Origin of the sequence: Paraburkholderia sp. BCC1884, from assembly GCF_900996225.1 — a bacterium.
Classification (GTDB): Bacteria; Pseudomonadota; Gammaproteobacteria; order Burkholderiales; family Burkholderiaceae; genus Paraburkholderia.
Window position 1 is genome coordinate 57672 of the sequence record NZ_CAAJGL010000112.1, and the last position, 230686, is coordinate 288357.

Sequence of the window (230686 nt, forward strand, 5' to 3'; positions counted from 1 at the left end):
GTTCCCATGTCATGCCGATGCCGCCGTGCAACTGGATGCATTCCTGCGCGACCAGCGCACCGATTCGCCCGATGCTGTATTTGGCCGCCGACACCGCACGCTCGCGTACCTGGCGTTCTGCGCCGAGCGCCGCCGCCGCATTGATCACCGACGAGCGCGCCTGCTCGATCTCCAGCAGCAGATCGGCCATGCGGTGCTGCAAAGCCTGGAAGCTGCCGATCGGCACGCCGAACTGCTTGCGCGTACGCAGATAGTCGAGCGTGTAATCTTTGGCGACGTCCATCGCGCCGACGGCTTCCGCGCATAGCGCGAGCACGCCGCAGGCAATCGCGTATTCGAGCGTGGCGAAGCTTTCGCGTGTCGAACCGAGAAGGGCGTCGTCGGCGAGCGTGACGTTGTCGAACGAGACTTCGGCGGCGCGGCCGCCGTCGATCGTGGGATAGCCTTGCACGCTCACGCCCGCTGCATCGCGCGGCACGAGGAACAGGGCGATGCCGTCAGATGCGTCGTCGTTGCCGTGCGTGCGTGCCGAGACAAGAAAGACCGAGGCGTGCTCACCGTGCTGAACGACGGCTTTCGCGCCGCTCAATTGCCATGTTTCGCCGCTGCGTTCTGCGCGCGTCGTCACGTGCGTCAACTCGTAGTGGCCGTCCGGTTCGCCATGGGCGAGCGCCACGATCCGCGAGCCGTCGATCAACCCGGCCAGCGTCGCCTTCTGTGCGTCGTCGCCGCTCCGTGCGATGGCTTGCCCGACGATCAGCGTATCGAGAAACGGTTCGATCACGAGGCCACGGCCGAGGCTCTCGAAGACCACGGCGATGTCGAAGCCAGCGCCGCCGAACCCGCCGTGCGCTTCATCGAACAATGCGCCGACGATGCCGAGTTCCGCAAAACGTCCCCACAACTCACTACTGAAACCCTGCGCCGAGCGCGCGATCCGCTCGCGTGTCCCGAAGCCGTACTGCTCGCTGATAAACCGGTTGAGCGTGTCCGCCAGCATGCGGCGGTCTTCGGTGTGCTGGAAATTCATGACGTGCGCCCCTTACAGTCCCAGGATCATTTTGGAAATGATGTTCTTCTGGATTTCGTTCGAGCCGCCGAAGATCGACAGCTTGCGGTTATTGAAGTAGAGCGACGCGGCGCTCGCGGCTTCGTCGGGGCCGACGGGCGTGCCCTCGAAACCGTCGTGCAAGGCTGCTTCGACGAAGGGCCGTGCATACGGACCCATCGCGCGGCGCGCCAGCGAGGAGATCTCCTGACGGATCTCGGTGCCGCGAATCTTCAGCATCGAGCTTTCGGCGCCGGGCACGCCGCCGCCTGCCACCGCTGCGATCACGCGCAGGTTGGTGGTCTTCATGTTTTCCAGATCGATCTCGACGCGTGCCATGCGTGCGGCGAACGACGGGTCTTCCGCCAACGGCCGACCATTGCGTTGCTGCTTCGCGGCGATCTTGCGCAAGCGGTTGAATGCCGCCACCGAAAACCCGACGCCCGCGATATTGGTGCGCTCGTACGTGAGCAGATACTTCGCGTAGGTCCAGCCCTTGTTCTCTTCGCCGACTAGGTTCTCGAGCGGCACGCGCACGTCGGTGAAAAACACTTCGTTGACTTCATGCTCGCCGTCGAGCGTGATGATGGGGCGCACTTCGACGCCGGGCGTACTCATGTCGATCAGCAGGAAGCTGATGCCTTCCTGTTTGCGCACGTCGGTGGCGGTGCGCACGAGACAGAAGATCATGTTCGCGTAGTGGCCGAGCGTGGTCCATGTCTTCTGCCCATTCACGAGGTAGTGCTCGCCTTGCGCATCCGTGCCGCGTACCGCCGTGGTGTTGACCGAGGCGAGATCGGAGCCTGCACCGGGTTCCGAGTAGCCTTGGCACCACCAGTCCGAGCCGTCGAGAATGCGCGGCAACCAGTGGCGTTTCTGCGCCTCGTTGCCGTATTTGATCATCACCGGACCGAGCATGTTGACGCCGAACGGCACCACGCGCGGCGCGCCCGCCAAAGCGCATTCGTTCTCGAAGATGAATTTCTGCACCGGCGTCCAGCCGGGGCCGCCGTATTCCTTCGGCCAGTGATTCGCGAGCCAGCCTTGCGCGTGGAGAATCGCGTGCCATTGCGCCATGTCGTCGCGCGTGAGGCGGCGGCCGCCGTGCACCTTGTCGGCGAGACGTTGCGGGAGCCGATCGCGCAGAAAGGCCAGCACGTCGGCGCGAAAAGCTTCTTCTTCAGGCGTGAAGTTCAGATCCATGGCTGTGCCCTGGTAGGGAGTGAGCGGACCGGCGCGCCGATTGCGTCAAGCCGGTCCTGATGCATCGAAGAGTAGACCGTTTCAGGCCGACTGATTCAGGCTCGCGAAATCCGCGCCGCGTTCCACCAGTTCGATCAGAAGCGGCGACGCTTGCCAGAACAGCGGGTCTTGTTTGGCGAACTCGCGGATGTCGGCCAGAATCACCGGCAGGCCGACCGTGTCCGCGTATTTCATCGGGCCGCCGCGATAGCGCGGAAAGCCGTAGCCGTAGAGGAAGGTGACGTCCACATCCAGCGGACGCAGCGCGATGCGTTCATGCACGACGTTCGCGCCTTCGTTGATCATCGCGGCCATGTAGCGGCGCATGATTTCTTCGTCGGTAAAAGTGCGTGGCGCGATGCCGGCGCGCTCGCGCTCCGCGTCGATGATGCTGTCGACTTCCGGATCGGGCGCGCCGCTGCGCGAGCCTTGTGCGTAGAGATAGAAGCCGCGTCCGGTCTTCTGGCCGAACCAGCCGCGCTCGCACAGACGGTCGGCGATCTGCACGTAGCGCGCTGCAGCGTTGCGCGTGGGCGCGCGGCGCTTCCTTGCCGCCCAGCCGATGTCGCCGCCCGCGAGGTCGACCACCTGGAACGGTCCCATCGGAAAGCCGAACGCGCGCACGGCTGCGTCGATCTGATAGGGCGAGGCGCCGTCTTCCATCATCGCGTCCGCAGCGGCGCGATACACGGCGAGTATGCGGTTGCCGATGAAACCGTCGCACACGCCCGCGCGCACCGGCGTCTTGCGCAGCTTTCTGGCGAGGTCGAAGGCGGTTGCGACCACATCGGCGCTGACCTGCTTCGGCACCACTACCTCCAGCAGCTTCATGATGTTGGCGGGCGAGAAGAAGTGCAGGCCGATCACGTCGGCCGGACGCGAAATGCTGGACGCAATCGCGTCGATGTCGAGATACGAGGTATTGGTGGCAAGCACCGCGCCTGCTTTGCAGACGCGATCGAGTTCGGCGAATACGGCCTGTTTCACGGCGATATCTTCGAACACGGCTTCGATCACCAGATCGGCGTCGGCCAATGCGTCGTAAGAGGTGCTGCCGCTCCAGCGCGTCATGATGTCGGCTTTCTTCTCCGCGCTCATCCGGCCTTTGGCAATCAGGCCGTCGTAGACCTTGTCGATGTGCGCGCGTCCACGCGCGAGCGAGTCGTCGTCGCGTTCGATCATGGTCACCGGCAAGCCGGCGTCGAGTACGGCGAGCGCGATGCCCGCGCCCATCGTGCCGCCGCCGATCACGCCAATCGAGTTCAGCGCGCGTGGCTTGGCCTCGCGCGTTTCGGGCGCTTTCAGCACTTCACGCTCGGCAAAGAATGCGTGAATCAGGCCGGCACGTTGCGGGCTGTCGAGGCATTCGAGGAACAGTTTGCGTTCGAGGCGCAAGCCCTCGTCGAACGGCTGCTCGATGGCGGCTTCGACCGCATCGACGATCTTCAGCGGCGAGAACAGGCCACGCGACTTCTTCGCGGTTTCCGCACGCGCCGCGGCGACGGCGGCGAGATTCGCGGCGCGGTCGGCCAGTGCGGCGGCGTCGCGCGTGCGGCGCACCGGCGCGTGGTTCGCCAGCAGTTCGTGCACGTAGGCGAGGCCTTCGGCAAGGATGTCGTCGCTGCTGCCGAGCCGGTCGACGAGACCCAGCGCGAGCGCTTCCTTCGCGCTCGCATGGCGGCCGCTGAGGATCAGATCGAGCGCGGCCTGCGCGCCGATCAGACGCGGCGTGCGTTGTGTACCGCCCGCGCCCGGCAGTAGGCCAAGCTGCACCTCGGGCAAGCCGAGTTTCGCGCCGTCGACGGCCAGCCGGTAGTGCGCCGCGAGTGCCACCTCGAGGCCGCCGCCTAGTGCCGCGCCGTGAATCGCGGCCACCACCGGCTTGGTGCAGCCTTCGATGCGGTTGCACACGTCCGGCAGCAGGGGCGACACCGGCGGTTTGCCGAACTCACGAATATCCGCGCCGGCAATGAAGTTGCGCCCGGCACCGACGATCAGCACGGCGTGCACGTCCGGATCGGCCTGGGCCGCTTCGATGGCGGCGAGCAGGCCGCGCCGTACATCGGCGCAAAGGGCGTTGACCGGCGGGTGGTCGAGGGTCACGAGCAGCACCTTGCCGCGCAATTCGCACGTGACAACGTCGGCGGATGGGTTGAGGGTCATGTGAAGTCGTCTCCTGACTTGTTGTCGGATGGCCAGGGCGGGGCATGCCGGCTCCGGCGAAGTGTCTGATTGTGGGTCGGTCAAGGTTTATTGACAATCACATGGACGGTTGACAGACTGTCAAAATTATTTTGACAAAGGCGGTCTCGTGGACGTCAATTCCCTGACCCTGCTGGTCGACATCCTCGACGCGGGCAACCTGAGCGAGGCGGCGCGGCGCCTGAAGATGAGCCGCGCCAACGTGAGTTATCACCTCAATCAGCTGGAGCGCTCGATCGGCCTGCAACTGGTGAGGCGCACCACGCGCCGGGTCGAGCCGACTGAAATCGGCCTGCAACTCTACGAGCACGGCCGCACCATCCAGAACGCGCTGCTGGCGGCGCGCGAGTCGGTTGCAACGCTTGGGCAGAGCTTGCAGGGGCGCGTGCGGCTCAGCGTGCCGAGCGGCTATGGCCAACTGGTGATGTCGGACTGGCTGATCGCCTTCAAGCGCCTCTACCCCGGCATCGTGCTCGACGTGATGTTCGAGAACCGCGTGGAAGACCTGATGCGCGACGAAGTGGACATCGCCGTGCGGGTGATGTCCGAGCCGCCGCAGAATCTCGTGGCGCGCGACATGGGGCCGGTCAGTTACGTGGCGTGCGCGTCGCCGGCTTTTGCGCAACAGCACGGCATGCCTGCGAAACTCGACGATCTGCGCACCGCCCCGTTAATCACGGCGGCGGTAGTCGGCAGACAGCTGCGCGTGGCCGCGTACCTGCGCGACGAGCGCCATGAGGTGCTGCTTGAGCCGGCCATCATCTCCGAGAACTTTCTGTTCCTGCGCCAGGCGGTGCTGGCCGGGCTAGGCGTCGGACTCGTGCCGGATTACGTGGTGCAAGACGATCTGAAACGAGGCGACGTGGTGAGCGCGCTCGACGAATGGCGCCTGAGCATCTTCGGCACGCACATGTACATGCTTTACATGCCGAACCGGCATCACACGCGCGCGGCGTCGACGTTTATCGATTTCATCCTGGAGCAGGCGCAGGGCAGCGGCCGGGGCGCGCCTTCATGAGCGAACGATGCGAGGCGTCGACAGCATGCTTTGGGCGCGGTTATGCTGTGGCAGCGTGATCGCGGAGACCTGAAAATGAAATGGATCGTCGGACTACTTGCCGTGCTTGCAGTTGCCGTCGCTGTCCTGTTGACCGCCCGCTTGCCCGGCGAAGATGCGATTCGTTTTGCCGGCTATGCGGGGACCGCCGCTTGTGCCGCGCTGGTCAGTCTGGGACTGCGCTGGCGGGCCACTCGGGCGCAGCGTAACAAGCGAGCCGGCTAGGCTGTCAAGCCGCACCGTTTCTTCATGACGCGGCCGTCGCCTCGAAGCGCTTCACAGCGCCGACGATATCGTTGCGCAACTGCTGCAACGCCGCCTGTTGCGCATCGGGCGGGACGAGCCCTTGCCACAGCAGGTTGCTGAGCGACACGGCGGTCGCCTCGATGTCGACGGCTTTCTCTTTGCGCACCGCATCCCACAACACGTGTTCCATCGGTCCATAGACGGCCGAGCGCAGCAGGCCGAGCGGCATGTCGTCGCGCACGTCGCCGCTCGCGACGCCTTGCGCGAGCACGCTCATCATCGGCGCCGTATAGCGGCGTTGAAGCTCGACGACGACGTCGCCGAACTTGTCGTCCTTCTCGCGTCCTTCGGACAGAATCAGCGCGCACAAACCGGTGCCGTCGACGGTAAGCCGGAACAGGTGCGTGCGCACCAGATACGCAAACCTGTTGCGCGTGCCGTCGATCAAGGGCAGTTCGCCCTCTACCTGCGCGATGATTTCATCGTACCAATTGCCGAGTACTCTCACGCACAGATCGCGCTTGCTGGCGAAGTACGTGAAGATGGTCGCCTCCGATACGCCGACGCGCCGCGCGATCTCGGTCATGGTGGCCGATGCGTAGCCGACCTCCGAGAACACCAGCCGCGCCGCTTCCAGAATCGTCCTGAGGCGCTGTTCGGAACGCGCCTGCACGGGCACGCGACGCGAGACTGAGGAGACGTTCATCGGCATAAAGAGGCTGAGGTGAATTTATTTGAGTCTAGCTCAAAGCGATTGCCGATCATAGCGGCGTGAATTGAAGAATAAAAATGCCGCGTCTAGCTGCTCCACGTTTTAACTTGAGCTACACTCAATAAAATGAAAACGTAGTTCATGAAGGAGACAATCGCATGCCCGCAGCTTCGCCGAATACGTCGCCCCCATTGAGCGGCTATCGCTCGGTTTTCCGCGAAGGCCTCTTCGCCGGCAAGGTCGTCATCGTCACGGGGGCGGGCAGTGGGCTCGGTCGCTGCACGGCCCATGAACTCGCATCGTTGGGCGCAACCGTGGCGCTGATCGGGCGCAGTGAAGACAAACTCACAACCGTGCAGGCCGAACTCGCCGAAGATCATTCAGGCGCGGCCAGCGGCCATAAACACTATTCGTGCGACATCCGCAACGAGCAGCAGGTGCGCGAGACGATTGCAGCGGTCATCGGCGAACTGGGCCGGATCGACGGCCTGTTCAATTGCGCCGGTGGGCAATTCCCGGCGAAGCTCGAAAACATTTCGCTGAACGGCTGGGACGCCGTGGTCCGCAACAACCTGCATGGCACGTTCCTGATGTCGCGCGAGTGCTTCACGCAGTGGATGCAGCATCACGGCGGCGCGATCGTCAACATGCTCGCCGACATCTGGGGCGGCATGCCGGGCATGGGCCACTCCGGCGCGGCGCGAGCCGGTGTCTGGAACTTCACGGAAACGGCGGCCTGCGAATGGGGCCACGCCGGTGTCAGAGTGAACGCCGTTGCGCCGGGCTGGATTGCCTCGGCCGGCATGGACAGTTACAACGACGAATATCAAGCCTTGCTTCGCACGCTGAAGCACAAGGTCCCGCTGCAACGCTTCGGCACCGAGTCCGAGCTGGCCAGCGCCGCGGTGTTCCTGTTGTCCGAAGCGTCCGCTTTCATCAACGGTACGGTGATCCGTGTCGACGGCGGCGTGCCGAACGCGCGTCATTCGTGGCCGCTGCCCGAAGCGCAGCGTACGATCGAATACAACGGTTTCCCGCGTTACCAACCGCCGATGGGCTTGCAGGAGCAGACACGATGAATCTCGACGGCCAGACTTACGCATCGCTCGCGGCCAATTTCAGCTGGGACATTCCGGCGCGCTACAACATCGGCGTGGATGTCTGCGACAAGTGGGCCGACGGCTCGGGGCGCCTCGCGCTGATCTACGAAGACGCCGAAGGCCAGGCCACCCGCTACACGTTCGATCAGCTGAAGGCACTGTCCGACCGCTTCGCCAACGCGCTGCTGGCGTCGGGCGCACAACGCGGCGACCGGATCGGCATCTTCCTGTCGCAGTCGATCGAAACGGCCATCGCGCACCTCGCCGCCTACAAGGCGGGGATGGTGGCCGTGCCGCTGTTCGCGCTGTTCGGCGTCGATGCGATCGAACACCGGCTCGGCGATAGCGGCGCGGTGGCGCTGATCACCGACGCGGCGGGAGTGCGGAAAATCGGGGAAATCCGCGCCGGGTTGCCGGCGCTGCGCCACGTCTTCAACGTCGATATCGAGCAGGACGACGTGAACCCGCAAGCGCCGGTGCACGCGTTCTGGCCCGCGCTGAACGAGGCCTCCGCCGACTTCACGCCGGCCGATACCAGCGCCGACGATCCGGCGGTCATCATCTACACGTCGGGCACCACGGGCAAACCGAAGGGCGCCTTGCATGGACATCGCGTACTGCCGGGTCATTTGCCCGGCGTCGAGATGTCGCAGGAAGGTTTCCCCGCGCACGCCACACTGATGTGGACACCCGCCGACTGGGCGTGGATCGGCGGCCTGTTCGACGTGCTGCTGCCGTCGTGGCATCACGGTGTCGCCGTGCTGGCGCGTCGCTTTGCCAAATTCGACGGCCAGGCCGCTTTCGATCTGATGGCGCGCCATGCGGTCTCGCACACCTTCCTGCCGCCCACCGCGTTGAAGATGATGCGCGGCGTCGAGCGCCCCGAGCGCTGGCATCTCGCGCTGCGTTCGGTGGCGAGCGGCGGCGAATCGCTCGGCGAAGAATTGATCGGCTGGGGACGCAAGGCGCTGGGCGTCACCATCAACGAGTTCTATGGGCAAACCGAGTGCAACGTGGTGGTGTCGTCGTGTGCGGCGCTGTTCGAGCCGAGCTTTGGCGCGATTGGCCGCGCGGTGCCGGGTCATCATGTGGCGATCGTGGATTTTGACGGCAACGAACTGCCGCCTGGCGCGATCGGCGATATCGCGGTGGCCGCGCCGGACCCGGTGATGTTCCTGGGCTACTGGGGTAACGAGGCCGCCACGCGCGAAAAATTTCGCGGCAAGTTTCTCGTCACCGGCGACCTCGGCACGTGCGACGCGCAGGGCTTCATCCGTTTCGTCGGCCGTGGCGACGATGTAATCACGAGCGCGGGCTACCGGATCGGACCCGCTTCGATCGAAGACTCCCTGCTGCGTCATCCGGCGGTGTCGATGGCCGCCGTGATCGGCGCGCCGGATCGCGAGCGCACGGAGATCGTCATGGCGTTCATCGTGCTGAATGCCGGGTTCGTCGGCGACGAGGCGCTGGTGCGCGAGATTCAGCAGCATGTCAAAACGCGTCTTGCCGCGCATGAATATCCGCGCGAGATTCGCTTTGTCGAGAGCCTGCCGTTGACGGCGACCGGCAAGGTGATCCGCAAAGCCTTGCGCGAAGGGCTCGGGCAGGATGCGGATTCCGCTGCCGCAAGGAAAAGCTGAGGCGCGATGAGTACCAGCCCCCGTTCTCCTTCGAGCCGAGCCGGCAAGTCGCTCAAAACGGCTGGCGCGCAACCGGCCGCCGTCGCCGTACTCGACGACACAGACCGCAAACTGTTGGCCCTGCTGGCCGAAGACGCCACCCGCACGTACGCGGAACTCGGCAAGCTGCTGTTTCTATCCGCGCCGGCGGTTCACGAACGCGCGCGACGCCTGAAGAAAGACGGCGTGATCAAGGCGACGGTTGCCTCGCTCGACGCCGCGCGACTGAATCGCCCGTTGCTGGCATTCGTGCATGTCGATACGACGAGTTGGGCGGTCACGCGGCAACTGCTGGCGCTCAAAGAACTCTCGGATGTCGAGGAGATTCATACCGTGACCGGCGAGAGCGCGATGCTGCTCAAAGTGCGCACGCGCGACACGCAAACGCTCGAGCAACTGCTGGCGCGTATTCATGCCATCGAGGGCTTTACCGGTACACGCAGCTATATCGCGTTGACCACCTATCTCGAACGCGGACCGAGCCCGGAGTTGTAAAGCCGCCGGGCGCGCCATACCGCTGCGCTGCTGCGCCGCTGCGTCACCCGGCCGGTTTGCTCAGGCGTGCAGCGACAAACCCTTGATCGCCTTGTCGACCGCCTTCCTGGGCCCGCGCACCGCGAGCCCGACGAGATCGGGCGTGTCTGCGGGTTCGGCGCGAAACACCTCGCGATTGGCCTGATCGTGGCCAGTCGAAAACATCGCGCGCACGTAGACGGCACGCGTCAATTCCCTTTCGATGCCTTGACGGAACGCGCGCAGCAAACCCGCGCTGTCGGCCTGATACACCATCATCGGTTGACCGAGCAGGCGCGCATGACGACGGCCGGCAGCGTCCTCGTAGGGTTCGCCTAAAGCTTCGGGCGCGGCGCCCGCGATGCCCGTCGCCAGAAACGCCGTGACATTGAGTTTTTGCCACACGGCCAGATCGTCCAGCACGATGATCGCGACCTTCGTATCGAATTCCATATTGCACTGCACTCCGCATAGGCTGAATGAATAGAGAAGAGAGCTACTGCCGAATGTTAGGGAAAGTACGGCGCTCGCGCACGGCCTCGCGGTAAAAACGAATAGGCTTCAATGAACGTGCCTGTGCGCCGCGCCCTCACGGGGTTTTGCCTAATGCCATTCGGTCCATTCGGTCCAGTCGGCACAGTTGGACTTGTCGTGTTGCATTGCAACCTGGGCAGCCATCTCGTGCAGCGCCGCTCGAGTCGCAGATGCGCTGTTGCCAACCCATCGCCGTCAACGCGCACGCAATCGATGCGCATGCAACTTAGGGCAAGTCCCTGGCGCGATTTAGCCGTGCATTACCACTCGCCCAAGCGCGCTCCTAAACTGGCTCAAACAGAAGGGGACACCGATGGCCAAACTCATCCACACGATGATCCGCGTGCACGATCTGCCGGCATCGCTGCAGTTCTATCAAAAGGCTTTCAATTTCGATGTGTCGCACCGGCTCGACTTCCCCGACTTCACGCTCGTCTATCTGCGCAATGAAGAGGCCGACGCCGAAATCGAACTGACCTGGAACAAAGGCCGCGCCGAACCGTACTCGCATGGCGACGGTTACGGTCACGTCGCTTTCTGCGTGGACGATGCGACAAGCGAACGCCGGCGGCTGATCGATCTCGGCATGAGCCCGAACGATCTGCGTGAATTCCATCACAACGACGGTGCCTTGCTCGCGCGTTACTTTTTCATTCAGGACCCGGACGGCTACAAGATCGAAGTGTTGGAACGCTACGGCCACTATCAATAGCAAAAAAGCAGTTAAGGCGGCCGCCGCGCGTCGTTGCATTGCCCCACAAGGAGACAGACATGAAGACAACGGTCATCCCGATCGTCGCGTCGGAAGACGCACGTCATTCCCCACGTCATGCGCATCATCACGAGCACGAGCATTCTCACGAACACGGCGACGGGCATCGCGCGGCGCAGGCGGCCGCCGCAGCGATGCGAATACCCCTGACGCGGCGCGAGCTATTGCGCGGCACGGGCGTACTGATGGGCACGCTGGCGTTCTCTTCGGTGCTGTCCACGCTCGCCCCGAGCCGCGCCTGGGCTCTCGAACTGCAAGGGCTGGACACGCACCAGGGCGAAGTGATTCTCGCCTTCACGCGTCAGCTCTATCCGCACGCGACGCTCGACAACGCGGTCTACGCGCTGGTGGTGAAAGACCTCGATACGAAAGCGAAAGCCGATCCGGCAGTGCGTCAGCAACTCGCCGACGGCGTCAAACAGCTCGACGCGCAAGCCGGTTCCGACTGGCTCAAACGGTCCGCGGCGGCGCAGGCGCAAGACGTCGCGGCGCTCGCGGGCACGCCGTTCTTCAACACGATACGCAGCACCGCCGTGGTCTCGCTGTACGCCAACACCATGGCGTACGCGCATTTCGGCTACGGCGCGTCGGAGGGCGACGGCGGGTACCTGTACAAGGGTTTCAACAGCCTCTCGTGGCTGCCCAATCCGCCGGCGGGTGCCAGCGGCCCGATTCCCACGGATAGCTAAGCAGCCCGACTAGCGGAGGCAGGACATGGATCAGGACAGCAACAAGGTGCGGTTTTCGCACAATGACGACAAGGTCGTCGTGATCATCGGGTCGGGCGCGGGCGGCGGCACGCTCGCCAACGAACTGGCGCAGAAGGGCATCAACGTGGTGGTGCTGGAAGCGGGCAAGACGCACACGCAAGGCGATTTCACCACCGACGAATGGGGCGCTTTCCAGATGCTCTCATGGCTCGATAAACGCACGACATCGGGCACGTGGCGCATCGCCAAAGACTTTCCGACTCTGCCCGCGTGGATCTGCAAGACCACGGGCGGCACGACCACGCACTGGGCCGGCGCGAGCCTGCGCATCCAGCCGCACGAGTTCAAGGCGAAGACCACGTACGGCGATATCAAGGACGCCAATCTGCTCGACTGGCCGCTCACGCGCGCGGAACTCGATCCGTATTACGATCGCGCGCAACAGAAAATGGGCGTGACGCGCACCAACGGTCTGCCGGGTTTGCCGGGCAACAACAACTTCAAGGTGATGTCGGCCGGTGCGATGAAAGTGGGCTACAAGGAATGCAATACCGGGCACATGGCGATCAATAGCGTGGTGCGCGACGATCGCGCGCATTGCTTCCAGCGCGGCTTTTGCTTCCAGGGCTGCCGCACCGGGGCGAAGTGGTCGACGCTCTATACGGAATTGCCGCGCGCTCAGGCCACCGGTCATATGGAATTGCGCACGCAGGCGCATGTCGTGCAGATCGAAACCGACGCGCGCGGCAAGGCGAGCCAGGTGATCTACTACGACAGCAACGGCAAATTACAGCGGCAGAAAGCGCGCATCGTGGCGGTGGCGGGCAATTCGATCGAAACGCCGCGTCTGTTGCTGAATTCGCATTCGAGCAAATTCCCGCAAGGGCTGGCGAACGGCTCGGGCCAGGTGGGCCGCAATTACATGCGCCATACAACGGGCTCGGTGTACGCGGTGTTCAACGACAAGGTGGAGATGTTCAAGGGCACCACGATGGCCGGCATCATCGAAGACGAAGCGGTGTTCAATCCGCAGCGCGGTTTTGCGGGCGGCTACCACCTGGAAACCGTATCGCTCGGCTTGCCGTTCTACGCGGCCTTTCTCAACCCGGGCGCATGGGGTCCAACCTTCAGTCAGGCGATGGATCAGTATGCGTACACCGCGGGCATGTGGATCGTCGGCGAGGATATGCCGCGCGAGAGCAATCGCGTGACCTTGAACAGCGACGTGAAAGACCAGTACGGCCAGCCGGTTGCCAATGTACATTTCGACGATCATCCGAACGACGAAGCGATGCGTGAACACGCCTTCAAACAGGGCACGGCGGTGTACGAGGCAGCGGGCGCGAAGACGGTTTATCGCGTGCCGCCGTATCCGTCCACGCATAACCTGGGGACGGCGCGCATGAGCGCGCGTGCCGAAGACGGCGTATGCAACAGCTTTGGTCAGACGCACGAAGTGTCGAACCTGTTCATCTCCGACGGCAGCCAGTTCACCACCGGCGCGGCGGAAAACCCGACCATGACGATCGTGACGCTGGCAATCCGCCAGGCCGATCACATCGCGGCGCAGATGAACAAACGGACGGTGTGAGGCAGCGCGAAAAGTGGGGGCCGGTATGCGGGTTCGAGGCGATTGTCGAGCCGCGCATGCCGGCGTATGTTGGCCTATGTCGGTGAAGCCGGCTTGGCGTGAGCGCGCCTCGCGCGGTGCGGCAATTTGCCTGAAATCAGGGAGTGAATGCCATGTGTGGGGTTTACATCAACGCGGATCCGATTCTGTATGAATCGCGCACCCGCTCCTTGCGGATTCACGGCGTGATCACCACGGTCCGGTTGGAAAATCTGTTCTGGGACGTGCTGCACGAAATCGCCGCGCGTGAAAGCATGACGACCAGCCAGTTCGCCGTGAAGCTCTACGATGAACTGATCGCGTTGCGTGGCGAGATGCCGACCAACTTCGCCTCGTTTCTGAGGGTGTGCTGTTTGCGCTATCTATCGATGCGCACGGAGAAGGGCGTGACGGTGCCCAATGCCGTCTCCAGTGCGGCTCCGGAGATGGCCGCTGCGCTCAACGAAGCACGCCCGCGGATTCTGAAGACCGTTTGACGCGTGGCGCGTCGCAGTCTGGTTGCGCCGAAGTTAAAACGAGGCGGATAGACAACAGATGTGGGCATTCGCGCATGCTACGATGTTTCGCTCAATGCGAAGTCCATCGGAGACCTTGATGCGTCCAGAGAGTGCCGCCCGTTTCGATGCGGAGTTTGCGCCGCGCATCGCCGAGGCTATCGCCGCGTGCTTCGCCACCACCGTGCATACCGAAGTGCTGCCTTACGGCGGTCACGGGCATCCCACGCGTGTGCGTATTCACGCCGCCCCGCTCGAAGAGCTGGGCCACTATCCGCACGCGTTGAATCTGTATCTGACCTGGGACAGCGACGAGATCGAGCGGCTCATGGGTCCGCTCGGGGAGGCGCGCTTCGCCGGCTATCTGGCGGCGCTGCCACGCAAACTCACCGCGTGGAATCATGCGCGCGAACTGGACTTTCTCTCGCACACGCAGGCCGAGCCCGTGGCATTGATCGGCGGGCTCGACTTCGAATCGTAAGTCGCTAGAGGCACAGGCACAGGCACAGGCACAGGCACAGGCACAGGCACAGGCACAGGCACAGGCACAGGCACAGGCACAGGCACCGGCACCGGCACCGGCACCGGCACCGGCACCGGCACCGGCACCGGCGCTGGGCGCCCGGCGCCCGATGCTTCAGGCCGTCGCCGCCACTCTGAAGAACTTCACGCTTTGCACCAGCCCCGATGCCTTGTTCTGCACCGCGTCGGCAGCGGCGGCCGCCTGTTCGACGAGCGCCGCGTTGCTTTGCGTCACCTGGTCCATCTGCGTGACCGCGTCGTTGACTTCCGCGATGCCCGCGGCCTGCTCGACGCTCGCCGTCGCAATCGCCTCGACGATGCGTGTCACGCTGCCCGCGCTTTGCACCACACCGTCCATCGTATTGCTCGCGTGATTGATGAGTTGCGTGCCGGCGTCGATCGTGGCGACCGTCTCGCGAATCAGTGCCTTGATTTCGTGGGCTGCATCGGCCGAGCGTTGGGCGAGGCTGCGCACCTCGCTCGCCACTACCGCGAAGCCGCGCCCTTGCGTGCCGGCGCGCGCCGCTTCCACCGCGGCGTTGAGCGCGAGAATATTGGTCTGCGCCGCGATTGCCTCGACCACCGCGATGATGTCGACGATGCGCTTGGACGCCGCGTCGATCTGCCCCATCGTGCGCACCGCGTCGGTCATGACGGCACCGCCATCGCGCGCGGCCTGGGCAGCCGTTTGCGCAAGCGCGGTCGCTTCGCGCGCGTTAGTGGCGTTGCGCTGAACCGAATCGGTGAAGTGCTGCATCGACGCGGCGGTTTCTTCGAGCGAGGCGGCCTGCTGTTCGGTGCGCGCGGACAGGTCCAGGTTGCCCGCGGCGATTTGCTGCGTCGCCGACGAAATGGTGGTCGCGCCTTCGCGAATTTCGCCGACGATCTGCCGCAGGCGCTGGTTCATGTCGTTGAGCGCGACGAGCAACTGGCCCGTTTCATCGCGACTCGACACCGCTACGTCGGCGCGCAGATCGCCGGCTGCGACCGCTTGCGCGACACCCACCGCCTGCCGCACCGGCAGGGTGATGCTGCGGCTGAGGAACCAGACCGCGAAGCCGCCTACGCCGAGCGAGCCGAGCGCCACTGACAGCAGCAGGACGGACGCCACCGTATAGGCCTGCTCCGAGGCCGTACTCGTACGCACGCTGGAATCCTGCGCCTGCTGCATCACCGACGCGACGATGTCGTCGATCGCGGCAGTCGGCGCGCGGTCGATGCCTTTGACGAGACCGTCGACCACGTGCGCCGTATTCGGATCGGCGGCATTGTATTGCTTGAGTGCCGAGAGATAGCTCTCCTGCAACGACGCATGTGTGTCGAGCGCCTTGTCGACGCCATCCACGTTGGCGCCCAATGCGCTCAACTGTTCCTTCAACCGCTGCAAGGCGGCGTGCGTCGTGCCGCTTTCGTTGCTGAACGCGTCACGGTATCTGGCGAACGCGGCCGGGTCTGCGCCACGCAGCAACAGGTCCTTCCATTCCTGCACCTGCTTCTTGAATTCGACCTGCGCGACGCGTGCCGTGTCGGCGGCCTGCGCATACTGGTTGAGCGTCTGCGCCGATTGGATCTGCAACGCGTGCGTGTTCGACAACGCATGCCAGCCTTCCAGGCCCACGATCATCGTGGCCGCGAGCAGGACAGCGCCAAGCAGCGCCAATTTGACGGCGATCTTCAGATTTCTATAGAACGTCACTGCGATTTTCCTCGGACTTGCGTTAATTCAGTTTGATCTGCGTGGCTGCGCTCGAAGCGATCGGGATCGCAACGATGGCGACGCACGGCACGACGATGCACGCGCGAATGGAGGAGGACATGTCGGGAGTCTTTCGGAATAAGCGGTGAGCCATGGTCGGTGAGGCGGGCGCCTCATCCGCGTATACGGCTTGCGCAGCGAGGACTTGAGCAGGTTTTGATTTCAGTTTCTAACAATTCCCGGCAAAGCCGCTCGTGGCGGCGCGGCGCGATGCTACACAATTTTTCTGCATGCTGCGGCGTTTTCACAGGGTGCCGGAGCAGCCTGCGAGAGCCCGGCATTCGGGCGCTGTCACGCGCTGTATTCATCTGACGATAGCGCGGTGTTGCCGGCGACGCTCACATCACCGGCGAATGCAGATGATGAGGATGCTCGAGTGTCTCGGCGACCACGCGCAATGCCTCGCCGCATTCGTCGCGTGTCTTCGAACCGCCGAGGCACAGGCGCATGGCGTTAGGCGGGTTGCCGTCCGTCGAGAAGGCGGCGCCCGCGACGGCGGCGATGCCCTGATTGCGCAATTGCAAGGCTAGTTCGGAGGCGCTCCAACCGCTCGCCACCGGCACGGGCAACCACAAATGAAAGCCATCCGGCTGCGCGTCGTAACGCCATGCTTCGAGCATGCGCGAGGCGATCGCCTGGCGCGCACGCGATTCGCTGCGAATCGCGTTGAGCATGTCGTGCGCAGTGCCGTCGACGATCCATTGGGTCGCGAGGGTCACGGTAAACGGACTCGCCATCACGGTGGTCGCGCGTAACGCACCGGCGAGGCGCTGCGTCTGCTTCGGGGTCGGCGCATGCAGATGCGCGACACGCAAGCCGGCGCCGAAGCTCTTCGACATGCCGGTCACGTAGTAGGTCAATTCGGGCGCGAAACTGGCGAGCGCATCCGGCGCGCTTTGCGGCAGCATCGCGTAGGCGTCGTCTTCGATGATCGGCACGCTGTAGCGCAACGCGACATCGGCAAGCGCTTCGCGGCGTTTGTGGGTGAGCGTCAATGTGCTGGGATTCTGCAAGGTGGGGTTGCAGTAGAACGCGCTCGGCTTGTCGGTCTTGCAGAGCGCTTCGAAGGCGTGCGCGAGTGGACCTTCATCGTCGCGCGGCAGCGCTTGCAGACGCACGCCGAGTTGCGCGGCGATCGCCTTGATGCCCGGATAGGCGAGCGTGTCGAGGCAGATCGTGCCGCCCGGCCGAGCCAGTTGCGAGACGAGGGCCACGAGCGCGCTATGGATGCCGGGGCAGACCAGCACGTTCTGCGCATCCGCCTGCGGCACGCGGCGTTTCAGCCACTGCGCGCCGGCATCCCTGTCGGCGGCCGAGCCGCCGAAGTCCTGATAGCGCAACAACTGGTACGGATCGCTGTCGGCCATCTGACGCGCCGCGGATTCGCGCAAACGGATCGCGAAATCCGGCGGCTCGGGCGGCGTGTTCATCGACATCTCGATGCTGCTGCCGCCCGCAAGCGGCAGCGTGGCCGTGCGCCCGCGCACGAAGGTGCCGCTGCCGGCGCGCGAATCGAGCAAGCCCCGCTTGCGGGCCTCCGCATAGGCGCGCGCCACGGTCGTGTAGTTCAGTGCGAGTTCTTCGGCGAGATCGCGCAGTCCGGGCAAGCGGTCGCGCGGACGCAGGCGGCCCGTGGCGAGGTCCTCTTCGATCAGATCGGGAATCGCGAGATAGGCCGGCTTGCGGATATCGGCGAGACGTTTGATCCAGTGATGCGTCGGGCTGTTCATTGAGTTCGGCTTCCGTGCGAGGTGAAACACGCTGATCGGATTTTCATGCGATCAATGATCGGATTGATCGACTGTGGTGAATGACTGCACCACGCCGACACGGCCACGCCGTCGAATCGCACCCGGCTGGTGCGATATCGCGGCGCCCGAAGCGATGGCGCGGGACGCTGCGGTTCCACGCAAGCTTCGGACCTAAAAATTTTTTGTGTCGCACTTCGAATCGAGGCGGAATTGATTGCGGATTGATCGCATTCTCGTGGCCGATCAATGGCACGGGCGTTGCATTGAGAGAAGCACGCACAGGATCACCGTGCGCTCACTTTTACTTAGCAAACCTGATCGGAGAGTGTCATGCCAGCCGTCAACAAACCGCTGCATCAGAAAGGCGATTACCTGGTGGACTATGAAGAGAAAGTCTTCGAAGACGTCAAGGCCGAACCCGGCGAGAAGGCACTCGTCACGTTTCATACGGTCGCGTTCGAAGGATCGATCGGCTTCGTCAATCTGCTGCAGGCCACGCGGTTGCAACGCAAGGGCTTCGAGACGTCGGTGCTTCTCTATGGGCCCGGTGTCACGCTCGGTCTGCAACGCGGCTTTCCCACGCTCGGCGATGAAGCATTTCCCGGCCACCTGAACTTCAACAAGCAACTGATGAAGTTCATGGAAGAGGGCGGCAAGGTCTACGCCTGCCGCTTCGCACTGCAGGCGCTCTATGGACACGGCGAAGCCTCGCTGATCGAAGGCATTCGCCCGATCAGCCCGCTCGACGTGCTCGATATCCAGCTGCTGCATCGCAAGGACAATGCGCTGATCATCCACACGTGGACGGTTTGACGCGAGACGGGTGACCACTATGTCCGACAAACGCATCGTGCGCGCCGCGGCAGTCCAGATCGCACCGGACTTCGAACGAAGCGGCGGCACGCTCGAAAAGGTCTGCGAGGCGATCGCGAAGGCGGCGCGCGAAGGCGTGCAACTGATCGTATTTCCTGAGACCTTCGTGCCGTATTACCCGTATTTTTCGTTTGTGCGTCCGCCGGTCGCTTCCGGCGCCGATCACATGAAGCTGTACGAGGAAGCGGTCATCGTGCCCGGTCCCGTCACGCAGGCGGTGGCCGAGCAGGCGCGTTTGCACCGGATGGTGGTCGTGCTCGGCGTCAACGAGCGCGATCACGGCAGCCTCTACAACACGCAACTGATCTTCGACGTGGACGGCCAATTACTGCTCAAACGCCGCAAGATCACGCCGACTTTTCACGAACGGATGATCTGGGGGCAAGGCGACGCCGCCGGTCTGAAGGTCGCGAATACGGCGGTGGGACGTGTCGGCGCGCTCGCGTGCTGGGAGCACTACAACCCGCTCGCCCGTTATGCATTGATGACGCAGCACGAAGAGATTCACTGCAGCCAGTTTCCAGGCTCGCTGGTGGGGCCGATTTTCGCCGAGCAGATCGAGGTGACGATCCGTCATCACGCGCTGGAAGCGGGTTGCTTCGTGGTCAATGCAACCGGTTGGCTGAGCGAGGCGCAGATTGCCTCGGTCACCTCGGATACGAATCTGCAGAGGGCGCTGCGCGGCGGCTGTAACACCGCGATCATTTCGCCGGAAGGCCAGCATCTGGCGCCGCCGCTGCGCGAAGGCGAAGGCATGGTGATCGCCGATCTCGACATGGCGCTGATCACCAAGCGCAAACGCATGATGGATTCTGTCGGTCATTACGCGCGGCCCGAACTGCTGAGCCTCGCGATCAACCGGCGCCCCGCGGAAACCGTGGCGCCGATGCCGGCGTGGTCCACCGGTCCGTTCGACGAATACAACTCAACCGAAGGAGGGTGCGATGAACGCCAGCGAGACGCTGTCGGCAGAGAGCCGGCAATTGATGACTGAATTGCAGTCGGCCGGCTTGCGGCTCGTTTCGCCGGATGCGGGCGCGGCGAGCCGGCGAGGTGGCGCGGGACCGTCGGACCATAAGGCGGTCACGGTGGATGGCGTGACCATCATGGTGCCGGTGCATACCAGTAGCGCGTGGCACTCGCCCTTCGTCGCGCAGACGCCGGATGCAAGCGGCTCGAGCGCGCTGTTGCGCGGCACGATTCCCATCGCCAACATCAGCTTTCCGCGCGCGCCGCGTTTTTACGGCATGCAGACGCTCGATGGCGTGCCGTATTCGCACATCGCCGCACTGCACAGCGCGGATGTGCTTGCGACCACGGTGCTGCAAACCTGCATTCGTTACGAGAGTCGCCGCAAGAGTTGCAAGTTCTGCGCGATCGGTCAATCGCTCGCGGCGGGGCGCACGATCGCGCGCAAGACGCCCGAGCAACTGGCGGAGGTGGCGCGCGCGGCGGTGCTGCTCGACGGCGTCAAGCATATGGTGCTGACGACCGGTACACCGCCCACGCCCGATCGCGGCGCGCAGATTTTGTGCGAGAGCGCCTTCGCGATCAAGGCCGCCGTCGATCTGCCGATCCAGGCGCAGTGCGAGCCGCCCGACGACGATCGCTGGTTCGCGCGCATGAAAGCGAGCGGCATCGACACGCTCGGCATGCATCTCGAAGTGGTGACGCCGGCATTGCGCGAACGCATCATGCCGGGCAAGGCGAGCGTGCCGCTTGCCCGTTACATGGCAGCCTTCAAAGCGGCAGTGGCCGTGTTCGGACGAGGCCAGGTCAGCACATACATACTCGCGGGCCTCGGTGACAGCGCCGAAGCGATCCTCGCGATGTCGCGTGAATTGATCGAACTCGGCGTTTATCCATTCGTGGTGCCGTTCGTGCCGATCAGTGGCACACCGCTCGAAGATCATCCCGCGCCTACGCCTGAGTTCATGAAGTCGGTGCTGCAACCGCTCGGCGGCATGCTCAGCGCCGCTGCGATGCGGTCGAGCGATATCAAGGCGGGCTGCGGCAAATGCGGCGCGTGTTCGTCGCTGTCTTCGTACGAGGTGTGATCATGTTCGGTGAAGCGATTGCAGGCGAGGCGCTGGAAGGCGAGGTGGCTTTCGCGCCTTATGTACCGAGCGAATTCCGCATCAAGTGGACGACGCTGGATTGGGAGGCCGAGGAAGCCTTCAAATTGCGGCGCGCGGTGTTCTGCATCGAGCAGGGCATTTTCGTCGGTGACGATCGCGATGAGATCGATCGGCACGCCCAGCAACTGGTGGCGGTGAGTTGCGTCGCCGGGATGGCGGAGCAGGTGGTGGGCACGGTGCGAATCCATCGCGATCACGACAACGTATGGTTCGGTTCACGTTTGGCCGTGCATGCCGCGTTCCGCCGCTACGGCAAGATCGGTGCGACCCTGATTCGTCTCGCGGTGAGCAGCGCGCATGCGCTCGGTTGCGAAACCTTCCTCGCACACGTGCAAAGCCAGAATGTGCCGCTTTTTCGCGCGATGCATTGGGATGTGCTCGCGGAGGAAACCTTGCTGGGTCGCCCGCATCATTTGATGCAGGCGCAACTGGATTGCTATGCGCCGTGTGCTACGCCGCGCGGCGGTTTCGTTACCCAGGCACGCGCGCAGGGTGAAGCGCCGAGACGCCGCGGGTCAGAACGGAGCGCGGCATGAGCCTGGCCGATCTCGTCGCCGGCTTGCGCGAGAGCCGTGGCTTCCGGCACAAGACCGATATCGTCGACGTGGTCGGCGCGCTCGCGCGGCGTTTGCCCGGCGGCACGCGCGATCTCGCGCAAGCGGTCGCGCTGGGCGACGATTGCGCTGCGCTCGCGGATGGCGACGGCTATTTGCTGTTTGCAATCGAAGGGATGGTCAGCGATTTCGTCAGCGCGATGCCGTGGTTCGCGGGTTACAGCAGCGTGATGGCCAACATCAGCGATATCTACGCCATGGGCGGGCGACCACTGGCGGTCGTGGATGCGCTGTGGAGTCCCGGCATCGATGCGGCCGACCAGGTGTTGGCGGGGATGGCGGCGGCGTCGGTGGCGTATGGCGTGCCGATCGTCGGCGGTCATACGAACACGCGCAGCGACGCCGCGCAACTGGCGGTGTCGATCGTCGGTCGTGCCAAGGCCTTGCTGTCGAGCTTCAATGCGAGAGCAGGCGACAAGCTGATGATGGCGGTCGATCTGCGCGGCCGTTTCGAAGAACCGTACCCGTTCTGGAACGCCTCAGTCGATGCGCCGTCGGTGCGTCTGCGCGGCGATCTGGAGCTATTGCCGCAACTCGCGGAAAGCGGCCTATGCGACGCGGCGAAGGACATCAGCATGGCGGGCACGCTCGGCACCGCGCTGATGTTGCTGGAGTGCTCCCAGGTGGGCGCGCGCATCGATCTCGCACGTATTCCGAAGCCTGCGGATGTGCCGCTGGCGCGTTGGGTGACCGCCTTCCCGAGTTTCGGTTATCTGCTTTCCGTGCGGCCCGAACAGGTGGAAGCCGTGCAGGCGCAATTCGACCAGCGCTCGCTGGCCTGCGCCGTGATCGGTTCGGTGGATGCGTCTCGCAAGGTGGTCGTGCAAAGCCAGCAGGAAGCGGAGGTTTTGTGGGACTTCGAACGTGAGCCATTCATTGTCGCGCGAGGCGGTGTGCAATGAGCGCGCTGCGAATCGCGCTACTCGCGCATTCGGTCAATCCGCGTGGCGGCGTCGTGCATACGCTGGAACTCGCCGCCGCGTTATCGACGCGCGGGCATGAGGTGACTGTCATCGTGCCCGCTGCGCCCGGCGAAACGCTATTCCGCCTGCCGCCTTGCCGGGTCGTCTACGCGCCGATCGTCCTGTCTCAAGCGAATACCGTCGCGATGGTCGAGGCTCGCATCGATGCCTTCAAACACGCGCTGGCTGAACACGACGCCGCGGCGTTCGATGTGCTGCATGCACAGGACAGTATTAGCGGCAACGCGCTTGCTGAGATGAAGGCAGAAGGACAGATCCGCGGCTTCGTACGCACGGTGCATCACCTCGACCATTTCGACGACCCACGTCTGGCAGCGTGGCAACGTCGAGCGTATGAGGAGGCGGATCAGGTGCTGTGCGTTAGCGAGACGTGGACGCGCGAAATGCAAAGGGCTTATGGCATTCGTGCGAGCACGGTGCCGAACGGCGTGGACGTTACGCGCTTTTCGTCTTTGGCGCGTGCGGACGACGCAAACCTGCGCGAGCGCTTAGGCATCGGTCGCGGCCCGATCGTACTCGCGGTAGGCGGCATTGAAGCGCGCAAGAACACTTTGACCTTGCTCGATGCGTTTTCCGACGTGCATCGCGTATTGCCGCAGGCGCAACTGGTGCTCGCTGGTGGTGCGAGCCTGCTCGACCACGATGCTTATACGCGCCGGTTCCTGCAACGGGCGGCCGATCTGAACCTGTCGATCGGTCCGCATGAAAGCGTGGTGATAACCGGCCCGCTCGACGATGCGGCGATGCCCGCGCTGTTTCGCAGCGCGCATGTCCTGTCGATGGTGTCCTTGCGCGAAGGGTTCGGCCTCGTCGTGCTGGAGGCGCTCGCCAGCGGCGCACCGGTGGTGGCGTCCGCCATCGCGCCATTCACGGAGTATCTCGACGACGCCACCTGCTGTTGGGCGGACCCCGCCGACGTCGCCTCGGTTGCCGCTGCTTTATTGCGCGCGCTGAGCGGAAACACGATCGATTTCAAGCACGCAGTGCCCGCTTTGCTGACGCGATTCAGCTGGGCAGCGAGCGCACGCCGTCACGTCGAGGCATACCGGCAGTTGCTCGCCAGGCGTGACACGATTTTCAACTGATTGAGGATTAGCCATGCCCGTCATGCATTTCCGTATTCAATGGCCCGACGGCGGCGAGGCGAACTGCTATTCGCCCTCGCTCGTCATTCGCGACTTCTTCACACCGGGTGAGGCCTACGCGCTGGACGATTTCGTCGCACGTTCGCGTCAGGCGCTCGGCATCGCTTCCGAGCGCGTGCGCGAGAAATATGGCTTTGCCTGTTCGGCGGCGATGGATCAACTCGCGCAGATCGAGCGCGAGGCGGCGCGTTTTCGTGACCGGCCGAATGCGGCGGTCAAGGTAATCGAGTTCAGCTAGGCGCTGATTTTTTTCAGAGGATGCATCATGTCGAATCCAGCACATCTCCCGCGCGCCGAAGGGCACTATAGCGTGCTCGTCGTAGGCGGCGGCCAGGCGGGACTGTCGGTGAGCCATTACCTCAAGGAGGCCGGCCTCGACCATCTCGTCATTGAAAAGAATACGGTGACGCACACCTGGCGCGAGCAGCGCTGGGACGCGTTCTGTCTCGTGACGCCGAACTGGCAATGCGCTCTGCCGGGTTACCCGTATCGCGGCGACGATCCGCACGGCTTCATGAAGAAGGACGAGATCGTTGCGTACCTCGACGGTTTCATCGCGCAGGTCGAAGCGCCGGTGCTCGAGCGGACCGAAGTCAAACGCGTCAAGCGGCGCGACGATGGCGTTTATTCAGTCGTGACCACACAAGGCGAGTTCACCGCGGATCAGGTCGTAGTGGCCTCGGGTGGCTATCACACACCGATCGTGCCGCGGCTCGCCGAACGTTTGCCCGCGCGGGTCGTGCAGATTCAGTCGTCCGCGTATCGCAATCCGCAATCGCTGCCCGAGGGCGCGGTGATGGTGGTCGGCACCGGACAATCCGGCGCGCAGATTGCCGAGGATCTGCATCTGGCGGGGCGCAAGGTCGTGCTCGCGGTCGGCGAAGCGCCACGCTGCGCGCGCTTCTATCGCGGTCGCGACGTGGTCGACTGGCTGGCCGATATGCAGTATTACGACATGCCGGTCGAGAAGCATCCGCTGCGTGAAGGCGTACGCGACAACACCAATCACTACGTGACGGGCCGCGACGGCGGGCGCGATATCGACCTGCGCCGGTTTGCAGCGGAAGGCATGGAGTTATACGGTCGACTCGACGACCTGCGCGACGGCCAATTTCATTTCTCGCCGACGCTCGGCGCCAATCTCGACGCAGCGGACGATACCTACAACCGGATCAATGCGAGTATCGACGGCTTCATTGAAAAGCACGCTATCGATGCGCCCGCTGGCGGTGCCTATGAACCCGTGTGGCGTCCAGCGGAAGAGCGGGCTACGCTCGATCTGGAAACGAGCGGGATCGCAGCGATTGTGTGGTGTATCGGCTTCACGCCTGATTTCAGCTGGCTCGATGCACCGGTGTTCAATGGCCGAGGCTATCCGGCGCATACGCGCGGCATCACGCCGATCGACGGTCTGTATTTCGTCGGCTTGCCATGGTTGCATACGTGGGGATCGGGACGCTTCTCCGGCGTCGCGCGCGACGCGGAGTTCATCGTCCAGACAATTCGCGAGAATGCGCGCGAGCGGGCTTCGTTGACGGCGGCGGTGGCGGCCTGAACCGGAGCGCGAATCGAAAAGGCCACTGCGTTTTTCGACGCAGCGGCCATTCACGCTTTAGCTACCCAGTGCCGGATCGCTCATGCTGCTCTTGCCCGTCTCCACGTGACCAGCAAAACGGCGTACGAACGAAGCGTCGGTGTCGACCGTAATCGCGAGGTCGTACCAGCCATGCGCATTGCGCAGATCGAGATATAGCTGCTCCGTATCGCCGCCACGCACGGCGTGCTTGATTACGTTGCCGGTGTCATAGGCGTTGACGATCGTGAACTGGCAACGCGCACTGCCCACGTTTTCCAGTCGCAATTGCAGATTGCCGTTCGAGACGTCGTAGCCTTCGGCCACTTCCGGTCGCGCGGTATCCGCGCCATTCCACCAGTTGCGGGCAACCGGCTTGCCAGCGAAGCGTCGCAGAAAACCGTTCGGACCGTACACGGTGAAATCGTAGGTACCGTCGGCATTCAGCGGCAATTGATCCTGCAGGCGCTTGCCGGCTTCGACCGTATAGGTGCGCGGCGCGTCGAGGCTGTTGGCGGCATAGACCAGAAATACCGCGCCGGTACGGCCCGTGTTGACGAAGCGCATCGTGAGCTGGTTGCCGTTGCTTTCGCCATGCACGCGCACGAACAGTTCGTACGGCAGCGCGCGTGCCGGGCGCACGCCGGACTCCTGCTTCGGGACGGCTTGCACCAGCGGCGGCACTGGCACGTAATCCGCGTGACGGTTCTGATCGGGCGGCACGTAGCCGGTCGTGCCCGGCAGGGCCGGGAGCGCGTCGTTCGGATTGGTGAAGTTGAAGGCCGACATCAGATCGCCGCACACGGCACGGCGCCACGGCGTGATATTCGATTCGCCGAGGTTGTGGTCATGGCCAAAACGCTTTTCGATGAAGCGGATTACCGACGTATGGTCGAACAGTTCCGAGCACACGTAGCCGCCTTTCGACCACGGCGAGACCACCAGCATCGGCACGCGCGGACCGAGCCCGTACGGACCCGATGAAGTCTGCGTAGTGCCGGCGTAGATTTCGTTGCTGGTGTCGACCGTAGACAGACCGTTCGCGCTCGAAGCCGGGGCGAACGGCGGCGACATATGATCGAAGAAGCCGTCGTTCTCGTCGTAGTTGATCAGCAGGACCGTCTTGCTCCACACCTCGGGGTTCGACGTGAGAATCTGCAGCACCTGATCGATGTACCACGCGCCATAGTTCGACGGCCAGTTCGGATGCTCGGAATACGCTTCGGGCGCGACGATCCACGAAACTTGCGGCAGCGAGTTGTTCTGCACGTCGCGCTTCAGAATGTCGAAGTAGCCGTCGCCTTGTGCGGCGTTGGTGCCGGTGCGCGCGTTGTCGTAGAGCGGATTGCCCGGCTGCGCGTTACGGTATTGATTGAAGTACAGCAGCGAGTTGTCGCCGTAATTGCCGATGTACGGATTCTGCGTCCAGCCCCACGAGCCGCTTGCGTTGAGTCCGGTGCCCATGTCCTGATAGATCTTCCACGTGATGCCCGCGTTCTGCAGCACTTCGGGATACGTCGACCAGCCGTAGCCGAGTTCGGAATTGTCGATCACCGGACCGCCGCCGCTGCCGTCGTTGCCGACCCAGCCGCTCCACATGTAGTAACGGTTCGGATCGGTCGGGCCCATCAGCGAGCAGTGGTACGCGTCGCAGATCGTGAAGGCGTCGGCGAGCTGATAGTGAAACGGAATGTCGTCGCGCGTGAGGTAGGCCATCGTCGTGGTGCCTTTCGACGGTACCCACTGATCGTAGCGGCCGCCGTTCCATGCGGCGTGCGTGCTGTTCCAGTCGTGCGCGAGGTCTTGCAGGAATTGCAGGCCGAGGTTCGGCGCGGTAGGGTGGAACGGCAACACGTAGCCGGCGTCGGCGGCAAGCGGCTGATACCAAACCGGCTTGCCGTTCGGCAGGTTGATCGCGCGCGTGTCGCCAAAACCGCGTACGCCCTTGAGCGTGCCGAAGTAGTGATCGAACGAACGGTTTTCCTGCATCAGCACGACGATGTGCTCGACGTCGCGAATCGAACCGGTCTGGTTGTTGGCCGGAATGGCGAGCGCGTTGCGAATGCCCAGCGGCAACATGCTCAACGCGGTCGCGGAACCGGCGGCGTGGGCAGCGGAGCGCAGAAAATCACGGCGATTTTTTGAAGTCATGGTATTGGCTTTCGATCTTCGGTGGAGGAACGATGCACAAGGCGCGCGAGCTTGAGCCGCGCGTCGCGTGGGGGCGCGGAACTCAGTCCACGGTGTGGATCACGGGCGGGGCGAGCGGCGTCGGCGCGGCCGAGGACAATGCCGGGTCGGCGCTTGAAGCAGGTAGTGCAGGGGTTTGAATCGTGAATGCTGCGGGTGCGGGGGCGACGGATGCGGGATTTGCCGGGAGTACGGTGGTGCTGCCGTTGTCGTCGGTAGCGGGACTGCCGGTCGAACTGGTGGTGCTCGCGTCGGGCGTCCTCTCGTCGTCACTGCAGGCTGCGCTCAGCATGCATAGCGACACGACGATCAACGCCCTCGTCAAACGTTTGCGACGCGAAGCGGCAGTCGGCTGCGACAGAACGGACATGGCATGTCTCCGGCACGGGGAGGGAGTGCCAGGGCGTTAGCGATGCCCCGGTCAGCGATGCCGAAGGATAGTCGCTGACCTGTGTAACTTTTGTGAAGAAATGGTGAGTTGGGGAAAGTTGGGGAATTGATTCCCCGTCAGTCCGCGATCGCGACGATCGCCTCGATCTCGACGGTAATATTGCCCGGCAGCGAACCCACGCCGACCGCCGAGCGCGAATGGCGACCGGCTTCGCCGAATATATCGACGAACAGATCGGAGCAGCCGTTGATGACGCGAGGGTGCTCGGTGAAGTCCGGCGCGGCATTGACCATGCCGAGCAGCTTGACCACGCTCTTCACGCGTCGCAGATCGCCCAGTTCGTTATGCAGCACCGCGAGCAGATTGAGGCCGACCATTTGCGCGTGCCGGTAGGCTTCGTCTGCGGTGACCGTGGCGCCGACCTTGCCGGTCATCAAGCGGCCGGTTTCGTCGAGCGGTCCCTGGCCGGATAGATACAGCAGGTTGCCCTCGCGCGTGCAGTGCCTGAAATTGCCGATCGGCGTCGGCACTTGCGGAAGCTTGAGGCCGCGCGTGTGCAGCCGGTCGTAGCAGTTCATCGATAGGAAATGAGGACGAATGGTGTGAATGAGTGAGTGCGAAGGCGTGCTACGCGGCCGGTTCCTGATCGTGATGGCGCCAGCCGAGGCGCGCTTCGATGCGCGCAGCCACCGACTGCACGGCCTGCGCGAAACGCTCGGTGCCGAGTTCGGCTTTCGCCTCCGGCATCACGATCGAGATGGTGAAGACGCACGCCCCCGTGTTGTCGAGCACGGGCGCCGCGAGGCAGGCCACCGACGCATCCGACTCGCCGATCTGAATCGACAGCCGCGCCTGCAACGCTTCGCGAGCGATTGCCGCGAGCACCTCGGGCCGCGTTTCGGCGCGGCCGGTGGGCGAGCTTTGCGCATGCTGCGCGAAAAAAGCGATCCGTTCGGCGTCGGGCAGATGGCCCACCAGCAGCCGGCCCGACGCCGTCCAGTTGAGCGGCACGCGACTGCCGACGCGCGAGGTCACGCGGAAATGTCCGGGGCCTTCGGCCATTTGCTGCACGACCATCATGCCGTCTTCGAGTCCGCAGACCTGCACGGTCTCTTCGACTTCCGCCGAGAGACGTTGCATTTCTTCGTGCGCGACGGCGAGATAGTCGAGCGAGCTGGCGTAAGTCAGGCCGTATCCATATAGACGCGAGCCGAGCCAGATGCCGCCGTCCAGGCGCCGCGCGAGCAGGTTCTTCTCGACCATGTCGTTGATGATCGAATACACCGTAGACAACGGCGCGCCGACCATGCGCGCGACTTCGTACGCGGTGGCGGGGCGGTTGGCCTGCTGAAGCGCGTCGACAATCTGCACGGCGCGGTCGAGCGCGCTGGTGCGCGTGCGCGGCGCCGCTGTTTCAGCGGCCGCCGGTGCCTCGGCGGATCGGGTCGATTCTGCTGCCGCATCGGCTGTTGCGGACTGCTGCGGTCGGGACGTGCGAGCCATCTTGCTCCTCTGTCTCTGTATGTTTTTGTCCAGTTGACGCAGGGGGATTGTATGCTAGACTGATCCTCAATTACAACATATATTCCATAATTAAGAAATACCGGCTGGAGGCGCTTTAATGGACACTCGCTCTCGTTTTGGCTTACGCCCTGTCATCAATGTTTCGGGCACGATGACGAGTCTGGGCGCGTCCATTGTCAGCGCCCCGGTAATCGAGGCAGTGGCGCATGTGCTGCCGCAATTCGTCGAGATCGACGATCTGCAGCGCAAGGCCTCGGCGGCAATCGCCGAAGCATGCGGCAGCGAGGCCGGTTACGTGACCGCCTCGTGCTCGGCGGCTATTACGCTCACCATCGCCGCCGCCATGACAGGCGACGATCACGGCCTGATCGAGCGTCTGCCGGATACTGGCGGCATGCCGGGCATGCGCAACGAAGTCGTGATCCAGACCGGCCACCTCGTCAATTATGGCGCACCGATCGATCAGGCGATCCGTCTGTCGGGCGCGCGCGTCGTAGCAGTGGGCGCGGCGACTGAAGCGCATGGTTATCAGCTTGGCACCGCCATCACCGAACGCACCGCTGCGGCACTCTACGTCGTTTCGCACCACACGGTGCAGTTCGGTCTGATCCCGCTCGAAGAATTCATCGCGCTCGCGCATGCGAAAGGCGTGCCGGTGATCGTCGACGCTGCCTCGGAATACGATCTCAAACGCTTCATCTCGGCCGGTGCGGACCTGGTGCTGTATTCGGCGCACAAGTTTCTTGGCGGTCTGACGGCCGGTATCGTCGCGGGCAGGAAAGCGCTGGTACGTGCCGCTTATTTCCAGAACGGCGGCATCGGCCGTGGCATGAAGGTCGGCAAGGAAGGTATCGTCGGCGCCATTGCCGCGCTCGAACAGTGGCAGCAGCGCGATCATGTCGCGGTTCGCGCCCGCGAGCGGGGCTACCTCACGTTGTGGCGCGAAAGCCTGAACCGTTGCGAAGGCGTATGGGCCGAGATCGACGCCGATCCGACCGGCAATCCGCTGGACCGTCTGAAGCTGCATATCGATCCGAAACAGACGCGCATTACCGCCTGGGATCTCGCGGATGCGCTCGCGCGTCCGTCGGCGGGAGAGGCGCCGGTAATCGTGCGCGACCACGAGGCGGAGTTGCACTTCTTCTTTCTCGACCCGTGCAATCTGCATCCGGGCGAAGAGCGAGTCGTGCTGGAAAGACTGACTAGCGAACTGGAGCGAGCCCAAAGATCGCCCGAACCTATCGTCACGCCGTTCTATCTGCGCGACGCACGCCGTATTGCAGCACGCCGTAACTGGCCCGATTGATTCTCTCGCGCTAGCGACCGATTCATCGACAACCCTGGTTTGACTGTAGCACCGGACTTCGTTCCGGTGCCGTTTTGACTCGCCTGTTCAGTACTACTTATATCGTCGGAACACTAGGGTGTCACCGGCGTTTGTTTTTCTTTCGACTTGAGGAAACCATGAAGCACACGCAGATTCTCCGTACCGCCGCCGCCCTCGCTGTCGCCGGACTCGCCACGCAAGCCGCTCACGCGCAAAGCAGCGTGACGCTGTACGGCATCGTCGACGCAGGCTTTACCTTCACGAACAACCAGAAGGGCGAGAAGGCCTATCAGGCGACTCAGGGCAACGTGCAGGGTTCGCGCTGGGGCCTGCTGGGCACGGAAGATCTGGGCGGCGGCAACAAAGTGCTCTTCAAACTCGAAAACGGCTTCAGCCTGGAGTCGGGCGCATCGGGCCAGGGTGGGCGCATGTTCGGCCGCAGCGCGTGGGTGGCCTTGCAGAACAACAAGGCCGGCACGATCACACTCGGCCGTCAGTACAACAGCGTGCAGGACTATCTGTCGAACGTGCAGATCAACGGCGTCGGCGCGATGAGCCAGTACGGCAACGCAATCTACGATAACGACGACATCAACAACACCTATCGTACCGACAACGCGGTCAAGTACACGACGCCGACTATCGCCGGCTTCACCGCGAACGCGATGTACGCGTTCTCGAATACCGCCGGCGAATTCGCCAACAATCGCGCATGGAGTGTCGGCGCGGACTACGCGAACGGCCCGCTGCGTCTGGATGCGGCGTACTCGCTGGTCGACCAGCCGGCCAGCAACACCGCCGGCGCAGCGCCTTCGGATAACTACTACGGCACGGGCTCGTCGATCATCAGCGGTGTGAAGCGCAATCAGGTGTGGGGTGCGGGCGGTGCGTACGCATTCGGCCCGGCGACCGTCGCGCTGCTTTACACGAACTCGCAATTCCAGTTGCTCAACGGCGGCAGCCTGCGCTTCGCCAACTACGAGGCGAGCCTGAAGTATCAGTTCACGCCGGCTGCACTGCTCGCGCTCGGCTACATCTACACGACGCAAAACACCAGCGGCACGACGGCCGCCAACGCGCACTACAACCAGTTGAGCGTGGGCGGCGAGTACTTCCTGTCGAAGACGACCGACCTGTACCTGAACGGTATCTATCAGCGCGCGTCGGGTTCGCACGCATGGGTCGAAGGCATTTCGAATCCGTCGAGCAACAACGGCCAGTTCGTCACCGTCGCCGGCATTCGCCACAAGTTCTAAGTACGCGGCCCGCGTCGCCGCACACCGACACAAGATCCCGCGTGCCTCGACACGCGGGAAGCGGCGGTGCGGCTCTTTCCCTTCAGGAGCACTCATGGCGACCGTTCAAGGAAGTCTGTTACTCGTCTATGCATTGATCGCCATCATCGCGCTGGTCGTGTTGATCGCGCGCTTCAAGATGAATCCGTTTATCACCTTGATGATGGTGTCGGTGGCGCTGGCACTTGCTGTCGGCATGCCGGCGACGTCGATTCTCAAGTCGTTTGAAACCGGTGTGGGCGGCACGCTCGGCCACATTGCGATCGTGGTCGGTCTCGGCACGATGCTCGGCAAGATGATGGCCGAATCGGGCGGCGCCGAGCGTATCGCGCGCACCTTGATCGACCTGTTCGGGCCGAAGAACGTGCATTGGGCGATGATGTGCATCGCCTTCCTCGTCGGCTTGCCGGTGTTCTTCGAAGTCGGCTTCGTGCTGCTGATTCCAATCGCGTTCAACGTCGCGCAGCGTACCGGCACGTCGATGATTCGGGTCGGCATTCCGATGGTGGCGGGTCTGTCGGTCGTGCACGGCCTGATTCCTCCACACCCGGCGGCGTTGCTTGCCGTGACTGCCTACAACGCGGATATCGGTCACACGATTTTCTACGCGCTGATCGTCGGCATTCCGACCGCGGCGCTGGCGGGTCCGTTGTTCTCGAAGCTGATCGCGCGCTTCGTCGTGCTCGACGGCATCAACCCGATGGCGCAGCAGTTCATCGAACAGGACGCCAGGCGCTCGCACCAGGAATTGCCGGGCTTCGGCATCACGTTGTTGACGGTGCTGTTACCGGTACTGCTGATGTTGCTCGGCAGCTGGGCCGATGCGATCGTGCCGGCGAAGTCGGCGGCGAATAATGCCCTGCGTCTGATCGGTCACCCGGACATGGCGTTGTTGCTCGCCGTGTTGCTGAGCTTCATCACGTTCGGCAAGGCGCGCGGTTTCAACCGTGAGCAGATCCTCAAGTTCACCAACGAATGTCTCGCACCGACCGCGAGCATCACGCTGGTGGTGGGAGCGGGCGCGGGCTTCGGGCGCATTCTGATCGACAGCGGCGCGTCGAAAGCGATCGTCGATGTCGCGACCGGCGCGCACGTGCCGCTGCTGATTCTCGCGTGGCTGGTGGCGGCGCTGATTCGCGTCGCGACCGGTTCGGCGACGGTGGCGATGGCGACCGCGGCCGGCATCATCGCGCCGATCGCGGCGGCGGCAGCCGGCACGGTGGGCGGGGTGCGTCCCGAGTTGCTGGTGCTGGCGACCGGCGCGGGTTCGCTGATCCTCTCGCACGTGAACGACGGCGGTTTCTGGCTGGTGAAGGAGTATTTCGGCATGACCGTGCCGCAGACCTTCAAGACGTGGACGGTTTGCGAAACGATTATTTCGGTGACGGCGTTGTTGTTGACGCTGGGCTTGTCGACGGTCATCTGACCAGCGGGTAGCGAAAGCCGATAGCGCGGCGCGTGAGGGTGAGGCGCGCCGCGATACGCCATGTCATTCCAGCGACAAAGCGGCTAACGCTGTTGCGCAACGAAGGCGGCGATCGCCTCGTTCAGCGCATCCGGCGCATCGCGATGCGGCGAGTGTCCGCAAGCGTCGAGTTTGATGAGTTGCGCGTGCGGCACACGGTCGGCGATCGCATCGATCTGGTCCATCGTTCCGTAGTTGTCGTCGTGGCCTTGCACCGCGAGTAGCGGCTTGCGGATCGCGGCGAGTTGATGCGTCATCGACCACTGTCTGAACGCCGGATTCAACCAGACGTCGTTCCAGCCATAGAAAGCCGAATCGACGTCGGCGTGATAGCGACTGAGTTTCGCGCGAAGATCGGTGCTTTCGTAGAGCTGTTTAGTCTGCGCGATGCTCGCCACCGAGAGGTCTTCGACGAAGACATGCGGGGCAATCGCCACCGCGCCCGCCAACGCTGCGGGATGCAACGCGGCATACAGCAACGCAATCGAACCGCCGTCGCTATGGCCGATCAGCCACATACGCTGCCGTTCCCGCATGTCGATATCGAGCGCGTCGAGCAATGCGGGCAGAACGTGCTGCGCTTGACCGGTCATGAAATCGGCTGGCCATTTCACGTGATGTGCACGCGGTGTCGACCAGCCGTAGCCGGGTCGTGAATACACGAGTCCACGCATACCGAGTCGTTCGCATAGCGACTGCGGCCAGTCGCGCCACATCGCCACGGAGCCGAGGCCTTCATGCAGGAAGACGGCGATCGGCGCATCACCCGCGGCGGGATTGACCCAGCGGTACTCGATGCGCAACGGACCATACGTCTCACCGGCGGCCAAATCAGCAAAGTTGCTAGCCGTTGTTTCCTGCATAACTCACCCTATGACTGTTCGCGCAGTTTGAAGCGTTGAATCTTGCCGGTCGCGGTTTTCGGCAAGTCGCCGACGAACACGATATCGCGCGGATACTTATGCGGCGCGAGCCGGTCCTTGACGAAGCCCTTTAACTCATCCGCGAGTATCTCAGAGGGCGCGAATTCACGCTTCAACACCACGAATGCGCGCGTCTTGACGAGGCCGCCATGATCGACACCGACGACTGCGGCCTCGAGCACCGCATCGTGCTGCACCAATACCATCTCCACTTCCACCGGTGACACATACTGCCCGCTGACCTTGAGCATGTCGTCGCTGCGCCCTGCGTATACATAGCAGCCGTTCGGCAGGCGACAGTATTTATCGCCGCTGCGAATCCATTCGCCGAGAAAGGTCGCGCGGGACTTCTCACGGTTGTTCCAGTACATGACCGCCGCACTCGGCCCCTTGATGTACAGATCGCCGACTTCGCCATCGGGCACCGCTTGGCCGTGGTCGTCGCGCAATTCGATTTCATAGCCTGGTACGGGGCGGCCGGTGGTGCCGTACTCGACCTCACCGGCGCGATTGGACAGAAAGATATGCAGCATTTCCGTCGAGCCGATGCCGTCGAGAATCTCGCAACCGAAGTGCGCCGTAAAGCGCTCGCCGATTTCACGTGGCAGCGCTTCACCCGCCGACGTGCACACGCGCATCGCGACATCGCTGCGCGCCGGCAGATTGGCCGATACCAGCATGTTCGCGTAGAGCGTGGGCACGCCATAGAACACCGTCGGGCGATGCTTGACGAGGCGCGCGAAAATCGCGTCGGCGGTGGGCCGTTCCGCCATCAGGATCGCCGTGGCGCCGACCGACAGTGGGAACGTCAGTCCATTGCCGAGACCGTAGGCGAAGAACAGCTTGGCCGCCGAGAACACCACGTCGCTTTCGACGATGCCGAGAATCGGCTTCGCATACAGTTCGGCGGTCCAGTACAGATTGGCATGCGTGTGGACCGTGCCCTTCGGCTTGCCGGTCGAACCCGACGAGTAAAGCCAGAAGGCGATGTCGTCGCCGCCGGTCGCGGCCGCTCTGGCGGCCGGCGCGGCGGCGTCGATCAGGGCTTCGAGCACCGGCGCGAGGAGCGGCTCGCCGGTGTCCGGTTGCGAGACGATCAACTGGCAGCCGTCGTGTTCGGCGGACTCCAGCGCTTGTGTCACGCTCGGCAATAGCGGGCCCGACGCGATGACGGCGCGTGCGTGGCTGTGGGTGAGCATGTACACATAATCGGCGGATGTAAGCAGCGTGTTGGCGACGACCGGAACCACGCCTGCGTAGAGCGCGCCGAGAAATGCAACCGGTAGCGCCACGCTATCGAGCATCACGAGGAGGACGCGCTCTTCGGGATGCACGCCGAGCGTGCGCAACGCGCCGGCGAAGCGGCGCGCGCGGTTCTCGAGTTCGGCGTAAGTGGTGACGCATGTGTCGTCGATATAGGCGGTCTTGCCGGCGCGCGGTTCATTCAGTGCGAACAGATAGGCCGCGAAATTGAATAGCGCGGGCGGCGGCTCGATCGGCGCAACGGGCCGGTTTGCAGTCGTTTCCAGCAGGGCTTCCATATGTCTCCTCCATCCGGTGGGGGCGGTCCGGCTGTTTTGCGCTCGTGATCCGCTCGATGCTTGTGCGTTTGCGTTTCCCTGCTCGACGGGTGGTACGTAAAGGTTGCTATGCGCCCGGCAGATGGGTCGCTTGCGTGAGCGTGCCGATCGCCGCGCTGGCCGCCTGGATCGCCGAGCGCCGGTGATAGAACCCGAGCGCACGCACGCCACCCAGTTCTTCGCCGCCGCCTGCACGACCGGGACCGCCATGCAGCGACATCGGCATCACGTTGCCATGTCCGGTCTGGCTTTGCTGAACGGATGGCGAGATGGCGTGCACCCGTCCGTGCGAATCGGCGAGCTCCAGCGCGAGGCGGCCGAGATGCGCTTCGTCGTTCGAATAGATCGACGCGACGAGCGAGCCCTGGCCGCGTCGCGCGAGCGCGACGGCATGCGCTTCGGGTAAGCTGTCAGGGCCGGTGGCGACGCGATAGGGCGCCACGCTCGCCACCGGCCCGAATACTTCGACGTCGTGCAGCAAGGCGGCGCTATCGGGATCGTTCACGACGAACAGATGCGGCGCCACGCACGCCGCAATGCTTGCATCCGCATCGATCAATGCGGCAGCCGAGCCGTCGTATGCCAGCACGGCTTCCTCGCGCAGCGCGGCGATCCCGGCCAGCACGTTCTCGTATTGCTCGCGGCTCACGAGTGAGCCCATCCGCACCGCGTCGTTGCGCGGATTGCCGACGGTGATCGTCGCGAGCTTCGTTTTGAGCGCATCCAGCACCGCTTCGAGCACGGACTCCGGCACGAACGCGCGGCGTATCGCCGTGCATTTTTGCCCGGATTTCACGGTGATTTCGCGTACGACTTCCTTGATGAAGAGGTCGAAGGCGGGCGTGTCCGGCGTCGCGTCGGCGCAAAGAATCGCGCTGTTCAGGCTGTCGGCTTCCACGTTCAGACGCGCGCCGCGTTGCACAAAGGCGGCGTGCGCACGCAAGGTCGCGGCGGTGTCGGCCGAGCCGGTGAAGGACACGACATCGAAGGCCTGTACCTGGTCGAGCAGGCCTGCGGAACTGCCGCAGATCACGGACAAGGCACCCGCCGGCAGAAGGCCTGCGTCGACCACGTCGGCGACCATGCGTTGCGTGAGCCAGGCCGTTGCAGTAGCGGGTTTGACGATGACAGGCACGCCGGATAGCAACGCAGGCGCCGCCTTCTCCCACAAGCCCCACGATGGGAAATTGAAGGCGTTGATCAAGAGCGCCACGCCGCGCGTCGGTGTGAGCACGTGCTGGACGCTGAACGATTGATCCTTGCTCAACGAGACCGCCTCGCCGTCGCGCAAGGCGTGCACGTCGCCGAGCGACGCACCGAGTTTCGCGTAATACGACAAGGTGAAAATGCCGCCGTCGATATCGACTGCCGAATCGTTGCGCGTGGTGCCCGAGTTCGCGGTGGCGATCGCGTAGTAGTCGTCGCGCTTCGACTGCAGCAGCTTGACGATATCGGCGAGGCGGGCGGCACGTTGTGCGTAACTCAGCGCGCGCCACGCCGCGCCGCCTTTGTCACGCGCGAAATCGAAGGCCTGCGCGAGATCGAGGCCTTCGCTCGACACGCGCACGAGCGCTTCGCCTGTCACCGGATCGGTGAGCGTCACGCCGTCGCCGCGGCCCGCGACCCATTGGCCGCCCACGTAGTTCTTCAATAGTTCGGTCATGGCGGCTCTCAGGCAGGAGTGAATTCGATTGCGCCTTGCGGCAGCAGGTACAGCACCAGCGCGTCGCCGTTTGCAACAGTCGGTCGATGCGCGGAGCCAGGGCCGTACACGCACCAGCCGGCCGGGTGGCCGTCGAAAGTGGCGGCGTCGGTGAGCGGCATGATCAGATCGATCTCGCCGTTTGGATGAACGTGATGGGGACCGGCAATGTTTTTCATCTCGACCACGTCGACGGAAAAACCGTGTGTCTCGGGCAGTGCCTTGAAAATCCGGCCGTAGCGGATGCCGCCGCCTTCGCGATTGCACAGCCAGCCTTCGGCCACGCCCGCGCGGCACGCCGCGGCGAGATCGCGAAACGTCTCGCCGCCGGCGGGATAGGTGCCGTTGAGCCACGCCGCGAGATCGCCGTCGAGCGCCCGGTCGGCCAGTTGCGCGGTCACGCCCGCGATCAGGCGCTGGAATTCTTGTGGGGACATGTGAGCCTCCAGATCGGCGCGCACGCACCTTAATGCATGCGTGATGTCGCGTCGTCTCCGTCACGCTGTCGAAAAAGCTCGACAGCGTTTGTTATTGGATCAATATTTGGCGAAAATTAAACCGTTCACCGGGTGTGTGTCAAGCACTATAGTACATGTATCGTATTCGATAGGCAGTGAAACATGAACCAAAATTACTCTCCAGCGCCACTAGACGATTCGTCCGATGAGGACGCAGGCCGCGCGGAGCGGGCCGACCGCGGCGGCGAGCGCGAAGAGCGCGATCCCTTTCTGACCGCGATGGGTGAACGCGTGCGTTTGCTGCGCGCGCGTCGCGGCATGACCCGCAAGACGCTGGCGACCGAGACCGGTTTGTCGGAGCGACATCTGGCCAATCTGGAGTCGGGGGTAGGCAACGCGTCGGTGCTGGTGTTGCGGCAGATCGCGGCCACCTTGAACTGCCCGCTCGCCGAGGTGATCGGCGACGAAACCACCGCGTCCGCGGAATGGCTGTTGATCCGTGAATTGCTGCAAGGGCGCGACCAGGCGGCGCTGCAGCGCGCCCGCGTGGCGCTTGCCGAGATGTTCGCCCAGGCGCCGCGCGACCCGCATCGCAAGGACCGGATCGCCCTGATCGGTCTGCGCGGCGCGGGTAAATCGACCTTCGGGCGGATGCTCGCGCAGGAGCGCAAAGTGCCGTTCGTCGAGCTGACTCGCGTGATCGAGCAACTGGCCGGTTGCCCGCCCTCCGAGATTCATTCGCTCTATGGCGCGGCGGCTTACCGGCGTTATGAACACCGCGCGCTCGAGGCGGTGATTCAGGAACACGAGCGCGCGGTGATCGCGTCGCCGGGTGGCCTGGTGTCGGAGGCGGGGACTTTCAATGCGCTGCTCTCGCACTGCTACACCGTCTGGCTGCAGGCCACGCCGGAGGAGCACATGCGGCGCGTGGTGGCGCAAGGCGATTTGCGCCCGATGTCGGGCAACAAGGAGGCAATGGACGATCTCAAGCGCATTCTGGCGGGGCGCAGCGAACTTTACGGTCGTGCCGACATGACTTTCGACACCAGCGAGAAAACCTTGGCCGACGCCTATCTGCAACTGCGCGATCGTCTCGCCGCGAGGCTCGCCGCCGAATCGCCCGATGAGGCAGGCCCAGGCTGACATGCAGCGAGACGTCGGGGTTTACTAGCAAACATGCACTAAAATGCTTTACATGGGTGTGATGATGCACTATTGTTCAAAAAACAGAGTTTGCATCGTCCAGTCAGGAGACGCCCCATGTCCACAGCAGAAACCGCCGTTGCGCCGGTCGACTACCGCACCGATCCCTCGCAGTACAAGCATTGGAAGCTGACCTTCAGCGGCCCGGTTGCAACGCTCGGCATCGATATCGCCGAGGAAGGCGGCATCCGCGACGGCTACAAGCTGAAGCTGAATTCCTACGACCTCGGCGTCGATATCGAATTGCACGATGCAATACAGCGCATCCGCTTCGAGCATCCGGAAGTCAAAACGGTGGTGCTCACCAGCCTGAAGGACCGCGTGTTCTGCTCGGGCGCCAACATTTTCATGCTCGGTTTGTCCTCGCATGCGTGGAAGGTGAATTTCTGCAAGTTCACCAACGAAACGCGTAACGGTCTCGAAGACTCGTCGCGCTACTCGGGGCTGAAGTTTCTCGCGGCGGTGAACGGCGCATGCGCCGGCGGCGGGTATGAGCTCGCGCTGGCTTGCGACGAAATCTATCTGGTGGACGACCGCTCGTCGTCGGTGTCGCTGCCGGAAGTGCCGCTGCTGGGCGTGCTGCCGGGCACGGGCGGTTTGACGCGTGTCACCGACAAACGCAAGGTGCGCCACGATCGCGCCGACATCTTCTGCACGGTGGTCGAAGGCATTCGCGGCGAGCGCGCGAAAGCATGGCGTCTGGTGGATGAAGTCGTGAAGCCGAATCAGTTCGATCAGGCGATCCAGGCGCGCGCGCTCGAACTCGCCGCACAAAGCGATCGTCCTGCCGATGCGCAAGGCGTTGTGCTCACTCGTATCGAACGCACCGATCGCGAGGACGGCCTCACTTACAGGACCCTCGACATCACGATCGATCGCGCCAAACGAATTGCCACCTTCACGGCGAAAGCACCCGCGACGGAACAGCCCAGCGATATCGAAGCGATCGTTGCGGCCGGCGTGAACTGGTGGCCGCTGCAATTCGCCCGCGAACTGGACGATGCGATCCTGTCGATGCGCACCAACGAGTTGCAGGTCGGCACGTGGGTCTTCAGAACCGAAGGCGAAGCGCGCAATCTGCTCGCCGTGGATGCCACGCTGATGCAGCACAAGGACCATTGGTTCGTGCGCGAAACGATTGGCCTCTTGCGTCGTACGCTGGCACGCATCGACGTGTCTTCACGTTCGCTGTTCACGCTGATCGAGCCGGGCTCCTGCTTCGTGGGCACCTTCGCCGAACTCGCGTTCGCAGCAGACCGCACCTACATGGCCGCGCTGCCGTCCAACGAAGACGAGGAGCCGGCGATCACGCTCTCCGAAGTCAACTTCGGTCTTTATCCGATGGTCACGCATCAATCGCGTCTTGCGCGCCGTTTCTATGAAGAGGCCGGCCCGCTCGACGCTGTGCGCTCGCTGATCGGTCAGCCGATCAAGCCGGTGGAAGCCGAACGGCTCGGTCTCGTGACCGCGTCGCCCGACGATATCGACTGGGCCGACGAAATCCGCATCGCGCTGGAAGAACGCGCGGCGATGTCACCGGATGCGTTGACCGGCCTCGAAGCCAATCTGCGCTTCAACGGACCGGAAACGATGGAGACGCGCATTTTCGGCCGTCTCACTGCCTGGCAGAACTGGATCTTCAACCGGCCGAATGCAGTGGGCGAGAAGGGCGCGCTCAAGGTGTACGGCAAGGGCAGCAAGGCGCAATTCGACGTCTCGCGCGTTTGACCCTGACTCGCCTCTCACCGTCTGCACTGCAGTTTCCGAACAAGGAACCGACCATGTCAACGATCAACTACAGCGAAAAGATTCCGAACAACGTCAACCTCGCCGACGACCGCGCGCTCCAACGCGCGCTCGAACAGTGGCAGCCTAATTTTCTGTCCTGGTGGGGCGATATGGGCCCGGAAGGCTCGCATGGCTATGACGTCTATCTGCGCACGGCGGTGAGCGTCGATGCGGGCGGCTGGGCGCACTTCGATCACGTGAAGATGCCGGATTATCGCTGGGGCATTTTTCTCACACCGGGCGAACAGGATCGCAAGATCCACTTCGGCGAGCACAAAGGCGAGGCGGCCTGGCAGGACGTGCCCGGCGAGCATCGCGCCAATCTGCGCCGGATTATCGTCACGCAAGGCGATACGGAGCCGGCGTCGGTCGAGCAGCAGCGGCACCTGGGGTTGACCGCACCTTCCATGTACGACTTGCGCAACCTGTTCCAGGTCAACGTGGAAGAAGGCCGTCATTTGTGGGCGATGGTGTATCTGCTGCATCGCTATTTCGGCCGCGACGGCCGCGAGGAAGCCGAGGCACTGCTGGGTCGCCGTTCCGGCGATGAGGACAACCCGCGCATTCTCGGTGCATTCAACGAGAAGACGCCGGATTGGCTCGCGTTCTATATGTTCACGTATTTCACCGACCGCGACGGCAAATTCCAGTTGTCGGCACTGGCCGAGTCGGGCTTCGATCCGCTCGCGCGCACGACGAAATTCATGTTGACCGAAGAAGCGCACCATATGTTCGTCGGCGAATCGGGCGTGTCACGCGTGATCCAGCGCACGGCGCAGGTGATGAACGAACTGGGCACCGACGACGTCGCGAAGATTCGCGCGGCTGGTGTGATCGATCTGCCGACCATTCAGCGCTATCTGAACTTCCACTACTCGGTGACGATCGATCTGTTCGGCGCGGATCATTCGTCGAATGCCGCGACCTTCTATAGCTCGGGTTTGAAAGGCCGCTATGAAGAGAACAAGCGCGACGACGATCATCAATTGAACGGGCAGAGCTACAAGCTGCTCGACGTGCAGGAAGGCAAGCTGGTCGAGCGCGAAGTGCCGATGCTCAACGCGATGAATGAAGTGCTGCGCGACGACTACATCAAGGATTCGGTGGCGGGCGTGGGCCGCTGGAATAAGGTGCTCGAAAAAGCCGGGATCGATTTTCGCATGACCGTGCCGCATAAAGCGTTCAACCGGCAGATCGGCACTTTTGCGAACACGCGTGTGTCGCCCGACGGCCGCGTGGTCAGCGAAACCGAATGGGCCGCCAACGAGGCGAAGTGGCTCGCCACGCCGGAAGATCGCGCCTACGTAGCGTCGCTGATGGGTCGTGTCACGGACCCCGGCAAGTTCGCCAACTGGATCGCGCCGCCGGCCATGGGCGTGAACCGTCAGCCGGTGGATTTCGAATACGTGCGCTTTAACTGAGTATCTGTCCGACGTACCTGGTGGAGGAAGTCATGAACGGCCCAGTATCGATCGAAGTTCTCAGGCAGCATCTGATCGATCCGGAGATCTGCATTCGCTGCAACACGTGCGAAGAGACTTGCCCGGTCGATGCGATCACGCACGACGACAGTAACTATGTGGTCAAGGCGGAAATCTGCAACGGCTGCATGGCGTGCGTGCCGCCTTGTCCGACGGGCGCGATCGACAACTGGCGCACCGTGTTGCGAGCCGACGCGTATCCGGTCGACGAGCAGTTCAAGTGGGACGTGCTGCCGGAACAGACCACGATGGCCGTTGCGGCGGTGGATGAAACGTCGAACGTGGATGCGTCGGACGAGGCGAGCGGGATCGAAGTGGACACCGTGCGCGGTTCGGTCGTGCCGCCGTGGTCGGCCGCTAAGCCGTACGTGAATCTCTATACGCACAAGACGCCGACCACTGCGACCGTGGTCGGCAACTACCGGCTCACGGATGCGTCGACCGATAGCGATATTCATCATATCGTGCTCGATTTCGGCACGATGCCGTTTCCCGTACTGGAAGGTCAGTCGATCGGTATTTTGCCGCCGGGTGCGAGCGGCGATGGCCGCGCGCATCACGCGCGTCAATATTCGATCGCGAGTCCGCGCGACGGCGAGAGGGCCGGTTATAACAACGTCTCGCTGACTGTCAAACGCGTTTCGCAGCAACACGGCGACACGATCGACGGCGTCTGCTCGAACTATTTGTGCGATTTGAAGAAGGGCGATGTCGTCAGTGTGATCGGACCGTTCGGCGGCACCTTCCTGATGCCGAACCATCCAGATTCGCATTTGTTGATGATCTGCACGGGCACGGGGTCGGCGCCGATGCGCGCGATGACCGAGTATCGCCGGCGGCGGCGTTTAAAGGGCGCCACGGGCAAGCTGATGCTGTTTTTCGGCGCGCGGACCAAGGAGGAGTTGCCGTACTTCGGGCCGCTCACCAATCTGCCGAAAGATTTCATCGACACCAATCTGGCGTTTTCGCGCACACCGGGTCAACCGAAGCGTTATGTGCAGGACGCGATGCGCGAGCGGGCGGTGGATGTGGCGCAGATGTTGAAGGACGACAACACGCATATTTACGTGTGCGGGTTGAAGGGAATGGAGGACGGCGTGCTACAGGCGCTCAAGGAGATCGGCGAGCGGCATCAGCTGGATTGGGAGGTGCTGTGGGCGAGGTTGAAGCGGGAGGGGCGGTTGCATCTGGAGACGTATTGAGCAAGGATTCAGCGCCCTTGTGGTGCTCCGCGGCGTGGGCCCGCAAGGTGCCTTCACCAGATGGTTTTAACGTGACGGTACGCGCGGATCTTTTCGTCTTTCGTGACGAGCGGAGCGGCCAGTTTGCGGGCTGTCGCGACGATCATCCGGTCGGCGGGGTCCTTATGGAACTCGCCAGGCAGCTCGACGGATTTGATTGAGATTTCTACATCGACAGGAACGAAGCGTACCGCTTCGATCGACGATACTGCAGCAAGCCAACTGCTCACGTCCATCGAGAGATCAAGTCTTTCCCGCTCTACCAGCATGGCAATTTCCCAGGCGGAGATGGCCGAGACGACGATGTCACCACCAGCCAACTCCTGAGTAATCGCCGATTTTGCTTTCCTGCTCAAGCTCGCATCGCCGTTGACCCACCAGATCAAGGTATGGGTGTCCAGCACGATCACTGCGCAGCCTCCCAGTCGTCCTCCGCCACGGGCGCCGTGGGATTGTCATAGCGCAGGACCGTTCCGCGCAGCACATCGAGGGCGCTGCGTTCGACGCCGCGATAGGGGCGCACTTCGACTGCTGGTTTGCCATGGTCAGTAACGATCACACTTTCCCCCGAAGATTCCACCTGCCGGAAGTATTCCAGCGCTTTGGCTTTGAATTCAGATTTGGATACGAGTTGTCCTGCCATGATTATACCTATGGTCAGATGTCTATAGTCATAATTGCGAGATGAGACCGGATTATACCTAGTCCGTGGACTATCGCGAGGATCGCGTGTCTGTCGGCGACACCGCCCCACACGCCCGAATCACCAACTGCACCACCTCTTCCGTGGTCGCCTCGAACGCCTTTTGCGTCAACGCACGCTTGCCTTTGAGCGCGCGAATCTGCGCGTCGAAGTCGGCGTAATGCTGGGTGGTTGCCCAGATCATGTACATCAGCGTTTGCGCATTCACCGGCGCGAGCAGGCCGCGCGCAATCCAGTCGTCGATCACCTTCACGCGACTCTCGAGCCAGGGCTTCACGCGTCCGGTGAGAATGTCCTCCATGTGCTCGGCGCCGTGAATGATCTCGCTCGCCCATACCTTCGAGCCGAGTGGACGACGGCGCGACAATTCCATTTTCGCGCGCACGTAGCCGCCGATCGCTTCGACCGGATCGTCGCTGCATTCGAACGTATCCGCCGCGCGATGCCAGTCTTCGAACAGATCTTCCAGCACGCGCCGATACAACGCGAGCTTCGTCGGGAAGTAGTAATGCACGTTGGCTTTCGGTAAGCCTGCGCGCTCCGCGATCATCGCGGTGCTGGCGCCGTCGAGTCCCCGCTCGGCGAAAACCGCTTCGGCGCACTGCAGCAGATGCGCTTCATTCGACTCGCGAATATGTGCCTTGCGCCGCCGCAAAGGCAAGCGGGTTTGCTCGTTTTCAGTGATGTCGGCGGCCACGTCGTCGTCTCTCATGTTTGCCTTCGGCGGCATGCGTGCCGCGTCGCGCTTCATTCTAGTCGCTCGACGCGACACGCACACGCGCATTCATCGCGCGCGACAAAGCGCTGCTGCGCTGCAATGGCACGCTTCTCGCTATGTTTTCCACCGTACGAAAGGCATTGATTTGGCGGGCTTAATCAGCTACAACCTGTCCAACTGGACAGGATTGGAAGAGCGGGCGATGCCCCAGGGTTTGCCCTCTGAACAAGAGGCGTCAACACGCATCGAGTGTGCACCGCTGCCGTGCGGGCACGCCCCAAAACCCGCCGTCGATGCACCAGTTTCATGTCGGTTCACCGAAAGGAGCGAGACGAATGAATGCGGTATCCGAAGCATTGAGGCAAGCAGAACCCGCCACGTCGATCAGGATCGACGGCAAGCGGCTGTGGGACAGCCTGATGACGATGGCGAAGATCGGCGCCACGCCGAAAGGCGGTGTCTGCCGCCTGGCGCTCACCGACCTCGACAAGGAAGGGCGCGATCTGATCGTGAGCTGGGCCAGGGACGCCGGCTGCACGATCAGCGTCGATCAGATGGGCAACGTGTTCATGCGCCGCGCCGGCCGCAATCCCGATGCGCTGCCGGTAATGACCGGCTCGCACGCGGACTCGCAACCCACCGGTGGCCGTTTCGACGGCATTTACGGCGTGCTGGGCGGTCTCGAAGTGATTCGCAGTCTGAACGATCACGGCATCGAGACCGAGCATCCGGTCGAGGTGGTGATCTGGACCAACGAAGAAGGCTCGCGTTTCGCTCCCGCCATGGTCGCCTCAGGCGTGTTCGCCGGCGTGTTCACGCTCGACTACGGCCTCTCGCGCAAGGACGTGGACGGCAAGACCATCGGTGAAGAATTGAAACGCATCGGCTATGCGGGCGATTTGCCGTGCGGCGGACGTCCCTTGCATGCGGCCTTTGAATTGCACATCGAACAGGGGCCGATTCTCGAAGCCGAGCACAAGACCATCGGCGTGGTGACCGACGCGCAAGGTCAACGCTGGTACGAAATCACCCTGACCGGGCAGGAGGCGCATGCGGGTCCGACGCCTATGCCGCGGCGGCGCGATGCCTTGCTTGGCGCCGCGCGCGTGGTCGATCTGGTCAATCGCATCGGCCTCGACAACGCACCGTTCGGTTGCGCGACGGTCGGCATGATGCAGGTCTATCCGAACTCGCGCAACGTGATTCCCGGGCGGGTGTTCTTCACGGTCGATTTCCGTCATCCCGACGATGCCGTGCTGGCGAAAATGGATGCCGCCTTGCGTGAAGGTGTGGCGAAGATCGCGAGCGCTATCGGCCTTGAAACCGAACTCGACCAGATCTTTTATTACGCGCCCGTCGCCTTCGACGAAGCCTGCGTGAAGTCGGTGCGCGCGGCGGCGGAACGCTTCGGTTATCCGCATCGCAACATGGTGTCCGGTGCGGGACACGATGCCTGTTATCTGTCGCAAGTCGCGCCGACGTCGATGGTGTTCGTGCCGTGCGTCGACGGTATCAGTCACAACGAAATCGAGGACGCCACGCTCGAATGGATCGAGGCGGGCGCCAACGTGTTGCTGCACGCGATGCTGGAGCGCGCATGCGAGCCGGTTTCATGATCCATCGGTAGTTTTTTGCGGTTGCGGTGGTTTCATCCGCTTCACCGTCGTGCCCATAAAAGATGCCGCCCCGGCTGCGCTTCAGCGCAGCCGGCGGGACCGGCTACGTCCTCACATCGAAGAAGGAACGTGTATGGCTATCAAGCAAACCGGCGACATTGCCGCGCAGCGGCTATCGCCCGAGCAGCTTTCGTGCGAGTTCTCCGACATCGCGCCTTTGCTCGACGCAAGCGCGGCGGCCGCCGCGGCGAGTCGCTGCCACTACTGCTACGACGCGCCGTGCGTAAACGCGTGCCCCACGCAGATCGACATTCCCAGTTTCATTCGCAAGATCGGCAACGGCAATCTGAAAGGCGCGGCGGTCGATATTCTCTCGGCCAATCCGATGGGCGGCATGTGCGCGCGCGTTTGCCCGACCGAAATTCTTTGCGAAGGCGCATGCGTTCGTAATCATCAGGATGCGAAGCCGGTTGCAATCGGCGCGCTGCAACGTCATGCAACCGATTGGGCCATGGCGCGTGGTGAGCCACTGTTCACGCGGGCCGCACCGACTGGCCGGCAGGTGGCGGTGGTCGGCGCGGGGCCGGCGGGACTCGCTTGCGCGCATCGGCTTGCGCTGGCCGGCCACGACGTCACGATTTACGACGCTCGCGAAAAAGCGGGCGGCCTCAATGAATACGGCATCGCTGCCTATAAGACCGTCGACGATTTTGCGCAGCGGGAAGTCGAGTGGTTGTGCTCGGTCGGCGGTATCGAGATCAAACACGGCGTCTCGCTGGGTCAAGACCTCGACCTCGATACGCTGCGCAAGCAACACGATGCCGTGTTTCTCGCGATCGGTCTGACGGGCGTGCGCGCGCTGGCGATGGAAGGCGAAGACTTGAGCGGCGTGATGAACGCCGTGGATTTCATCGAACAGGTACGCGCCGCGAGCGACGTCGGCACGGTGCCGGTCGGCCGCCGGGTCGTCGTGATCGGCGGCGGCAATACGGCAGTGGATGCCGCCGTGCAAAGCCATAAGCTCGGTGCGACCACGGTGACGATGGTGTATCGACGCGGCGTCGAATCGATGAGCGCCACCTGGGCCGAACGCGACTTCGCGCAGACCAGCGGCGTAACGCTCATTACGCACGCAAGGCCGATGCGTCTGATTGGCGAAGACGGCGTGGTCACGGGTGTCGAATTCGAGCGCACGTCGAGCGGGGGCACTCAGGAGCGTTTCGTTGTCGAAGCGGACATGGTGCTCAAGGCAATCGGTCAAACCTTGGTGCCGGTCGGCGTCGCGCGCGAACTGTTGACGCTCGACGGCAGCCGCATCGCAGTGGATGCGAGTGGGCAGACCACGCTTGCCGGCGTGTGGGCAGGTGGCGATTGCGCGGCGACCGGTGGCATCGATCTCACGGTGCAGGCGGTGCAGGACGGCAAGGTCGCGGCCGCCGGCATCGACGCCGACTTCGCCCGCACGGCCGTGAAAGCCGCGTAGACGGGTCGAGCCGCCCACATCACACACCTGATACAGACAAAAACAGCTGTCCCCAAGGAGCCGAACATGGCCGATCTGCGCTGTACGATTGCCGGCATCACTTCGCCGAATCCTTTCTGGCTCGCCTCCGCGCCGCCGACCGACAAAGCCTATAACGTGAACCGCGCGTTCGAAGCGGGCTGGGGCGGCGTGGTGTGGAAGACGCTGGGCCTCGACCCACACGTGGTGAACGTCAGCTCGCGCTATGGCGCGGTGCAATGGAACGGCCAGCGCATGGCGGGCCTGAACAACATCGAGCTGATCACCGACCGTCCGCTCGATATCAATCTCAAGGAAATCGCGCAGGTCAAACGCGACTGGCCGGATCGCGCGATGATCGTCTCGCTGATGGTGCCGTGCAACGAACGTGACTGGAAATGGATTTTGCCGCTGGTGGAGGACACCGGAGCGGACGCGGTCGAACTCAATTTCGGCTGCCCGCACGGCATGAGCGAACGCGGCATGGGCGCGGCGGTCGGCCAGGTGCCGGAGTACATCGAGATGGTCACGCGCTGGGTCAAGGAAGGCACCCGACTGCCGTGTCTCGTGAAGCTCACACCGAATATCAGTGACATTCGCCTCGGTTCGCGAGCGGCTTATCAAGGTGGCGCGGACGGCGTGTCGCTCATCAACACGATCAACTCGATCGTGGCGGTCGATCTCGATGCGATGGCGCCGTTGCCGATGGTCGATGGCAAGGGCACGCACGGCGGCTACTGCGGGCCGGCCGTCAAGCCGATTGCGTTGAACATGGTCGCCGAAATCGCGCGTGATCCGGAGACGCCGAATCTGCCGATCTCCGGCATCGGCGGGATCTCGACCTGGCGCGACGCCGCCGAATTCATGGTGCTCGGCGCGGGCAGCGTGCAGGTCTGCACGGCGGCGATGCATTACGGCTTTCGCATCGTCTCCGATCTCGCCGACGGCCTCTCGAACTGGATGGACGAAAAAGGCTATGCGACGCTCGACGATATTCGCGGCCGCGCCGTGCCCAACGTCACCGACTGGAAGTACCTGAACCTCAAATACGACATCAAGGCGCGCATCGATCAGGACAAGTGCATTCAGTGCGGCCTGTGCCACATCGCCTGTGAGGACACGGCGCATCAGGCGATCATGAAAGAAAAAGATGGCGTCCGGCATTTTGAAGTGATGGACTCCGAATGTGTCGGCTGCAATCTGTGCATGCACGTCTGCCCGGTCGAGCAATGCATCACGATGGAACGCGTGGATAACGGCGAGTACGCGAACTGGACCACGCATCCGAATAACCCGGCGCGCGTGGGCGTTCCGGAAACGGCCGGCGCGGATGCCGGGCAGAGCGTCGAAGCGACGGCGCACGCACACGCGGCAAAGGCAGCCTGACCATATTCACCTCATAGCCCGACGCGCCACCAGACGCCGCGCGGGTCCCAACGATCCAGTGGAGATCTTTCGATGAAGCAGACAGCGCAATCCGTCGATCCGCAGCTAGCGGCCGGCGCGCAGGGCAGCAGTCTTTACAACGACGACCTCGCGCCGACCGGCGTCGCGCAACGCACCTGGCGGTGGTATCACTTCGCCGCGTTGTGGGTGGGGATGGTGATGAACATCGCGTCGTACATGCTCGCCGCGGGCTTGACGGAAGAGGGCATGTCGCCGTGGCAGGCCGTGGCGACCGTGTTGCTCGGCAATCTGATCGTGCTGGTGCCGATGCTGTTGATCGGCCATGCAGGCGCCAAGCATGGCATTCCGTACGCCGTGCTGGTGCGCTCCTCGTTCGGCACGCAAGGCGCCAAGCTGCCGGCCATGCTGCGCGCGATCGTCGCGTGTGGCTGGTACGGGATTCAGACCTGGCTCGGCGGTAGCGCGATCTACACGCTGCTGAACATTCTTACCGGCAACGCACTGCATGGCGCGGCCTTGCCGTTTCTCGACATTTCGCTCGCGCAGCTCGCCTGTTTTCTCGCGTTCTGGGCCTTGCAGATCTACTTCATCGTGCATGGCACCGACTCGATCCGCTGGCTCGAAAGCTGGTCCGCACCGATCAAGATCGTGATGTGCATCGCGCTCGTATGGTGGGCGACGTCGAAGGCGGGCGGTCTCGGCTCGATGCTGTCGGCGCCGTCGCAATTCGTCGCGGGCGGCAAGAAAGAGGGGATGTTCTGGGCGACCTTCTGGCCCGGCCTCACCGCGATGGTCGGTTTCTGGGCGACGCTCGCGCTGAACATCCCCGACTTCACGCGCTTCGCCCGAACGCAGCGCGACCAGATCATCGGCCAGTCGGTCGGCTTGCCGGTGCCGATGGCCTTGCTCTCGGTGATCTCGGTGGTGGTGACCTCGGCCACCGTAGTGATCTACGGCAAGGCGATCTGGGACCCGATCGACCTGACGAGCCGCATGACGGGCATCGGCGTGGGACTCGCGCTCATCATCCTGACGCTCGACACGATGTGCTGCAATCTGGCGGCCAACCTCGTCGGTCCGGCTTACGATTTTTCGAGCCTGTGGCCGAAGGGGATTTCGTATCGCGTCGGCGGCATGATTACCGCGACCATCGCGATCGTGATGATGCCGTGGAAGATCCTCGCGACCACGCAAGGCTATATCTTCACGTGGCTGGTCGGTTATTCGGCTCTGCTCGGTCCGGTCGCGGGCATTCTGATGGTCGACTACTTCCTGATTCGCGGCACGCGGCTCGATGCGCGCGAACTGTTCGACGAGCATGGCGAATACAGTTACACGGGCGGCTGGAATATCGGCGCGGTGGTCGCGCTGCTGGTCGGCGTGTTGCCGAATCTGCCGGGTTTCCTGCACACCGCATTTCCGGCTTCGTTCCCGAACGTGCCGGCGATCTTCAACACGCTCTACACGTATGCATGGTTTGTCGGACTCGCGTTGGCGTCGATCGTATACAGCGCCTGGATGAAATTGAGCAAGGGGCCGAGCGCGCGCGTGGCGAGCGCATGAGCCTGCAGTACGAAGTAGGACCGAAACCAGCAGTTCATAAGGAGGCGGCAACATGACGACCCTGATTCGCGGCGGCACGATTATCGACGCGGAGAACACCTATCGTGCGGATGTATTGTGTGCGGACCCGCAGGACGGCGGCACGATCCTGCAGATCGGCGCCGACCTCGAAGCGCCCGCGGGCGCCACGATCGTCGATGCGGGCGGGCAGTACGTCATGCCCGGCGGCATCGATCCACATACGCATATGGAATTGCCCTTCATGGGCACGACCGCGAGCGACGATTTCTACACGGGCACGGCGGCGGGTTTATCGGGCGGCACGACCAGCATTATCGATTTCGTGATTCCGAGCCCGAAGCAGTCGCTGATGGAAGCCTTCAGGGAATGGCGCGGCTGGGCCGAGAAAGCTTCGTCCGATTACGGCTTTCACGTCGCGGTCACGTGGTGGGACGACTCGGTCTATCGCGACATGGGCACGCTCGTGCATGAACACGGCGTGTCGAGTTTCAAGCACTTCATGGCCTACAAGAACGCAATCATGGCCGACGACGAAGTGCTGGTGAACAGCTTCTCGCGTTCGCTCGAACTCGGCGCATTGCCCACCGTGCATGCGGAGAATGGCGAACTCGTGTTCCAGTTGCAGCGACAGTTGCTGGCCAAAGGCTTCACGGGACCGGAGGCGCATCCGCTGTCGCGGCCGCCGGAAGTGGAAGGCGAGGCGGCCAATCGCGCGATTCGCATCGCACAGGTACTCGGCGTGCCGGTGTATATCGTGCATGTCTCCGCGAAAGATGCGGTCGACGCCATCGCGCGTGCCCGTAGCGAAGGGCTGCGCGTGTTCGGCGAAGTGCTGCCGGGTCATCTGGTAATCGACGAAGCGGTGTATCGCGATCCCGACTGGACGCGCGCGGCGGCGCACGTGATGAGCCCGCCGTTTCGCTCGGCCGAACATCGCGAGGCATTGTGGCGCGGTTTGCAGGCGGGTCAGCTGCACACCACGGCGACCGATCACTGCGTGTTCTGTGCGTCGCAGAAAGCCATGGGCCGCGAGGACTTCACCAAGATCCCAAACGGCTGCGGCGGCGTCGAGGACCGCATGGCGGTGCTCTGGCATCACGGTGTGAATTCGGGGCGTCTCACGCCGAACGAGTTCGTGCGCGTCACGTCGACCAATGCGGCGCAAATCTTCAATCTCTACCCGCGCAAAGGCGCGGTCCAGGTCGGCGCGGATGCCGATCTCGTCGTGTGGGATCCCAACGCGAGCAGGACCATTTCGGTGAAGACGCATCACCAGAAGGTCGACTTCAACGTGTTCGAAGGCATGACGGTGCAGGGCGTGGCGATGCACACGCTCACGCGCGGCGCACTCGCCTGGACCGACGGCGAATTGCGTGCGGTGCGGGGCGCGGGACGTTATCTGAAGCGTCCGCCGAATCCGGCTTACTTCGACGCGATTCGCGTGGCCAACAAGCGTAAGGAGCCGCATCCGGTGGAGCGTTGAGCCCGTGCAATCGAACAGGCGGTGCAGGCCGACGGGCCCGCACCGCTTTTTTTCGGACCGTGCTTTCGTCGCGGCCGCCCGCTTCCCGCGTTTTCCCCGATGGCGCCCGGACCCGGTTCCATGGTGCGATGCATGCCGCAATCGGCCATCTGTTGTAGAGTCGCATTTCATGCCATGACAGAGGTGGCGGCTGTCCGCTTAGCACGAATGCGCATATTGATCGGAAAGCTGATCCTTTGTAAAAACGCAGGCCGTTTGCTACAGTCCGCCCACTCCGCCGGGCGCTAGCACTGGCGGGAAACGACAGACACAAAACCTGGCCACCGACGCAGCAAACCTGACGGAGCTCCCCCGATGAAGTCGATTCGTTCCATTCTGCTGATCGCCCTGTTTCAGGCGGTCACCCTGAGCCCGGCATTCGCCGCCGATGAACTCGCGCAGATCAAATCCGCGGGTGTGTTGAAGATCGGCACCGAGGGCACCTATGCCCCGTTCACGTTCCATGACGAATCCGGCAAGCTGACGGGCTTCGACGTGGAGATCGGCACCGCGATCGCGCAGCGCCTGGGCGTCAAGCCGCAATTCGTCGAAGGCAAATGGGACGGTCTGATCGCCGGTCTCGACGTGAACCGCTACGACGCGGTGATCAACGAGGTCGCCGTGACCGACGCGCGCAAGGTGAAATACGATTTCTCCGACCCGTACATCACCTCGCACGCAGCGCTGATCGTGCAGTCGAACAACACGACGATCAAGAACTTCGACGACCTGAAGGGCAAGAAGTCGGCCAATACGCTCACCAGCAACTTCGGCAAGATCGCGGCGGCGCACGGCGCGGACGTGATCCCGGTGCAGGGCTTCAATGAGTCGATCGATCTGCTGACCTCGGGCCGGGTGGATGCGACCGTCAACGATTCGCTGTCGTTCCTCGACTTCAAGAAGCACAAGCCCGATGCCAAGGTGAAGATCGTCGCGCTCGATACGTCGGCCGACAGCAGCGACAAATCCGCGGTGTTGATCCGCAAGGGCAGCCCCGATTTGCAGGCCGCGATCAACAAGGCGCTCGCCGACATGAAGAAAGACGGCACTTACGCGAAGATCTCGCAGAAGTATTTCGGCAAAGACGTCTCCCAGTAAAAGCAAACGTCACCCGCGAGTCTGAATATGCCGGCATGGTTGCATCTGATGGCGCAGTCGCTGTGGCCCCTGCTGTATGCGGGGCTCGTGTTCACTGTGCCGCTCACTCTGGCGTCGTTCGCAATCGGGCTGACGCTGGCGTTCGTGGTGGCGCTCGTGCGGCTGTTCGGGCCGAAGTGGGCGGTGGTGATCGTGCGCTTCTATGTCTGGCTGTTTCGCGGCTCGCCGTTGCTCGTGCAGCTATTCGTGATCTTTTACGGCTTGCCCAACGTGGGCATCGTGCTCGATCCGCTAACGGCGGCGATCATCGGCTTCTCGCTGAACGTCGGCGCGTATAACTCCGAGGTGATCCGCGGCGTAATCGAGTCGATTCCGAAAGGGCAGTGGGAAGCCGCGTATTCAATGGGGATGACGCGCGAGCAGGCCTTGCGGCGCGCGATTCTCCCGCAGGCGGCGCGCGTCGCGCTGCCGCCGTTGTCGAATGCCTTTATCGCGCTGGTGAAAGACACGTCGCTGGCCGCCGTGCTGACCGTGCCGGAAGTGTTCCAGGCGGCGCAACGCATTGCGTCGGTCACGTACGAGCCGCTGATCCTCTATACGGAGGCCGCGCTCGTTTATCTGGTGTTCAGTTCGGTGCTGTCGTCGGCGCAGGTCAGGCTCGAGCGCAAGTTCGGACGTCACGCACTTTTTCAGGCGGGCAACTGATGATCCGACTGGAAAAAATCGACAAATCCTTTGGCGAGCAACGGGTGCTGAATTCGGTCGACCTGCACCTTGCCACGGGTAACGTCACCGCGTTGATCGGTCCATCGGGCAGCGGTAAAAGCACGCTGCTGCGCTGCGTGAATCTGCTTGAAATTCCCGAGTCCGGCTCGCTCGCACTCGGCGACCTGCGGCTGGAATTCAGTCGCGATCGTAAGCCTTCGCGCGACGCGGTGCTGGCGATACGGCGTCGCACCGGCATGGTGTTCCAGAACTTCCAGCTGTTCCCGCATCTCACCGTGCGGCAGAACGTGATGGAGGGTTTGCTGACCGTGCAGAAGTGGGACAAGGAGCGAGCCCGCGTGCGCGCCGATGAACTGCTCGAGAAAGTGGGCATCGCGCACAAGGCGGATGCCTGGCCGTCCACGCTATCCGGCGGGCAGCAGCAGCGCGTCGCGATTGCGCGGGCTCTCGCGCCGTCGCCGGAAGTGTTGTTGTGCGACGAGCCGACCTCGGCGCTCGATCCCGGGCTCGCGGCCGAAGTGGTGGAGGTGCTCAAGCAACTCGCCAACGAAGGCATGACGATGCTGATGGCTACGCACGACCTGCGTCTCGCGGCGACGATTGCGCGTGACGTGGTGTTTCTGAATAACGGCGTCGTGGTGGAGGCGGGGCCGTCGCGTGAGATTTTCATGCAGCCACGTCAGCCGGAAACCGCGCGCTTCGTGTCGACGCTCACCCATAGCTTGCCGGACGAGTGGACCGAGGCAGGCAACTCACGCTGAGCGGCAAGCTTCAGAACGCAAAAGGGGGCGCCGAAGCGCCCCCTTTTTCATGCTACGTCCTCACACTTGGACGTTAAACCTTAGACGCCCACATTCTCCGTGACGTCGTTCAACGCGGTGTCGAAAAACGACGCTTTCGCCTGCTCGCTAGCGCGTGCGTAAGCGCGGTTCACGCCGCTGATGACCGCGCGGATCGAGGCGGTCACCAGGTTGGCATCGACACCCACGCCAAACGCGCTGCCGGCGATATCGGCGCCCGCCATTTCGGCGACGGCTACCGCGCGTGCATCGGCGCCCTGCGTCAAGGCGCGTTCTTCATAGTGCTGGATACGGACCGGTGCGCCGATGGCGTGCATCAAGGCGTCGAGCGGACCATTGCCGGCGCCGTTCAACACGCGCGGCGTGCCGTTGATCTCGACGGTGAGCTTGATATGCTCGCGGCCTTCGCGCTCGGACAGGCTGTGGCCAATGTAGCGAATCGGCTCGATGTTCTGCACATATTCCTGCTGGAACAGTTCCCAGATCTGCGTGGGCGTGACTTCGTGGCCGCTGTTGTCGGTATAACGCTGCACGGCCGAGCTGAAGTCCACCTGCAAACGACGCGGCAACACCACGCCGTAACCCTGTTCGAGCAGGTAGGCGATGCCGCCTTTACCCGACTGGCTGTTCACGCGAATCACCGAGTCATACGTACGGCCGAGATCGCTCGGATCGATCGGCATATACGGCACTTCCCAGATCGCGTCCGGCTTCTGCACCGCCAAGCCCTTCTTGATCGCGTCCTGGTGCGAACCGGAAAACGCCGTGAAGACCAGATCGCCGACATACGGATGACGCGGATGTACCGGCAACTGCGTGCATTCCTCGGCGGTACGCGCGACTTCATTGATGTTCGAGAAGTCGAGTTCCGGGTCGACGCCTTGCGTGTACAGATTCAAGGCGAGCGTGACGAGGTCGACGTTACCCGTGCGTTCGCCGTTGCCAAACAGACATCCTTCGACGCGGTCCGCGCCTGCCATCACCGCGAGTTCTGCGGCGGCGACAGCCGTGCCGCGGTCGTTATGCGGATGCACGGACACGATCAACGAATCGCGGCGCGCGAGGTGGCGGTGCATCCATTCGATCTGGTCGGCGTAGATGTTCGGCGTGGCCATTTCGACGGTGGCCGGCAGGTTGACGATCGCCTTGTGGTCGGGCGTCGGTTCCCAGATGTCGAACACGGCGTCGCACACTTCCTTGGCGAATTCGAGTTCGGTGCCGCTGAACACTTCGGGGCTGTATTGCAGCGTGAAGTGTGTGGCCGGCGTGGCGTCGGCGAGGCGCTTCATCGTGCGGGCGGCTTTTTGCGCCAGTTCTTTCACGCCATTCCTGTCGAGGCCGAAGACGATCTTGCGGAAGTCCGGCGCGGTCGCGTTGTACAGATGGACGATGGCGCGCGGCGCGCCACGCAAGGACTCGAACGTGCGCTCGATGAGGTCGTCGCGCGCTTGCGTGAGGACTTCGATCGTGACGTCGTCGGGAATGTGGCCGCCTTCGATCAGCTCGCGCACGAAATTGAAGTCGGTCTGCGAGGCAGACGGAAAAGCGACTTCGATTTCCTTGAAGCCGATCTGCACCAGCGCCTTGAACATGCGCATCTTGCGCTCCGCGTTCATCGGCTCGAACAGCGCCTGGTTGCCGTCGCGCAGGTCGGTGCTCATCCAGATCGGCGCACGCGTGATGGTGCGTGAGGGCCACTGGCGATCCGTCAAGTCGATGGGCTTGAACGAGCGGTATTTGGTAGCAGGGTTCTTCAACATTTTCATCATCCGAGGGTTAGACCAGGAAGCTGGTTTGTCGACCGGACGACGAAAAGACATAACAGGGCCGCCGGTCGGAAACCGGAGCTGGGTCAGTTACTGGGGAATTGTGCGGTGCTTCGAGTGAATCAGATGGCAGCGCGCAGCAGCAGACCTAGCCCGGTAGAGCGGGCTAGTAGTAGCGATAGGGTGGTCTGGGCGCGGTACATAGGGCGCAATAGGACCATATTATCGGGACGGCGTCAAGCGCCGATTCCGCGCCGGCCCTGCGTCGCGCGCTGTCAGCGGGCTCAGTGCGCGGGCTTCACGAAGCGCAAGGTCATCCGATCGGATTCGCCAATCGCCGCATATGTCGCCCGGTCGACGTCACCGCCTTCGTAGGTAGGCGGCAGCGACCACACGCCGTTCGGGTAGTTTTTCGTGTCGCGCGGGTTGGCGTTCACCTCGCTTCGGCCGGCCAGCTCGAAGCCGGCCGCGCGGGCGTGTTCGATCACATAGGCTTCGGTGACGTAGCCGGTGTCGATGGTCTGTTGCAGCGAGGTGCCGGGCGCTGCGCGGTGCTCTTCCACGCCGAGCAAACCGCCGGGCTTGAGCGCGGCGTAAAAGGCGCGCAGGTTGGCGTCGATCTGGCCGTCCTTGATCCAGTTGTGGATGTTGCGGAAGGTGAGCACGCGATCGACGCTGTCGTCGGCGGGAAAGCCGCTGAACTGGCCGGTGTGGAGCGTGCCGATCACCACGTTGCCGTAAATCGCAGGCGCTGCGGCGAGCTTGCCGGCAAATGCCGCGCGACTGGCCTGAGCTTCCTGCGAGGGACCTTTCGGGCCGTCGTACTGGGCTTCGTAAAGCTGGCCGTGGCCGCGCAGGTAGGGCGCCAGAATCTCGGTGTACCAGCCGCCGCCGGGCTCGATCTCCAGCACGCTTTGCGACGGCGCCAGCTCGAAGAATTGCAGCGTCTCCCGCGGATGCCGGTAGACATCGCGCGCACGGGCTCTGTCGCTGCGCTGCGGTCCGGAAATTGCGGCGTCGAGCAAGGCCGGATTCACGGCTGCGGAAGCGGGCGACGACACCGACGAAGGCCCGCTCGCCGGGCTCGTGCACGCGGCGAACAGCAAGGCGGTGGTCAGTGTGCTCAGCGCCGTGAGCATAGCTCGCAGCGCACGCGGTTTGAGAATCGGGTAGGCGTTCATGAAGACCATTATCGGGGGCGAATGAGGCGAAAAGAAAATCGTCGATTCGTATAAGGATAGGCTTGCGGCGGATTTATGCGGTCAGCGGCGGCTTCAGCCCGCCCGATCCACCGTTCTACTGGCCGATCTGCGCCGCCAGCGAAACCGAAAACCGGTGCGGTGCGTATAAACAAGATGATCAGCGTCTGCCGCGCGCTGGTTCGTCTGAATCGAAATCGCGGACAGGATCTCCTTCATTTTCCTTTGCCGGAGGCAAGTATGAAACGAACCTCGAAGTCAGCGACACTCGTGAAGACCTTACTGTGCGCCGCCACGTGCACCATCGCGGCACACGCGGGCGCGCAGGGGCTGAGCGTGCAGGACGACATCAACGCGCCGCAAAACAACACGCGGCTGATGCCGAACTCCGCGCGCGGCAGCGAATACCCGACGCATGGCAACCAGCAGGCCGGCGAGGTGAATCTGAACCCGACCGACCCGCGTGCGCAACTGGTCAACGGACTGCCGAACAATACCCAGTCGGGTGGTTATGGTTCGCCGCTTGCCGGCGTGCGGACCTACGTACAGCCGACGATGCAGCCTATGCAACCCATGCAACCCATGCCGTCGAACTAGATGGCCGCGAACGACGGTCGTGCCGCATCGCGCGCTAAAGCGCCGCGCATCCCTGCATGCACCGCAATGTTTTGATCGCAAGACCGTTTGGATATAGGCGCATTACAGCCCGAAGACGATTCGCAGCGTGTCGTTCTGCACGATCACCGAGATGCCGATCACCACAAGGATCAGCGGCAGTAGCACGCTGCCGTAGCGACGGATCGGTGCGCCGAGCAGCGGATGCTCCACGAGCCACAGCGCGAGCGCACACCACAGACCGATCATCGCCACGAACACCAGCGAGACGAACGCGCCTTCGCCGTGCGAATGGCCGGCGTACAGGGGCACGTAGACGGCGAGATTGTCGGAGCCGTTGGCGACGGCCACGCCGGCCACCGTCCACCATGAGGAACCTCGGTTTGCCTTAAGCGAGTCCGGCTCGCCTTGCGCATGGTCGGCCCGGGCGTTTCGCGGACCGAAGCGCTCCCACGCCTGATAGAGCCCCACGCCGATCGGCAGGACGCCGAGCAGGCCGACATAGCCGGCCGGCAAACGTGTCAGCAGCGCGGCGAGCAGTATCGATGCCGCGATCAGGGTGAGCGAGCCGGCCAACTGACCGGCGATCACGCGAGCGCGCCCGTCCTTTGCCTGCGCCAGGAACGCGAGCAGCACGAACAGATTGTCGACGTTGGTCGCGGCGTAGGCCGCGATCGCGAGCAGGGCAAGACTGAGCATGCGGGGAAGCCAGATTGGTACGCGGTGGGAAGCACACGGCGCCCGTCGCGAGGTCCGAGTAGAGCGGGCTTTGCGTCGATTGCGTGGCAGGCGGTCCACACGATGCCGGTGTGCACGGTCGCGGTCAAGTTGCCATCCGCTTTAATTCGACGCACGGGCCGCGCGGACGGGCTGGTTCGTGCACCCCGGCGGCGGGCGGCGGTGCCGACGGAGCGGCCCGTAAGCTACAATTGCCGACGGCCTGAAAAACGGAACATTAATGAAGATTCGGATTCTCTCTATCGCCTGCGTCACGACTGCCGCCGCCTTGCTGGCAGCCTGCACGGCCGTCTACAAGAACTCGGACGCGTGCGAGCAGTTGACGCGAAGCAAGCTTGCTGAAACGTCGACGGATACGCTGAAGATCGCCCACACGGGCGCCGGCATCGATGGCTCGCGGGTGGTGGTGGAGGGCGCGATCGACCATGTCATGTCGGCTTCCGAAGTCGCGGCTGTTGCGGCGGCTTCTGCGGTGAAGGCCGCGAGCGCGCCGGTCGCGGGTTCGGGTGCGTCGGCAGCGGCTGCGGCGTCGGGCGCGGTATTGGCATCGGCGTCCGGCGTTCGCGCTGCGTCGGCAACCACGGCAACCACGGCATCGTCGTCGGCAAAGGTCGCAGCCTCGGTCGCAGCTTCAGCGCCGGTAAGCGCGTCGGGCGTCGTAAGCGCGGCCGAAATAGCCGCCGTGAAGGCCTCGCTCAAATCGGGCAAGCCGCCGACGGTTTCCACACCGGCCGCCGCCGAATGCACCTACCATGGCGCGACGCTGAACCTCTTCAGCTGGCTTGCCCCGGAGAAACTCGCCGTCCCCGCCGACCAGGCCGCCAGCGCAGTCAACTGAGACGCGCCATCAAGCCCGAGCCGGCGCCTCCTCGCGCCGGCTTGCGTTTTCCCTCATCAGCTTCAGTACGGTCGTCGCGAACAGCTGAGGCCGCCCCTCGAAGCAACGCTCGACAGCCCGCGTATCGATCAGCCGTTGCCGCAAGGCGGTGCGCTCGTCATGGCGCCCGATCATCCGCAGCGCGGCGGCGATGTAGGCCTCGACGCTGTCCGTCGTGGTCCACGCCGGCATACCCACGCGCTCGAACAGCGCACCGTCGATCCGCTCGAACACCTCCGGCCCGCGTTTGCAGATACCCGGCAGACCGAGCGTGAGCGCGTCGACGATGCCGTTGGTATTGCCGAATGGAAACGGGCTAAGAAACAGATCCGCCCGATCGACGCGCGCCAGATAGCCCGCATAGTCGTGAAATCCGTGCACGACGGCGCGCGGCAGCGTCCGGCCGATTACCTCGCGCATACGCTCGAGCGGCAAGCCGGTCGGCACGCCGCTCATGAAATGAATGGCGATCGGACAGGCGGCGCGCGCCTCGATCTCTCGACACGCCTCCAGAAAGCCCGGATTCAGCTTCATCGCGCTCGCCGTGACGATCACTTCCAGCGTCTCGCGCGCCGGCGGAACGCGCGCGACGAGCTCGGGCAGCGATGCGGACGGACGATACGGCTGGCCGTCTTTCGGCAGCCTCATCAGGCGTTCGCTGAAGCAGGCCGGGTCGCCGACGTAGTCTTCCTCGACGCTGACGTAGTCGATCCTGTCGGAATGTGTCGTAGCGGGATGTCCGAGTCCGGCGATCTGCAGCGGCGCAACGCGCAGATTCGACATGAAGACCGTCAGCACGAACATGCCGACGCTCGGCATGTACAAGACCGCAGGCTTCTCGGCTTCGGCAAAGTCGCGAATCGTTTTCAGGCACTCGCCAACATAGTCCGGTTGCTCCAGTTCGATGAAACGGTCGAACACCGCCCGCCCGATGTCGTCGACCGCCGAGCCGAGGCCGAAACCCACCACTTCGAAATAGTCTCGCGCCGCTTCGAGCGTGCGCGAGTGCGTGCGGTAGATCGAATGGGCGCCGTTGAACCACTCCAGCACGACGATCATCAAGGGCTTTTTGCCGTGCCGCAGACGGTTGTCGGTGGGCGTCGGCGCCGTGAATGGCAGCGCGACGGGCAGGTCGGCCAGGCCAAGCTCGGCGAGCTTGCGGCGCACCAACGCGTTGATATCCCGCTTGATTTCGTGTCGACGGGAAGAGTCCGAGTAGCTGCAGAACATATACGCGTTGTGCAGCAATGCCGTGGGCAGCGCGTCGAGATTGTCGATTTCCTGGAGCTTGCCCGGTAGCCATTCGAGCAACGCTTCGCGTTTGAGATGCGCGCTTTTCGAACCCTTGAAGACAGGTGCGAGCAACACCAGCGCCAGGCCCGCCGCGAGGGTCTTGTCGTAGGCCCAGAGCGCGGCGAAGTCGAGTTCGAGTTCGGACTCGCCCGAATACAGCAGACACAGTTTTTCGACGAAACGGTCGCCGGGCAGAAATTGCGCGTCGTGCACACCGCGAGGATTCAGGTGACACGCCACGTGATCGGCATTGCCGAACGCCGTGGTGGCGAATACGAGGCCGAGCCACTCGTGCACGGCCAGAAGCAGCTTGAGGCACTCGGGCGCAAGCGCGAATTCGGGGTCGGCGAACAGCGTGGCGGCCGCGCTCGCGAGGCGCGTGCAGAAGCGCGCGGATTGTTCATCGGGCGACAGGCCGCTCATGCCGGAAGCCAGAAAACGCTGATCCAGCTCGCCGCGCGTGTGCTGCAAAAGCGCCAGCGCGGCGATGAGCTGGATCGAAGCCTTGACATACTGGCGCGTATAAACGAGTTGCTCGAAGTGGTCGAGCGAAAAGGTGGCGTCTTGCATGGGGATGCGATCTAAGGACAGGCGGGCAGGACTCGCAAAACTGTCGCGCAGTCAGCCGAATCCAAAATTATCGCCGCCTATCGATGCGGAATCAGACCGCACAGGGACGTGATGAATTTTCCGCGCCAAAAGAGGCCATTCGTTCAGAACGCGTAGTACGGACCAGGCCCGGCCGACGTCTCGCGCGACGCGATCGCCGTGTAGACACGCCGCCCGAAAAAGAACGGCAGGCCCCAGCCGAAACTGCCGCTGCTGGTCGCGCCGGCAAGGTTGTTGAACGCATTGTTGCCCGACGCGAACAACGCGCTGGCATTGCCGATCGCGAACGACACGGTGCTCGATGCGCCATCCAGCCCGACGATCGCGGCGCTCGCCGCCTGGCTCGACGCCGGGCAATACCAGTAGCCGCACTGCGGCAGTTGCGTGTTGCGGAAGAACAGACCGTTCGAGCCGCTGTCGAGATAGCTTTGCGCATAGGTCTGGCCGCCGCTGGTGGTGACCACGAAACCGGTCTGCGAGTTGGCCTTGAGGACGCCGGCGCCATCGAGCGTGTTGTTGGCCTGGGTGCCGATGCCGAAGATCAGCGAGCCCGACACGTTCGCCGCGCCCGAGTCGGCGATGCTGGGCAGGTCGATGACCACGCCGTTGTTATCGAGCGCGAACCGGCTGACCGGATTGGTGACCTGCTGCGCGAGGGCCTGGGTGCTTGCGACGCATGCGCCGTTCGCGTCGCAGCTGTAGTACCAGCGCGGCAGCGCCGCGTTGACGCAGCCGCTGCCGCAGTCGGCCGCGAACAGGCCGACGCCGAGAATGCCGTTGGCGCGCAGGCTCGCGGTGGTCAGCATGGCCGGACCGGCGCTCGCGCAGTCGGTGGGTACGATGGGTACGGCGGGATCGGCGATCAGCTGGATCGGGATCGCGGCGGCCAACTGGCCCGCCATGCGCACGTCCGCGCTGCGCACCGCGCCCCACGCATAGCCGCCGCCGAAGACCGCGCATTCGCCGGTGTTGCCATCGCCCGAGGGCACGGCCGCGAGCGGCAGGCTCGGCGGCAGCGCGGACGCGAGGATGCGCAGACCGTGCGAACCGGTGTCGACCTGGATGTTGTCGATCGTCGCGCAGTTGCTGGTGCCGGGCTGACAAACGATGACGCTCGTCGTCAGCATGTTGCGGGTGAGGCCCGGCGCGGTGGCGACTTCGATCGGCTGGACGTTCGGCGTGGTCGATTGGGGGACCGGGACGGGCGCGCTGGAGGGTCCGCTAACTGTCGGCGCGGAGCCTGTCTGGGGCGCGCTGGACGCTGTGCTGTCGCTGCTGTCGCTGCTGCAACCGGCGAGACACGCGCACATGACGAGGAGGGTGGACAGCGGGCGGATGGCGTTCATGGAGTGGCTCGAAAGCATCAGTGCAAATCATCGGCGCTGACGCCGGGCGGCAAAGCCGCCGGCAGCCACGCGCGCCCGACGTAACCGCGCATCGGTCCGCCCGACTCGACGATCACATCCGGCCGCACCACCCGCGAGGCATGCAGATTGCCGTCCGGCACGCCGGCGGCCGCGCCCGCGCGGTAAGAGCCGGCATAGGCGCCGAGCAGCGTCTGCAGATCCGGCATGGTCGGCCCTTGCCACGCGTAGGCAATGATCTGGCCGCTGCTGGTCGCGTATTCGTCGATGGTGGTGCCGCCCGCATCGGTGCTCGTGCGCCGGAGCAGCGCGCCGTTCAGTACGCTGCGGGGCGCGCCGGAGCCGGAATTCGCCCCGTTCGGCATCGCGCCGCCCAACTCGGCGTGAGCCTCGATGTTCGCGCCCAGCAAGACGAGGGCTACCGTGCAAAAGGCGAGGAAGGTCGGGAAAGCGGGTGTCGGCATGGCGTTGGGTCCTGTGCCCGAGGCGTCCGGGGCTTTATTGAGATGTCCATTTCAAGATATCACTCAGGTTTCCTGATCTTTGCCCACGAGGCTTCGGGCCGTTTCTTTTGGTCTCGAAATTAGCGGGCGACGCTCCCGAAACTGCCTTTTAAAACAAAGCTCTGACGAGCATGTAGGGGCCTTCCTTCAAGCGATTCGGAAATGTTGTCAATGGTTAAATCGGCCGCTCGCCGGGAGGTCTTCTGGGTGCTCAATTCGGAGGCAAACCTCAGTTTTTGCACATGGCCCGCCGGGACCGGTAAAATGTTGGGTTGATCCACGGAAACTTGCCGTGGCGTAGCGGAAGGATTCCCCGAACATGACTGATCTTCGTCTTACCAAGCGGTTTGCAGTAATGCTGATGGCAGGCGGTCTGGTCGCCGGCTGCGGTACTTCGTCGCCGACCAAAATCGACTACAAGAGCGACTCGAAATCGAAGCAGGTGTCACTTGCCGTACCGCCGAACATGATCGATGAGACGGCCGATCAGCGTTCGTTGCCACCGCAAGGCGGCGAAACCTCCTTGTCCACGCTTCAGAAGGTGCAGGCACAGGCTCCCTCGGCCAATTCCGTGGTGGTGGTGCCGCCGGTCACCGGCATGCATATCCAGCGCGACGGCACGGAAAGCTGGCTCGTGCTCGACAACAAGACGCCCGAGCAGGCCTGGGCGCAGATCCGCCGTTTCTGGCAGGAACAGGGTTTCCTGCTGGTGGTCGACCAGCGCGACAAGGGCGTGATGGAAACCGACTGGAACGAAACCCACGCGCAGATCAACGACGGCCTGATCCGCAACACGCTGTCCAAAGCCATGGGCAACAGCTACGTGAGTTCGGAGCGCAACAAGTTCCGCACCCGTCTGGAAGCGGCGCCGAGCGGTGGCACCTATGTGTTCATCAGCCAGAAGGGCTTGCGTGAAGCTGTTAGCGGCACGAACAACGACACGACCAAGTGGGAAGCCAAGCCGAACGATCCGGGCCTGGAACAGGAATACCTGAAGCGCCTGATGGCCACGCTGGCCCTCAACGATTCGCGCACGAAGAGCGCCGACACGTCCGGCGCCGATCTGTCGCCGGCCGGCACGCAAACCGCGCCGAACGCGGCCACCTCGGGCGCCAAATCGGCAGCGGCGGCCGTGGCAGCGCAGAACGTCGCGCTGTCGGCCCAGCCGAGCTTCGACTCGGACGCGACCAGCAACACGCCGGCGCAATTCTCGTCCACGGAACTCACGCTGGGCGAGCCGTACGACCGTGCCTGGCTGCGTGTGGGCCTTGCGCTCGATCGTAGCAACTTCACCGTCGACGACCGCGATCTGAGCCGCGGGCTGTATTTCGTGCGTTACGTCGATCCGAAGGATATGACGTCGGCGGAACAGGGCTTCTGGAGCCAGGTTTTCCACGGCAAAAAGGAAAAAGTTGCCAGGCAATACCTCGTGAACGTTCGCGCGGTGACGCCTAACCAGACCCGCGTCGCGGTGGTGGACGCCAAGGGTGCGGTGGACGACAGCCCGCAGGCCAAGGCGATCATGAGCCTGATGGTTGACCAGTTGCACTGAGCAGCCCGGCAGACCGAGCCGTCAGAAACCCGCCCGGATTATCCGGGCGGGTTTTTTTATGCCCGCGAGAATCGCGACGGCCGCTGCGCGTGCGCATCCGGCATGGCGCCGGCGCTGTGCAGCCTTCCAAGTGGCCGGTCCCCTGATGCGGCACGCGCAAGGCGTGCTTCAAGCGTCCGCGGCCGCCATGTGCGGTCGCATGTAACGTGACGTTACCCCGGTGACGTAACTCTCCCAGCCCTTCCTCCGCCTTCCTTCGTCGACCCTTGAGACGAGAAATATCTATAACAATCAATCGCTTGCAATCAGATCTAGGTTTGATCGAATAACTGGCACACAAGCTGCTTTTATAGACTCATGGGGCCGGATTGGACGAGCCGAAGCAAATCGCGGCAAGTTTCAAACGACGTTTCCAAACCCTTTGCGCACCGGTCGACGAACAGGTGTCGAACCCGATGACGGCCTGCGCGCGTGGCGCGCGGCCCCGGTGGCCCCGTCGCCTATCCTCGTAGGGCGACGGTTTCGCCCGCACTCCCAACGGAGTGCGGGCTATTTTTTTTGTGGCGGGGAATTTAACGCGAGGAGACAGGCGGAGGCAGGCTGGCCGGTTCAGGTATCGGCGTGACGTGTGCTCATCCACGGAAGACGCTTGATCGCACCCGTGGCGAGCGCGGTGCCGACCAGAATCACGCCGCAGCCCGCCAGCATGCCGGGTGACACGCCTTCGCCGAGAAACAGCGCACCCCACAGAATCCCGAAAATGGGAATGACGAACGTGACCGTGATGGCTCTTGCCGGGCCGACCACTGCAATCAGGTGGAAGAACAGCATATAGGCGACCCCCGTACAGGCAATGCCGAGCGCGATCACGGCGCCCCATGCGTGCAGCGAGATCGGCGTGTGCGGCCAGAAGATCACGGCGAGCGGCAGCAGCACGACGGTCGCGCCGGTCATCGTGCCGGTGGCGACGGTCAGCGCGTCCACACCGGTCAGGTGACGCTTCGTGTAGTTGGCGGCGATGCCGTACAGCAGGGTCGCGCCGAGTGCCGCGGCAGCGGCCAGCGCGGTGGTGGCCGGGGTGGCCGCCGAGCCGTCGGGCGCGGCGATCTGATCCCACACCAGCATCAACACGCCGAGAAAGCCGATCACCAGACCGAGCGTGCGCAACGCGCTCAGCCGGTCGCGCAGCCACAGAAAGGCGACCAGTCCGCCCCACAGCGGCGTGCTGGCATTGATCACGGACGTCACACCCGCCGACAACGTCAGCTCGGCATAAGCGAACAGGCAGAAGGGCGCCGCTGAATTCAGAATGCCGACGACCAGCAGCGGAACAGCACGCGTGCGCAAGATCGTCGCCGATTGCTGCAGCGGGCGCCGTGCGATCAGCACGAGTGCGAGAAACACCGCGCCGATGCCGACCCGCAGCGCCATCAGCGGCGCGACGCCGAAGTCGGTCACGCCGACGCGGATAAACAGAAACGACGCGCCCCAGAGCGCGGCGAGGATCAGGAGTTGCAGGAGGCTTTTGGTGTTCATCGTGGTGGCGTCGCGCGCGGTTGAGTCGAGACGCCTGCGCATCGTAGCAGCGCGATCGCGCTCAACGTTTCAGGCTGGAATGAAACAGCAAGGTGCGGGAAATGAGAGGCGTCTGATAGTGGTGATCGTAAGCGCCAGGCGGCGGCGTGCAAAACGAGCAATTCTCACGCTGTTGTGAGAAATATTGCGATGAAATGAAGGCGTGAAAATAGAAACGCGCAGGCCGGGCGGCCTGCGCGTGCGGTGGATCGTGAATTATTTTGCGGCGCGACTGCGTCGCGGCGGGTTCAATGCGGAATCATCCCTTGCAGGAAGTTTTGCTGCACCCAGACCAGCACGCCGAGCAGCACCGTCAGCAGAATCGAATGCTTGAAGGTCTTGGCAAACACGACGCCTTCCTTGCCTTTGAGCTCCGTGGTGGCGACGCCCGTCGAGATGTTCTGCGGCGAGATCATCTTGCCCATCACACCACCCGAGGAGTTGCTTGCCGCCATCAGGATCGGGTTGAGGTTCAGCTGGTTGGCGGCCACGACCTGCAGGTTGCCGAACAGCGCGTTGCCCGACGTGTCGCTGCCTGACAGGAACACCGCGACCCAGCCGAGGAAGGCCGAGACCAGCGGAAAAAACGCTCCGACCGACGAGGCGCCCAGGCCCAGCGTATAAGTGAGTCCCGAGTAATTCATCAGGTACGCCAGTCCGACGATGGTTGCCACGGTCAGAATCGCGATACGCGTCTGCACCCAGGTGTCGGCGATGGCGTGGCCGAACTCACGCGGGCTCAGCTTCACTACGAAGGCGGTGATGAGCGCGGCCACCAGAATCGCCGTGCCGGTCGCGAGCGGCTGGAAGTCCCACACTGCGCCGTACGGCGTGTTGTAGAGCGTGATGAAGACGGCCTTGTCGAGCCCCGGCCACGGCACTTTGACGTCGCCGATCAAGAAAATCTTCGCGACGGTCCACACGATCACCACCACCGACACGATGATCCACGGATACCAGCCCTGGCCGCCGCCGATCTTGCCGCGCACCTCGCTGACCCGGTCGATGTTGATCGCGAACTTCGGATCGGCGGCCGGTTTCCATACGCGCAGGAAAGCGATCGTGACGATCAGCGAGACCATCGACGAGAGCACGTCGGTCAGGCTGTAGTTCACGTAGTTTGAGGCGACGAACTGCGTCAGCGCGAAGCTCGCCCCCGACACCAGCAGCACCGGCCACACGCGCAACATGTTGCGAAAGCCCGCGTAGACGCCGATCACGTAGAAGGGCAGCAGGAAGGCGAAGAACGGCAACTGGCGGCCGACCATCTTGGCGAGCGAATCGGCCGGCAGATGGGTGACCGCGCCGAGCACCGTGATCGGCACGCCGAGCGCGCCGAACGCCACCGGCGCGGTGTTGAAGATCAGCGTGAAGGTGAGCGCTTCGAGCGTTGGAAAGCCGAGCAGGATCAGCAGTGAGCTGGTGATGGCGACCGGCGTGCCGAAGCCGGAAATTCCTTCGAGCAGCGCGCCGAACGAAAAGCCGATCACGACCAGCACCACGCGGCGGTCGTTCGGCAGGTTGTCGATCATCCACATGCGGAAGGCCGCGAAGCGTCCCGAGCGCTGCGAGATGTTGTACAGCAGGATTGCGGCGAACACGATCCACATGACCGGCCAGCAGGCGAATACCGCGCCGGCGACGACCGAGTCGACCGCGAGTCCCACCGGAAACTGCCAGACGAAGATCGCCACGACGAGGCCGACGATCAGCCCCGCGAGCGACGCCTGCCAGGCCGGCCGGCGCGCCCAGCCGAGCAGCAGCAGGACGACGAAGATCGGTAAGGCGGCGACGAGGAACGACGGCAATAGCGAATTGCCGACGGGGGTGAGTAGCTGGTGGAACATCACGTCTCCTTCGTTGTTGTTTGAACGACTCGGGACTGCGAACTCCGGGTGCGTCGCGCGGGCAGGACGGATGGGCGCCGGCGGCCCATATCGGATAGGCCAGGACGCTTATTTAAACGGGTACTGTGTGTGGCTTCCCCAAGCATAGAGGCCGCCGCTGGCGCGTCAAGGAGGGAAACTACCGGCGTAGCGGGGTGAGCGTGAAGATGAGGGTGCGCTGCGCGACGCTAAACGACGATGGGAACACGCAAAGCGGCCATGACGGGCGACGGATGTTGACGAAGCGATGAGCGGCAGAGGGTAGGCCGCCGCAGTTCTTACGCGCTGCAACGGCCTCCGCTATCGTTCAAGCTGGGTGAGCGCTCAATGCCAGTGGCCGCCGCCGCCGTGTCCGCCACCACCCCAACCGCCGCCGCCATGGCCACCGCCCCAATAGCCGCCGAAGCCGAAGCCGATGGAAACAGACGGTCCATACCAACCTGGATAGCCGTAGTAGGCCGGATAGAGCGGCGGCGGATAGTAGGCGGGATAAACCGGCGCGGCATAGACCGGCGGCGCGGCCACGGCGTAGGTGGCCGGCGGGTTCGGCTGCGCCTGCTGATATTGAGCCTGGGCTTGCGGTTGGGCCTGACCTTGCTGTGGATCCTGCTGTGCTCCGTACTGATCGGCGGGTCCCGGACCCACCGGGACCGCTTGCTGGGTCGCGCCCGCAGGCACCGTGGCGTAGTAAGGGTAATAGCCGCCGGGATAGTAACCGTACGGGTAATAGCAGCCCGACAAGGCGAGCACGCAGGCCGCGCTGCTCAACACGAGCCCGGATCGGGAAACGGGCGAACCTAATGAGAAAGCGCGCGGCAGTCGTTGGCCGATGGCGCGCAAAGAGTTGATGACGCGGGACTTCATGACGCGCTCCTGTTTGAATCGAACGCCGCCATTGGGGCGTCACCCCTTGAGCTTACGCTGCCGCGGCGTCGACAGGATTGCAAAACCGTAACCGCTTATTTCACCTCGTTGCAAGGCGGGTTCAAACGCGCATCCGCCTTGCATCGCCTGAACGGTTGGCCCCGTCGCGCCTCGTGGTTTGCTTCGCGGTTCGCTGGTTTAGCCCGGCTTATTTGCCGACCTGATTACCGATGATCCCACCCGCCGCCGCACCGCCTACCGTCGACAGCGCATTGCCGCCGATCGCCGCGCCCGCTGCACCGCCTAAGCCCGCACCCACGGCGGTGTCGCGTCCCTGACGGCTCATGTCGCCACACGCGGACAGGCTTGCAACAACTGCCACGACGGCCGCGAGGGCAGCCATTTGTCGAATCGATTTCATGATGAAGACTCCGGTAATGGTGATTGGATGGTGCCAGGGATACTGGACCGAACATTCCCGCTTTCCCTTCATTTAGCATGCAGCGTGCCCGGCACGCGCCCATAAAAAAGCCCGCCAGTGGCGGGCTTCGTGCTGCAACGCGAGGTGCTGGCGGATCGGATGGCGTAAGACGCCGCCCGCACCGCCCGGCCGGTTTTACTGGCGCTGATAGATCTCCGCGCCTTTCTTCATGAACTCGATCGACTTCACTTCCATGCCTTTCTTCAGCGCTTCGTCGTCGGTGACGCCTTGTTGCGCTGCGAATTCGCGCACGTCCTGCGTGATTTTCATCGAGCAGAAGTGCGGGCCGCACATCGAACAGAAATGCGCGACCTTGGCCGAATCCTTCGGCAGCGTTTCATCGTGGAATTCGCGCGCCTTGTCCGGGTCGAGGCCGAGGTTGAACTGATCTTCCCAGCGGAATTCGAAGCGCGCCTTGCTCAAGGCGTTGTCCCGCACCTGCGCGCCCGGATGACCCTTCGCCAGATCGGCGGCGTGCGCGGCGAGCTTGTAGGTGATGATGCCGGTCTTGACGTCGTCCTTGTTCGGCAAGCCGAGGTGTTCCTTCGGCGTGACGTAGCACAGCATCGCCGTGCCGAACCAGCCGATCATCGCCGCGCCAATGCCCGAGGTGATGTGGTCGTAGCCCGGCGCGATGTCGGTGGTCAACGGCCCGAGCGTGTAGAAAGGCGCTTCGTCGCACCATTCCAGTTGCAGGTCCATGTTCTCCTTGATCAGCTGCATCGGCACGTGGCCGGGGCCTTCGATCATCGTCTGCACGTCGTGCTTCCACGCGATCTGCGTGAGCTCGCCGAGCGTCTTCAGTTCGCCGAGTTGCGCTTCGTCGTTGGCATCGTAGATCGAGCCGGGACGCAGGCCGTCGCCGAGCGAGAAGGCCACGTCATAAGCCTTCATGATTTCGCAGATGTCTTCGAAGTGCTCGTACAGGAAGCTTTCCTTGTGGTGAGCGAGACACCACTTCGCCATGATCGAGCCGCCGCGCGAGACGATGCCGGTCATGCGTTTGGCTGTCAGCGGCACGTATTGCAGACGCACGCCCGCGTGAATCGTGAAGTAGTCGACGCCTTGCTCGGCCTGTTCGATCAGCGTATCGCGGAAGATTTCCCACGTCAGGTCTTCCGCCTTGCCGTTGACCTTCTCCAGCGCCTGGTAAATCGGCACCGTGCCGATCGGCACCGGCGAATTGCGGATGATCCACTCGCGCGTTTCGTGAATGTGCTTGCCGGTGGAGAGATCCATCACCGTGTCGCCGCCCCAGCGGATCGCCCACGTCATCTTGTCGACTTCCTCGCCGATCGACGAGGTCACCGCCGAGTTGCCGATGTTCGCATTCACCTTCACGAGGAAGTTGCGGCCGATGATCATCGGCTCGCTTTCCGGGTGATTGATGTTGTTCGGGATGATCGCGCGGCCGCGCGCGATTTCCTCGCGCACGAATTCCGGCGTGATCGCCGTGAGACCGTTCGGACCAAACGCGCTCGCGCCGAACGCCTGACCCGGATGCTGGCGACCCATCATCGCGGCGAGCTTTTCGCCGTTCGGGCCGCTCGTCCTCAGCGTCTCCAGATACTCGGCGCGGCGCTGGTTCTCGCGAATCGCGATGTACTCCATTTCCGGCGTGACGATGCCTTTGCGGGCGTAGTGCATCTGCGAGACGTTCTGGCCGGCGATCGCGCGGCGCGGCGTGCGGTGCAGGCCCTGGAAGCGCAGTTCGGCGGTGGCCGTATCGGCGGCGCGCTCGCGGCTGAAGTCGCTCGACAGACCCGTCAGCGCTTCGGTGTCGCCGCGCTCTTCGATCCATGCCTGACGCAGCGCCGGCAGACCGGCGCGAATGTCGATCTTGGCTTCCGGATCGGAGTAGGGGCCCGACGTATCGTAGACGTAGACCGGCGGATTCTTCTCGCCGCCGAAGCTGTCCGGCGTATCGGCTTGCGAGATTTCGCGCATCGGCACGCGGATGTCGGGGCGCGAGCCGCTCACGTAGAACTTGCGCGAATTGGGCAGCGGCGCAACAGCGGCTTCATCGACGTGGGCGTCGGCGGAAAGGAACTTTGGATTGGCGTTCATGCATTATCTCCGGCAAAGCAAGGTGGGCCGCTAAGCAGGAGACGAGACGGAAGTTGTCGGAAATCGCGAGAGGTGATGCGATAGAGCCTGGGTGCGAAATCCGTACGCTTCCCTGCGCTGGCATTATCCAGATCAGGTTCAAAGGGTATTTCTCACCCACGCAGCACGGACCTCCAACCTCCGTGCGACGCAGGACCCCCGCGTTAGCAGCGCACACGATACACCGGCCGCGGGCTGCTTGGCAACCGTCTCGAAAAGTCGGATGGCGGGTATTAAAGCGGTCCGCCCCGCGCGATTCGTGGTGGAGCGGTGTGGCGGACCGTGCAGGAACGCAGCGGTTTGGCGACGCTGCGGCGCTATGGCTCGCTGCGCTTACAGCGTGAAATCGTCGGCGGCTTCGGGCTGAAACAGGATCTTGTCGAGCTTCAGCACTTTCTCCGTGCCGCTAGGCGGCGTGAAACGGATGCGCTCGCCGCGTTTCGCGCCGAGCAAGGCGAGGCCGACCGGCGAGAACACGTTCAGGCGGCCTTGCGCGAAGTCCGCATTAGGCGGGTAGACGACCGTCCAGGTCATCTGTTCGCCGCTGCCTTCGTCGACCAGCGTGGCCTGCGAATTCATCGTCACGATGTTGGCCGGAATTTCGCGCGCGTCGACGATCACTGCGCGTTCCAGCACATCGTCGAGCATGTCCTGCAAGCGGGCGTCGGCGCCGGGCGCGGCGGCATGCTTCTCGAGACGGGCGACGTCGAGTTCGGTGAGGTAACAGGTTTTCGTCTTTTTCACGACGGGGACTCCAATGCGATCTGTGGATCAGGGAACAGTTTGCGGATGGGGTCGGCCCGGCGCTTCGAACAACGTCCCCTTGGGGACGACGCGGCTCAGGCAATACAACGAGCCACGTTAGTTCGGACGCCGGGCGGCGGGAAGCGGGAGCGTTCGGGACAGTTCCCCGGCGGCACGCGGCGCGGGCTCACCGCGCGCGCAACCGCCTGCGCGGCGGGGCCGCGAGCGGGTGAGGGCACGGAAAGTCGGAAAGCGCATCGGGATCGCCAGCAGAATTGAACGGGAGTGGTTGGGCGTCGAAGGAAAGCTGCAAGCGACGCATAGAAAGGTGAATGTTAGCATGCGCCGCTTGCGCGCTTTTGTGCCGGGAAAACACGCGCGGGCAGCCGCGAATAAAAAAATACGATGCGGCTGTCATAAGCGACCGTGCGGTTCGACAAACGTGCAGAACCTGATGGGAGCACGTCATGCAAATCGCTTTTAACGGCCGAAGCCATCGGCTATTTACCCGCGCTATCGCGTGGGTCCTGATCCCGGTGCTGCTCGGCGCGAGTGGTCTCGCCAGCGCGGCGGGCGCCGCCTGCAGCGTTCATAGTCCGGCGCATCGCGTGGCCCTGGTGGAGCTCTATAGCAGCGAGGGCTGCAACAGTTGCCCGCCCGCCGACCAGTGGCTGGGCCAATGGAAAGACAGCGGCGCGACGCAGAGCATCGTGCCCCTGGCATTGCACGTCGACTACTGGAACAGCCTCGGCTGGACCGACCGCTTCTCGCAGCATCGCTTTACCGAACGTCAACAAACGCTCACCGATCTCGCCGGCGGTCACACCATCTATACGCCGGAGATTTTCGTCTCGGGCCGTGAGTTGCGTAGCTGGTCGCAACGCGACAGTTTCCAGAGCCGCATTGGCAAGCTCGTCAGCGAACCGGCGCAGGCGAACGTCGCGTTGGCTTTGACGCCCGCCGACGCGCGGACGTTCGACGTCGCCGCGCAATTCACCAGCGCTACACCGGCCACGACCGGTTCGTTGAGCGCCTATGTCGCGGTCTATGAAAACTCGTTGAGTTCTCAGGTCGGTGCCGGTGAAAATAGTGGCGCGACCTTGCATCACGAACGGGTGGTGCGTCAGTGGATCGGCCCCGTGCCGCTGGTCGCGGGCAACGCGCAGATTCGCCGCGCCGTTCGTTTCGAGGATGACAACGCCAACGCGCCGGCCGACCGGTTCGGCGTGGTCGCCTTCGTCGAGAACGACACGACGGGCGAGGTGCTGCAAGTGGCCGAACTCGCCGCCTGCCATTGAGCGCGGCATTTCAGACCTCGGGAGATTCTCATGGCAACACACCATGCATTACGCAATAGCGCGCCACCGGCCAGGCCAGCCAGCCGCACGATCCATCCGGTATGGGTACGCGTGACCCATTGGCTCAACGCACTCGCGGCCATTCTGATGATGCTGTCCGGCTGGCGCATCTACGACGCCTCGCCGATTTTTCCACCGTTCCGTTTCCCGCCTTCGATCACGCTCGGCGGCTGGCTCGGCGGCGCGCTGCAATGGCATTTCGCGGCGATGTGGTTGCTGGTGTTCAACGGCCTGCTGTATCTCGCGTTGAATCTCGCGAGCGGTCGTTTCTCGCGCAAATTTCTGCCCGTGTCGCCGCGCGCCGTGTTGCGCGACTTCATCGCCGCGCTGACCGGCAAGCTGTCGCATGCCGATCTCAGCATTTACAACGCGGTGCAGAAATTCGCTTACCTGTTCGTGGTGTGCGACCTGATCGTTCTGGTGTTGTCCGGCCTCGCGATCTGGAAGTCGGTGCAGTTTCCGCTGCTGCGCGATCTGATGGGCGGCTACGACAACGCCCGCATCGTCCACTTCTGCGCGATGTCGCTGATGGCTGCGTTCATCGTGGTGCATCTGGCGATGGTGGCGCTCGTGCCGCGCTCGCTGCTCGCCATGCTGCGCGGACGCTGAACCCATCTGACAAAATGATACGGATACCGAATCATGAACAAACCAACCAGACCAACCATTGAGAAAGGCCACGCCGGGCTCGACCGCGAATCGATCCTGATCGATGCCCGGCGCGAACTCGCGATGCCGTCGCGTCGCCTGTTCGGAAAACGGTTACTGACGCTCGGCGGTCTCTCGATGCTGACCGGCTGCTCGCTCACCGACAACGCCTCGGTCAACGCGTTCCTGACGGCCGTCTCCCGCCTGAACGACCGCGCGCAAGCCGCGCTGTTCGATCCGAAAACGCTCGCGCCGACCTATAGCGAAGCGCAAATCACGCGACCGTTCCCGTTCAATGCGTTCTACGGCATCGACGACGTTCCCGAGGTGAACGGCGCCGACTACACGCTGAAGATCAGCGGCCTCGTGACCGGTCAGCGCGCCTGGCGTCTGCCGGATCTGTACGCGCTGCCGCATGCCGAGCAGATCACGCGACATATCTGCGTGGAAGGGTGGAGCGCGATCGGCCGATGGGGCGGCACGCCGTTCGGCGATTTTCTGCGGCGCATCGGGGCGGACACGAGCGCGAAATACGTCGGCTTCAAATGTGCCGACGACTACTACGAAAGCATCGACATGGCCACCGCGCTGCATCCGCAGACGCTGCTCACGTTTTCCTACGACGGCGAGCGGCTGCCCGCGAAATACGGGTTCCCGATGAAGCTGCGCATGCCCACCAAGCTTGGCTACAAGAACCCGAAGCACATCGTCGAGATGTTCGTCACTAACACGTACCCCGGCGGCTATTGGGTCGACCAGGGCTACAACTGGTTCGGAGGCTCCTGACGCGCGCGGGTCGGCGCAGGGTTCCAGACCCGTCGCGCGACCCCGGGCGGCAGAAGCTTCGGAAAAACACCGGCGTTTTTTCGCCGGCTTTGATTGATCTACAACAACGGAGTCATCCCATGAAAAAGCTCGCAACCACAGCACTCGCACTCGCTCTCCTGACCAGCGGCGGTGCCGCGTTCGCCCAGGCCAGCGGCGCCATGTCCAACGATGCGATGTCGAAAGACACGATGTCGAAGGATGCGATGTCGAAAGACACCATGTCGAAGGACGGCATGAAGAAAGACAGCATGAAGAAAGACACGATGAAGCATGACAAGATGAAGAAGAGCGGTGACGCGATGGGCATGAAGCACGAAGCGTCGGGCGCAATGGCCAACTAACCCGGCAGCGCCGTCGATGCCATCCGCATGAACCCTCCGCGCCGGCCGACGGCAACGCAAGGTAGAGCAAGGTAGAAGCAGAAAGCCGGGGACGTCCCCGGCTTTTTGTTGCATGGACGCCAAAAAGTTACGATTCTTTCACGCGACGCGGTGGGCGCTTACTGCATAATGCGATGCGCGCCCACTATCTGGCGCGTGTTCGCCGCGGACTCACGCCTTTCCAGCGCCGCGGCGTTGTGGCCCCAGTAGCCATCTATCGTCCTTCAGTTCCACCATCATGTCCGTCAGCCTCGCCCGTCAGACCGCATCGCCGATGCGGTGTCCGCCATCCCGCCACCGGGTCTTCAGCGGGGGCGCAGCACCTCGAACGGATTGGGCGGGTTGAAGGCATGTCGTTGCAATTTCTCAACCGGTTTTTCGACCGCTTTCCACGTCAGTTCCAGTTCCGCCTGCCGCAATCGCGCAACGGCCAGATCGCGCTCGCGCTCGCCGTCGTGTATGTCGTATGGGGCTCGACGTATCTCGCCGTGCACGTCGCACTCGGTTCGTTCCCGCCGCTCCTGCTCTCGGGATTGCGTAATCTGTTCGCCGGCATTGGCCTTTTCATCTTCGCGGCGCGTCGCAATCCGGTCTGGCCGACTTTCGCCGAAATTCGCAACGCCGGTTTAGTCGGCACGATGCTGGTCGGCTTGTCGAGCGGCATGCTGGCCTATGGCATGCGCACCGTCGGCACCGGCACCGCGGCCGTGATGGTCGCCACCGTGCCGCTCTTCGCGACGGTGATCGCGGCCGTGGCGGGGCGCAAGATCGGTCGCGGCGAGTGGTTCGCGGTGGGGTTGGGTCTCGTCGGCATTGCCATCCTGAGTCATGGCGACAGCACGCCGGGTTCGGCGGGCGGCAGTCTGGCGATTCTGTGCGGCGCACTCTTCTGGGCGGGCGGCGCGCATCTGGCCGGGCGCCTCAAGCTGCCTTCGGACCTGTTTCTGTCGACCTCGCTGCAAATCGGCCTGGGTGGCGCAATGTCGACGATGGTCGCGTGTGTCTCCGGCGAACGCATGCAGGAGGTGCATTTTCTGCCGGTGCTGGCGTTCGTTTATCTGATGCTGATCGGCACGATGGCGGCGTACGTGGCGTACGGGTTTCTGATCCGCCACACGAGTCCGATCATCGCCAGCAGTTGCATGTACGTAAATCCGGTGGTCGCAGTGGCGCTCGGCGCGCTGCTGCTCGGCGAGCCGGTTACGCACTCCACGGTGATCGCGACCGTGGTGATTCTGGCGAGCGTCGGCCTGTCTTTCTGGTTCGATTACCGCAAGAAGGCGCTCGTTTAATTTCAGTTGGAGTCTTGCCGCAGTCGCGCTGCGCGACGACTGGCTTCACAACGCCGCCGCCACTTCCGCGCCTTCGCGGATCGCGCGTTTCGCGTCCAGTTCGGTCGCCACCCTGGCGCCGCCAATCACGTGATAGCGGGGGCCACCGGCTTGCGCCGTCGCGCCGTCGGCCGGATGCAGATCGCGCAGCGACTCCTGCCCCGCGCACACGACGATCGTATCGACTTCCAGCCAGTCTTGCGCGCCATCGCGCTCGATCTTCAGGCCACGCGCGCTGATCTCCCGATACGACACACCGCCGAGCATCTTCACGCCGTTTCTGGCGAGCGTCGCGCGATGCACCCAGCCCGAGGTCTTGCCGAGGCCCATGCCGAGCTTGCCGGCCTTGCGCTGCAGCAGCCAGATTTCACGCGGCGGTTGCGCCGGCGTGGGTGCCTTGAGGCCGCCGCGTTCCCGCACCGCGAGATCGACGCCCCATTCGTCGAGCCATGCGTCGCGCGGCATCGGCAACGGGTCGCCCGCACGATGCAGCAAAAACTCGCTGACGTCGAAGCCGATGCCGCCCGCGCCGATCACGGCGACGCGCGCGCCTACCGGTGCGCCACGCAGCACGTCGACATAGGACAGCACGTTCGGTCCGTCGATGCCGGGAATCGCCGGACGACGCGGCACGATGCCGGTGGCGACGATCACATCGTCGTAGGCGCCCAAGGCCAGCAAGGCGGGATCGACGCGCGTGTCGAGTCGCACGTCCACGCCGTGGCGCTGCAACTGACTCTGGAAATAGCGGATCGTCTCGCTGAACTCTTCTTTGCCCGGCACGCGCATCGCCAGATTGAACTGACCACCGATGCTTGCACCCGCATCGAACAGCGTCACGCGATGCCCGCGCGACGCCGCTACCGTCGCCGCCGACAAGCCCGCCGGACCGGCGCCGACCACCGCGACCGAGCGCACCGCCTGCGGTCCCGGGACGGGCCGGTAGAGCAGTTCAGTCTCGCGGCCCGCCCGTGGATTCACGAGACAGCTAGCGCGCTGGTTCCTGAAGGTGTGATCAAGACAAGCCTGGTTGCATGCGATACAGGTATTGATTTCCTGCGCGCGCCCCTCGGCGGTCTTCACGACGAACTCAGGATCGGCGAGCAGCGGCCGCGCCATCGAAACCAGATCGCCGGCGCCTTGCGCGAGCAGTGCTTCGGCAACCTCGGGCGTGTTGATGCGGTTCGAGACGATCACCGGTACCTTGACCGAGGCCTTCAGGCGCGCGCTCAGCGAGGCGAACGCCGCGCGCGGCACCGAGGTGACGATGGTCGGCACGCGCGCCTCATGCCAGCCGATGCCGGTGTTGAACATCGTCACGCCGGCCGCTTCGAGCGCTTGCGCGACCTGCACGGTCTCTTCCCACGTGTTGCCGCCTTCGACCAGATCGATCAGCGAAATCCGGTACACCACGATGAAGCGTTCGCCGCACACCGCGCGCACGCGTTCGACGATCTCGCACGCAAGCCGCATGCGATTCCCGATGCTGCCGCCGTACTGATCGTCGCGTCGATTGGTGCGAGGGCAGAGGAACTGATTGAGCAGATAGCCCTCGCTGCCCATGATCTCGATGCCGTCATAGCCCGCGCGTTGCGCAAGGCGCGCACAGCGCGCGTAGTCACGCACGGTCTTCGCGATGCCCGCCACGCTCAGCGCGCGCGGCTTGAACTTCGAGATCGGCGACTTCAAGGCGGAAGCCGACACCACGAACGGTTGATATCCATAGCGTCCCGCATGCAGGATCTGCAGCGCGATCTTGCCGCCCTCGGCATGCACGGCTTCAGTGAGCAAACGATGATTGCGCAGATCGAACACGGAGTTCAGCGTGCCGCCGAACGGCAGCAGCCATCCTTCGCGATTCGGCGAGATACCGCCCGTGACGATCAGACCGACACCGCCTTTGGCGCGCTCGCGGAAATACGCGGCGAGCTTCGGGTAATGCCAGAAACGGTCCTCCATGCCGGTGTGCATCGAACCCATCACCACGCGGTTGCGCAGCCGTGTAAACCCGAGGTCGAGTTCGGCGAGTAAGTGTTGGTAAGACATGCAAAGGGCCGTGTAAGTATTGGACGCGCACGAACGATACACCGCCCGCCATGCCAACCCTCCGAGGAAAAATTCTAAATCGGCGCAAGTCATTGCCCCGTAAGACATTCTTCACACACCTTTAGCCTTATTCAGCCATGCGGCACACGCATTGCTCAATGCGAGCGTCCACCGACACGGACCGCGCCCTCATGAAACGGGTGCGATGTGCAGCAGGGATAGGAGGGGGCGCCTTGCTTCGAAGTGCCGTCGAACGGCGCGAGCTTCGAGGCGAAGCACTCACAAATTAACGGGCTGAGAGCCTGAAAATCAACAAAGGTGAACACAATGAAAATGATCCGAACCATGGCAGCAATGGCGGCTGTCGCATCTCTGCTGAGCGCGTGCGGCGGTGGTAGCGACGACGTAGGCAAGGAACTCGGGCTGACCAATCCGGAGATCCATTTCATCCATGCGATTCCGAGTGGTCCGGCAGTCGACTTCCTCGTGAATGGCACGGCGCCGTCCGGACAGACCAACATCAGCTATAAGGGTGTGACGAACCTCACCAATATCAACACCGGCTCGACGACCGTCGCTTACTCGGCAACCGGCACGACTACCGCGCTGGCGAGCGGCAACTTCCCCGATGTCGCGAAGGGCCACGAATACACGGTGCTGGCCTTGCCCGGTTTGACCGCGCCGGATATCGGCCTGATCGACGATCCGTTCGACAAGGGCCTGCTCTCCAATAGCGCCCGTCTGCGCGGCTTCAACGCGTCGGCGAATGCGACCAACCTCGATCTGTATCTGGTCCAGTCCGGCAACACCGACATCACCAATGCCTCGCCGACAATGGCGGGCGTCGCGTTCAAGAATGCCGTGCCGGCCAGCGGCCAGGATTCGATCTATGTGTCCGGCGGCGACTACGTGCTGGTCGCGACGGCGGCCGGCAGCAAGACGCCGATCTTCCAGTCGCAGGCCTTCTCGCTGTCGAACAATGCGGACTGGCTGGTGACGTCGGTGCCGATCGCCGGCGCCTTGAGTCAGCTCGTGCCGGGCCAGATCCATCTGCTGGTCGCGCAGAACGGCAACACGACCACGCCGAGCATCGAACTGACGAACACGCTGACGGGCCAATAAGCCTGCATGACGTGAACGGCATGCGCCACGCGCGCATGCCTGAGGCAACAGTCCTGGGGAGGACGGAGCGGCGGTCCACGCGAGTGGGTCGCCGTTTTTGTTTGCGCATTGCGGTGGGGGAGCGCGTTTCAGCGCCCATGAAAAAGCCCGCTGCGGTTTCCCGCAGCGGGCTCTCTGAAGCGGACCGCTATTCGACGCTTACTTGGCCTGATCCGCCGAGTTCGTAATGGCGTTGCCGCCCTTCGAAATATCCTGGCCGGCTCCTGCCATCGTGTTGCAACCGGCGAGCGCAGCCGTCCCTGCAATGAGAAGCAAAGCGATCAGTCGATTCATGAGAGTTCTCCTTGTCGAGAATGCATCGGTTGACGTGCCCATGTCGTGGACCCATGTCTTGCGGCACGCGCTAGCTACGCTAGCTGTCGTCCGACCGGGGCATGCACCAGTCGATCCGGTCTGATTGCATCTTAAAAAAAGGGCGGGGGCGGCGCTGTCAGTTGCATCGCGATTTTGTTGTAGGCGCACTCCGGTGTTTGCGTCGGCGCACTCCTACAAGTGAGTCCTGGATGGTGCGCGAAGCCCGGCTACACGGCCGTACGCGACGGCGTCGCCGGCGGCAGATCGATCGAGGGCGTGGCGGTGCTGACGCTCGGCATGACGACATGGATGTCGGTGCCGTTCGGCACGCCGCGCTGGATATCGAAGCGCCCGCCGTGCGCCGCGACGCGCTGGCGCATGCCCAGCAGCCCATGCGTGTGCGTGCGCGTCAGATCGGCCGGCATGATGCCGACGCCGTTGTCGGCGATATCGAGCGCCACCTGGCCGTCGCCGACCCGCAAGGCGATCGACACCTTCGAGGCCCGCGCATACTTCGCGGCGTTGGTGAGCGATTCCTGCGCGACCCGGAACAGCGCGATCTCGGTCTGTTCGTCGAGCTGGATATCGTCGGCGGGCAGGTGCAGGTCGAGCGTCCAGCCGTTGCGCTGCGCGGCTTCGTCGGCGAGTGTGCGCAGCGCGGTGACGAGCCCGAAGTTGGCCAGCACGGTAGGCCGCATATCTTCGATGATGCGGCGCTTCAACGCGATGCCCTGGTCGAGATTGGCGAGCGCACGCCTGAGTTTTTCGGAGATGTCCGGGTCGCTGTCTTTCAGCTTGCGGTTGGCCCACGCCACGTCCATTTTGCTGGCGGTGAGGATCGCGCCGAGTTCGTCGTGCAGTTCGCGCGCGAGCTGGGTCTTCTCGTTTTCGCTGACGGCCTGCAGATGCCAGCCGAGCGCTTCGAGCTGACGGGTGCGCTCGCCCACGAGCTGGTCGAGTTCTTCCTGCTGCGTGATCAATTGACGCTGCACGCGCGCCTGGCGATCGAGCTGGATGCCGAGATTGCGAAACAGCAGAATAAACAACACGATGTTCAGCGCCGACAGGCCCGCCGCGCACAACGTGGAAATGCGTTGATCCGCACGGCTCGCCGCCAGCGCATGCTGTGCGCGACGCTCCTCGTTGTCGCGCAGCAGGCTCAGCGTGCTGTCCACCAGCGACGCGTCCGCCGGATTCGCTTCGCTCGTGCCGCCGCATGCCGCGAGGTCGAGCGCATTCGGCGCTGCGCGCTGCAAGGCGGCCGCGCCCGAGCCGATGCGCGCTTCGATCAGCGCGAGAATCTGCGTGAAGCTTGCGAGTTCGGCGCTGTCCGCGTTGCCGCTGCGATAGAAGCCGTTGAGTTGCTGTTCGCTTTGCCGGATGCGCCCGGCCGTGGCGCAGAAGCCGCGCGCGAAGCTCTCCTGCTTCGTCAGAAGAAACTGGCTTTGCTGGGCGCTCAGGCGCGACAGCTGACTCGCGAGCGTACTCAATTGCACGGTGACGTCACGTGCTTCGAGCGCGGTTTCATATTCGGCGGCGATGCGCTCGCGCGCGGTTTCGAGGATCACCAGGCCGCCCACGGTGATTACGATCGCCACGGTCATGGCGATTGCCCAACTGCGATTGCGCATCCAGTGGCTCAGCCGCGCCGTGGCCCCTGGGTTCTGCACGGTCGACATGTTTTGCGCGTTCTGCACGTTGGGCTCCTGAGTGGGGCATCAGTGTAACGTCCGCTGCGGGCAACGGTGTGCGGCGTCCGTAACGCGCCTGTAATCCAATGTAAGCGGATTCTCACACGAAAACCGGCGGGCGTCGGAATGCGCTCGCCGCGTCCGGTCGATACGATGAGTCTGATCGTTCAACAGTCTTTCGGGAGGAAGCCACCATGCTGAAATGGGCGTTGTTTTTCGCTGTGATCGCAGTGATCGCCGGCCTTCTTGGCTTTACCGGCGTGGCGGCGGGCGCGGCGGCGATTGCCAAGTTCCTGTTCGTCGTGTTCGTGATTCTGTGCGTGGTGTTCCTCGTGCTCGGCTTCGTCGTGACGAAGAAAATCGTCGATTAGCGCAGCGGACATCCGCCAATACCAACAAGAAGGAGAGTTGCCATGCTTCACTATGCCATCGTCTTTTTCGTCATTGCGATCATCGCCGCCGTGTTCGGTTTTACCGGCATCGCGGCCGGCGCGGCCGAAATTGCCAAGATTCTGTTCTACATTTTTCTCGTCGTATTCGTGGTCACGCTGCTGCTGGGCGTTTTCCGAACGTAGCCGCGCGAACGTAGACGCGCTCGCATTGCCACGTTCTTTCCCTCTACCGGCGCATCAGGCGCGATTCATGCGGGATGCGCACTACCCCCAATACCGGATAAAGGAGAAATTCAATGGCGAATTCAAATGGAGCCCAGGCCTCGCAGTCCAACGGCAAGTTCGTGATGGACCTGAAAAAGATCCGCGACGACGCCCGCAAGCACATGTCGGATGGGCCGGTCACGCAGTCGTATGGCGCGGATCGCGAGACCGTGCTGAAGCTGCTCAACGACGCGCTGGCCACCGAGATCGTGTGCGTGCTGCGCTACAAGCGGCATCATTTCATGGCCAAGGGCATCAATTCTGAAGCGGTGGCGGCGGAATTCGCCGAGCACGCGGCGGAAGAGCAGGGCCATGCCGACAGTCTCGCCGAGCGCATCGTGCAATTGGGCGGTGCCCCGGATTTCGCGCCGGACAGCCTGAAGGCGCGTGCGCATTCGGAATACAACGAAGGCGAGAACCTGACCGACATGATCAAGGAGAACCTGATCGCCGAGCGGATCGCAATCGATACGTATCGCGAGATCATTCATTACATCGGCGACAAGGATGTGACTACACGTCGTCTGTTCGAAGACATCCTGGCGGTTGAAGAAGAGCATGCCGACGATATGGCCGACTTGCTCGAAGGTCGGGAATAACGCAGCCGCACGGCAGTTGGTTCGACGAAGCAGGGGCGCCGCGCACGGCCGCTGCTGCGGCAAGCGCGCCTTGGCCGCTTGCCGCAGGTGAGCGCCGGTGTCCCTGCGGCACTTTCATGTCCCCGGCGGCAAGCGCGTCGGGGATCATTACAATGTCTGCTTTGGAGTGAATCCATTGCACGGACGTGAGAACCGATGATTCGAGTGTTGATAGCCGACGATCACGCGATCGTACGAGGAGGCTTCAGGCAGTTCGTCGCCGACGAGCCGGATATGTGCGTCGCGGCGGAAGCCTCCACCGGCGACGAAACCATTAGCCTCGTGCGCGAGCAGGCCTTCGACGTAGTGCTGCTCGACATCGCGATGCCGGACAAGAACGGTATCGACACCCTGCGGGTGATCAGGCAGGTACGCCCCGAGCAAGGCGTGCTGATTCTGTCGGGCTACCCGGAGAGCCAGTACGCGATCAACCTGCTGCGTGCCGGGGCGAACGGTTATCTGAACAAGGACTGCGAGCCCGACGAAATCGTGCGGGCGATTCGCGCGGTGGCGCGCGGGCATCGGTATCTGTCCGAGGCGGTCGCCGACACGCTCGCCGACAATCTCGACAAGCCCGCTGCCGGGCGGCCGCACGAGGCGCTGTCCGAGCGCGAATTCCAGATTTTCTGCAAGCTGGCGGCGGGGCAGATTCCCACGGAGATCGCCGAGGAACTGCATCTGTCGGTGAAGACGGTGAGCACTTACCGGGCTCGCGTGCTGGAGAAAATGCGGTTGGCAAACAATGCCGATCTGACTTATTACGCGATCAAAAACGGTTTGATCGAATAATGGACGGTCGAGATATCCCGATGAACAGCGAACCGAACAGCGTCACCGAGTCAGCCAGCCGCGCGCCATTGCGCGTGCTGCTGATCGAGGATTCGCCGCTGATCCGCCGCAGCCTGGTGGAGGCGATCGACGCCTCCGGCCTGCTGCGCGTCGCCGCCTACGCGGATTCCGCCGATCAGGCGATCGCGCTGCTGGATGACGAGACGTTCGATGCGGTGATCGTGGATCTGCAACTGAAGCAGGGTTCCGGCGTGCCGGTGCTGGCGTATTTACAGCGCGAGGGACTGGTCGACTCGGTGTTTGCCGCCGTGCTCACCAACCACGCATTGCCGGCATACCGGGAGCGTTGCGAGCAATATGGCGTACGCCATTTCTACGACAAGTCGTTCGAGTTCGATCGCGTGATCGACGCGCTGCATGAGTATGCCGACGCGCGAAGCCGTCATTAGACGAGTCGCTTCGCGCTGTCAGTAGCGTCGCTCAGGAGTGAGCGGGCGGGTTCAGGCGCAGATGATTCCACGCTGCGAGTCCCGCGAACAGTACACCCGCCACGCTCACACCGAGCCACCCGAAAAGCGGCCAGACCACCGCGCCGACTCCTGAGCCGATGGCTCCGCCAATGAAATACGCCACCATATAAACCGTGTTCACGCGGCTGCGCGCATCCGGCTTGAGTGCGTAAATGCGCGACTGATTCGAAATCTGCGCGGCCTGCACGCCGACATCGAGAATGATCACGCCGACCACCAGCCCGGCGATGCTCGTCGCCGACACGCCGAACACGACAAACGAAATCGCCACCAGCACGATCGAGACGGTGATGATCGAGCGCGGTCCGCGTCGATCGGAAAACTTGCCGGCGAGCGGTGCGGCCATCGCGCCTGCCGCGCCGACGATGCCGAATAGTCCCGCCGCCTGCGGCCCGAGATGGAACGGCGCGCCTGCCAGCAGCAACGCCAGCACCGACCAGAAAATACTGAACGCGCCGAACATGGCCGCGCCGGTGAGCGATGCCTCGCGCAGCGCGCGATGCTCGACCACCAGGTGCCACATCGACACCAGCAACTTGCCGTAGGGCAGCGTCGAGGTCGGCTGGCTCTTCGGCAAGCGCATGATGATGACCACGGCCAGGATCAGCAAGGCCACGACGGATGCGCCGAATACCGCGCGCCAGCCGAAATATTCGGCGACCACGCCCGCTGCGGTTCGCGCCAGCAAAATCCCCAGCAACAGACCGCTCATCACCATGCCGACTGCGTGGCCGCGCTCGGACGGCGGCGCGAGTTCGGCGGCGAACGGCACCGCCTGTTGCGCGATGGTGGCGAGCACGCCGATCGCGAGACTCGCGACGATCAGAACGACGAGGCTAGGCGCGGTCGCGGCCACGATCAGCGCGACGCACATGCCGACGATCTGCAACAGGATCAGACGACGCCGGTCGAAGCGGTCGCCGAGCGGCGCCAGCAACAGCATGCCGGCCGCGTAGCCGAGTTGCGTGACGGCCGGCACCGCGCCGACCCATGCCTCGCTGGCCGGAAACGACTGGCGGAAGTTGTCGAGTAGCGGCTGGTTGTAATAGATGTTGGCGACCGACACGCCGGCAATGGTGGCGAGCAGAAACAGCAGGCCGCGCAACGACCGGTCGGTGGACGCGGGTGTGGATGGGTTGGAAGTGGACATGAGAGGGGACCGTCGACGGACCGGCCCATGCGCGGTCCTCAAGCGTGCCGATCATACCGGAGCCAGGCGCTTCGTGCTGAGGGTCGCGAATGCGTGTCGGCAGACGAGGCTCGCGACTGGACAGTCAGCGTGGCCACGGTAGCGCGTTGGGTAATCGTGAAAACTTGTCTGGATTGTGAGACGGGGATTTGGGCGCAGTTCATAGAATCGCGTGGCCCGTCTAAAGGGCTCCTATCCAACTCCACACAGGACACGATGTGAACGACACGAAAAAAATGAACGCGCCGCAAGGAATCGGTGGCTGGTTGCTGATCCCGCTGCTGGGGCTACTGGCTTCGATAGGGTTGAGGCTGGCTGACCTGTTCTGGCATGTCCCCGGCACGGACGTTCCCGCTGCGCAAGGGTGCATCGACCTCCACGACACGCTGTCCACGGTACTCCACTTTGCAATCGTTGCCTTGCATCTGACGTTCATGGCCTGGGTGCTTTGGCTTTGTCATGGCCGCAGCCTGCGCTTTCCGAAATGGATGCGATTTTCGCTGTGGCTGCAATTGGCGTTCGACGCCTTCGTTGTATTCGCCAGTTGGTCGGACACGCAATGCGCCGATTCAAACGAAAGAACCGGCTCGATGGTGCTACTCGTATGGTCCATCGTATGGGTCGTGATCTGGATTCCGTACTTCTACCGTTCGCGCCGGGTCAAGGCGACGTTTATCAACCGGTGAACGGACATGGTCGACGGATTGCGGCCGAAAGCCATCGGCGGCTGGCTGCTCATCGCCTTGATCGGTTTCACCGCCTGGGCGCTTACCACGGCGACCGCACTGCGTGATCCGCTCGAGCTCACCCTCGAGTGGGAACTGTGGGCGGTGTTTGCCCGCCCCGGCACGCACGGCTGGTATCGCACCGTGATGGCGCTGGTCGGCCTCGACGTGCTCATCGGTACGTTTATCGTGGCCGGTGCGGGTTGGCTGGCGCTGCTCGTGTTCCGCCACTCGGCGCGCTTCACGCAGCAGGTGCGAACGTGGCTGTTCGCGATCGTCGTGATGCGCACCGGCGCGTATCTGTTCGGCGTTTATATGAGCAATGCCATCGGCATCGACATCGCGATACCCGCCGATGGCCTGCTTCAGTCGCTCGCGGCCGCCGGGCTCGGCATCCCGTACTTCCGCTCGTCCCGGCGCGTGCGCGACACGTTCGTCAACGCGTGAGCGGGTCGCCTCAATCGATCAACGCGCCTGCGGGCTCGTAGAACGGATACGGTCCATCGGCGGCTTCGACATACGCGTGATGCGTGACGATGCCCGTCGCCGGATCGTAGTAATGCAGTGCGTACGCCGGCGGTTCCATCATGAAGGCGGAGGGCGCGTCCTCGCGCAGATCGAGCGCGACCTGATGCGCCGGTGCCGGCACCGCGCAAGCGATCGTGCCGCCGAAGCGCACGAACATCGGCCGATGCACGTGGCCGCAGATCACCCGCTCCACATTCGGATGACGCGCGATCAATGCCGCGAGTTTGCCGGCGGCGGCGGGATCGAGCCGCAGCTCATCCATATGCCCGATTCCGCAGAGGAACGGCGGATGATGCAGCGCCACCACGGTCGGTTTGCCTCGTGCCGCGTCGAGTTGTGCCGCGAGCCAGTCGAGCCGCGCGTCGCACAGCGTGCCCGCGCTTTGACCCGGCACCATCGAATCCAGCGCGACGATGCGTAGCGGGCCGACATCGACAGCGTAGTGCACGAAGTCACCGCCGCTCTGCAATTCCGCGCGATCGGCAAACGCCGCGCGCAAGGCGGCGCGATCATCGTGATTGCCGACTAGCAGGAAGTAGGGGATGTCCAGCGGCGCGAGCAGAGTTTTAAGGTGCTCGTATTGTTCGGGGTCGCCCTGATCGACCAGGTCGCCGGTCATGATCACGGCGTCCGGTCGCGGGTTCAGCGCATTGAGCGCGGCGATGCAGCGTGCCAGATAGGCGCCGGTGTCGACGCGGCGATACGCCAGCGCACCGGGCCGCTTGATATGCAGATCGCTGATTTGAGCTAGCAACATGGGGAGATCCTTGTTCTGTGCGCGCCAAACCACGGCGCGCCTTCATTACGATAGCGCAATCAGCGCGTCCTGCGCGATCGAGATGCCGACCGGCGTCCCGCGCGCCAGTTCGACCCGGCCCGCGACGTCGATCAGCAAGGCGTCCGGTGCTGCGCCGCCGATCGTCAACCGTGTGCGCTCGCCGAGAAACGCCGTGCTTTCCACGTGGCCGCGCAAATGCGCACTGGACGGATCGGCGAGGTAGGCGTCTTCCGGCCGGAAGAAAATTTCGCGAGCGCCGCCGGCATGCAAGGCACCCGAAGACGGCAACGGCACAGCACCGCCCGTGGTTCTCAACATGCCGTCGCGTGTTTCACCCGCAAGCCGGTTGATGGTGCCGACGAACTGCGCGACGCTCCGGTTAGCGGGGCGGTAATAGATGTCGCGCGGCGAGCCGATCTGTTCGATGCGCCCGGCGCTCATGACGACGATCCGGTCACCCAGTTCCATCGCTTCGGCCTGATCGTGCGTTACGTAGACGGTAGTGATACCCAGCTCGCGCAACAACGTGTTCATCTCGCTGCGCAAGGTGTCGCGCAACCGTGCGTCGAGCGCGGTGAGCGGTTCGTCGAGCAGCAGCACGCGGGGTTGCACGGCCAGTGCGCGAGCCAGCGCCACGCGTTGGCGCTGACCGCCCGAGAGTTGATCGATCGGCTTATCGGCGTGCGCGCCAAGCCGCATCATCGCGAGCAGTTCGTCGACGCGCTGGCGAGCGGTTGCCGCCGGCGTGCGTCTGATCTTCAGCCCGTAGCCGATGTTGCCGCGCACGGTCAGGTTCGGAAACAGCGCATAGCTCTGGAACACCATGCCGACCTGGCGTTTTTCGATCGGCAGCGCGGTGACGTCTTCGTCGCCGAACGCGATGCGGCCGCCCGCGTCGGGCGTTTCTAGCCCCGCGATCATGCGCAACGTGGTGGTCTTGCCGCAGCCGGACGGCCCGAGCAGCACCAGCGTTTCACCGGCGCCGATCTGTAGATCGAGCGGTTCGAGCACGCGCGTGCCGCGAAACGTTTTCGCGCATTGCGTCAGCGTGATGGGAACGGAGGCGAGTTTCATGGCGTGGGGGCGGACGTCGACGATAAGACGGCGTTGCGTTTCTTCGCCGCGCTGCGCTGGCCGGTCGCATCGACGCCGAGCCATTGCATCGCGACGAGCAAAGGCATCGTCATGATGAAAAAGAGAATCGTGTAGGCGCTGCCGATCTCGATACGCAAGGACGCATAGGTATCGGCGAGACCGACCGGCAGTGTCTTGGTGTCGGGCGTGTGCAGCATCCACGTGAGATTGAATTCGCCGATCGAAAGCGTGAGCACGGCGAGGGCGCCGGCGACGATGCCGGGCCGCGCGTTGGGCAGCACGATCGTCACGAAGCGTTGCATGAAGCTCGCGCCCAGACTCGCCGCGCCTTCTTCGAGCGTGCGCAGATCGCTGCTCGCGCACACCGCGGCGACCGCGCGCACCATGAAGGGCAGCGTGAACACCACGTGGCCGACCACGATGAAGGCCGCGCTCATGCGAAACATCGTGAAGCCGCCATACACCACCAGCAACGCGAGCGCCGACGCAAGGCCGGGCAGCGCGATCGGCAACACGAGGAATTCTTCGATGACGCGCGACAGCCGCGTCTTGCTGCGCGCCAGCACGTAGCCGGCGGGCACGCCGGTGAGTAGCGTGATAAACACGGTTGCCGCGGCCACTTCGAGTGAGAGGAACACCGAGCTGTGATATTGCGTCCACACTTCGCCGAGCCAACGCAGGGTCAGTCCGCTGGAAATGCCTTTGAAATAGTTGACCGTCAGCCCGGCCATGATCGACATGACGACCGGCACGATCAGGAACGCGCACAGCAGCAGCGTGACGAGCCACTGGCCCGCCGCGAGCCAGCTTCTCGAAGTCGGCAGACGCAGCCGCGTGCGCGATTTCAGCGTCGTTGTTAGAGGACCGGAAAGGGAATGCATCGAAGTCGAAGGGTCCGGTTGGTGCGCAGCCCCGGGTTTGGACACGCCGCTCATGCGCTGGCCGCCACCGCGGAACCGCTCACGCTGCGCGCGAACGCGAGCACCGCCCACGTGACGATGCCGAGCACGATCGAGAGGCCCGCGGCCGTCACCATGTTGGCGTTGAGGGTGAACTCGGTGTAGATGGTCATCGGCAGCACGTCGATGTCGGTGGCGAGCGTGAAGGCCGTGCCGAACGCGCCCATCGAGGTGGCGAAGCACACGGCGCCCGCCGCGATCAGTCCCGGCGAGAGCGCGGGCAACACGATGTCGCGTGTGATGCGCCACGGCGACGCGCCGAGCGAACGCGCGGCTTCTTCGAGCGATGCATCGAGCTTGGTGGCCGAGGCCATCACGGTGACGATCACGCGCGGAATCGAGAAGTACAGGTAGCCGATAAAGAGCCCGCTCATCGAATACGCGAAGACCCAGCGGTCTCCCGTGAGCTTCAAGGAGAGCGCGCCGATCAACCCCTGGCGTCCCGCGAGCATGATGACCATGAAGCCGACCACTACGCCGGGAAACGCCAGCGGAAAAGTCAGCAGTGCGAGTAGCGTGCGCTTGAGCGGAAACTCGCGGCGCGCGAGCAGCAGCCCCGCGATCACCGAGAGCACCAGCGTCGCCGCCGTGACCGCTGCGGAAAGCAGCACGGTCGCGCCGAGGCTCGACATGTAGCGCGGATTCGTCAGCATCGCACGATACGTGGCGAAGGCGTGGCCGTCGCCGCTCAACTGCGCGAGCGCGCCCATCGGCAGCAGCCAGAATGCAATGAACACCGCCAGCGCCGGCGCGATCAACGCGATGCGCCAGCGCAGCGGGAACGTGATGTCGTTCAATGCATCACCTGAAGATAACGCTCGCCGAAGCTCGACTGCTTTTCGGCCATCTTGCCGAAGTCCACTGGCCTGGCGCGTGCATAGTCGCTGGCCGGCAGGAATTTCGCGGCGAGGTCCGGGGTCAGCGCATTGGCGCGCACCGGACGCAGGTAGGCTTCGGCCCATAGTTTCTGGCCTTCGTCGGAGAGCACGAAGTCGAGCACCTTCTTGCCGTTTGCTTCATGCGGCGCGCCCTTCACGAGACTCATCACGTACGGCACCGAGATCGTGCCTTCTTTCGGAATCACGAATTCGACGTTCGCATGATCCTTGTACTTCGCGCGGTAGGCGTCGAAGTCGTAGTCGAGCAGGATCGGAATTTCGCCGGACATCACGCGCGCGTAGGCGGTCTGCTTCGGCACGATCGGCGCATTGGCCTTCAGCTTGCGGAACCAGTCGAGGCCCGGCTCGAAGTTGTCGAGCGTGCCGCCGAGCGCCTGATTCACCGCCACGGCGCCCGCATAGCCGACGAACGCACTCGACGGATCGAGGTAGCCGATCATGCCTTTGTATTCGGGCTTGAGCAGGTCGGCCCACGAACGCGGCACCGGCTTGCCTTCGAGCGCGTCCTTGTTGACGAAAAAGCCCAGCGTGCCCGAGTGGATCGAGAACCAGTAGCCTTGCGGGTCCTTCATATTGGCGGGGATGTCGTCCCAATGCGCGGGCTTGTACGGCTGGATCACGCCTTTGTCTTTGGCCTGGAAGGCCGACGACACGCCGAGATACACCACGTCGGCGACCGGGCTCTTCTGCTCGGCCATCAGTTGCGCGATCGATTGACCGGAGTTCTTGTTGTCGAACGGCACGCGAATGCCGGTCTTTTGCTGGATCGCCTTGATCTGGCTGGCCCAGTCGGCCCATTCGGGCGGGCAGTTGTAGCAGATGGCGGTTTCGTCGGCGTGGGCCGTTTGCGGCGCCACCGAGGCGAGCGCGGCAGTGACGATCATGCCGGCCGACAAAGCGGTTGTGACTGCGTGTGCAAAACGGCGTCGCAGCAGATGGAGCGACGAAACGAAACGTGAAGATGAGCGGATCACTGCGGGTCTCCCGGAGAAGAAGAGTGCGGGTGGTTCGGGTGCTTTGGGTTTGCTAGGCAGCGGTCGATGCACGAGCCGGCGACGTGTCGTTGCGATTCGAAATCGCCGCGATGGTCGCGCCTTCGCGCAGACTGTGCGGCAGCGTGAGTGCGAGCGGTGTTTCACCGCAGGCCTCGTAGTTGCCGGCGACACGCGCCAGCAACTGTTGCCAGGCCGCGCAACCGATCTCGCGATTCGGCGCGCAAATACTGGCAAGCGGCGGCGACAGCAGATCGCCCATCGCGAGGCCGTCGAAGCCGAGAATCGACATGTCGTGTGGAATCTGCAGACGCGCGCGGCGCAGGCCGCGCATCACCACCATCGCCAGCAGATCGTTGCTGCAGAAGAGGGCGGTCGGACGGTTCGGTCCGCTCGTCAGATGGGCGAGAACGGAGGGCGACAGTTCGTCCGCGTTGAAATCGACTTCGAGCGCGGGGGCCGGCGTGAGGCCCGCTTGCTGCATCGCCTGGCTGTAGCCGAGATGGCGTTGACGCGCGCGATCCGAAGCGGCCAGCGTACCGGCAAGCATCAGGATGCGGCGGTGGCCGTGGGCGATCAGCATGCGCACACCGTCGTAGGCCGCGAGACGGTTGTCGACCGAGACCGAGGGACGCCGCACGGTGTCGTTATGCATTAGCACGTAGAGCAGGCCGGCCTGATCGAGTTCGTCGAGTAACGGATGCGTGTCGGCATCGGCGACCGTCAGGATCAACCCTTCCACGCGATGTTCGCGCAAGGTTTCGATCGCGTGGCGTTCGCGGTCGGCGTCGTATTGGGTGGTCATCAGCATGAGGCGGTAACCCTGGGCCGCGGCGAGTTCGTCGATGCCTTGCAGACATTCGGCGAATACCGGATTGGCGAGCGTCGGCAGGATCACGCCGATCAGGCGCGTGCGCTCGCCGCGCAACTGGCGGCCGAGCGGGCTGGGGCGGAAGTTCAGGGCGTCGATCGATTGACGCACCTTGTCGAGCGTGACGGGGTTCACGGTGTGCGGCGCGTTGATCGCGCGCGACACCGTGGCGATGGAGAAGCCCGCGTGGGCGGCGACATCTTTGATCGTCGGGATCATGGGTTTCCGCTCTGGCTGAAAACGTTTTCGTGAGCGGATTATCGGGAACGTTTGTGACTCCCGCGTGACTGCGCGGCGGGGCGCTCGGGCGGCAGGGGAAAGGGTGGTGGGGTTCGCTCAGGACCGGTTTGGTGCGTCTGGCGCGCAATGGTAGAATTCGCGTCCACACGAAGTCCGACCCCCGCCGGGGTGATGAAATTGGTAAACATAGCGGACTTAAAATCCGCCGCCTAACGGCTTGCCGGTTCAAGTCCGGTCCCCGGTACCACCCTTCCAGCAAGGGATTAATGAGTTGGGTCAGCGCTCCACGTCAAGCGGCGTCGTAGCCTTTTGTGCCAGACAGTCCGACTCCCCATCGATATCGGGCGCCTCGCCCGATTCCCCAGCCGGGGCCTTCATTCCAGAGATCTCGCGGCGCGTCGACGATGCCGGCGTCGCGCAGGAACGGCGCTTGCGACTGCTCCACTCACACGTCGCTGGCGGCCAGCTCATTGCCGACCGCAAGCGAAGTCGTTAAACCCGAGAGGAGAGAAATATGGACCCGGTATCGCATGGCATCATTTTCTGGCTAATCATCGGCGGCATCGCGGGCGCTCTGGCCGGCCGGATCGTCGACGGTGGCGGATTCGGCATTATTGTCGACATCATCGTAGGTATTGTCGGCGCCTTCATCGGCGGTTGGCTCGGCGGTGTGCTCGGCCTGCACCTGGGTGGCGGCATCATCGGGTCGCTGATTACCGCGCTGATTGGCGCCGTCATTCTGCTCGCCATCCTGCGTCTTTTCAGCAGGGGCCGAGCGCGCTCACTCTAAACTCAGCCGGCTGACTCGCCGGCGTTTCACCGCATGAGTTTGAGTTGGGTTGGATTTCCGGGCGCGCATCGATGCGCGCCCGGAAACACGTATCACCACAGTTATTGCCCGGTTTTTGCCGGCATTCCATCGTCGCTGCCGTTCATGCCATGCATGTCCATGTCGGACATCTGCGGCTTTTTACTCAGGTCGCCCGGAACCCGATTCCACGGGCTCGAGACTGGTTCGCTGTGGTATGTCATACCCGAGGTTGCCGCGCCGTGAGCACCGCCGCCGCCGCTTCCTCCGTTGCCGTTGCCGCCGGCCTGCGCAAACGTGGCAGCAAACGCGCAGAGTGAACCGACTGCGATACCGCGAAGCAGAAACTTCAACGTCGATTTTTCCATGATATTTCTCCAGCGACTTCGCCGCATGCCTGGGCTGCGTCGAAATCATATGTACCGCTAAAAAGTGACTGCATGCGCAGCGGCAAAGTGCAGGCAGCGACCTCGTCCGGAACGGGTTGAGCATCAGCGACGCTCAGGAGCAAGGCATGTAGGTAAGTCGTGATGGCGCACCGGAAATGACAGGCGCGACAGGGGATATACGGAAGAAGATCGCGCGTGGATTCGCAGAAGGCCTGCTTGCGTCCACACGATCCGTCTCCCTCACACGACATTGCCGCTTTCCCCGTTTGCGAAAAAATGCCAATTGGGTTATAAATGCGAATCGTTCTTATTTAAGAATATCGACGCCAAGGGGTGATTCAATGTCTGCCGTCACGCTCGACGCGCAGCAAGGGGTGCGCGCACTGTACCGTGATCATCACGGGTGGTTGCAGGCCTGGCTGCACAAGAAACTAGGCAACGCTTTCGATGCCGCCGATCTGGCGCACGACACCTTCCTGCGGATCCTGAGCGCACGCGACAATTTCGGCGCGCAGGATTCGGACCTCGCCCAGGACCGCGCTCCGGACCTCGTTCAGGACCGCGCTCCGGACCTGCAGGGCGGCCTCGATCTACGCGAGCCGCGTGCCTATCTGACCACGGTCGCCAAGCGCGTCCTGCTCAATCACTATCGTCGCCTCTCGCTCGAGCGTGCCTATCTGGATGCGCTGGCCGTCTTGCCCGAATCGCTCGCGCCGTCGCCGGAAGACCGCCTGGTGATCCTCGAAACGCTGCACGAGATCGACGCCATGCTCGACCGTCTCAGCCCCAAGGCGCGCATGACTTTCCTGCTCGCGCAACTCGAAGGACTGACCTACGCGGAAATCGCCGGGCGGCTGCAGGTGAATATCCGCACGGTCAAACGCTACATGGCTGCGGCCTACGAAGAATGCATCCTGCTGACGATCTGACGCCCGCACGTCCGGTCGATGAGTCGCGGCCGCTCGATCGCATCGTCGCGCGCGCGGCGGCTGCGTGGCTCGTGCGTCTACACGACGCGCCGACGCCGGACGACATCGCCGCCTGCGAGCGCTGGTGTGCCGCCGACCCGGAACATGCACGCGCATGGCAGCGGGCACAACGCGTCGACGCCAGGTTCAGCGGCTTGCATGCCGGCGTCGGTCTGTCGGTGCTCGGACGCAAGGATCGCGCAGAGCGTGGCGAGCGGCGCGCGGCGCTCAAGGCGTTGGGCGTGATGTTCGTCGGCGGATCGGCGGGTTATGTCGCCTATCGCGCTGCACCCTGGCGCGAATGGACCGCGGACGAACGCACGGCGACCGGTGAGCGCCGCACGGTCGTGCTCGCCGACGGCACCCGCGTCGATCTCAACACGGCGACGGCTTTCGACATCGCCTTCACCGACACCGAACGCCGGATCGTGCTTCACACAGGGGAGATTCTGGTGGAGACGGGCGCCGATGCGAATCGCGCGTCGAACGTTTACCGGCCGTTCGTCGTGCAGACTTCGCAGGGTCGGATTCGCGCGCTGGGTACTCGCTTCGACGTCGGTAAAACGCCGCGCGATGCAATCCAGGTCTCGGTGTTGCATGGGGCGGTGGAGATTGCGCCGGCCGCGGCGCCGCAGTTGAAACGGGTCGTGGCGGCCGGACAGCAGACATCGTTCACCGCGACCGCGGTCGATGCAACCGCCCCCGTCGATCCCCATGTCGCCGACTGGTCGCGCGGCGTGCTGTTCGCCGACCGCGTGCGCCTCGCCGATTTCGCGGCCGAGCTTGGTCGCTATCGGCCGGGTGTGCTGCGCTGCGATCCGTCGGTCGCCGAACTGCGCATCACCGGTGCATTTCAGATCGGCAACACCGACAGTATTCTTGCCGCGCTGCCGAACACCTTGCCGGTGCAAGTCGTCTACCGAACCCGCTACTGGGTGACGATCGTCGCGGGTACGAACACAGCCACCACCTGAGCGTCGCCACGGGCCGTGCGAAATTTTTTTGCGCGGCGCCTGTCCCCTTTCCTGATCTCGCGTGTCATGGATATAGGAGCACCAAAAAGCCATCGCCCGATCAGGACTATTCATGTCATCACGCAGTCATCGCAAAACCGCATTTCATTCGCGCCGCACATCTACTCGTCATAGTCTTGCTTCGCTGTCGTTCAGTGCCGTCGTCATCGGCTTGCGCGGCATCCCGGCCGCGCTGGCAGTCGCGAGTATCGCGGTGGCCCCCGCCAGCCGTGCCGCCGATGCCGCGCCGCTCGCACCCACCGCGCCCATCGCATCCACGCCGACTGCATCCGCGCAAAAAACCTTCGCGGTAGCGGCGGGGCCGCTCGGCGTGGCACTGGCCGACTTCGGCAGCCAGGCCGGCGTAACCGTGCAACTCGACTCACGGCTCGTCGAGGGTATGACGACGAGGGGCCTGCAGGGCAACTACACGGTGCGCGGCGGCTTCGCGGCGCTGCTCGCGACCACGAATCTGGCGGTGGCGGAGAATAGTCCAGGCGTCTTCCTGGTGCGTACGCGCGCCCCGGCAAGCTCGTCCGATGCGGCCGATTCCGGCACGCTGCCCGCCGTCAAGGTGTCGGGTCAAAGCATCCAGGACAGTCCGTACGGACCGACCACCGGCTACGTCGCCTCGACTACCAGCTCGGCGACGAAGTCGGGCACGTCCATCCTCGAAGCGCCGCAGTCGGTGTCGGTCGTCACGCGCGACCAGATGACCCAGCAGAACGCGCAGACGCTCAACGCCGCAGTGCGCTACACCTCCGGCGTCACGGCGGAAACGCGCGGCGGCATCGCCACGCGCTACGACCTGCTGACCGTGCGCGGGTTCGATGCGGACACCTATTGGAACGGGCTCAAGCTGATCGGCAACGGCATGTATGCGGTGCCGCAACTCGATCCCTACATGATGGACCGCATCGAAGTGCTCAAGGGTCCGGTGTCGGTGCTGTACGGCGCGGCGTCGGCGGGCGGGGTGCTGGATCAGGAAAGCAAACTGCCGACCCGCACGCCCTTGCACGAAGTGGGCGTCGAGTTCGGCAACTATGGTCACAAGCAGGCGACCTTCGATTTCTCGGGCCCGCTCGATGCGGACAATCACTATCTGTATCGCCTGACCGCGATTGCGCGCAGCGAGGACGGCCAGGTCAACACGACGCGCAACGAGCGCATCGCGATCGCGCCGTCCTTCACCTGGCGTCCCGACGACACGACCTCGCTGACCCTGTTCGCCCTGTTCCAGCGCGATCCGCGCAGTACGTCGTATGGCAGCGTGCCGCCGCAAGGCGTAACGCTGCCGAGTCCCTATGGCCGTCTGCCGAGTGACTTCTACGACGGCGATGCGGGTTTCGAGCGCTTCAGCCGCAACCAGGAATCGGTCGGCTACAAGTTCGAGCACAAGCTCGATCCGAATTGGACCGTGCGCTCGAACGGGCGTTACTACCACATCGGCGAGGACTATCAGAGCGTGTACGGCAGTGGACTCGAAGCGGACAACCGCACGCTCGACCGCTATTCGATCGCTTCGACGGATCAGATGAACACCGTCGCGCTGGATAACCAGCTGGAAGGCAAGTTCTCGACAGGACCGGTTCGTCACACACTGCTGACGGGTTTCGACTATCAGCACATGGCGAGTTCCTATCTGCTCGGCTATGGCGCGGCGCCGTCGCTCGATATTCTCGCGCCCGACTACTATCAGCCGATCGCCGATCCCGACCGCACGCTCACGCAGGTCCGCAGCAACCAGTTCGGCGTGTACGCGCAGGATCAGATGCGCCTCGGCCATGTCGTGTTCACGATCAGCGGACGGCAGGACTGGAGCAACACCTCGACCCGCAACGTCACCGACAACACGCTGAGCACGCAATCGGCACGCGCCTTCACGAAGCGGGCAGGGCTGACGTATGTATTCGACAGCGGCATCGCGCCGTACGTGAGCTACACCGAATCGTTCTCGCCGCAGGCCGGCTTCGACGCGAGCGGCAAACCGTTCGATCCCGAGCGCGCGCGTCAGTACGAGGTCGGCATCAAATTCCAGCCCAACGATTACGACGCGATGTTCACGGTGGCGCTGTTCGACCTGACCCGCAAGAACCTGCTCACGACCGACGCGACCAATCCGAATTTCCAGTCGGAAGCGGGTGAGGCGCGCTCGCGCGGTCTCGAACTCGAAGGCAAGATGAGCCTGACGGACTCACTGAACGTCACCGCGAGCTATACGTATCTCGACACGAAGTACACGAAGGACAACAGCGGTCTGCAAGGACAATATCTGCCGTCGGTGCCGCAGAACCAGGCATCCGCATGGCTGTATTACACGCAGCATCGCGGCGTGCTGGCGGGTCTGTCGGCGGGTGTGGGTGCGCGTTATACGGGGACGACCTACGCCTACGCCGACGCCTACAAGCTCAGCAGCTTCCTGCTCATCGACGCCACGCTGCGTTACGACCTGGGTCGTCTCTCGCCGCGTCTGAAAGGCTCGGAGCTGTACGTGAATGCGCAGAATCTGGCGAATAAGCGTTACGTGGCGTCGTGTTATTACTCGACCTGGTGTTCGTTCGGTTACGGGCGGCAGGTGTTCGCCGGGGCGAACTATCGCTGGTAAGGCGGGCGAGGGCGGGGCTCGACCGGTACAATCTCCGTCTGGAGAAATCGCATGCGTCGAGCCCTTTTGTCATGTCCCACCTGAAATACCTCACGGGCTATCCCGCGCATTTGCAAGAAAAGGTGCACAAGCTGATCGCCGACGATCGACTCGGCGCGTACCTCGGCGAGCGCTATCCCAACACCCACGACGTGCAAACGGACCGTGCGCTGTACGCCTATTGCGCGGATCTGAAGCGCGAACACCTGCGCAGTGCGGAGCAGATCGACAAGGTCACGTACGACAGCAAACTCGACGTCGTACGCCACGCACTGGGCCTGCACACGAGCATCTCGCGCGTGCAGGGCGGCAAGTTGAAGGCGAAGAAGGAAATCCGCGTGGCGTCGCTATTCAAAGCCGCGGCGCCGGAATTTCTGAAGATGATCGTCGTGCACGAACTTGCTCATCTGAAAGAGAGCGATCACAACAAGGCGTTCTATCGACTGTGCGAATTCATGCAGCCGGGCTACCACCAGATCGAGTTCGATCTGCGGCTGTATCTGACGCATCGCGACCTGGAAAAAAACAAGGCCTGAGGGGCGAGCCTCAGGCCTGTCGTTTCAAGCGTTACGCTTCGCGTATCAAGCCGCGATCGCTTCAGCCGTTTGCACGTCCACTCCGACCGCCGACGCCTTCAGCAACACCGGAATCGATTTCGAAGTCGGCGTTCCCGCACCATCCGCAACCGAGGAGAGCGGCACCAGCGGATTCGTCTCCGGGTAGTACGCGCCCAGGCAGCCACGCGGAATGTCGTATTCCACCAGCAGAAAACCGTCCGCGTGACGCTCGATACCGTCGGCCCACACGCTCGTCATATCCACGCGTTGCCCAGCGACGAAACCCAGCATCGCCAGATCGTCCTTGTTGGCGAACAGCACGCGGCGTTGTCCATACACGCCGCGATAGCGGTCGTCGAGACCGTAGATCGTGGTGTTGTACTGGTCGTGCGAACGCGTCGTCATCAAGGTCATCAAACGCTCGCCATACTGCTTGCGCGCCTGATGGATCGGTGTGTCGAGCGCAATCGCATGCACCAGGAACTGCGCCTTGTTGCTGGGTGTTTTCCAGATCCGGTCGCGTGACGCCACGCCGAGATGGAAGCCGCCCGGTTTCTTCAGGCGTTCGTTGTAATCGTGGAAGCCTTCGATCACCTGCGCGATGCCGTCGCGGATCATCGCGTAGTCCGTTTCGTGCGCGAGCCAATCCACCTTGTCGCTGCCGAGCGTCGCGTGCGCCATGCGCGCCACGATCGCGATCTCCGAGAGCAGATTCTCCGACGCCGGTTTGTTCATGCCGTAAGAGATGTGCACCATGCTCATCGAATCCTCGACGCTCACGCCTTGCGGCACGCCGTTCTGCATGTCGATCTCGGTGCGGCCGAGCGTCGGCAGGATCAGCGCGTCACGGCCATGCACGAGATGGCTGCGGTTCAGCTTGGTCGTGATGTGCACAGTGAGGTCGCACGAACGCATCGCTTCCCAGGTGCGCGGCGTGTCGGGCGTCGCGATCGAGAAGTTGCCGCCCAGACCGATGAACACCTTTACCTTGCCGTCGAGCATCGCCTGAATCGAGTTGACGACGTCGAGTCCGTGCTCGCGCGGCGGTTCGAAATCGTAGACTTCACCGAGCCGGTCGAGAAACGCCTGAGTCGGCCGTTCTTCGATACCGACCGTGCGATCGCCCTGCACGTTCGAGTGGCCGCGCACCGGGCACAAGCCCGCGCCGCGTCGGCCGATATTGCCGCGCATCATCATCAGGTTCGACAGCAGCTGCACCGTCGGCACCGAGTTCTTGTGCTGCGTGAGGCCCATGCCCCACGTCGAGATCACGGCGCGGCCCTTGACGTAGATGTCGGCGAGCTGGAGCACGTCTTCGAACGGCACGCCGGCTTCGGCGACGATGGTGTCCCAGTTTTCGGCGCGCAGATCGTCCGCGAAGGCGTCGAAACCGACGGTGTGTTCGGCGATGAACGCGACATCCAGCACGCGTTCGAGACCGGAGGCGAGCGCTTCGTCGTCGAGTTCGATGACGCGTTTGGCGACGCCCTTGATCAGCGCGAAATCGCCGCCGATCTTCGGCCGGATGAACACCGAGCTGATTCTGGTGCTGCCCATGGTGAGCATTTCCACCGGATGCTGCGGACTCGCAAAGCGTTCCAGTCCGCGTTCCTTCAGCGGATTGATCGACACGATGGTCGCGCCGCGCTTTGCGCACTCGCGCAATTCGCCGAGCATGCGCGGATGGTTGGTGGCCGGATTCTGGCCGAAGATCAGCAGCGTGTCGGCGTGCTCGAAATCGTCGAGCGTCACCGTCCCCTTGCCGATGCCGACCGTGCCCGGCAAGCCACGGCTGGTCGCTTCGTGGCACATGTTCGAGCAATCGGGGAAGTTGTTGGTGCCGTACATGCGCACGAACAGCTGGTACAGGAACGCGGCTTCGTTGCTGGCGCGGCCCGAAGTGTAGAAGGCGGCGCGGTCGGGATCGTCGAGGCGCTTCAGATGCGCGGCGATCAGCCCGAACGCCTCGTTCCAGCCGATCGGCACGTAGCGGTCGCGCAAGGCGTCGTAGACGAGCGGGTCGGTCAGGCGGCCATGCTGTTCGAGTTCGAAATCCGATTGCGCCATCAAGGCTTCGACGGTGTGCTGTTCGAAGAAGGCGGGCGTCACGCGCTTGCTGGTCGCCTCGGCAGCGACGGCTTTGACGCCGTTCTCGCAGAACTCGAAGGTGGACGCGTGTTCGCGGTCCGGCCACGCGCAACCCGGACAGTCGAAGCCGTTCGGCTGGTTCTGCTTGAGCAGGGTGCGGTAATTGCCGCCTGTCACCTTCTCCTTGAGAAGGTTGATGGCGACGTATTTCAACGCGCCCCAGCCGGCGGCGGGGTGGGTGTACGGTTCGATGCGAGGTTCGGGTTTCTTCATGATGTTGCCGCCGGTAGGGCCTGACGAGACTTTTTTAAGCCGATACCGAGAAGCCTACTGTGTTCCATAAAAATCGCTGCATACAGAAATTCGGAAAGCCGAGGGGTACAGTTGGGTCGGTTTTGTCATAGACTGGCGCTCCAGCCAGTTTTAATCGAGCCAAGTCCTTGAAACTGTACGAAAAGCTTGCCGATGAGATGACCGAGGCCGTGCGGCGCGGCGTGTTCGCGCGCGGCGAGCGGATTCCGTCGGTGCGGCAGGCGAGTCTGCAGCACGGCGTCAGTATCAAGACGGTGCTGCACGCCTACGCGTTGCTGGAAAGCCGGGGGATTGTCGAGACCCGGCCGCAGTCGGGCTATTTCGTGCGGGACGTGGCGGCGGCCTCGGCCGACGCGTCGGCCGGGGAGCCGGGGCTGCCCCGCCAGCCCATGCCGCAGACCCCGCCGGTAGCCGCCGAAGTGGACGTGAGCCGCCTCGTGCTGTCGACTCTGCGGAGCATCCGCGCCCACGACGCCGTGCCGTTCGGCTCGCCGTATCCCGACCCGTCGCTGTTCCCGTGGCGGCGCATCAACCAGTATGCGAACGCGATTGCACGGCGTCAGGCGAGCTGGAATCTGCTCGACGATTTGCCGCCGGGCAACCCCGAACTGATTCGCCAGATCGCACGGCGTTACGCGGAGAACGGCATGGCGGTCGATCCGGGCGAGATCGTCATTACGCTGGGCGCGACCGAGGCGATCAACCTGAGCCTGCAGGCGGTCGCCAAACCGGGTGACACGGTGGCCGTCGAGTCGCCCACCTATTACGCGATGCTGCACGCGATCGAACGTCTCGGTATGCGCGCGATCGAGGTGGCGACGCATCCGGTTCACGGCATCGAAATCGAAGCGCTGGCCCAGGTGATCGCGAAACAGAAGATCGCCGCGTGCATGGTGATGCCGAATTTCCAGAACCCGCTCGGCTTCCAGATGCCCGACGAACGCAAGCGGCAACTGGTCGACCTGCTCGCCGCGCACGAGATTCCCGCGATCGAAAACGATGTCTACCAGGAGCTGTATTTCGGCGAGACGCGGCCTTCGACCCTGAAGAGCTTCGACACGAAAGGACTGGTGCTGCATTGCGCGTCGTTTTCGAAGAGCCTGACGGCGTCGTACCGGATCGGCTGGGCGCTGCCTGGGCGCTATCGCGCGCAGGTCGAGAAGCTCAAGTTTCTCAACACGCTGACGACGCCGTCCGTGCCGCAGGTCGCGGTCGCCGATTATTTGCGGCAGGATGGCTATGACCGGCATCTGCGGCACGTGCGCAAGGTCTACCGGCAGCAGGCGAGCATCATGACGGCGCTGGTGCAGCGGTTTTTTCCGGCCGGCACGCGCATGTCGACGCCGCAGGGCGGCTACGTGCTGTGGGTGGAATTGCCCGAGCGGATCGATTCGATGCGGCTTTATCAGGCCGCGCTCGCGCGCAGCATTACGATCGGACCGGGCATGATGTTTTCGATGCGCAACGTGTTTCGCCACTTCATCCGGCTCAATTACAGCTATCCGTGGACGCCGCAGAGCGAAGCGGCGCTGAAGACGCTAGGCGAACTGGTCACGCAAATGGCTTGAAAACGGCCTGAAAAAAGGCCTGAAAACGAGGAGACGCTCATAATGGAAGACGACGAACTCGATCCGGTGCTGGTTGCCGTGCTGGCACAACTCTGGCGCGCGCATCGGGAAACGCCGGGGGGCACCTGGTCGCTCGCCAGGCTGTCGAAGCAGGCGGGCGTGCCGATGAGCGGCTTGCGGCGTCAGTTGACCGCGCTGGTGGACGGCGGCCTGGTCGAGGCCACCTTCAGCGAAGAAGGCACGGGCACGGCGCGTCTGAGCGACGTCGGCGAAGAACTGTGCGCGGCGCTGTTCGGCGAGGGCGGCGTGCCCGGCGAGGATCCGGCGGACCCGGTGGATCCGGAGCCGAAGATTCACTGAGCCGGGCAGGCAGGGATGCAACCGTTAGCGCTAGCGTTGAAGCGAGCCGTTAAAGCTGGCTCATCCCACCATCGGCGATGATTTCCGTGCCGACGATGAACGCCGATTCCGGCGCGCTCAGATGCAGCACGGTCGAGGCGATTTCCTGCGGCGTGCCGAAGCGGCCGACCGGCACCTGGCTGACAATCTGCGCGGCGGTGGCTTCGAGCGTGGCGGCGTCGAGCCCGAGCTTGCCGTACAAGGGCGTTTGCACCGGGCCCGGACTCACGACATTGACGCGCACGCCGCGCGGCAGCAATTCCGCCGACAGGGTCTTCGCCAGCGAAATCAGCGCCGCCTTGCTCGCCGCGTACACCGACGACGCCGGCATCCCGATATGCGCATTGATCGAACCGTTGATGACGATCGACGCGCCCTTGTTGAGCAACGGCAGCAGCGCCTGAATCTGGAAGTACGCACCTTTCACGTTCGTATTGAACGTCGAATCCCAAAGGGCTTCGTCGACGTCCGCGAACGCTGCGAAGCGGGCCGTGCCGGCATTCACGAATACCGCGTCGAGGCGGATGCCGGCTGCGTGGATCGCGGCGGCCAGATCGCGGGCCGACGCGATCGAGCCGGCGTCGTTCTGCACGGTGACGGCGTTGGGGCCGAGTGCCGCTTTAGCGGCGTCGAGGGCCGCGGCGTCGCGCCCGGTGATGACGACGCGCGCGCCTTCATCGATAAAAGCCTGAGCTGCGGCGAAGCCGATGCCGCTGCTGCCGCCGGTGACGAGAACTGCTTTATCTTGGAAGCGAGTCATTTTGTATCTCCGAAAGAGTGTTGCGGGTTGATGGAGTTGATATTGCGCCGACGCGAACGGCTTGCCGTACCACTTTGCCGATGTACTCGTTCGAAATCATCGAACATGTTTTTTCTCCTACCAAAATACGAATTTCGTTATAGGGCAGATAACGGAAAATAATTTTTCCCATGAAATTGACCTTCGAATATGGCCCCCTATGCTGAACCCTGTCCGGGATATCCCGGACCGGGGCAGGCACGGTCAAACCATCTTCGGAGAATTCATGAAAACAACGCTGGCGCGAGCGCTGCATCATTCATTGCGCATCAAAACAGTTCGGACCCTGCTCGTCGCCGCTGTAGGCGTGAGTGTAGGCGCGACGCTGGCGCTCGGAACCGCGACGGCCGGTGCCGCCACCACGCAGCCGCTCGGCATCGCCTTCGTCTATCTCGGCAATCCGGGCGACGCCGGCTGGACCTATGCGCACGAGCAGGGCGTGAAAGAGGTCGAGGCGAAATACGGCGACAAGATCAAGGTGACGCGGGTCGAGAACGTGCCGGAGTCGGCGGATTCGGAGCGTGTGTTTCGCGATCTGGCGTCCAAGGGCAACAAGATCGTGGTGGGATCGAGCTTCGGCTTCCAGGACTTCGAATTGAAGGTCGCCAAGGACTTCCCGGACACGGTCTTCGAACACGCCACGGGTTACAAGAAGGCGGCCAACTTCGCGACCTATGACGTGCGCACGTACCAGAGCGCGTATCTCGCGGGTCTGGTCGCGGGCTACACGACCAAATCGAACACGCTGGGCTTTGTCGGCTCGGTGCCGGTGCCGGAAGTGGTGCGCAATATCAACGCGTTCACGATGGGCGCGCGTTCGGTCAACCCGAATGCCCGCGTGAAGGTGGTGTGGATCAATAGCTGGTTCGATCCGGGCCGCGAAAAGCAGGCCGCCGAAACGCTGATCGGCCAGGGCGCCGACGTGCTGATCCAGAACACCGATTCGACAGCGACGATGCAGACCGCCGAGCAGAAAAAGGTACATGCCTTCGGTTGGGACTCGGACATGAAGAAGTTCGGACCGAACGCGCAACTGGGTGCATGCGTGAGCAACTGGGGCGTGTACTACACACATCTGGTCGATCAGGTGATGTCCGGGACGTGGAATAACGCGCCGGTCTGGTGGGGGCTGAAGGAGAAAGCGATCGACCTCGCCGACATCAATACGGACGCCGTTTCGCCGGCCGCGCAAAAGGCGTTGAGCCAGAAGCGCGACGACATCATCTCGGGCAAGTTCAACCCGTTCGCCGGGCCGATCGCGGATCAGTCGGGCGCGGTGAAGGTCGCCGCAGGCAAGTCGCTGAGCGACGCCGAACTGCTACGTTTGAACTGGTTCGTGCAGGGCGTGGATGGAGCCTTGCCGAAGTGATCGTTTGATCGGCATGGCGAACTATCGATCATTCTGTCGGCGCGGCTCGTGAGACCACGCCGACAGAACGATAGAGGTTTCATTTCAAACGCTGCCTGCCGGTTGGCAGGCAGCACGCTGTCTCACTGCGCGTCGTCGGCCTGCAACTGCGCCGGCGCCAGCATGGCGACGCCGCAAAACCAGTCGCCCGCGCGCGGCTCGCGCTTCCACTGACTGCCGGTTCCCTTGAGCACAGTGGAACACTGCTCGTTCACCTCGATCCCCGGATGCGCCGCCGTGCATTGAAGCATGGCCATGGCGCTTGCCATGGTGGCGGAGCGAGGTGCGGGGCGCGGCGCATCCAGCTCCGCGGGCCGGGCGGGCTGAGCGGGCAACGGCTCCGCTGCCGCTGCCGGATCGGTGGGCCCGTTTGTCCCCGCCTGCATGCTGTCGATCAGATGCCGCAGTTCATCGATGCGCGTCGCATACCACGTCCCCAAACAGGCCGCATCGCGGCAATTGGCTTCCCGCCAGGCCCATTTGCTGTCACTGTCGTTGAGAAAGGCGCGCCGGTTGCTGACTCGTCGGCGTGCTTTCCAGTACAGTTGGCCCAAAGTGTCGTCGAGCTTCGAGAGCGCGGGATCGTGGCAGATCATTTTCTCGGTGAGCGAACGTCCGCGCGCACAGTCGAAGCTCGTGGCATGAGCGGACAGCGACGCCAGCGTCAGGGTGGCGATCAGGAGAGGGCGAAGGCGTTTCATGGCGGTTCCGGCAGAGCATGGTTTTGTCATGCACTGGATGATCGGCCGGGTTGCCGTTGTGCGGACCTTCGAAAAACGGCTGGATTCAGGCGGGTGGTTACCAGATATTGCCTCGCGGGGCACTCATCGGCAGCCATCGGCACACGGCCTTTGAAACGGGAGAAAGAGTGAAAAGACAACACCTCGTTCGATGTTTTTACGCGGCGGCCGGCTTGCTGGCGCTGCCTGCTGTAGCCAGCGCGCAATCGCAGGCCTACACGAACACCGTGGTCGATGTGCGCGCCGGCCCCGCGCCGGATTACCCGGTCGTGATCCAGGTGCCTGCCGGTGTCCCGTTGACAGTCATGGGATGTATCAGCAACTATCAGTGGTGCGACGTCGCCGCGCCGAATCTGCGCGGTTGGGCTTACGCGGGGAGTCTGAGCTATCCCTACCAGGGCAGCAACGTGCCGGTGATGAGCTACGGCACGGTGATCGGTCTGCCGATCGTCACTTTTTCGCTCGGCGCTTATTGGGGCAACTATTATCGGGGCAGGCCCTGGTACAACCAGCAGTCGCGCTGGTCGCACCATCCGCCGCCACCGCCGCCGCGACCGGGCGCAGGACGGCCACCGGGTGGACATCCGCCGGGCGGACCGCCGCCGGGTCATGGAGGGGGACGCCCGCCGGGCGGACCGCCGCCGGGCCACGGGGGTGGCCGGCCGCCGGGCCCGCCGCCGGGTAACGCGGGTGGTCGGCCGCCGGGAGGACCTCCGCCGGGTAATGCGGGCGGGCGTCCGCCGCAAGGAAACGCGGGCGGTCGTCCACCAGGCGGCCCGCCGCCGGGTAACGCGGGCGGTCGTCCACCAGGCGGCCCGCCGCAAGGCAACGCAGGCGGCCGGCCACCCGGCGGCCAGCAAGGCGGCGGCCATTCGCCGGGCGGTTCACAAAATGGCGGAGGCGGCCGTCCTCAAGGTGGCGGCCCATCGCAAGGAGGCGGCAATAGACCGCCTGGAGGTGGAAACGGCTAAACCTCGCGGGGAAACGCGCATTTCGTGTGAATAATTTGCACGGTCTACGCGTAAACCCCGGTACGCCGCGTAGACTGACTTGCCGATGTTGGGTAAGGGGGGGCGCACATATATGAATTGGGAAGCGACAACAGGTAGCCCGGCGGGCACATCGTCCGAGGGCACCCGCTATCCGCCGGAACTGGCCGAGGAAGTGCTGGACTCGGAGCACTCCGTATTGCGGCTCATCACACGCAATACGCCGCTGCCGGAACTGCTGGACGAAGTCTGCCGCCGCGCTGAAGCGCTGCTCGGCGATGGTGCTGCCTGCTCGATCCTCCTGCTCGACCCCGACGGCATCCATGCCCGGGTCGGCGGCGCGCCGTCCTTGCCGGCGCATTTCAGCGCGTCGATCGACCGCCTCGAGATCGGACCGCAGGTCGGTTCCTGCGGCACCGCCATGTATCAGCGGCGGCTGGTGGTCGCCGAAGACATCGAGACCGATCCGCTGTGGGCCGACTACCGCCACCTTGCTTTGCCAGTCGGCCTGCGCGCCTGCTGGTCGGTGCCGTTCGAAAACGACGCGGGCGTAGTGCTCGGCGCGTTCGCGGTCTATCACCGCGCACCGCGTCGACCCAGCGCGGAGGAAGAAACGATCCTGCGCGATATCGGCCAAAGCGTCGGCCTCGCCGTGCATCAGGACACCATCGCGCAACGCCTCGCACACAGCGAGGAACATCACCGGCTGGTGGTCGACCATCTGATCGAAGGGATCGTCGTGCAGTCGCGCGCGGGCTTCGTGCTCGCCTGCAATCCGAGCGCGCAACGCATGTTGCGCGCAACCCCGCAGATCGTCGGCCGTAGCATCCGCAGTGTAATGACGCGCGCTTTCCACGAAGACGGTTCGCTCGTCACCGCTGCCGAGCAGCCGACCGTGCAGGTGCTCGCCACCGGCAAACCCATGCTCGGTGTAACGATCGGCCTGGAGTTGATCGACGGCGAGGTGATCTGGATCACCGAGAATGTCGTGCCGATCATCAAGCCGGGCGACACCGAACCCAGTTCGGTGCTGATCTCGTTCACCGACATCGGCCCGGTACGCGAAGCCCAACGGCAGCTCAAGTTTCTCGCCACGCGCGACTCGCTCACTGGCCTCTACAACCGCGCCTATGTCACCGACCGCATGCGCGATCTGTTCATGCTGGGGGCGGCGCCCGGCACCGGCGAACTGGCGAGCGTGGCCGTGCTGTACGTCGATCTGGACGGTTTCAAGAAGGTCAACGACACGGCCGGCCACGAGGCCGGCGACGCCTTGCTGTGCAGCGTCGCGGAGCGGCTGTCGGCCTGCGTCGGGCGAGCCGATACGCTCGCGCGGGTGGGTGGCGACGAGTTCGTGATCGTGGTCAGCGCGTACGAGAACACCGGTCGTCTGATCGGGCTCGCGCGCCGCATCCTCGACATGATCGCGGTGCCGTTCGCGGTGGCGGATAACGAGTACTACCTGGGCGCGTCGATCGGCATCAGCCTGTTCCCCGAAGACGGCCAGGACGTCGCCACGCTGATGCGCAACGCCGATTCGGCGATGTATCACGCCAAACAGCGCGGCCGCAACAACTTCCAGTTCTTCACCGCCGAGCTCAACGAGCATCTGCAACGCCGTTTCACGATCGAACAATCGTTGCGGCGCGCGCTGGCCTCCAACGAGCTGAGCCTCGTGTACCAGCCGATCGTCGACAGCCAGGACGGCCGCACGATCGGCGCGGAAGCGCTGCTGCGCTGGTACAACGGCGAGCTGGGCAACGTCTCGCCGGGCGAGTTCATCCCCGTGGCCGAGGACGCCGGCCTGATCGGCGAGATCGGCGGCTGGGTGCTGGCGCGGGCCTGCGAGCAGGCGGCGCAGTGGCGGCGCACGCTCGCGCCGGACCTGATCGTGGCGGTCAACCTGTCGCCGCGGCAGTTCAACGACGGGCTGGTGGAGCGCATCGAGCGTTGTCTCGCGCAATCCGGGCTGGAACCCTCGGCGCTCGAACTGGAGATCACCGAACGGCTGCTGATGAGCGACAGCGACACCGTACTGCCCATGCTGAGCGCGCTGAACACGCTCGGCGTGCGGATTTCCGTCGACGACTTCGGCACCGGCTACTCGTCGCTCTCCTATCTGAAGCGCTTCCCGCTGCATAACCTGAAGATCGACCGGTCGTTCGTGGCCGGTTTGCCGGATCATCGCGATTCCATTGCGATTACCCAGGCGGTGGTGGCGATGGCGCATTCGCTCGGCATGAACGTCACGGCCGAAGGCGTGGAAACCGTCGAACAGGCAGAATTTCTGCGCGCCATCGACTGCGACAAGCAGCAGGGCTACCTCTACAGCCGGCCGGTCGGGGCGAGCGCCTACGCCCGCAGCCTGCACGACGCGCAGATGGGCATGGCCGACGCCGGCTGACGCGCATTGGCGAAAACGCGGGCCGGGGTGCGGCCGCTCAGCCGGCCCGGCCCGGCCAGTCCAAGCCGATTGTTCAGTTTTCCAAACAAGTGCCTTCACGTTAGCGGTATTTATCCGCGGGCGCTGTCTCTCTACAATCCTCCCATCGAAACGTATATTGAGCGTGGAACCGAAGCGGGGCCATGCAATGGGAGCAGTCATGCCAGCTTTGATCAAGAACCAGCTTTACCGGCCCTCGGTGGTCCTGCCGATGGTGGCCCTCATGCAGGTGATGGTGTCGCAGGATTTCAATCTCGGCCAGGTCGGCTGGGTCGTTGCCACGCGCGGTGCGCAGGCGGCGCTGCAACGTTCGCGCGAATTGATTTGCGCCGCGTATTGCGAAGTTTGAGTTCGCGAGTCCCGTCATAAAGTCGTAAAAGGCAGCCACAGGACCCGCCCGAGGCGCTGAGGGTAAGATGCTACGACCAGCAATTCAGCCTCGGGAGCGTTGCCATGCCACAGCACTTCGACGCAGTCGTGATCGGTACCGGACAAGGCGGCTCGCCGCTCGCCGTGCGCCTCGGTCAAAGCGGTCGTAAAACCGCCGTCATCGAACGCGGCGCGTTCGGCGGCACCTGCGTGAATGTCGGCTGTACGCCCACCAAGTCTTACGTGGCCAGCGCCCGGGCCGCGCACGTCGCGCGCCATGCGGGCGATCTCGGCGTGCAGATCGGCGGGGCGATCAGCGTCGATCTGCCGGCGGTCAAGGCGCGCAAGGACCGCATCATCGGCGAATCGCGTGACGGCGTGGAGAAATGGCTGCGCGGCGCGGACAACGTCACCGTGTTCAATGGCCATGCGCGCTTCACCGGCCCGCATTCCCTGAGCGTGAGCGCACCCGACGGTTCAGTGCTGCAAGAGCTCAGCGCCGACGAAATCTTCATCAACACCGGCACGCGCGCGGTCGTGCCGCCGCTCGAAGGTCTCGAGCGGATTCGCTATTACACCAACTCCAATCTGCTCGAACTGACGGAACTGCCGGCTCATCTGGCGATCGTCGGCGGCAGTTATATCGCGCTGGAATTCGCGCAGATCTTTCGCCGTTTCGGCAGCGAAGTGACGGTACTCGTGCGCGGCGATCGCCTGCTTACACGTGAAGACGCCGATTTCGCCAGGTCCGTGCAGACCGTGCTGGCGCGCGAGGGCGTCGAGTTCCGCTTCAACGTGCAGCCGTCGCGGGTCGAACCGCATCCGCATCACGAGGGCCGCGTGTGCATCGGCTTCGAGCAGAACCTGCCGGCGCTGGAAGCGTCGCATCTGCTGTTCGCCACCGGCCGTGAGCCCAACACCGACGACCTCGGCCTCGCCGCCGCCGGCATCGCGACCGACAGGCACGGCACCATTCCCGTGGACGGCCAGTTGCGCACCAACGTGCCGGGCGTCTGGGCGATCGGCGACGTCAACGGCCGCGGCGCCTTCACGCATACGTCCTACGACGACTTCCAGATCGTCGCGGCCAACCTGCTCGACGGCGGCTCGCGCACGGTCGATACGCGGATCATGGCCTACGCCGTGTTCGTCGATCCGCCGCTCGCACGCGTCGGCATGTCGGAGGCGGAAGTGCGCAAGGACGGCCGCGAGGCGCTGATCGCCACCATGCCGATGTCGCGCGTGGGCCGCGCGCGCGAACGCGGCGAAACCGATGGCTTCATGAAGGCGCTGGTCGACGCGCACACCAAACAGATTCTCGGCGCGGCGATCCACGGCGTCGAAGGCGACGAGGCGATTCACACCTTCATCGACATCATGACGGCGGGCGCGCCGTATCCGACCTTGCAGTTCGCGATGCATATTCATCCGACCATCAGCGAGCTGGTGCCGACGCTGCTCGACCGACTCGAGCCGCTGAAGTAAGCGCGCCGAAGCGCATCGACAAAGACTGAGCGCATCGCCGATAATCGGCCTCGGCGCGGGTCGTCTGCGAGGCGTGGGCGAGCGGTGCGCCCAACCGCATTCATCTTCAGGAATTCCGCCGATGGGCAAGGGACGTGTCGAGGCCTTCAGCGATGGCGTGATCGCCATCATCATCACGATCATGGTGCTCGAATTGAAGGTGCCGGAGGGCTTCGATCTCGCCGCGCTGCGCCCCGTGTTGCCCGTGTTCTGCGCGTACGTGCTGAGCTTCATTTATGTCGGCATCTACTGGAACAACCATCACCACCTGTTCCATGCCGTGCAGAAGGTCAACGGCGCGGTGCTGTGGGCCAATCTGCATCTGCTGTTCTGGCTGTCGCTGTTGCCCGCCGTCACGCATTGGGTCGGTGAAAACCATCTGGCCGCCATGCCGATCGCCATGTACGGCGTCGTGCTGTTCATGTCGGCGATCGCGTATTTCATCCTGACGCGCGTCCTGATCCGCGAGCATGGCCGCGATTCGACGCTCGCGAAAGCGGTCGGTAACGACTTCAAGGGCAAGGTTTCGGTGGTGATCTATCTGGCGGGGATTGCGCTGGCGTTCGTCGTGCCGTGGGGCTCGCTCGCGCTTTACACGCTCGCGGCCGGCTGGTGGCTGGTGCCGGACCGGCGTATCGAACACGTGCTGGAGGCGTAGGCATGGTGCTCGCACTCGCATTCGCAGTAGAGCCCGTGCTGGTACCGGCACCATGACGTCGCGTCAACACGCTTCCAGCGCTTCCCGTATCGGACTGGTCTCCGATACGCACAACCTCGTGCGTCCCGAGGCGCTGGCTTATCTCGCGGGCTGTGACGCCATCGTTCACGCCGGGGACATCTGCAATCAGGCCGTGCTCGACGCGCTCGTGCAGATTGCGCCGGTCACGGCGGTTCGGGGCAACAACGACACCGGCGAATGGGCCGCGTCGTTCCCCACACACGCGAAACTCACCGTGCAGCAGGTGACGATCCTCGTCGTGCACGATATCGCGGATGTAGGCGCCGATCCACGCAGCGAAGGTATCCACGTAGTGGTGACGGGTCATTCGCACAAACCTTCGATCAGCGAGCGCGACGGCGTGCTGTTCGTCAATCCCGGTAGCGCCGGACCACGTCGTTTCAAGTTGCCTGTTTCCGCGGGCATGCTGATCGTGGAAGGCGCGCAGGCCAGCGCCACGTTCGAGTCGCTGCTGACGTAAAAAAACGGGCTGGCAAATCATTGCCAGCCCGCTTTCGGACGGAGTCGCAGGGCGACTGTCAGTGCGCGTAGTACGTGCCGCGAGCGGACAGGTCGCTCACGGACTCACTCACGTTCAGGCACGCGCCGTTGCCGCTGCGGCATAACGTTCATCCATTTCTTCCGCTTCACGTTCGCCGCGCAGCACGGCATGCGCTTCCGCACGCGTGGCCACCGACGGACCCGAGCCGAGCAGCGGCTTGCGCGCCGTCTCACGCAACGCGACCACCGACACGATACCGATCAGCGACGCGCCCATCAGGTAGTACGCGGGCATCATCAGATTGCCGGTGCTGCCGACCAGCCACGCGGTCACCAGCGGCGTCGTCCCGCCGAACAGCGACACCGAAATATTGAAGCCGATCGCCAGCGCGCCGTAGCGAATGCTGGTCGGGAACAGCGCCGGCAGTGCCGACGGCATCACGCCGCAGAAGCACGACAGCACCACGCCAAGGATCAGCAATCCACCGAACACCGGCAGCAGCGTGCCCATCTGGATCAACAGGAGCGAAGGGATCGCCAGCGCGAACAGGGCCACGCAGCCGGCCAGCATCACCGGCTTGCGACCGACCGTGTCGGACAGACGTCCGGCGGCGATCGTCATCGGCATCATCAGCACCATCACGGCCAGCACGACGAACAGACCATGCGTTTCGTCGAAGTGCAGCGTCGCCGACAGATAGCTCGGCAGATAGGACAGCGCCATGTAGTCGGTCACGTTGAAGATCAGCACGAGGCCGACGCATAAAAGCAGCGGGCGCCATTGCTGCACGAGCAGATCGCGGAACGATTGCCTGGGCGCCGCTTTGTCTTCGGCTTCGCGTTGCTCGGCCTGCTTCTTGAATGCGGGCGTTTCTTCGAGCTTCATGCGGATAAACAGACCGATCAGACCCAGCGGGCCCGCGATCATGAACGGCACGCGCCAGCCCCAGCTCAACAGCGATTCCTGCGAGAGCGTGGCGGTCAGCACCGCGACCGTGCCCGCGCCGAGCACGTAACCGATCAGTGTGCCGAATTCGAGAAAGCTGCCCATGAATCCGCGGCGCTTGTCGGTCGAGAATTCGGCGATGAAGGTGGCCGCGCCACCGTATTCGCCACCCGTCGAGAAGCCTTGTACGAGACGCGCCACCAGCAACAGCACCGGCGCCATGATGCCGATCGAGTGGTAGCTCGGAATCAGGCCGATCGCGAAGGTGCCGAGCGCCATCATGATCATGGTCATCGCAAGCACGCGCTGACGGCCGATCTTGTCGCCGAGCGGGCCGAACACCATGCCGCCGATCGGGCGCACGAGGAAGGCTGCCGCGAACGTGCCAAAGGTCGCGATCAACTGCGCGGACGGGTTGCTGGACGGGAAAAAGACTTTGCCGAGGGTCACGGCGATGTAGCTGTACACGCCGAAATCGAACCATTCCATCGCGTTGCCGAGCGCCATCGCGCCGACGGCACGCTTGAGGAGGGAATGGTCGACGACCGTGATGTCGTCGAGAGTGAGGCGATCTTCTTCTTTTTTGTGTCGCCAGAAGCCGTTGCTGGAAGCGGTCAAGGTGAAAACTCCAATGACTGCGGCAAAACGCATGAACGTTCCGCCACGGGTGCTGGGGAAGTGCAGTTTCGCGAGCAAGGCGATGGCCTCCGCCTCGCCGCGATCGGCGAAGAAGGAGAGGGCGCAAAAGAAAGCAGAACGCCCGTGCCTCGCGAACAATTCGCGAAAAAACACTCGTCTAGATTGTGCTTGCTGTTGCACCTGCGTGGCCGTTGAAGGGGGGCAGATGCATGAGGACGCTGGGGTTGGCTGAGAGCCGGCCCATGCGCCGCTGGAAGGCTTGAAACGAAAAAGGCCGGTGTTGAATCGCCGCTCACGCGGGGAAAACGACCGACGAGCCTTCTTGTATAAAAACTGTCCGATTCAGGGCGGCGCGCGCAACGCGAGCCGGATTGAAAAGAACGTGAATGAAGGTGTAATGCTGTTTGAACGATGCACATGATAGCACGATAACAGAGGATCGTGCAAACCCGAGGCTCGGCCGGACCCTCGGCGAGGGCGCTCAATCCCTTGCCTGGTGGGGGATTGCGGCAGGTCGGACCGGTCTGAAAAAGAGGCTTAAAAGTGCAGCGGAATGTACCGTTTGGAGAGTTTCAGCTGGACCGTTTGTGGATCGTTCAGGCGAAAAAAATCCGCGCACGCGGCGCGGATTTTTTCGCTACGAAAACCCGGACTCAAGCCGACGGCGGCACATAACCTTGCGCCGTATCCGCGCCTTCGCCGAAGAAAAACTTCTCGGTCTGCTTCATCAGGTACTGGCGTGCGCGCGGATCGGCCATGTTCAGGCGGTTTTCGTTGATCAGCATGGTTTGCTGCTTCAACCAGGCTTGCCACGCTTCCTTCGAAATGCTTTCGTAGATCCGCTTGCCGAGTTCGCCGGGCAGCGGCGGGAAATCGAGGCCTTCGGCTTCCTTGCCGAGCTTCGCGCATTGAACCATACGAGTCATGCTGTGCTTCTCCTAATCGATGTGTGGGGGCGGGCAGTCGCGCTTATATGAGGCCGCTCAGAGCTGTTTCATCAGCACGAGCGATTTGCGCTGCCAGTTATAGAGTCGGCGACGGTCTTCCGGCAGGTCGTCGACCGTGACCTTGACGAAGCCGCGCTTGAGGAACCAGTGCTCGGTGCGCGTGGTGAGCACGAAAATGCGCGTCAGGCCGCGCGCTCGCGCGCGTTGCTCGATGCGTTTGAGCAGACGCTCGCCGTCGCCCGTGCCTTGCGCTTCGGGGGCGACCGTGAGGCAGGCCATTTCGCCGATACGCTCCTGCGTGTACGGATACAGCGCCGCGCAGCCGAACAGCACGCCATCGTGCTCGATCACCGAGAAATGGTCGATGTCGCGTTCGATCTGGTGGCGACCGCGCCGCACCAGCGTGCCGTCCGATTCGAGAGGCTCGATCAGCGAGAGAATGCCGCCGACGTCGTCCGGCGTGGCTTCGCGCAGGCTTTCGAGGTTCTCGTACGAGATCATCGTGCCCACGCCGTCGTGCAGGAACAGTTCGAGCAGCAGACTGCCGTCGAGCGCGTAGGGGATGATGTGCGCCCGTGCCACGCCGCCGCGGCAGGCGCGGATCGAATGCTTGAGGTAGAAGCCCGCGTCGCCGGTGACCTCGCCGCTTTCGTGCAGCTTGTAGGCGTCGTCGAGCGAGAGTTCGCGGACCAGTTCCACGCCTTCTTCGCCGGCTTCCATCAGACCCGGCGTTTCGGTCAGGAACACGATCTTGTCGGCGCGCAGCGCGATGGCGGCAGCCGAGGCGACGTCTTCCATCGCCAGATTGAAGGCTTCGCCGGTCGGCGAGAAGCCGAGCGGCGAGAGCAGCACCAGCTTGCGGCTCGCGAGCGAATGGCGGATCGAATCCGCGTCGATCTTGCGCACCACGCCGGTGTGGGCGAAATCGACGCCGTCCAGAATACCGACCGGGCGCGCGGTCACGAAATTGCCCGACACTACACTGATGTGCGCGTGCGCCATCGGCGTGTTCGGCAAGCCCTGGCTGATCGCGGCTTCGATATCCAGACGCACTTCGCCGGCCGCTTCTTTCGCGGACTCGAGGGCGCGCGCGTCGGTGATGCGCATGCCGTGCGAAAACTCGGACTCGACGCCGTGCAGACTCATCTGCTCCTCGACCTGCGGTCGCGACCCGTGCACCAGAACGATCTGGATGCCCATCGCCTGCAGCAGCGCGATGTCGGACACGAGCGCATTCAGGAGCCCCTGATGCACCACCTCGCCGCCGAAACCGACGACGAAAGTCTTGTTACGGAACGCATGGATGTAAGGGGCGACGGAGCGCATCCAGTCGACGAATTGCGCGTGCTGGGCGAGATTTTCCGTTGCTCCGGCGGGGGCCGGAACGCTCGCGGGCGCGGGGACGAGGTCGGTTTGGGAATTCATGCCGGGGATTATAATGCGCCCCCATGTCGAATGTACCCAAAAGTCCCGCTGCGGCGAACGAGAATCCGGCGCCGGCCGCCGATCAGGCGAAAGCCGGCGACGCTGAGCGCCGTCCTGAGCAGGACGTGAACCGGAACGCGCCGAAAACGGCGCGCGAGCCACGTCGCTCCGGCGCAGGTGTCGAACCGCAGGCGCAGAGAAAAAATCCGCCGCGCGACGCCGCGCAGGCGCCGAATCAGCCGAATCAGCCGAATCAGCCGAATCAGCCCCATCAACCCAAACGTGGCGATGGTCGCGCTGAGCAGCGCAGACGTGCGCCTGCGCAGGGCGGCGAAGCGCGTGTGGATCAGCCGCGTCGCGCGCAGGCTCAAGGTAACGAATCGCGCCGTGAAGCCGACGCGCCCGCGCAAAACGGACCGCGATCGAAAGACGGCGAGCGTCAACCGCGCCGCGAGCCGCGTGCGCCGCGGGTCGTCGAGCCGAATCCGATTCCGCCGATCACTTTCCCCGAAGCGCTGCCGGTGTCCGCTCGCCGCGACGAGATCGCCAAGGCCATCGCGGAGAATCAGGTCGTGATCGTGTCGGGCGAGACGGGCTCGGGCAAGACTACCCAGTTGCCGAAGATCTGCCTCACGTTGGGGCGCGGACTCGGCGCGGGCGGTGCCGGACTGATCGGTCATACGCAGCCGCGCCGGATCGCGGCCTCGGCAACCGGTCGTCGCATCGCCGAAGAACTCGGCACGCCGTTCGGCGAAGTGGTCGGCTACAAGGTGCGGTTTACCGACAATCTGTCGCCGGGCGCGTCGGTCAAATTGATGACCGACGGGATTCTGCTCGCGGAAACGCAGACCGATCCGCTGCTCAAGGCCTACGACACGCTGATCATCGACGAAGCGCATGAGCGCAGCCTGAACATCGATTTTCTGCTCGGCTATCTGAAGGAAATCCTCGCCAAACGTCCCGATCTGAAACTGATCGTGACCTCGGCGACCATCGACGCCGATCGTTTCGCGCGCCACTTCGGCAGCGACGAGAAGCCCGCGCCGGTAATCGAAGTGAGCGGTCGGCTCTATCCGGTGGAGGTGCGCTACCGGCCGGTCGTGGAAGACAGCCCGGCAGTCAAGGCGGCCGAAGGCACCGCGTCGGCGCAATCCTCCTCACGCGGCGAGCGCCCGAAAACCCAGCGCGAAACCGATCGCGATCTGATGGAAGCGATCGTCGACGCCGTCGACGAACTGTGCCGCGAAGGCCCCGGCGACGTGCTGGTGTTCCTGCCTGGCGAGCGCGAGATCCGCGATGCCGCCGAAGCATTGCGCAAGCACCATCCGCCGCACACGGAAATTCTGCCGCTGTTCGCGCGGCTCTCCGCGTCCGATCAGGAGCGCGTGTTCCGCACCTCGAACGCGCGACGCATCGTGCTGGCCACCAACGTCGCCGAGACCTCGCTAACGGTGCCGGGCATCCGCTACGTGGTCGATACCGGACTTGCGCGCGTGAAGCGCTACTCGTATCGCAACAAGGTCGAGCAGTTGCAGGTCGAGTCGATTTCGCAGGCCGCGGCGAATCAGCGGGCCGGGCGTTGCGGACGGGTCGCCGACGGTATCTGCATCCGTCTCTACGAGGAAAGCGACTACCAGGGCCGCGTGCGCTTTACGGACCCGGAGATTCTGCGGTCGTCGCTGGCCTCGGTGATTCTGCGCATGAAGTCGCTGCATCTGACGGCGATCGAAACGTTTCCGTTCATCGAGCCGCCGCCCGGCCGCGCCATCGCCGACGGTTATCAGCTGCTCAACGAACTCGGCGCCGTCGACGACGACAACCAGCTCACGACGCTCGGCCGCGAACTCGCGCGTCTGCCGCTCGATCCGCGTGTCGGCCGGATGATTCTGGCGGCGCGCGATCAGCAGGCGTTGAAGGAAGTGCTCATCATCGCGAGCGCGTTGTCGGTGCAGGACCCGCGCGACCGGCCGATCGAGGCGCAGGAGCAGGCCGACCAGGCGCATCGCCGTTTCGCCGACGAGCGCTCCGAATTTCTGCAGTGGCTGAAGATCTGGAACTGGTTCGAAGAAGCGATTGCGCACAAGAAGTCGAACAAGCAGTTGCACGAGGAGTGTCGCAAGAATTTCCTCTCGCAATTGCGCCTGCGCGAATGGCGCGACGTCCACTCGCAACTGCTGACGGTGGTGCGCGAACACGGCTGGCGTCTGAATGAAGCGGAAGCCACGTTCGAGCAGATCCATCTCGCGCTGTTGACCGGGCTGCTCGGCAACATCGGCCTCAAAGCCGACGACGAGCCTTACTACCTCGGCGCACGCAGCATCAAGTTCTACCTGTGGCCGGGTTCGGCGCTCGTGAAGAAAGCGGGCAAATGGGTGATGGCGGCGGAACTGGTGGAGACGAGCCGTCTGTACGCACGCTGCATCGCGAAGATCGAGCCGGAGTGGATCGAAAAGATCGGCTCGCATCTGCTGAAGACGTCGCTTTCCGAACCGCATTGGGAAAAGCGCGCGGCGCAGGTGTCCGCGTTCGAGCGCGCGGTGTTGTACGGTCTGCCGATTTATCACCGGCGGCGCGTGAGCTTCGGCAAACAGGACCCGGCGCGCGCGCGTGAGCTATTCATCCGCGGCGCGCTGGTGGAAGGCGAATTCGATACCAAGCTCGCGTTTTTCGCGCATAACCGCAAGCTGCTCGCCGACATCGAGCAACTCGAACACAAGTCGCGCCGTCAGGACGTGCTGGTGGACGACGAACTGATTTTCGCGTTCTACGATCAGGCGCTGCCCAGGGGCATTTATACCGGCGCGTCGTTCGAACGCTGGTATCGCGACGAAGTGAAGAACAGCGGCCAGGCGGAAGACAAGCTGCGCCTGCTGTATCTGTCGCGTGACGATCTGATGCGGCACGAAGCCGCCGGCGTCACGACCGATCTGTTCCCGAAGCGTATGACGATGTCGGGCGTCGAGATGGTGCTCACGTATCACTTCGAGCCAGGCTCGCCGCGCGACGGCGTGACGCTCGCCGTGCCGCTCTATGCACTGAATCAGGTCGATGCGCGCCGCTGCGAATGGCTCGTGCCCGGCATGCTCAAAGAAAAGGCGCAACTGCTGCTGAAGTCTTTGCCGCAGAAGTTGCGGCGGCATTGCGTGCCGTTGCCGGAGTTCGCGGCGGGATTCGTCGACCGGCATGGCGGCGCGCGCTTCGGTGCGGGCGGTTTGCTGGAGACGCTGATCGCCGACGTGCGCGAGCAGACCCAGGTCGCGATGAAGCACTCCGACTTCAAGCTGGAGACCTTGACGCCGCATCTGTTCATGAATTTCAAGGTCATCGACGAGCACGGGCGGCAGCTCGCGATGGGCCGCAATCTCTCGCAACTGCGCGCGGAATTGGGCGGCCAGGCGCAGCAGCATTTTCAGAAGATCGCGTCGAGCGCGGCCGGTGCGGCGTTGGCGGATGCGGGCGGCGGCGGTGGAATCGCCTCCGCGTTGCAGCCGTCGTCGGCGGCGGGCGGAATCGCGCAACGCGGCAAGGGCGCCGCCATCGCGTCAGGTCCGCAATCCGCATCGGCGGGCGGCGCGCCAGGCACCGCACTGTACGAGAAGCTGACGACGTGGAACTTCGGCAAGCTGCCGGAGTTGCTCGAAATTCGCCGGGGAGGCCAGACGCTGTTCGGCTATCCCGCGCTGGTGGATCGCGGTACGCACTGCGATGTGGAGGTGTTCGATTCACCGGACGAAGCCGCGCGTATTCATCGCGCGGGCTTGCGGCGTCTGGTCGCGTTGCAGCTGAAAGAGCCGATCAAGTATCTGGAGAAGAATCTGCCGGGCTTGCGCGAAATGGCGATGCAGTTCATGACGCGCGGCACGCAGGAAGAGTTGCGCGATCAACTGATCGATACCGCGCTCGACCGGGCCTGTCTGCAGGAGCCGTTGCCCGACGACGAGGCGTCGTTCCATACGCGTCGCGACGAAGGTCGCAGCAGGCTGACCTTGTTGGCCCAGGAGATCGCGCGTCTGGCCGGGCAGATTCTTGCCGAATACGCGAGCGTGACGAAGAAGCTGGTACAGGCGAAGTCGTTCACGGCCGCGCACGCCGACATGCAGACCCAGCTCGATACGCTGATCGGCAAGCGCTTCGTGGTCGATACGCCGTACGCGCAGCTTGCGCATTTTCCTCGCTATCTGAAAGGGATTGCGCTGCGCATCGACAAGCTGAAGGCCGACTCGGCGCGCGACGCGCGGCAGTTCGCCGAGTTTCAACCTTTGCTGCAGAACTATCAGCGCGCCGTGGCGCAACGCGGTGGCGTGCTCGATCCGCGTCTGTCGGAGTTCCGCTGGCTGCTCGAAGAGTTGCGCATTTCGCTGTTTGCTCAGGAACTGCGTACGCCGATGCCGGTGTCCGTCAAACGACTCTACAAGGTGTGGGAGTCCATGCAGCGCTGAGCGCATCGGCAGGCGGTGAGCAGGACGCGCGGCGCGGTTCGGCGATGAACCGGCGCCGCGCGTGCCGGGATGCAGGTCAGGTGGTATCCGCATCGTTTCGCTGCTTTTTATCGATCGGCTAGCGGTCCTGATTGCCGGCCGGTTTTTCCGGCGAGCGCGCGTCTACCAGTGCATGCCGGCACCGACCGAAGCGCCGAACTGGCCGCGCGAGTCCGTCGTGCCTTGCACCTTGTAGGCCCATTTGCCGGTCGGCGACAGTTGCGACACGCCGAGCGCCATGGCCGACTGCCCGCCGTAGGTGCCGCCCGCCATCGCCACCATCCCGCGACCCGGCAACACCGCTTGCGGCAGGCCGGCGACGGCGAGTGCCGCCGCCGTGCCGCCATACCCATCGCGTCGCGCCGAGCGGATCTGGTCGTCGGTATAGGCGTGGGCCTGGCCGACGCTGTTGGCCGCGCTCTGATTCAACTGGTTGACGTTGACCGCGTCCGTGCCTTGCACGCCGGCGGCGACGTTGGCAATCTGCCGCTCCTGACCGGCGACGCCCACCGACACCGTATTCGCCCGATCCGCCACCGAGCCCTGGCCCAGCGCGACCGAGTTGTCGGCCCTCGCGCTAGCCGAGGCGCCGAGCGCGGTGGCGTTGTTGCCGCTCGCGCTCGAATTCGCACCGAGCGCGGCCGCATTCGCGCCGGTGGCCTGCGCATTCGCGCCCGCAGCGACCGAGTGCACGCCCGACGACACGGCTGATTCGGTGTCGAGATCGCCTTGTGCGCTGAAGAACGGCGTTGCCGTGTTCGCCAGGTTCACCGCCACGTTATTGACCGCGCCGCTGATGGCCGCGTTGAGCTGGGCCAGGTTGACCGCGTCGTTCGCATCGACGCCGTCGGCGACGTTGTGGATCGCGGTGCCGCCGGCGGCTGGATCGCCGCCGAGCGTCAGGCTATCTTTGTTGACGCTGCCGTCGGCATGCTGGTCGTAGGTCATGGCGCCGTCGAGTTTCGCGGCGCTGCTGTCGGTTTTACTTTCGAGCGCTTTGAGCTGGCTGAGGTTGACCGCGTCGGTATCGTTCGCGCCGGCCGCGACGTTGGTCAGGCGGCGTTCGTTGCCTGCCGAGCCGATCGACACCTGGCCGACGGCGGCGAGACCTTTAACGAGCGAAGCGTCTACGCCGCTCGGCGCATAGGCGAGGCCGCCGAGCGGGGCGGCGACGGAAGCCTTGCCCAGCGCTACGCTGTTGGCCTCGAGGACGGAACTCCCGGCGCCCAGGGCGACACTGCCGTCGTCGCCGGCTTCGGCGTATGCGCCGACCGCCAGACTGTTCGCCCCGCGCGCGACGGACCGCGTGCCGAATGCGGCGGCGTAGTCACCCTCCGCGTGTGCCGCCGCGCCGATCGCGGTGGCTTGCAAGCCCGATGAAATCGTCCAGACCCCGAAGGCGCTGGCGTTTTCGCCGCTGGACACGGCGTACGAGCCGACCGCCAGTGCACCCTGGTCGGTCGCGTTGCTGAAACGGCCAATCGCGACGCTGGCGCCCCCGCCGGCATTTGCACCGACGCCGGCGGCAATCGCACTGTCGCCCGCGGCTAGCGCGGCGGGGCTGGTCTCGGGATAAGCGGTGCCAGTGGCGTCGAAATAGCGTTGGCTTTCGCTTTGCGCGAATGTGGCGCTGGAAACAATCATTAAAGCCGCCGCGAGCTTGCGGGCGGTTTTATTCATAATCGATTTATCAATTCTGGTCATGCGTTTCAGATTCCTTTTGCCGCGTTTGGGAACAAGGCGAAACTGTCCGGGCTCCAATGTGCATCATCCCCAATGGATGAGCGTGGTTTGCACGCTCGAAAACTGTTTGCTGTAGCGCCGGGTCGTCACGCCATGGTGCGTAGGGGTTGCGGGTGGGGCGATGACGGGCCTGATTCTCGGTAATATCGAGTGGGATCGGTTATGGGATAACTCTTAAAATTAAATTCGTGGCCGTTATTATATTTTTCGCATTGATGTATCGATAATCGGATTTTTAACCGTTCGTGTCGGGCCGGCGGAATATTCCGCGTGAAAATCCGAGCCCGGTTTTGTCCGTATTCGATAAATATTAAAGTGGGGTGAGATAATCTGCGAGGAATTGAGAAAATGCTGCGCGAGTCCTCAAAACTAGCGCTGGCCAGAATTTTTATTCCCGCCAGCGCGGCGTGTTAAAAACACGACACTCACACGCCGCCTGGTTGGCGATGCGCGGGAACGGGGTGCCCGCGACATAAGTCAACCTTTCGGTCATAGCAAACGTTCTACAATGACGGACGTTCTCCCGATGTGAGTTTTCATGCGCAAATTTTCCCTGTCCGCCCTGACCGGCACGTTCCTCGCAGGCGCGGCAGTCGTCGCAACAGCAGGCTTTTTCTCTCTGGCAGCCCACGCGAACAACGTGATCGTGCTCAATTCCGGCGAAGCGACGCTCAGCCTGATCGACGAGACCTCCCGCCAGGTCGTCGGCACGGTCCCCACCGGGAAAGAGCCGCACCATCTGATGACCACGCCGGACAATTCGTCCCTGATCGTCGCCAATTCCGTGTCGAACAATCTGATGTTCGTCGATCCGAAAACGGGGCAGGTACAGCGCTGGGTCGAGAACATCGAAGATCCGTATCAGATCGGCTTCTCGCCCGACCGCAAATGGCTGGTCACCACCGGTTTGCGCCTCGACCGCCTGGACATCTATCACTACGACAACCAGAAGAACCAGATGACGCTGGCCTCGCGTCTGCCGCTCGCGGTGATGCCGAGCCACATGGCATTTACCAATGACAGCAAGACGGTGTTCGTCACGCTGCAGGTGTCGGGCGAACTGGCCGCGGTGGACCTCGCCACCCAGCAGGTCAAATGGAAGATGAAAGTGGGCAAGGTGCCCGCCGGCCTGTGGATGACGCCCGGCGACAAATACCTCCTGATCGGCATGACCGGCTCGGACTACGTCGCGGTGCTGGACTGGCGCAACCAGAAGATCGTCAAGACCATCCACACCGGCAATGGCGCGCACAACTTCCGTTCGCTGGCCGACGGCAAGCACGTCGCGGTGTCGAACCGGGTGGCGAGCACGATCAGCATCATCGACGAAGACTCGCTCACCAATGTCGGCGACATCACCGGTTTGATGCCCGGACCGGACGATATGGAACTTTCCGCGGACAAACGCTATCTGTGGGTTACGTTCCGTTTCGCGAAGCACGTCGGTATCATCGACCTGAATACGCGTAAGCTGATCCAGACCATCGCCGTCGGCCGTTCGCCGCACGGTATCTATTTCTTCAATCGCGCGCCGGTCACGGCGCCGAACGGCGCTTAAAGGCGCCGTCACTGACGAAGTACAACGCGAGCGCCATGTTCCATCTGATTTTTTCTACCCTCGACAATTTCGTCTCCGCCGTTCAGACGATGTTGTATGTCGACGTGGTACAGCCGCTGCTGTTCCGCTTCAACCTGATGGACTATGACGAAGACACTTACGACAGCCTGTACTGGGTGATCGTGGGCGTGTTCGAGGTGCTGGCCATGTACGCGGTGCTGCGCCCGCTGGAGGCGCTGCGTCCGGCGGAGCAGTGGGAGAACCGCAAGGCGGTGCGGGTCGACGTGATCTATACGTGGATCGCCAAGCTCGGCATTCTCAACCTGTTCTTCTTCTTTGCGCTCCAGCCGTTTTTCGACACCATGCAGGCCTGGCTGCGGCTGCACAACATCTCGAACATCGAATTCGACAACCTGTGGCCGGGCGTGACCACCCAGCCACTCGTCACGTTCGTGATGTATCTGCTGGTGCTCGATTTTGCCGGCTACTGGTATCACCGCTGGGAGCATCGGTTCGGCGTGTGGTGGGAACTGCACGCGGTGCATCACAGCCAGCAGCAGATGTCGCTGTGGTCGGACGACCGCAACCATCTGCTCGACGATCTGCTGCAGGCATCGTTTTTCGCCATGATCGCGCTGGTGATCGGCGTGCCGCCGTCGCAATTCGTCGTGCTGGTCGCCATCACCAACCTCGCGCAGAGCGTGCAGCACGCCAACATCCGTCTGCACTTCGGCTGGCTCGGCGAGCGTTTGCTGGTTAGCCCGACGTTCCATCGCCGGCATCATGCGATTGGTTACGGTCACGAAGGCCTCAAATACGGCTGCAACTTCGGCGTGCTGTTTCCGTGGTGGGACATGCTGTTTCGCAGCGTCTCCTGGAACCGCGAGATGGAGCCGACGGGCATTACCGATCAGCTTTCCGGCCGCCGCTACGGTGACGGCTTCTGGGCCCAGCATTGGCTCGCGTTCGTGCGCATCGCCGGACGTCTTTCGTCGAAGCGCCGCACGTCAGGCAGCGACGCCGCCGCGGTCTGAGCTTTTCGACCGGGTTGTCCCTCTCCCGTGCCGCCGGTTTTCCCGGCGGCGCGTCACGTGGTTTATCCTGTCCACGTTTGCGTCGGCGCTCCGGTTTCGCTGACCGGTCCGTCACATCGCTGTCTTCATTCCATCGTTTCGTTCACCGGCACTGGCTCGCATGAATGATCTATTGCGCTCGTTCGGACGCGCGCTCGCCAGCGCACTCCACCCGCGCATGCTCTGGCTAACCTTCATGCCGTTTCTCGCGGCAACGGTCGGGTGGGGCGTGATTCTGTGGTTCTCGTGGCAAACGCTGATCGGCTCGACCCGTACGTGGCTCGAAAGCTGGGCGTTCACCGTCACGCTTTATCACCTGTTCGACTGGCTCGGATTCTCGGCGCTGCATACGGCGATCGCGCCGTTCATCGTGATTGCGATCGCGATTCCGCTGATCGTCGTGACGGTATTGCTGCTGATCGCTACGCTGTCGATGCCGGCGGTCATCCGCTTCCTCGCCGCGCGTCAATTTCCCGGCCTCGAAATGCGTCGCGGCGGAACGTGGTACGGTAGCCTCGGCCAAGCATTGTGGACCACGCTGATCTGCCTGGTGATGCTGGTCGTGACCTTGCCGCTCTGGCTGGTGCCGCCGTTCTTCGCGCTGATTCCGCCGCTGCTGTGGGGCTGGCTGACCTATCGTGTGATGAGCTACGACGCACTCGCGCTGCACGCCACTCGCGACGAGCGCCGTGCACTGGTACGCCGGTTCCGCCTGCCGCTGCTGCTGATCGGCATCGCCAGCGGCTTGCTGGGTTCGCTGCCGACGCTGCTGTGGGCGTCGTCGGTCTGGCTGATCGTGCTGTTTCCGGTCATCACCGCGGTGACGATCTGGATCTACGCGTTCATCCTCGTGTTTTCGGCCCTGTGGTTCGGCTACTACTGTCTGCGCGCGCTGCAGCGCATGCGCGCGCAAGAGCACGGCGGCGTGCGTCACGCGGCGCCGGTTCCCTACTGATCAAAACCAGAGAGGCGGCAATGGCATTCGGCGTCATCATCATCGGCGATGAAATCCTGTCGGGCAGGCGCGTCGACAAGCATCTGCCCAAAGTCATCGAATTGCTGCGCGCGCGCGGGCTGTCGCTCGGCTGGGCGGAATACATCGGCGACGACCCTGAGCGCATCACGGCGACGCTGCGCCGTACCTTCGCGTCGGGCGACATCGTGTTTTCCACCGGCGGCATCGGCGCCACGCCCGACGACCACACGCGCCAATGCGCGGCGGCCGCGCTCGGCGTGCCGCTCGAACTGCATCCGGAAGCGGGCAGGCTGATCCAGGAACGCATCCGCGATATGTATCCGGCGAATGCGGCGACGCCGCTCGATCTGGAGTCGCCCGAGAACCGGCATCGGCTGAATATGGGCACGTATCCGCGGGGTGCGTCGATCATTCCGAACGGCTACAACAAGATTCCTGGCTTCTCGATCAAACAGCACCACTTCGTACCGGGCTTTCCGGTAATGGCGTGGCCGATGATCGAATGGGTGCTGGATACCCAATATGCGGATCTCCATCACGCCATGCCGCATGCGGAGAAGTCGCTGCTGGTGTTCGAGTTGCCGGAATCGCGCGTGGCGCCGTTGATGGAGAAGATCGAACACGATTTCCCGGGTGTGCGCGTGTTCAGTCTGCCGAGCGTCGGTGACGCCGAGCGCGGCGGCGTGTACGCGCGGCATCACATCGACCTGGGTGTGAAAGGCGAGCCGGAAGCGGTGGCGGCCGCTTTCGTGAAGTTGCGCGAGGGTGTGCACCTGCTGGGCGGCGATATCGTCGAGCCGGAAGCCGAGGCGGCTGTAGCGGCGGCAACGAAGCCGCGAGGTTGAGCCAGGCGACGACGCAAAACGACGCGCAACTGAGTCACGCGGCTACACAAAACGAAGCCGCGTGCCAAAGCCACGCGCCGACGCAAAATTAATTCGGGCGCCGCGGCGCCCGTTTTTCATCGCGCTCGCCATCCAGCGCGAGCGCGGCATCGCCAGATCATCGGCCTGTCACATTCGACGCCGACGATACTCAGGCGCCAATCCACGGCAACCCACGAAAGCACCAGCCCGACACTGTCTTCCGATGCCCCTGGCCGTCCTTGTCGCCCTCGAAGCCTTCCAGCAGGTCGTACGCCTTGGTGAAGCCGGCCTGCGTGGCGGCGATCGCGGCAAGCTTCGAGCGCGCGGCGCTGCGGCACAGAAACAGCACGGGCGTATCGGGCGTGGCCAGCTGGCTCAACTGCTGAACGAATTCCTGATTCGGCACCGCGCCCGGGTAGCGGGTCCACTCCACGTGCGCGTACTGGCCGTCGCCGATCACCGGTCGGCCGACCCAGTCGAGTTCGGCGCGCGTGCGCACGTCGACCAGACGCGTGCGCGAGTCGAGTTGCAGCAGTTCGAACGCTTCGGCGGGCGAAATCGCGCCCGCGTAAGGCAGCTGACTCTCGACGCGGCGTCGATCCGCCTGGGCGTACAACTGTTCGAGCGTGCTCATGAGCGCAAATCTCCTTCGGGCGAAATGACCATTCTAGCGCGCGATGTCCGCTCCGCACGCGCGACGAGCGGGGCGAAAAGCGCGTGCACGCCGCTCCGAGAAATGTACAAATTTGGTGCAGATGCACCGAAATGCACCACAATAGAGAGACCAGCCGTTTCCCATCTGGAGAAAGCACTATTTTGGTGCTTGAGTCGCGCCGAACATTTGAGGGCTGCATGCCGTTCGGTGCGCCCATTCCCCGCGAACGCGCGCGCAGTCGGGTTTTGCGCCGGGTTGGCGCACACATGGCACAGAAGCTGCTTTATTGGTGCCGATCGATTTTGTCCCGATGGACTTTTATGTTCGACCTCAACGATTGAGGGTGGACGCGCCGGGACGGGTCAGCTAGATTGGGCGGCGGCTGAATCCGCCGAATTCGTTAATCAGGAGATAGGTTATGAGTAAATCCGTGGCCGACGTCGTACAACTCGTCAAAGACGAAGACGTCAAGTTTGTCGACTTCCGTTTCACCGACACGCGCGGCAAAGAACAACACGTTTCGGTGCCGGTGTCGGCATTCGATGAAGACAAGTTCGAAAGCGGCCATGCGTTTGACGGTTCGTCGATTGCCGGCTGGAAAGGCATCGAAGCATCGGACATGTTGCTGATCCCGGACGCAAACACGGCTTTCATCGACCCGTTCTACGAAGAATCGACCCTCGTGCTGACTTGCGACGTCGTCGAACCGGCAGACGGCAAGGGCTACGAGCGCGACCCGCGTTCGCTCGCCAAGCGCGCTGAAGCGTATCTGAAGAGCACGGGTCTCGGCGACACGGCTTTCTTCGGTCCGGAACCCGAATTCTTCATTTTCGACTCGGTCAAGTGGGGCACGGACCAGTCGGGCACGTTCGTCAAGATCGGCTCGGAAGAAGCACCGTGGTCGTCGGCAATGGACTTCGAAGGCGGCAACACCGGCCACCGTCCGGGCACGAAGGGCGGCTATTTCCCGGTTGCTCCGGTCGACACGTTCCAGGACATCCGTTCGGAAATGTGCCTGTTGCTCGAACAGATCGGCATTCCGGTCGAAGTGCATCACCACGAAGTCGCGGGCCAGGGCCAGAATGAAATCGGCACGAAGTTCTCGACGCTGGTGCAACGCGCTGACTGGCTGCAGCAGATGAAGTACATCATCCACAATGTCGCGCACACGTACGGCAAGACGGCAACGTTCATGCCGAAGCCGGTGGTTGGCGACAACGGTTCGGGCATGCACGTTCACCAGTCGATCTGGAAAGACGGCGCGAACCTGTTCGCAGGCAACGGTTACGCAGGTCTGTCGGAATTCGCGCTGTTCTACATCGGCGGCATCATCAAGCATGCTCGCGCGCTGAACGCGATCACGAACCCGTCGACGAACTCGTACAAGCGCCTCGTGCCGCACTTCGAAGCACCGGTGAAGCTGGCTTACTCGGCGCGCAACCGTTCGGCATCGATCCGCATTCCGCACGTGTCGAACCCGAAGGGCCGTCGTATCGAAACGCGTTTCCCGGATCCGATGGCGAATCCGTACCTGTGCTTCTCCGCGCTGATGATGGCGGGTCTGGACGGCGTGCAGAACAAGATTCACCCGGGCGAAGCTGCCGACAAGAACCTGTACGACCTGCCGCCGGAAGAGGATGCCAAGATCCCGACCGTGTGTGCCGGCCTCGACCAGGCGCTGGACTCGCTCGACGCAGACCGCGAATTCCTGACGCGCGGTGGCGTGTTCACGGACTCGATGCTCGACGCGTACATCGAACTGAAGACGGGCGAGCTGCAACGCTATCGTCAGTCGGTGCACCCGATCGAATTCGAAATGTACTACTCGCTGTAAGTGGTCATGGCGCTTCGCCCTTCAAACGGCGAAGCGCTTGGCCCGACGCTCGCGATCGGTCACGAAGGGACGGCGGCGCCGTCCCTTTTTTGTTAGACCGCGCAGAACGTTTGCGAACCAGCATGCGCGAGCGGCTTTACCCCTGATTTATCACCATCTCCTATCGGCCGGACTGCAAGATGGTTCTCAAGAATCTGATCAAGGCAAGGAAAGGGCACGAGCAGTCGCTGTCGGACGACGCGCAACTCGTCAGTTCCGGTTTGTTGCCGGGCTTCGAGGCGTTGCCCACGGTTGTGCTGGTGCTCGAAAAGCGCACGCTACGCGTGGCGTTTGCGAATCCGTCGGCGGAGGCCATGCTGGAACTCTCGCGCCGGCAACTGACGCAGATGGCGTGGCCGGACGTCTTCTCGAATGCCGATGAGTTGATGGCGACCATTTCCGCGATCGCCGCCCACCGTTTTCACGCGACCCATCTGGACACCGTGCTGGAGCGTCCGGGCCACGAGCCGCTGCATGTGCATGCGATCGTCGGCTATCTGGAAGGCGCACAGGATTACGTGCTGCTCGAACTGTTCGAGAACGAGCGGCATTTGCGTACCGACCGCGAGGAGCGCATCAACGACCTCACGGCCGTCAACAAACAACTGATTCGCAATCTCGCGCACGAGATCAAGAATCCGCTCGGCGGGATTCGCGGCGCGGCGCAATTGCTCGAGTTCGAACTCGGCGAGCGTCAGCGCGACGAGTTGCGCGAGTACACGCAGGTCATCATCAAGGAATCGGATCGGCTGCAGACATTGGTCGACCGATTGCTCGAGCCGCACCGTCATCCGCATATCGTCGGCGACGTGAATATTCACGAAGTTTGCGAGCGTGTGCGCCAGGTGATTCTCGCTGAGTTTCCGCGCGGCCTGACGATCGAACGCGATTACGACGTGAGCGTGCCCGATCTGCGCGGCGACAAGGAGCAGTTGATTCAGGCGCTGCTCAACATCGTGCGCAATGCAGCGGAAGCGCTGCGCGAGCGCATTTCGCAAGGCGATGCGCGGATCGAATTGCGCACCCGGATTGCCCGCAAGATCACCGTGTCGAAACGCTTATGTAAGCTGGCACTGGACTTGCATATTACGGACAACGGCCCTGGCATTCCCGAGGACATTCGTGACCGCATTTTCTATCCGCTCGTGTCGGGGCGCGAGGACGGTAGCGGTCTCGGTCTGACGCTCGCGCAGACCTTCGTGCAGCAGCACGACGGCCTGATCGAAGTGGAAAGCCGGCCGGGTCACACCGAGTTTCAGATTTTGCTGCCGCTCGACTGCTAAAACCACACGCATCTCAAGACTTCTGACGACCTATATGAAGCCGATCTGGATAGTAGACGACGATCAATCGATTCGCTGGGTGCTCGAAAAAGCACTGGCCCGCGAAAACTTCGCGACTCGCAGCTTCGCGAATGTGCGCGAGGCGTCGGCGGCGCTCGATCACGATAGCCCGCAAGTTCTGGTGTCCGACATCCGGATGCCGGGCGGCTCCGGCCTCGAACTGCTGCAAACCGTCCGCGAAAAGGTGCCGGGCTTGCCGGTCATCATCATGACGGCGTTTTCGGATCTGGATAGCGCGGTCGCCGCATTCCAGGGCGGCGCGTTCGAATATCTCGCCAAGCCGTTCGACGTCGACAAGGCGGTCGAGCTGATTCGCCGCGCGGTGGACGAAAGCATGCGCGGCGAGCAGACGTGGGACGAGCGCGTGACCGAAGCACCGGAAATGCTCGGTCAGGCACCGGCGATGCAGGACATGTTCCGCGCGATCGGCCGTCTGTCCCATTCTGCTGCAACCGTGCTCATTACCGGCGAATCAGGCACCGGGAAGGAACTGGTCGCGCGTGCGTTGCACCGACATAGCCCACGCGCGAACGGTCCCTTCATCGCGCTGAACACGGCCGCGATTCCGAAGGATCTGTTGGAATCCGAACTGTTCGGCCATGAGCGCGGCGCCTTCACCGGCGCGCAGGCCATGCGTCAGGGGCGTTTCGAGCAGGCCGAGAACGGCACGCTGTTTCTCGACGAAATCGGCGATATGCCGTTCGATCTGCAGACGCGTCTGTTGCGCGTGTTGTCGGACGGCCAGTTCTATCGTGTCGGCGGCCACAATCCATTGCGCGCCAATGTGCGCGTGATCGCGGCGACGCACCAGAATCTCGAGTCGCGGGTGCGTCAAGGTTTGTTCCGCGAGGACTTGTATCACCGTCTCAACGTGATCCGCTTGCGTTTGCCGGCCTTGCGCGAGCGTAGCGAAGACATTCCGCTGCTCACGCGTCACTTCCTGCAGAAGAGCGCGCGTGATCTCGGCGTGGAGCCGAAGCGCGTCTCCGAAGAAGCGCTCGCTTATCTCGCGTCGTTGCCGTTTCCAGGCAACGTGCGGCAGCTGGAGAATCTGGCCAACTGGCTCACGGTGATGGCGCCTGCGCAGACCATCGAGATCAAGGACTTGCCGCCTGACCTCGGCCCCGCGCAAGCGGGCGTGACCGATCTCGCCGGCGGCGGCGGGGTGATCGGCGCGGGTGAAGCGGGTCTGGCGGGTACCGCGCCGATCAACGGCGTCAGCGCGGCGGTGCATCCGGCTGCGGCGGGCGGCATGCCGGTCGCGGGTGCCGTGAGCGCGTGGGAAGGCGGCTTGCGCACGGAAGTCGCGCGCATGCTGCGCGAGAACGCAGCGGACGTGATGGACGAACTCGCTCGCCGCTTCGAAGCGGCGGTGATTCGCGAGGCGCTCGATTTCACGCGCGGCCGCAAGGTGGAAGCGGCCGAGCGACTCGGTATCGGCCGCAATACGATCACGCGCAAGATTCAGGAACTCAACCTCGAGCCCTGAGCATCAGGTTGCAAGGCGAGGACGGCGCTGACGTCGTCCTCGTCCTCCGGCAAGGCATACACCGGCATACACAGGGCATAATCAACGCTGTTTTCCTTTGACAGCCGACGATGCCCGCTTCTCCCACCCGCTTTTCCTGGCCGCTTTCCCCCGATCCCTTCCTGTCGCTCGAAGTGCTCGACGATCCCGACGCGCTCGCGTGGGTCGAGCAGCAGAACGCGCGCACGCGTGCCGCATGGTGCAGCAGCGCTGAATTCGACACCCTCAGGCAGCGTCTCGCCGATGCGTATCTGCCGCGCGAGCGTCCGGTGATTCCCGATCGCTGGAAAGAGTGGGCGTACGATTTGTGGCAGGACGAGCGCAATCCCAAGGGTATCTGGCGACGCACCACCTGGGCCGCCTGGCGCAGCGGCACGCACGTGTGGCAGAACCTGATCGATTTCGATGCGCTCGGCGCGGCCGAAGGCACGCCGTGGGTGTGCGCCGAACTCGACATTCTTTATCCCGACGGCGATCGCGCATTGATCACGCTCTCTCCGGGCGGCTCCGATGCATTGGTCGTTCGCGAGTTCGATCTCGACGCGCAGCGGTTCGTCGAGGATGGCTTCGTGATTCCGAAGGCGGGCAAGCACACGGCTTCGTGGATCGATCGCGATACGCTTTACGTCGGTTGGGATAACGGGCGCAAGACGCTGACGCGTTCCGGCTATCCGCGTGAAGTGAGGCGCTGGACGCGCGGCACTTCGCTCGCCGATGCGCCGGTCGTGTACAAGGGCGCATTCGGCGATATCGGCGTGGAGGCGCATTACGATCCGTTCGAGCAACGTCATACGGTGGCGAGCAGTATCGACTTCTTCGACTCGCACACGTATTACCTCGATACCGCCGCTGGCGCGATCGACGCCTGGCGTCGTTTCGATGTGCCGGCGCAGGTCGCGGTAGGCGGCTGGCAGGGCTGGCTGCTGCTCGAACCGCGCCTCGATTGGGATTGCCAGGGCGTGAGCTTTCCGGGCGGCGCGTTATTGGCGATTCGCGAAGACGCGTTCCTGCGCGGCGAGCGTGACTTGACGGCGCTGTTCTTGCCGAACGCTCTGACGTCCGCTTGCGAGTGGACGCATACACGCAATCAGCTGATCGTCTCGTACCTCGAGGACGTGCAGAACCGGACCGTGCTGTGGACACCGTCGCAAGGAGCGGACGACGCGTGGCAGTGGCAGCAGCGGCTGTTTCCGTCGCCGGAGGACACGCAAGCCGACGTCTCGCCTGTCGAGTCGACGCTCAACGACGAAGTGTTCGTCGACACCGACGACTATCTGCAACCGCCGGCTTACTGGCTCGCCGATCTCGCGCAAGCCGATCTGAGCGAGTGGGAATTGCTCGACCGCTGGCCGACCCAATTCGACGCGACGCGGTTTGTCGTCACGCGTGGGCACGCAGTGTCCGCCGATGGCACGCGTGTGCCGTACACCGTGATAGCGCCGCGCGTGGAACAGGACGTCGCGCAAGCGTGCGCGAAGCAGCCGACGCGTCCTTGTCTGCTCAGTGGCTACGGCGGCTTTGCGATCCCCTTGCTGCCGAGCTATCTGACCGGGCAGGGCATCGGCTGGCTGGAGCGGGGCGCCGTGTATGTCGTCGCGCATATTCGCGGCGGCGGCGAGTTCGGCACGCGGTGGCACACGGCGGCCCAGGGCGAGAACCGGCAGCGCGCTTTCGACGATTTCATCGCAGTGGCCGAGGCGTTGATCAGCACGGGCGTGACGAGTGCCGCGCAACTCGGCATTCAGGGTGGCAGCAACGGCGGGTTGCTGGTTGCGGCGTGCATGGTGCAGCGTCCGGAGTTGTTCGGCGCGGTGGTCTGCGAGGTGCCGTTGCTCGATATGAGCCGCTACCATCTGCTGCACGCGGGCGCGTCATGGATCGATGAATACGGCGACCCCGACGAGCCGGATGAAGCGCGCGTGCTGGCCGGCTACTCGCCGTATCACCGCGTGTCAGCAGACGTGGCGTATCCGCCGGTATTGTTCACGACGTCGACGGCCGACGATCGCGTGCATCCCGGTCACGCACGCAAGATGGCGGCGCGCATGCAGGCGCTGAGTGCGGGTCATGCGGATCAGGCCAATCAGACCGACAAGGTCTGGTATCGCGAGAACACCGAAGGCGGGCACGGCGGCTCCGATGAACTGGAGCAGGCCGAGCACGATGCCATGGTGTTCGAGTTTTTGTGGCACACGTTGAACGTGTGAGCGCAGTGTCACGGCGGGCCCTGCTGGGCGATCAGCCGAGCGTCGCCACCACCGGTGCGTGATCCGACGGCTGTTCCCACTTGCGTGGCACCTTGTCCACTTCGCACGCCGAACACACTTCGGCCAACGCCTTCGACAGCAGAATGTGGTCGATGCGCAGCCCCGCGTTGCGGCGGAACGCCATCATCCGGTAGTCCCACCACGAGTAGATTTTCTCCGCTTGATCGAACAGACGGAATGCGTCGGACAGGCCCAGTTCGACCAGTCGCACGAACTCGAGGCGTTCTTCCGGCGACACCAGATTCTGGCCTTCCCACGCCTTCGGATCATGCACGTCGCGATCTTCCGGCGCGATGTTGTAATCGCCGAGCAGTGCCAGTTTGGGATGCAACGCCATCTCGCCGGCGATCCAGTTGTGCAGCGCGGCGAGCCAACGCAGCTTGTAAGCGAATTTATCGGTGCCCGGTGCCTGGCCGTTCGGGAAATAAGCCGAGATGATGCGCACGCCTTCGACCGTCGCGGCGATCACGCGTTGCTGCGGGTCTTCGAAACCCGGAATGTTGCGCACGATGCTGCTTTCGTCGACGGCAAGACCGGCACGCACCAGAATGCCGACGCCGTTATAGGTTTTCTGGCCAGCGAACCAGCTGCGGTAGCCTTTCTCTTCCAGCTCCGCGCGCGGGAATTTGTCGTCGGTCAGCTTCAATTCCTGCAGGCACAGCACATCGGTACCGCTGGTTTCGAGCCAGTCGATCACATGTTGCTGACGGACCTTGAGGGAGTTCACATTCCACGTGGCAATTTTCATGACGTTCTCGCATTCCTGCCTGATTCCAATAGTCCCGCATCTTATCGTGTGGAAGAGGGGACGGTGAAAACCGACGCTGCGGGGCGTCGAAAATAAAAGCGTGGCGTGGCCAGGCTGCGGCGTATAGTGGGTTCACTCACACTCGCGCATTCTGCGCAACGGGGAAACATCATGGCCGAACTTTACCCAGCCCTTTATAAGGACTTCGAAGTGCATCCGCTGGTGTTTTCGCGGGCATTCGACAAATTCGATGGCCACAAGCGCCACGCCGAAGGCTACGACGTCGCCGTGCGCGTGTGTCGGCCGGGCGCGATCAGCGGCTCGAAGGCGAGCCGCGTGTTTCGTCTCGTGTTGCCCGCTACGTTCTCCGATTTCGGCGTGGCCAAACGCAGCGCGAGTCAGTATGGCGCGGACATCATCGACGGCAAGGTGGAAGGCGCGACGGTGCAGGATCTTTGAGCCACGTTACGCAAGCGAATAACTGGGCTTTGAAATAATTTGCCCGATCGTTTGACGTCTTGCGAACATCTCTATACAATCCGTTTTCTCTGACGCGGGGTGGAGCAGTCTGGCAGCTCGTCGGGCTCATAACCCGAAGGTCGTAGGTTCAAATCCTACCCCCGCAACCAAGCATTGTTGAGAGCCCGCTGGCGCAAGCCACGCGGGCTTTTTAACTTCTGGCGGCCACTCACCGCCGCTTCTTTCACTTCGAATCAATCGCCCATTCCACCGCCGCTTGCGCATGCAATGCAGTCGTGTCGAACACGGGCAACGCGCAATCTTCCGGCTTGATCAGCAAGGTGATTTCGGTGCAGCCAAGGATCACCGCCTGCGCGCCACGCTCAGCGAGCGCTTCGATCACACGCTGATACACCGCGCGCGACGCGTCTTCTACTTCGCCGTGACACAGCTCGTCGTAAATAATGCGGTGCACCTGCGCGCGCCCGGCCTCGTCGGGCACCAGCGTCTCGAGGCCGTAGCGCTCGTGCAGGCGTCCCGTGTAAAAATCCTGTTCCATCGTATAGCGCGTGCCGAGCAGGCCCACACGCGTGATGCCTGCTGCGCGCAACGCGCTACCGGTCGGATCGGCGATATGCAGGAAGGGCACGTCGATGGCCTGCTCGATCGCTTCATGCACGCGATGCATCGTGTTCGTCGCCAGAATCACGAGATCGGCGCCGCCGCGTTCGAGTTGACGCGCGGCGTCGGCCATCTGCTCGCCTAGCGCAGGCCAGTCGCCCGCACGCTGGTTCGCTTCGACGGTCGCGAAGTCGACCGTGACCATCAGGCTGCGTGCGTTGTGATGCCCGCCGAGACGCGCTTTCGCATGACGGTTGATGAGCTTGTAATACTCGGTGGACGATTCCCAACTCATCCCACCGATCACGCCGATCGTTTTCATGTATCTGCTCCGCGAGTCGATGACGGCGCGCGTTGGCCGTCTGTCGGTCGAGTATAGGTGGGCGGCAGGGTAGGGCGCCGGTACGGATTGCGCCCCGCTCGCCGATACGGCCGGGCTCGCGCCGATGCGAAACTGGCGCGGCACAGGGGATCGTCGATAAAACGCGGCACGCGCTTTCTGACGCCGATAGAATCGTCGGTATCCATCAAGAGCGGTCACCAGGGAGCGATACCATGGATCTGATCATCCGCCACGCCGTGCTGCCGCCGAGCGCCGCACTACGGCAGCAGCATCCCGTCGACATCGGCATCGAAGCGGGCCGCATCGTGGCCGTCGAGCCGAATCTGGCAGCGAGCGCGCGCGAGGAAATCGACGCGGCCGGCTCGCTCGTCACGCCGCCGTTCGTCGACCCGCATTTCCACATGGACGCCACGCTCTCGTACGGTTTGCCGCGCGTGAACGCATCGGGCACCTTGCTCGAAGGCATCGCTTTATGGGGTGAACTGAAGCCGGCTCTGACCCAGGAGGCGCTGATCGAACGCGCGCTGCAGTATTGCGACTGGGCCGTCGCCCGCGGCCTGCTGGCGATCCGCAGCCATGTCGACGTCTGCGATCCGCGCCTGCTCGCGGTCGAAGCGCTGGTCGAAGTGAAACGCCGTGTCGCGCCATATCTCGATCTGCAACTGGTGGCCTTTCCGCAAGACGGCGTGTTGCGCAGCGCGGGCGCTTTCGAGAACCTCAAGCGCTCAATCGCAATGGGCGTCGACGTGGTCGGCGGCATTCCGCATTTCGAACGCACCATGGCCGACGGTGCGCAGTCCGTGCGGCTTCTCTGCGAGTATGCGGCGGAGCAGGGCTTGCGCGTCGACATGCATTGCGACGAATCGGACGATCCGATGTCGCGGCACATCGAAACGCTCGCGGCCGAAACGCACCGGCTCGGTTTGCAGGGACGCGTGACCGGCTCGCATCTGACGTCGATGCATTCGATGGACAACTACTACGTCAGCAAGCTCTTGCCGCTGATGCGCGAAGCGGGCGTCGCGGCGATCGCGAATCCGCTCATCAACATCACGCTGCAAGGCCGCAGCGACACCTATCCGAAACGGCGCGGCATGACCCGCGTGCCGGAAATGATGGCGGCCGGCATCAACGTCGCATTCGGCCACGACTGCGTGATGGACCCGTGGTACAGCCTCGGCTCGGGCGACATGCTCGAAGTCGCGCACATGGGCTTGCACGTCGCGCAGATGACGGGCGTCGACGGCATGCAGGCGTGCTTCGACGCGGTCACGGTCAATGCCGCGCGGATTCTCGGACTGGAAGGCTATGGTGTCGCGCCGGGATGCGCGGCCAATCTCGTGGTGCTCGACGCGCGCGATCCCGTAGAAGCGATCCGTTTGCGTGCCGCCCGGCTCGCGGTCGTGAGTCGCGGTAAAGTGGTGAGTCGTGCGCCGGCGGCGCGCGCGGCGCTGTCGCTCGAAGGCCGTCCCGCGCAGGTGGATTTCAAGCTGCATCGCGGCTGAGCTTTTCAGCTCCATCGCATGAATAAAAAAAGCCGGCGCCTGCTCACGCAGACGCCGGCTTTTTGACCTGGCGCGTGTCAGTGCGCCGCGCCAGGCGTCATGCCGTTATGGCGCAGGAGGGCGTCGATATTCGGCTCGCGGCCGCGGAACGCCTTGAACGATTCCATCGCCGGACGGCTGCCGCCGACTTCCAGAATCTCCTGGCGATAACGCATGCCGGTCGCCTGATCGAGCACGCTGCCGCTCGCGGCTTCTTCGAACGCTGCATACGCATCCGCCGACAGCACTTCGGCCCACTTGTAGCTGTAGTAGCCGGCGGCATAACCGCCCGCGAAAATATGGCTGAACGTGTTCGGCCAACGCGAGAACGCCGCTTGCGGCACGACGTGAAAGCGCTCGTTGATCTCGCTGGCGAGTTCGGTGGCGTTCTTCGTGCCGCTTGCGTCGAAGCCCGTATGCAGTTGCATGTCGAACATCGAAAATACGATCTGGCGAAGCGTGCCCAGACCGCTCTGGAAGTTCTTCGCAGCGAGCATCTTGTCGAACAGATCGCGCGGCAGCGGCCTGGCCGTTTCGACATGCGAGGTCATGTCGCTCAGCACGTCCCACTCCCAGCAGAAGTTCTCCATGAATTGCGACGGCAGTTCGACCGCGTCCCATTCCACGCCGTTGATGCCCGACACGCCCAGCTCGTCCACGCGCGTGAGCATGTGATGCAGACCGTGACCGGACTCGTGGAACAGCGTGATGACTTCGTCGTGCGTGAAGCAGGCGGGCTTGCCGCCGACCGGCGCAGAGAAGTTGCAGGTCAGATACGCAACCGGCGTCTGCACGCTGCCCTGGGTGTGCTTGTGACGGCCACGGGCGTCGTCCATCCAGGCGCCGCCGCGTTTGCCTTCGCGCGCATACAGGTCGAGGTAGAACTGGGCGACGAGGCCGCCGTCCTGATTCTCGACGCGAAAAAAGCGCACGTCCGGATGCCACACCGCCGCTTCGTCGCGACGGATGCGTACGCCGAACAGCGTCTCCGTCACCTTGAAGAGACCTTTGAACACGGTGTCTTCGGGAAAGTACTGCTTCACTTCGTTTTCGGAGAACGAATAGCGCTTCTGACGCAGACGTTCAGCCGCAAATGTCATGTCCCACGGTTGCAGATCGGTCATGCCGAGTTCGGTCGCGGCGAATTCACGCAGCTCCTTCCAGTCCTGTTCCGCATGCGGACGCGCGCGCGTGGCGAGGTCTTCGAGAAAGCTCATCACTTGCGCGGGCGACTCGGCCATTTTCGGCGCGAGCGACACTTCGGCGAAGTTGTTGTAGCCGAGCATGTGCGCTTCTTCGGCGCGTAGCTTCAGCTGATCGGCGAGCACGGCCGTGTTGTCCCATTCGGGCTTGCCGCCGCCGTATTGCGGGCCGAGTTCGGACGCGCGCGTGACGTACGCGCGGTACATCGCTTCGCGCATCGCGCGGTTTTCCGAGTACTGCATCACCGGAAAATACGACGGAAAGTGCAGCGTGAATTTGTAGCCGGTCTTGCCTTCGCGTTCGGTCGCTTCCTGCGCGGCTTCGATCACGTCTTCAGGCAACCCCGCGAGTTGCGCTTCATCGCCGGCTTCGACGAGATAGGCGTAAGCGTTGGTCGCGTCCAGCACGTGATCCGAAAACGCTTTGGACAGACCCGCCTGGCGTTCCTGCAATTCGGCGAAATGCGGCTTCTGGTCTTCCGGCAACTCGGCGCCCGACAAGCGGAAATCGCGCAGCGCATTGCCGAGGATCTTCTTGCGCTCGCCGGTCAGCGACGCAAAATCGCTGCTGGCGTAAAGCGTCTTGTACTTTTCGTAGAGCGCGAGGTTCTGGCCGACGCTCGACCAGAACTCGGTGACGCGCGGCAGATTCTCGCCGTACACGGCGCGCAGTTCGGGCGTGTCGGCCACGGCGTTCAGATGGCCGACCACGCTCCAGGCGCGCGACAGCGGTTCGGTGGCGCGTTCGACCGGCTCGACCACATCGGCCCATGATGCGGGCGTGATCGGCAAGGCGGCGCGTTGGACGGCGGCGGCCGCATCGGCGAGCAGCACATCGAGAGCGGGCGTGACGTGTTCGGGGCGGATTTCGCCAAAGCGCGGCAGGTCGGTGAAATCGAGGAGCGGATTGTCGTGTTTCGAGGGGGTAGTGGACATAAGGCTTCCTGTCTGACGCGGGTGAACGGGTAATCGAGATCGGCGGGCGGGGCGCGCGTTCGACGCCCCGATGGAAACACCCGATAGAGACATTATTGGGGCGGGACGTGCCAATTCCAATCCATCGCCAGACAAATTATCAGATGTCGCGAGGCCGTGGCTAAAAGGGGCCGCAGACCCACGCGCAGAGCCATGCCGCGCGTGGTTCTGTGCGACAGCGAACGGTGGCCATTGCTGCCATGCCGCATTCTGGCGTGTCGCTACCGGTCGGCGACGTTTTCTGTCAGAGGTGTCGATGAATCCGCTTTCGCATGCTCTATCGCGCAAGGGCAACAATTTCGACCTGGTGCGGCTGCTGGCCGCCGTGGCCGTGGTGTATGGCCACTCGTACCTGTTGCAGGCTCCCGACGGCACGACCGACTGGGTGCGCAACGCGCTCGGCTTCGACGGCTTCGGCGCGCTCGGCGTGTACGCGTTCTTCCTGATGAGCGGCATGCTGGTGACGGCCAGTTTCGACCGGCAACGCTCGGTGCCGCGCTTTGCCGCGTTGCGCATCGCACGTTTGTGGCCGGCGGTGGCGGCGGGCTCGCTCGTGACGGTGTTCGTCATCGGACCGTTGTTTACGACGCTGCCGCTGCGCGACTATTTCGCCTCCGGCATGACGTGGGCCAATCTCGACAATTTCTCGACCATCGTGCTGAAAACCGGCTGGGCGCTGCCTGGCGTGTTCGAGCACAACCGCTTTCCCGTCGACATCTGCGGACCGCTTTGGACCTTGCCGCTCGAAGTGCGCTGCTATCTGATCGTGCTCGTGACCGGCATGCTCGGCCTTCTGGGTACCCCGCGTGGCGTGGCGCTCGCGGCGGTGCTAGGCGTGGCGGCCTTCGTGCTGCGCGTGCATCTGCCGCATTTGCAGATCGGGTTGCGTGATTTCAGCGAAACGCCGGGCGGCTATTCGTTCTGGCCCGAGCCGTTTTTCATGCTCGGCATGCTGTTGTACGGCTGGCGCGAGCGGGTCGATATCAACGGCTTGACGGCGCTGGCGTTCGCGATGGTGTTTCTGGTGTTCCGCGATACGGCGGGTGCGCAGCCGCTGTTTTACCTGGCCTTCGTGTACGGCGTGCTGTGGGTGGGAACGACGCCGCTGCTGCGGCGCTTCGTGCCGCGTCACGATTACTCGTATGGGATTTATCTGTACGGCTTCATGGTGCAGCAATGCGTCGCGAGTCTTGCGCCGCAATTGAGCCATGTGACGGCGTTGCTGGTCTGCGCGCCGTTCATTCTGCTGTGCGCGGCGCTGTCGTGGCATTTCGTGGAGCGACCGGTGCTGAAGTGGTGCCGTGCGCGGCTTGCGCGCCGGCAAACGCCGATTGCGACCGGCATGGCGCCGGGTGGACCGGCGGCGCGTTGAGCGTGACCGCGCGACGCGGACGCGGCGGCCGGCGAATCGCTTCGCCGGCATGCTTCTTTCGTGTCAGGCTTTCGCGGCTTCGCGCTCGGCAGCTTCGATCGTGTTCACCAGCAGCATCGTGATGGTCATCGGACCGACACCACCCGGCACCGGCGTGATGTAGCCTGCCACTTCCTTGACGCCTGCGAAGTCAACGTCGCCACACAGCTTGCCGGCTTCGTCGCGATTCATGCCGACGTCGATCACGGCCGCGCCCGGTTTGACCATATCCGCCGTGAGAATGTTGCGCAGGCCGGTGGCGGCAACCACCACGTCGGCATTACGCGTGTGCGAGGCCAGATCGCGTGTCTTGCTGTGGCAGATCGTGACCGTGGCGCCGGCTTCGAGCAGCAGCAGCGCCATCGGCTTGCCGACGATGTTCGAACGGCCGATCACCACCGCATTCGCGCCTTGCAGCGCAATGTCGTAAGCGGCGAACATCTTCATCACGCCGTACGGCGTGCACGGACGGAAGAGCGGCTGACCGGTCATCAGCGCGCCGGCATTGGCGACGTGAAAGCCGTCGACGTCCTTCTCCGGCGCGATCGCCTCGATCACCTTGTGGCTGTCGATATGTTTGGGCAGCGGCAATTGCACCAGAATGCCGTGAATGCGCGGATCGCGATTCAATTCGTCGATGCGCTCGAGCAGTTCCGCTTCCGGCAGATCGGCCGGGTAGCGGTCGAACGACGAGCCGAGGCCATTGTCGGCGCAGGCCTTGACCTTGTTGCGCACATACACTTCGCTGGCCGGATTGTCGCCGACCAGCACCACGGCGAGGCCCGGCTGATGGCCGCGGGCGGTGAGGGCGGCCGCGCGCGTGGCGACATCGGCACGCAGGGTCTTGGAAAGGGCAACGCCGTCGATCAGTTTGGCAGTCATGGTCGGGTCGAGATGGGCAGTTTGAAAGCGGGGCAGGGCACGCGCGCTCAGCGGCACGGCGCGCGATGGCGCGTTTCGGCGGGACCGGGTCGGCCCGCGAAAAGCGCGCGGCGCCAATCGAAGAGAGGCGCCGCTGCAAAGTCCCTCATTATACCGGCCTTGATCGCGTACTAAGGCTGCGTGGCCTGCCAGCTTTCATCCGGATCGAACCAGCGGATCGCCGCTGCGGCGCGCGTGCTCTGCGGGCCGAGGTTCTTCTGATAAACCTGCCCGTCCTGATTGACGATGAAGCTCATCACGCCGGTCTTGCCATACTCGGCCGGCGAGGCGATCAGCGCGAAGCCCTTGCGCATCGCGCCATTCTCGACATAGTTCTGCGCACCGCCCTTCGCGTGCGGCCCTTGCGCCGTCAGGATGCGGTAGTGATAGCCGTGATAGGCCTCCCTGGGCAGCGTGCCGTTGGGCATGGTGGCGGCGAGCGGCCCGAGCGGGCTTTCCGTTTCGCCGGGAGCGGTTTGCCAGTACAGGCCGTCGTGCTGGCCCGGTGTGCTGACGAAGCGTTGCGCGTAGCGCTGGGTCAGGTTGTGATAGTCGTTCTGCGCGTCGAAGTAGGCGAGCGAGGTCAGGATCGCCGCGCGTTCATTGCGGCCGATGCGGCGCGTGAGCATCTCGCTCTGCGCCGCCGGCGGATCGAAATGCCAGCCCCTGGTGGTTTGCACGAGCGGCACCGGCAGCGTCCAGCTGCTGTCGCCGACCGCCAGATGCGCGGTGGCGTGACCGTTGCCGCTAGCCGGGTCGTCGATGATCTGATGGCCCTTCGACCACGCGCCGAGGAACGTGTAGATGTCGTCCTGACCGATTCCCTCGGTCGGAATGAAGCGATGAAAATCATTGCCGAGCACGTGTTTGAGCGCCACTTCGTCGTTGCTGGCAAGGGCATTGACGAAAGCCTGGGCGGCCGCGTCGGGGCTTGGGTAGACCGCCTGCGCATGGGCGGCGCTCGTGCCGATCAGCAGCAGCGGTGCGATGAGGAAAGTGCCGGCGGTGCCTAGCGCTACGGCAAGCGTCGCTGCACGGACGCGCAACGCGCCCGGTTGGAATAAGCGGTTCATCAGAGGCTCCTCTCGATCGTTCAACGGTTGCGTCCGAAGTGGCGTTCACCGCCGCTGCCCCCGCCTGGCCGCGCGCCACCGCCGCCGCCGCGCTGAACGCCGCCGCCGTTGGCGCCGAGGCCGCCGCCCGTGCGTTGTTGTCCACCGCCATTGACGCCTGAACCGGCGCCCGCGCGTTGTTGTCCTGCGCCATTGGCGCCGGCCCGTTGCTGTGCGCCGCCATTCGAGAGCGCAGCGCGGCTCGACTCGCCACGCTGGGCGTCCTGCCGCGCGCCGTTGCCGTCGCCGGCGCCGCGCAGCGCGTTATCGCGATTCGCGGTCTGTGCGCGGTTCTGCAGATCACCGTTCGCGCCGCCGCCCTGGTGGATCCCTTGCACGCGCTGACTCGCGCTACCGCTCATCGTCTGGCCGGTGCGATTCTGCAAGGTCTGCTGGGCCTGGGCGCGCGAGTTGTCGTCGCGTCCGCGGAAGGCGTCGCGCTGCGCGCCGCCGACGTTGTTGTTGACGTTGCGATTCAGATTCGCGTTATTGCGATTGACGTTGGTGTTGCGGTTCCAGTTCGTCGTACTGCTGTTCACGTTGAGCCGGTTGTTCACGTTGATGTTGTTGTACCGGTTCACGTTGATGTTGACGTCGTGCGAGTTCCAGTTGAAGCCGCCCCACAGCGAATTCGCCACGGCCACGCCGGCGCCGAACGCGAGGCCCGCGGCCAGGCCGGACGCGATCGCGTAGCCGGGCGGCGGCGGCACGTACACCGGCGGGTACGCGGGATACGGCCACGCGCCGTAGACCACCGTCGGGTTATAGGTCGGCACGTAGACCACCTGTGGATTGGCCGGCACGATCTGGATCGTGCTCTGCTCGACCACCACCTTCTGCTGCGAACTCGTCTTCAGATTGCCGGCGGCCTGGGCCTGTTTGCGCAGACGCTGCACGGAGTCCATCACGTCGTTGGGCTGGGCCAGAAACGCGTTGCCGAGTTGCGTGACCCAGTCGGGCTTCGAGGCCATCGTCGCGAGCACCTGAGGGAAAGCCACCAGCGATTGCACGCTGGGGTCCCACGGCTCCGAGGCGACCGCCTTCACGGCGTCGTCGCCCTGCAACTTCGAGTTGGCTTTCGACCAGGCGGCGGCGGCCTGCACGTCCTGTGCAAAGGTCGCGGCCATCAGCACCTGGGCGAGCAGGGCGTCGGGGTACAGCGCGATGGGCGCGGTCAGCGAATCCAGCTGCTGAGCCGATATGGGCGCGGGATTTTGCGCATGCGCGACATCAGGAACGGTCAGGCCGATGAAGAGCGGCGCCCCGGCAAGAGCGGCGCAAACAAGCAACACACGCGAGCGGTGTGCTCCGGATCGTTTCACGATGAAATCCTCCCGGTTGCGTTATACGCGACAGGTCGACGCACAGCACGGGCTGCGTCGGTTCGTCGCGATGGAATGAGGCAGGCAGGTGTTGAGGCGGCCAGCCAGGCGGCGCGCTGTCCGGCAGGTCAATGGAGAGGGTGCGGCGGCGATGCGCGTGAGATGTCTCATCGGCCCTGTGTGGGCAGGCGACGTCGCGTGCGAGATTCGCAGCACTTCAGTCCCGCCTTGATCGCGCATCAGCGATCCCCGTTAAGGAGTTGTCCGTAAATTAAGGGGCGAAGCAAGGCTTGTCAATCCGGTCAGGGGGCAACACGCTGTCGCGCATCCGGATATGCCATTGCCTGGACATGCGGATTGGCTGACTTGCGATGGTGCGTCGCGATGACGTTTGCTCAGAGGTGCGGGCAGACGAGGTGGCGGCGCGGCGGAAGGGAGACACGGAAGGGAGACGGCACGCCGGACTTTTCGCGAGTCCGGCCTTTCAGGCATCTTCAAGACGCAACGGCACGGGGCGGCGAGCGCCGCCCTGCGACTTATTGAGCCGGTTGTTGCGGCTTGTTCGACAGCGCCAGTCGCAGCAGATCGGCGACCGTGTTGACGTTGAGCTTTTCCATGATGTTCGCGCGGTGCGCTTCGACCGTCTTGATGCTGATGCCGAGGTCGTCGGCGATCTGCTTGTTCAGGCGGCCGGCGATGATGCGCTCCAGCACCTGGTGCTCGCGCGCGGTCAGCTTGCCCAGACGCTCGGCGGCGGCGCGCTGTTGCTGCACGCTGGTGCTTTCGCTACGCGCCTTGTCGAGCATGCGCTCGACCAGTCTGCGCAGTTCGGCTTCGTCGAACGGCTTTTCGATGAAGTCCATCGCGCCTTTTTTCATCGTCGACACGGCCATCGGCACGTCGCCGTGACCCGTCACGAAGATGATCGGCAGCACCGAGTTATCGGCGATCAGGCGTTCCTGCAACTCGAGTCCGCTCATGCCGGACATCCGCACGTCGAGGATCAGACACGCGATCTGGCCCGGATGCGTATGCGGCTGCCATGCGTCGATGAACTGCTCGGCGCTGGAGAAGCATTGCACGCGGTAGCCGTTCGCCTCCAGCAGCCAGCGCAGCGAATCTCGCACGGCCTCGTCGTCGTCGACGACAAAGACTGTTTCCTGTGTGGTGACTGGGCTGTTCATAGCTCTCCCGTAACGGTTTGTGGTGTCGGCGCCTCTGACCCGCCGTTGCTCGGGCCGTCAGGCTCTCCAATAGGCAGACTGCAATGGAACGTGGCGCCTGTGATGTGGCCGTCTGACTCGACGTTGTTGACCACCCACAGACGGCCGCGGTGCGATTCGATAATCGAACGGCAAATGTTCAGCCCCATGCCCATACCATCGGACTTGGTGCTGTAAAACGGTTCGAACAGACGCTCGGCGGTCGCTTCGTCGACCCCCGGTCCCTGGTCGACGACGCTGATGCAGACAAAGCCGCTTTCCAGCCTCACGACCACGCGGATCACCGGATCGACCGCGTTCGGCCGGGCTTCGGCCATCGCTTCGGCGCCGTTCTTCAGCAGGTTGACCAGCACCTGCTCGATCAGCACCGGGTCGACGTAGATCACCGGCAAACGCGAGCGCAGATCGGTGACGATACGAATCCGGCGCTTGCGCACTTCGATTTCGGCGAGACCCACCGCGTCCGCGACGATATCGGCGACGCGCGTAGCCTGCCGTTTCGGCTCGCTGCGTTTCACGAACTCGCGAATGCGCTTGATGATCATGCCTGCCCGCACGGCCTGCTGAGCGGTTTTTTCGAGCACCGGCAGCAGATTGTCAGGCGTAGTCCGACCGGATTTAACCAGCGCAACCGTTCCGGAGCAATAGTTATTGATGGCGGCGAGCGGCTGATTCAGTTCGTGCGCGAGCGACGAAGCCATTTCGCCCATCGTCATCAGACGGCTGGTGAACTGCAGCTTTTCGTCCTGCTGGCGTGACAGTTCCTGCGCCTGCTTGCGAGTGGTGATGTCGGTCGCGATCTGCATCTGCGCGAGGTGGCCGTCCACCCACTGAATGTACTGGCGGCGCACTTCGAACCATTTCTGGATGCTTTGCACGTAGATTTCCTGCGCATCGGCCGTGCTTTCGGTCAGCGCGGCGGCGGGCAAGCCCGCGTAGGTATCCACCATATCGATCGAATCGGACGACGCCTGTGCGCTATCGAACCCGCCGCCCGCCAATTCCAGATGGCCGTCCGGGCGGATGCCGAAGAGATGCCGGTAGTAGCGGTTGGCGAACAGCAGTTCGGCTTCGTCGGCGGCCAGCACGGACACGGCGGCATCGAGGCTTTCGAGCACCGTGGTGAAGCGCTCGTGCGCGGCGGCGAGTTCTTCGCGCGCGCGTTTCGGTTCGGTGATGTCGGTCATCGACGACATCCAGCCGGTCTGGCGACCCGAGCTGTCGATCAGCGGCGACACGTAAAGGCGCGCGTGGAAGGTCGAGCCGTCCTTGCGGCGCACCCGCAATTCGAAACCCGACGAGGGCGCTTTGCCGCGCAGCGTCATGTCGAGCTGGCGCTGCATTTCAGGGTAGGCGTCGCGCGGCCAGTAGGCGAACGGCGCATTCTTGCCGACCAGATCGCTTTCGTCCCAGCCAGTCATGCGGCAAAAAGCGGGATTGACGTGAGTGATGCGGCCGTGCATGTCGAGCACGCGCATGCCGATCAGCACGGAGTTTTCCATCGCGCGGCGGAAGAACGCTTCGGCGTACAGCGCCTGCTGCGCTTCGAAACGTTGCCGCGTGTGTTTCCACAGGCTCCACAGACTCCACAGCACGAAGCACGAGAGACCGGCCACCAGCCACACGAGCGTGTTGTTGGTGAAGTTGGTCATCTGCGGGAACGCGTACACGCGCACCGAGACGCCCTGGCCCGGCGGGTCGAGCGGCAGATCGTAGAACATGTCGCGCGGCAGGCGCGGGCGGGTCGACGTGGTGGTCAACTCGCGGTTGTTCACGTCGATGATCGAAATTTTGTATTTCGCCGACAACTCGGGCGGAATGTCGTGCTTCAGGATGCCTTCCACCGAGAACACGGCGGCGATCGTGCCAAGGAAGTCACGGTCGCGATACACCGGCGTTTGCAGCGTGATGTAGCCGTTGCCGAGGTCGTCGTAAATGAGCGGGGAGTACACCTGGCGGCGCGTGTTGCGCGCCTCGTTGAAGGCGGCTTTGACCGCTTCGTCCATCTGCGCGTCATTCGGCTTGGCGAGTCTCTGGCCGAACACCGGCAACGCGGTACTGGGCCAGCGCGGCTGCTGCTGGCTCGTGTACCAGTTCATGTAGAGGATCTCGGGATGCCCCTGCATGATGTCCGTGGTGGACACCTGGAACGAATGCGGATCGGCGTGGCCGGCCACCAGATCGCGAGCGAGCGCCTGAATCTGTTCCTGCGCGCCGGTCATGGACAGGCGGATCTGCTGCTGCGCCCACGCGACGTTACGGTAAAGGGTGTCTTCCTGCTGTTGCTGTTCGCGCCGGTTCAGACTCCACAGAATCAGGCTCATGACGACCAGAAACACCAGGATCGACAGCAGCGGCGTGAGCAAATAGGAATTCGACCACCATGGTCCATGGTGCCAGCGGGAGGACGGCGTCGAATCCGCCGGCGAACCAGCGGTGCGCGCCGATCGAGCGAAAAGCCGTTCGGTCAACATGCGTGGCATTGTAGCGCAGCAGGTCGCTAGCAAATGGCGCAAAAAAGCGCTGAAAGTGCCATTAATCGGCGCAAACTAGCCGACGTATCCGTCGAACGGCAGTCAAATCAGGTTGCGCCGCAGCAATTTTCCGCATTATGAGAAGTGATCTCGCAATTCGAAAATTTTGTTGCGCGGACGTCGGGACCCCTTTTACAATCGGCCGAAGCTGCCGCGGTCGTGCCTCGTCCGCGCGTCTGTTCAAAGAGCGTTCCTCTATATTCAGGAGACGAGCATGTCCGCTGTACCCGACGAAGTCATGAAATATGTCGCCGCTGAAAAAGACGACGATCCCCAGGAAACCGGCGAATGGCTGGAAGCGCTGGATGGCGTGATTTCTGCTGTGGGCCCCGATCGCGCTCACTATCTGATCGAGAAACAGATCGAATTCGCCCGCGTGCATGGCGAACATCTGCCGTTCTCCGCCAACACCCCGTACATCAACACGATTCCGGTCGCGCGTCAGGCCAAGATCCCCGGCGACCAGGACATCGAACACCGTATCCGCTCGTACACGCGCTGGAACGCCATTGCCATGGTGCTGCGCGCCGGCAAGGACACCAACGTCGGCGGCCACATCGCGTCGTTCGCGTCGGCTGCCACGCTGTATGACGTCGGCTACAACCACTTCTGGCATGCACCGTCGCCCGAACATGGCGGCGACCTGATTTTCGTGCAGGGCCATTCGTCGCCGGGTGTGTACTCGCGCGCGTTCCTGCTCGGCCGTCTGACCGAAAACCAGCTCGACAACTTCCGTCAGGAAGTGGGCGGCGAGGGCATCTCGTCCTACCCGCACCCGTGGCTGATGCCGGACTTCTGGCAATTCCCGACCGTCTCGATGGGCCTCGGCCCGATCATGGCGATCTACCAGGCGCGCTTCATGAAGTACATGCATGCGCGCGGTATCGCGAAGACCACGGGCCGCAAGGTCTGGGCTTTCCTCGGCGACGGCGAAACGGACGAACCGGAATCGCTCGGCGCGATCGGCATGGCCGGCCGCGAACGTCTGGACAATCTGGTGTTCGTGATCAACTGTAACCTGCAGCGCCTGGATGGCCCGGTGCGCGGTAACGGCAAGATCATCCAGGAACTCGAAAGCGAATTCCGTGGCGCCGGCTGGAACGTCATCAAGGTCGTCTGGGGCAGCCGCTGGGATGCGCTGTTCCAACGCGACAAGTCGGGCGCATTGATGCGCCGCATGATGGATGTCGTCGACGGCGAATACCAGACGTACAAGTCGGAGTCGGGCGCGTATGTGCGCGAACACTTCTTCAACACGCCTGAACTGAAGGCGCTGGTCGCCGAATGGTCGGACGAGGACATCTGGAACCTGAACCGCGGCGGCCACGATCCGCACAAGATCTACGCAGCGTTCACCGAAGCGTCGAATTCGCAAGGTCAGCCGACCGTCATTCTCGCGAAGACGATCAAGGGCTACGGGATGGGCGAAGCCGGTCAGGCGATGAACATCACCCACCAGCAGAAGAAGCTGCACGTCGATCACCTGAAGAAATTCCGCGACCAGTTCCGTCTGCCGATCACCGACGAAGACCTCGTCAACGTGCCGTACCTCAAGTTCGAAGAAGGTTCGAAGGAACTCGAGTACATGCGCGCCCGGCGTCAGGACCTCGGCGGTTATCTGCCGGCGCGTCGCCAGAAGGCCGAGTCGCTGCCGGTGCCGGAACTGACGGCATTCGAGCCGCTGCTCAAGGGCACGGGCGAAGGCCGCGAGATCTCCACGACGATGGCGTTCGTGCGGATCCTGAACATCCTGCTGAAGGACAAGGCGCTCGGCAAACGTATCGTGCCGATCGTGCCGGACGAGTCGCGTACCTTCGGTATGGAAGGCCTGTTCCGTCAGATCGGTATCTGGAATCAGGACGGCCAGAAGTACGTGCCGGAAGATTCCGACCAACTGATGTTCTATCGTGAGTCGGAAACCGGTCAGATCCTGCAGGAAGGCATCAACGAAGCCGGCGGTATGGCCGACTGGATCGCCGCCGCGACGTCGTACTCGACGCACGGCGAGACGATGATCCCGTTCTACATCTTCTACTCGATGTTCGGCTTCCAGCGTATCGGCGACCTGTGCTGGGCGGCGGGCGACATGCGTTCGCGCGGCTTCCTGCTGGGCGGCACGGCTGGGCGCACGACGCTGAACGGCGAAGGTCTGCAACACGAAGACGGCCACTCGCTGCTGTGGGCCGCTTCGGTGCCGAACTGCATCAGCTATGACCCGACGTTCGGTTACGAACTCGCGGTGATCGTGCAGGATGGTCTGCGCCGCATGGTCGCGGATCAGGAAGACGTGTACTACTACATCACGGTGATGAACGAAAACTACGAGCACCCGGCGATTCCGCAGGGTGAGGCCGTAGCTGCCGACATCATCAAGGGTATGTATGCGTTCAGGAAGGCCGAGGCCGATGCGAAGGCACCGCGCGTTCAGCTGATGGGCGCGGGCACGATCTTCAACGAAGTGATCGCCGCCGCCGAACTGCTGAAGAACGACTGGGGCGTCGCCGCTGACCTGTGGAGCGTACCGAGCTTCACGGAACTCGCGCGCGAAGGCCACGAAGTTCAGCGCTACAACCTGCTGCACCCGAACGAAGAGAAGAAAGTCTCGCACGTCGAGAAGCTGTTGAAGGACGCACAAGGTCCGGTCATCGCCTCGACCGACTACGTGCGCGCGCTGACCGAACAGATCCGCGCGTTCGTGCCGCAGAAATTCGTCGTGCTGGGCACGGACGGCTATGGCCGTTCGGACACGCGTGAAAAGCTGCGCCACTTCTTCGAAGTCGACCGCTACTGGGTCGCGGTTGCCGCGTTGAATGCTCTGGCAGACGAAGGCACGATCGAACGCAAGGTCGTCGCCGAGGCGCTCAAGAAGTACAACCTTGATCCCGCCAAACCCAACCCGATGACCGTCTAAGGCATCATTCCCCGTGTGCCACGGCGTGCGCGCCTGCCCCTGATCGACGGGGGCGGGCGGCGTGCGCGGCCCAGGAGACACTAACAATGAGTCAAGCGATCGAAGTCAAGGTGCCGGACATCGGCGATTACAAGGATATTCCTGTGATCGAGGTGCTGGTGAAGGCGGGTGACACCGTCGAGAAAGAGCAATCGCTCGTTACGCTGGAATCCGACAAGGCGACCATGGACGTGCCGAGCTCGGCCGCCGGCGTCGTCAAGGAAGTGAAGGTCAAGGTCGGTGACAACGTGTCGGAAGGCGTGTTGATCGTCGTGCTGGAAAGCGCCGAAGGCGGCGCGGCTGCGCCCGCTCCGGCGCCTGCCGCTGCACCGGCACCGGCACCGACTGCGGCTCCCGCGGCTGCTCCGGCGCCCGCGCCGGCTGCGGCTGCCGGCGGTGGTGGACTGCAGGACGTCAAGGTGCCGGATATCGGCGACTACAAAGACATTCCCGTGATCGAAGTCTCGGTGAAGGTCGGCGATCGCGTCGAGAAAGAGCAGTCGCTGGTGACGCTCGAATCGGACAAGGCGACCATGGACGTGCCGAGCTCGGCCGCCGGCGTCGTCAAGGAAGTGAAGGTCAAGGTCGGTGACAACGTGTCGGAAGGTTCGGTGATCGTGGTGCTGGAAGCCGAAGGCGGCGCGGCTGCTGCACCGGCTCCGGCAGCGGCACCGAAGGCCGCGGCTGAAAAGCCGTCGGATGCGCCGGCCACGCCGTCGCCGGCACCGGCTCAACCGTCCGCACTCGCTCAGGCGCCGTCGATTCCGGCTGGCGAAGGTGGCGCGCGTCATGCGAGCCATGCGTCGCCGTCGGTGCGCAAGTTCGCCCGCGAACTCGGCGTAGATGTCGCGCAAGTGCAGGGTTCGGGTCCGAAGGGCCGCATTACGCAAGCTGACGTGACCGGCTTCATCAAGGGCGTCATGACCGGTCAGCGTGCTGCGCCGGCAGGGGCTCCGGCGGGCGGCGGTGGCGGCGAGCTGAATCTGCTGCCGTGGCCGAAGATCGACTTCACGAAGTTCGGTCCGGTCGATCCGAAGCCGTTGTCGCGCATCAAGAAGATTTCGGGCGCGAATCTGCATCGCAACTGGGTCATGATCCCGCACGTCACGAATAACGACGAAGCGGACATCACCGAACTCGAAGCGCTGCGCGTGCAGTTGAACAAGGAAAACGAAAAGGCCGGCGTGAAGATCACGATGCTGGCGTTCGTCATCAAGGCGGTCGTCTCGGCCTTGAAGAAATTCCCGACGTTCAATGCGAGCCTGGACGGCGACAACCTCGTGTTCAAGCAGTATTTCCACGTGGGGTTTGCTGCCGATACGCCGAACGGTCTGGTGGTTCCGGTGATTCGCGACGCGGACAAGAAGGGTCTGGTCGAGATCGCCAGGGAAATGACCGATCTGTCGAAGGCTGCGCGCGACGGCAAGTTGAAGCCGGATCAGATGCAGGGTGGTTGCTTCTCGATTTCGTCGCTGGGCGGGATCGGCGGCACCAACTTCACGCCGATTATCAATGCGCCTGAAGTCGCCATTCTGGGTCTCTCGCGTGGCGCAATGAAGCCGGTGTGGGATGGCAAGCAGTTCGTGCCTCGCCTGATGCTGCCGCTGTCGCTGTCGTATGACCATCGTGTGGTCGACGGGGCTGAAGCTGCGCGCTTCAATGCGTATCTTGGGGCGCTTCTTGCCGATTTCCGGCGTGTGATTCTTTGATCGGTTCGTGAGGTTTTGCAGCGGACGCGGATGACCTGACGTTATCCGCGTCGCTGTATCCGCTCGAACCTCATCACCGATCAATACGAGAAGGGGACACTATGAGTCTCGTCGAAGTAAAAGTGCCGGACATCGGCGACTTCAAGGACGTCGACGTCATCGAAGTCAATATCAAACCGGGCGACGTCATCGAGAGCGAACAGGCGCTGATGACGCTCGAGTCCGATAAGGCCTCCATCGAAGTGCCGAGCGATACCGCCGGCACCGTCAAGGAAGTGCGCGTCAAGGCAGGCGACAAGGTTTCGCAAGGCACGGTCATCGCGCTCGTCGAAACCTCGGCGCAGGCAGCGCCGGCCAAAGACGCGCCGAAGGCTGCCGCCACGGAACCTGAGAAAGCGCCAGCTCAAGCGGCTACAAAACCGCAGGCAGCGCAAGCGGCGGCGCCCGCCAAAGCTGCAGCGCCCGCGCCGCAAGCCGGCAGTTTTTCCGGCACGGCGGATATCGAGTGCGACATGCTCGTGCTCGGTTCGGGCCCCGGCGGCTATTCGGCCGCCTTCCGTTCGGCCGATCTGGGTATGAAGACGGTACTGGTCGAGCGGTATGCCACGCTCGGCGGCGTCTGCCTGAATGTGGGCTGTATTCCGTCGAAGGCGCTGTTGCACACGGCGCTGGTGATCGACGAAGCCGAAGCGCTCGGCGCACACGGCATCACGTTCGCCAAGCCGCAGATCGATCTCGACAAGCTGCGCGATTTCAAGTCGGGCGTCGTCAAGAAGCTCACCGGCGGTCTTGCCGGCATGGCCAAGATGCGCAAGGTCGAAGTGGTCACGGGTAACGGCGCGTTCGTCGATCCGAACCACATGGAAGTGCAGACCGAAGGTGGCAAGAAGGTCGTGAAGTTCAAGCAGGCGATCATCGCCGCGGGCTCGGAAGCGGTGAAGCTGCCGTTCATTCCGGAAGATCCGCGGGTGGTCGATTCGACCGGCGCGCTCGAACTGCGCCAGATTCCGCAGCGCATGCTGGTGATCGGCGGCGGCATCATCGGGCTGGAAATGGCCACGGTGTATGCCACGCTCGGCGCGAAGATCGACGTGGTCGAAATGCTCGACGGCCTGATGGCCGGCGCGGACCGCGATCTGGTCAAGGTCTGGGAGAAGTACAACAGCAAGCGTTTTGCCAACGTCATGCTGAAGACCAAAACGACCGGCGCCGAAGCGAAAGACGACGGCATCTACGTGTCGTTCGACGGCGAAAAAGCCCCGGCCGAAGCGCAGCGCTATGACCTCGTGCTGGTGGCTGTCGGCCGTACGCCGAACGGCAAGAAGATCGGCGCGGACAAGGCCGGTGTCGCCGTGACGGATCGCGGCTTCATCGACGTCGACAAGCAGATGCGCACCAACGTGCCGAACATCTTCGCGATCGGCGACATCGTCGGTCAGCCGATGCTCGCGCACAAGGCCGTGCACGAAGGTCACGTCGCGGCGGAAGTGGCGCATGGCGAGAAGGCGTACTTCGACGCGCTGCAGATTCCGTCGGTGGCTTACACCGATCCGGAAGTGGCGTGGGCCGGCAAGACCGAAGACCAGTTGAAGGCCGCCGGCATCAAGTACGGCAAAGCGGTGTTTCCGTGGGCTGCATCGGGCCGCGCGATCGCCAATGGCCGCGACGAAGGCTTCACGAAGCTGCTGTTCGACGAAGAGACGCATCGCGTGATCGGCGGCGGGATCGTCGGTCTGAATGCGGGCGACCTGATCAGCGAAGTCTGTCTCGCGATCGAGATGGGTGCGGATGCAACGGATATCGGTAAAACGATTCACCCGCATCCGACGCTCGGCGAATCGGTGGGCATGGCCGCCGAGTTGTACGAAGGCGTCTGCACGGACTTGCCGCCGCAGAAAAAGAAGTAATGCGACTCGGCCCGTCTGCATGCAGGCGGGTTCGGTGAAGCCCAAAAAAAACGGCGCGCCCTTTGCGGGGCGCGCCGTTTTTCTATTCGGCAGCAGGGTAGTGCAGCGGTCAGCGGTATCGGGTCGGGTAAAAAAAATCCCGGCCTGTACGCCGGGCAAACGATACGCTGTTCAACGTATCGGAGCGTTCGGCCCATTGAAACCGTGTGAGCGGCAACGGCACGACGCTGTTGCTTGCGATAACGCCGGCACAGCGAGTGAGCTGTGCCGGCGCGAGTGATGACCGCTGTGCTACCTGCGGTAATGCCTGAAACTTAGACCTTCTTGGCCGAGCGCGAAGCTTGAGCAGCGGCTTGCGAAGCTGCCTTCGACGCGGCCGATGCCGCTGCATTGAAGTTGCTTTCAGCGATTTCGACAGCTTGCTTGGTTGCCTTGTGGACAGTTTCGTACGTGGTGTTGGCAGCGGTGATCGCCGACTTCATCACGGCGACAGCGGTTTCCGAGCCGGCCGGTGCGTTCTTTGCAACGTTTTCGACGAGCGACTGCACCTTGCGGTTTTGCTCTTCGAACTGGGCTTCAGCGACGCGGGTGAATTCGCCTTGCGTTGCCGAAACGATTTCGTACACGTGACGGCCATACGACAGCGCCTTCTCGGCCACCGGCTGCGCGAGGCTCGCTTGCAGGGCTAGCAATTCTTGCGCGTCTTTCACCGACAGCGCGCGTTGTGCATTTTCCTGGCTTTCCGCGAGCGTCGACTTCACGACTTGCAGGTTCAGCTCAACCAGCTTTTCGACGCCTTCGAATGCTTTGGTCGTCAGGCCGAACAGCGTTTCAAAGTTGGCTTTCTGGGCTGCAGCGAATTGCTCAGGGGTCAGCAGAGTCATGGTTTACGCTCCTGGATTGCGGTCTGTCTGTGCGGACCGCATTGGGTTGGTGGCGAGACAGGTTGGATCGTCTCCTCCGGACCGCGATGTTTTGTGCATCGCAGCAATGGTTCCCATTTTAGGATGGCCACAACGATTGTCAAGTGCTATTTGTGCATCGCACAATATTAAGAAATTGCTGATAAAACAATGCCTTATGCGGTAAGCATGACATGCGAATGACATCGGTCGAATTGACTGCCGCACTATGCTGGTGCGCATCAAGTGACACGATCTGCCCATTTTGGAGGCGTTTCTCCGGGCTAAAACGTGAGGAGCAATCGTGCGTGAGTGTTCCGATGTCTGGCAAAATCCGCTCAAATGCATTTTCGATGTAAACCGGAAAGTGTCACGGAACGTTAATGGCCTATGTCGGTCGAATGCGCGTTGACGGATTCCAGCAGGCGTTTAACAGCCTCGGCATGAATCGCCGCCAACGCCCTGTAGCCGGGCGATTTGACACCTGTCCGTGCTCGACCGTATTTCCCCCGATCAAGGTTGTCTCGAAATTGCCGTTATGCTGGAAGAATCACCTCGATTCCGACGGTTGGCGGCAGCGGCGAGGCGAAGCGCGCCGTCGATCGTTTTTTTCGATCGATGCGCGGCACTTATTCGTGTTTTTGCGATCGGAGCTTACAAGCCGGTTTAAGGAGCGCGTATAAGTGCTTAATATTGCTAATTTTTCGTTGTTTTACTACACTTGCGGAAACCTCTCGCCGCTCCCTACCGAACACCCATGAAAACCGACATGTTTTCGTCGCTAAAAGTGATCCACGGCGCGGCCCGCAGCACCGCTCTGTCGGTGGCCGCCTCCATGGTCATCGCAGCGGCGTTCGCTACGCCCGTCAGCGCTTTTGCCGCTACGCCCGACGCACCCGCAAAAACTTCCAGACACGCCAAAGCCTCCAAAGCCGCCAAAAAGCCGGTCGCCTCTCCCGCCAAGGTATCCAAGGCAGGTAAGGGCGCGACGGCCAAAACGGCAGCCGCTGACGACGACGCGCCACGTGCGAACGTCAAGCGCAAGCGCGTGACTTATACGTCCAATGGCCGTCACCGTTCGGTGGTGCGCCGCGTCGCCTACGAGCCGCGTCAGCCGACCGTCGGTCAGGCGTTCGGCCTGCACGAAACGCCGGACGCACTGATGCTGCGCTCCAGCGTGGCCTACGTGATCGATCAGAATTCCGGCGAATCGCTGTTCGACAAGAACTCGCGCGCCGTGGTGCCGATCGCTTCGATCACCAAGCTGATGACCTCGATGGTGGTGCTCGATTCGAAAGAAGCGATGACCGACCAGATCGAAGTCACCGACGAAGACCGCGACTACGAGAAAAACACCGGCTCGCGCCTGTCGGTGGGCTCGGTGCTCTCGCGTGAAGACATGCTGCACATCGCGCTGATGGCCTCGGAAAACCGTGCCGCCGCCGCGCTGTCGCGCTACTTCCCGGGCGGCCGTCCGGCGTTCCTCGCCGCGATGAACGCGAAGGCCAAGCAACTCGGCATGACCGACACGCACTTTGAAAACCCCACGGGTTTGACGAGCCAGAACGTGTCGAGCGCGCGTGACCTCGTGAAGATGGTCAACGCGGCGTATCAGTACCCGCTCATTCGCAAGTTCTCGACCGACCACAGCTACGAGGTCTACACGGGTAAGCGCACGCTGGCTTACAACAGCACGAATGCGCTGGTGCGTAACCCCACGTGGGACATCGGTCTGCAAAAGACTGGTTTCATCAACGAAGCGGGCGAGTGTCTCGTGATGCAGGCGACCATTCATGGCCGTCCGATGATCATGGTGCTGCTCGACTCGTCGGGTAAGTACTCGCGTTTCGCGGACGCCACGCGTTTGCGCACGTGGCTGGATAACGGCGGCGACCAGCCGCGTATCACCAGCGCGGACGCGGGCGGCGCGGGTACCTGACGCGTCACCTGAACGGCCGGTCTGCAGTCCTGTAGCCCCGGCCGCTCCAAAGAAAAAGCCTCGCATCCGCGAGGCTTTTTTCTATTGCGTGACCCACGTTTAACGCGCGACGGTCTTAAGCGTGATGACTATGCGAATGGTCTTGCGTGGGTTGCGGGCGATAGCCCAGCGATTCGGAAATCAGCAGCGCAGTCTGGCTGACCTGGCCGAGCCATGAATCCTGCAATCGGTCCGCCGGCGCCGACAGCGACAGGCCGGCGACCAGCTTGCCGGTGTCGTCGTAGATGCCGGCTGCGATGCAGCGCACGCCGAGTTCAAGCTCTTCGTTATCGCGCGCGCAGGCTTGCTGGCGCACATGCGACAACTCACGCTCCAGCTTGGTCAGATCCGTGATGCTGTTCTGCGTATGGCCCGACAGGCCGGTTCGGGTCGCGTAGGCGCGCACACGGGTGGATTCATCGGCGGCGAGGAAGAGTTTGCCCACCGAGGTCAGATGCAAGGGCGCCCGGCCACCGATCGCCCGAACCACCTGCATGCCCGAGCGCTCCGAATACGCGCGCTCGATATAGACGATTTCGTCGCCTTGTCGCACCGACAGATTGACCGTTTGCCCCGTTTGACGATGCAGTTCGCGCATCGGCGTGAGCGCGGCGTCGCGCACCGACAGGCGTGCCTTGACCAGATTGCCCAATTCGAGCAGGCGCATGCCGAGACGGTACGTGCCGGGGTCCGAGCGGTCGACCAGCCGGCACATCACCATATCGTTCAGGATGCGGTGCGCCGTGGACGGATGCAGCTCCGTGCGAATGGCGAGTTCCTTCAGGCTGACCGGGTCGCTATGCGCTGCGAGTGCATCGAGCAGGCGCATCATGCGTTCGATCACCTGGATCGAAGTTTTGGGATCCGGGTTCGTGTCGCTCATGGGAAGAATCGGTTGACGCGTCAGACAGCGGAAATTGATTGTATCTCGTATTGTGAAAAAAACGGAAGCGGGTGGAACGCCTATTCCAATTTGACGGGTCATTCGTCTTATGGCTTCTGGCCGTTGGTATTGTGCGGCAAACAGCGGATAATCAGGGACGTTTTCCCGAAGGAGGGCTCATGCGAGTCGGATTGTTCGTCACCTGCCTGGTCGACCTGATGCGTCCCGAGATCGGTTTTTCGGTCATCAAGCTGATCGAAGGCGCCGGTTTCGAGGTGATGGTGCCACCCGCGCAAACCTGTTGCGGCCAGCCCGCCTACAACTCGGGCGAGCGGCGCATGGCGCGCGATCTGGCCGAGAAAACCCTGCGCGAGTTCGAGCAGTTCGACTACGTCGTGGTGCCGTCGGGTTCGTGCGGCGGCATGATCCGCTCTCACTACGGCGACCTCTTCGCCGACGACCCCGAACTGATGAACCGCTTCGGCCGGCTGCGTCCCAAGGTGTTCGAGCTGACCGATTTCCTCGTCAACGTGGCCAAGGTGCAGTTGCAGCCGGGCGAGTTCGCAGGGCAGGTCACTTACCACGACTCGTGTTCCGGTTTGCGCGAACTGGGCGTCAAGGCGCAGCCGCGCGCATTGCTCGCGCAAGTCGGCGTCGCCGTGACGGAAATGAAGGATTGCGAGCACTGCTGCGGTTTTGGCGGAACGTTCGCGATCAAGTACGGCGATATCTCCACGGCAATTGTCGACGAAAAATGCGCGAATATCGGCGCGAGCGGCGCGGACACCGTGGTGCTGGGCGACCTCGGCTGCATGCTGAATATCGAGGGCCGTTTGCGACGCACCGGCGATACCACAACGCGGGTGCTGCACATCGCGCAGGTGCTGGCAGGCGACGTGTAGCGCGTCGGTCGCGCGCCGTTCGGCGCTGCTTCAGCTCAATGCGCGCAGCCGTTCTGCGCGCCTCGTTTGAATCCGCCGTTGAATACGCATAAGGCCGCCATGCAAGTCCACTCGATGCAATTCAAGGCGCGCGCCGGTCAGAAGCTTGCTGACCAGCGTCTGCAGCAGAATCTCACCAAGCTATCGACCAAGTTCGTCTCGGCGCGCGCCTCGGCCATGACCGCGATCGATTTTCCCGCCACCCGCGACGCGCTGAAAGAGCGCCGCAATCGCGCGCTGGAGAATCTGGACGTGTGGCTCGAAACGTTCGAGCGCGAAGCGACCCGGCGCGGCGTGACCGTGCTGTTCGCGGAGTCGACCCAGGAGGCGGCGCGCCTCGTCGGCGAGATCGCGTGGCGGCACGATGTGAAGAAGGTGATCAAGACCAAGTCGATGGTCACCGAGGAAATGCGTCTGAACGAAGTGCTCGGTCAGATGGGCGTGCAGTCGATCGAAACCGATCTGGGCGAATACATCCTGCAGATCAACGACAACGAGCCGCCGAGTCACATCATCGCGCCGGTCGTCCATAAAGATAAGGACGAGATCGCGGACCTGTTCGCCAGGACCCACAACCGGCCGCGCCTGACCGAAATCACCGACATGACCCGCGAAGCACGCGAGATGCTGCGTCCGCATTTCATGAGCGCCGATATGGGCGTGACGGGCGGCAACTTCATCGTCGCTGAAACGGGCTCGGTCGTGCTGGTCACCAACGAGGGTAACGAAGGCATGTGCACGGTGATGCCGCGTGTGCACGTCGCTGTCACCGGAATTGAAAAAGTGTTGCCGACGCTGGAAGATCTGGCGACCGCGATGCGGCTTCTGCCGCGTTCGGCAACCGGGCAGAGCACGTCCAACTATTTTTCCGTGCTGACCGGGCCGCGCGGCGAGGGCGACCAGGACGGTCCCGAGCATATGTACGTGGTGCTGGTGGACGGCGGGCGCACCGGGCTGATCGGCGGCGACTTCCAGGAGATGCTCAGGTGTATCCGCTGCGGCGCGTGCATGAACCATTGCCCGGTTTATCAGAAAGTGGGCGGTCATGCGTACGGCTGGGTCTATCCGGGACCGATGGGCTCGGTGTTGACGCCGAGTTACGTCGGTATCGACAAGGCGCTGGATTTGCCGCAAGCCGCGACCCTTTGCGGCGAGTGCAATAGCGTATGTCCGGTGGGTATTCCGTTATCCGATCTGTTGCGCAAGCTGCGCGAGAAACAGGTCGAGCGGCGCCTGCGTCCGTGGAAGGAGCGGGCAGGGCTGGCTGTCTGGGGCTTTCTGGCGCTGCATCCGGATGCTTATGCGCTTTTCACGAAACTCGCTGTCCGCGTTCTGGAGCGTATGGGCGGTCGCAATCGCTCGATTGCGAAGCTGCCGATGGCCGGCGCGGGCTGGACCAACACGCGGGACTTGCCGGCGCCGGTCGGGCGTACATTCAGGGAGTTGTACGCCGCACAGCGCAGCCATCTAGGCTAAGCCGGCGCGCGTTGGGCGGCGCGTTGGCGGCATGTTCGACTGAACATGCCGCGAATAGTCAGCAAGGATGGCGGCCGCTCAGTGGTCGCTCATCTGCCCAGGCTGGCGGCCGGGGGCTCCTCTCCCGACGACCGCGCCTCCATTGCCGTTGCCGCGACCACCGCCATTGCCCGCCTGTTGTTGCTGCTGCTGCTGAGGCGGCGGTCCGCCCGCGCCGGGACGCGGTCCGTTCGAGCCGCCGGGACCGCGCGGTCCGCCCGCCGCGCCCTGGGGCGGCGGGCCACCAGGGCCACCGTTCGGTTGACCGTGCCCACCGCCGTTGCCGCCGTGATTGCCATTGTTACCGTGGTTACCATCGTCCTGGCGGCTGCGGTCCGGATACCCGCGATACCCCGGGCCGGGCCCGTAGTAGCGTCCGGGTCCGCCGTTGTAGCCCGGCCCGGAATAGTTGCTGTAGCCCATATACACATTGGTTTGCGGTACGACCGGCACGCCGGTGGCGTAGCCATCGTTGCCGTCATAGCCGCTGTAGCCGCCGCCGACCATCGGCGTGCCGTCGGGATAGACCGCGCATCCAGCGAGCAGTGCGGCTGCGGCGAGGGCGGCGAGTCGTGAAAAGCGATTCATTCGAAGGACCGGTGCGAGTGTTTACGGTTGTAAGACCGCTATTATGGCTAACCGTCACGCAAGCTTTGTATGTCTTTGTAAGGATTTCTTTTTCGTGCCATCAGTGTGCGTGGGCACTCAATCGCGCACGCCGCGCAAGCCCGCGGCCGCACTGTTCCATTTGAAGCAACGCTGTATCTCAAATGGGTGGGTTTTTCCCGATTGTCAATTTCTATAGACTTTCGACTGGGCATAGTGGGTCACAAGCTCATGCGCCCCTAATCGGAAGAATGACATCATGAAAAAGACAATATCGGTGTACTGGCCCTTTGCCATTGTTGTGCCGCTTGCTGCGGCAGCTTACCTCCACATCGGCGGCAGCGCCGCTTCGCGTGCTTCGCAGGCGCCGCTTGCAGCCGATCAACTTACTGCTGAGCTCGCGCGTGCTGTCTCGTACGGCATGATCGACGACGCCTCCACTTTGCCGGCCAAGCCGATGCGCGCTGTAACGGCGATGCCGGGCGCGGAGGCTTCGTAAGCGAATCGCTGATCTGAGCGGCGGATCGATGCTGCATCTCTGATTAGCGGCCTCGCCGTCGGAGTGTGCAAACGGCGGCCCCAGCGCCCGAGCGGGTCTCGGCGAGAATTTTCCCGCCTTTGTATAATCGCGGCACCTTTTACCAACCGTCGTCGCAGGGCCATTCTGGTCGCTGATGGCGCGAGAAATCTCTGATGAAAACCGTGTCCATCTGTTTCGTCTGCCTCGGGAACATCTGCCGTTCGCCGACTGCGGAAGGCGTGATGCGGCATCTCGTCGGCGAGGCGAAACTGGCGGAGCGGATTCTGGTCGATTCCGCCGGCACGGGTAACTGGCATGTCGGCGAGCCGCCGGACGACCGGGCGCGGCACGCAGCCGGTCGCCGAGGTTACGATCTGGCGCCGTTGCGCGGTCGGCAGATCGCTGCGGGAGACTTCGAGCGTTTCGATCTGCTGATCGCGATGGACGACAAAAACGTCGCGGCGCTCCGCGAGGTTTGCCCGCCGGCGCAGCGCGACAAGATTCGCCTGCTAATGGAATTCCTGCCGGAGGCCGACGGCCGCTGGGACAGCGTCCGTGAAGTCGTCGATCCGTACTTCGGTGGCGCGGAAGGCTTCGAGCGGGTGCTCGATCAGTGCGAAGCGGCTTGCCGAGGTCTGATCGCAGCTTTGCGTCCCCAATTGCTGGCCTAGTTGCCCGTTAGCCGCGAATTTGGCTCGCGGCTGACCAATCGGCATAGCCGGTCATGAGCCGGCAAGCCAGGCCCGACGTGAGCGCGCCGGCCCGTATCCAGCAATTAAGCAAATGACCCAAATCGCGGTAGGGATACTTGACTAAATCGCTCATGTATTTATACTTGACCAAACTTGTCGAGAATTGCGGTTCCCACACCATATGAGACTCACCACGAAAGGCCGTTTCGCCGTCACGGCGATGATTGACCTGGCACTGCGCCAGGAGCAGGGCCCGGTGACGCTTGCGGGTATCAGCCAGCGCCAACATATCTCCCTGTCCTACCTTGAGCAGCTGTTTGGCAAGCTGCGTCGTCATGAAATCGTCGAGTCCGTGCGCGGACCGGGCGGCGGCTACAATCTGGCCCGCCGCGCCGAAGACGTGACCGTGGCCGACATCATCATCGCGGTCGACGAGCCGCTCGACGCCACCCAGTGCGGCGGCAAGGGCTCGTGCGAGGGCACCAAACAACACGACGGCCACTGCATGACGCACGAGCTGTGGTCCACGCTGAATCAGAAAATGGTCGAGTACCTGGATTCGGTGTCGCTCAAGGATCTGGTCGATCAGCAGCGTTCGCGCGAAGGTGCGCCGGCGGTGTTGCGCGACAGGCGCAACGAGGCGCCGGCGGTCGAGCCGGTTCGCGCGGCGCCAAAAGGGCCCAATTCCGTTTTCAACATGGCCGGTTCCTAGGCGCGGTAATCGGGAACAAAGCACCGCAGCCAGATCAAGAACCCAAAAAGCCAGAGCATACGACGTCCCCGGAGCAACTGATGAACAACGATTCTCTCCATCTGCCCATCTACATGGACTACAGCGCGACGACGCCGATCGATCCGCGCGTGGTGGACAAGATGATTCCGTATCTGCGCGAGCAGTTCGGCAATCCCGCCTCGCGCAGCCACTCGTATGGCTGGGACGCGGAGCGCGCGGTCGAAGAAGCGCGTGAGAACGTCGCGAAGCTGGTGAATGCCGATCCGCGCGAAATCATCTGGACCTCGGGTGCAACGGAGTCGGACAACCTGGCCATCAAGGGCGCCGCGCACTTCTACAAGAGCAAGGGCAAGCACATCATCACGGTAAAGACCGAGCACAAGGCCGTGCTCGACACCTGCCGCGAGCTGGAGCGCGAAGGCTTCGAAGTCACGTATCTGGACGTCAAGGACGACGGCCTGATCGATCTCGACAAGTTCAAGGCCGCGATCCGCCCGGACACGATTCTGGTGTCGGTGATGTCGGTGAACAATGAAATCGGCGTGGTGCAGGACATCGAGGCGATCGGCGAGATCACCCGCGAAAAGGGCATCGTTTTCCACGTCGACGCAGCACAAGCCACGGGCAAGATCGAGATCGATCTGCAAAAGCTGAAGGTCGACCTGATGTCGTTCTCGGCGCACAAGACCTACGGCCCGAAGGGCATCGGCGCGCTGTACGTGCGCCGCAAGCCGCGTATCCGCATCGAAGCGCAGATGCACGGCGGCGGTCACGAGCGCGGTATGCGTTCGGGCACACTGGCTACGCACCAGATCGTCGGCATGGGCGAAGCGTTCCGCATCGCGCGTGAAGAAATGGCGACGGAAAACGAGCGCATCCGCATGCTGCGCGACCGTCTGCTGGCCGGTCTGTCGGAGATGGAAGAAACGTACGTGAACGGCGACATGGAAAAGCGTGTGCCGCACAACCTGAACATCAGCTTCAACTTCGTCGAAGGCGAATCGCTGATCATGGCCGTGAAGGACGTGGCGGTGTCGTCGGGTTCGGCCTGTACGTCGGCTTCGCTGGAACCGTCGTACGTGCTGCGCGCGCTGGGTCGCAACGACGAACTCGCGCATAGCTCGATTCGCTTTACGGTGGGCCGCTTCACGACCGAGCAGGATGTCGACTACGTGATCAACCTGCTGAAGACCAAGATTTCGAAGCTGCGCGACTTGTCGCCGCTGTGGGAAATGCACAAGGACGGGATCGATATTTCGACTATCCAGTGGGCAGCGCACTGACGCGCGGCTGGGAACACGTCGAATTATCGAATTGCAAATTGCAGGTTGAAACGGATCAAGGAGTGTAATCATGGCTTATAGCGACAAGGTTCTGGACCACTACGAAAACCCGCGCAACGTCGGTTCGTTTGCCAAGGACGACGATGCAGTCGGCACCGGCATGGTCGGCGCGCCGGCTTGCGGCGACGTGATGAAGTTGCAGATTCGCGTGGGCGCGGACGGCATCATCGAAGACGCGAAATTCAAGACGTATGGCTGCGGCTCGGCAATCGCCTCGAGTTCGCTCGTCACCGAATGGGTGAAGGGCAAGACGCTCGATCAGGCCATGTCGATCAAGAACACGCAGATCGCCGAAGAACTGGCACTGCCGCCGGTGAAGATCCACTGCTCGATCCTCGCGGAAGACGCGATCAAGGCAGCGGTCGCCGACTACAAGCAGCGTCACGGTGAAGCGGTCGTCGAAGGCGACAAGCAACACGCTTGAAGCGACGTTGCAACGCGGCTTGAAATACTGCGATCCAGGTCGCAGTTAAGTAAATCGGCAGCGGGCGGCGGCAGCATGAAGACGTCGTCCGGCATGAGCGATATTTGATGCAGGCAGGGTAGTGGTGTTCGGGCAGGCAGCAAGCCGCGCGCACCGCGCAATGAGAAACGCTATGGCAATTACGTTGACCGAAAAGGCAGCACAGCACGTCCAGAAGTATCTGATCCGTCGCGGTAAAGGCGTCGGCTTGCGCGTGGGCGTGCGCACCACCGGTTGCTCCGGCTTGGCCTACAAGCTCGAGTACGTGGACGAACTCGCGCCCGAAGACGAAGTGTTCGATTGCAACGGCGTGAAGATCATTGTCGACCCGAAGAGCCTCGCCTATATCGACGGCACCGAACTCGACTTTGCCCGCGAAGGGTTGAACGAAGGCTTCAAGTTCAACAACCCGAACGTGAAGGACGAATGCGGTTGCGGCGAATCGTTCCGGGTGTAAATCCGGAGCATTCCGCGTGCAGCGGACCAAAGGCGGCGCGTGCCGCCTTTTTAGTTTCAACCGCGCTTTCGAGCCGCTTTTTTGTCAGCACTCCGGTGCGCTTTCCTGAACGGACTCCTTCTATCCGATGGCCTCGCTGAATTCGCTGAACGATAGCCACTTCGATCTGTTCGATCTGCCGGCGCAATTCGCGCTCGACGCAGCCGCGCTCGATCACGCCTACCGCACGGTGCAGGCGCAAGTGCATCCGGACCGCTTCGCGGCGGCCGGCGACGCGCAAAAGCGCATCGCGATGCAATGGGCGACGCGCACCAACGAGGCGTATCAGACGCTGCGCGATCCGTTGAAACGTGCGACTTATCTGCTGTCGCTGCGCGGCGTGGACGTCGGCGCGGAGAACAATACAGCGATGGAACCGGCCTTCCTGATGCAGCAGATGGAATGGCGCGAGGGCATTGAAGACGCAGCCGCGGCAAAGAACGTCGACGCGCTCGACGCCTTGCTCACCGAACTGCGCGACGAAGAGCGCGTGCGCTTCAGCAAACTCGGCGGCCTGCTCGACAGCGGCGCGAATCAGCCGGCGGGTGAAGCCGTGCGGCAGTTGATGTTCATCGAGCGGGTCGCGGCGGAAATCGGCACGCAGATCGAGCGACTCGAGAATTAGCGGTTCGGCGGCGTGTCTCCAGCCTCGAATCGTCGAGGCGCGAGCATCGGGCCGCCGCAGCATCACATCCAGTAACGCGAAAAATTCAGGACGGGGCTCCGTGGCCCCGAGAAGATCCAGATGGCCCTACTGCAAATCTCCGAACCCGGCATGGCGCCGGCGCCCCACCAGCGGCGCCTGGCGGTCGGTATCGATCTCGGCACTACCAATTCCCTCGTCGCCGCCGTGCGCAGCGGCGTGCCCGACGTGTTGCCCGACGAAGACGGCCATGCGTTGCTGCCGTCAGTGGTGCGCTACCTGGAAAAGGGTGGCCGTCGCATCGGCCGCGCGGCCAAGGCCGAAGCCGCGAGCGATCCGCGCAATACGATCGTCTCGGTCAAGCGTTTTATGGGCCGTGGCAAGGCGGAAGTGGAAGGCGCCGAAAACGCGCCCTATGATTTCGTCGACGCGCCCGGCATGGTGCAGATCCGTACCGTCGACGGCATAAAAAGCCCGGTCGAAGTGTCGGCGGAAATTCTCGCGACGCTGCGTCAGCGCGCTGAAGATTCGCTCGGCGACGAACTGGTCGGCGCGGTGATTACGGTGCCGGCTTATTTCGACGAAGCGCAGCGCCAGGCCACCAAAGACGCCGCGCGTCTGGCGGGCCTGAACGTGCTGCGTCTGTTGAACGAACCGACTGCGGCCGCGATCGCCTACGGCCTCGACAACGGTTCCGAAGGCCTGTACGCGGTGTACGACCTCGGCGGCGGCACCTTCGATCTGTCGATTCTCAAGCTCACCAAGGGTGTGTTCGAAGTGCTCGCAGCCGGCGGCGATTCCGCGCTCGGCGGCGACGATTTCGACCACGCGCTGTACCGCTACGTGCTGGAGCAGGCGGGCATCGCGCCGCACACGCTCGCACCGGAAGACGTCCGTCTGCTGCTGGACAGCGTGCGGGTGGTCAAGGAGGCGTTGTCGGATACGCCCATCGCCAACCTCGCGGTGACGCTCTCGAACGGCACCCGGATCGCCCAGACGATCGACGAAAGCGCCTTTGAAACCGTTACGCAGGCGCTGGTGCAGCGCACGCTCGGTCCCACGAAAAAGGCGCTGCGCGACGCCAGGGTGACGACGAAGGAAATCAAGGGCGTGGTGCTGGTCGGCGGCGCGACGCGCATGCCGGTGATCCGCCGCGCGGTCGAGTCGTTCTTTGGCCAGCCGCCGCTCATCAACCTCGATCCGGATCAGGTCGTCGCGCTCGGCGCGGCGATGCAGGCCGACCTGCTGGCGGGCAACCGTGGCGCGGACGGCGACGAGTGGCTGCTGCTCGACGTGATCCCGCTGTCGCTCGGCGTCGAGACGATGGGTGGCTTGACCGAGAAGATCATCCCGCGTAACTCGACGATTCCGGTTGCGCGCGCGCAGGATTTCACCACCTTCAAGGATGGCCAGACGGCGATGGCGATTCACGTCGTGCAAGGCGAGCGTGAGCTCGTCAGCGACTGCCGTTCGCTCGCGCGTTTCGAGCTGCGCGGCATTCCGCCGATGACCGCCGGCGCGGCGCGCATTCGCGTCACCTATCAGGTGGACGCCGACGGCCTGCTGTCCGTGTTCGCACGTGAGCAGGGGTCGGGCGTGGAAGCGTCGGTGGTGGTCAAGCCGTCCTACGGTCTCGCCGACGACGACGTCGCCAGGATGCTCGAAGACAGCTTCTCGACCGCTGAAGTCGACATGCGCGCCCGCGCATTGCGCGAGGCGCAGGTAGAAGCGCGCCGTCTGGTGGAAGCCACCGACGCCGCACTTGCCGCCGACGCCGAACTGCTCGACGACAGCGAGCGCGCCGAGCTTGACGCGCTGCTCACCGCGCTGCGCAACGTCGCGCAAAGCGACGATGTCGACACGATCGAAACGGCGACCAAAACGCTTGCCGAAGGCACCGACGAATTCGCTGCCCGCCGCATGAATAAGGGCATTCGCCGCGCGCTCGCCGGCCGCAAGCTCGACGAAATCTGAATCGCGCGCAGCGGTTTCAACGAATCGAAGCGCGCCGCGCGGACTTAAAAAGTCCGCGCGGCGCCAGTAAAATGGCACGGAGCCTGTTTGCAGCCGCCGTGCCGCAGACCCAAACGGAAAATGTATGCCTCAAATCGTTGTCCTGCCCCACGTCGAACTGTGCCCGGAAGGCGCGGTGATCGAGGCCGTGCCCGGCAAAAGCATCTGCGACAATCTGCTCGATAACGGCATCGAAATCGAGCACGCTTGCGAGAAGTCCTGCGCGTGCACGACCTGTCACGTGATCGTGCGTGAGGGTTTCGCCGCCTTGACGCCGTCCGAGGAAGACGAGGACGATCTGTTGGACAGAGCGTGGGGGCTCGAACCGAGTTCGCGTCTGTCATGCCAGGCGATGGTGCCGGCCGGGCAGGATCTGGTTGTCGAAATCCCGCGCTACTCGATCAATCACGCGAAGGAAAACCACTAACAGGAGGATGCAGCCATGAAGTGGACCGATACGCAAGACATCGCGATGGCCCTGACCGACAAGCACCAGGCCATCGATCCGCAACAGGTGCGCTTCACCGACTTGCACCGTTGGGTCACCGAACTGGAAGGATTCGACGACGATCCTGACCGGTCGAACGAAAAGATCCTCGAGGCGATTCAGGCTGCATGGATTGAAGACGCGGATTACTGAGTTTGAATGCTGGGCGCCGCTGCGGCGCCGGCAAAGAAAAAGGCGATTCCATTGGAATCGCCTTTTTTATCGCCTGCGGCAAACGTCGAGTTTGGCTGATTAGCTCGCGACCAGCGTGCCGTTCTCGATCCGCACGCGCTGGCCTTGCTGGAACGGCGGCGCCTCGTGGTACGTGAAGTAGCGCGTCTTGCCGCTTTCCATATGCACGCGCACCGAATACGAGGTGGTGCTGCGGATATGTTTTTCGACCGAGTTACCCGCGAGCCCGCCGCCGACCACGCCGAGCACCGTCATCGCCGTGCGTCCGCCGCCACCGCCGAACTGATTGCCGACCAGACCGCCTGCTACCGCGCCACCGACCGCACCGATACCCGTGCCATGGCCTTCCTGGCGCACGGCCGAGATACCGACCACCGTGCCGCAAGTCGAACAGTACGCCGCTTGAGGCGGAGGCTGTTGCGCGTATTGCGGTGCGGCCTGCGCCTGTTGTTGCTGGGCATATTGTTGCTGCTGCGCAGGAGTCGGAGCAGGCGTGGGCGGAGCGGGCTGTTGAGCCGCTTGCTGCTGAGCGGTTTGCTGTTGTGCCGCCTGTTGCGCCGACGGGCTGGCGGGTGCCGCCGAATCGACCACGCCGGGCTGTCCACCCGGCTGCGTCGTCACCTGTGCGGCTTGCGTCTGATCGCTTTGCGCGCCGCTGCTCGACGCCTTCGGGAACACGCCCGTCACGGCCGCGGTGGCGACCAGACTGGCGATGATGACCGCTCCTGCCGCCGTGGCGACGAGTGGGTGAATGCGGCGTGGTTGGCTAGGTTGCGTGTTGGGATTGTCCATATTGGCCTCCGTCTGAGCAGAGTCGACTTTTGTTGAAACCCAGTGTCGGGCAAAACGCGCCAAGCCGGGTTTCAATTTGTAACGAACTGCAGGCAATTTGCGCGACGCTAGCACATCCAAGCGCGCGCCGCGTCGTGGCGCGCCTTGTGTCTCTTAAGTGCACGCGACAAACCTTACCGGCAGCAGCCCGGCAGCACTTGCGCAACTTTTACCGATGGTTACAAACCGTCAGCCAGCGCAGAAGCCGCTTGCTCTTTAACCAGCAAGAAAAAAGCCCGGCAGCGAGCCGGGCTTTTTCATCGAGCAAATCACGCAGCGATCAGTCTTCGCGACGCAGATGCGGGAACAGAATCACGTCGCGGATGCTCGGGCTGTCGGTCAGCATCATCACCAGACGGTCGATGCCGATACCGCAACCACCCGCCGGCGGCATGCCGTATTCCAGCGCGCGGATGTAGTCCGCGTCGTAGAACATGGCTTCTTCGTCACCGGCGTCTTTCTGGTCGACCTGCTTCCTGAAGCGGGCGGCCTGATCTTCCGGATCGTTCAGCTCCGAGAAGCCGTTGGCGATTTCACGGCCGGTGATGAACAGCTCGAAGCGCTCGGTGATGCCGGGCGCCGCGTCCGACGCACGTGCGAGCGGCGACACTTCGACCGGGTAGTCGATGATGTAAGTCGGCTCCCACAATTGCGACTCGGCCGTTTCCTCGAACAGCGCGAGTTGCAGCGAGCCCACACCGGCGTTCAGGAACTGCGGCTGCGAGGCGTCCACGCCGAACTTCTTCAGCTCGGTGCGCAGGAAGGCGCTGTCGGCGAGTTGCTCGTTGGTGTATTGCGGCGCGTATTTCTGGATCGCCTGCGTGATCGTGAGGCGATGGAACGGCTTGGCCAGATCGAGCTCGCGGCCCTGATAGGTGATCGTCGCGGTGCCGAGCGAGTCGATCGCGGCCTGACGGATCAGTTGCTCGACGAAGTCCATCAGCCACTTGTAATCGGTGTACGCCGCGTAGAACTCGATCATCGTGAATTCCGGATTGTGGCGCACGGACACGCCCTCATTGCGGAAGTTACGGTTGATCTCGAACACACGCTCGAAGCCGCCGACCACCAGGCGCTTCAAATACAGTTCCGGCGCGATGCGCAGATACATCTGCATATCGAGCGCGTTGTGGTGCGTGGTGAACGGCTTGGCTGCGGCGCCGCCCGGAATCGGGTGCAGCATCGGCGTTTCGACTTCCATGAAGTCGGCGTCCGACATGAACTTGCGGATCGACGAAATCGTTTTGGTACGTGCCACGAAAGTCTTGCGCGTTTCCGGCGTGACGATCAGGTCGACGTAGCGCTGGCGGTACTTCATTTCCTGGTCGGCGAGGCCGTGGAACTTGTCCGGCAGCGGACGCAGCGACTTCGACAGCAGACGCAGTTCGGTACAACGCACCGAGAGTTCGCCCTTGTTGGTACGGAACAGCACGCCGCGCGCCGCGACGATGTCGCCCATGTCCCACTTCTTGAAGGCGTCGTACGTTTCCTGACCGATGTCGGCAGGCGTGATGAAGAACTGGATCTGACCCGAACCGTCGCGCACGGTGGCAAAGCTGGCCTTACCCATTACGCGCTTGAGCATCATGCGGCCGGCGATCGCGACTTCGAGCGGATTCGCTTCGAGCGTTTCCTTGTCGGTCTCTGCATATTGCGTCTGCAGATCGTCGGCGTGATGCGTAGGGCGGAAATCGTTCGGATAGGCGACGCCGTGCTCACGCAACTCGCGCAGCTTTTCGCGGCGCTCGGTCATGAGCTTGTTTTCGTCCATCTCGGGCGCCGGATTGGGCTGGGCCGCATTCGGCTGGGTCGGTTCGGTCATGATGATTGGGTATTCGGTGACCCGCAGGGAAGACCCACGTGCGGGTGGCCAGTCAGTGTAAAACCTCAGGCGGTAAAAAGAGGCGGCGCGACAGTGCAGGGCAGAGCGCGCCGGTTGTGCTCGAGTGGCGTTCGTGTCGGGCTTACACGCCCTGTTTCAGGCTCGCGCTGATGAACGGATCGAGGTCGCCGTCGAGCACGCTCTTGGTGTTGCTGATTTCGACGTTGGTGCGCAAATCCTTGATACGGCTGTTGTCCAGCACGTACGAGCGGATCTGGTGACCCCAGCCCACATCGGTCTTGCCGGCTTCGAGCTTGTCCTGCTCTTCCTGACGTTTGCGGATTTCCGCTTCGTACAGGCGCGATTTCAGCATGGCCATGGCTTCGGCACGGTTGCGGTGCTGCGAACGGTCGTTCTGGCACTGCACGACGATGCCCGACGGCATGTGCGTGATACGCACCGCGGAGTCGGTCTTGTTGATGTGCTGACCGCCCGCACCGGAAGCGCGATACGTGTCGACGCGCAGATCGGCCGGATTGATGTCCACTTCGATCGAGTCGTCGATTTCCGGGTACACGAACACCGACGAGAACGACGTATGACGACCACCCGACGAGTCGAACGGCGACTTGCGCACGAGGCGGTGCACGCCGGTTTCGGTGCGCAGGAAGCCGTAGGCGTATTCGCCTTCGATCTTGATCGTGGCGTTCTTGATGCCCGCGACGTCGCCGTCGGTCTGTTCCAGCACTTCGGTCTTGAAGCCCTTGCGCTCGCAGTAACGCAGATACTGGCGCAGCAGCATGGACGCCCAGTCGCACGCCTCGGTGCCGCCGGCACCCGCCTGGATGTCGAGGAAGGCGTTGTTCGGATCGGCCGGATTCGCGAACATGCGGCGGAATTCCATATCCCCCACGCGCGCTTCCAGGGCTTGCGCATCCGTTTCGCAGGCGATCAGCGTTTCGTCGTCGCTTTCTTCACGGGCCATTTCGAACAGGTCGAGCGCATCGCGCAGGTCGTCGTGAAGCGCTGTGAGTTTGCCGACCGTGTCGTCGAGCAGTTTCTTTTCCCGGCCGAGGGCCTGGGCGTGTTTCGAGTCGTTCCAGACGTTCGGGTCTTCGAGTTCCCGGTTGACTTCGATTAGACGCAGTGCTTTGTCGTCGTAGTCAAAGATACCCCCGTAGGTCGGCCGCGCGCGTGCGCAGGTCTACCAGAGAGGCTTCGATCGCGTTGAGACGTTCCGCTTCCATGTCGATCTTTTATAGCTTCGTAAAAAGGGGAAATTATAGCCGATCGTGGGCGCGCGCCGGCAGCGCCTGAGCGATCCGGCGCGTGTTTGCGGTTGATTTTGCGGCGATTTTCGACGTTTTTGCGGATCTCGCCGAAGGTTCTGCGAGCGCTGGCTTTCAGTCGGCGACTTCGGTCTGGCGATTCGCTTCTTCCCGTCGCCACGCCGGTTCCCGCTGCGGCCCGGCACCGCAGAACACGGCTTTAGCTTGCCGCGTGCTCGACGATCAGTTGCACGCGCGACACGCCATTCCACGTATCGCTCGCCAGCCGGTAAGCGACGGTGGTGCGCGCGGGCAGCGTATCGGTGTGATTGAACCAGATCGCGTTGAAGCGCTGACGGCCGCGCACGAGTTGCAGCTTCAGATGCTTGTCCTTCACCAGCGCCTGCGAGGCGATGTCGAATTCGCCCGAGAACACCGGCGCCGGGAAGCCCTGGCCCCACACGGCGGCGTCGAGCATTTCGACGAATTGCGGCGTGAAGTAGGCGTCTTCCAGTTCACCGTCGGTCTCCACGGTGCGCGAGAGCGCTTCTTCGGACAGCCATTCGCGGCCGACCGCTTCGAACGCGGCGGTGAAACGCGGCACGTCGGCGGCGGCGAGCGTCAGGCCGGCGGCCATCGCGTGGCCGCCGAATTTGACGATCATGCCCGGCTCGCGCTTCGAGATCAGATCGAGCGCATCGCGCAGGTGGAAGCCCGCGATCGAGCGGCCCGAGCCCTTGACGGTCTGGCCGCTGTCATCGGCGAGCGCGAACGTGAACGAGGGCCGGTGGAACTTCTCCTTCAGGCGTCCGGCGACGATCCCGATCACCCCCTGATGCCAGCCCGGATTGAACAGGGTGATGGTGGTCGCACCCGCCGGATCGATGGTGGACAGGTCCTCGAGCGCCTGCTGCTGCATACCGGCTTCGATTTCGCGTCGTTCGCGGTTCATCGTGTCGAGTTGCTGGGCGAGGTCCCAGGCGCGGCCGATGTCGTCGGTGGTCAGGCATTCGATGCCGAGCGACATGTCCGACAGACGGCCCGCCGCGTTCAGGCGCGGCCCCAGCGCAAAGCCGAGATCGAAACCCGAGGCGCTGCGGGCGTCGCGCGCGGCGGCGCGAAAGAGGGCGGCGATGCCGGGCTGCATCTTGCCTTTGCGGATGCGCTGCAGGCCTTGCGCGACCAATACGCGGTTATTGCCGTCGAGCTTGACCACGTCGGCGACCGTGCCGAGCGCGACCAGGTCGAGCAGGCCGTCGAGACGCGGTTCGGGCAGCGCGTCGCTGAAAGCATCGCGCCGGCGCAATTCCGCGCGCAACGCGAGCAGCACGTAAAACATCACGCCGACCCCCGCGATGCACTTGCTCGGGAACGTGCAGCCCGGCTGATTCGGATTGACGATCGCGCGCGCGGCGGGCAGCTCGTCGCCGGGCAAGTGATGGTCCGTGACCAGCACGTCGATGCCGAGCGCGTTGGCCGCTTCCACGCCGTCCACGCTGGCGATGCCGTTGTCGACCGTGATCAGCAACTCCGGCTTGCCGGCGGGATTGCGCGCGGCCAGTTCGACGATCTCCGGCGTCAGACCGTAGCCGTATTCGAAGCGGTTCGGCACCAGATAATCGATCTGGCCGCCGAGCATGCGCAGGCCGCGCACCGCGACCGCGCAGGCGGTGGCGCCGTCGCAGTCGTAGTCGGCGACCACCAGCATGCGGCGTTTGTGCTGGATCGCGTCGGCGAGCAGCACGGCGGCTTCTTCGCAGCCCTTGAGTTCGACCGGCGGCACGAGCCGGGCGAGGCCGGTTTCGATTTCGTCCGGCATGCAGACGCCGCGCGACGCGTAGAGTCGCGCGAGCACCGGATGCAGGCCGTGGCGGGTGAGCACTTCGGCGTCGACGGGAGAGCAGGCGCGCGTAACGATTTGAGTCATTCGGAAAGGCCGTGGAGCAAACAGTCAATCATTCGATGAAAAGCGAAGCGAGCACGCGCCGTCGCCAGAATTTGCGCAGGTCGCCGCGTGTGACCGTCAGCGTCACCGAACCGGTGTCGCCGCACAAGGTCAGGCCGAGTTCGCCGAGTTCGCCGGATTGCAAGGCGGCGAGCGCTGGGTCGAACCAGTCCGTTTGCAGGGCGGCGAAGGCGTCGTTCCAGCGTGCCCAGTCCTGCTCGATGTAGGGCGCGGAGAACGGATCGAGTTCGACGAGGGTGGCGGCGTTCGTCGTGGCCGCGGTCGTTGAGTTAGCCGTGTTCGCGGATGCGCGGTTCGAAGCCGTCGCCCGCCATGCCGCGAACGACGCCGGCGGGGCGCCGGTTTCGACCCCGGCCGTCATCGCGAGGCCGCGCGTGGCCGCCGCATCGGAAAGCACCCGCGCGAACGGGCTATGGACCGGCTGCGCCGCGCCTTGCGCGTGAAACCAGATCGAGTTGACGGCCGGCAGGCCGCGCGCTTCGCGCGCTTCGTTCACGGGATGCTCGAACCAGGCCATCTGCACTTCGTTCTGCAGCTTCATCCACGCGCGCGAACGCTCGCCGGAATGAGCCTCGTGCGGCAGCCAGATTTCGATGTTGCGGCCGCTCGCGCGCAGCGGCGAAGCGCCGGCGAGCGTGCCGAAGCCGTCGCCCGACAAATACCAGCGCGCGGGTCGCGGCGCTTCGATGCGCACGCCGAGTTCTTCGATCAACGGTCGGGCCACGGCCAGCAGCGCGCCGGCTTCGTCGTCGGACAGGTCGAGCGCGGCGGGATCGATCAGCACGAGATGGTCGCGCGCGATCCGCACATGCACCGGCTGCACGCAGGCCCATGTCGCGCTGCCGGGGTCGCCGCCGTCGGCGCGCAGCATGTATGGCGCGAGCGGCGCTTCGTCGGCGGCCGCCGTGCCGGACGGCAAGGCGCCGAACTGGCGGGCCACCCAGCGCTCGTGCGGCAGCGTACGTTGAAAATCTTCGCCGACCACGCGTTCCACCAGCGTCGCGCGCGCGACCATCCGGTCGAGGGCCGGACTCTGGATGGCGTGAAGGGCGGTGGAGGCGTCGGCTGCGGCGGGCAGCGCGAAGGGGAGGAGCAGATGGAGGCGGTCGGCGTGCATGATGCTGCGCATTGTAGGGCAAAGAGTGCGAGTATTCCGATCATCCGTTCCCGCGCGAACTGACGGTTCGAAACAGCGCCGCGGCGGCGGGCCTGCCCGCCGGATGCCGTCCGGATTGCAGCAGCCGCGCGCGGCGGGACCGCGCCCATGACGAGGAGACCGGCATGTCGCGAGAACTCAAAACCGAGCAGGAACTGCTCGAACTGGTGGTCAAGGCGCTCGACGCGAACCCGGCCACGGCCGGCTGGATTCCCACCGGCTTTCACGAAACCGCCGACGACGAAGACGGTTGCAACTGGGACATCAACCATCTGCACCGCGATCGCAAGGACGCCGACGCGCGCGATGCGGCGAGCGGCATCGCGGCGGGGATCATTAATGGTTTGCGCGGGCGCTATAACCTGCGCTAGCCCGGCGAACGGCGAACGGCGAACGGCGAACGGCGAACGGCGAACGGCGACCCAGCGACCCAGCGACCCAGCGACCCAGCGAATCGGCCGCATGGCCAAGCCGCCGGGCCAGCCCGAGCCCACTGCGCTTATCCCACAGGCCATCTCCAGCGGGCCTTTGCGCGAAGGCGCGGCATTGTATGGCAAACTTCGCGCTTGATCGGGGTGGCGGCGACGGCAGCCACGGTTCTCGCCAACGCGGGGCCGGGAGGTGGGCTGGCGCACGCATTGCTACGACAGCGCGCGCCGTACCGGAACCATCCGCGTCGCCGCGACACCAATGATCACGACGCTCGGGCCGCATGGCAGGCGCTTCACGCCTCTCGTGCGCGGCACAAAGCCGAAGAACGCAGAAAAGGATTCGCTTGAAATTTCCCTACGAATGGCAGATTGGCTGGCGCTACACCCGCGCCGGCAAACGCACGACCGGTAACGGCTTCATTTCTTTCATCGCCCTGGTGTCGATGTCGGGCATCGCGCTCGGCGTCGCGGCGCTGATCGTCGTGTTGTCGGTGATGAACGGTTTCCAGAAAGAAGTGCGCGACCGCATGTTGTCGGTGCTCGCGCACGTCGAAATTTTTTCGCCGACGGGTTCGATGCCCGACTGGCAATTGACCGCCAGGGAAGCCCGTCAGAACAAGGAAGTGATCGGCGCGGCGCCGTACGTCGAAGCGCAGGCGCTACTCACGCGTCAGGACGCCGTGAGCGGCGTGGCCCTGCGCGGCGTCGAGCCGTCGCTCGAACCCGAGGTATCGGACATCGGCAAGGAAATGAAGGGCGGCAGCCTGAACGCGCTGGCGCCGGGCGACTTCGGTATCGTGCTGGGCGCCGACCTCGCTACCAACCTCGGCGTGACCGTCAACGACAAGATCACGCTGGTCGCGCCCGAAGGCACCATCACGCCCGCCGGGATGCTACCGAGGCTGAAACAGTTCACGGTGGTGGGCATCTTCGAGTCGGGGCATTACGAGTACGACAGCACGCTTGCCCTCATCAACATTAAAGATGCCCAGGCGCTATTCCGCCTCGCCGCGCCAACCGGCGTCCGGCTACGCCTGAAAGACATGCAACGCGCGCCAGAGGTCGCGCACCAGCTTGCGGGCACGCTCTCGGGCGACCTCTACATTCGCGACTGGACGCAGCAGAACAAGACCTGGTTCTCGGCCGTGCAGATCGAAAAACGCATGATGTTCATCATTCTCACGCTGATTATCGCGGTGGCGGCATTCAATCTGGTGTCGTCGCTGGTGATGACGGTGACCAACAAGCAGGCCGATATCGCGATTCTGCGCACGCTCGGCGCGCAGCCCCGCTCGATCATGAAGATCTTCGTGGTGCAGGGCGTGACGATCGGCTTTATCGGCACGGCCACCGGCGTGGCGCTCGGCTGCCTGATCGCGTGGAGTATTCCGTGGCTCGTGCCGATGATCGAGCATGTGCTCGGCGTGCAGTTCCTGCCGCCGTCGGTGTACTTCATCAACGAATTGCCGTCGGAACTGATTCCGGCGGATGTCGCGCGTATCGGCCTCATCGCTTTCCTGATGTCGGCGCTGGCGACGCTTTACCCGAGCTGGCGTGGTGCCAAGGTCCGTCCCGCGGAGGCGCTGCGCTATGAATGACCGTTCCGCTAATCTCTCGATGGCCTCTCAGGAAATCGTACCGCATCCCTACGTGCTGGAAGCCACCGGCATTTCGAAAACATTCGTTCAGGGCGGCCTGAACGTGCAGGTGCTCAACAACACCGAGCTGAAAGTGCGACGCGGCGAGAAACTGGCGATCGTCGGCGCGTCGGGTTCCGGCAAGAGCACGCTGTTGCACGTGCTCGGCGGCCTCGACGATCCGAGCGCCGGCCACGTCTCGGTGATGGGCAAGCCGTTCACGCAGCTTTCCGAACGCGAACGCAACGACTTGCGCAATCGCGCGCTCGGCTTCGTCTATCAGTTTCATCATCTGCTGCCGGAATTCACCGCGCTCGACAACGTCGCGATGCCGCTGCGGATTCGCCGCATGACCACCGAAGCCGCGCGCCACGAAGCGCTCGCGGTGCTGGAGCGCGTGGGCATGGGGCATCGCGCGAAACACCGGCCGGGCGAACTGTCCGGCGGCGAGCGTCAGCGGGTGGCGATCGCACGCGCGCTGGTCACGAAGCCGGCCTGCGTGCTGGCCGACGAGCCGACCGGCAATCTCGACGGCGGCACCGCGGACACCGTGTTCAACCTGATGCTCGAACTGTCGCAAACCATGGAAACGAGCTTCGTGATCGTCACGCACGATCCCGAACTGGCGGGCCGGTGCGACCGCATCATGCGTCTGCGCGAAGGCGTGTTGTACGAAGAGCCCTCGGTGCCGGTTTGAGTTCGGCTGCCGGATCGCGTCAGCCGATGTTGCGCCGCTAGCGAGGCACATCATGTGGATCGATACCCACTGCCATCTCGACGCGTCGGAATTCGACGCCGACCGCGATTCGGTCGCGGCGGCGGCGCGGCACGCGGGTGTGGGGCGGATCGTGATTCCGGCGATCGGCCGTCAGAACTTCGCGACGGTGCGCGAACTGGCGCATCGCGTCGAGGGCGGCGCGTATGCGCTCGGCATTCATCCGTTGTTCACGCCGAATGCCGAGGACAGCGATCTCGATCTGCTGCGCATGGAAATCGAGGCGAGTCTCGACGATCCGCTGTTCGTCGGCCTGGGGGAAATCGGGCTCGATTATTTCGTCGAAGGTCTCGACGATGCGCGTCAGCAGTTCTTCTACAACGGGCAACTGCAACTTGCGCGTGAATTCGATCTGCCGGTGATCTGTCATGTGCGCAAGTCGCAGGACCAGGTGATCAAGGGACTGCGGCGGCATCAGATTCACCGTGGCATCGCGCATGCCTTCAATGGCAGTTTCCAGCAGGCGCAGGCCTATATCGACCAGGGATTCCATCTGGGTTTCGGCGGCAATCTGACCTTCGAGCGGGCCCGGCAGATCCGGCGCCTGGCAGAACAATTGCCGTTCGACGCGCTGGTCGTCGAAACCGATGCGCCGGACATCGCGCCATCGTGGATGTACAAACAGCGCAACTCGCCGGAGCAGATTCCCGCGATCGGCGCGGGCCTCGCGCAATTGCGCGGCATGAGCGCCGACGAAGCCGCCCTAGGCACAACGGCTAACGCGCTCGCCGCGCTGCCGCGACTCGCCCTTTCCTCTGCATAATTAACCTTGTTGATCGAGTGGTTCGCGCCGGGCGACACCCACGTCCGGCGGGCCTTCTCACGCCTGCTCGCGGCGAATGGGCTGGGGCCCGGCGCCGGTCGGATGGAGGGTGAATGCGGACATGGTGGTGCGGGTTTGCGTTGGGTGTGATCGCGTTGCAGCGCCAGCCGGCGTTGCCGGATTGGCGAGGTTGGCTGGCATTGGGAGCGCTGGCGTGCGCGGCGTCTGGATTGGCGCTTTGGGGGCTGCGTGCCGATGCAGGGTTGGCCGCGTCGACGAAGCCGGTTTCTCGTTTACGCCGCCCTCTCGTGCGCAGCGCGCGTTTGCGCTCGACGATCGGCTTTTGCGCCATCTGCTGCGCGGCAATGTGCGCGGGTTTCGGCTATGCCGCATGGCGCGCCGAACTGCGGCTCGCGACGAGTCTGCCCATTGGCTGGGAAGGGCGCGATATCGAAGTGACTGGAAGCATCAAGGGTCTGCCCTCGCGCGACGAGAAAGGCGCACGCTTTCTGTTCAGCGTCGATTCGGTCGACGCACCGATCGCGGCATTTCCGCGCGTGATCCAACTGGCGTGGATCGATGAAAGGAGCGAGCCGCCCTCGCTCGAACCCGGCGCGCGCTGGCGGCTGACCGTGCGGCTCAAGCGGCCGCACGGCAATGCCAATTTCGGCGTGCGCGATGCCGAAGCGAATCTGCTTGCGCGCAACGTGCGGGCCACGGGTTATGTGAGTGCGCCGTCTCGGGCCACGCGCCTGGCCGGCAGCGCGGGCGGGGTGGGCGTGAGCGTGGACCGCTGGCGCGCTGCGCTGCGCGCGCGCATCGACGCGGTGCTTGCCGGCGCGCCGCATCGCGGGATCGTCGTGGCGCTGGCAATCGGCGCGCAGGACGAAGTCAGCGCCGACGACTGGCAGTTGATGCGTGGCACCGGCACCAGTCATCTGGTGGCGATCTCGGGCTTGCACATCGGCTTCGTCGCGGGGCTGGCTGGTTGGCTTGCGGGTGCGCTGTGGCGGCGCTCTGCGTGGGTCGGCCGCAACTGGCCGTTGTGGCTGCCGGCGCAGATCGTCGCGATGGCCAGCGGCGTGGCATTTGCCGGCTTGCATGCTGCGTTGGCCGGCTTCAACGTGCCCGCGCAACGGGCCTTGTGGATGGCGGGCGTGGTTGCGCTGGCGTTTATCGGCGGACGCACCGTCGCGCGCTCGGCGGTGCTGGCGTGGGCGCTGGCGCTCGTGTTGCTGATCGATCCGTGGGCGGTCGTGTCGGCGGGATTCTGGCTGTCGTTCTGTGCGGTGGCCGCGATTCTGTTTGCGGTTTCAGGCCGGCCTCGCGTGCAGGATCATCACCAACATGGCGACGAGGAGGGTGAAGGCGGCGCGCTCTCGAGTCGGCTGGCAAGCTGGCGGGCAGGGTTGCGGCGTCGCATTCGCGGCTTCATCGAACGCGTGCGCGGCGCGGTTCACGTGCAGTTCGCGGTGACGGTCGCTCTCGCGCCACTGACGGTGTACTGGTTCGCGCAGATTCCGCTGATCGGCCCGCTTGCCAATGCGTTCGCGATTCCGTGGGTCAGTCTGCTGGTCACACCGGCGGTGCTCGCCGGCGTCGTGTTGCCCGCGCCGCTGGACGCCTCGGCGTTCCATGCCGCGCATGCCTTGCTCGCCGTGCTGGTCGCCGGTTTGCGGATGCTGACCGGTCCGGCGTGGGCGCTCTGGCGACTGCCGCAACCGGACGCGTGGACGCTGGCCGCCGCCGGAATCGGCGTGCTCTGGTGCCTCGCGCCGCGCGGCTGGCCGTTGCGCTGGGCCGCGCCGCTCACGTGGTTGCCGCTTCTGATGCCGGCCGCGCCGGGTCCGGCGCACGGCGCTTTCCGGCTGACGGCGCTGGATGTCGGACAGGGCACCTCGGTGCTGATCGAAACCGCACATCACGCCTTGTTGTTCGATACGGGGCCCGGTCCGGAATCGACGCATGCGGGCGAGCGGGTCGTCGTGCCGTTCCTGCAGGCGCACGGCGTGACGGCGCTCGACACGCTCATCATCAGCCACGCCGATTCCGATCACTCGGGTGGCGCGCCGGCCGTGCTGGATGCCATCGAAGTGCGTCAACTGCTGGCGGCATTGGCGCCGTCGAATGCCTTGTGGTCGAACGCGAAAGCACGCGGCGCCGATACCGTACCGTGCGCGGCGGGGCAGCGCTGGGAGTGGGACGGCGTCGAATTCGCGGTGTTGTGGCCGGATCCGGGGCCGTTGCAGGGGAAGCCGAACGCGCATTGCTGCGTGTTGCGCGTGAGCACGCTGGCTGATTCGGTTCAGGCCGGGGGGGCAGCCCCTGCGGCTCGGGTTGCGACTCCGACTCCGACTCCGACTCCGACTCCGACTCCGACTCCGACTCCGACTCCGACGCGGAGTCCTGCGTCGGCGAATTCCGCGCCGGGGCACGTTCAAACGAAGTCGCCGCACCTGAGCGCCTTGCTAAGCGCGGATATCGAGGCGCCCGTCGAACGCATCCTGCTTGCGCGCGATCGCAGCGCGTTGCGCTCGCAAGTGCTGGTGGTGCCGCACCACGGCAGCAAGACCTCGTCGACCGAGCCGTTCCTCGACTCTATCGAGCCGCTCGTCGCGCTATTTCAGGTAGGCTATCGCAACCGTTTTCATCATCCGGATGCGGGTGTGTTCGAGCGTTACGCGGCACGGCATATCGAGCTCGGACGCAGCGATCAGGACGGCGCGGTGCGGGTGGAGGTGGCGCCGGAGCAGGAGCCGACGCCCGGCCGGGAAACCCCCCATGCCTCGCTGACGATCGAGCGTTACCGCGATACGCAGCACCGTTACTGGATGGACCGCTGACCGGTGCGCACCGGCGACGACGAATCAGCCCGTCGTGCAGAAAGAGCAAGCGCGTCGCACGGCAGGGCCGCTCCCTTGGGGCCCGCACGAAAGCCCGCGCTATAACAGAACGGAGATCGCCGCAGTTGAAAAACATCATTCACTTCTCGCACGCGAACGGCTTTCCAGCGTCTACCTACCGGACGATCTTCGCCGAACTCGCCGACGACTACGAGCTGCGCTCGATCGAACGCATCGGCCACGACACGCGCTACCCCGTGACGCAAGACTGGCCGCATCTGGTCGAGCAATTGCTCGACGACGTCGGCCGTCGGTACGAGCAACCGGTGTGGCTGGTCGGGCATTCGCTCGGCGGCTATCTGTCCTTGATGGCGGCGCTGAAAAAACCGCAGTGGGTGAGGGGGGTGGTGATGCTCGACTCGCCGGTGATCGCCGGCTGGCGCAGCAGCATGCTGCGCGTGTCGCAATGGACCGGACTCGACGAGCGCCTGTCGCCGGCGGCCGCCACCCGCACGCGCCGCACTCACTGGGCGAGCCGTGACGAAGCCTGGCGGTACTTCCATTCGAAGCCGGCATTCGCGCGCTGGGACGAACGCATGCTGTCCGATTACATCGACTTCGGCATTCCGCAGACGGCGCCCGACGGCGCGCGCAGTCTGGCCTTCGACCGGCGCACCGAATACCAGATCTACAAGACGTTGCCGCATACGCTCGGCTCGCGGCTCGCACGCGGCGCACCGGTGCCGGTCGGGTTCATTGCCGGCACGCGGTCGAAAGAGATCCGGCAGGCCGGGCTCGACGCCACACGGCGCGCGACCGGCGGTCATGTGGAATGGATCGAGGGCAGTCATCTTTATCCGATGGAAAAGCCGCTCGAAACGGCGCGCGCCGTGCAGCGGATGCTGCGGGAACTGGGCGCATAGGTTTTCGCGCGGAGAAAAAACGGTGCATGATCGGTGTGCGTCGGGCGCCGCCGCTATGCCACGGTCGCGTGCAGATGTCGCTCGGATTTTGCTGGGTTGAGACCCTGCTTTACGGTATAATCCGTTTTTCCCGCGAGCATCCAGCGATGACCAAATATGTTTTCGTCACCGGCGGCGTAGTATCTTCCCTCGGCAAGGGTATTGCCGCCGCTTCCCTCGCCGCGATCCTCGAATCGCGCGGTCTCAAAGTCACCCTCCTCAAGCTCGATCCGTACATCAATGTCGACCCCGGCACGATGAGCCCGTTTCAGCACGGCGAAGTGTTCGTCACGGAAGACGGAGCGGAGACCGACCTCGATCTTGGCCACTATGAGCGCTTCATCAGCACGAAGATGCGCAAGGCCAATAACTTCACCACTGGCCAGATTTACGAATCGGTGATCCGCAAGGAACGCCGCGGCGATTATCTCGGCAAGACGGTGCAGGTCATCCCGCACATCACGAATGAAATCCAGGCGTTCATCGAGCGTGGCGCAGCGTCGGCCACGTGTGGTGAGCCGGACGTCGCGATCGTCGAAGTGGGTGGCACGGTGGGCGACATCGAGTCGCTGCCGTTCCTCGAGGCCGCACGTCAGATGAGTCTGCGCATGGGTCGCAACAGCGCGTGCTTCGTGCACCTCACGCTGGTGCCCTGGGTCGCCACGGCCGGCGAACTGAAGACCAAACCCACGCAACACAGCGTGCAGAAGCTGCGCGAAATCGGTATTTCGCCGCACGTGCTGCTGTGCCGCGCCGACCGTCGCATTCCGGACGACGAGCGCGCCAAGATTTCCATGTTCTCGAACGTGCCGGAAGACGCGGTGATCTCCGTGTGGGACGCCGACAGCATCTACAAGATTCCGCAGATGCTGCACGACCAGGGTCTGGACGCGATCATCTGCGAAGAGCTCAAGCTCACGCCGCAGCCCGCTGACCTGTCGATGTGGTCCGGCCTCGTCGAGAAGCTCGAACATCCGAAGCACGAAGTCACGATCGGCATGGTCGGCAAGTACGTCGATCTGACCGAGTCGTACAAGTCGCTGATCGAGGCGTTGCGCCATGCGTCGATGCACACGTCGACCAAGGTCAACATCGAGTACATCGATTCCGAAGAAGTCGAGGCGCAAGGCGTCGACAGCCTCAAGCATCTGGATGCCGTGCTCGTACCGGGCGGTTTCGGCCGTCGCGGTACCGAAGGCAAGATCGCCGCAATCCGTTACGCCCGCGAAGCGAAAGTGCCGTACCTCGGCATCTGCCTCGGCATGCAGCTCGCGGTGATCGAATTCGCGCGCGACGTGGTCGGTCTGAAAGACGCGAACAGCACCGAGTTCGATCCGGAAACGAAGAACCGCGTGGTCGCGCTCATCACCGAGTGGTACGACCGCGAAGGCAAGGTCGAAAAGCGCACGGAAGAATCGGATCTGGGCGGCACGATGCGGCTCGGTTCGCAACGTTGCCCGATCAAGCCGGGCACGATGGCCGAAGAGATCTATGGCAAGGACGTCAACGAGCGCCATCGCCATCGTTATGAAGTCAATAACCGCTTCGTGCCCCAGCTCGAAGCCGGTGGCCTTATCATCAGCGCCCGTACCCCGAGTGAAGATCTGCCGGAAATGATGGAATTGCCGCGCAGCATGCACCCGTGGTTCATCGGCGTGCAGTTCCACCCGGAATTCACGTCCACGCCGCGTGACGGCCATCCGCTGTTCAAGTCGTTTGTCGAAGCGGCGCTCGCGCGCCAGCAGTCGCACACGGTGAGCGAAGTCGGGGAGAAAGCATGAAACTGGGCGATTTCGAAATCGGACTCGACAAGCCGTTTTTCCTGATCGCAGGCACCTGCGTCGTCGAATCCGAACAGATGACGATCGACGTAGCCGGCCGGCTGAAGGAAATTTGCGCGAAGCTGAACATTCCGTTCATCTACAAATCGTCGTACGACAAAGCCAATCGCAGCAGCGGCAAGTCGTTTCGCGGTCTGGGCATGGACGAAGGTTTGCGGATTCTGTCGGAAGTGAAGCGCCAGCTGGGTCTGCCGGTGCTGACCGACGTTCACGCCGAGCACGAAATCGAGCAGGTCGCGTCGGTGGTCGACGTGCTGCAAACGCCCGCTTTCTTGTGCCGTCAAACGGACTTCATCCACGCCTGCGCGCGTTCGGGCAAACCGGTCAACATCAAGAAAGGCCAGTTTCTCGCGCCGCACGACATGAAGAATGTGATCGACAAGGCGCGCGACGCCGCGCGTGAAGCGGGGCTTTCGGAAGACCGCTTCATGGCCTGCGAGCGTGGTGTGTCGTTCGGCTATAACAACTTGGTGTCGGACATGCGCTCGCTTGCGATCATGCGCGAAACCAACGCGCCGATCGTGTTCGACGCCACCCACTCGGTGCAGTTGCCGGGCGGTCAGGGCACGAGCTCGGGCGGTCAGCGCGAATTCGTGCCGGTGCTGGCGCGTGCCGCAGTCGCGGTGGGCGTGTCCGGCCTCTTCATGGAAACGCACCCGAATCCGGCGCAGGCTAAATCGGACGGCCCCAACGCCGTGCCGCTGCACCGCATGGCCGATCTGCTCGAGACGCTGGTTACGCTCGATCAGGCCGTCAAGCGCGCGCCGTTCCTCGAAAGCGATTTCAACTGATTCAGGCGTTCATCGCGTGTCACGATCGGTTCGCATAATGGACCCGGTCGTCGGCATGCGGCGAACGCACGCAATGGTCGTCGAACGTATCGGCGCGCAAGCAGTTTGCCGGGGAGACCGGTAGCGCCCGTTACAGTGTCACAGTAAAGAATTCAACGTCATTTCTTGAGGAAACCATGAGTGCTATCGTAGATATCATCGGTCGAGAGATTCTCGATTCGCGAGGCAACCCCACCGTCGAATGCGACGTGCTGCTCGAGTCGGGCACGATGGGCCGCGCTGCGGTGCCGTCGGGTGCATCGACCGGTTCGCGTGAAGCCATCGAACTGCGCGACGGCGAAACCGGCCGTTACGGCGGCAAGGGCGTGCTGAAAGCCGTCGAGCACATCAATACCGAAATCTCCGAAGCGATCATGGGCCTCGACGCTTCCGAGCAGGCCTTCCTCGACAAGACCCTGCTGGAACTCGACGGCACCGACAACAAGTCGCGCCTCGGCGCGAACGCGATGCTGGCCGTGTCGATGGCCGTCGCGAAGGCTGCGGCTGAAGAAGCCGGCCTGCCCCTGTACCGCTACTTCGGCGGCTCGGGCGCGATGCAACTGCCGGTGCCGATGATGAACATCGTCAACGGCGGCGCGCACGCCAACAACAGCCTGGACATCCAGGAATTCATGATCGTGCCGGTCAGCCAGCCGAGCTTCCGCGAAGCACTGCGCTGCGGCGCCGAAGTGTTCCACGCGCTGAAGAAGATCCTGTCGGACCGCGGCATGAGCACGGCAGTGGGCGACGAAGGCGGCTTCGCACCGAACTTCGGCAGCAACGACGAATGCCTGTCGACCATCCTGCAAGCGATCGAAAAAGCAGGCTACCGCGCCGGTGAAGACGTGCTGCTCGCGCTCGACTGCGCAGCCAGCGAGTTCTATCACGATGGCAAGTACCAGTTGGCGGGCGAAGGCCTGCAACTGTCGTCGACGGAATTCGCGGACTACCTGGCAGCGCTCGCCGACAAGTTCCCGATCGTGTCGATCGAAGACGGCATGCACGAAAGCGACTGGGCTGGCTGGAAGACCCTGACCGAGAAGCTCGGCAAGAAGATCCAGCTGGTGGGCGACGATCTGTTCGTCACCAACACGCGTATCCTGAAGGAAGGCATCGAGAAGGGCATCGCCAACTCGATCCTGATCAAGATCAACCAGATCGGTACGCTGACGGAAACTTTCGCCGCGATCGAAATGGCGAAGCGCGCGGGCTACACCGCTGTGATCTCGCACCGCTCGGGCGAAACGGAAGATTCGACGATTGCGGATATCGCAGTCGGCCTGAACGCCGGCCAGATCAAGACGGGTTCGCTGTCGCGCTCGGACCGTATCTCGAAGTACAACCAGCTGCTGCGCATCGAAGAAGACCTCGGTGATATCGCCAGCTATCCGGGCAAGTCGGCGTTCTACAATCTGCGCTAAGCGTCACGTCCGCAAGCGCCGACCGATGAGCCGGTTATCCTTCGTTTCTGATTGACCCCGCCGCCCTGCGTATAGCGCAGGGCGGCGTGTATTTATTGTGCTTACTTCATGCGGCTTGTCACTGCTGTCCTGATCGTTCTACTGGCGCTGATCCAGTACCCGCTCTGGTGGGGGCACGGCGGCTGGTTGCGCGTGCACGAGTTGCAGCAGCAACTGGCGCAGCAACTGCAAAAGAATGCCGACTCGAAGGTGCGTAACGAGCGCATCGAGGGTGAAGTGCAGGATCTGCAGAACGGCACCGCTGCGGTCGAAGAGCGGGCGCGCTACGAAATGGGCATGGTCAAGGACGGCGAAGTATTCGTGCAGTTCGTTTCGCCGAATGCACCTTTGCCGGCGGCGAACACGCCTTCGGTGACGACGTCGACACGCGGCGAGGTGTCGGCGGCGCCGTTGCATATGGTGCCGAATCCGGAGTCGCGCGCGAAGCCAGACCGTAAGCACGGCGGCAGCAAGGCGGCGAAAGAGAAGAAGCCTGCAGCAACGCATTGAGCTGGATCGATCGACGCGAGGTCAATCGCTGAAATTGGCAGCAAGAACGCAAAAAAGGCGCGGTGAAAACCGCGCCTTTTCTTTTTGCTTCATGCGTTTCGACGACTACGGGGCTTACCAGCCCCAATAAGGCCCGTAGCTCACCCCGATGCCTGTACCCCACCCACCGCCGTGTCCCCAGCCACCGCCGCCACCGTAATAACTGCCGTACACGCTGACCGGTGGCGAGTAATAGCGCGAATAGGCCTGGGCAGCGTTTTCGGCGGCGATCGCCTGATTTTGCTCGACCATCACCTGCTGGTCGATCGCGTCGTAGCGCTGACGCTCCTGAGGCGTCAGCGGCTGGGCCGTATTCGGCGCGCCCGACTGGTCGGCCGGCAGACGGCTATAGATCGGCGACGGACCCGGCGGGTCCATCACACACGCACTCAGCGCAACGCTGCCGGCGACGGCCGCCAATACAGCGAAGCTGCGCACGAAACGGACAGGCGAAGTAGGGTGGTTCATGCTCGATCTCCAACGACGCGCCGCTTTTAGTGCCGTTGATCGGCAGCCGGCGTCACACCTTGTGAGAGCGCATTGGCGACGAAAAGTTGCGCGACGTCGACCGGATCGAACTCGTAACGCTGGTTGCAGAACTCACAATGGATCTCTACGTGACCGCGTTCTTCGAGCACGCCATCCACTTCTTCGCGACCCAGCATCTTCAGCATCGCGCCCACTTTTTCGCGCGAGCAGGTGCATTCGAAGCGCGCCGTGGCCGGTTCGAAATGCTGCACGTTTTCCTGCCAGAAGAGGCGACGGAACACCGTCTCCGGTTCTTCCTTCAGCAGTTCGTCCTGCGACAGCGTGCCGCCCAACGTGCAGACGCGCTCCCACGTATCCGCGTCCAGGTCGCCCGGATGCGGAACGATGCCGCCGTCGCCCGGCAGCTTTTGCAGCAGCATACCGACCGCGCGCTCGGTGTTCGCGGCGAGCCACATGCGCGTGTCGAGCTGCTCCGAGTGATGCATGTAGTGTTCGAGCACTTCGGACATCGACTTGAGCGGGCCGTCCACGCCCGACAGCGGCACGATACTTTGATACGGCTGCTGACCGGGTTGCTTGTTGCTCGGGTCGAGCGTGATCACGCAGCGGCCGTGGCCACTCGCGTTGAGCAGTTCGATCATCGACGCGCCGTCTTCGATCGTATTGCCGGCTTCGCCGGACAGCTTGGCGGTGGCGCGCATCGACAGATCGGAGCCGCACTGCACCACCAGCATCTTGACCGGGCCGTCGCCGAAAATCTGCATGACGAGCGTGCCGTCGAACTTGAGATTTGCCGACAGCAGCGCGCACGCGGCCATCATTTCGCCCAGAATCGTCCGCACGGGCGCCGGGTAGTCACGGCGCGTCAGCACTTCCTGCCACGTATTGCGCAGCGAAACGATCTCGCCGCGCACGGGCGCCGCGCTGAACATGAATTTTTGCAACTGGTCGCTCACAACTTTTCCTCGGTCGAATGGCGCAGCCTGAGGCCGCGCGCCCGGCTGATCAGCCGATGCGCACGAGCTGCGCCTTGAAATATTCGCGGCGCCCGGCATAACTTGCCGTGCCGCGCTGCATATTGGCGATATCCGTCTCGGTCAGTTCGCGCACCACTTTGGCGGGCGCGCCGAGAATCAGCGAATTGTCGGGAAACACCTTGCCTTCGGTGACGATGGCGCCCGCTCCGACCAGACAGTTGCGGCCGATTACCGCTCCATTCAAGACCACCGCCTGAATTCCGATCAAGGAGCCTTCCTTGATGGTGCAGCCGTGCAGCATGACCTGATGGCCGACCGTCACGTTCTGCTCGATCGTCAGCGGAAAGCCGGGGTCGGCATGCAGCACGGCATTTTCCTGCACGTTGCTGCCGGCGCCGATGGTAATCGGCTCGTTGTCGCCGCGAATCGTCGCGCCGAACCACACGCTGGCGTTCTCTTCGAGCGTCACATTGCCGATGATGTTGGCCGAATCCGCGACGAACACGCTTTCATGGATGGTCGGGGCGGCTTCGCCAAGCTTGTAAATGGTCACAGTGTCTCCTCCTGATCGGTCGCCGGGCTGGCGGGATGGGGCTGCCAATGGCCCGAAACGCCGCCGCCGCTGGGATGCCCCGCGTGGCCAGCGCATCCGGCGCGTTTGACGGTCGAATCGAGTATTGTAAACGGTTGTGTGGTTGGGCCGCTCACGGCGGCCGTCCGCTTTCCGATCTGCCTGCCATGATGTCCATCCCTTTGTCGAATTCAGCCGATTTGTTGGTTTCGCCGCTACCTGTGTCGGCACCCTCGGCGCTCGCGGCCGATGCCGCGCAGCCCGAGGGTCGATGCGCGCGCCGCGCCGCGTTGGCCGCGCTGCGCGAGATCGATCCCGTCGCCAAGGCGGCAGCGGCCCGCGCGCTGTACGACAGCGTGCTTGACGGCAGCGCGGTTTGTGCCGTGGACGTCACATTCGAGGAGCCCGCGGGTTTGCCAGGGCGTCCGGCGTTGCCCGATCTGGTCGATCCACGCCAGTTGAAGCGCCGCAGCATGCAGTCCCCGCAAGGGCGTGCCGTGCTGTTGCACGCGCTGGCTCACATCGAATTCAACGCGATCAACCTGGCGCTCGATGCGGTCTGGCGCTTTACCGGCATGCCTGCCGGTTTTTATATCGACTGGCTCAAGGTCGCCGCCGAAGAGGCCTATCACTTCTCGCTGCTGAGCGCGCGTCTCGCGGAGTACGGTCACGTGTACGGCGACTTTCCGGCCCACGACGGGCTGTGGGACATGTGCGAGCGCACGCGTGGTGACGTGCTGGCGCGCATGGCGCTCGTGCCGCGTACCCTCGAAGCGCGCGGGCTCGACGCTTCGCCGCCAATTCGCGCCCGGCTGCAGCAGGCGGGCGATCACGCCTCCGCGGCCATCCTGGACGTAATCCTGCGCGACGAGATTGGCCATGTGCTGATCGGCAATCGCTGGTTTCGTCACCTGTGCGAAAGAGGCGGCCTCGATCCGCATGAGGCCTACGCGCGTCTGTCCGAGCAGTATCACGCACCGAAATTACGCGGTCCGTTCAATTTCGAAGCGCGCCGCGATGCGGGTTTCGACGAGGCCGAACTGGCCGCGCTGACGGCGCTCGCGGGGTTCGATGGTCAGCCGCCGACGCCAACGCCAACGCCAACGCCAACGCCAACGCCAACGCCAACGCCGACGCCGACGCCAACGCTGCCGGCCGCGCCGGACTGAGTTCTCGTCCACGCTTCCGCATCCCGCATCCCGCATCCCGCATCCACCGACTATCTCGTTATAATCGAACGATCATTCTTTTTTTGGGCGTGCCGTTCATGAACACCTCCCAGTCCGACTTCATCGCCGTGCGCGGCATCCGTCTGCATGTGCGGCGCTGGGGCAACCCCGATGCGCCCATCCTGTTCATGCTGCACGGCTGGATGGACGTCGCGGCGTCGTTCCAGTTCGTCGTCGATGCCCTGGGCGGCGACTGGCAGGTGATCGCGCCGGACATGCGCGGCTTCGGCCTGTCGGACTGGCCGGTGGCCGAGCACGGCGGCGGCAATTACTGGATTCAGGACTATCTCGCCGACCTCGACGCCTTGCTCGATCACTACGCGCCGAGCGGCGAAGTGAATCTGGTCGGCCACAGCATGGGCGCGAATATCGCCTGTGTGTACGCGGGTGTGCGGCCCGAGCGGGTGCGCCGGGTGGTGGATCTGGAGGGCTTCGGCCTTGCGCCGTCGCACTCGGCGCAGGCGCCCGGTCGGCTGCGCAGCTGGCTCGACGAACTGCGCGATCCGCCGCAACTGAAGCGCTATGCGTCGCTCGACGAGGTGGCCGGCCGCCTGATCAAGACCAATCCGCGCCTCGCTCCGCAGCGTGCGCAGTATCTCGCCCAGCACTGGTCGAAGCCCGACGGAAAAGGGCGCTTCATGCTGCTCGCCGACCCGGCGCACAAGCTGCGCGGCCCGGCGCTGTATCGCCTCGACGAAGTCATGGCCACGTGGCGCAAGGTCAGCGCCAAAGTGCTGCACATCGAAGCCGCCAGTTCGCCGACGCTCGCGCAGATCGCGGGCGACATCCCCCTCGACGAATTCAAGGCGCGCTTCCAGGCGTTTGCGGACTGGCGCGAGAAAATCATCGACGAAGCCGGGCATATGGTCCATCACGACCAGCCAGAGCAGGTCGCCGCGCTGATCGAGGGTTTCTGCGCCTAGTCGGCTCATGACGTATGCGGGTTCGGAGAGTTGCGCGAGATAGGCCTGCGTCCACTTACTGCGTTGCAGTAAAATGGTCGTAGACCCTTCTCATGACGACGATGAACGCCGACCTACACTGCCATTCCACCGTTTCCGACGGCCAGTTCGCGCCGGCCGAAGTCGCGCGCCGCGCGCACGCGGGCGGCGTGACGCTGTGGGCGCTGACCGATCATGACGAACTCGGCGGCCAGCAGGAGGCGCGCCGCGAAGCGCAAGCGCTCGGCATGGCCTATCTGAGCGGTGTCGAAATTTCGGTAACGTGGGCCTCGCGCACCGTGCACATCGTCGGTTTGGGTATCGATCCGACCAGTTCGGTGCTCATCGACGGCCTCGCGCGCACTCGCAGCGGCCGCGCGGCGCGTGCCGAAGCCATCGGCGAGCAACTGGCCACGCTCGGCATCCCCGACGCCTATCAGGGCGCGCTTAAATACGTATCGAATCCCGACATGATCTCGCGCACGCATTTCGCGCGCTTCATGGTCGAAAGCGGTTACTGCAGTTCCACGCAAGATGTGTTCGCCCGTTATCTCGGCGACGGCAAGTCGGGCTACATCCCGCACCGCTGGGCGAAACTGGCCGATGCCGTTGGCTGGATCAAGGCCGCCGGCGGCGAGGCGATCGTCGCGCATCCGGGTCGTTACGCCTATTCGCCGGTCGAATTCGATGCGTTTTTTGCCGAATTCATCGACCTCGGCGGCAAGGCGATCGAGGTCGTGACCGGCAGTCACACCCCCGATCAATATCGCGAGTATGCCGACGTGGCCCGCCGCTTCGGCTTCGAGGCGTCGCGCGGGTCGGACTTTCACGCGCCCGGAGAAGGGCGCGTCGACCTCGGCACGCTGCCGCCGCTGCCCGCGGATCTGAAGCCTGTCTGGGAACGCTGGCTGTGATCGCCTGCACGTGCCGTGGCGGCACGTCGGGCGCGCATATTGGCTGCTCAGCTGCCGTTCAATCGCGACTCACCGCTGTTCTTCATTCGTCGCTCGCCCGTCGTTCACTCGCGGTTCACCTGCCGTTTTTCCGCAGCCATCGTTAGACACCATGTCCCAATACTTTCGGCTTCATCCAGATAACCCGCAGCCGCGCCTCGTCAAGCAGGCCGTGCAGATCATCAAGGAGGGCGGCGTGCTTGCCTTGCCGACCGATTCGAGCTACGCGCTCGCTTGCCGGCTCGACGATAAAGATGCGGTCGAGCGTCTGCGGCGGATTCGCGGACTTGATGAGAAGCAGTTGCTGTCGCTGCTGGTGCGCGATCTGTCGGAGCTGGCCAATTTCGCGATGGTGGACAACCGCCAGTACCGGTTGATCAAATCCGTCACGCCGGGTCCTTACGTGTTCGTGCTGCAGGCCACCAAGGAAGTCCCGCGGCGGCTGTCGCATCCGTCACGCAAGACCATCGGCCTGCGCGTACCGGATCACGCGATCACGCTGGCGATCCTCGAAGAACTCGGCCAGCCGCTCCTCGGTTCCACGCTGATCATGCCGGACGAAACCGAGCCGCTGAACGACCCGGAAGAAATTCGCGCGCGGCTGGAAAAGCAGCTGGATCTGGTGATCGACGGCGGTCCGTGCGTGTGCGAGCCTTCCACCGTGATCGATCTGACCGGCGCCGAGCCGGTGCTGGTGCGTCCGGGACGGGGCTCGCTGGCGCCGTTCGGGCTCGAAGAAACGGCATGAGCGGTAGCGGACAGACGCCCGTCAGCGCGTTGTTACAATAGAGAGATATGGATTCTTCCCTGATACAAACCATTGCGGTGTACGCGTTGCCGGTGATTTTCGCCATTACGTTGCACGAGGCCGCGCATGGTTATGTCGCGCGCTGGCTCGGCGACAACACCGCTTACGTGCTCGGCCGCGTCTCCCTCAATCCGATGCGCCACATCGACCCGCTCGGCACGATTGCGATTCCCTTGCTGCTGTACTTCGCCACCAGCGGCGCGTTCATGTTCGGCTACGCGAAACCGGTGCCGGTCGCCTTCGGCAATCTGCGTAATCCGCGCTGGGGCAGCCTGTGGGTTGCGGCGGCGGGGCCGGCGTGTAATTTCGTGCAGGCGATCATCTGGGGTGTGTTCGGCGTCGCGCTCGCGGTGCTGAGTATCGACGAACCGTTTTTCACGCGTATGGCCGGCGCGGGCGTCGGTGTGAACCTCGTGCTCGGCGTGCTCAATCTTTTCCCGCTGCCCCCGCTCGACGGCGGGCGCGTGCTGATGGCGCTGTTGCCGCCGCGCCAATCCATTACGCTGTCGCGACTCGAACCGTACGGTTTTTTCATCGTGATGGCGTTGGTGATGACGGGCACGTTGACGCGTTACTGGCTCAATCCGCTCGTCACGATCGGCTACGGCGCGATCACCGCCATTCTGACTCCCCTTGTTTCGCTTTTCTAAATAGCCATGTACCCAGACCGTATCTTCTCCGGCATGCGGCCCACCGGGTCGCTGCATCTCGGCCACTATCACGGTGTGCTGAAAAACTGGGTACGGCTGCAGTCCGAGTACCCGTGTTTCTTCTGCGTGGTCGACTGGCACGCGCTGACCACGCACTACGAAACACCCGAGGTGATCGAAAAGAACGTGTGGGACGTGTTGATCGATTGGCTCGCTTCCGGCATCGATCCGGCGCAGGCCACGCTGTTCATCCAGAGCAAGGTGCCGGAGCATGCGGAGCTCGCGCTGTTGCTCGGTATGAGCACGCCGCTCGGCTGGCTCGAACGCGTGCCGACCTACAAGGAGCAGCAGGAAAAGCTCAAGGACAAGGACCTGTCCACTTACGGTTTTCTCGGCTATCCGGTACTGATGGCGGCGGATATTCTGCTGTATCGCGGCTCGCTCGTGCCGGTCGGGGAAGACCAGGTGCCGCACGTCGAAATGACGCGTGAAATCGCGCGGCGTTTCAACTATCTGTACGGCCGCGAACCGGGCTTCGAGCAGAAGGCCAACGACGCCGCGAAGAAACTCGGCGGCAAGCGCGCCAAGCTGTATCACGAGTTGCGCAACGCCTATCAGCAGGAAGGCGACGACGAAGCACTCGAACAGGCGCGGGCGATGTTGCAGGAGTCGCAGAGTCTGTCGATGAACGACCGCGAGCGTCTGTTCGGCTACCTCGAAGGTTCGCGCAAGCTCATTCTGGTCGAGCCGCAGGCCATGCTGACCGAGGCGTCGCGCATGCCCGGTCTGGACGGCCAGAAGATGTCGAAGTCATACGGCAATACGATCGGTTTGCGTGAAGACGCGCAAACCATCACGAAGAAAGTGCGCACCATGCCGACCGATCCGGCGCGCGTGCGCCGCACCGATCCGGGCGATCCGGACAAGTGTCCGGTATGGCAGTTGCACCAGGTCTACACGGACGAGGCCACTCACGCGTGGGTGGAGAAGGGCTGTCGCACGGCCGGCATTGGTTGCCTCGAGTGCAAGCAGCCGGTGATCGAAGGCATTCTGCGCGAACAGCAACCCATGCTCGAACGTGCGCAGAAGTACATGGACGACCCGTCGCTGCTGCGTGCGATCGTCGCCGACGGCTGCGACAAGGCGCGCCGCTTCGCCACCGAAACCATGCGTGACGTGCGCGAGGCCATGGGCCTGTCGTACAACTGAGCGGCGTTGCTAAAGCGATGAGTACACCGGCTGCAAACCTGCATGGGTTGGGCGAACCGTCGCGCTGGGTGCGGCATTGGGCGCATCTGGTCGCCGCGCGCGGCGCTGTGCTGGATGTGGCTTCGGGAGCGGGGCGGCATGCCCGGTATTTCGCCTCGCTGGGGCATCCGGTGACCGCTGTCGACCGCGATTCGGCCGCGCTCGAAACCTTGCTCGACGAGCCCCTCGTCACCCCGCTCACGGCCGATCTCGAAGGCGGCGCGTGGCCGTTGCCCGCCGAGGCGACATTCGCGGCCGTCGTGGTCACGAATTATTTGCACCGGCCACTCTTTCCGCAGCTTTTGAGCGCGCTCGCGCCCGGCGGCGTACTGGTTTACGAGACCTTCGCGCAAGGAAACGAAAGCGTCGGCAAACCGTCCAATCCCGCGTTCCTGCTCGCGCCGGGCGAGCTTCTCGAGCGCGTGCACGGCCACTTGCGGGTGGTCGCCTATCAGGACGGTTTTCTCGCGCAGCCGCGCCCGGCCTATGTCCAGCGCATCTGCGCGATTCTGGAGACGGAGCGTCCAGCCAACCCCTCGCAAGCGGTCCCTCCTCCTTGTTACGAGTTGGCTGGCTAATCCGCTACAATCGCGGTTTACCTGATCAAATTCATGGCGTTTCATGACTAACGGCAACCACAGCGGCAACCCCAGCAGCGTTCAGATTCGCGGCAGCATTCCTGCCATCATCACCCCGATGCTCGAAGACGGCAGTCTCGATCTGCCGGCGTTTCGCAAACTGATCGACTGGCACGTCGCAGAGGGCACGAACGCGCTCGTCGTGGTCGGCACGAGCGGCGAATCGGCCACGCTGTCGGTCGAAGAGCACGTGCTGATGGTCAAGACCGCAGTCGAACACACAGCGGGCCGGATTCCGGTGATCGCGGGCTCGGGCGGCAACTCCACCACCGAGGCCATCGAGCTCACGCAGCAAGCTAAAGACGTCGGCGCGGACGCCACGCTCCAGGTCGTGCCGTACTACAACAAGCCGACCCAGGAAGGCATCTATCGCCACTTCGCGAAGATCGCCGAAACCGTCGATCTGCCGGTGATTCTGTACAACGTGCCGGGCCGTACCGTGGCCGACATGAGCAACGAAACCATTCTGCGTTGCGCGCAGGTGCCGGGCATCATCGGTGTGAAGGAAGCGACCGGCAATATCGATCGCGCCGCGCATCTGATCAAGTCGGCGCCCGCGCACTTCGGCATCTACAGCGGCGACGATCCCACCGCGATCGCGCTGATGCTGCTCGGCGGCCACGGCAATATTTCGGTCACCGCGAACGTCGCGCCGCGCGCCATGAGCGATCTCTGCAAGGCTGCCCTTGCAGCAGACGCGAAGACCGCGCGCGAGATTCATCTGAAACTCCTGTCGCTGCATAAGAACCTGTTCATCGAATCGAATCCGATTCCGGCGAAATGGGCGTTGCAGCAATTGGGTCGTGTGCAGGGCGGAATCCGCCTTCCGCTCACGCCGCTCGACGCGCAATACCACGACGTGGTGCGCGGCGCGCTGCTTGACGCGGGCCTGCTGGGCTAAGCGGATCGACCGCGGCACCCACAGCGCCAACCCAAGACTGCCACCGGCACTCCCTTAAACCGACGTCGATCCCGCCCACGTTCCCGGCACACAGAACCAAGGCAACGCGTTCCAGCATCACGAAGGACCTCATGAAACGTTCCGCACTTTCCCTCCACGCAACCCGCATGGCGGCGCTGGCGCTTGCCCTGGTGACGCTCGCCGGCTGTGACTCGCTGAACGACTGGTTTGCTTCCGACCGCGTCAATTACAAGGGCGCGGGTAGCGCGCCGCCGCTGGCCGTTCCCGGCGACCTCAGCACCACGCCGACCGATCAGCGTTACGTGGCGCCCCCGACCAACCTGAACCTTGGCGGCGCGCCGCAGCGCGCGATTACGGCAGCCGGCAACGCCACCGAAGGTCAGCCGAATGCACAAGACCCGCTGGGCATGCACATCGAGCGCGATGGCGATCGCCGCTGGCTGGTGGTCGACGGCCGCACGCCGGAACAGCTCTGGCCGCAATTGCAGGAGTTCTGGCAGGAAAACGGCTTCGCGTTGAAAACCGACGCGCCGGCCACCGGCATCATGACGACCGACTGGGCTGAAAACCGCGCCAACATTCCGGACGACTGGTTCCGCCGTACGGTGGGCAAGGTGATCGACTTCGCGTATTCGTCGGGCACCCGCGACAGCTTCCGCACGCTCGTGTCGCGTGGGCCGTCGGACACCTCCGATATCTCGATCACGCACAGCGCGATGGAAGAAGTGCTGACCGGCCAGGACAAGACGTCGTCGCGCTGGGAAGAGCGTCCGCGTGATCCCGCGCTCGAAGCGCTGTTCCTCACGAAGCTGACGCAGAAGTTCGGCCTGACCGAAGCGCAATCGAAGCAACTGCTGACCGATGCGCGTCCGGCAGTCGCGCCGGCCACGATCGACCAGACCGCAGGCGTCTCGACGCTCGATCTGCAGGAATCGTTCGACCGTGCCTGGCTGCGCGTGGGTCTGGCGCTCGACCGCACCAACTTCACCGTCGACAACCGCGATCGCTCGAAGGGCATTTACTACGTGCGCTACGCCGACTCGATGCAGGAGTTGAAGAAAGACGGCCTGTTCGGCAAGCTGTTCTACAGCGGCAATTCGGCGAAGAAGCCGGGTCAGGAATTCCTCGTCAACGTGCGCTCGAAGGGCGACGCAGTGACGCAGGTAGCGGTGCTGGACTCGAACGGGCAGGTGGATAACTCGTCCGACGCGCAGCGCATCGTGACGCTGCTGCACGCGCAACTCAACTAAGCGGGCCGTGCGCTTCGCCAGTCTCGGCAGCGGCAGTGAAGGCAATGCCTTGCTGGTGGAAGCGCAAAGCGGCGCGACCACCACGCGCGTGCTGCTCGATTGCGGTTTTTCAGCCAGGGAAGTCGAGCGCCGTCTCACGCGGCTCGGCGCGAGTGTCGAAGGTCTCGACGCGATTCTGATCACACATGAACATAGCGACCACATTGGCAGCGCGCTGACGCTGGCGCGCAAGTGGTCGATTCCGCTCTACATGAGTTGGGGCACCGCCCGCGCGGTAGGCGCCGACGAAGCCGATGTCGACCTGCAGGTGCTGTGGGGCGACGAAGCGGTGGCGATCGGCGATCTCAGCATCCTCCCTTACACCGTTCCTCACGACGCCCGTGAGCCGCTGCAATACGTGCTCTCGAACGGCGCAAGCCGGCTCGGTGTGCTGACCGACGTCGGCACGTCCACGCCGCATATCAGTTCGGTCCTGAGCGGTTGCGACGCGCTGGTGCTCGAATGCAATCACGACGTGCGCATGCTGGCGGGCAGCCGTTATCCGCAATCGTTGAAGGCACGTATCGGCGGCAATCATGGGCATTTGAACAATGACGCGGCGGCAGACATCCTGGCGTCGCTTGAACGGTCGCGTCTCAAGCATCTGGTGGCGGCGCATTTGAGTCAGCAGAACAATCTGCCCGAACTGGCGCAGGCGGCGATGGCCGGCGTGCTGGGCGCGGCGCCGACCGAGGTGGTGGTGGCGTCGCAGGACGAGGGTTTTGCGTGGTTGAGCCTGTGATTCGTGCGTGACAAGCCTGCCCGGCGGGTCGTGCAATGAAAAAAGCCCATAACGACTGTTCGCTATGGGCTTTTTTTCCGACGGGCGTTTCGACTACCGCGCCCTCGACAAAACTTAATTGCGGTTGCCGCCGAAGATGCCGAGCAGCGCCAGCAGGTTCACGAACACGTTGTACAGATCCAGGTAGATCGCGAGCGTGGCGGTGATGTAATTCGTTTCACCGCCGTTCACGACGCGCTGGACGTCGAACAGCATGTAGGCCGAGAAGATCACGATGGCCAGCACGGAAACCGTGAGCATCAACGCCGGCAGGTGCAGGAAGATGTTCGCGACCGAAGCCAGCAGCAGCACGACCACGCCCATGAACAGCCACTTGCTGAGACCCGAGAAGTCGCGCTTGCTGACCGTGGCGATAGTGGCCATCGACGCGAAGATCACACCAGTGCCACCGAAGGCGAGCATGATCAGTGACGGGCCGTTGGAAAAACCGAGCACGAAGCTCAGGATGCGCGACAGCATCAGGCCCATGAAGAACGTGAAGCCTAGCAGTACGAAGACGCCGGCGGCGCTGTCTTTGGTCTTCTGGATCGCGAACATGAAACCGAACGCGATCGCGAAGAACGCCAGCATGCTCATGGCGGGGCTGGTGGCGGCAAACAGCGAGAAGCCGGTGGCGAGGCCCACCCACGCGCCGAGCACCGTCGGAATCATGGACAGCGCGAGCAGCCAGTAGGTGTTCCGTAGCACGCGGTTACGCGTCTCGACCGTGCTGACTGCGCCATTGCGGCCAAAGCTATACGGATGATCGTTCATGGTCTCTCCTTACCTCAGAAGCGTGATGCGTATGGTTGTGAAGCGGGTGGTAGCGAGTCGTGTAGTGCCGCGGCGATTTTTGCCGACGATCGTGAACTACACAACCCTAAGATTGGCGCGGTGGCAGGGAGTTTCAATCCCTCGAAAAACACCGCAGGACCTACGCTACCAGTATTCGGAAACTCCTGCTTGGAGTCTTTCAATGCTGTAAGGGTTCAATCGCAATCATACACGGGAACATGCTACAATAGCGGATTCATTTGAATCTGTAACCTCTTAATTTTTTGGAGTTTTTATGGCGATCGAACGCACCCTGTCGATTATCAAGCCGGACGCAGTGGCCAAGAATGTGATCGGCCAGATCTACACCCGTTTCGAAAACGCGGGCCTGAAGATCGTGGCATCACGCATGGTTCACCTGTCGCGCGCTGACGCAGAGAAGTTCTACGCCGTGCACGCTGCACGTCCGTTCTTCAAGGACTTGGTCGACTTCATGATCTCGGGCCCGGTGGTCGTTCAGGCGCTGGAAGGCGAAAACGCCATTCTGAAGCACCGCGATCTGATGGGTGCAACGGATCCGAAGAAGGCCGACAAGGGCACCATCCGCGCTGACTTCGCCGACAGCATCGACGCGAACGCCGTGCACGGTTCCGACGCTGCTGAAACGGCTGCGGTTGAAATCGCTTTCTTCTTCCCGCAAGTGAACGTTTACTCGCGTTAATCCCGCGCGTCAGGCCTCTGCGCCACGGCGCGATTCGTGTGGCCAATTGTATTTATCGCACGAATCGCCCGCCAAAGTAGTAAGGTAAAAGCAGCAGGAATGGGCGCGAATGGCATTGCGTTCATGCAGCTTGTTGCATGAACGCAGTCTCGCACTGAAATGGCAGGATTCGATATGACGAGCAGTTCCACCGTCAACCTTCTCGACCTCGACGCCCAAGGGCTCGTCGCTTACTGCGACAGCCTGGGCGAGAAGCCGTTTCGCGCCAAGCAATTGCAGCGCTGGATTCACCAATACAACGCTGCCGACTTCGACGGCATGACCGATCTGGCGAAGTCCTTGCGCGAAAAGCTCAAAGGGCGCGCCACGATCTCGATGCCGGGCATCGTCAGCGACAATATTTCGACCGACGGCACACGCAAGTGGCTGATCGACGTCGGCAACAGTAATGCAGTTGAAACCGTGTACATCCCCGAAGAAACGCGTGGCACGCTGTGCGTGTCGTCGCAGGCAGGGTGTGCGGTGAACTGCCGCTTCTGTTCGACCGGCAAGCAGGGTTTCTCCCGCAATCTCACCACCGGTGAAATCATCGGCCAGCTGCGCATGGCGGAGTTTGCGCTGCGCGCGACGCGCGGTGGCGATGGTGGTCGTGCCACGGGCGGCGACGGCAAGGGCGATCGGGTCGTCACGAACGTGGTCATGATGGGTATGGGCGAGCCGCTGCTCAATTACGACGCGGTCGTGCCGGCCATGCGGCTGATGCTCGACGACAACGCCTATGGGCTGTCGCGTCGGCGTGTCACGTTGTCGACCTCGGGTGTCGTGCCCATGATGGATCGGCTCGGCGCCGAATTGCCGGTGGCGCTCGCGGTGTCTCTGCATGCGCCCAGCGATCCACTGCGCGACATGCTGGTGCCGCTGAACAAGAAGTATCCGCTGCGCGAACTGATGGCGGCTTGCCAGCGTTATCTGAAAGTCGCGCCGCGCGATTTCATTACGTTTGAATATTGCATGCTCGACGGCGTGAACGACAGCGAAGCGCAAGCACGCGAACTGCTGGCCGTCACGCGCGATGTGCCGTGCAAGTTCAATCTGATTCCGTTCAATCCGTTCCCGGAATCGGGCCTGTTCCGCTCGAAACCGGAACAGATCAAGCGATTTGCACAAGTGTTGATGGACGCGGGCGTCGTCACCACGGTGCGCAAAACACGCGGCGATGATATCGACGCTGCCTGCGGTCAGTTGGCCGGTGCGGTGAAAGACCGTACCCGTCTCGCTGAGCGCACCGGGAAGGCGGCGAAGGTGATCGAGGTTCGTGCCGTGTAATCGAGTGGGGCGGCGGAGCAACGGCGGTCGACGAAAGCTCCGCGAGTGCTCGAAAAGCTGACAGGCCGCCCGGCGATTGAAAAGAAAGTTTGCAGAAGCGATCGGAAGCGGCACACAAGGCCGCACATTTTGTTATAAACGGTCTGCGATTCGGATGTGAGGCTCAAGCCCGTCCCAGTCGCACGAGTGAAAAAGAATCGACGCGAAAGGATTTGGGATGAGTGAGTCGCAGCACCCGCAGCCGCACGAGACAGACACAAACGAAAGCCATCCGGAGCCGGTCGCCCGGGCGGCGGTGCAGCCTGTAGTGCAACCGGGCATGGACTCGCTGGCTGCGGTGGGCGCGCGCTTGACCCAATTGCGTGAATCGAAGGGCTGGTCGATCGAAGACGTGTCGGCCCGCCTCAAAGTGTCCGCCGTCAAGCTGCGTGCGCTCGAATCGGGTGATATCAGCCACTTGCCGGATACGACTTTTGCGCTCGGCGTCGTGCGCAGTTACGCCAAGATGCTTGGCGCCGATCCCGCACCGTTTACTCAGGCATTGCGCCGCGAGAAGGGCGTGCCCGCGCCGGATCTGTCGATGCCGGCGTCGTCCGGGAAGGACTTGCCGCGTGGCCGCGTGTCGCTGTCGCTCGGCGGCAGTGGTCATCAGAAGAGCCGTTCGTGGCTGTGGGGCGTGGCGGCTGTGATCGTCGCCGTAATTGCTCTCGGCATGTGGCATACCAATGGCGGCGATTCGTCGGCTTGGCTGGCCCGTTTGAAGGCGAGCGCAAGCGGTGCTGCAGGCGGCGCGACTGGCGCATCAGGCGCGGTGGCGCAGGGTCCGGCGGCGGGCTCGGACGCGACGGCGGAAGACGCTGCGTCGACACCGGACGCGCAGGCCGCGACGGATAACGCAGCATCGGCGATCCCGATGCCCGCTCCGCTGGCCACCGGCACGGCGCCGTCGTCGGTACCGCCCGTGACGGCAAATGGGGCTGCTCCAAAAGCGGGTTCGCCGGCTCAGGTCGCGACGACCGCGGCGGCACAGGTTGCAAGCGCGCCGGCGGCGGCTACGACCGGCGCCAGTGCCCCGGCGGCAGTCACGCCGGCCGCGGGTGAGGCAATCATCGCGTTGCGCGTGTCGCAGGACAGCTGGTTCAGCGTGCGTGACAAGAGTGGCAAGGAAGTATTCTCCGGCCTCGTGCACGCAGGCGATACCAAAGAAGTAACGGGTGAAGGTCCGTTCAAGGTCACGGTTGGCAACAGGGCCGGGCTCGATTCATTGACACTCGACGGCGAGCCGGTCGATCCGTCGAAGTATTCGTCGGCAAAGGGTAACGTGGCGCGCTTCGCGTTGCCTTGACAGACATGGTGGGCGCCGCGGCCATCCGGACCGCGGCGCTTTTTCAATTCAGGCGTCACGTTTTTTGTGTGGCGCATGCGGCGTTAAATGGGTTTTTCGATGCAATCCGAAGCTCAATCCCAATCAAGTAGCAAAATCGTTTCTAACGAGCCGGTGTTCGGCGGTCAGGCCGCGCGGCGCAGGTCGCACGCGGTAGACGTCCGTTGGGGTGGCCAGATCGTCACGATCGGTGGCGACGCACCTGTGCGCGTACAGTCCATGACCAACACGGACACCGCGGACGCGATCGGCACCGCGATCCAGATCAAGGAACTGGCGCAAGCCGGCTCGGAACTGGTGCGTATCACGGTCAACACGCCGGAAGCGGCGGCGGCCGTCCCGGCCGTGCGCGAGCAGCTCGACCGCATGGGCGTGTCGGTGCCGCTGGTGGGCGATTTCCACTACAACGGCCACTTGCTGTTGCGTGACTATCCGGGCTGTGCGGAGTCGTTGTCCAAATACCGTATCAATCCGGGCAACGTCGGCCATGGCGCGAAGCGCGACACGCAATTCGCGCAGATGATCGAAGCCGCTGCGAAGTACGACAAGCCGGTGCGGATCGGCGTCAACTGGGGCAGTCTCGATCAGGATCTGCTGGCCAAGATGATGGACGAAAACGCGGCGCGCTCCACGCCGTGGGAAGCGCAAAGCGTGATGTACGAAGCGCTCATCCAGTCGGCGATCGGTTCGGCAGAGCGTGCGGTCGAAATCGGCCTGCCGCGCAACAAGATCATCCTGTCGTGTAAGGTCAGCGGCGTGCAGGATCTGATCGCCGTGTACCGCGAACTCGCGCGTCGTTGCGAATTCGCGCTGCACCTCGGCTTGACCGAAGCGGGCATGGGTTCGAAGGGCATCGTGGCGTCCACCGCCGCTTTGTCGGTTCTGTTGCAGCAAGGTATCGGCGACACGATCCGTATTTCGCTCACGCCGGAACCGGGCGGCCCGCGCACCGGCGAGGTGATCGTCGGCCAGGAGATCCTGCAGACCATGGGTCTGCGCTCATTCACGCCGATGGTGATCGCGTGCCCGGGTTGCGGCCGTACCACCAGCACGCTGTTCCAGGAACTGGCTTCGCAAATCCAGACCTATCTGCGCACGCAGATGCCGGTGTGGCGTGATCAATATCCTGGCGTCGAGAAAATGCACGTCGCGGTGATGGGCTGCATCGTCAACGGTCCGGGCGAGTCGAAGCAGGCCAATATCGGCATCAGCTTGCCGGGCTCGGGCGAGAACCCGGCGGCGCCGGTGTTCATCGACGGCGAGAAGGTCAAAACGCTGCGCGGCGATAACATCGCACAAGAATTCCAGCAAATCGTGAGCGACTACGTCGAGCGCCGCTATGGCCGCGCTGAAGCGCTCAACTAAATATCGGCTATCGAAGACAGATGACTGAACAGAAGAAAAAGCTCGAGAAGTTGTCCGGCGTGAAGGGCATGAACGACATCCTTCCGCAGGAAGCCGGGCTGTGGGAATTTTTCGAAGCCACCGTCAAGTCGATGCTGCGTTCGTACGGATACCAGAATATCCGCACGCCGATCATCGAGCACACGCAGTTGTTCAAGCGCGGTATCGGCGAAGTGACCGACATCGTCGAGAAAGAGATGTACAGCTTCACGGACGCGCTCAACGGTGAAAATCTGACGATGCGCCCGGAAAATACGGCAGCGGTGGTGCGCTCGGTGATCGAGCACAACATGCTGTACGACGGCCCGAAACGTCTGTGGTACATCGGTCCGATGTTCCGTCACGAGCGTCCGCAACGCGGTCGTTATCGCCAGTTTCATCAGGTCGGCGTGGAAGCGCTGGGCTTTGCCGGGCCGGACACCGACGCTGAAATCATCATGATGTGCCAGCGTCTGTGGGACGACCTCGGGCTGATGGGCATCAAGCTCGAACTCAATTCGCTGGGTCTCGCGCATGAGCGCGCGGCTCACCGTGTCGAGCTGATCGCCTACCTCGAAAAGCACATCGACGTGCTCGATGAAGAAGCGAAACGCCGTCTCCACACGAATCCGTTGCGCGTGCTGGACACGAAGAATCCGGCCATGCAGGAAGTCGCGCAGAACGCGCCCAGGCTGATCGATTTTCTCGGCGAAGAATCGCGCGCGCATTTCGAAGGTTTGCAGCGCATTCTGAAGGCAAACAACATTCCGTTCACGATCAATCCGCGTCTCGTACGTGGTCTCGATTATTACAATCTGACCGTGTTCGAATGGGTGACCGACAAGCTCGGCGCGCAGGGCACCGTCGCCGCGGGTGGTCGCTACGACCCGCTGATCGAGCAGCTCGGCGGCAAGCCGACGGGCGCGTGCGGTTGGGCGATGGGTGTCGAGCGGATTCTCGAGTTGCTGAAAGAAGACCAACTCGTGCCGGAAGACGAGGGTTGCGACGTGTACGTGGTCCATCAGGGCGACGCGGCACGTGAGCAGGCCTTCATCATCGCCGAGCGTCTGCGCGATACGGGTCTCGACGTGATCCTGCATTGCAGCGCCGACGGTCAGACGGCCAGCTTCAAATCGCAGATGAAGCGTGCCGACGCGAGCGGCGCCGCCTTCGCGGTGGTGCTCGGCGAAGACGAGATCGCCAACGGTACGGTCGGTGTCAAGCCGCTGCGCGACACGAGTAACGGCGGTAAAAACGAGCAACATAACGTGCCCGCCGAAGACTTGACCGAATTTCTAATCAATGCGATGGTTGCAACCGCCGAAGACGGCGACGACTGATCGCGATGTCGTCGAGCCTGTTGGTTATTGATTGGCTCCGAATTGGCTCGACAAGCACACGTATCAAGAAAGAGGAAATCGCCGGGCGATGAGTTACCACGACGAACAAGAATCGATTGAAAGTCTGAAAGCATGGTGGACGCAGTGGGGCAATGCATCCACGTGGGTGGTGCTGGTGGCACTCGTTGCCGCAGCCAGCTGGAACGGCTGGAATTACTGGCAGCGTCATCAGGCGGCGGAAGCCGCCGTGCTCTATGACCAGGTGCAGCAAGCCGCGGCATCGGGCGACAAGGCTTTGGTCACGCGCGCTGCCACCGACATGGAAGACAAGTTCAGCGGCACCGCGTATGCGCAGATGACCGCACTGGGCGCCGCCAAGGCAATGTACGCCGCAGGCGACGAAGCGGGCGCCAAGGCGCAGCTGCAATGGACCATCGATCACGCGAAGGACGACGAGTTCAAGCAGATCGCCAGGCTGCGTCTGGCTTCGCTGCTGCTCGACGACAAGGCCTACGATCAGGGTCTCGCCTTGCTCGCCGAACCGCAGTCCGACGCGTTCAAGGGTCTCGCGGCCAATGGTCGCGGCGATCTGCTCGCGGCTCAAGGCAAGCGTGACGATGCGCGCGCGGCTTACAAGCTCGCGCTCGACTCGCTGTCGAAAAACGATAGCTCGGCACGTCAGTTGATCCAGTTCAAGCTGGACGCGCTGGGCGGCTGACCGCCGCCGGCAGTGCGCCGCATGCAACGACCAACCGGTCTCTTTTAACTCAATTCCTGAATGCTTCGTCCACCGATGAATCTGCTGAAACGTTACGCTGTGCCCGTTGCCTGTGCGATGACCGTGCTCACCCTGGCGGCTTGCTCATCCACGAAAGACGAGCGCCGCGAGCCGACGCCGCTCACCGAGTTCAAACCCGTGCTCGACGTGCAGCAGGTCTGGACCGCAAGCGTCGGCAAGGCTGGCCGTTACCTGTTCTCGCCGGTCGCGGTCGGCAACGCGGTGTACGCCGCGGGCGCCAACGGTTCGGTCGCGAAGATCGACGCGCAAACCGGTAAGGACATCTGGCGCGTCAAGCTGCACGACGACCTGTCGGCGGGCGTCGGTAGCGACGGCACGCTGGCGGCGGTCGGCGGCCTGAAGGGCGATGTCTACGTGCTCGGCGCGGACGGCAAGCAGTTGTGGACCGCCAAGGCGCCGGGCGAAATCATTTCGCCGCCGCTGGTCGGCAACGGCCTCGTGGTGGTGCGTACGGTCGACGGTCAGATCGTCGCGTTCAATGCGCAGACTGGCGAGCAGAAGTGGAACTACCGCAATCGCGCGGTGCCGCTCAACCTGCGCGTATCGTCGGGCATGACGTTCGCCGGCGACGCGGCCGTGCTGGCCGGTTTCCCGGGCGGCGCGTTCGCTGCGATCAACCTGCAAACGGGCGACAACTACTGGCAGACGCCGGTGTCGTATCCGAAGGGCGTGACGGAAGTGGAGCGCATCAACGACGTGACCGGTCCGCCCACGCTGGTCGGCTCGGAAACCTGCGCGGTGACGTTCCAAGGCCAGATCGGCTGCTTCGACGCGAATTCGGGCCGTGCAGTGTGGGAAAAAGCGTTTTCGAGCACGAGCGGTCTGGCGCAGGATGAGACCGCTGTGGTCGCTGCGGATGACTGGTCGGTTGTCTCGGCGTTCGACGCCAGCAACGGCGCACCGCTGTGGAAGAACGACAAGCTGAAGAACCGTGAGCTCAGCGTGCCGTTTATTCTGGGCCACGCTGCCGTGCTAGGCGACTATCAAGGTTTCGTGCACTTCCTGTCGCGCGACGACGGCACGCTCGTCGCACGTGCGAAGACCGATGGCAGCCCGATCACCGCGGCGCCGGTGCTGGCCGGCGAAACGCTGGTGGTGCTGACGCACGACGGCGATCTGTACGGCTATCGTCCGCGCTGATCGTATCGGTCCGGCGCTGAATAGGCCGTCGAACGCGCGGTCCGGCTTCGCCGGCCGCGCGTGTTTCCGTCAGGCGGCGTTGAATTTGAGTCGTACCGTAGAGTAAGTAGAAAAATTGCGCCGGACTGGCTGGTCCGGCAAGTCGGATCGAGCAGGGCACACGCACGACACACGTGATCCACGTGGTCTATGTGGCTCACCGGTGGCTGCTTGCGGCGCCACCTTCGGCACCAACCGTCGGCCTGACAGCCGGCGACGTCGCCGAAAACCGTAATCGACCTGGCGTGCGCGCCGTCGAGCAGAAAAGACCGAACCTGGCGGCCCATTGGCGCCGTCCTATACAGCCAAATCCCCGTCCGCCCGGGTGCGCATATTGACAGCACATCCGGGGCAGGCCGAATTCGTGATAATTTTCGTCAAACGCTGCCGTGTAGCGGCCGCATGGCGTCGCTACGCGGGCGGTCGATTTCGATCCCGCGTTTCACCGTGAACAACATCTGATGAAACCCGTTATTGCCCTGGTTGGGCGCCCCAATGTGGGGAAATCCACGCTATTCAACCGTCTCACGCGCACGCGTGACGCACTGGTTGCCGACCTGCCCGGTCTGACCCGCGATCGCCATTACGGCGAAGGGCGAGCCGGCGAGCGACCGTACCTGGTCGTCGATACCGGCGGCTTCGAGCCGGTCGCGAAAGAAGGCATCCTGCACGAAATGGCGCGTCAAACCCGCCAGGCGGTCGAGGAATCCGACATCGTCGTGTTCATCGTCGACGGCCGTAACGGTCTCGCGCCGCAGGACAAGACGATCGCCGACTATCTGCGCAAGGTCGGCCGGCCGATCTTCCTCGTCGTCAACAAGGCGGAGGGGATGAAGTACAGCAACGTCGCCGCCGATTTCTATGAGCTCGGTCTTGGCGACCCGCGTGCGATTTCTTCCGCGCACGGTGACGGCGTGACGGAAATGATCAACGAGGCGCTTGAAGTCGCCTACGCCGGTCAGCCCGAAGAGAGCGACGAAGAGAAAGAAACGCGTGGCGTGAAGATCGCGATCGTCGGTCGCCCGAACGTCGGCAAGTCGACGCTGATCAACGCGCTGGTCGGCGAAGAGCGCGTGATCGCGTTCGACATGCCCGGCACCACGCGCGATTCGATCTACGTCGACTTCGAGCGTCAAGGCAAGCCGTACACGCTGATCGACACGGCCGGTTTGCGCCGCCGCGGCAAAGTGTTCGAAGCGATCGAGAAATTCTCGGTGGTGAAGACGCTGCAATCGATCTCCGATGCGAACGTCGTGATCCTGCTGCTCGATGCACAACAGGACATCTCCGAGCAGGACGCGCACATTGCCGGCTTCGTGGTGGAGCAGGGCCGCGCGCTGGTGGTGGGCGTGAACAAGTGGGACGGACTCGACCCACATGTGCGCGAGCGCACCAAAGCCGACATCGAGCGCAAACTAAAATTTCTCGACTTCGCCAAATTCCATTTCATTTCCGCCGCGGAAAAAACCGGAATCGGCCCGCTGATGCGCTCGGTGGACGACGCCTACAAGGCTGCGATGGCCAAGCTGCCGACGCCGAAGCTAACGCGTGCGCTAATCGAAGCCGTCGAATTCCAGCAGCCGCGTCGCCGTGGTCCGGTGCGTCCGAAATTGCGCTACGCGCACCAGGGCGGACAGAACCCGCCGATCATCGTGATTCACGGTAACGCGCTCGACGCGATCACTGAAACGTATAAACGCTACCTCGAAAACCGCTTCCGGGAAACTTTCAAGCTGGTTGGGACTCCATTGCGCATAGAGTTCAGATCATCGACGAACCCTTACGCGGATAAAGGCTGAAACCCGCGTGTGTGCTGGGTTTGGCCGTCTGGCTGGGCCTGTCGCGCAAAAATGAAAATCGGCTATAGTGTAGCGGTTGACGGCGGATCTCTTTTTCTTCGTCGTCAATTCAGTCAACCTGCAAAAAAATACGGAGTTTGCTATGAGCAACAAAGGGCAATTGTTACAAGACCCGTTTTTGAACGCACTGCGTAAAGAGCATGTGCCGGTGTCGATCTATCTGGTCAACGGCATCAAGCTTCAAGGGAACATCGAATCGTTCGACCAGTACGTCGTGTTGCTCCGGAATACGGTCACCCAGATGGTCTACAAGCACGCAATCTCGACGGTCGTGCCAGCCCGCCCGGTGAATTTCCACCCGGATTCCGAACAGTCCTAACCCCAGTCGCGGCCGGCGTAGCGTCGCCCGTCGGCGATTACTCCCGGCCGCCTCATTTTGATACCCTCCAATTTGATCAATGCAGCGCTTGTCGGCATCGACTTCGGTAAGATCGATTTTGAAGCCAGCCTAGAAGAACTCAGCCTGCTCGCGCAAAGCGCGGGCGCGAATCCCATAGTCACCCTCACCGGACGCCGGTCCAGCCCCGACGCGAAGATGTTCGTCGGCAGCGGCAAGGCCGAAGAACTGCGTCTTGCGTGTGAGGCGAACGACATCGAACTCGTCATTTTCAATCACGCTCTGGCGCCTGCGCAGCAGCGCAATCTGGAGCAAGCGCTTAATCGGCGCGTGATCGATCGCACCAGTCTGATCCTCGACATTTTTGCGCAACGCGCCCGCAGCCATGAAGGCAAGCTGCAGGTGGAACTCGCGCAGTTGCAGTATCTGTCGACGCGACTAATCCGCGCATGGACTCACCTGGAGCGGCAAAAAGGCGGTATCGGTTTGCGCGGCCCGGGTGAAACCCAGCTCGAAACCGACCGTCGTTTGATCGGCGAACGCATCAAGGCGCTCAAGACGCGGCTCGAAAAACTGCGCCGTCAGCACGGCACGCAGCGCCGCGCACGTAGTCGTAATCAGACAATGTCGGTGTCGCTGGTCGGCTATACGAACGCGGGCAAGTCCACGTTGTTCAATGCGCTGACCAAGGCCCAGGCCTACGCCGCCGACCAGCTGTTCGCTACGCTCGACACGACCTCGCGTCGCGTCTATCTCGGCGACGAAGCGGGGCAGGTGGTGGTGTCCGATACGGTCGGCTTCATCCGCGAATTGCCTCACCAGCTGGTCGCGGCCTTCCGCGCCACGCTCGAGGAAACCATTCACGCCGATCTGTTGCTGCATGTAGTCGACGCGTCGAGCGCGGTGCGGCTCGACCAGATCGATCAGGTGAACGAGGTGTTGCACGCCATCGGCGCGGATACGATCCGGCAGGTGCTGGTGTTCAACAAGATCGACGCGGTGCCGGAGTTGGCGGCCCGTGGGGGCACGGTCGAGCGGGATGAGTATGGTAATATTTCGCGCGTCTTTTTGAGCGCGCGCACGGGGCAAGGGCTGGATACATTGCGCGCTGCCATCGCTGAAATCGCTACTGCCGAATCTCTTCCCGACACGCAGCCCGATCTTCCGGAAGAAGACCGGTCGGCAGCACCGCGCGACGACCACAAGGTCTCAGAACTCGGGCATTGACCCGTTCCAATTGCATTGACCCGCTGTCTACTCTGGTGAACGAACACAGGTGAACGATTACAACGAGCGGAGTATCTGGCTGCGCATGCGCGCCTTGCTTTCACTGAACGATCCGCGCTGGGGCCGGGGCGACGGTAATGGCGACCGGCAACGGCCGAACGAACCGAAGCGTCCGCCGGGCAAAGACGGCGAAGGTCCGCCCGACCTCGACGAGATGTGGCGCGATTTCAATCGTCGTCTGAGCCGCGTGTTCGGTCGCAAGGGCGGCGGCGGTGCGGGCGGCGGGCGTCCGGACAACGGCCGTGGCGCGCGTATCGGCGTAGGCATCGTGATCGGTGTGCTGGTGGCCATTTATCTCGGCAGCGGCGTGTTCGTCGTGCAGGACGGGCAGGCGGCCGTCGTGATGCAGTTCGGCAAGTATCGCTATACCGCCGGGCAAGGTGTGCACTGGCGTCTGCCGTATCCGTTCGAAGCGCATGAGCTCGTGAATATCGGTCAGACCCGTCAGGTGGAAATCGGCCGTAACAACGTGGTGCGTCTCGCGAACGTGAAGGACGCGTCGATGCTCACGCACGACGCCGATATCGTCGACGTTCGCTTCGCCGTGCAGTACCAGGTGAGCAAACCGACCGACTACCTGTTCCGCAGCGTCGATCCCGATCAGAGCGTCATGCAGGCTGGGCAGGCGGCCGTGCGTAGCATCGTCGGCGCGCGCAGTACCAGCGACATCCTCTATCAGGATCGCGAAACAATTCGCCAGCAGCTGGTGGCGGCGATCCAGCAATCCCTGGATGAATATCAGTCCGGCCTGACCGTGACCGGCGTGACGATCCAGGGCGTGCAGGCGCCCGATCAGGTGCAGGCCGCCTTCGACGACGCCGCCAAGGTCCATCAGGAAAACGATCGCGCCAAACGCGATGCCGAGGCCTACGCGGCCGATCTGCTGCCGCGCGCGCAAGCCGACGTGCAGCGTCAGGTCGACGAGGCGAAAACCTACAGCGACAAGACCGTCGCTCAGGCGCAAGGCGATGCCGAGCGCTTCAAGCAGGTCTACGCGCAGTACTCGAAGGCGCCCGCGGTGATTCGCGAGCGCATGTACCTGGAAACCATGCAGCAGATCTATTCGAATACGACCAAGGTGTTTGTGGACGGCAGGAGCGGCAATAACGTGCTGTACCTGCCGCTCGACAAGCTGGTCGAGCAGACCCGTCAGCGTGTCGCCGACGCCGCTGCGGCCTCGGGTGCCGTCGCAGCTGGCGCGCCGCAAGGCGCGGCTAACACAGGTAGCGCCGGCTCGCAGAGCGCCGCGCCGGCTACCGCCGGCCCGTCCGCCGCGGCGCCTGCCGCCGTGGCTTCCGCGCCCGCTGCGGCCGCTTCGGCCACAGCCTCGACCCCGGCCAGCCAGGCCGCGGCCAGCAGCGACGCGCTGCGCTCACGTGACGCCTTCCGCAGTCGTATGCGTGAAGACGACGTTCAATAAGGAGCGCACAACATGAACAAGATCATTGCGCTCGTCGTGGCTGTCGTTATCGTGCTGTTCGCGGCATCGTCGATGGTGTTCGTCGTCGATCAGCGTCACATGGCGGTGTTGTCGTCGCATGGCGACACTGCGCCGGCATTGCTCGGTCCGGGCCTGCACGTCAAGTTGCCGCCGCCGCTGCAAACCCTCACGCTGGTCGACAGCCGCATCCAGTCGCTCGACGCACCGGACGAAGACCGTTACGTCACGTCCGACAAGACCGACGTGCTGGCCAATCCGGTCGTCAAATATCGCGTGACCGATCCGCTCAAGCTGCTCGCCGAGACCAGGGGCGACGTGCAGAGCCTGCCGGACCGTCTCGCGCTGCTGTCGCGCAGCGCACTCGGCGACGCATTCGCCAAGGTCACGCTGAGCGACGCGCTGGCCAAACAGCAAGCGCTCGCCGACGAAGCACGCGCGGCGATGGACAAAGCCGCGGCATCGCTGGGTGTCTCGGTGGTCGATCTGCAACTGACGCGCCTCGACTTCCCGGCCGCGATGGCCGACTCTGTCTACAAGCGCATGATTGCCGCACGCCAGCAGATCGCCGCCGACGAGCGCGCCAAGGGCACGGCCGAAGCCGACCAGATCAAGGCGGACGCGCTTGCCAAACAGCAGACGATCCTCGCCGACGGCTACAGCCAGGCGCAGACCATCAAGGGCGAGGGCGATGCCAAGGCCGCGCAAATCGCCGCCGATGCGTATGCCGCCGACCCGCAGTTCTACCAGTTCTATCAAAGCATGCAGGCGTACAAGAACATCTTCAAACCGGGCGACGTGATCGTGGTCGACCCGAGCAGCGAGTTCTTCCGCTTCATGCGTAGCCCGACCGGTGGCGTTGCCCCGGACGCTCCCGCGGTCCCGCGCAAACACTGATAACCGGAAGGCCGCGGCATCCGCATCGCGGCCTCTTGATTCGCATGGATATAGCCGGCTCGTTACTGCTTGCGATCGCGTTGATGCTGATTATCGAAGGGATGTTTCCCTTCGTTTTTCCGAGCGCGTGGCGCGACACGTTCCGTAAAATAGCGGAACGGCCTGCGCATCAGATTCGCATTGGCGGTCTGATCGTGATGGTGCTCGGACTGATCCTGCTGTTCATCGTCACCTGAAGGGGTCTGCGGGCGAGCGAATCGTACGGTTTGCCATCTGGCCGGCTGTGCTCATCGGCACGCTCGCCTTTTACCCGGAAGCGCGCGTCGTGACGCCTGCCCGCGCGGCCGCTCGAACAGCTTGACGCGAGCATCGCGCAAGGTCTGCACTAGCCGCCAGAATCGAGCTGCCGCCCGCCATTCACACTCACTGACCGGCGCATCAAGCCGCCGTGTTCAACGTCGTAGGACTGTATCGATGTCGACCTGGTTACTTCCCGAGAATATCGCCGACGTGCTGCCGTCGGAAGCCCGCAAGATCGAAGAGCTGCGGCGTCGTCTGCTGGACCGTTTCCGTTCGTATGGCTACGAGATGGTCATGCCGCCGCTGCTCGAATATATCGAGTCGCTGCTGACTGGCGGCGGTCAGGACCTGAACTTGCGCACCTTCAAGCTGGTCGATCAGTTGTCGGGCCGCACGCTCGGGCTGCGTGCCGACATCACGCCGCAGGTCGCGCGTATTGACGCGCATCTGCTGAATCGTCAGGGCGTGACGCGTCTTTGCTACGCCGGCAACGTGGCGCATACGCGTCCGCGCGGCCTGCACGCCACGCGCGAGCAGATCCAGATCGGTGCGGAAATCTACGGTCACGCCGGCCTCGAAGCCGACCTCGAAGTACAGCAGTTGATGCTCGACGCGCTGCGTCTGGCCGGCCTCGCCAAAGTGCGCCTCGACCTCTGTCACGCGGGCGTGCTCGCCGCGTTGATCGAAGCGGAGCCGGCCGCGGCCGAACTGGGGCAGTCGCTTTACGACGCGTTGGCGGGCAAGGACGTGCCGCGTCTCGCCGAACTCACCGTCAACCTCACGCCGGTCACGCGCGACGCCTTGCGCGCGCTGCCGTCGCTATACGGCGACGCCTCGGTGCTAGAGGAAGCTCGCGCCCGTCTGCCGAACGCGCCGGCGATCGCCCGCGCGCTCGACGACCTCGCGTTCCTCGCGAGCCAGGTGGAAGGCGCCGAAGTGATGATCGATCTCGCCGACCTGCGCGGCTATGCGTATCACAGCGGCGTGATGTTTACGGCCTACGTGGACGGCGTGCCGAATGCCGTCGCGCGCGGCGGCCGTTACGACCACGTCGGGCAGGCCTATGGCCGCGCACGGGCCGCAACCGGCTTCTCGCTCGATCTGCGCGAAGTGGCGCGTATCTCGCCGGTCGAAGCGCGCAGCAGCGCGATTCTCGCGCCGTGGCAGCACGACGACGCCTTGCGTGTGAGCGTTGCCGCCTTGCGCGATGCCGGCGAAGTGGTGATCCAGGCCTTGCCGGGCCACGAACACAGCCTCGATGAATTCGCGTTCGACCGCGTGTTGGTCGAGCGCAACGGAGCATGGGTCGTCGAGCCGCGCGCTTGAGCGCGTTCCGACAGATCCACCGAAGGCGCCTTTCCGGCGCCTGTCAGAAGGCGACGAAACTGTCGCCGGACGTCGGCGCGGCGAGCGGTCGCGCCATATTCGATATACCCAACATAACGTGCATACCGTTGAGCGGAAACGGAAAAATTCGGAAGGTTCCGCGAAGATAGGTAGAATACGTTTTTAACCAGCTTACGAAACAACATGTCTGCCAGCGCAGTGAATCTGAACCCCGGGCGTAACGTCGTCGTCGTGGGAACCCAGTGGGGTGATGAAGGCAAGGGCAAGATCGTCGACTGGCTGACGGACCACGCTCAAGGCGTCGTTCGCTTCCAGGGCGGTCACAATGCCGGTCACACGCTCATCATCGGCGGCAAGAAAACCATCTTGCGTCTGATTCCGTCGGGGATCATGCATCCGGGCGTCGCGTGCTACATCGGCAATGGCGTCGTGTTGTCGCCGGAGGCGCTGTTCAAGGAAATTGGCGAGCTCGAAGCCGCCGGGGTCGATGTCCAGAATCGCCTCTTCATTTCCGAAGCCACCACCCTGATCCTGCCGTACCACATCGCCATCGACCAGGGCCGCGAAGCGCGCCGTGGCGCGGGCAAGATCGGCACCACCGGCCGCGGCATCGGGCCGGCTTACGAAGACAAGGTTGCACGCCGTGGTCTGCGTGTGCAGGACCTGTTCGAGCCGGAAATTTTCGCCGAACGTCTGCGTGAAAATCTCGACTATCACAACTTCGTGCTGACGCAGTATCTGGGCGTCGCCGCGGTCGACTTCCAGCAAACGCTCGACACGATGCTGAGCTATGCCGATCGTCTGAAGCCGATGGTCACCGACGTGTCGCGCCGTCTGTACGACGCGAATGCCGCCGGCAGCAATCTGCTGTTCGAAGGCGCGCAAGGCACGCTACTCGACATCGACCACGGTACCTATCCGTACGTCACGTCGAGCAACTGCGTCGCGGGTGCCGCAACCGCGGGTGCAGGCGTCGGTCCGCAAAAGCTGAACTACATCCTCGGTATCACCAAGGCGTATTGCACGCGGGTCGGTTCGGGCCCGTTCCCGAGCGAACTGTACGACGCGGACAACGCCGCCCGTCAGGAAGCGATCGGCCTGGAACTGGCTACCGTCGGCAAGGAATTCGGCTCGGTCACCGGCCGTCCGCGCCGCACCGGCTGGCTCGACGTCGCTGCGCTGCGCCGCTCGATCCAGATCAACGGCGTGTCGGGTCTGTGCATGACCAAGCTCGACGTGCTCGACGGTCTCGAAGAAGTGAAGCTGTGCGTCGGCTACATCGTCGACGGTGAGTCGGTCGACCTGCTGCCGCGCGGCGCCTCGGAAGTGGCGCGTTGCGAGCCGGTGTACGAAACCTTCGCGGGCTGGAAGGAAAGCACCGTTGGCATCAAGGAATGGGACAAGCTGCCGGCTAACGCGCGGGCGTATCTGTCGCGCGTGCAGGAAGTCGCGGGCATTCCGATCGACATGGTGTCGACCGGTCCGGATCGCGACGAGACCATTCTGTTGCGTCATCCGTTCAAGGTTTAAGCCATGGTTCAAGGTGTACCCATGATTGCGATGAAAGATCCGCGCAACGACGACAAGAATCTGTGGGTCGGCTGGGATGAATATCACCGGCTGATCGAACTGTTGGCGTTGCAGGTGCACGAGTCGAGCTGGAAGTTCGACAAGATCCTGTGCCTCGCGCGCGGCGGTCTGCGCGTCGGCGATCAGCTGTCGCGTATTTACGACCTGCCGCTGGCGATTCTCGCTACCAGCTCGTATCGCGAGGCGGCCGGCACGGAGCAGGGCGATCTCGACATCGCGCAATACATCACCATGACGCGCGGCGAACTCCACGGCAACGTTTTGCTCGTCGACGATCTGGTCGATTCGGGCGTGACGTTGGCGCGTGTGCAGCAGCATCTGAAAGAGCGTTATCCGGCGATCACGGCGGTGCGTTCGGCCGTGCTCTGGTACAAGGGTTGCTCGAAAGTGAAGCCCGATTACCACGTGCAGTATCTGCCCACCAATCCGTGGATTCACCAGCCGTTCGAGGAGTGGGACACGGTTCGTCCGCACAACCTCGGTGCGTGGATCAAGCGCGGCATGGCGCAGGCGCAGCAGGAGTCGTCGGAGAAATGATGCGGAGTACGGCGCAATTACTGTCGCGTCGTACGCATCACAGAGCCCGCAAAACGGAGCCCATTGGGCTCCGTTTTTTTATGGACGCCGTATCCGTCATGCGCGACGGATGGCACTTCGTCAACCGCACGAACGCGGCGCGGTCAACACACCGCGCGCAGCAGACGCGCACATATCGCAGTGCTACACTGCGCGGACCATCCACGTGGTGTATCCACAACAAGCCGGGCGGCGCTAGGCGAGCAGTTTAGAATAGCGCTCGTTTTTTCCGCTCAGGGAACGGATTTCCTCGCGTTTATGACAGATAACAATCACGTGCACAAACAGCCTCTGCCTTCCCTCGCGATTGCCGCGATCGGGGTGGTGTTCGGCGATATCGGCACGAGCCCGTTGTACTCGCTGAAAGAGGCTTTCAGTCCCGCCCACGGCATTCCGCTCACCGAACAATCCATCCTTGGCGTGATCTCGCTGCTGTTCTGGGCGATCGTGATCGTGGTCGGCATCAAGTACGTTCTGTTCGTGATGCGCGCCGACAACAACGGCGAGGGCGGCGTGCTCGCGCTGATGGCGCTGGCGCTACGCTCGCTCGATCATCAATCGAGAATGGCAGGCTTGCTCGTGATGCTGGGCATCTTCGGCGCCTGCATGTTCTACGGCGACGCGGTGATCACACCCGCCATCTCCGTGATCTCCGCAGTCGAAGGGCTGGAGATCGCGGCACCTCATCTATCGCATCTGGTCTTGCCGGTCACCATCGTGATTCTCGTGTTGCTGTTCTGGATTCAGCGGCACGGCACGGCCATGGTCGGCCGCCTGTTCGGTCCGATCATGGTGTTGTGGTTCGCCGTGCTCGCCGTGCTCGGCCTGTGGCATATCCTGCAGTCGCCGAACGTGATCCGCGCATTGAATCCGTACTACGCCTATAGCTTCATGGCCGCGCACGTGCTGCAGGCCTACGTGGTGCTCGGCTCCGTGGTGCTGGTGCTGACCGGCGCGGAAGCGCTGTATGCCGACATGGGTCACTTCGGTGCCAAGCCGATCCGTATGGCGTGGTACGTGCTGGTGATGCCGTCGCTGGTGCTGAACTACTTCGGCCAGGGTGCGCTGCTGATGCACGACCCGAAGGCCATCGAAAACCCGTTCTTCCTGCTCGCACCGGATTGGGCTCTGCTGCCGCTCGTGGTGTTGTCGACGGTGGCGACCGTGATCGCCTCGCAAGCGGTGATCTCCGGCGCCTATTCGCTGACGAGCCAGGCGATCCAGCTCGGCTACGTGCCGCGCATGAAGATCCTGCATACGTCGGAACTGGCGATCGGCCAGATCTATGTGCCGGTGGTGAACTGGATGCTGCTGTTCATCATTCTGTGCATCGTGATCGCCTTCAAGAGTTCGGACAATCTCGCCGCGGCGTACGGCATTGCGGTGACGGCCACGATGGTGATCACCACCATCCTCGCCTGCGTCGTCATGGTGAACGTGTGGAAGTGGAACAAGCTGCTGGTTGCGTTAATCATCGGCGTCTTCATGACGGTCGATTTAGGTTTCTTCGGCGCCAATCTGCTGAAGGTCGAAGAGGGTGGCTGGCTGCCGCTGGGCATCGGCGCCTTGCTGTTCTTCCTGCTGATGACCTGGTTCAAGGGCAGGATGATCGTCAAGGAACGCACGGCCGCCGACGGCATTCCGCTCATGCCGTTCCTGCAGGGCTTGCTTGCACATCCGCCGCATCGCGTGTCGGGTACGGCGATCTATCTCACGGGCAGCGATACGCTGGTGCCGGTGAGCCTGCTGCACAACCTCAAGCACAACAAGGTGCTGCACGAACGCACCATTTTCCTGACCTTCGTGACGCGTGACATTCCCTACGTGAACGACGCGGAGCGCGTGACGGTCAAGGATATCGACGGCGGCCTGTTCCTCGTGAAGGCGGTCTACGGCTTCAACGAAACGCCCGACGTGAAGGCGGTGCTGCTCGAAGTCGGCCGTACCAACGACATGACCTTCGAGATGATGGACACGTCGTTCTTCCTCGCTCGCGAAACGGTGGTGCCGACCCAGTTGCCGGGCATGTCGGTCTGGCGCGAACGCGTGTTCGCGTGGATGCATCAGAACGCCGCAAAGCCGACCGATTTCTTCAGCATTCCGGCCAACCGGGTGGTGGAGTTGGGTACCAAGATCGAGATCTGACGAGAGCGCACGCTGCAAAACAGAAAGCCCACGCATCGACAATGCGTGGGCTTTCTGTTTGAGTGCCGGCGCGTGAACGGATCACGCGCCGAGCTACCGGCTTACTTCTGCTTCAATTTCGCAAATGCCGCGGCCATTGCGCCGCCGGCTTCCGGCTCGCGCGAGCGTTGCTGCGACGATGCACCACGCCCGCCACCACCACCGCCCGAACGTCCTGCGCCGCCGCGATCCTGCTGGGCGCCGCCACCGCTGCGTGCACCAGCCGCGCCGACTTCGTCGTCCATGCGCATGGTCAGCGCGATACGTTGGCGCTTCACGTCGACTTCGAGCACCTTCACCTTGACGATCTGACCAGCCTTGACGACTTCGTGCGGGTCCTTGATGAACTTCGTCGATAGCGCCGACACGTGGACCAGACCATCCTGATGCACGCCGATATCGATGAACGCACCAAACGCCGCCACGTTCGTCACGACGCCTTCGAGCACCATGCCCGGCGTCAGGTCGCTGACCTTTTCGACACCTTCGCGGAAGGTCGCGGTCTTGAACTCGGGACGCGGGTCGCGGCCCGGCTTTTCGAGTTCGAGCAGAATGTCGCGTACGGTCGGCAGGCCGAAACGATCGTCGACGAACTCGGCCGGCGAGAGGCCGCGCAGTGCCTCGCGATTGCCGAGCACTTCGCCCACATGCTTGCTGATCTTCGCGAGCATGCGCTCGACGACCGGATACGCTTCCGGGTGCACCGACGAGCGATCGAGCGGATTCTCGCCGTTGTTGATCCGCAGAAAGCCGGCCGCCTGTTCGAATGTCTTGTCGCCCAGACGCGGCACCTTGCGCAGATGTTCGCGCGATGGGAACGGACCGTTCGCGTCACGATAGTCGACGATATTGCGCGCCAACGTGGCATTCAAACCCGACACGCGCGCGAGCAACGCGACCGAGGCCGTGTTCGCGTCCACACCGACGGCGTTCACGCAATCTTCGACCACTGCGTCCAGCGAACGCGCGAGTTCGCGCTGATTCACGTCGTGCTGATATTGGCCGACGCCGATCGCCTTCGGTTCGATCTTCACGAGTTCCGCCAGCGGGTCCTGCAGGCGACGCGCAATCGACACGGCGCCGCGCAGCGTCACGTCCATGTCGGGGAATTCCTTGGCCGCGATTTCGGAGGCCGAATACACCGACGCGCCCGCTTCCGACACGACGATTTTCTGCAGCTTGAATTCCGGATGACGCGCGATCAGTTCGCTCGCGAGCTTGTCCGTTTCACGCGACGCCGTGCCGTTGCCGATACTGATGAGTTCGGCCTGGGTCTGCGCGCAGATACGGGCGAGTTTTGCGATCGAGCCGTCCCAGTCGCGACGCGGCTCGTGCGGATAGATCACGTCGGTGGCGAGCACCTTGCCGGTTCGATCGACCACGGCCACCTTCACACCGGTGCGCATGCCCGGATCGAGGCCGATCACGGCCTTCGGTCCTGCGGGCGCGGCCAGCAGCAGGTCTTTCAGATTGCGCGCGAACACGCGAATCGCCTCGTGCTCGGCTTCGTCGCGCAGGTTCGTGAGCAATTCGTTTTCGATGTGCGGCTGCACCTTCACGCGCCAGCACCAGCGGCACACGTCGGAGAGCCACTTGTCGGCCGGACGGTTCTGATTGGCGATGCCGAAGTGGCGCGCAATCAGACCTTCGCCCGGATGCGGCACCTGCGCGTCGAGTTCTTCGCCGAGACCCAGCTTGACCATCAGCACGCCCGCATTGCGGCCGCGGAACAACGCCAGCGCGCGATGCGACGGCACGGTCCGGATGGTTTCCGCGTAGTCGTAGTAATCGCGAAATTTCTCTTCTTCAGCGCTTTCCTTGCCCTCGACCACTTTCGACGACAGCACGCCCTGGTTGAACAGATAGTCGCGCAGCTTGCCGAGCAGATCGGCGGTTTCGCCGAACTGTTCCGAGAGGATGTCACGCGCGCCGTCGAGCGCGGCCTTCACGTCGGCGACGCCTTTTTCGGCGTCCACGTAGGCGGCGGCTTCGGTTTGCGGGTCGAGCAGGGGATTGCCGAGCAGCGCGTCGGCGAGCGGCTGCAGGCCGGCTTCGCGGGCGATCTGCGCGCGTGTGCGGCGCTTCGGCTTGTAGGGGAGATACAGGTCTTCCAGCACCTGCTTGCTGTCCGCGCCTTCGATCGCGCTGCGCAGCTCGTCGGTGAGCTTGCCCTGTTCGTCGATACTGCTGAGAATCGCGGCGCGCCGCTCTTCCAGCTCGCGCAGATACAGCAGGCGTTCCTCGAGGTTACGCAGTTGCGTGTCGTCGAGATTGTCGGTCACTTCCTTACGGTAGCGGGCGATGAACGGAACAGTCGCTCCTTCGTCGAGAAGTTGCACCGCGGCCGCGACCTGGCGCGGCTGGACGGACAGTTCGGCGGCGATGCGCTGTACGATCTTGAGTGCTACGGTTTCCGTCATAAGGTCTTGGTGTTCCTGCGGACTCAGTCTAAGGCCGCGCGCTGACTGCATATCAGGCACGTATGCGAGCTCGGGGCAGGCCGGGCGTGCGCGCTGCGACCAGGTTGCTAGAGCGGGGCATTTTGCCATAAATGCCAAAGGGCTCAACCGCAGGGTGATAGAATTTCGGGCATGTTCCGTTGACCTCCTACGACGTTGCCGATCTCCTTGTCCCTCAACCGCCTGGGCTCCCGCTTGGTCTCTCGCTTGCCACATTTGCCGCTGTTTTCGCGTTCGCCGCTCAGCTCGTTCGAGCCGCTCACGTCGCCGATGTCGCGAGCGCCGGTGTTGCGCTCCGTGTTCAGGTCCGCGCTCGTCTCCCATCGTCGGTTTTTTGTGTCGTGCGCTTCGTGCGTGATGGCCGCGGCGTTGAGCGTGTCCGCGCCCGCCGTAGCGCAAAACGCGGCTGTGCAGACTCCGGGCGCGCAGTCTGCCACGGCTGCCAGCACGGCCGATGCGACAGCCGGCAGGGACGCAAGCGGCGCGGATAGTGCAGATAGCGCCAGCGGCACGGCAGCCATGAACGACGCGTTCGGTGCGCGGCAAAAGAGCCTCGATCAGCGCACCGAGGAAAACGACTACCGCTACGGCGTCGCCGAACACGACTGCTACAGCACGTTCTTCGTAAATCACTGCCTGAACAAGGCGCGCGACAGCATGCGCTCGGTGCAGGCCGACATCCGCAAGGAACAGCTCGCGCTCGACGGCGAGCAGCGCGTGGAACATGCGCGCGTACGCGACGAACAGGCGGCGCTCAGGCAGGCGCAGGACGCAGCGGGCGCACCGCAGCGCGCTGCGCAAGATGCGCGTAACACGCAGGCGTATCAGGACAAGCAACGTCAGCACGAACTCGACCAGGCACAGCGCAATGCCGAGGCGCCGCAGCGCAGCGCCAACGCGCAGGCCTACCAGGACAAGCAACGTCAGCACGCACTGGATCAGGCACAACGTGGCGTCAGCCCGTCGCAGGCCGCGGCCAACCAGCAGGCGTACGACCAGAAGCAGGGCGACTTCCAGAAGAAGCTCGACGAAGCGCATCAGCAGGGCGCGCAAAAGGCCCAGGAGCGCGTCGAGAAGCAGCAGAGCTTCGAGAAGAAGCAGACCGACGCAGCGCAGCACAAGGCCGATGTCGAAGCGCGTCAGAAGCAGGCTGCCGACAAGGCCGAGCAGAAACGCCAGGATCAGTTGAAACAGCAGCAACTCGACGAGCAGCAAAAGCAGCAGCAACAGCAGCAACAGTAAGCATGCTGTAGTAGGGTGCTGTATGGGTCGTGGCCGGAAGGTCGTCGTGTCGTTACGGCGATCGACCTGCGCCGCAGCCGTCGTAGTGCGTTTTAAGCCGGAGCAACCTCTGCGCCGGGCTGGTTACGCAGCCCGTGCCGTGGACGAGAGGAGGCGAGCATGCGCGATCAACATCACGTCATCGACGCGAACACACTTCGCGACCGTATTCTGCAGTTGGAATCGGAGCATAGTGGGCTCGATCGGCTGATCGACCGAATGTCGGATGAGCCCGGCATCGACGACTTCGAGTTGCAGCGCCTGAAAAAGCGCAAACTCAAAGTCAAGGACACCATCATCTTGCTGCAATTGCAGCTCGAACCGGACGTACGCGCCTGAGTTCGCGGCCTGGCAGGCGCCGGGCGCGCGCCGCGCGAACCGGACTTTGCAGGAAACGCTTGCCTTGAATTCACCGCTTGACACTTCATCCCCGGTCACGCCGGGCGACACCGCATCCGCCGCCGTGACGACGCCGGTTACGCGTCCCGCCACGTCCGCGCTGAGCGCGTCGCTCAATCCGCGCCGCGTCGCCGAACTCGACGAGATCTTCGCCGACAACGGCCTGCTGGCGCGCCAGATCGACGGTTATCGTTCGCGTGCCTCGCAGATCGAGATGTCGCGTGCCGTGGCGGCCGCGATGGAAGCCTCGGGCCGCGCCATGCCCGAGCCCGCGATGTTCGAGGCGCAAAAACGTCCGGCACGGCGTCTGCAAACGCAGGGCGCCGACGCCGCGGGCGAGAACGCGACGAGCGACGAAGCGGGTGGCCTCGACGGCAGCGAAAACACGCTGATCGTCGAAGCCGGCACGGGCACCGGCAAGACCTATGCGTATCTGGTGCCGGCCATGTTGTGGGGTGGCAAGGTCATCGTCTCCACCGGCACGAAGCATCTGCAGGATCAGCTCTTTCAGCGCGACATTCCGACCGTGCGCGACGCGCTCGCGGTGCCGGTCTCGGTCGCCATGCTCAAGGGTCGCGCGAACTACCTGTGTCACTACTATCTGCAGCGCACGGCGGATAACGGCCGCTTGCCGTCGCGTCAGGAAACGTCGTATCTGCAGGACATCGTGCGCTTTGCCAGGATCACGCGCACGGGTGACAAGGCGGAGCTTGCCAGCGTGCCGGAAACGGCGGCGGTGTGGTCGATGGTCACCTCCACGCGCGAAAACTGTCTCGGTCAGGAATGCCCGCAATACAAGGATTGTTTCGTGATGCAGGCGCGCCGCGAGGCGCAACAGGCCGACATCGTGGTGGTGAATCACCATCTGTTTTTTGCCGACATCATGTTGCGCGATACCGGCATGGCCGAGTTGCTGCCTACAGCCAATACGGTCATCTTCGACGAAGCGCATCAGCTGCCCGAGACCGCCACGCTGTTTTTCGGCGAGACGCTGTCCACGGCGCAGTTTCTCGAACTCGCCCGCGACTCGGTGGCGGAAGGCCTCGGTCATGCGCGCGAAACGGTCGATTGGGTCAAGCTCGGTTCGACACTCGAGCGTGCGGCGCGCGATGTGCGCCTCGCGTTCAAGGAAGATTCCGTGAGATTGTCGATCGGTCAGTTGCCCGACGATCATCCTTTGTTTGACGCTTTGGAAACGCTGGAAACCGAACTCGATGCGCTGGCCTCCGCACTCGCTGGGCAGGCCGAACGCGCCGAGTCGATCGGCGCATGCCTGCGCCGCGCGCGCGAGTTGCAGGGCGTGCTTGCCGGCTGGACCACGCCGCCCACCGAAACTGAACGCGCCAGCGCCGAGGCTGCGCAATCCGCATCGGGCGACGCCAGGTCCGAGCGCGCGGACCCGAATGAAAAGGTGCGCTGGATCGAAGTCTTCGCGCACACTGTGCAGCTGCACGAAACGCCGCTGTCGGTCGCGCCGATTTTCGCGAAGCAGCGTGCCGGCGTGCCGCGCGCGTGGATTTTCACGTCGGCCACCTTGTCGGTGCGCGGCGATTTCACGCACTACGCCGCACAGATGGGCCTGAACGCCAAGCGTTCGATGACGCTGCCCAGTCCCTTCGACTACCCGACTCAAGGGCTGCTGTACGTGCCGCGCAATCTGCCGCAACCGTCGTCGCCCATGTTCACCGACGCCGTTTTCGACGCCGCCTTGCCCGCGATCGAAGCGTCGGGCGGCGGCGTTTTCATGTTGTGCACGACGCTGCGCGCGGTGGACCGCATCTCGACCAAATTGCGCGACACGATCGAAGCGCGCGGCTGGAATTATCCGCTGCTGGTTCAGGGCGACGCGAGCCGCACGGAGTTGCTCGATCGCTTCCGGGCGTATGGCAACGCGATCCTGGTAGGCAGCCAGAGTTTCTGGGAAGGCGTGGATGTGCGCGGCGATGCACTGTCGCTGGTCGTCATCGACAAACTGCCGTTCGCGCCGCCTGACGACCCCGTGTTATCCGCGCGCCTCGATGCATTGACGAAGAAGGGCTTGAGTCCATTCGCCGTTCATCAATTACCGCAGGCCGTCATTACATTAAAACAGGGCGCAGGACGTCTGATTCGCGCTGAGACCGACCGCGGTGTGCTGATGATCTGCGATACCCGTCTCGTCGATAAACCGTATGGGCGCCGTATATGGCAAAGCCTGCCGCCATTTAAACGCACTCGTGAGATCGAGGTCGTGCGGGAGTTTTTTGAAGAGAACGCTGAATCAGCCAGTTAATGGCATGGAATTAAAGTCACGCCGTTGTAAAAAGCGGCGCTTAAATGGCAAAACGCCACGGATGTGAATCCGTGGCGTTTTGCTTTACTGCATCGGGAAATCGTAATGATTTCCCGATGTAGTTTTCGCCCAGAGGCGAACCCTATGCGACAGCTTACTGGCTTGCGCCCGAAGCCGGAGCAGCAGCCGAAGCAGCAGCGTCCGAAGCTGCAGCGCCTGCGTCCGAAGCAGCGGTCGTAGCCGAAGCAGCAGCGTCGCTCGCAGCAGCAGCCGCACCCGAAGCAGCCATCGCCGAATCCGAAGCTGCAGCAGCCGGTGCCGAAGCAGCAGCTGCGTCGCTAGCCGGGGCAGCGGCTTGGTCGTTGCTCTTGTTGCATGCAGCCAGTGCCACAGCTGCCAACAGGGATGCTACGAGGAGGGATTTCTTCATGATCACGTCCTTTTATGGTTTAAAGGTAAGCAACAGCGCAAAATAAAACCGGTAATGTGCTCCAACACCGACCTGGGCCGTTGGTGGAGAGGCTCTTTCGACGAGCTGGAATCTTCCCTACGGCTTGGGCGGAAATTATATGCACTTTCGTACTGACAATCCATAAATCCGGGGTCAATACGTTGTCTTTCTCATA

The 230686-nt window shown here is 63.4% G+C and carries 202 protein-coding genes, 2 tRNA genes and 1 riboswitch (1 of these 205 running past the window's edge); of the genes, 133 read left to right on the forward strand and 71 right to left on the reverse strand.

The features are described 5' to 3' along the window. The 3 genes from FQ705_RS25860 to FQ705_RS25870 all read right to left on the reverse strand — a co-directional run. On the reverse strand, positions 1–1030 hold the 5' portion of the coding sequence (locus FQ705_RS25860) for an acyl-CoA dehydrogenase family protein (RefSeq protein ID WP_144145878.1). It extends 101 nt beyond the left edge of the window; only the first 1030 of its 1131 coding nucleotides appear in the window; its start codon is at positions 1028–1030; its stop codon lies beyond the left edge, outside the window. A gap of 12 nt (positions 1031–1042) precedes the next feature. Next, complete coding sequence (locus tag FQ705_RS25865) at positions 1043–2251, reverse strand: acyl-CoA dehydrogenase family protein (RefSeq protein WP_144145880.1); 1209 nt, start codon at positions 2249–2251, stop codon at positions 1043–1045. 81 nt (positions 2252–2332) lie between these two features. Beyond that, entirely contained in the window at positions 2333–4453 is a 2121-nt protein-coding gene (locus tag FQ705_RS25870) for a 3-hydroxyacyl-CoA dehydrogenase NAD-binding domain-containing protein (RefSeq protein WP_144145882.1), read from the reverse strand. A 148-nt stretch (positions 4454–4601) separates the two neighbouring features. Here FQ705_RS25870 and FQ705_RS25875 point away from each other — a divergent pair, with 148 nt between their 5' ends. Both FQ705_RS25875 and FQ705_RS25880 read left to right on the forward strand, forming a co-directional pair. Beyond that, positions 4602–5510: a LysR family transcriptional regulator gene (locus FQ705_RS25875; protein WP_144145884.1), complete on the forward strand. Its 909-nt coding sequence runs from the start codon at positions 4602–4604 to the stop codon at positions 5508–5510. A 75-nt stretch (positions 5511–5585) separates the two neighbouring features. Further along, positions 5586–5774: a hypothetical protein gene (locus tag FQ705_RS25880; protein WP_144145886.1), complete on the forward strand. Its 189-nt coding sequence runs from the start codon at positions 5586–5588 to the stop codon at positions 5772–5774. Positions 5775–5796: 22 nt separating this feature from the next. Here the strand turns inward: FQ705_RS25880 and FQ705_RS25885 are convergent, their stop codons facing one another. Beyond that, a complete protein-coding gene (locus FQ705_RS25885; protein WP_144145888.1) occupies positions 5797–6501 on the reverse strand; it encodes a TetR/AcrR family transcriptional regulator in 705 nt (234 codons plus the stop codon). A gap of 164 nt (positions 6502–6665) precedes the next feature. Here FQ705_RS25885 and FQ705_RS25890 point away from each other — a divergent pair, with 164 nt between their 5' ends. The 3 genes from FQ705_RS25890 to FQ705_RS25900 are packed head-to-tail and all read left to right on the forward strand — an operon-like array spanning position 6666 to position 9781. After that, positions 6666–7586 (forward strand): SDR family oxidoreductase, encoded by a 921-nt coding sequence (locus FQ705_RS25890; protein WP_144145890.1) that lies wholly within the window; start codon positions 6666–6668, stop codon positions 7584–7586. Next, a complete protein-coding gene (locus FQ705_RS25895) occupies positions 7583–9247 on the forward strand; it encodes an acyl-CoA synthetase (protein ID WP_144145892.1) in 1665 nt (554 codons plus the stop codon). Before FQ705_RS25890 ends, FQ705_RS25895 begins: the two co-directional genes overlap by 4 nt. A gap of 6 nt (positions 9248–9253) precedes the next feature. Next, positions 9254–9781 (forward strand): Lrp/AsnC family transcriptional regulator, encoded by a 528-nt coding sequence (locus tag FQ705_RS25900; RefSeq protein ID WP_144145894.1) that lies wholly within the window; start codon positions 9254–9256, stop codon positions 9779–9781. A gap of 60 nt (positions 9782–9841) precedes the next feature. Here the strand turns inward: FQ705_RS25900 and FQ705_RS25905 are convergent, their stop codons facing one another. Beyond that, entirely contained in the window at positions 9842–10252 is a 411-nt protein-coding gene (locus FQ705_RS25905) for a DUF2000 domain-containing protein (RefSeq protein WP_144145897.1), read from the reverse strand. Between the two features lie 394 nt (positions 10253–10646). Here FQ705_RS25905 and FQ705_RS25910 point away from each other — a divergent pair, with 394 nt between their 5' ends. The 5 genes from FQ705_RS25910 to FQ705_RS25930 all read left to right on the forward strand — a co-directional run bounded on the left by FQ705_RS25910 (position 10647) and on the right by FQ705_RS25930 (position 14420). Beyond that, a complete protein-coding gene (locus FQ705_RS25910) occupies positions 10647–11045 on the forward strand; it encodes a VOC family protein (RefSeq protein ID WP_144145899.1) in 399 nt (132 codons plus the stop codon). 59 nt (positions 11046–11104) lie between these two features. Continuing rightward, a complete protein-coding gene (locus tag FQ705_RS25915; RefSeq protein ID WP_144145901.1) occupies positions 11105–11794 on the forward strand; it encodes a tat (twin-arginine translocation) pathway signal sequence in 690 nt (229 codons plus the stop codon). Positions 11795–11819: 25 nt separating this feature from the next. Further along, a complete protein-coding gene (locus FQ705_RS25920) occupies positions 11820–13406 on the forward strand; it encodes a GMC family oxidoreductase (RefSeq protein ID WP_144145903.1) in 1587 nt (528 codons plus the stop codon). Between the two features lie 152 nt (positions 13407–13558). Next, a complete protein-coding gene (locus tag FQ705_RS25925) occupies positions 13559–13921 on the forward strand; it encodes a ribbon-helix-helix domain-containing protein (protein ID WP_144145905.1) in 363 nt (120 codons plus the stop codon). Between the two features lie 118 nt (positions 13922–14039). Further along, positions 14040–14420 (forward strand): DUF5594 family protein, encoded by a 381-nt coding sequence (locus FQ705_RS25930; protein ID WP_144145907.1) that lies wholly within the window; start codon positions 14040–14042, stop codon positions 14418–14420. Positions 14421–14576: 156 nt separating this feature from the next. Here the strand turns inward: FQ705_RS25930 and FQ705_RS25935 are convergent, their stop codons facing one another. Both FQ705_RS25935 and FQ705_RS25940 read right to left on the reverse strand, forming a co-directional pair. After that, positions 14577–16157 (reverse strand): methyl-accepting chemotaxis protein, encoded by a 1581-nt coding sequence (locus tag FQ705_RS25935; RefSeq protein ID WP_144145909.1) that lies wholly within the window; start codon positions 16155–16157, stop codon positions 14577–14579. Between the two features lie 398 nt (positions 16158–16555). Beyond that, a complete protein-coding gene (locus FQ705_RS25940) occupies positions 16556–17947 on the reverse strand; it encodes a PLP-dependent aminotransferase family protein (protein WP_144145911.1) in 1392 nt (463 codons plus the stop codon). Between the two features lie 351 nt (positions 17948–18298). Here FQ705_RS25940 and FQ705_RS25945 point away from each other — a divergent pair, with 351 nt between their 5' ends. Genes FQ705_RS25945 through FQ705_RS25980 form a run of 8 tightly spaced genes read left to right on the forward strand, consistent with a single transcriptional unit; the run spans position 18299 to position 25276 of the window. Next, complete coding sequence (locus tag FQ705_RS25945; protein ID WP_054040483.1) at positions 18299–18781, forward strand: MSMEG_0572/Sll0783 family nitrogen starvation response protein; 483 nt, start codon at positions 18299–18301, stop codon at positions 18779–18781. A gap of 19 nt (positions 18782–18800) precedes the next feature. Continuing rightward, positions 18801–19835, forward strand: a complete 1035-nt coding sequence (locus FQ705_RS25950) for a Nit6803 family nitrilase (RefSeq protein ID WP_144145913.1) — start codon at positions 18801–18803, stop codon at positions 19833–19835. Beyond that, entirely contained in the window at positions 19828–20898 is a 1071-nt protein-coding gene (locus tag FQ705_RS25955; RefSeq protein ID WP_144146666.1) for an MSMEG_0568 family radical SAM protein, read from the forward strand. The genes FQ705_RS25950 and FQ705_RS25955 overlap by 8 nt, the downstream gene beginning before the upstream one ends. A gap of 2 nt (positions 20899–20900) precedes the next feature. Continuing rightward, positions 20901–21515, forward strand: coding sequence for an MSMEG_0567/Sll0786 family nitrogen starvation N-acetyltransferase (locus tag FQ705_RS25960; protein WP_144145915.1), 615 nt, complete (start codon positions 20901–20903; stop codon positions 21513–21515). After that, on the forward strand, positions 21512–22495 hold the full coding sequence (locus FQ705_RS25965) for a sll0787 family AIR synthase-like protein (protein ID WP_144145917.1): 984 nt from the start codon (positions 21512–21514) through the stop codon (positions 22493–22495). Before FQ705_RS25960 ends, FQ705_RS25965 begins: the two co-directional genes overlap by 4 nt. After that, the gene (locus FQ705_RS25970; RefSeq protein ID WP_144145919.1) at positions 22492–23661 is read left to right on the forward strand and encodes an MSMEG_0565 family glycosyltransferase; all 1170 of its coding nucleotides are present in this window, start codon (positions 22492–22494) and stop codon (positions 23659–23661) included. The genes FQ705_RS25965 and FQ705_RS25970 overlap by 4 nt, the downstream gene beginning before the upstream one ends. A 13-nt stretch (positions 23662–23674) precedes the next feature. Further along, a complete protein-coding gene (locus FQ705_RS25975; protein ID WP_144145921.1) occupies positions 23675–23959 on the forward strand; it encodes an MSMEG_0570 family nitrogen starvation response protein in 285 nt (94 codons plus the stop codon). A gap of 27 nt (positions 23960–23986) precedes the next feature. After that, complete coding sequence (locus FQ705_RS25980) at positions 23987–25276, forward strand: MSMEG_0569 family flavin-dependent oxidoreductase (protein WP_144145923.1); 1290 nt, start codon at positions 23987–23989, stop codon at positions 25274–25276. A 57-nt stretch (positions 25277–25333) separates the two neighbouring features. Here FQ705_RS25980 and FQ705_RS25985 read toward each other — a convergent pair whose 3' ends face one another. The 4 genes from FQ705_RS25985 to FQ705_RS26000 form a co-directional block, all read right to left on the reverse strand. Next, positions 25334–27445 carry a phosphocholine-specific phospholipase C gene (locus FQ705_RS25985; RefSeq protein ID WP_144145925.1) on the reverse strand — a complete coding sequence of 704 codons (2112 nt, stop codon included), beginning with the start codon at positions 27443–27445 and terminating at the stop codon, positions 25334–25336. 82 nt (positions 27446–27527) lie between these two features. Beyond that, positions 27528–27854: a hypothetical protein gene (locus tag FQ705_RS25990; protein ID WP_144145927.1), complete on the reverse strand. Its 327-nt coding sequence runs from the start codon at positions 27852–27854 to the stop codon at positions 27528–27530. 137 nt (positions 27855–27991) lie between these two features. After that, complete coding sequence (locus FQ705_RS25995) at positions 27992–28453, reverse strand: RidA family protein (RefSeq protein WP_144145929.1); 462 nt, start codon at positions 28451–28453, stop codon at positions 27992–27994. A 49-nt stretch (positions 28454–28502) separates the two neighbouring features. After that, entirely contained in the window at positions 28503–29378 is an 876-nt protein-coding gene (locus FQ705_RS26000; RefSeq protein ID WP_144145931.1) for an IclR family transcriptional regulator, read from the reverse strand. Between the two features lie 118 nt (positions 29379–29496). Here FQ705_RS26000 and FQ705_RS26005 point away from each other — a divergent pair, with 118 nt between their 5' ends. The 3 genes from FQ705_RS26005 to FQ705_RS26015 all read left to right on the forward strand — a co-directional run bounded on the left by FQ705_RS26005 (position 29497) and on the right by FQ705_RS26015 (position 33447). Continuing rightward, the gene (locus FQ705_RS26005) at positions 29497–30705 is read left to right on the forward strand and encodes an aminotransferase class V-fold PLP-dependent enzyme (RefSeq protein WP_144145933.1); all 1209 of its coding nucleotides are present in this window, start codon (positions 29497–29499) and stop codon (positions 30703–30705) included. 158 nt (positions 30706–30863) lie between these two features. Then, positions 30864–31982, forward strand: coding sequence for a porin (locus FQ705_RS26010; protein WP_144145935.1), 1119 nt, complete (start codon positions 30864–30866; stop codon positions 31980–31982). Between the two features lie 94 nt (positions 31983–32076). Further along, positions 32077–33447, forward strand: a complete 1371-nt coding sequence (locus FQ705_RS26015; protein ID WP_144145937.1) for a gluconate:H+ symporter — start codon at positions 32077–32079, stop codon at positions 33445–33447. An 83-nt stretch (positions 33448–33530) separates the two neighbouring features. Here the strand turns inward: FQ705_RS26015 and FQ705_RS26020 are convergent, their stop codons facing one another. From FQ705_RS26020 to FQ705_RS26035, 4 genes are all read right to left on the reverse strand, one after another. After that, a complete protein-coding gene (locus FQ705_RS26020; protein ID WP_144145939.1) occupies positions 33531–34349 on the reverse strand; it encodes an alpha/beta fold hydrolase in 819 nt (272 codons plus the stop codon). A gap of 8 nt (positions 34350–34357) precedes the next feature. After that, entirely contained in the window at positions 34358–35950 is a 1593-nt protein-coding gene (locus FQ705_RS26025) for a benzoate-CoA ligase family protein (RefSeq protein WP_144145941.1), read from the reverse strand. 106 nt (positions 35951–36056) lie between these two features. Next, positions 36057–37652 (reverse strand): 3,4-dehydroadipyl-CoA semialdehyde dehydrogenase, encoded by a 1596-nt coding sequence (locus tag FQ705_RS26030; RefSeq protein WP_144145944.1) that lies wholly within the window; start codon positions 37650–37652, stop codon positions 36057–36059. Between the two features lie 8 nt (positions 37653–37660). Further along, a complete protein-coding gene (locus FQ705_RS26035; RefSeq protein ID WP_144145946.1) occupies positions 37661–38128 on the reverse strand; it encodes a DUF4863 family protein in 468 nt (155 codons plus the stop codon). Positions 38129–38311: 183 nt separating this feature from the next. Here FQ705_RS26035 and FQ705_RS26040 point away from each other — a divergent pair, with 183 nt between their 5' ends. The 4 genes from FQ705_RS26040 to boxA all read left to right on the forward strand — a co-directional run bounded on the left by FQ705_RS26040 (position 38312) and on the right by boxA (position 43823). Then, a complete protein-coding gene (locus tag FQ705_RS26040; protein WP_144145948.1) occupies positions 38312–39292 on the forward strand; it encodes a helix-turn-helix transcriptional regulator in 981 nt (326 codons plus the stop codon). Between the two features lie 117 nt (positions 39293–39409). Further along, positions 39410–41080 carry a 2,3-epoxybenzoyl-CoA dihydrolase gene (gene boxC / locus FQ705_RS26045; RefSeq protein WP_144145950.1) on the forward strand — a complete coding sequence of 557 codons (1671 nt, stop codon included), beginning with the start codon at positions 39410–39412 and terminating at the stop codon, positions 41078–41080. Between the two features lie 53 nt (positions 41081–41133). Beyond that, positions 41134–42561: a benzoyl-CoA 2,3-epoxidase subunit BoxB gene (gene boxB, locus FQ705_RS26050; RefSeq protein WP_144145952.1), complete on the forward strand. Its 1428-nt coding sequence runs from the start codon at positions 41134–41136 to the stop codon at positions 42559–42561. Between the two features lie 32 nt (positions 42562–42593). Beyond that, positions 42594–43823, forward strand: coding sequence for a benzoyl-CoA 2,3-epoxidase subunit BoxA (boxA, locus tag FQ705_RS26055; protein ID WP_144145954.1), 1230 nt, complete (start codon positions 42594–42596; stop codon positions 43821–43823). 53 nt (positions 43824–43876) lie between these two features. Here boxA and FQ705_RS26060 read toward each other — a convergent pair whose 3' ends face one another. The 3 genes from FQ705_RS26060 to FQ705_RS26070 all read right to left on the reverse strand — a co-directional run bounded on the left by FQ705_RS26060 (position 43877) and on the right by FQ705_RS26070 (position 45316). Continuing rightward, complete coding sequence (locus tag FQ705_RS26060) at positions 43877–44272, reverse strand: type II toxin-antitoxin system VapC family toxin (RefSeq protein ID WP_144145956.1); 396 nt, start codon at positions 44270–44272, stop codon at positions 43877–43879. Then, positions 44269–44505 carry a type II toxin-antitoxin system Phd/YefM family antitoxin gene (locus FQ705_RS26065; RefSeq protein ID WP_144145958.1) on the reverse strand — a complete coding sequence of 79 codons (237 nt, stop codon included), beginning with the start codon at positions 44503–44505 and terminating at the stop codon, positions 44269–44271. The genes FQ705_RS26060 and FQ705_RS26065 overlap by 4 nt, the downstream gene beginning before the upstream one ends. 70 nt (positions 44506–44575) lie before the next feature. Then, on the reverse strand, positions 44576–45316 hold the full coding sequence (locus FQ705_RS26070; RefSeq protein WP_186308001.1) for a TetR/AcrR family transcriptional regulator: 741 nt from the start codon (positions 45314–45316) through the stop codon (positions 44576–44578). Between the two features lie 302 nt (positions 45317–45618). Between FQ705_RS26070 and FQ705_RS26075 the strand changes: the two genes are divergently transcribed. The 8 genes from FQ705_RS26075 to FQ705_RS26110 all read left to right on the forward strand — a co-directional run bounded on the left by FQ705_RS26075 (position 45619) and on the right by FQ705_RS26110 (position 55498). After that, positions 45619–46899 carry a Zn-dependent hydrolase gene (locus tag FQ705_RS26075; RefSeq protein WP_144145961.1) on the forward strand — a complete coding sequence of 427 codons (1281 nt, stop codon included), beginning with the start codon at positions 45619–45621 and terminating at the stop codon, positions 46897–46899. Between the two features lie 133 nt (positions 46900–47032). Next, a complete protein-coding gene (locus FQ705_RS26080) occupies positions 47033–48382 on the forward strand; it encodes an NAD(P)-dependent oxidoreductase (RefSeq protein ID WP_144145962.1) in 1350 nt (449 codons plus the stop codon). 66 nt (positions 48383–48448) lie between these two features. Continuing rightward, a complete protein-coding gene (gene preA, locus FQ705_RS26085; protein WP_144145963.1) occupies positions 48449–49786 on the forward strand; it encodes an NAD-dependent dihydropyrimidine dehydrogenase subunit PreA in 1338 nt (445 codons plus the stop codon). Between the two features lie 72 nt (positions 49787–49858). Further along, the gene (locus FQ705_RS26090; RefSeq protein WP_144145964.1) at positions 49859–51370 is read left to right on the forward strand and encodes an NCS1 family nucleobase:cation symporter-1; all 1512 of its coding nucleotides are present in this window, start codon (positions 49859–49861) and stop codon (positions 51368–51370) included. Positions 51371–51422: 52 nt separating this feature from the next. Beyond that, on the forward strand, positions 51423–52874 hold the full coding sequence (gene hydA, locus FQ705_RS26095; protein ID WP_144145965.1) for a dihydropyrimidinase: 1452 nt from the start codon (positions 51423–51425) through the stop codon (positions 52872–52874). A 354-nt stretch (positions 52875–53228) separates the two neighbouring features. After that, positions 53229–54011, forward strand: coding sequence for an amino acid ABC transporter substrate-binding protein (locus FQ705_RS26100; RefSeq protein ID WP_144145966.1), 783 nt, complete (start codon positions 53229–53231; stop codon positions 54009–54011). Between the two features lie 27 nt (positions 54012–54038). Beyond that, positions 54039–54716 (forward strand): amino acid ABC transporter permease, encoded by a 678-nt coding sequence (locus FQ705_RS26105; RefSeq protein WP_144145967.1) that lies wholly within the window; start codon positions 54039–54041, stop codon positions 54714–54716. Continuing rightward, positions 54716–55498, forward strand: coding sequence for an amino acid ABC transporter ATP-binding protein (locus FQ705_RS26110; RefSeq protein WP_144145968.1), 783 nt, complete (start codon positions 54716–54718; stop codon positions 55496–55498). The genes FQ705_RS26105 and FQ705_RS26110 overlap by 1 nt, the downstream gene beginning before the upstream one ends. Before the next feature lie 80 nt (positions 55499–55578). On the opposite strand, the gene leuA is transcribed toward FQ705_RS26110, so the two are convergent. Continuing rightward, positions 55579–57297, reverse strand: a complete 1719-nt coding sequence (gene leuA, locus FQ705_RS26115) for a 2-isopropylmalate synthase (protein WP_144145969.1) — start codon at positions 57295–57297, stop codon at positions 55579–55581. 290 nt (positions 57298–57587) lie between these two features. Beyond that, entirely contained in the window at positions 57588–58493 is a 906-nt protein-coding gene (locus FQ705_RS26120) for a class I SAM-dependent methyltransferase (RefSeq protein ID WP_144145970.1), read from the reverse strand. Between the two features lie 249 nt (positions 58494–58742). Between FQ705_RS26120 and FQ705_RS26125 the strand changes: the two genes are divergently transcribed. Then, positions 58743–59099 (forward strand): hypothetical protein, encoded by a 357-nt coding sequence (locus FQ705_RS26125; RefSeq protein ID WP_144145971.1) that lies wholly within the window; start codon positions 58743–58745, stop codon positions 59097–59099. Positions 59100–59201: 102 nt separating this feature from the next. On the opposite strand, the gene FQ705_RS26130 is transcribed toward FQ705_RS26125, so the two are convergent. Beyond that, a complete protein-coding gene (locus FQ705_RS26130) occupies positions 59202–59816 on the reverse strand; it encodes a cadmium resistance transporter (protein WP_144145973.1) in 615 nt (204 codons plus the stop codon). Positions 59817–60075: 259 nt separating this feature from the next. Between FQ705_RS26130 and FQ705_RS26135 the strand changes: the two genes are divergently transcribed. Continuing rightward, entirely contained in the window at positions 60076–60693 is a 618-nt protein-coding gene (locus tag FQ705_RS26135; protein WP_144145975.1) for a hypothetical protein, read from the forward strand. Between the two features lie 9 nt (positions 60694–60702). Here the strand turns inward: FQ705_RS26135 and FQ705_RS26140 are convergent, their stop codons facing one another. From FQ705_RS26140 to FQ705_RS26150, 3 genes are all read right to left on the reverse strand, one after another. Next, positions 60703–62595 carry a glycosyl transferase family 1 gene (locus FQ705_RS26140; protein WP_144145977.1) on the reverse strand — a complete coding sequence of 631 codons (1893 nt, stop codon included), beginning with the start codon at positions 62593–62595 and terminating at the stop codon, positions 60703–60705. Between the two features lie 143 nt (positions 62596–62738). Beyond that, positions 62739–63980 (reverse strand): DUF3443 domain-containing protein, encoded by a 1242-nt coding sequence (locus tag FQ705_RS26145; RefSeq protein ID WP_409934733.1) that lies wholly within the window; start codon positions 63978–63980, stop codon positions 62739–62741. A gap of 17 nt (positions 63981–63997) precedes the next feature. Then, positions 63998–64462 carry a DUF2844 domain-containing protein gene (locus tag FQ705_RS26150; RefSeq protein WP_144145979.1) on the reverse strand — a complete coding sequence of 155 codons (465 nt, stop codon included), beginning with the start codon at positions 64460–64462 and terminating at the stop codon, positions 63998–64000. A gap of 358 nt (positions 64463–64820) precedes the next feature. On the opposite strand from FQ705_RS26150, the gene bamC (FQ705_RS26155) reads away from it, so the two are divergent. Then, a complete protein-coding gene (gene bamC / locus FQ705_RS26155) occupies positions 64821–66053 on the forward strand; it encodes an outer membrane protein assembly factor BamC (protein WP_144145981.1) in 1233 nt (410 codons plus the stop codon). A 609-nt stretch (positions 66054–66662) separates the two neighbouring features. Here the strand turns inward: bamC (FQ705_RS26155) and FQ705_RS26160 are convergent. The 6 genes from FQ705_RS26160 to FQ705_RS26185 all read right to left on the reverse strand — a co-directional run bounded on the left by FQ705_RS26160 (position 66663) and on the right by FQ705_RS26185 (position 73709). Then, positions 66663–67589 (reverse strand): DMT family transporter, encoded by a 927-nt coding sequence (locus FQ705_RS26160; protein ID WP_144145983.1) that lies wholly within the window; start codon positions 67587–67589, stop codon positions 66663–66665. Between the two features lie 287 nt (positions 67590–67876). Further along, positions 67877–69475, reverse strand: coding sequence for an L-lactate permease (locus tag FQ705_RS26165; protein WP_144145985.1), 1599 nt, complete (start codon positions 69473–69475; stop codon positions 67877–67879). A gap of 363 nt (positions 69476–69838) precedes the next feature. After that, a complete protein-coding gene (locus FQ705_RS26170; protein WP_144145986.1) occupies positions 69839–70378 on the reverse strand; it encodes a hypothetical protein in 540 nt (179 codons plus the stop codon). Between the two features lie 208 nt (positions 70379–70586). Beyond that, the gene (locus tag FQ705_RS26175) at positions 70587–70799 is read right to left on the reverse strand and encodes a glycine zipper 2TM domain-containing protein (RefSeq protein WP_144145988.1); all 213 of its coding nucleotides are present in this window, start codon (positions 70797–70799) and stop codon (positions 70587–70589) included. Positions 70800–70994: 195 nt separating this feature from the next. Continuing rightward, positions 70995–72926 carry a phosphomethylpyrimidine synthase ThiC gene (gene thiC, locus FQ705_RS26180; protein ID WP_144145991.1) on the reverse strand — a complete coding sequence of 644 codons (1932 nt, stop codon included), beginning with the start codon at positions 72924–72926 and terminating at the stop codon, positions 70995–70997. A gap of 91 nt (positions 72927–73017) precedes the next feature. Then, positions 73018–73136: riboswitch (TPP riboswitch) on the reverse strand. Positions 73137–73298: 162 nt separating this feature from the next. Beyond that, positions 73299–73709: a GreA/GreB family elongation factor gene (locus FQ705_RS26185; protein ID WP_144145993.1), complete on the reverse strand. Its 411-nt coding sequence runs from the start codon at positions 73707–73709 to the stop codon at positions 73299–73301. A 467-nt stretch (positions 73710–74176) separates the two neighbouring features. Here FQ705_RS26185 and FQ705_RS26190 point away from each other — a divergent pair, with 467 nt between their 5' ends. The 5 genes from FQ705_RS26190 (at position 74177) to FQ705_RS26210 (ending at position 78215) form a co-directional block, all read left to right on the forward strand. After that, positions 74177–75007: a DUF1223 domain-containing protein gene (locus FQ705_RS26190; RefSeq protein WP_144145995.1), complete on the forward strand. Its 831-nt coding sequence runs from the start codon at positions 74177–74179 to the stop codon at positions 75005–75007. A gap of 30 nt (positions 75008–75037) precedes the next feature. Next, positions 75038–75676, forward strand: coding sequence for a cytochrome b/b6 domain-containing protein (locus FQ705_RS26195; protein WP_144145997.1), 639 nt, complete (start codon positions 75038–75040; stop codon positions 75674–75676). A gap of 33 nt (positions 75677–75709) precedes the next feature. Next, positions 75710–76501, forward strand: coding sequence for a molybdopterin-dependent oxidoreductase (locus FQ705_RS26200; RefSeq protein WP_144145999.1), 792 nt, complete (start codon positions 75710–75712; stop codon positions 76499–76501). Positions 76502–76620: 119 nt separating this feature from the next. Then, positions 76621–76884 carry a pentapeptide MXKDX repeat protein gene (locus FQ705_RS26205; protein WP_144146001.1) on the forward strand — a complete coding sequence of 88 codons (264 nt, stop codon included), beginning with the start codon at positions 76621–76623 and terminating at the stop codon, positions 76882–76884. A 389-nt stretch (positions 76885–77273) separates the two neighbouring features. Continuing rightward, positions 77274–78215: an EamA family transporter gene (locus FQ705_RS26210; RefSeq protein ID WP_144146003.1), complete on the forward strand. Its 942-nt coding sequence runs from the start codon at positions 77274–77276 to the stop codon at positions 78213–78215. A gap of 45 nt (positions 78216–78260) precedes the next feature. Here FQ705_RS26210 and FQ705_RS26215 read toward each other — a convergent pair whose 3' ends face one another. Continuing rightward, on the reverse strand, positions 78261–80300 hold the full coding sequence (locus FQ705_RS26215) for an NADPH-dependent 2,4-dienoyl-CoA reductase (protein WP_144146005.1): 2040 nt from the start codon (positions 80298–80300) through the stop codon (positions 78261–78263). Between the two features lie 327 nt (positions 80301–80627). On the opposite strand from FQ705_RS26215, the gene FQ705_RS26220 reads away from it, so the two are divergent. Next, positions 80628–81422 (forward strand): DUF4397 domain-containing protein, encoded by a 795-nt coding sequence (locus FQ705_RS26220; RefSeq protein WP_144146007.1) that lies wholly within the window; start codon positions 80628–80630, stop codon positions 81420–81422. Between the two features lie 198 nt (positions 81423–81620). Here the strand turns inward: FQ705_RS26220 and FQ705_RS26225 are convergent, their stop codons facing one another. Both FQ705_RS26225 and FQ705_RS26230 read right to left on the reverse strand, forming a co-directional pair. Continuing rightward, on the reverse strand, positions 81621–81755 hold the full coding sequence (locus FQ705_RS26225; protein ID WP_007181189.1) for an entericidin A/B family lipoprotein: 135 nt from the start codon (positions 81753–81755) through the stop codon (positions 81621–81623). A gap of 248 nt (positions 81756–82003) precedes the next feature. After that, positions 82004–83455 (reverse strand): sensor histidine kinase, encoded by a 1452-nt coding sequence (locus tag FQ705_RS26230; protein WP_144146672.1) that lies wholly within the window; start codon positions 83453–83455, stop codon positions 82004–82006. A gap of 206 nt (positions 83456–83661) precedes the next feature. Here FQ705_RS26230 and FQ705_RS26235 point away from each other — a divergent pair, with 206 nt between their 5' ends. The 5 genes from FQ705_RS26235 (at position 83662) to FQ705_RS26255 (ending at position 85999) form a co-directional block, all read left to right on the forward strand. Further along, positions 83662–83838, forward strand: a complete 177-nt coding sequence (locus tag FQ705_RS26235) for a DUF1328 domain-containing protein (RefSeq protein ID WP_012433645.1) — start codon at positions 83662–83664, stop codon at positions 83836–83838. Between the two features lie 42 nt (positions 83839–83880). Continuing rightward, positions 83881–84042 (forward strand): DUF1328 domain-containing protein, encoded by a 162-nt coding sequence (locus FQ705_RS26240; RefSeq protein ID WP_006052455.1) that lies wholly within the window; start codon positions 83881–83883, stop codon positions 84040–84042. A gap of 113 nt (positions 84043–84155) precedes the next feature. Continuing rightward, on the forward strand, positions 84156–84722 hold the full coding sequence (locus tag FQ705_RS26245; protein WP_144146009.1) for a bacterioferritin: 567 nt from the start codon (positions 84156–84158) through the stop codon (positions 84720–84722). Between the two features lie 195 nt (positions 84723–84917). Continuing rightward, complete coding sequence (locus tag FQ705_RS26250; protein WP_144146011.1) at positions 84918–85550, forward strand: response regulator transcription factor; 633 nt, start codon at positions 84918–84920, stop codon at positions 85548–85550. A 20-nt stretch (positions 85551–85570) separates the two neighbouring features. After that, positions 85571–85999: a response regulator gene (locus tag FQ705_RS26255; protein WP_144146013.1), complete on the forward strand. Its 429-nt coding sequence runs from the start codon at positions 85571–85573 to the stop codon at positions 85997–85999. Between the two features lie 31 nt (positions 86000–86030). Here the strand turns inward: FQ705_RS26255 and FQ705_RS26260 are convergent, their stop codons facing one another. After that, positions 86031–87230 carry an MFS transporter gene (locus FQ705_RS26260; protein ID WP_144146015.1) on the reverse strand — a complete coding sequence of 400 codons (1200 nt, stop codon included), beginning with the start codon at positions 87228–87230 and terminating at the stop codon, positions 86031–86033. Positions 87231–87487: 257 nt separating this feature from the next. Between FQ705_RS26260 and FQ705_RS26265 the strand changes: the two genes are divergently transcribed. Next, a complete protein-coding gene (locus FQ705_RS26265) occupies positions 87488–87955 on the forward strand; it encodes a DUF2569 family protein (RefSeq protein WP_144146017.1) in 468 nt (155 codons plus the stop codon). Between the two features lie 6 nt (positions 87956–87961). Further along, complete coding sequence (locus tag FQ705_RS26270) at positions 87962–88441, forward strand: DUF2569 domain-containing protein (protein WP_144146019.1); 480 nt, start codon at positions 87962–87964, stop codon at positions 88439–88441. Positions 88442–88451: 10 nt separating this feature from the next. On the opposite strand, the gene FQ705_RS26275 is transcribed toward FQ705_RS26270, so the two are convergent. The 6 genes from FQ705_RS26275 to FQ705_RS26300 are packed head-to-tail and all read right to left on the reverse strand — an operon-like array spanning position 88452 to position 94335. Next, positions 88452–89279, reverse strand: coding sequence for a phosphodiesterase (locus tag FQ705_RS26275; RefSeq protein ID WP_144146021.1), 828 nt, complete (start codon positions 89277–89279; stop codon positions 88452–88454). A gap of 45 nt (positions 89280–89324) precedes the next feature. Then, positions 89325–90374, reverse strand: coding sequence for an ABC transporter ATP-binding protein (locus tag FQ705_RS26280; protein ID WP_144146023.1), 1050 nt, complete (start codon positions 90372–90374; stop codon positions 89325–89327). Beyond that, on the reverse strand, positions 90371–91276 hold the full coding sequence (locus FQ705_RS26285) for an ABC transporter permease (protein WP_144146025.1): 906 nt from the start codon (positions 91274–91276) through the stop codon (positions 90371–90373). Before FQ705_RS26285 ends, FQ705_RS26280 begins: the two co-directional genes overlap by 4 nt. A 50-nt stretch (positions 91277–91326) precedes the next feature. Next, a complete protein-coding gene (locus FQ705_RS26290; protein ID WP_144146027.1) occupies positions 91327–92151 on the reverse strand; it encodes an ABC transporter permease in 825 nt (274 codons plus the stop codon). Then, positions 92148–93227, reverse strand: a complete 1080-nt coding sequence (locus FQ705_RS26295; RefSeq protein WP_144146029.1) for an ABC transporter substrate-binding protein — start codon at positions 93225–93227, stop codon at positions 92148–92150. Before FQ705_RS26295 ends, FQ705_RS26290 begins: the two co-directional genes overlap by 4 nt. Before the next feature lie 52 nt (positions 93228–93279). Beyond that, positions 93280–94335, reverse strand: coding sequence for a LacI family DNA-binding transcriptional regulator (locus tag FQ705_RS26300; protein ID WP_144146031.1), 1056 nt, complete (start codon positions 94333–94335; stop codon positions 93280–93282). A gap of 183 nt (positions 94336–94518) precedes the next feature. Here FQ705_RS26300 and FQ705_RS26305 point away from each other — a divergent pair. Continuing rightward, positions 94519–94603, forward strand: a tRNA-Leu gene (locus FQ705_RS26305). A 267-nt stretch (positions 94604–94870) separates the two neighbouring features. After that, on the forward strand, positions 94871–95146 hold the full coding sequence (locus FQ705_RS26310) for a GlsB/YeaQ/YmgE family stress response membrane protein (protein ID WP_144146033.1): 276 nt from the start codon (positions 94871–94873) through the stop codon (positions 95144–95146). A gap of 101 nt (positions 95147–95247) precedes the next feature. Here the strand turns inward: FQ705_RS26310 and FQ705_RS26315 are convergent, their stop codons facing one another. Further along, the gene (locus FQ705_RS26315; RefSeq protein WP_144146035.1) at positions 95248–95532 is read right to left on the reverse strand and encodes a hypothetical protein; all 285 of its coding nucleotides are present in this window, start codon (positions 95530–95532) and stop codon (positions 95248–95250) included. Between the two features lie 362 nt (positions 95533–95894). Here FQ705_RS26315 and FQ705_RS26320 point away from each other — a divergent pair, with 362 nt between their 5' ends. The 4 genes from FQ705_RS26320 (at position 95895) to FQ705_RS26335 (ending at position 100714) form a co-directional block, all read left to right on the forward strand. Then, a complete protein-coding gene (locus FQ705_RS26320) occupies positions 95895–96482 on the forward strand; it encodes a sigma-70 family RNA polymerase sigma factor (protein WP_144146037.1) in 588 nt (195 codons plus the stop codon). Then, positions 96461–97495: a FecR domain-containing protein gene (locus FQ705_RS26325; protein ID WP_144146039.1), complete on the forward strand. Its 1035-nt coding sequence runs from the start codon at positions 96461–96463 to the stop codon at positions 97493–97495. The genes FQ705_RS26320 and FQ705_RS26325 overlap by 22 nt, the downstream gene beginning before the upstream one ends. Positions 97496–97607: 112 nt before the next feature. Next, the gene (locus FQ705_RS26330) at positions 97608–100139 is read left to right on the forward strand and encodes a TonB-dependent siderophore receptor (RefSeq protein WP_144146041.1); all 2532 of its coding nucleotides are present in this window, start codon (positions 97608–97610) and stop codon (positions 100137–100139) included. A 71-nt stretch (positions 100140–100210) separates the two neighbouring features. Continuing rightward, complete coding sequence (locus FQ705_RS26335; RefSeq protein WP_144146043.1) at positions 100211–100714, forward strand: M48 family metallopeptidase; 504 nt, start codon at positions 100211–100213, stop codon at positions 100712–100714. Positions 100715–100759: 45 nt separating this feature from the next. Here FQ705_RS26335 and FQ705_RS26340 read toward each other — a convergent pair whose 3' ends face one another. Then, a complete protein-coding gene (locus FQ705_RS26340; protein WP_144146045.1) occupies positions 100760–103096 on the reverse strand; it encodes an FdhF/YdeP family oxidoreductase in 2337 nt (778 codons plus the stop codon). Positions 103097–103263: 167 nt separating this feature from the next. Between FQ705_RS26340 and FQ705_RS26345 the strand changes: the two genes are divergently transcribed. Further along, complete coding sequence (locus tag FQ705_RS26345; RefSeq protein ID WP_144146047.1) at positions 103264–104703, forward strand: PLP-dependent aminotransferase family protein; 1440 nt, start codon at positions 103264–103266, stop codon at positions 104701–104703. Positions 104704–104745: 42 nt separating this feature from the next. Next, the gene (locus FQ705_RS26350; RefSeq protein ID WP_144146049.1) at positions 104746–105063 is read left to right on the forward strand and encodes a helix-turn-helix domain-containing protein; all 318 of its coding nucleotides are present in this window, start codon (positions 104746–104748) and stop codon (positions 105061–105063) included. A 49-nt stretch (positions 105064–105112) separates the two neighbouring features. On the opposite strand, the gene FQ705_RS26355 is transcribed toward FQ705_RS26350, so the two are convergent. Further along, the gene (locus FQ705_RS26355; RefSeq protein ID WP_144146051.1) at positions 105113–105862 is read right to left on the reverse strand and encodes an SDR family oxidoreductase; all 750 of its coding nucleotides are present in this window, start codon (positions 105860–105862) and stop codon (positions 105113–105115) included. A gap of 265 nt (positions 105863–106127) precedes the next feature. On the opposite strand from FQ705_RS26355, the gene FQ705_RS26360 reads away from it, so the two are divergent. Further along, positions 106128–107270 carry a BMP family ABC transporter substrate-binding protein gene (locus FQ705_RS26360; RefSeq protein ID WP_144146053.1) on the forward strand — a complete coding sequence of 381 codons (1143 nt, stop codon included), beginning with the start codon at positions 106128–106130 and terminating at the stop codon, positions 107268–107270. 122 nt (positions 107271–107392) lie between these two features. Here the strand turns inward: FQ705_RS26360 and FQ705_RS26365 are convergent, their stop codons facing one another. Continuing rightward, positions 107393–108010, reverse strand: coding sequence for a lysozyme inhibitor LprI family protein (locus FQ705_RS26365; protein ID WP_144146055.1), 618 nt, complete (start codon positions 108008–108010; stop codon positions 107393–107395). Between the two features lie 167 nt (positions 108011–108177). Between FQ705_RS26365 and FQ705_RS26370 the strand changes: the two genes are divergently transcribed. The 6 genes from FQ705_RS26370 to FQ705_RS26395 all read left to right on the forward strand — a co-directional run bounded on the left by FQ705_RS26370 (position 108178) and on the right by FQ705_RS26395 (position 114573). Further along, complete coding sequence (locus tag FQ705_RS26370) at positions 108178–109020, forward strand: SH3 domain-containing protein (protein ID WP_144146057.1); 843 nt, start codon at positions 108178–108180, stop codon at positions 109018–109020. Positions 109021–109132: 112 nt separating this feature from the next. Further along, positions 109133–111442 carry a putative bifunctional diguanylate cyclase/phosphodiesterase gene (locus FQ705_RS26375; RefSeq protein WP_144146059.1) on the forward strand — a complete coding sequence of 770 codons (2310 nt, stop codon included), beginning with the start codon at positions 109133–109135 and terminating at the stop codon, positions 111440–111442. A gap of 199 nt (positions 111443–111641) precedes the next feature. After that, positions 111642–111830: a hypothetical protein gene (locus FQ705_RS26380; RefSeq protein ID WP_144146061.1), complete on the forward strand. Its 189-nt coding sequence runs from the start codon at positions 111642–111644 to the stop codon at positions 111828–111830. 104 nt (positions 111831–111934) lie between these two features. Beyond that, positions 111935–113335 (forward strand): FAD-containing oxidoreductase, encoded by a 1401-nt coding sequence (locus FQ705_RS26385; protein WP_144146063.1) that lies wholly within the window; start codon positions 111935–111937, stop codon positions 113333–113335. A gap of 121 nt (positions 113336–113456) precedes the next feature. Continuing rightward, complete coding sequence (locus tag FQ705_RS26390; protein ID WP_144146065.1) at positions 113457–114032, forward strand: TMEM175 family protein; 576 nt, start codon at positions 113457–113459, stop codon at positions 114030–114032. Positions 114033–114084: 52 nt separating this feature from the next. Further along, the gene (locus FQ705_RS26395; RefSeq protein WP_144146067.1) at positions 114085–114573 is read left to right on the forward strand and encodes a metallophosphoesterase family protein; all 489 of its coding nucleotides are present in this window, start codon (positions 114085–114087) and stop codon (positions 114571–114573) included. Between the two features lie 114 nt (positions 114574–114687). Here FQ705_RS26395 and proP read toward each other — a convergent pair whose 3' ends face one another. From proP to argA, 3 genes are all read right to left on the reverse strand, one after another. After that, complete coding sequence (proP, locus tag FQ705_RS26400; protein ID WP_260854617.1) at positions 114688–116190, reverse strand: glycine betaine/L-proline transporter ProP; 1503 nt, start codon at positions 116188–116190, stop codon at positions 114688–114690. A 641-nt stretch (positions 116191–116831) separates the two neighbouring features. Next, on the reverse strand, positions 116832–117104 hold the full coding sequence (locus FQ705_RS26405; protein ID WP_007181244.1) for an oxidative damage protection protein: 273 nt from the start codon (positions 117102–117104) through the stop codon (positions 116832–116834). A 57-nt stretch (positions 117105–117161) separates the two neighbouring features. Beyond that, complete coding sequence (argA, locus tag FQ705_RS26410) at positions 117162–118550, reverse strand: amino-acid N-acetyltransferase (protein ID WP_144146071.1); 1389 nt, start codon at positions 118548–118550, stop codon at positions 117162–117164. A gap of 23 nt (positions 118551–118573) precedes the next feature. On the opposite strand from argA, the gene hrpA reads away from it, so the two are divergent. Then, positions 118574–122989 (forward strand): ATP-dependent RNA helicase HrpA, encoded by a 4416-nt coding sequence (gene hrpA / locus FQ705_RS26415; protein ID WP_144146073.1) that lies wholly within the window; start codon positions 118574–118576, stop codon positions 122987–122989. Between the two features lie 162 nt (positions 122990–123151). Here hrpA and FQ705_RS26420 read toward each other — a convergent pair whose 3' ends face one another. Next, positions 123152–124672: a YadA family autotransporter adhesin gene (locus FQ705_RS26420; RefSeq protein WP_144146075.1), complete on the reverse strand. Its 1521-nt coding sequence runs from the start codon at positions 124670–124672 to the stop codon at positions 123152–123154. A 637-nt stretch (positions 124673–125309) separates the two neighbouring features. Here FQ705_RS26420 and FQ705_RS26425 point away from each other — a divergent pair. The 4 genes from FQ705_RS26425 (at position 125310) to FQ705_RS26440 (ending at position 129223) form a co-directional block, all read left to right on the forward strand. Then, the gene (locus FQ705_RS26425) at positions 125310–126329 is read left to right on the forward strand and encodes a beta-propeller fold lactonase family protein (RefSeq protein WP_144146077.1); all 1020 of its coding nucleotides are present in this window, start codon (positions 125310–125312) and stop codon (positions 126327–126329) included. Positions 126330–126364: 35 nt separating this feature from the next. Next, a complete protein-coding gene (locus FQ705_RS26430; RefSeq protein WP_144146079.1) occupies positions 126365–127363 on the forward strand; it encodes a sterol desaturase family protein in 999 nt (332 codons plus the stop codon). A 160-nt stretch (positions 127364–127523) separates the two neighbouring features. Further along, the gene (locus FQ705_RS26435; protein WP_144146081.1) at positions 127524–128357 is read left to right on the forward strand and encodes an EI24 domain-containing protein; all 834 of its coding nucleotides are present in this window, start codon (positions 127524–127526) and stop codon (positions 128355–128357) included. 20 nt (positions 128358–128377) lie between these two features. After that, positions 128378–129223 carry a competence/damage-inducible protein A gene (locus FQ705_RS26440; RefSeq protein ID WP_144146083.1) on the forward strand — a complete coding sequence of 282 codons (846 nt, stop codon included), beginning with the start codon at positions 128378–128380 and terminating at the stop codon, positions 129221–129223. Positions 129224–129413: 190 nt separating this feature from the next. Here FQ705_RS26440 and FQ705_RS26445 read toward each other — a convergent pair whose 3' ends face one another. Further along, entirely contained in the window at positions 129414–129878 is a 465-nt protein-coding gene (locus FQ705_RS26445) for a rhodanese-like domain-containing protein (protein ID WP_144146085.1), read from the reverse strand. Between the two features lie 439 nt (positions 129879–130317). Here FQ705_RS26445 and glnA point away from each other — a divergent pair, with 439 nt between their 5' ends. The 4 genes from glnA to FQ705_RS26465 all read left to right on the forward strand — a co-directional run bounded on the left by glnA (position 130318) and on the right by FQ705_RS26465 (position 136850). Then, complete coding sequence (gene glnA / locus FQ705_RS26450) at positions 130318–131733, forward strand: type I glutamate--ammonia ligase (protein ID WP_144146087.1); 1416 nt, start codon at positions 130318–130320, stop codon at positions 131731–131733. A 179-nt stretch (positions 131734–131912) separates the two neighbouring features. Continuing rightward, a complete protein-coding gene (glnL, locus tag FQ705_RS26455; protein ID WP_144146089.1) occupies positions 131913–133055 on the forward strand; it encodes a nitrogen regulation protein NR(II) in 1143 nt (380 codons plus the stop codon). Positions 133056–133089: 34 nt separating this feature from the next. Then, complete coding sequence (ntrC, locus tag FQ705_RS26460) at positions 133090–134604, forward strand: nitrogen regulation protein NR(I) (protein ID WP_144146091.1); 1515 nt, start codon at positions 133090–133092, stop codon at positions 134602–134604. 110 nt (positions 134605–134714) lie between these two features. Further along, positions 134715–136850 (forward strand): prolyl oligopeptidase family serine peptidase, encoded by a 2136-nt coding sequence (locus FQ705_RS26465; RefSeq protein WP_144146093.1) that lies wholly within the window; start codon positions 134715–134717, stop codon positions 136848–136850. Between the two features lie 31 nt (positions 136851–136881). Here FQ705_RS26465 and xth read toward each other — a convergent pair whose 3' ends face one another. After that, on the reverse strand, positions 136882–137658 hold the full coding sequence (gene xth / locus FQ705_RS26470; protein ID WP_144146095.1) for an exodeoxyribonuclease III: 777 nt from the start codon (positions 137656–137658) through the stop codon (positions 136882–136884). 171 nt (positions 137659–137829) lie between these two features. Here xth and FQ705_RS26475 point away from each other — a divergent pair, with 171 nt between their 5' ends. Then, complete coding sequence (locus FQ705_RS26475) at positions 137830–138117, forward strand: hypothetical protein (protein ID WP_144146096.1); 288 nt, start codon at positions 137830–137832, stop codon at positions 138115–138117. A 93-nt stretch (positions 138118–138210) separates the two neighbouring features. Then, a tRNA-Met gene (locus FQ705_RS26480) sits at positions 138211–138287 on the forward strand. Between the two features lie 74 nt (positions 138288–138361). On the opposite strand, the gene FQ705_RS26485 is transcribed toward FQ705_RS26480, so the two are convergent. After that, positions 138362–139060: an aspartate/glutamate racemase family protein gene (locus FQ705_RS26485; RefSeq protein ID WP_144146098.1), complete on the reverse strand. Its 699-nt coding sequence runs from the start codon at positions 139058–139060 to the stop codon at positions 138362–138364. A gap of 233 nt (positions 139061–139293) precedes the next feature. Between FQ705_RS26485 and FQ705_RS26490 the strand changes: the two genes are divergently transcribed. Beyond that, entirely contained in the window at positions 139294–140586 is a 1293-nt protein-coding gene (locus FQ705_RS26490) for an amidohydrolase family protein (protein ID WP_144146100.1), read from the forward strand. A gap of 77 nt (positions 140587–140663) precedes the next feature. Here FQ705_RS26490 and FQ705_RS26495 read toward each other — a convergent pair whose 3' ends face one another. After that, positions 140664–142763 (reverse strand): M3 family metallopeptidase, encoded by a 2100-nt coding sequence (locus FQ705_RS26495; RefSeq protein WP_144146102.1) that lies wholly within the window; start codon positions 142761–142763, stop codon positions 140664–140666. A 295-nt stretch (positions 142764–143058) separates the two neighbouring features. Between FQ705_RS26495 and FQ705_RS26500 the strand changes: the two genes are divergently transcribed. Further along, positions 143059–144174: an acyltransferase family protein gene (locus FQ705_RS26500; protein WP_144146104.1), complete on the forward strand. Its 1116-nt coding sequence runs from the start codon at positions 143059–143061 to the stop codon at positions 144172–144174. A 63-nt stretch (positions 144175–144237) separates the two neighbouring features. Here FQ705_RS26500 and folD read toward each other — a convergent pair whose 3' ends face one another. The 5 genes from folD to fixL form a co-directional block, all read right to left on the reverse strand. Continuing rightward, complete coding sequence (gene folD / locus FQ705_RS26505) at positions 144238–145095, reverse strand: bifunctional methylenetetrahydrofolate dehydrogenase/methenyltetrahydrofolate cyclohydrolase FolD (RefSeq protein WP_144146106.1); 858 nt, start codon at positions 145093–145095, stop codon at positions 144238–144240. Positions 145096–145265: 170 nt separating this feature from the next. Next, positions 145266–146207 carry a DUF2950 domain-containing protein gene (locus FQ705_RS26510; protein ID WP_144146108.1) on the reverse strand — a complete coding sequence of 314 codons (942 nt, stop codon included), beginning with the start codon at positions 146205–146207 and terminating at the stop codon, positions 145266–145268. A 20-nt stretch (positions 146208–146227) separates the two neighbouring features. Continuing rightward, the gene (locus FQ705_RS26515) at positions 146228–147568 is read right to left on the reverse strand and encodes a DUF3300 domain-containing protein (protein WP_144146110.1); all 1341 of its coding nucleotides are present in this window, start codon (positions 147566–147568) and stop codon (positions 146228–146230) included. 536 nt (positions 147569–148104) lie between these two features. Further along, positions 148105–148752: an oxygen response regulator transcription factor FixJ gene (gene fixJ / locus FQ705_RS26520; protein WP_144146112.1), complete on the reverse strand. Its 648-nt coding sequence runs from the start codon at positions 148750–148752 to the stop codon at positions 148105–148107. Continuing rightward, positions 148749–151265 carry an oxygen sensor histidine kinase FixL gene (gene fixL / locus FQ705_RS26525; protein WP_144146114.1) on the reverse strand — a complete coding sequence of 839 codons (2517 nt, stop codon included), beginning with the start codon at positions 151263–151265 and terminating at the stop codon, positions 148749–148751. The genes fixJ and fixL overlap by 4 nt, the downstream gene beginning before the upstream one ends. A gap of 274 nt (positions 151266–151539) precedes the next feature. Between fixL and aceE the strand changes: the two genes are divergently transcribed. From aceE to lpdA, 3 genes are all read left to right on the forward strand, one after another. Next, positions 151540–154236, forward strand: coding sequence for a pyruvate dehydrogenase (acetyl-transferring), homodimeric type (aceE, locus tag FQ705_RS26530; protein ID WP_144146116.1), 2697 nt, complete (start codon positions 151540–151542; stop codon positions 154234–154236). Between the two features lie 86 nt (positions 154237–154322). Then, positions 154323–155984, forward strand: coding sequence for a dihydrolipoyllysine-residue acetyltransferase (gene aceF / locus FQ705_RS26535; RefSeq protein ID WP_144146118.1), 1662 nt, complete (start codon positions 154323–154325; stop codon positions 155982–155984). Between the two features lie 101 nt (positions 155985–156085). Further along, on the forward strand, positions 156086–157891 hold the full coding sequence (gene lpdA / locus FQ705_RS26540; RefSeq protein WP_144146120.1) for a dihydrolipoyl dehydrogenase: 1806 nt from the start codon (positions 156086–156088) through the stop codon (positions 157889–157891). Between the two features lie 314 nt (positions 157892–158205). Here lpdA and FQ705_RS26545 read toward each other — a convergent pair whose 3' ends face one another. Further along, positions 158206–158775, reverse strand: coding sequence for a phasin family protein (locus tag FQ705_RS26545; protein WP_144146122.1), 570 nt, complete (start codon positions 158773–158775; stop codon positions 158206–158208). Between the two features lie 775 nt (positions 158776–159550). Between FQ705_RS26545 and pbpG the strand changes: the two genes are divergently transcribed. Beyond that, complete coding sequence (pbpG, locus tag FQ705_RS26550; protein WP_144146124.1) at positions 159551–160732, forward strand: D-alanyl-D-alanine endopeptidase; 1182 nt, start codon at positions 159551–159553, stop codon at positions 160730–160732. A gap of 115 nt (positions 160733–160847) precedes the next feature. Here pbpG and FQ705_RS26555 read toward each other — a convergent pair whose 3' ends face one another. Further along, on the reverse strand, positions 160848–161654 hold the full coding sequence (locus FQ705_RS26555) for an IclR family transcriptional regulator (RefSeq protein ID WP_144146126.1): 807 nt from the start codon (positions 161652–161654) through the stop codon (positions 160848–160850). 179 nt (positions 161655–161833) lie between these two features. On the opposite strand from FQ705_RS26555, the gene FQ705_RS26560 reads away from it, so the two are divergent. Both FQ705_RS26560 and FQ705_RS26565 read left to right on the forward strand, forming a co-directional pair. Beyond that, complete coding sequence (locus FQ705_RS26560) at positions 161834–162556, forward strand: (Fe-S)-binding protein (RefSeq protein ID WP_144146128.1); 723 nt, start codon at positions 161834–161836, stop codon at positions 162554–162556. A 99-nt stretch (positions 162557–162655) separates the two neighbouring features. Continuing rightward, positions 162656–164071 (forward strand): lactate utilization protein B, encoded by a 1416-nt coding sequence (locus FQ705_RS26565; RefSeq protein ID WP_144146130.1) that lies wholly within the window; start codon positions 162656–162658, stop codon positions 164069–164071. Positions 164072–164149: 78 nt separating this feature from the next. On the opposite strand, the gene FQ705_RS26570 is transcribed toward FQ705_RS26565, so the two are convergent. Continuing rightward, positions 164150–164698: a hypothetical protein gene (locus tag FQ705_RS26570; RefSeq protein WP_144146132.1), complete on the reverse strand. Its 549-nt coding sequence runs from the start codon at positions 164696–164698 to the stop codon at positions 164150–164152. Positions 164699–164975: 277 nt separating this feature from the next. On the opposite strand from FQ705_RS26570, the gene FQ705_RS26575 reads away from it, so the two are divergent. From FQ705_RS26575 to iscX, 10 genes are all read left to right on the forward strand, one after another. Then, on the forward strand, positions 164976–165215 hold the full coding sequence (locus FQ705_RS26575) for a hypothetical protein (protein WP_144146134.1): 240 nt from the start codon (positions 164976–164978) through the stop codon (positions 165213–165215). Between the two features lie 194 nt (positions 165216–165409). Beyond that, entirely contained in the window at positions 165410–165907 is a 498-nt protein-coding gene (locus FQ705_RS26580) for a low molecular weight protein-tyrosine-phosphatase (protein WP_144146136.1), read from the forward strand. Positions 165908–166109: 202 nt separating this feature from the next. After that, the gene (gene iscR, locus FQ705_RS26585) at positions 166110–166640 is read left to right on the forward strand and encodes a Fe-S cluster assembly transcriptional regulator IscR (protein WP_144146139.1); all 531 of its coding nucleotides are present in this window, start codon (positions 166110–166112) and stop codon (positions 166638–166640) included. Between the two features lie 80 nt (positions 166641–166720). After that, positions 166721–167944, forward strand: a complete 1224-nt coding sequence (locus tag FQ705_RS26590; RefSeq protein ID WP_144146142.1) for an IscS subfamily cysteine desulfurase — start codon at positions 166721–166723, stop codon at positions 167942–167944. Between the two features lie 70 nt (positions 167945–168014). Beyond that, complete coding sequence (gene iscU, locus FQ705_RS26595) at positions 168015–168428, forward strand: Fe-S cluster assembly scaffold IscU (protein ID WP_028199493.1); 414 nt, start codon at positions 168015–168017, stop codon at positions 168426–168428. Between the two features lie 172 nt (positions 168429–168600). Beyond that, positions 168601–168924, forward strand: coding sequence for an iron-sulfur cluster assembly protein IscA (iscA, locus tag FQ705_RS26600; protein WP_035546490.1), 324 nt, complete (start codon positions 168601–168603; stop codon positions 168922–168924). 136 nt (positions 168925–169060) lie between these two features. Further along, positions 169061–169588 (forward strand): Fe-S protein assembly co-chaperone HscB, encoded by a 528-nt coding sequence (gene hscB / locus FQ705_RS26605; RefSeq protein WP_144146675.1) that lies wholly within the window; start codon positions 169061–169063, stop codon positions 169586–169588. A 120-nt stretch (positions 169589–169708) separates the two neighbouring features. After that, on the forward strand, positions 169709–171580 hold the full coding sequence (gene hscA, locus FQ705_RS26610; protein ID WP_144146145.1) for a Fe-S protein assembly chaperone HscA: 1872 nt from the start codon (positions 169709–169711) through the stop codon (positions 171578–171580). A 124-nt stretch (positions 171581–171704) separates the two neighbouring features. Further along, the gene (fdx, locus tag FQ705_RS26615) at positions 171705–172046 is read left to right on the forward strand and encodes an ISC system 2Fe-2S type ferredoxin (RefSeq protein WP_144146148.1); all 342 of its coding nucleotides are present in this window, start codon (positions 171705–171707) and stop codon (positions 172044–172046) included. Between the two features lie 15 nt (positions 172047–172061). Beyond that, positions 172062–172259, forward strand: a complete 198-nt coding sequence (gene iscX, locus FQ705_RS26620) for a Fe-S cluster assembly protein IscX (RefSeq protein ID WP_144146150.1) — start codon at positions 172062–172064, stop codon at positions 172257–172259. A 99-nt stretch (positions 172260–172358) separates the two neighbouring features. On the opposite strand, the gene FQ705_RS26625 is transcribed toward iscX, so the two are convergent. The 5 genes from FQ705_RS26625 to FQ705_RS26645 all read right to left on the reverse strand — a co-directional run bounded on the left by FQ705_RS26625 (position 172359) and on the right by FQ705_RS26645 (position 179314). Beyond that, positions 172359–173090: a glycine zipper 2TM domain-containing protein gene (locus FQ705_RS26625; RefSeq protein ID WP_144146153.1), complete on the reverse strand. Its 732-nt coding sequence runs from the start codon at positions 173088–173090 to the stop codon at positions 172359–172361. A 319-nt stretch (positions 173091–173409) separates the two neighbouring features. After that, positions 173410–174951: a lysine--tRNA ligase gene (lysS, locus tag FQ705_RS26630; protein ID WP_144146156.1), complete on the reverse strand. Its 1542-nt coding sequence runs from the start codon at positions 174949–174951 to the stop codon at positions 173410–173412. A 142-nt stretch (positions 174952–175093) separates the two neighbouring features. Then, positions 175094–176198 (reverse strand): peptide chain release factor 2 gene (gene prfB / locus FQ705_RS26635; protein ID WP_144146159.1). Its coding sequence is split into 2 segments (ribosomal slippage): positions 175094–176116 and positions 176118–176198, totalling 1104 coding nucleotides; the frame shifts between segments, so codons are not numbered across the junction. Positions 176199–176439: 241 nt separating this feature from the next. Next, positions 176440–178146, reverse strand: a complete 1707-nt coding sequence (gene recJ / locus FQ705_RS26640) for a single-stranded-DNA-specific exonuclease RecJ (protein WP_144146162.1) — start codon at positions 178144–178146, stop codon at positions 176440–176442. Positions 178147–178174: 28 nt separating this feature from the next. Continuing rightward, the gene (locus FQ705_RS26645; protein ID WP_144146165.1) at positions 178175–179314 is read right to left on the reverse strand and encodes a regulator; all 1140 of its coding nucleotides are present in this window, start codon (positions 179312–179314) and stop codon (positions 178175–178177) included. Positions 179315–179466: 152 nt separating this feature from the next. Here FQ705_RS26645 and FQ705_RS26650 point away from each other — a divergent pair, with 152 nt between their 5' ends. The 10 genes from FQ705_RS26650 to ftsB all read left to right on the forward strand — a co-directional run bounded on the left by FQ705_RS26650 (position 179467) and on the right by ftsB (position 191393). Further along, the gene (locus FQ705_RS26650) at positions 179467–179712 is read left to right on the forward strand and encodes a hypothetical protein (RefSeq protein ID WP_144146169.1); all 246 of its coding nucleotides are present in this window, start codon (positions 179467–179469) and stop codon (positions 179710–179712) included. Positions 179713–180116: 404 nt separating this feature from the next. Beyond that, positions 180117–181370, forward strand: a complete 1254-nt coding sequence (locus tag FQ705_RS26655; RefSeq protein WP_144146172.1) for a lipoprotein-releasing ABC transporter permease subunit — start codon at positions 180117–180119, stop codon at positions 181368–181370. Further along, positions 181363–182106 (forward strand): lipoprotein-releasing ABC transporter ATP-binding protein LolD, encoded by a 744-nt coding sequence (gene lolD / locus FQ705_RS26660; RefSeq protein ID WP_144146175.1) that lies wholly within the window; start codon positions 181363–181365, stop codon positions 182104–182106. The genes FQ705_RS26655 and lolD overlap by 8 nt, the downstream gene beginning before the upstream one ends. Positions 182107–182158: 52 nt before the next feature. Beyond that, a complete protein-coding gene (locus tag FQ705_RS26665) occupies positions 182159–182947 on the forward strand; it encodes a TatD family hydrolase (RefSeq protein WP_144146178.1) in 789 nt (262 codons plus the stop codon). Between the two features lie 113 nt (positions 182948–183060). Further along, entirely contained in the window at positions 183061–185790 is a 2730-nt protein-coding gene (locus tag FQ705_RS26670; protein ID WP_144146181.1) for a DNA internalization-related competence protein ComEC/Rec2, read from the forward strand. Between the two features lie 125 nt (positions 185791–185915). Continuing rightward, positions 185916–186713: an alpha/beta fold hydrolase gene (locus FQ705_RS26675; RefSeq protein ID WP_144146184.1), complete on the forward strand. Its 798-nt coding sequence runs from the start codon at positions 185916–185918 to the stop codon at positions 186711–186713. Between the two features lie 146 nt (positions 186714–186859). After that, positions 186860–188533, forward strand: coding sequence for a CTP synthase (locus FQ705_RS26680; RefSeq protein WP_144146187.1), 1674 nt, complete (start codon positions 186860–186862; stop codon positions 188531–188533). Further along, positions 188530–189384, forward strand: a complete 855-nt coding sequence (gene kdsA, locus FQ705_RS26685) for a 3-deoxy-8-phosphooctulonate synthase (RefSeq protein ID WP_144146190.1) — start codon at positions 188530–188532, stop codon at positions 189382–189384. Before FQ705_RS26680 ends, kdsA begins: the two co-directional genes overlap by 4 nt. Positions 189385–189560: 176 nt before the next feature. After that, entirely contained in the window at positions 189561–190844 is a 1284-nt protein-coding gene (gene eno / locus FQ705_RS26690; RefSeq protein WP_144146193.1) for a phosphopyruvate hydratase, read from the forward strand. Positions 190845–190952: 108 nt separating this feature from the next. Continuing rightward, the gene (gene ftsB, locus FQ705_RS26695) at positions 190953–191393 is read left to right on the forward strand and encodes a cell division protein FtsB (protein ID WP_144146196.1); all 441 of its coding nucleotides are present in this window, start codon (positions 190953–190955) and stop codon (positions 191391–191393) included. Between the two features lie 114 nt (positions 191394–191507). Here ftsB and FQ705_RS26700 read toward each other — a convergent pair whose 3' ends face one another. Genes FQ705_RS26700 through FQ705_RS26710 form a run of 3 tightly spaced genes read right to left on the reverse strand, consistent with a single transcriptional unit; the run spans position 191508 to position 193451 of the window. Beyond that, positions 191508–191900, reverse strand: coding sequence for a hypothetical protein (locus FQ705_RS26700; protein ID WP_144146199.1), 393 nt, complete (start codon positions 191898–191900; stop codon positions 191508–191510). A 26-nt stretch (positions 191901–191926) separates the two neighbouring features. After that, positions 191927–192877, reverse strand: a complete 951-nt coding sequence (gene hslO / locus FQ705_RS26705; protein WP_144146204.1) for an Hsp33 family molecular chaperone HslO — start codon at positions 192875–192877, stop codon at positions 191927–191929. Positions 192878–192926: 49 nt separating this feature from the next. Beyond that, a complete protein-coding gene (locus FQ705_RS26710; RefSeq protein ID WP_144146207.1) occupies positions 192927–193451 on the reverse strand; it encodes a gamma carbonic anhydrase family protein in 525 nt (174 codons plus the stop codon). A 185-nt stretch (positions 193452–193636) separates the two neighbouring features. On the opposite strand from FQ705_RS26710, the gene FQ705_RS26715 reads away from it, so the two are divergent. From FQ705_RS26715 to FQ705_RS26760, 10 genes are all read left to right on the forward strand, one after another. Beyond that, entirely contained in the window at positions 193637–194638 is a 1002-nt protein-coding gene (locus FQ705_RS26715) for a ferritin-like domain-containing protein (protein ID WP_409934734.1), read from the forward strand. Positions 194639–194736: 98 nt separating this feature from the next. Beyond that, on the forward strand, positions 194737–195621 hold the full coding sequence (locus tag FQ705_RS26720; protein ID WP_144146210.1) for an alpha/beta fold hydrolase: 885 nt from the start codon (positions 194737–194739) through the stop codon (positions 195619–195621). Positions 195622–195722: 101 nt separating this feature from the next. Next, the gene (locus FQ705_RS26725; protein ID WP_186308009.1) at positions 195723–196553 is read left to right on the forward strand and encodes a 3',5'-nucleoside bisphosphate phosphatase; all 831 of its coding nucleotides are present in this window, start codon (positions 195723–195725) and stop codon (positions 196551–196553) included. A gap of 151 nt (positions 196554–196704) precedes the next feature. Then, entirely contained in the window at positions 196705–197340 is a 636-nt protein-coding gene (locus FQ705_RS26730; RefSeq protein WP_144146216.1) for an L-threonylcarbamoyladenylate synthase, read from the forward strand. A 47-nt stretch (positions 197341–197387) separates the two neighbouring features. Then, positions 197388–198050 carry a site-2 protease family protein gene (locus FQ705_RS26735; RefSeq protein ID WP_144146219.1) on the forward strand — a complete coding sequence of 221 codons (663 nt, stop codon included), beginning with the start codon at positions 197388–197390 and terminating at the stop codon, positions 198048–198050. A gap of 6 nt (positions 198051–198056) precedes the next feature. Next, positions 198057–199259: a tryptophan--tRNA ligase gene (locus FQ705_RS26740; RefSeq protein ID WP_144146221.1), complete on the forward strand. Its 1203-nt coding sequence runs from the start codon at positions 198057–198059 to the stop codon at positions 199257–199259. 17 nt (positions 199260–199276) lie between these two features. Next, positions 199277–199876 (forward strand): class I SAM-dependent methyltransferase, encoded by a 600-nt coding sequence (locus FQ705_RS26745; protein WP_144146224.1) that lies wholly within the window; start codon positions 199277–199279, stop codon positions 199874–199876. 43 nt (positions 199877–199919) lie between these two features. Beyond that, positions 199920–200837, forward strand: coding sequence for a 4-hydroxy-tetrahydrodipicolinate synthase (dapA, locus tag FQ705_RS26750; RefSeq protein ID WP_144146227.1), 918 nt, complete (start codon positions 199920–199922; stop codon positions 200835–200837). 131 nt (positions 200838–200968) lie between these two features. Next, the gene (bamC, locus tag FQ705_RS26755; RefSeq protein ID WP_144146230.1) at positions 200969–202108 is read left to right on the forward strand and encodes an outer membrane protein assembly factor BamC; all 1140 of its coding nucleotides are present in this window, start codon (positions 200969–200971) and stop codon (positions 202106–202108) included. Positions 202109–202115: 7 nt separating this feature from the next. Continuing rightward, positions 202116–202889, forward strand: a complete 774-nt coding sequence (locus FQ705_RS26760; RefSeq protein WP_144146234.1) for an MBL fold metallo-hydrolase — start codon at positions 202116–202118, stop codon at positions 202887–202889. Between the two features lie 114 nt (positions 202890–203003). On the opposite strand, the gene FQ705_RS26765 is transcribed toward FQ705_RS26760, so the two are convergent. Beyond that, complete coding sequence (locus FQ705_RS26765; RefSeq protein ID WP_144146237.1) at positions 203004–203702, reverse strand: Bax inhibitor-1/YccA family protein; 699 nt, start codon at positions 203700–203702, stop codon at positions 203004–203006. A gap of 295 nt (positions 203703–203997) precedes the next feature. On the opposite strand from FQ705_RS26765, the gene ndk reads away from it, so the two are divergent. The 17 genes from ndk (at position 203998) to FQ705_RS26850 (ending at position 223610) form a co-directional block, all read left to right on the forward strand. After that, positions 203998–204423, forward strand: a complete 426-nt coding sequence (ndk, locus tag FQ705_RS26770; protein ID WP_144146240.1) for a nucleoside-diphosphate kinase — start codon at positions 203998–204000, stop codon at positions 204421–204423. A gap of 174 nt (positions 204424–204597) precedes the next feature. Next, positions 204598–205749: a 23S rRNA (adenine(2503)-C(2))-methyltransferase RlmN gene (rlmN, locus tag FQ705_RS26775; RefSeq protein WP_144146243.1), complete on the forward strand. Its 1152-nt coding sequence runs from the start codon at positions 204598–204600 to the stop codon at positions 205747–205749. 217 nt (positions 205750–205966) lie between these two features. Further along, complete coding sequence (locus FQ705_RS26780; protein WP_144146246.1) at positions 205967–207094, forward strand: RodZ domain-containing protein; 1128 nt, start codon at positions 205967–205969, stop codon at positions 207092–207094. An 87-nt stretch (positions 207095–207181) separates the two neighbouring features. Continuing rightward, complete coding sequence (gene ispG, locus FQ705_RS26785) at positions 207182–208498, forward strand: flavodoxin-dependent (E)-4-hydroxy-3-methylbut-2-enyl-diphosphate synthase (RefSeq protein WP_144146249.1); 1317 nt, start codon at positions 207182–207184, stop codon at positions 208496–208498. 20 nt (positions 208499–208518) lie between these two features. After that, a complete protein-coding gene (gene hisS / locus FQ705_RS26790; protein ID WP_144146252.1) occupies positions 208519–209856 on the forward strand; it encodes a histidine--tRNA ligase in 1338 nt (445 codons plus the stop codon). 88 nt (positions 209857–209944) lie between these two features. Beyond that, positions 209945–210574 (forward strand): tetratricopeptide repeat protein, encoded by a 630-nt coding sequence (locus FQ705_RS26795; protein ID WP_144146255.1) that lies wholly within the window; start codon positions 209945–209947, stop codon positions 210572–210574. Between the two features lie 75 nt (positions 210575–210649). Beyond that, entirely contained in the window at positions 210650–211795 is a 1146-nt protein-coding gene (gene bamB / locus FQ705_RS26800) for an outer membrane protein assembly factor BamB (RefSeq protein WP_144146258.1), read from the forward strand. Between the two features lie 500 nt (positions 211796–212295). Beyond that, positions 212296–213633 (forward strand): ribosome biogenesis GTPase Der, encoded by a 1338-nt coding sequence (gene der / locus FQ705_RS26805; RefSeq protein ID WP_144146260.1) that lies wholly within the window; start codon positions 212296–212298, stop codon positions 213631–213633. Positions 213634–213775: 142 nt separating this feature from the next. Continuing rightward, the gene (gene hfq, locus FQ705_RS26810; RefSeq protein ID WP_006051315.1) at positions 213776–214012 is read left to right on the forward strand and encodes an RNA chaperone Hfq; all 237 of its coding nucleotides are present in this window, start codon (positions 213776–213778) and stop codon (positions 214010–214012) included. A 57-nt stretch (positions 214013–214069) separates the two neighbouring features. Further along, positions 214070–215257 (forward strand): GTPase HflX, encoded by a 1188-nt coding sequence (gene hflX / locus FQ705_RS26815; protein ID WP_144146263.1) that lies wholly within the window; start codon positions 214070–214072, stop codon positions 215255–215257. Positions 215258–215306: 49 nt separating this feature from the next. Then, a complete protein-coding gene (gene hflK, locus FQ705_RS26820) occupies positions 215307–216737 on the forward strand; it encodes an FtsH protease activity modulator HflK (RefSeq protein WP_144146266.1) in 1431 nt (476 codons plus the stop codon). 12 nt (positions 216738–216749) lie between these two features. Continuing rightward, positions 216750–217652, forward strand: coding sequence for a protease modulator HflC (gene hflC / locus FQ705_RS26825; RefSeq protein WP_144146269.1), 903 nt, complete (start codon positions 216750–216752; stop codon positions 217650–217652). Positions 217653–217696: 44 nt separating this feature from the next. Beyond that, complete coding sequence (locus FQ705_RS26830; protein WP_144146272.1) at positions 217697–217888, forward strand: DUF2065 domain-containing protein; 192 nt, start codon at positions 217697–217699, stop codon at positions 217886–217888. Positions 217889–218126: 238 nt separating this feature from the next. Continuing rightward, on the forward strand, positions 218127–219278 hold the full coding sequence (locus FQ705_RS26835; protein ID WP_144146275.1) for an ATP phosphoribosyltransferase regulatory subunit: 1152 nt from the start codon (positions 218127–218129) through the stop codon (positions 219276–219278). A gap of 204 nt (positions 219279–219482) precedes the next feature. Then, entirely contained in the window at positions 219483–220829 is a 1347-nt protein-coding gene (locus FQ705_RS26840; protein WP_144146278.1) for an adenylosuccinate synthase, read from the forward strand. A 3-nt stretch (positions 220830–220832) separates the two neighbouring features. After that, positions 220833–221426 carry a phosphoribosyltransferase gene (locus tag FQ705_RS26845; protein ID WP_144146281.1) on the forward strand — a complete coding sequence of 198 codons (594 nt, stop codon included), beginning with the start codon at positions 220833–220835 and terminating at the stop codon, positions 221424–221426. Between the two features lie 297 nt (positions 221427–221723). Beyond that, positions 221724–223610, forward strand: coding sequence for a potassium transporter Kup (locus FQ705_RS26850; RefSeq protein ID WP_144146284.1), 1887 nt, complete (start codon positions 221724–221726; stop codon positions 223608–223610). 101 nt (positions 223611–223711) lie between these two features. Here FQ705_RS26850 and FQ705_RS26855 read toward each other — a convergent pair whose 3' ends face one another. Next, positions 223712–226069: a Tex family protein gene (locus FQ705_RS26855; protein WP_144146287.1), complete on the reverse strand. Its 2358-nt coding sequence runs from the start codon at positions 226067–226069 to the stop codon at positions 223712–223714. 207 nt (positions 226070–226276) lie between these two features. Between FQ705_RS26855 and FQ705_RS26860 the strand changes: the two genes are divergently transcribed. From FQ705_RS26860 to FQ705_RS26870, 3 genes are all read left to right on the forward strand, one after another. Beyond that, complete coding sequence (locus tag FQ705_RS26860) at positions 226277–227350, forward strand: hypothetical protein (protein WP_409934735.1); 1074 nt, start codon at positions 226277–226279, stop codon at positions 227348–227350. Between the two features lie 159 nt (positions 227351–227509). Further along, positions 227510–227728, forward strand: a complete 219-nt coding sequence (locus FQ705_RS26865; protein WP_144146290.1) for a DUF465 domain-containing protein — start codon at positions 227510–227512, stop codon at positions 227726–227728. 64 nt (positions 227729–227792) lie between these two features. After that, a complete protein-coding gene (locus FQ705_RS26870) occupies positions 227793–230060 on the forward strand; it encodes an ATP-dependent DNA helicase (protein WP_144146293.1) in 2268 nt (755 codons plus the stop codon). Positions 230061–230214: 154 nt separating this feature from the next. Here the strand turns inward: FQ705_RS26870 and FQ705_RS26875 are convergent, their stop codons facing one another. Then, a complete protein-coding gene (locus tag FQ705_RS26875) occupies positions 230215–230490 on the reverse strand; it encodes a hypothetical protein (RefSeq protein ID WP_144146296.1) in 276 nt (91 codons plus the stop codon). Positions 230491–230686 lie beyond the last annotated feature (196 nt).

Bases quoted from the DNA above. Each gene is read 5' to 3' on its own strand.
- xth (WP_144146095.1), bottom strand. From the start codon at position 137,658: ATGAAAATTGCCACGTGGAATGTGAACTCCCTCAAGGTCCGTCAGCAA.
- FQ705_RS26270 (WP_144146019.1), top strand. From the start codon at position 87,962: ATGGTCGACGGATTGCGGCCGAAAGCCATCGGCGGCTGGCTGCTCATC.
- FQ705_RS25905 (WP_144145897.1), bottom strand. From the start codon at position 10,252: ATGGAATTCGATACGAAGGTCGCGATCATCGTGCTGGACGATCTGGCC.
- rlmN (WP_144146243.1), top strand. From the start codon at position 204,598: ATGACGAGCAGTTCCACCGTCAACCTTCTCGACCTCGACGCCCAAGGG.
- FQ705_RS26255 (WP_144146013.1), top strand. From the start codon at position 85,571: ATGAACAGCGAACCGAACAGCGTCACCGAGTCAGCCAGCCGCGCGCCA.
- FQ705_RS26015 (WP_144145937.1), top strand. From the start codon at position 32,077: ATGGCGACCGTTCAAGGAAGTCTGTTACTCGTCTATGCATTGATCGCC.
- FQ705_RS26025 (WP_144145941.1), bottom strand. From the start codon at position 35,950: ATGGAAGCCCTGCTGGAAACGACTGCAAACCGGCCCGTTGCGCCGATC.
- bamB (WP_144146258.1), top strand. From the start codon at position 210,650: ATGAATCTGCTGAAACGTTACGCTGTGCCCGTTGCCTGTGCGATGACC.
- FQ705_RS26300 (WP_144146031.1), bottom strand. From the start codon at position 94,335: ATGATCCCGACGATCAAAGATGTCGCCGCCCACGCGGGCTTCTCCATC.
- FQ705_RS26430 (WP_144146079.1), top strand. From the start codon at position 126,365: ATGTTCCATCTGATTTTTTCTACCCTCGACAATTTCGTCTCCGCCGTT.
- hflC (WP_144146269.1), top strand. From the start codon at position 216,750: ATGAACAAGATCATTGCGCTCGTCGTGGCTGTCGTTATCGTGCTGTTC.
- FQ705_RS26510 (WP_144146108.1), bottom strand. From the start codon at position 146,207: ATGAACCGCTTATTCCAACCGGGCGCGTTGCGCGTCCGTGCAGCGACG.
- FQ705_RS26340 (WP_144146045.1), bottom strand. From the start codon at position 103,096: ATGAAGAAACCCGAACCTCGCATCGAACCGTACACCCACCCCGCCGCC.
- FQ705_RS26225 (WP_007181189.1), bottom strand. From the start codon at position 81,755: ATGAATCGACTGATCGCTTTGCTTCTCATTGCAGGGACGGCTGCGCTC.
- FQ705_RS26280 (WP_144146023.1), bottom strand. From the start codon at position 90,374: ATGAAACTCGCCTCCGTTCCCATCACGCTGACGCAATGCGCGAAAACG.
- FQ705_RS26130 (WP_144145973.1), bottom strand. From the start codon at position 59,816: ATGCTCAGTCTTGCCCTGCTCGCGATCGCGGCCTACGCCGCGACCAAC.
- FQ705_RS26135 (WP_144145975.1), top strand. From the start codon at position 60,076: ATGAAGATTCGGATTCTCTCTATCGCCTGCGTCACGACTGCCGCCGCC.
- FQ705_RS26205 (WP_144146001.1), top strand. From the start codon at position 76,621: ATGAAAAAGCTCGCAACCACAGCACTCGCACTCGCTCTCCTGACCAGC.
- bamC (WP_144146230.1), top strand. From the start codon at position 200,969: ATGAAACGTTCCGCACTTTCCCTCCACGCAACCCGCATGGCGGCGCTG.
- FQ705_RS26405 (WP_007181244.1), bottom strand. From the start codon at position 117,104: ATGACTCGTATGGTTCAATGCGCGAAGCTCGGCAAGGAAGCCGAAGGC.
- FQ705_RS26645 (WP_144146165.1), bottom strand. From the start codon at position 179,314: ATGCGCAGCATCATGCACGCCGACCGCCTCCATCTGCTCCTCCCCTTC.
- FQ705_RS26275 (WP_144146021.1), bottom strand. From the start codon at position 89,279: ATGTTGCTAGCTCAAATCAGCGATCTGCATATCAAGCGGCCCGGTGCG.
- FQ705_RS26040 (WP_144145948.1), top strand. From the start codon at position 38,312: ATGAACCAAAATTACTCTCCAGCGCCACTAGACGATTCGTCCGATGAG.
- proP (WP_260854617.1), bottom strand. From the start codon at position 116,190: ATGCGTTTTGCCGCAGTCATTGGAGTTTTCACCTTGACCGCTTCCAGC.
- FQ705_RS26355 (WP_144146051.1), bottom strand. From the start codon at position 105,862: ATGACTCGCTTCCAAGATAAAGCAGTTCTCGTCACCGGCGGCAGCAGC.
- kdsA (WP_144146190.1), top strand. From the start codon at position 188,530: ATGAAACTGGGCGATTTCGAAATCGGACTCGACAAGCCGTTTTTCCTG.
- FQ705_RS26465 (WP_144146093.1), top strand. From the start codon at position 134,715: ATGCCCGCTTCTCCCACCCGCTTTTCCTGGCCGCTTTCCCCCGATCCC.
- FQ705_RS26420 (WP_144146075.1), bottom strand. From the start codon at position 124,672: ATGATTGTTTCCAGCGCCACATTCGCGCAAAGCGAAAGCCAACGCTAT.
- FQ705_RS26485 (WP_144146098.1), bottom strand. From the start codon at position 139,060: ATGAAAACGATCGGCGTGATCGGTGGGATGAGTTGGGAATCGTCCACC.
- FQ705_RS25915 (WP_144145901.1), top strand. From the start codon at position 11,105: ATGAAGACAACGGTCATCCCGATCGTCGCGTCGGAAGACGCACGTCAT.
- boxB (WP_144145952.1), top strand. From the start codon at position 41,134: ATGTCAACGATCAACTACAGCGAAAAGATTCCGAACAACGTCAACCTC.
- FQ705_RS26670 (WP_144146181.1), top strand. From the start codon at position 183,061: ATGCGGACATGGTGGTGCGGGTTTGCGTTGGGTGTGATCGCGTTGCAG.
- ndk (WP_144146240.1), top strand. From the start codon at position 203,998: ATGGCGATCGAACGCACCCTGTCGATTATCAAGCCGGACGCAGTGGCC.
- lysS (WP_144146156.1), bottom strand. From the start codon at position 174,951: ATGACCGAACCGACCCAGCCGAATGCGGCCCAGCCCAATCCGGCGCCC.
- FQ705_RS26365 (WP_144146055.1), bottom strand. From the start codon at position 108,010: ATGAAACGCCTTCGCCCTCTCCTGATCGCCACCCTGACGCTGGCGTCG.
- FQ705_RS26440 (WP_144146083.1), top strand. From the start codon at position 128,378: ATGGCATTCGGCGTCATCATCATCGGCGATGAAATCCTGTCGGGCAGG.
- FQ705_RS25890 (WP_144145890.1), top strand. From the start codon at position 6,666: ATGCCCGCAGCTTCGCCGAATACGTCGCCCCCATTGAGCGGCTATCGC.
- FQ705_RS26500 (WP_144146104.1), top strand. From the start codon at position 143,059: ATGAATCCGCTTTCGCATGCTCTATCGCGCAAGGGCAACAATTTCGAC.
- FQ705_RS25870 (WP_144145882.1), bottom strand. From the start codon at position 4,453: ATGACCCTCAACCCATCCGCCGACGTTGTCACGTGCGAATTGCGCGGC.
- FQ705_RS25925 (WP_144145905.1), top strand. From the start codon at position 13,559: ATGTGTGGGGTTTACATCAACGCGGATCCGATTCTGTATGAATCGCGC.
- FQ705_RS26120 (WP_144145970.1), bottom strand. From the start codon at position 58,493: ATGGTCTTCATGAACGCCTACCCGATTCTCAAACCGCGTGCGCTGCGA.
- FQ705_RS26240 (WP_006052455.1), top strand. From the start codon at position 83,881: ATGCTTCACTATGCCATCGTCTTTTTCGTCATTGCGATCATCGCCGCC.
- FQ705_RS26725 (WP_186308009.1), top strand. From the start codon at position 195,723: ATGAACGCCGACCTACACTGCCATTCCACCGTTTCCGACGGCCAGTTC.
- FQ705_RS26165 (WP_144145985.1), bottom strand. From the start codon at position 69,475: ATGTTCCACCAGCTACTCACCCCCGTCGGCAATTCGCTATTGCCGTCG.
- FQ705_RS26215 (WP_144146005.1), bottom strand. From the start codon at position 80,300: ATGTCTTACCAACACTTACTCGCCGAACTCGACCTCGGGTTTACACGG.
- FQ705_RS26110 (WP_144145968.1), top strand. From the start codon at position 54,716: ATGATCCGACTGGAAAAAATCGACAAATCCTTTGGCGAGCAACGGGTG.
- FQ705_RS26780 (WP_144146246.1), top strand. From the start codon at position 205,967: ATGAGTGAGTCGCAGCACCCGCAGCCGCACGAGACAGACACAAACGAA.
- der (WP_144146260.1), top strand. From the start codon at position 212,296: ATGAAACCCGTTATTGCCCTGGTTGGGCGCCCCAATGTGGGGAAATCC.
- FQ705_RS26100 (WP_144145966.1), top strand. From the start codon at position 53,229: ATGAAGTCGATTCGTTCCATTCTGCTGATCGCCCTGTTTCAGGCGGTC.
- FQ705_RS26245 (WP_144146009.1), top strand. From the start codon at position 84,156: ATGGCGAATTCAAATGGAGCCCAGGCCTCGCAGTCCAACGGCAAGTTC.
- FQ705_RS26855 (WP_144146287.1), bottom strand. From the start codon at position 226,069: ATGACGGAAACCGTAGCACTCAAGATCGTACAGCGCATCGCCGCCGAA.
- FQ705_RS26090 (WP_144145964.1), top strand. From the start codon at position 49,859: ATGAAGCAGACAGCGCAATCCGTCGATCCGCAGCTAGCGGCCGGCGCG.
- FQ705_RS26580 (WP_144146136.1), top strand. From the start codon at position 165,410: ATGAAAACCGTGTCCATCTGTTTCGTCTGCCTCGGGAACATCTGCCGT.
- FQ705_RS26715 (WP_409934734.1), top strand. From the start codon at position 193,637: ATGATGTCCATCCCTTTGTCGAATTCAGCCGATTTGTTGGTTTCGCCG.
- FQ705_RS26865 (WP_144146290.1), top strand. From the start codon at position 227,510: ATGCGCGATCAACATCACGTCATCGACGCGAACACACTTCGCGACCGT.
- FQ705_RS26720 (WP_144146210.1), top strand. From the start codon at position 194,737: ATGAACACCTCCCAGTCCGACTTCATCGCCGTGCGCGGCATCCGTCTG.
- FQ705_RS26190 (WP_144145995.1), top strand. From the start codon at position 74,177: ATGCAAATCGCTTTTAACGGCCGAAGCCATCGGCTATTTACCCGCGCT.
- hscA (WP_144146145.1), top strand. From the start codon at position 169,709: ATGGCCCTACTGCAAATCTCCGAACCCGGCATGGCGCCGGCGCCCCAC.
- glnL (WP_144146089.1), top strand. From the start codon at position 131,913: ATGGTTCTCAAGAATCTGATCAAGGCAAGGAAAGGGCACGAGCAGTCG.
- boxA (WP_144145954.1), top strand. From the start codon at position 42,594: ATGAACGGCCCAGTATCGATCGAAGTTCTCAGGCAGCATCTGATCGAT.
- FQ705_RS25930 (WP_144145907.1), top strand. From the start codon at position 14,040: ATGCGTCCAGAGAGTGCCGCCCGTTTCGATGCGGAGTTTGCGCCGCGC.
- FQ705_RS26435 (WP_144146081.1), top strand. From the start codon at position 127,524: ATGAATGATCTATTGCGCTCGTTCGGACGCGCGCTCGCCAGCGCACTC.
- FQ705_RS26545 (WP_144146122.1), bottom strand. From the start codon at position 158,775: ATGACTCTGCTGACCCCTGAGCAATTCGCTGCAGCCCAGAAAGCCAAC.
- FQ705_RS25995 (WP_144145929.1), bottom strand. From the start codon at position 28,453: ATGAACTGCTACGACCGGCTGCACACGCGCGGCCTCAAGCTTCCGCAA.
- FQ705_RS26625 (WP_144146153.1), bottom strand. From the start codon at position 173,090: ATGGACAATCCCAACACGCAACCTAGCCAACCACGCCGCATTCACCCA.
- FQ705_RS26680 (WP_144146187.1), top strand. From the start codon at position 186,860: ATGACCAAATATGTTTTCGTCACCGGCGGCGTAGTATCTTCCCTCGGC.
- FQ705_RS25920 (WP_144145903.1), top strand. From the start codon at position 11,820: ATGGATCAGGACAGCAACAAGGTGCGGTTTTCGCACAATGACGACAAG.
- FQ705_RS26075 (WP_144145961.1), top strand. From the start codon at position 45,619: ATGAATGCGGTATCCGAAGCATTGAGGCAAGCAGAACCCGCCACGTCG.
- FQ705_RS25970 (WP_144145919.1), top strand. From the start codon at position 22,492: ATGAGCGCGCTGCGAATCGCGCTACTCGCGCATTCGGTCAATCCGCGT.
- FQ705_RS26565 (WP_144146130.1), top strand. From the start codon at position 162,656: ATGCAAGTCCACTCGATGCAATTCAAGGCGCGCGCCGGTCAGAAGCTT.
- FQ705_RS26080 (WP_144145962.1), top strand. From the start codon at position 47,033: ATGGCTATCAAGCAAACCGGCGACATTGCCGCGCAGCGGCTATCGCCC.
- FQ705_RS25990 (WP_144145927.1), bottom strand. From the start codon at position 27,854: ATGTCCGTTCTGTCGCAGCCGACTGCCGCTTCGCGTCGCAAACGTTTG.
- FQ705_RS26445 (WP_144146085.1), bottom strand. From the start codon at position 129,878: ATGAGCACGCTCGAACAGTTGTACGCCCAGGCGGATCGACGCCGCGTC.
- FQ705_RS26070 (WP_186308001.1), bottom strand. From the start codon at position 45,316: ATGAAGCGCGACGCGGCACGCATGCCGCCGAAGGCAAACATGAGAGAC.
- FQ705_RS25885 (WP_144145888.1), bottom strand. From the start codon at position 6,501: ATGAACGTCTCCTCAGTCTCGCGTCGCGTGCCCGTGCAGGCGCGTTCC.
- iscR (WP_144146139.1), top strand. From the start codon at position 166,110: ATGAGACTCACCACGAAAGGCCGTTTCGCCGTCACGGCGATGATTGAC.
- ftsB (WP_144146196.1), top strand. From the start codon at position 190,953: ATGCGGCTTGTCACTGCTGTCCTGATCGTTCTACTGGCGCTGATCCAG.
- FQ705_RS25880 (WP_144145886.1), top strand. From the start codon at position 5,586: ATGAAATGGATCGTCGGACTACTTGCCGTGCTTGCAGTTGCCGTCGCT.
- FQ705_RS26490 (WP_144146100.1), top strand. From the start codon at position 139,294: ATGGATCTGATCATCCGCCACGCCGTGCTGCCGCCGAGCGCCGCACTA.
- fixL (WP_144146114.1), bottom strand. From the start codon at position 151,265: ATGTTGACCGAACGGCTTTTCGCTCGATCGGCGCGCACCGCTGGTTCG.
- hfq (WP_006051315.1), top strand. From the start codon at position 213,776: ATGAGCAACAAAGGGCAATTGTTACAAGACCCGTTTTTGAACGCACTG.
- hydA (WP_144145965.1), top strand. From the start codon at position 51,423: ATGACGACCCTGATTCGCGGCGGCACGATTATCGACGCGGAGAACACC.
- FQ705_RS26795 (WP_144146255.1), top strand. From the start codon at position 209,945: ATGAGTTACCACGACGAACAAGAATCGATTGAAAGTCTGAAAGCATGG.
- FQ705_RS26065 (WP_144145958.1), bottom strand. From the start codon at position 44,505: ATGGCAGGACAACTCGTATCCAAATCTGAATTCAAAGCCAAAGCGCTG.
- FQ705_RS26575 (WP_144146134.1), top strand. From the start codon at position 164,976: ATGAAAAAGACAATATCGGTGTACTGGCCCTTTGCCATTGTTGTGCCG.
- FQ705_RS26000 (WP_144145931.1), bottom strand. From the start codon at position 29,378: ATGGCTCGCACGTCCCGACCGCAGCAGTCCGCAACAGCCGATGCGGCA.
- dapA (WP_144146227.1), top strand. From the start codon at position 199,920: ATGACTAACGGCAACCACAGCGGCAACCCCAGCAGCGTTCAGATTCGC.
- FQ705_RS25865 (WP_144145880.1), bottom strand. From the start codon at position 2,251: ATGGATCTGAACTTCACGCCTGAAGAAGAAGCTTTTCGCGCCGACGTG.
- FQ705_RS26740 (WP_144146221.1), top strand. From the start codon at position 198,057: ATGTACCCAGACCGTATCTTCTCCGGCATGCGGCCCACCGGGTCGCTG.
- FQ705_RS26650 (WP_144146169.1), top strand. From the start codon at position 179,467: ATGTCGCGAGAACTCAAAACCGAGCAGGAACTGCTCGAACTGGTGGTC.
- FQ705_RS26385 (WP_144146063.1), top strand. From the start codon at position 111,935: ATGCCACAGCACTTCGACGCAGTCGTGATCGGTACCGGACAAGGCGGC.
- FQ705_RS26020 (WP_144145939.1), bottom strand. From the start codon at position 34,349: ATGCAGGAAACAACGGCTAGCAACTTTGCTGATTTGGCCGCCGGTGAG.
- preA (WP_144145963.1), top strand. From the start codon at position 48,449: ATGGCCGATCTGCGCTGTACGATTGCCGGCATCACTTCGCCGAATCCT.
- hisS (WP_144146252.1), top strand. From the start codon at position 208,519: ATGACTGAACAGAAGAAAAAGCTCGAGAAGTTGTCCGGCGTGAAGGGC.
- eno (WP_144146193.1), top strand. From the start codon at position 189,561: ATGAGTGCTATCGTAGATATCATCGGTCGAGAGATTCTCGATTCGCGA.
- FQ705_RS26230 (WP_144146672.1), bottom strand. From the start codon at position 83,455: ATGTCGACCGTGCAGAACCCAGGGGCCACGGCGCGGCTGAGCCACTGG.
- iscA (WP_035546490.1), top strand. From the start codon at position 168,601: ATGGCAATTACGTTGACCGAAAAGGCAGCACAGCACGTCCAGAAGTAT.
- FQ705_RS26125 (WP_144145971.1), top strand. From the start codon at position 58,743: ATGAAACGAACCTCGAAGTCAGCGACACTCGTGAAGACCTTACTGTGC.
- lolD (WP_144146175.1), top strand. From the start codon at position 181,363: ATGAATGACCGTTCCGCTAATCTCTCGATGGCCTCTCAGGAAATCGTA.
- FQ705_RS26030 (WP_144145944.1), bottom strand. From the start codon at position 37,652: ATGACCGAACTATTGAAGAACTACGTGGGCGGCCAATGGGTCGCGGGC.
- FQ705_RS26375 (WP_144146059.1), top strand. From the start codon at position 109,133: ATGAATTGGGAAGCGACAACAGGTAGCCCGGCGGGCACATCGTCCGAG.
- FQ705_RS25910 (WP_144145899.1), top strand. From the start codon at position 10,647: ATGGCCAAACTCATCCACACGATGATCCGCGTGCACGATCTGCCGGCA.
- FQ705_RS26010 (WP_144145935.1), top strand. From the start codon at position 30,864: ATGAAGCACACGCAGATTCTCCGTACCGCCGCCGCCCTCGCTGTCGCC.
- FQ705_RS26325 (WP_144146039.1), top strand. From the start codon at position 96,461: ATGCATCCTGCTGACGATCTGACGCCCGCACGTCCGGTCGATGAGTCG.
- FQ705_RS25980 (WP_144145923.1), top strand. From the start codon at position 23,987: ATGTCGAATCCAGCACATCTCCCGCGCGCCGAAGGGCACTATAGCGTG.
- FQ705_RS26390 (WP_144146065.1), top strand. From the start codon at position 113,457: ATGGGCAAGGGACGTGTCGAGGCCTTCAGCGATGGCGTGATCGCCATC.
- recJ (WP_144146162.1), bottom strand. From the start codon at position 178,146: ATGACTCAAATCGTTACGCGCGCCTGCTCTCCCGTCGACGCCGAAGTG.
- FQ705_RS26195 (WP_144145997.1), top strand. From the start codon at position 75,038: ATGGCAACACACCATGCATTACGCAATAGCGCGCCACCGGCCAGGCCA.
- FQ705_RS26145 (WP_409934733.1), bottom strand. From the start codon at position 63,980: ATGAACGCCATCCGCCCGCTGTCCACCCTCCTCGTCATGTGCGCGTGT.
- FQ705_RS26380 (WP_144146061.1), top strand. From the start codon at position 111,642: ATGCCAGCTTTGATCAAGAACCAGCTTTACCGGCCCTCGGTGGTCCTG.
- FQ705_RS26175 (WP_144145988.1), bottom strand. From the start codon at position 70,799: ATGAAATCGATTCGACAAATGGCTGCCCTCGCGGCCGTCGTGGCAGTT.
- fixJ (WP_144146112.1), bottom strand. From the start codon at position 148,752: ATGAACAGCCCAGTCACCACACAGGAAACAGTCTTTGTCGTCGACGAC.
- glnA (WP_144146087.1), top strand. From the start codon at position 130,318: ATGAGTAAATCCGTGGCCGACGTCGTACAACTCGTCAAAGACGAAGAC.
- FQ705_RS26765 (WP_144146237.1), bottom strand. From the start codon at position 203,702: ATGAACGATCATCCGTATAGCTTTGGCCGCAATGGCGCAGTCAGCACG.
- folD (WP_144146106.1), bottom strand. From the start codon at position 145,095: ATGACTGCCAAACTGATCGACGGCGTTGCCCTTTCCAAGACCCTGCGT.
- hrpA (WP_144146073.1), top strand. From the start codon at position 118,574: ATGTCGAATGTACCCAAAAGTCCCGCTGCGGCGAACGAGAATCCGGCG.
- ntrC (WP_144146091.1), top strand. From the start codon at position 133,090: ATGAAGCCGATCTGGATAGTAGACGACGATCAATCGATTCGCTGGGTG.
- fdx (WP_144146148.1), top strand. From the start codon at position 171,705: ATGCCTCAAATCGTTGTCCTGCCCCACGTCGAACTGTGCCCGGAAGGC.
- FQ705_RS26210 (WP_144146003.1), top strand. From the start codon at position 77,274: ATGTCGTTGCAATTTCTCAACCGGTTTTTCGACCGCTTTCCACGTCAG.
- thiC (WP_144145991.1), bottom strand. From the start codon at position 72,926: ATGAACGCCAATCCAAAGTTCCTTTCCGCCGACGCCCACGTCGATGAA.
- FQ705_RS26425 (WP_144146077.1), top strand. From the start codon at position 125,310: ATGCGCAAATTTTCCCTGTCCGCCCTGACCGGCACGTTCCTCGCAGGC.
- FQ705_RS26840 (WP_144146278.1), top strand. From the start codon at position 219,483: ATGTCTGCCAGCGCAGTGAATCTGAACCCCGGGCGTAACGTCGTCGTC.
- FQ705_RS26260 (WP_144146015.1), bottom strand. From the start codon at position 87,230: ATGTCCACTTCCAACCCATCCACACCCGCGTCCACCGACCGGTCGTTG.
- FQ705_RS26555 (WP_144146126.1), bottom strand. From the start codon at position 161,654: ATGAGCGACACGAACCCGGATCCCAAAACTTCGATCCAGGTGATCGAA.
- FQ705_RS25985 (WP_144145925.1), bottom strand. From the start codon at position 27,445: ATGACTTCAAAAAATCGCCGTGATTTTCTGCGCTCCGCTGCCCACGCC.
- FQ705_RS25900 (WP_144145894.1), top strand. From the start codon at position 9,254: ATGAGTACCAGCCCCCGTTCTCCTTCGAGCCGAGCCGGCAAGTCGCTC.
- FQ705_RS26005 (WP_144145933.1), top strand. From the start codon at position 29,497: ATGGACACTCGCTCTCGTTTTGGCTTACGCCCTGTCATCAATGTTTCG.
- FQ705_RS26320 (WP_144146037.1), top strand. From the start codon at position 95,895: ATGTCTGCCGTCACGCTCGACGCGCAGCAAGGGGTGCGCGCACTGTAC.
- aceE (WP_144146116.1), top strand. From the start codon at position 151,540: ATGTCCGCTGTACCCGACGAAGTCATGAAATATGTCGCCGCTGAAAAA.
- FQ705_RS25955 (WP_144146666.1), top strand. From the start codon at position 19,828: ATGACTGAATTGCAGTCGGCCGGCTTGCGGCTCGTTTCGCCGGATGCG.
- FQ705_RS26170 (WP_144145986.1), bottom strand. From the start codon at position 70,378: ATGAAGTCCCGCGTCATCAACTCTTTGCGCGCCATCGGCCAACGACTG.
- ispG (WP_144146249.1), top strand. From the start codon at position 207,182: ATGGGTTTTTCGATGCAATCCGAAGCTCAATCCCAATCAAGTAGCAAA.
- FQ705_RS26160 (WP_144145983.1), bottom strand. From the start codon at position 67,589: ATGAACACCAAAAGCCTCCTGCAACTCCTGATCCTCGCCGCGCTCTGG.
- FQ705_RS25945 (WP_054040483.1), top strand. From the start codon at position 18,299: ATGCCAGCCGTCAACAAACCGCTGCATCAGAAAGGCGATTACCTGGTG.
- FQ705_RS26330 (WP_144146041.1), top strand. From the start codon at position 97,608: ATGTCATCACGCAGTCATCGCAAAACCGCATTTCATTCGCGCCGCACA.
- FQ705_RS26360 (WP_144146053.1), top strand. From the start codon at position 106,128: ATGAAAACAACGCTGGCGCGAGCGCTGCATCATTCATTGCGCATCAAA.
- FQ705_RS26495 (WP_144146102.1), bottom strand. From the start codon at position 142,763: ATGTCCACTACCCCCTCGAAACACGACAATCCGCTCCTCGATTTCACC.
- FQ705_RS26845 (WP_144146281.1), top strand. From the start codon at position 220,833: ATGGTTCAAGGTGTACCCATGATTGCGATGAAAGATCCGCGCAACGAC.
- FQ705_RS26285 (WP_144146025.1), bottom strand. From the start codon at position 91,276: ATGCATTCCCTTTCCGGTCCTCTAACAACGACGCTGAAATCGCGCACG.
- FQ705_RS26395 (WP_144146067.1), top strand. From the start codon at position 114,085: ATGACGTCGCGTCAACACGCTTCCAGCGCTTCCCGTATCGGACTGGTC.
- FQ705_RS25895 (WP_144145892.1), top strand. From the start codon at position 7,583: ATGAATCTCGACGGCCAGACTTACGCATCGCTCGCGGCCAATTTCAGC.
- FQ705_RS26315 (WP_144146035.1), bottom strand. From the start codon at position 95,532: ATGGAAAAATCGACGTTGAAGTTTCTGCTTCGCGGTATCGCAGTCGGT.
- leuA (WP_144145969.1), bottom strand. From the start codon at position 57,297: ATGTTGAAGAACCCTGCTACCAAATACCGCTCGTTCAAGCCCATCGAC.
- FQ705_RS26745 (WP_144146224.1), top strand. From the start codon at position 199,277: ATGAGTACACCGGCTGCAAACCTGCATGGGTTGGGCGAACCGTCGCGC.
- FQ705_RS25965 (WP_144145917.1), top strand. From the start codon at position 21,512: ATGAGCCTGGCCGATCTCGTCGCCGGCTTGCGCGAGAGCCGTGGCTTC.
- FQ705_RS26310 (WP_144146033.1), top strand. From the start codon at position 94,871: ATGGACCCGGTATCGCATGGCATCATTTTCTGGCTAATCATCGGCGGC.
- FQ705_RS26590 (WP_144146142.1), top strand. From the start codon at position 166,721: ATGAACAACGATTCTCTCCATCTGCCCATCTACATGGACTACAGCGCG.
- FQ705_RS26140 (WP_144145977.1), bottom strand. From the start codon at position 62,595: ATGCAAGACGCCACCTTTTCGCTCGACCACTTCGAGCAACTCGTTTAT.
- FQ705_RS26350 (WP_144146049.1), top strand. From the start codon at position 104,746: ATGGAAGACGACGAACTCGATCCGGTGCTGGTTGCCGTGCTGGCACAA.
- FQ705_RS25940 (WP_144145911.1), bottom strand. From the start codon at position 17,947: ATGAACAGCCCGACGCATCACTGGATCAAACGTCTCGCCGATATCCGC.
- FQ705_RS26730 (WP_144146216.1), top strand. From the start codon at position 196,705: ATGTCCCAATACTTTCGGCTTCATCCAGATAACCCGCAGCCGCGCCTC.
- lpdA (WP_144146120.1), top strand. From the start codon at position 156,086: ATGAGTCTCGTCGAAGTAAAAGTGCCGGACATCGGCGACTTCAAGGAC.
- aceF (WP_144146118.1), top strand. From the start codon at position 154,323: ATGAGTCAAGCGATCGAAGTCAAGGTGCCGGACATCGGCGATTACAAG.
- iscU (WP_028199493.1), top strand. From the start codon at position 168,015: ATGGCTTATAGCGACAAGGTTCTGGACCACTACGAAAACCCGCGCAAC.
- FQ705_RS26335 (WP_144146043.1), top strand. From the start codon at position 100,211: ATGTCCCACCTGAAATACCTCACGGGCTATCCCGCGCATTTGCAAGAA.
- FQ705_RS26560 (WP_144146128.1), top strand. From the start codon at position 161,834: ATGCGAGTCGGATTGTTCGTCACCTGCCTGGTCGACCTGATGCGTCCC.
- bamC (WP_144145981.1), top strand. From the start codon at position 64,821: ATGACTGATCTTCGTCTTACCAAGCGGTTTGCAGTAATGCTGATGGCA.
- FQ705_RS26570 (WP_144146132.1), bottom strand. From the start codon at position 164,698: ATGAATCGCTTTTCACGACTCGCCGCCCTCGCCGCAGCCGCACTGCTC.
- boxC (WP_144145950.1), top strand. From the start codon at position 39,410: ATGTCCACAGCAGAAACCGCCGTTGCGCCGGTCGACTACCGCACCGAT.
- FQ705_RS26035 (WP_144145946.1), bottom strand. From the start codon at position 38,128: ATGTCCCCACAAGAATTCCAGCGCCTGATCGCGGGCGTGACCGCGCAA.
- argA (WP_144146071.1), bottom strand. From the start codon at position 118,550: ATGAATTCCCAAACCGACCTCGTCCCCGCGCCCGCGAGCGTTCCGGCC.
- FQ705_RS25950 (WP_144145913.1), top strand. From the start codon at position 18,801: ATGTCCGACAAACGCATCGTGCGCGCCGCGGCAGTCCAGATCGCACCG.
- pbpG (WP_144146124.1), top strand. From the start codon at position 159,551: ATGAAAACCGACATGTTTTCGTCGCTAAAAGTGATCCACGGCGCGGCC.
- FQ705_RS26735 (WP_144146219.1), top strand. From the start codon at position 197,388: ATGGATTCTTCCCTGATACAAACCATTGCGGTGTACGCGTTGCCGGTG.
- FQ705_RS26475 (WP_144146096.1), top strand. From the start codon at position 137,830: ATGGCCGAACTTTACCCAGCCCTTTATAAGGACTTCGAAGTGCATCCG.
- iscX (WP_144146150.1), top strand. From the start codon at position 172,062: ATGAAGTGGACCGATACGCAAGACATCGCGATGGCCCTGACCGACAAG.
- FQ705_RS26830 (WP_144146272.1), top strand. From the start codon at position 217,697: ATGGATATAGCCGGCTCGTTACTGCTTGCGATCGCGTTGATGCTGATT.
- FQ705_RS26105 (WP_144145967.1), top strand. From the start codon at position 54,039: ATGCCGGCATGGTTGCATCTGATGGCGCAGTCGCTGTGGCCCCTGCTG.
- FQ705_RS26250 (WP_144146011.1), top strand. From the start codon at position 84,918: ATGATTCGAGTGTTGATAGCCGACGATCACGCGATCGTACGAGGAGGC.
- FQ705_RS26235 (WP_012433645.1), top strand. From the start codon at position 83,662: ATGCTGAAATGGGCGTTGTTTTTCGCTGTGATCGCAGTGATCGCCGGC.
- FQ705_RS26835 (WP_144146275.1), top strand. From the start codon at position 218,127: ATGTCGACCTGGTTACTTCCCGAGAATATCGCCGACGTGCTGCCGTCG.
- FQ705_RS26665 (WP_144146178.1), top strand. From the start codon at position 182,159: ATGTGGATCGATACCCACTGCCATCTCGACGCGTCGGAATTCGACGCC.
- FQ705_RS26850 (WP_144146284.1), top strand. From the start codon at position 221,724: ATGACAGATAACAATCACGTGCACAAACAGCCTCTGCCTTCCCTCGCG.
- FQ705_RS26220 (WP_144146007.1), top strand. From the start codon at position 80,628: ATGAAAATGATCCGAACCATGGCAGCAATGGCGGCTGTCGCATCTCTG.
- FQ705_RS25975 (WP_144145921.1), top strand. From the start codon at position 23,675: ATGCCCGTCATGCATTTCCGTATTCAATGGCCCGACGGCGGCGAGGCG.
- FQ705_RS26150 (WP_144145979.1), bottom strand. From the start codon at position 64,462: ATGCCGACACCCGCTTTCCCGACCTTCCTCGCCTTTTGCACGGTAGCC.
- FQ705_RS25960 (WP_144145915.1), top strand. From the start codon at position 20,901: ATGTTCGGTGAAGCGATTGCAGGCGAGGCGCTGGAAGGCGAGGTGGCT.
- FQ705_RS26875 (WP_144146296.1), bottom strand. From the start codon at position 230,490: ATGAAGAAATCCCTCCTCGTAGCATCCCTGTTGGCAGCTGTGGCACTG.
- FQ705_RS26200 (WP_144145999.1), top strand. From the start codon at position 75,710: ATGAACAAACCAACCAGACCAACCATTGAGAAAGGCCACGCCGGGCTC.
- FQ705_RS26700 (WP_144146199.1), bottom strand. From the start codon at position 191,900: ATGAACCACCCTACTTCGCCTGTCCGTTTCGTGCGCAGCTTCGCTGTA.